Consider the following 230,686-nt stretch of genomic DNA (forward strand, 5'->3'; position numbering starts at 1 on the left):
CTCCCTCACTATCGTATAGGGAAACGGTTCCCACCATTGCTTCACGGTAGCCATCCTCACACATCAGCATACAGGTTCCATCTAATCCTATTCCCACTGTTGCAATTTGGCTATCCTCCTTGGGCGGGGCATAACTCCACGCTTCTTCTTTTGCCTGTACCACACTTCCTACTGCTTCACTCAATCTTTGGATATAGGATAGCGCTACTTTTCTACCATGATTTTCTAATAAATCATTTTTCACCTCTTTGCCTGCCATCCCTGACATTTTTGAGGATACCTGTTTTGCCAATAATGGCGTTGATGTTATGATTATCCTTGCTTCTCTTTCTAAGGGGCAATACGTTTTTCCTCAAAGGTGAACGCTGATATACATGACGATTCACTATAACCTCACCATAAGGTGTTTGATATTCTTTCGGTTGCTCTCCCTTACTCTTCCAGATTTCTTCACCGATTTTTAAGGGTGAACCATCTGTATCTAAATATTTCAAGGCTTCTTTGCTGGCGATGCAACCTACTTCGTTTAGGGTGCGACCTTTAGTTGATAAAAGCTGTTGTAATCAGGGTTCTACAGGGAACCCATATTGATCAAGTTTTGCCCAAAATTGACTCCATCGTTCCTTGGTCAATACCAAAGCTCGTAGGCTCAAAATAATTCCTGCTCCTTTTTCCTTCCATCGCATCCCTGAACAACATAATCGTTGTTTGACCAACGTCTTACAAGCTGCTTCCGTAACACCTGAACCAATCGGATACTTTTTCTCTATGTATTCAGCATAATCCATTTGATGCTGATGATTCTCGTAATAAGTAATCGCCGCTTGTAGTTTCTCGGTAAGATTCTTAGAATGACTTTTTTCTTCTTTGACTTCTTTCATCAGATTTAGCAGTTCTCCTGCTTTTCCTTTTTCATGCTTGAGTTCTCGACAATTTTCAGTCAACCATTCTTTTTGTTTTGACACGGTATTCGGATGCAACGCTTCTGCCAAGGCACCTAAGTAACCAGAGGCATGATAGAAATCTAATATCTGTTCTTCCGTTTGCTTTTCTAAAAACTTCCAATTTGATTCTGCCCCGTCTGCTATCCCGACCAATGTTGCCTCTGGATAACGGTTTTTCGCTCGCTCAATTTCTCTTTCTAATCTTTCTAGAAAACTCTTTTTTCCATACTCTGGTGCCGCACCTAGATAGATTGTATGTTGACGTTCGCCTTCACTATCGTATAGGGAAACGGTTCCCACCATTGCTTCACGGTAGCCATCCTCACACATCAGCATACAGGTTCCATCTAATCCTATTCCCACTGTTGCAATTTGGCTATCCTCCTTGGGCGGGGCATAACTCCACGCTTCTTCTTTTGCCTGTACCACACTTCCTACTGCTTCACTCAATCTTTGGATATAGGATAGCGCTACTTTTCTACCATGATTTTCTAATAAATCATTTTTCACCTCTTTGCCTGCCATCCCTGACATTTTTGAGGATACCTGTTTTGCCAATAATGGCGTTGATGTTATGATTATCCTTGCTTCTCTTTCTAAGGGGCAATACGTTTTTCCTCAAAGGTGAACGCTGATATACATGACGATTCACTATAACCTCACCATAAGGTGTTTGATATTCTTTCGGTTGCTCTCCCTTACTCTTCCAGATTTCTTCACCGATTTTTAAGGGTGAACCATCTGTATCTAAATATTTCAAGGCTTCTTTGCTGGCGATGCAACCTACTTCGTTTAAGCCTTTTTGAATATTTATTTCTGTATCCAACATTGAACGACTGAGTTCTAATGTTAGTTCTATTTTTATCTTTGAACCCTCTACATTAATTAGTTTTGCTGTCATCATTGTTTCCTCTTTGTCACTTTTCATCCCATGTTAACACTTTTCTTTTCCTTCATCAACTAAAGGTCACACCCCTTCGTTTAAGCCTTTTTGAATATTTATTTCTGTATCCAACATTGAACGACTGAGTTCTAATGTTAGTTCTATTTTTATCTTTGAACCCTCTACATTAATTAGTTTTGCTGTCATCATTGTTTCCTCTTTGTCACTTTTCATCTCATGTTAACACTTTTCTTTTCCTTCATCAACTAAAAGTCGCACCCGATGGTAGTAGCTCTCTGTTAACCCTAAGGCATTGACATAGCTTGTTATTGCGCTCGGTTGGCTGTTGAGCACTACTCCCCAGGCTAATAGGATAAACCATTGGTACGTTGCTTCTCGGCTAAAGGCGGGACGGAGATTCTCTAGGATTTGCTCTAGTCGCTGACATAGTTGCATAATTGATAGATAGCACTGGCTATCGATTTTCTATATCAGCCAGTTTCGGACATAACGGCACTCTTGGGTATCGCATGTCCGATTTTCTTTTCTCACTTACCCTGCTCGAGAACTTCCCACTGTCCAGTGCCTAACAAAGCAGCAGAAATTATGACAATCAGTGACCAGAGTTGATTTTTTTGTGTTCCCCCCAAATCCCTGGTTTGACTTTCCAGACCTGTCAACTTTGTTTCTACTGTTGCCAATTTAACATTAGTTTGATGAATTTCTTGAGCAAGCTTATCTAGTTTTTCATCCGTCTTTTCAAAACGCTCACCAATTTTATCAAAACGAGTATCTAGCTTATCAAAGCATTGTTCTAACTTATCAAAGCGTTCATCTATTCTATTAAGAACCTCTCTTAAATCCGTTTCAACGGTCACGGGGCTAGGCATCACAATCATCCTTGGTTTGGAACAATCCGCTAAAAGTCATTTTAACTCATAATTTTCTCTTGCCAACAAGAATCAAAGCCACACCAAAGTATCACGCTTCCTCGCAACCGATCCTCACTAGCCGCACACAACTAGACAGAACCCTAGGCGATCGCTTAACCTTTCTTAACAAAAAAATTAATAAAGTCCCACCATTGTAGATTATCCGAAAGTCTTAACAAAAGGTGTTAAAAAAAAATAAGAAAGTGGGCCAAAAAGCGAAAATGCGTTAATGATAGGAGTAGCGGCTCAGTTGATCACCACGGTCGAAAAACGCCCCAAATAGTTACCCTACAAACCTTCGCTTGTCTTAACCCCTCTGCCTAATGTTAACAAATTGCAACAAACTCCACTCTTAAAACAACGCTAACGTTGCTTAATTTGTCAGGGAAAGAATCTAGAAAATCAACTTGCGACTTCCTTTTTCCGCAAACTTTCGGCTTAGAAATCAAACCGATTTACTCCTAATTCTGCCATTTTTAGACGAGACACAACCATGAGAACTAAAACCTACGCAACCATAGACGGTAACGAAGCGGTTGCCCGTGTTGCCTATCGCCTCAGTGAAGTCATTGCCCTTTACCCAATTACGCCTTCTTCGCCGATGGGAGAATGGGCTGATGCCTGGGAATCGGAGCATAAACCGAATTTGTGGGGAACAATTCCCTCGATCATTGAAATGCAGAGTGAAGGCGGGGCCGCAGGGACAATTCATGGCGCGTTACAAACGGGATCGCTAACGACCACTTTTACCGCTTCCCAGGGTTTGCTGTTAATGATCCCCAATCTCCACAAAATTGCTGGGGAATTAACGGCGGCGGTGATCCATGTGGCGGCTCGGTCTTTAGCGGCTCAAGGTTTGTCTATTTTCGGGGATCACTCGGATGTGATGGCTGCCAGGGGAACAGGTTTCGCGCTGTTAGGTTCGGCTTCGGTGCAGGAAGCTCAGGATTTCGCGCTCATGGCGACGGCCACCAGTTTGGAATCGCGTATTCCCTGTATGCACTTTTTTGATGGCTTTCGGACTTCCCACGAAGTTCAAAAGGTGGAATTGCTCAGTGATGACGATTTACGGGTCTTGATTAAGGATGAATATGTCATTGCTCACCGTCAACGCGCTCTAACACCTGATCGCCCTGTATTGCGCGGTACGGCCCAGAATCCCGATGTTTATTTTCAGGCAAGGGAAACGGTAAATCCCTTTTATGAAGCTTATCCCAGCATTTTGCAACGGGTGATGGATGATTTCGCCGCTTTAACGGGTCGGGCCTATCATCTCTTCGATTATTACGGTGATCCCCAAGCAGAACGGGTGATCATCGTTATGGGATCGGGAGCGGAAACGGTGGAGGAAACGGTAGATGCGCTGAATGCTCAAGGCGAAAACGTAGGATTGTTAAAAGTGCGTTTGTATCGTCCTTTTGATGCCAAAGCTTTGATTGCGGCGTTACCTGATTCGGTGCTAAAAATTGCGGTTTTAGACCGTTGTAAGGAGCCTGGGTCGGCGGGAGAACCGCTTTATACCGATGTAGTGACCGCCGTTCAAGAAACGCTGTTTGGCAATAATGCAAACTTGAAAGCCAAAGTTCAAAATTTGAAAGTCTTGGTGGGCGGACGTTACGGCCTATCTTCCAAAGAATTTACCCCAGGCATGGTTAAGGGCGTTTTTGATAATTTGGCTTTAGAAAGTCCTAAAAATCACTTTACCATCGGTATTTTTGATGATTTAAGTCTCACCAGTTTGTCCTACGATGACGATTTTTCCACAGAGCCGAGTAACGTTGTCCGCGCTCTTTTCTTTGGTTTAGGTTCCGATGGTACGGTGGGAGCTAACAAGAATTCCATCAAAATCATCGGTGAAGATACGGATAATTATGCCCAAGCTTACTTTGTTTATGACTCGAAAAAATCGGGTTCGGTAACTGTTTCTCACCTGCGTTTTGGCCCTAATCCGATTCGTTCCAGTTATCTAATTACTAAAGCCAATTTTGTTGCTTGTCATCAATGGGAATTTATCGAAAAATTTGACCTGATGACTCCAGCGATCCCTGGCGCGACTCTATTGTTTAATAGCCCCTATTCAGCCGAGGAAGTTTGGTCTCATTTGCCCCGTCCTTTACAGGCACAAATTATTGCAAAAGGTTTAAAAGTTTATACGATTAATGCTTTCCAAGTGGCACGGGATGCGGGTATGGGGGGTCGGATCAATACCGTCATGCAGGTTTGTTTCTTTGCTCTTTCGGGCGTTTTACCGCGAGAAGATGCGATCGCCCAAATCAAGAAATCTATCCGTAAAACCTACGGCAAAAAGGGTGAAGAAATTGTCGAGATGAATATCAAAGCAGTGGATTCCACCCTCGAACATCTTTACGAAGTGTCAATCCCTGCTCAGGTAGATGCCGATGCGGGCGAATTAAAACCCGTTATTCCCGATACAGCCCCCGCTTTTATCCGAGAAGTGTTGGGCAAAATCATGGATCGTACAGGGGATCAACTGCCTGTCAGTGCCTTGCCCTGTGATGGAACCTATCCGACGGGAACGACGAAATGGGAAAAACGGAATGTCGGTCAGGAAATTCCTGTTTGGGATGCGGATGTATGCGTACAGTGTGGTAAATGTGTGATGGTTTGTCCCCACGCCGTGATTCGGGCCAAAGTTTACGATGAGGCTGAATTGGCCAACGCCCCCGCAAATTTCAAGAGTACCGCCGCACGGGATCACGACTGGCAAGGCTCGAAATTTACCATTCAAGTGGCCGCCGAAGATTGTACGGGTTGCGCTCTCTGTGTGGATGTTTGTCCCGCTAAAAATAAATCCCAACCGCGTTTACGGGCGATCAATATGCAGCCCCAGTTACCGCTACGGGAGCAGGAACGGGAAAATTGGGACTTTTTCCTCAAATTACCGAACCCCGATCGCAATGAATTGAATCTGAATAAAATCAGTCATCAACAGATGCAGGAACCGCTCTTTGAGTTTTCGGGAGCCTGTGCGGGTTGCGGTGAAACGCCCTATTTGAAACTGGTCAGTCAATTGTTCGGCGATCGCATGATTGTGGCCAATGCAACGGGTTGTTCATCGATTTATGGCGGTAATTTACCGACGACACCCTGGAGCCAAAATGCTGAAGGTCGCGGCCCCGCCTGGTCTAACTCGTTATTTGAAGATAATGCAGAATTTGGCTTAGGTTTTCGGGTTTCCATTGATAAACAAACGGAATTTGCCGTAGAACTTCTGAAATCTTTTGCTAGTGAAATTGGTAAATCTTTAGTTACGGAAATCATCAACAATCACCAAACCACCGAGGCTGATATTTTTGAACAGCGCGATCGCGTGGTGGCTCTTAAACAACGCTTAGGGGAATTGGCCCACACCAATGACGAAACCCAACGGGCAAAAATTGCCATGTTCCAATCCATTGCCGATTATCTCGTTAAAAAGAGCGTCTGGATTATTGGCGGTGACGGCTGGGCCTACGACATCGGTTATGGCGGCTTAGATCACGTCCTCTCCAGTGGTCGCAACGTTAATATCCTAGTCATGGATACGGAAGTCTATTCCAATACGGGCGGTCAAGCCTCCAAAGCAACTCCTCGCGCAGCCGTGGCCAAATTCGCGGCAGGCGGTAAACCCTCTCCCAAGAAAGATTTGGGCTTAATGGCGATGACCTACGGCAATGTCTATGTGGCCAGTATTGCCATGGGCGCAAAAAGTGAACAATCTACCCGCGCTTTCCTCGAAGCCGAATCCTATCCAGGCGTTTCCCTCGTGATTGCCTACTCTCACTGTATTGCTCATGGTATTAATATGAGTACCGCCATGAACTATCAAAAAGAAGTGGTAGATAGCGGTCGTTGGTTGCTCTACCGTTACGATCCCCGTCTGACGGAAGCAGCCAAAAATCCCCTACAACTGGATATGCGATCGCCGAAACTGAGCGCAGAGCAAACCATGTACAAAGAAAATCGCTTTAAAATGCTATCTCGTAGCAACCCCGAAGAAGCGAAAAAACTGCTCAAACTCGCTCAAGGCGACATTAATACCCGTTGGGCAATGTACCAATATCTCGCCAGTCGTCACCTCGAAACAGGCAACGGTAACGGTCATGGTCAAGCAGGCAATGGTAACACCCCTGTAACCCCAACCCAACAACCCCAACCCGTCAACTAATCCTCTCTGTTTCTCCCCCCTTTCTAAGGCTTCGGCCGTGAGCTCAGCCGAACGGGGGGCTAGGGGGGATCAAACCTACAAACTCAGCTTGATTTTTTAAGAGGTGAAAGAGGCGATCGTGGTCACACAAACCAAAACCCTTTATGAACAAGATTTTAATCTGTGGATTGAAGAGACCGTGAATTTACTTAAAAATCGTCAACTTGACCAAATAGATTATGAGAATCTTATTGAGGAAGTCGAGGATTTAGGTAAAAATCAAAAAGACGACTTAGAAATTCACTTGGAAAATATTTTAAGGAATTTACTAAGATGGAAATATCTAATTTCAGAGCGAGTTAATGATTGGCAAGTTGGACTCCTTAGAAATCGCATTGATATAAAACGAATTGTTAGGGATAGTCCCAGTCTAGGACAATATATTGATAGTGTTTTAGATGAATGTTATGAAACAGCTAGATTGTTAGCCGCGACTCAAATGGGAGTTGATATTAAAACTTTTCCTATTGACTTACCATTTACAAAAGAACAGATTCTTGATCCAGACTATTTACCCGAAGACTAACGAGGCTAGGATGATTACACAAACTGAAGACAAAACTCTATACAATAAAGATTTTTATTTATGGATACAGGAAACAACAAATTTATTAAAAACTCGTCAACTTGATCAGCTTGATTATGAAAATTTAATTGATGAAGTTGAATCTTTGGGATTCATGGAGAAAGCAAATTTACGAGATAATCTTAGAACCTTACTTCGCAGCTTATTAAAATGGAAATATTTACCCCCTCAAGACAATAATGATTGGTCATCTACTGCCCTGCAAGCCTGTTTTGAACTTCGAGATATTCTAGAAGTAAGTCCCAGTTTAAACTCTTACTTTGATGAAGTCCTAGAGGAAACTTATCAAATAGCAAGAAAACTAGCTTCTATTGAAACTGAGTCAGATATTTTTCCTGTTATGATTCCCTTTAAAAAAGAAGAAATTCTGAATGATGATTACTATTTTTCTGAAGAAAATTAAATTTATATAGTAGGGGCGCATGGCGTGCCATTGGTGTCAACTTAAGCCAAAATGCCTACTCACAAAAGATTAGCCTAAAAGCAGGCGGAAGTAAGAGTAGGCTGAAAAAAAGGTTAGTATATAAAAAAGTGAGCAAAAAACAAATGGCAAGACAACATCCTCGGAGAAAAGGAAACCCAGACTTACGTCGTAAGACAAATCAGCCAGGGGTAGAAATCCCTGAAATAACAAAAGAGTTGTTTGAATTACTAGAACCCACAATGTTTACACCATTAAAATATTTACAGGGAACTCATGAGAAAATGATGAGAGATAGGGTGTTAAATTTACCAGTAATGGTGGCATTAGTGTTAAGTATAGTGTATCGTCAAATAGCGGGTATAAGTGAAGCGGTAAGACTGTTAGAGGAAGAGGGATTGCTATGGGTAGCATCATTAAAAGTAAGCAAACAGGCAGTATCAAAAAGAATGATGAATGTGCCAGCCGAAATATTTGCAATATTACTAAAAGGAGTGTTAGAAAAAGCAGCCGAAAAAGGGAAGAAGCTCCAAGTAGGAGAAAAATGGGAAAAAATAAGAGAAAAGTTTAGTGCAGTGTGGATAGCAGATGGCTAAACGCTAGAGCAGATAAGGAAAAATATGAAAATAAGTAAAGAAGAAAAGAGTAAATTGGGGGGTAAAATAATGATGGTAGTGGAAGCCTTTACCCAAAGACCCGTTACTTTATGGTACACAGAAAATGATAAATCAAATGATAAAATATGGTGTGAAGAATTGGCAGCTAAATTACCAGAAAATGGTTTAATTCTCGTAGATATGGGATTTTTTAGCTTTGTGTGGTTTGATTTGTTAACAGAAGCTAAAAAGTTTTTTCTAACCAGATTTAGAGCGGGTACATCTTACAAAACCAAACAAGTATTGTCTCAAGGTAGTCATTACAGAGATGAGATTATCATTATGGGAAATTACCGTTCTAATCCTTGCAAGCATCCGGTGAGATTAGTCTCAGTATTATGGGGAACAATCTGGTATCAGTATTTAACAAATGTGTTGTCTCCCGAACAACTGTCCGCCGAAGAGGTCTGTGATTTATATCGAAGACGATGGACAATCGAAGAAGCCTTTTTATTAACGAAAAGACTTTTAGGACTAGCCTATTTATGGGTAGGGAATAAGAATGGTGTCCAAATCCAGATTATTTGCACTTTGATTTTCTATACGGTCTTAAATCAATTGGTAGGGGAAGTGGCGATTGCTCTAAATCAACCGAAAGAAAAAATCTCAGTAGAGATGGTGTTTCGGAGTCTATACTATGTAGCGAAGGCTATTGCTAGAGGAGAAAAGCCTGATACAGTAACCTATCTGGCTGAACGTGCTAAGTTATTTGGTTTGGTCAAAGCTGAGAGAAAGCGACATCGAGAAAAGGCCGCTCTCAATCAACAAATTTGGGAACCCATTCCTTTAAGTTGACACGGATGATGGCGTGCGCCCAATCCCACAATCGTGTGCGTCCAATCCAACAAAGCGATCGCTCTAAACTAAACTTTTTACAATCAAAATATGATGAAAACTACCTTAGAAACCCCCCTTAAAGTTCCCCCAGGCTACCTCAATATCATGGGCTATGTTGACGAATCTGAGGTTAATGGGCCCGATCGCCGAGCCGTTGTTTGGATACAGGGTTGTGTACGGGAATGTCCAGGCTGTTTCAATACTGCTTCCTGGTCGTTCGAGGAAAACCAATTAATCTCAGTGGAGGAATTAGCCGACAAAATTCTTAGTAAGCCTAAAAATCAAGGCGTTACTTTTTCAGGGGGGGAACCTTTTTGGCAAGCGGAAAATTTAGCGAAGTTAGCCCAGCTATTAAAAACCAAGGGGCTAAACATTATGTCCTTTACAGGTTTTACCCTCGAAGAATTAAAATCCGATAAAGCTCCCCCCCACGCCCAGGAATTACTAGCCGAATTAGATTTATTAATAGATGGCCCCTATTTAGAACAATTAGCCATTAATGACCCCAATTCTTTAGTTTCCTCTAAAAATCAACGAGTTCATGTCTTTAATCCCGCGCTACAGGATAGACTGGATTGGGCTAGCGATCAAATGGAGATTCATATTCTTAAAGATGGTAGCCGCATTATTACAGGCTTTCGCGGTGCAATGGGACTAGATAATTCTTAATTATATTGTTGACTTGATCCCCCCCAGCCCCCCTTAAAAAGGGGGAAGAAATAAATGCTAGTTTGGACTTGCATCCCCCCAGTCTCCCTGAAAAAGGGAGAAATACTTAAAACTTAATTACGGAGAAAAACTGCTATGACACTGACAACTACCTATCTTGGTATGACCCTTAAATCTCCCCTAATAGTTGGGTCTTGTGCTCCCTTAACGGAGGATATTGATAATCTCAAAAAAATGGAAGATGCAGGAGCAGGGGCGATCGTGCTCCACTCCTTTTTTGAAGAACAATTGCGCCAAGAACGTCTCGATTTACATCACCATTTAACTCATGGAACAGAAAGTTTTGCTGAAGCCTTAACTTATTTTCCTGAACCCCATATTTTTCATGTTGGTTCCGATGAATATCTCAATCATATCCGCCAAGCCAAAGAACATTTGAATATTCCCATTATTGGTAGTTTAAACGGTTCTACCCTGGGCGGTTGGTTAGACTATTCCCAACAAATTGAACAGGCTGGAGCCGATGCTTTAGAATTAAATATTTACTATGTTCCGACAGACTTAGATTTGTCTGGGAGTGAAGTCGAACGGAATTATCTCGATATTCTCAGAATGGTCAAGTCTGAAATTAAAATCCCGATCGCCATCAAAGTTTCTCCCTACTTTAGCAATATGGCTAACATGGCCAAACAATTTTCAGAAAATGGGGCAGATGGTATCGTTCTATTTAACCGTTTTTATCAACCAGATATTAACTTAGAAACCCTAGAAGTTTATCCCCATGTGCTATTAAGTACACCCCAGGCAATGCGTTTGCCGATGCACTGGATCGCCATTTTGTACGGTCGTATAAGTGCCGATTTAGCTTCTACCAGTGGGATTCTCCATGCAAATGATGTTTTAAAAATGCTGATGGCTGGTGCAAAAGTCACCCAATTAGTCAGTGTTTTATTACGTCATGGCATTGATTACATTGGCGTTTTAGAAGAGCACATTCGTCACTGGATGGAGGAAAATGAGTATGAATCAGTGGAGCAAATGCAAGGGAGTATGAGTCAGCTTCATTGTCCTGATCCCACCGCTTTTGAACGCATTCAATATATGAAAGCCCTACAAACCTATGCTCCTATTTGGAAGGCACTTGAACATTATGAATCAGTTAGTTAGTTAACGGCTATCTTTCAAGAGAACATCTTACTTTTTTCTTGGTTTAGTAGTCAACAATTAGGGAACGTTACTGTTATGGATAGAAAACGCATTGGCATTTTAACCAGTGGGGGCGATTGCCCTGGATTGAATGCGGTTATCCGTGCCGTTGTTAAAGCTTCAACTCTAAAAGGTTGGGATGTATTTGGTATTCCCTATGGAACTGATGGCTTTATCGAGATTGCCCACGGCAAATATCAGGCAGAGGAATTGTTATTAACAAAAGGGTGTGACCTTTAGTTGATGAAGGAAAAGAAAAGTGTTAACATGGGATGAAAAGTGACAAAGAGGAAACAATGATGACAGCAAAACTAATTAATGTAGAGGGTTCAAAGATAAAAATAGAACTAACATTAGAACTCAGTCGTTCAATGTTGGATACAGAAATAAATATTCAAAAAGGCTTAAACGAAGTAGGTTGCATCGCCAGCAAAGAAGCCTTGAAATATTTAGATACAGATGGTTCACCCTTAAAAATCGGTGAAGAAATCTGGAAGAGTAAGGGAGAGCAACCGAAAGAATATCAAACACCTTATGGTGAGGTTATAGTGAATCGTCATGTATATCAGCGTTCACCTTTGAGGAAAAACGTATTGCCCCTTAGAAAGAGAAGCAAGGATAATCATAACATCAACGCCATTATTGGCAAAACAGGTATCCTCAAAAATGTCAGGGATGGCAGGCAAAGAGGTGAAAAATGATTTATTAGAAAATCATGGTAGAAAAGTAGCGCTATCCTATATCCAAAGATTGAGTGAAGCAGTAGGAAGTGTGGTACAGGCAAAAGAAGAAGCGTGGAGTTATGCCCCGCCCAAGGAGGATAGCCAAATTGCAACAGTGGGAATAGGATTAGATGGAACCTGTATGCTGATGTGTGAGGATGGCTACCGTGAAGCAATGGTGGGAACCGTTTCCCTATACGATAGTGAAGGCGAACGTCAACCTACAATCTATCTAGGTGCGGCACCAGAGTATGGAAAAAAGAGTTTTCTAGAAAGATTAGAAAGAGAAATTGAGCGAGCGAAAAACCGTTATCCAGAGGCAACATTGGTCGGGATAGCAGACGGGGCAGAATCAAATTGGAAGTTTTTAGAAAAGCAAACGGAAGAACAGATATTAGATTTCTATCATGCCTCTGGTTACTTAGGTGCCTTGGCAGAAGCGTTGCATCCGAATACCGTGTCAAAACAAAAAGAATGGTTGACTGAAAATTGTCGAGAACTCAAGCATGAAAAAGGAAAAGCAGGAGAACTGCTAAATCTGATGAAAGAAGTCAAAGAAGAAAAAAGTCATTCTAAGAATCTTACCGAGAAACTACAAGCGGCGATTACTTATTACGAGAATCATCAGCATCAAATGGATTATGCTGAATACTTAGAGAAAAAGTATCCGATTGGTTCAGGTGTTACGGAAGCAGCTTGTAAGACGTTGGTCAAACAACGATTATGTTGTTCAGGGATGCGATGGAAGGAAAAAGGAGCAGGAATTATTTTGAGCCTACGAGCTTTGGTATTGACCAAGGAACGATGGAGTCAATTTTGGGCAAAACTTGATCAATATGGGTTCCCTGTAGAACCCTGATTACAACAGCTTTTATCAACTAAAGGTCGCACCCTAACAAAACATGGTTATGCTTTGCCTGGTATGTTAAAGGGTTTAGATGTTTTGCAATTTCTTAGCGGAAGTGTATTAGGTTCTCTGAGTAAGGGACATCCTGAACAACCGGCGATCGCCGAATCTATTTTAAAGGGCTATAAAATGCTCAATCTAAATGCTTTAATTGTTATTGGAGGGGATGGCAGTCTAGATATTATTTATGATTTGGCCCAAAAAGGTAATTGGAATATTATTGCGATTCCCAAAACGATCGATAATGACGTACCATTTACGGAGTTAGCAGTGGGATTTTCCACCGCCGTTGAAATTGTGACTCAAGCTCTTTATGATCTCACTTTTACGGCTGCCAGCCATGAGCGAATTATGATTGTGCAGGTAATGGGTCGAGACGCGGGTCACTTAACCCTCAATTCGGGGATTGCGGGGGGAGCCGACATTATTTTAATTCCAGAAATTACCCCCTGTTTAACTCCCAAAATTATTGATAACTGTTGCCATTGTTTGGTCAATTTACGGGGGTCAGGTCGGCATTTTGCTTTGGTCGTTGTTTCCGAAGGAGTCAGAGATTTAGAGGGCAAAAAAGAGAAGTATATTGGTGATTATTTAGCGGAAAAAATTGATCAGCAAACAACCTATCTTTGTGAACGTCATGATCCTGCTTTTTGTGGCATTTCCCATTTAGATATTCGAGCTACAACTTTAGGTCATTTGCAACGAAGTGGAACACCGCTTTCTAGCGATCGCCTATTAGCCAATGCCTATGGAATTAAGGCTGTAGAGTTAATTGAGGAAGGGATATTTGATCAGGTCGTCGTCTGGCAAGCGGGTCGAGTAGAATATATTCCTTTAGGGCCAGTGATTAAAGAAATTAAGCAATGCCATGAAGAGAAACGTTGTGCTTTTCCCGTTGATCCCCATGGTTTTATGGTGAAAACCGCTCGTTCCTTGGGGATTTATTTGGGAGATTCTTAAGTTTGAAAGGATAGATGCCGATCGCAGTTTACTGTAAATTATCACGCTTGGCGATCGCTTTTTATCTTTATCGGTAAGGGGCGATCGCGGTTTATTGTCTCAAATTGAAATTCCGTGTTGGCCATTTCTAGCCGTTTGGCTATAATCAATCATGGTAATTTCAACGATTTTAGATCAAGTTTATGGATAATGAGCAAAAATCATTACCTGCTGGCCCAATTGGTGAAATCGTTCCTACCAATCAGCCTCTACCTAGTTTAGACCCAATACAAACCAGTCTATACGAGAAGCTCAGACTTGCGGCAACACCTGAAGAGGCTCAAAGCTACCTCAACTTAATCAAGCAAAGAGAGGAACAAATTCAACAAAAAGAATATACTGATTTTCAATTATTGCAAAGTACAAACCAGATCAACTATGAGCGAAAGTTCGGAGTTTATAGAGAAAGCACGGCAGTTATTTTTAGTCTGATTTCTATTATTCTGGGTTTGTTAACAACTAGCTCTATTCCGTTGATTTCCCCTTTACTCATTATGCTTGGTTTAATTAAGCCTCTTGGTTATTCTATTGGAGAAGTGGTAGAATTATACAGAGGACTAACTCGGTTTGAACAGTCTTCTCGAAACAAGACAAAAAAAGAAGATAAAGAATCTTCTAAACCAAAATAAATAAGAAAGCTTTTTTAGATAACAAGGAGAAAAATTAGATGGACGGCTCCCGCGATTATGAACAAGAGAATCAATCAATTTCATCAGAATTAGTTAATGTTCTAAAGATTGGAATTTATCTTTCTTTGATGTCAGTTGCTTTACTATTTACATTGATAATTTATGATACTTCGATAGAAATTCAGCAGGTTGCTGTTGTAGTCATTGGCTTGTTATTATTGGCTTCTTTTACTGCATTTAAAAAAGTTATTAGCTTTGATCATAAATCAAGTTTATCTGATCAGTACATACCCTATTTTGATAACCGTATTATTACGTCAAATACTGTTTATAACGGTCATACCTACTACAATAACAAACAAAATTTGGCAGATGCCGCCGAAGAAATTCAAAATCTTCTCAATAAACTCTCAAAAACCTATGATGAGTCACCTGTTGACAAATCAACTCTTGATGTTAACTTGTTACAAAAAATTGAAGAAATTGAAACTGAAAACCACGAAAAATTTACTGACAAAGAAAAAGTTATAACTGTTCAAGTTGTTGAAGAAATCGAGCAGAATACAGATCTAAAACAACGTTTAATCAGAGCAATGAGAGCGGGTGCTAATCAAGTCCTACAGGATTTATTAGACAATCCTTTGTATGGAATTCTATTTAGTGTAATCTCAGCATACTATGGTTTGGAAGATTTGGAAGAAGAAATAAACCAAACTAACCGTTAGCTTTGCCCTCAAACTCTTGGCCAGCCAACTTTCCATACAGGAAATTTTAGCGGCCTGTTCTAAACTAACGGCACAAACCTACTCCCCAGTCTCCCTATCCCCCCATCTCCCAGTCCAAAATCGCCGTCACCAGACCAGGTAACGTATATTCCTTCGCCTCTACATCCACTCGACCAAAACACGACAGACAGGTTTTTGACGTTTGCGGGCCAATTGAAGCAATACAAACATTGGCTAATAATCTCTGGAAATCCTGCTCTGGGTGACTTTTTAATTGTTGCTGAACCAAATGATTAAAATTCTGTACGGTCTTAGAACTCGCAAAAGTCAGAATGTCAATCTGGTGCTCCAACATTGCTTGCCAGATCGGGGCGGGCATGGTCTCAGGACAAGCGGATTGATAGGCGGGAACTTCCACCACTTTGGCCCCCTGTTGACTGAGTTCCTTGACCAAAACCTCTCGCCCTCCCGTTTCTACCCTAGGAAATAGAATCGTTTGTTGAGCTAAGAGATCGGGAAAATGGGCAACTAAGGCATCGGCCACAAAATCAGGAGGAATAAAATCCGCTTTCAGTCCGTAATTGGCTAAAACAGATGCCGTTTTTTGGCCAACCACCGCAATTTTAATCCCCTGTAAAGCTCGGCTATCCTGTCCCCAATATTGCGAACGTTCAAAGAAAAAATTAACGCCATTGGCAGAAGTTAATATTAACCACTGAAATTGTCTTAAATTTTGAAGAGCCTGATCTAAGGGTTGCCAATCCGAAGGGGCCTGAATGGTCAGCGTTGGCATTTCTAGCACCGTCCCACCTTTTTCCCTTAATAGATCAGTAAACTGACTGGCCTGTTCAGCCGCCCTGGTTACTAGAATCGTTTTACCTAGCAGGGGTAAGGAAGGAGAGGTTGACATGGTTCTTAGATTAATGATGGAGCCGATCGCAATGACAGCCGGTGATAGGGATAGATTGGCTGTTTTTTCTACAATATCAGTTAAGTTTCCGATCCAGAATTGTTGATGTCGATAGCCCGCATTTTTAATAATCGCGACGGGAGTCTGGGGACAACGGCCCTGGGCTAATAATTTCTGCACAATTTCGGGTAAGGTTTGGCCGCCCATAAGAATGACCAGGGTATCAATTCTGGCCAGGGCATTCCAGTCTAAGCTTTCCGGCTCATGGCCCGTAAGTACCACAAAAGCCTGTCCTAAATCTTTATCCGTCAGGGGAATACCAGCCAACAGGGGGGCAGCGATCGCCGAAGACAGACCCGGAATAATTTGGAAGGGACAATTGGCGGACTGGAGAGCTTGAATTTCAGGGTTAGCCCGGCCAAAAATAAAAGGATCACCGCCCTTGAGTCTCACCACCTGTTTTCCCGCTAATCCGTAGGACACGAGTAGTTGATTAATTTCTCCTTGGGGTGTACTGGGTAATCCCCCCCGTTTTCCCACTGATTGTAATAGGCAATGGGACGGTACTAACGTCAATAAACCCGGATCAACCAGGGCATCATAAATTAGAACCTCTGCCTGGGAAATGATCCGATGGGCCTGAAGCGTTAAATAAGCGATCGGCCCAATGCCCGCCCCCACCAAATAGACACAACCAGCTGGAGCATTAAAGCGTTTCATCTTTCGGGTCATCCACAAATGACCTCTATTGTTAATCATTTAGATTTAGAGGCCAAACTGGCTCTGATTCGCGCTCACCCCGATCTGGGTAGCAAGGCAAAAATGGCAGAAGCGTTCGTTCAAGAACAGTCAACCCTATTCTGTCAACACACCTGATCATGGAATAACGAAGTATAACGGGGTTAATCGGAGCAAAAAGAATCTTGTCGATAAGAGAATTCCCTCCTTTTTTTGCTACAATCGTTATTAAGTTTCAAACCGCGTAGGTTGCGCGATTGTTGGAATTGACAAGTGTTGATACGTCACAACTCGATTCTCAGTTCGAGACTCTTAAAAAGGCTCGCGCTGGTGAGCAGTTTACCAGAGATAATGGGGTCGTATTGCACTCAAATACCAATGTTGCCGAAGGTATCCTGCAAGAAGGGAGGATTTTGAACTCCCCGCCTCCTTGTTTTTTAAAAAACAAAGGAAATATTGCTAGAACGGACTCGGAAGTTTCCAGTAATTGATACCACAAGGAAGTTGATTATTGGAGGCGAAAACGGACAAAGGCAAGTCCCAGACCCTAGAACCACGGAAGCGTAAGCCTCCATCGGTCAATCGGGGAGCGAATATAAAGCAGTTGACGCTGTTTAACTTCGGTTAACTGCGTTTTCTGTGTGCCTCTGACTGAGAGACAAAAGATAAAGATGTGTCCGTCAGTCAGTTTTTTTTCTGCAAATGCACTTCAATTATTTTTTGAGCGCATCAAGGATTTGATCCAATTTAGCCTCTAATTGACGGTTACTTTCCTCTAATTTAGCAATTTTTGCCAATAAGGTTTTCTGATCCGAGAGTTCATCCGCCGCACGTAATTGACGGACATCTCGACCAAATCCCATTAAAGCTGGACGTTCGATGTAGGTAACACGATGTAACACGCGCCATGTTTTATTCGGCTTTCCGGCTTGAGTTTGACGCAAAGCTCGCGCTTCCTCATCATTACTGGCTAACCATTCAGGATCAACGACGTAGTTAAAGAAGTCTTGGAAATGATTGGTACTACCTTCAAGATAGAAACTCATAAAGCGATACCGATCAACTTTTTCTGCGGGCAAAATGGGCCGATCCTTATAATCCGTAATCCCTTTATACTCTAAACCACTCAAATCCACATTCAACTCAAAACCCTTACTCCGAGTTTCCGTTTTACTCATGGTTTGAGTCAAGTTTACCGTAGCTTGGGCAGTGAGTTCTACATCAACCCCAAACGCTGAAAATTCAGTTTCAATCCCTAATCCAGCATTCAGGCTAAAAGAGCCACCAATGGTATGCTCTACCGTATTGGCAAAACTTTGGGCTTCTGTCCGTAGTCCACCATCGGCATCCCAAACGTAAGTATTGACAATATTACGCTTACCAGAGCGAATTTGGATACTTTCCATGCGTTTTTGCCAACCAGCAAAACTGTCAGTAGCTTGTACCCGTTTCTCTTGGTCGCCGATTTTGCTTTGAATCTCCGCTTGTTTCTGCTTGGAGGCCTCACTGGTTTTAGCAGTACCACTCTCAGCATTCGCTTGAAATTGTTGGGCTTTATCGTCTTGGGCTTTTTTCTTTTCCTCATCCGTCATCTGAGTGCCTGGTTTATCTTCTTCCCGTTGTAACCCAACCGTAGTAGGTGCATCCCCACTACCAATATTACGATTTAAGGAAGTTTCATCCACTAAACGCACATCAAAGTTAGAAAAATAGGATTCTCGACGTTTATCCTCCGCTTCAATCTGTTGTTTGAGAGCATAAGCTTCTTTGAGACGGTAGTAACTAGCAGGATAGAGAGAGCCATACTGAGAGCGCATTTCTGGAACGTGCTTAAAGAATCGCTCGCTAGTCGCACTGCTTCCCGTCAGGCCATCTAAGCTACCATTCATCGTATAGGCAGGATTCATCAAAAAGGTAATGGTATTGACATCGGGAGGGATATCATCCACAGGTTGTACTTGATAGCCGATCATCTTACCACTACGGGCCAGACGGGTGACAAAAACATCCGCCAGAGCCGAAACGACCAAAGCATAACCGATGTTTTTAGGAATAAAACGCGCCCCAAGATGAGGAAATTTAGGCGTAACTTCTGGTGTTCCTCGTAGTTCTAATTTATCGGTCATGCTCAAAGAGGAACTAGAAGTAATGCTACTCTCATTTTGAAATTGATAGCCGAAATCAAAATTTCCTTTGAAACCAATTTTGGTACTGGTTTCAATTGACGAACCGACACCCATTGGCGCGGTTAAAATCGACATTGAACCTCCTGCGCCCATAAAGGTTTCCAAAGTTGCTCCCAAACCAGAATCCTGCGATCGCGTCCAATTAAATTCCACATCTTCCGACATGGTTAATTCCACAGAAGTTGCCCCATTGTAATCATCAGAAAGGGTTAAATTTTCACTAGGAACAGGGGGAGGGCCTTCAATATATCCCAAGAGAGTGGGCGCGAATTGAGCATTACCAACCCATTTCAATTCCAAAGCCTCCACTCGCTTATTAGGGAGCAATGTGAGTCCGTTGGTTGAGGGATGAGCAAAGAAACGGCGCATCATCGCCACCTTGCGATTAGTATTGGATTCCAAAGAAACGCTACTATACTCGTTACAAAGGAGAGTATTCGGGACAATGGGGAGGCTGTTTTCTTCGACAACAATTGCCTCAGTCACATTACCGTGATTGTTTCCTGCTAAGTCCAAGACTTTTCGTACGGAACCTTCAGTCTGGATTTTATCGAGAGGATAGTAAGCCACTAAATTGGCTTCTTTTCCAGTGAGACGCTGATACATATCCCCTTGAATTTCTGCTTGGGTGCGGGCGACTTTCCAGATGCGGACTTCAGCCATAGACCCTTTAAATACAGAAACACGAGGAGTACCAAATGCTCCAATGACAATGTTTCGATCGGAGGTATTAACGAGAGGAACACTCGTTGCGGATTGGATTGGTTGACCATTCTTATATAGTTTCATCGTTTGAGTAGCACTATCATAAGTAACAGCCACATGAATCCAAGTATTGACAGGGAAAGTCGTTGTGTCTTGAACGTAATACCAATTCCCATTATGTCCCGCCGATAAAATGCCATTGGGTAGAAAGAAAGCATGACTTCCATAGCCAGAGATAATGTTATTATGAGGGGGTGCGACCTTTAGTTGATAAAAGCTGTTGTAATCAGGGTTCTACAGGGAACCCATATTGATCAAGTTTTGCCCAAAATTGACTCCATCGTTCCTTGGTCAATACCAAAGCTCGTAGGCTCAAAATAATTCCTGCTCCTTTTTCCTTCCATCGCATCCCTGAACAACATAATCGTTGTTTGACCAACGTCTTACAAGCTGCTTCCGTAACACCTGAACCAATCGGATACTTTTTCTCTATGTATTCAGCATAATCCATTTGATGCTGATGATTCTCGTAATAAGTAATCGCCGCTTGTAGTTTCTCGGTAAGATTCTTAGAATGACTTTTTTCTTCTTTGACTTCTTTCATCAGATTTAGCAGTTCTCCTGCTTTTCCTTTTTCATGCTTGAGTTCTCGACAATTTTCAGTCAACCATTCTTTTTGTTTTGACACGGTATTCGGATGCAACGCTTCTGCCAAGGCACCTAAGTAACCAGAGGCATGATAGAAATCTAATATCTGTTCTTCCGTTTGCTTTTCTAAAAACTTCCAATTTGATTCTGCCCCGTCTGCTATCCCGACCAATGTTGCCTCTGGATAACGGTTTTTCGCTCGCTCAATTTCTCTTTCTAATCTTTCTAGAAAACTCTTTTTTCCATACTCTGGTGCCGCACCTAGATAGATTGTATGTTGACGTTCGCCTTCACTATCGTATAGGGAAACGGTTCCCACCATTGCTTCACGGTAGCCATCCTCACACATCAGCATACAGGTTCCATCTAATCCTATTCCCACTGTTGCAATTTGGCTATCCTCCTTGGGCGGGGCATAACTCCACGCTTCTTCTTTTGCCTGTACCACACTTCCTACTGCTTCACTCAATCTTTGGATATAGGATAGCGCTACTTTTCTACCATGATTTTCTAATAAATCATTTTTCACCTCTTTGCCTGCCATCCCTGACATTTTTGAGGATACCTGTTTTGCCAATAATGGCGTTGATGTTATGATTATCCTTGCTTCTCTTTCTAAGGGGCAATACGTTTTTCCTCAAAGGTGAACGCTGATATACATGACGATTCACTATAACCTCACCATAAGGTGTTTGATATTCTTTCGGTTGCTCTCCCTTACTCTTCCAGATTTCTTCACCGATTTTTAAGGGTGAACCATCTGTATCTAAATATTTCAAGGCTTCTTTGCTGGCGATGCAACCTACTTCGTTTAAGCCTTTTTGAATATTTATTTCTGTATCCAACATTGAACGACTGAGTTCTAATGTTAGTTCTATTTTTATCTTTGAACCCTCTACATTAATTAGTTTTGCTGTCATCATTGTTTCCTCTTTGTCACTTTTCATCCCATGTTAACACTTTTCTTTTCCTTCATCAACTAAAGGTCACACCCTTATGAGGAACCCCCGACTGCAATTTAATCCAAACTTCTTTGGTGTAGGAATCAGACAGAATACCAGTGGCAATATCAATGTAATCATTCACTCCATCAAACTGCATCACCGTATTTCCTGGATTACCAATAGGAGCAGTGCATCCCCACCAGATTGCGCCAGACGCAGCACCGTTATTTCCTTGTCCAGATTGATCTCGAATAGCCTCTCCTGTTGCCTCATTAAAGGGATAATAGGCTAACAAACCAGGTTCATTGCCGCTCAGTAAAGTTTTGCTATTGACAGCGATCTCGTCATCGGTTAGAGCCACTCCCCAAACACGCACTTCTGCCAATTTACCGAATTGCTCACCTAAGATGAATGGGGTGATAAATAGGGTTTGATCATTAACGATGCTCGCTTCGACCACAGTGGCATAATTATTAGTCACCATATCTAAAACTTTGCCGCTTTCGATTTTATTCAAGGGGTAATAAGCCACTAAGTTGACTTCTTTACCAGATAGTCGCTTACCCATAGTCGCTTGAATTTCTGCCTGAGTGCGAGCTTTGTTCCAGACACGGACTTCAGCCATTTGACCTTGGAAATATCTGCCAATATCTGGTTGTGAGCCGAGTTGAATCTGTCCTACATTTGTCAGTGTGGGAATTGCGGTTTGTTCATCAATGGCAATACCGTTGAGGTATAGCTTGGTCTGTCCTGTCATTGAGCCTGATTTAACAACAACGACATGATTCCATTTATTGATCGTCAACCGGTTATTCGTTGCATTTCGACCAATTGTTTCAAATTTCCCTCCTCCTTTCTGAAAAAACAAGCGTCCTTCCTCGATAACAAAAATGTTATCTGATAGACTGTAAATCACTCTCACCCCAGAACCAGTCGTCGGATAAACCCATGCCTCAATTGTAAAATTATCTTGTAGATGGAGGCTAGAGACGTTGCCAATATTGATCGAATCATTCACCCCATCAAACTTCATTACTGAATAATCAATGGGTTGGTTAAGCTCTGAGTGATTATTTCCGATCGCAAAAACATCGCTAGTTGTTTTCAGAATGGCTTTCTTGATGTCTTCAACCTTTTTTTTAGCTTTAGGCTCATTGGGGGCTTTTTTGAGATTTTCCTCTGCATCCGCTAAGGCTTTAGCTTTGGTATTACCGACAGCCTTACCATCAATGTAGAACAAGGTAGTGTCGCCCTTTCCAACGACAGTAAGATGATGCCATCCTTCAGACAATAACTCCATATTGAAGCCACTATCATAGAATTGTTGTCCTAGAGGATCATTGTGCAGATAAATCCCTAATTGTTTACGATTTCTGACAATAATATGATGATCTGTATCTTTCCCTCGGATGAGAGTGTTCCATTCTGCCGTTTCGGGTAAAGGATAGACAAACCATGCTTCAATACTCCAATTATTGGGAAGATAGAGGGGTTGATTTAACTTAACAACACTATTGCTATTGTTAAAGTTTAAGCAAGTCCGTTGAGCATCAGGAATCCACTGTTCAACGGTAGCATTTTTGCTGTCCGCAGTGGCATCGTAGTTCGTTTGTCGCATCCGCCCTTGGTTATCAAAGTAACTCAGTTGGACATTACCTTCGCTAGTTTCCATCGCGTTAAGACGAGTCACCGAATTAACAAAACCAAGGTTTGCTCCTTTAGTAATTAAACCTTTACCATCTTTGGCAATTTGGGGCATAGTTTGGGGAGTTTGTTGGGTAGTTTTTACTCCATTCAGGAAATCAGTATTTAAAGTATTTAACTCTGTTTGCAGTGCCGTAATTTCCTTGATAACTTGAGCAAGACGATTATCCCAAGCTAATTTATCCGCCGAAGTCGCAGTTAATATTTTTTGAAGTCTTTGTAATTCATTCGATGGTAATTGCAGTTCTTTTGTCTTGGCCTCCCAATCTTGTTTAGCACGATCAATATTAGTATTTGAGGGTTCGCATTTTATTAACTGCCATTTATCTGGTGGTTGCCATGCTGGCAATCCAACGATATATCCTGTGTCTCGCCACGCGTCAATGTAGAAATCCGTACCATGAGCATTCTGTACACCAGGTGCAGATTTGATGGAATAAAAATCCCCCCCTTGATTAATAAACTGCCATTTATCTGGTGGTTGCCATGCTGGCAATCCAACGATATATCCTGTGTCTCGCCACGCGTCAATGTAGAAATCCGTACCATGAGCATTCTGTACACCAGGTGCAGATTTGATAGAATAAAAATCCCCCCCTTGATTAATAAACTGCCATTTATCTGGTGGTTGCCATGCTGGCAATCCAACGATATAGCCACTGTTTCGTTCCGCGTCAATGTAGAAATCCGTACCATGAGCATTCTGTACACCAGGTGCTGACTTGATTTGGCAAAAGTAGTTAAATGGGCTATTAACTGCATTCTGATGTGCAAGTTTAAGGGATTGTTCTTCACTTGTCAGTGCTGCAATTTTACTCTCTAATTGTGCAATCCGTACTCTAGTCGCATCCTGCGCGTTATAAGCAGCAATTTTCGCTTCTAACTCTCGTTTTTCCTTGAGTAATAGTCCTTCCTGTTGTTCTTTTAATTCCAGTTGCTTCAATTTAGTGGCTAATGTTGCCTGATTATCCGCTAAAGTAGTCAAACCCACACTATCACTGTATTTAAACTCAGTAATACTGTCAGACATCAAACGGATGCAATGTTTACGAATTTCTAAAGATTGCCAATCTCCCTTAACATTCGCAATCTCAAAACAACGTAACATACCAATTCCATCAGGAATCGTTACATTTCCAGAGACGCGATACCAACCGCCTCCCAAATCTTCAAACTTATTTTGTTTAATTTGTTCAGGCGCAATCACCTGTTTTTCTTCAGCACTGCGACTGGCTTTCCCCCAATAGGCAAGGGTAAAAATCTTCGTCCCTAAATTTTTTCCGTCGGCATTATCTAGATAGGCAAGATTAACCCCAGAGGAAGAAACAACCTTAAATTCAAAGCTTTCTTCGTAGGTAGCTCTTTCACTGACGGCAAACAAGTCACTATTGCTATATTTAACCGCATTTAACCCGCCTGCAAGTTTACGGTTAAGGGTCGCAGCACTAACATAAGCGTCACCATAGACAGTACCATCCTGCCCATTACTGGAAAAGTCAACGACCTGTCCTTCTCCAATTGCTCCCAACCGCCAATAACCGAGTAAACCCAGTTCTTTTCCTGTCAGTTGCAGATACATACTATTTTTGATGTCTTCCGCCATGCGATCGGTTTTCCAAAGACGCAGATCGCTGATTTTACCCTGAAAATAGCTATCATTAGACCAATTACTGCGGGCAATGCAATTTTGAGTCCGATTAATCGTTTTAGGAAGATTAACAGAACCTGTTTTAATGACTTCACCGTTTTTGTAGAGAGTAGCACTACCTGACTTGTCAATTGTTGCCGCCAAGTGCATCCATTTTCCAGTTTCCAAGACTCCTTGGGCTGTAATACTCTGGTATGTTGTTCCCTGAAAGACATAAAAGCTGAGGTTATTGGATGTTCCTTCATTGGCAAAGAGAATATTTTCTACGCCAGCACCATTGCCAAAGTCAATAATTCTTGACCACTTTTTAAAACCGTCATACCAGACCCATGCTTCTACGGTGATGCCTTGAGAGTAATTATGATTCATCTCAGGTGGGTGCGACCTTTAGTTGATAAAAGCTGTTGTAATCAGGGTTCTACAGGGAACCCATATTGATCAAGTTTTGCCCAAAATTGACTCCATCGTTCCTTCGTCAATACCAAAGCTCGTAGGCTCAAAATAATTCCTGCTCCTTTTTCCTTCCATCGCATCCCTGAACAACATAATCGTTGTTTGACCAACGTCTTACAAGCTGCTTCCGTAACACCTGAACCAATCGGATACTTTTTCTCTATGTATTCAGCATAATCCATTTGATGCTGATGATTCTCGTAATAAGTAATCGCCGCTTGTAGTTTCTCGGTAAGATTCTTAGAATGACTTTTTTCTTCTTTGACTTCTTTCATCAGATTTAGCAGTTCTCCTGCTTTTCCTTTTTCATGCTTGAGTTCTCGACAATTTTCAGTCAACCATTCTTTTTGTTTTGACACGGTATTCGGATGCAACGCTTCTGCCAAGGCACCTAAGTAACCAGAGGCATGATAGAAATCTAATATCTGTTCTTCCGTTTGCTTTTCTAAAAACTTCCAATTTGATTCTGCCCCGTCTGCTATCCCGACCAATGTTGCCTCTGGATAACGGTTTTTCGCTCGCTCAATTTCTCTTTCTAATCTTTCTAGAAAACTCTTTTTTCCATACTCTGGTGCCGCACCTAGATAGATTGTAGGTTGACGTTCGCCTTCACTATCGTATAGGGAAACGGTTCCCACCATTGCTTCACGGTAGCCATCCTCACACATCAGCATACAGGTTCCATCTAATCCTATTCCCACTGTTGCAATTTGGCTATCCTCCTTGGGCGGGGCATAACTCCACGCTTCTTCTTTTGCCTGTACCACACTTCCTACTGCTTCACTCAATCTTTGGATATAGGATAGCGCTACTTTTCTACCATGATTTTCTAATAAATCATTTTTCACCTCTTTGCCTGCCATCCCTGACATTTTTGAGGATACCTGTTTTGCCAATAATGGCGTTGATGTTATGATTATCCTTGCTTCTCTTTCTAAGGGGCAATACGTTTTTCCTCAAAGGTGAACGCTGATATACATGACGATTCACTATAACCTCACCATAAGGTGTTTGATATTCTTTCGGTTGCTCTCCCTTACTCTTCCAGATTTCTTCACCGATTTTTAAGGGTGAACCATCTGTATCTAAATATTTCAAGGCTTCTTTGCTGGCGATGCAACCTACTTCGTTTAAGCCTTTTTGAATATTTATTTCTGTATCCAACATTGAACGACTGAGTTCTAATGTTAGTTCTATTTTTATCTTTGAACCCTCTACATTAATTAGTTTTGCTGTCATCATTGTTTCCTCTTTGTCACTTTTCATCTCATGTTAACACTTTTCTTTTCCTTCATCAACTAAAGGTCACACCCTCTCAGGTAGGGCAACATAGTCATCCGTACCATCAAAGACAATACCTCGTCGTTTACGAGAGACTAATTTAATATTAATAGCCGAGCCCATTGCCCACTGACGTTCAATGATGAAGTGGGTATCATCCAGTTTTTTGACGGGATAACTATCGTTATAGTCTTCTGTCCCAGCAATTTGGACTTCATCACCATTGTCTAAGCCATGATTAGGACAGGTTACTCGGAGCTTGCCATCGGCAGTCTTTTCGTAGGCAGTAATCATGCCATCAAAAATCAGTCCGCCTTCTTCTTCGTCTTCTTTTTCCCAGTAACCGAGTTCTTGAGGTAATTTTAAGTCAAGATCAAAGGTATTTTCATCAACGGTTTTGGCTTGATAAAGACCTTGATAATCAACGGTTCCCAGGACTTTCACCAAGTCGCCATTGGCTAACTCTCCAGCCTTACCTTTGGTGGTAATTTTGACTAAATTTTCGGCATCTTCTTCATCTGTTCCTTCGGCTAATCCTGTGATAATTCCCTGGGGAGGAGGCGTTCTGTCTGCTAAGGCTTTAATTTCATCTAAAGTATTTAAAGGAAGCAGAATCTCCCTTTTTTTGTTCCGAATAATCGTTTTATCGGGAGTTTCGTCAATTTCGGACAGCGTTCCATCGCCCGCGATCGCAAAACTAAAGGCAGCCGTCCCTTTGTCGGTGGGAATGGCTAACATTAATCGGGTAGCTGTTTTTAATAATTGCATTTCCCCCGATTGGGTTTGTTGCTCTTGTTGAATGTCATAGGTTGTGGCGGTTAAGCCATTAGTTACAGTAGCTCCTGCTATGTCTAGGTTGCGTTTAATAATTCCAGCAATTTGACGCGGAACAAGCGTTTCGTTGACTTCTTCAAAAACGTTGTAATCTTTGACTGCAAATAGCCCTTCTTCCGATGCTCGTAGGGTCGTTAATTCAACTTGTGTAGTGCTAGTGTTGTAGGCGAAAATGTGCCAACGGTGGATGTCGTTTTCAAAGGTGGGAACGAGGACAACAGAAAACCAACCGTTAATCAGATTGTTGACGGCACAAATTTCGGTGGTGGGTTCGTAGAAAAAATTACCGTCGCTGTCTCGGAAGTCTAAGGTGTCAACGTTGCTAAGTCCGTTAGACCCTTTTTTCATGCTTTTTGTGGGTGTATGTTTTTGCTTACTACGCTTAAATCGCACTTCTAACTTACGATTCAGCTTATTAGTCATGCCATCAACCACAAAACGATCTACGAACAGGGTATTTGTTTTAGATTGACGAAAAACGTATAGATGACCGAGGGCTGAAATTACTTGTACAGGTGCGACGGCGGTTTCATTAACGGTTTGATAGCGCGATCGCAGAATATAGCGATTGGAATCTGTAAGATAAGTCAGTTCAGCTTTTTCTTGCTTAACAACGGACTCGTCTGCTTTGGTTTCATTGGGAAGTTCTAACTGTTGCCAGTTTTCCCAACCTGTTCTTTGATCTGCTGGAGTGTTCAAATAACTATCTTCAAAGCCATCTTGTTTGATGCTGTACCAAATTTTACCATCGGTTGCTGTGGCTAAAACGATGACCTTTCCCTCGTGGGTAATGCTATTGATGTGCTTAAGAGTACTCTGATGGGGAGATGGAAGATTCATAGTTTTTAAGTTAAATTCAGAAAAATTTCCACCCGTAAATAATTTAGTTGATGATTAGATAAAATGCAAGAATTCAGGAGAACTGGTTGACAAAAGAATCAGGAGCAGGAACAAGAGAAACAATGTCATCCCCATCAACAGAAGCTAAAGCTTCGCGAAAAAATTCCAAAACAGAACGACCCTGAGCGCGACAAGATTGAATGACAGTCAACAAACTAGCTGTGTGGGAAAAGCCTGTCATAGAGCGAGAGCCGCCCGAAACCTTACGCTTTGTCACGCCTAAACGCAGGGAACGTTCTACTAAATTATTATCGGGGGCAACTTCAGGATGGTCAAGAAAATACCACCACTGATGAGACTTTTCCTTAACAGAAGTCAACAGCAATCCGGCCGCATAACCAGCTTGCGGTCGCCAAGTATCAAGAGCTTGCTTCAATCTCTCCTTAAAATCGAGAACCCATTGGTTATAGAGGCTTCTCTCACCTGTTTGACGGTAACTACGGTGGTTAGTAAAAGCTTCTGTTAGTAAAGTCAAAAAAACTTGGGCTAACTCGACTTGCTTCGCAATTTTCAGTTTCTCTACTTGCTTAAAGTGCCGCAGTAAATGGGCTAAACATTTCTGTTGAGCAGAGGCAGGATAACCGTTATACACGCTGAAATCATCGGAGATTAATACCCCTTGAAAACTTTTTCCTAGCAGATATTCCAGTTCTTTTCTTGAACGAGTGTCGCCAGCATGGAATAGGCAAAATTTCTTTCCACTTATATTCCAAAGCCATTCTTTTACACCTTTCACCACCCAAGGGGTTTCATCGGCATTCACTTGCGGTTGCTCTTTTACCCAATTCTTTAATTGACTGATAGATGGCTCTACTGCTTTTGCCAGATGAGCAGTGGTTGCTGGCAATGTCCCATTGGTGTCAACTTAAGCCAAAATGCCTACTCAGAAAAGGTTCGTTAGAAAACAAGTGGAATTAAGAGCAGGCTTGAAAAAAGAGGGTTAACATAGAAAAAAATAAGTGGAGAAAAATAAACCAATGGCAAGACAACATCCTCGGAGAAAAGGCAATCCAGACTCCAGACTTCTCTGCTCAATATCAATACACAAGTCATTTTGCGGGAACTACTTGACTTCTTCGACAACCTGCGGAATGTGGGTTCAAATATTGCATACTAGAGACCTAATTTAAGGAGAGGGCAGAGGTATTGCAGTCGGTAAAGAGGTTTCGCTATTCAGACCACGATCATAGAGCGCTAAATCCCATTGACCATTGCGATCGCTTTCAAAACTAATCCAACGACCATTGCCGCTAATGGTGGGATGACGGACTTCACCGGGCCAATCCTCGGTAATATTCCGGCTTTCAAGACTTTGGCGATCATAAAACCAAACATTGGGCTTACCGGCTTGTTCAGAAATATAGACCAAGTAGCGACCATCTGCACTAATGTCGGGTTGATCTTGAAAACGACCCGGTTGATTGACACCAGGTAAGGGAACTAGACGGCGGGCCACCACATCGTACAGCAAAATTTGTCGTTGTTTTCCCCGATCAGAGGTAAAAACGAGATAACGGCCATCATAGGAAAAACTAGGATTCTCTTCAGCCCTCGAACTATTCAGGGCATTTCCCAGATCTTGGGGCAAAGGCGCGATAAAACCCGTTTCTTGGCAACTACTTAAAACTACGCTGATTACCATTATTCGGAGCCAGGCAATCAGCGATCGCCGTTTAGACCATAAGACTTTGATTGGGGACTGGAGAGGAATTGGGTAAAACACAGCAGTTAACATCATCTAGACAGACTTTTCCCCATTGCAAGGCCCAGCGCACCAACTCTACTCGGTTTTCCGTCTTTGTTTTGGTTAAAATATTGCTGATATGATTATCGACTGTGCGTTTACTGATTTCTAATTTTTGGGAAATTTCCAAATTTGTCAATCCCGTTGCCACCAATTCTAAGATTTCCATTTCCCGATCTGATAAGGAAGCAGGAGAATGAGACTTATCAGTGAGCATAGGTATTATTTCCTCTTGGTATTTTTACTTATGGCTATATTGTAGAAGACAGTTGATGAACTGGTAAGGTTAAATCCCAAATTTCTCTTGCTGTAAAATTTTCGTTGATTACATCTGACGCGAGCTCGAAAGCCCTATCGTACCGTTTCACAGGATAATCTATCCGACATTCCGCAGGTTGCCGCCACCCATAGAGTAATTAATTTAAACTACTCTATTCATGGTGTATTAAAACAAATTAACGCCATATAGAAAGAGCATCTATTTGTATTTATGCGCTATCTGTAGCGTTTGCGGAATGTGGGATCTATCAACGAATTATTTACAGGTAGATTTTCTTCATCCAATTTCCCCTCAAACAGGTTTTTGAAGTTTTCCAGTGTTTTTTCTGTGTACCATCCTTTGCGATACACACTATTGAGGGGAGGGATGCAAGGTTTTCGGCTCATTTTAGCTTGTTTTCCTACACCTTTGACATTGTTATTATGGCTATACTCTTTTCTCTATAAGGGTTTTAGCCTTTTTCAGTAAGCCCTATTTACAGGTGGAAAGATTCGTGACACCAATGTGTTCATACTACTTTGACTTAACGTCGCCAGGAAACTTTGGGAAGAATCTGTCCGCGATCCACCCGTTCTTTATATTTATCGGCAAAATTTAGTAGGGAGTCAAGTAAAGAATCGGAAAGATAGTGAGGCTGAAGTCCCAGGTCTAATAGTTTGGTATTTTTGGCATTAAAGTAATGCTCTTCTAATTCAATCCGAGGATTCTCTAGATTTTCAATGGCTACCTGTAAGCCCATGGCAGTTCCTGCTTTCTTAACCATTGCGGCCAGATCCCCTACACTGAAGAGTTCGGTAAATTGGTTAAAAACGCGGAATTGTCCTGTTTCGGCAGGATTGGCGATCGCCAGTTCAACACAGCGAACAGTATCCCGAATATCGAGAAAGCCTCTGGTTTGGCCGCCTTTTCCATAAACGGTGAGAGGATGACCAATGGCCGCTTGAATACAGAAACGATTTAAGGCCGTTCCAAAAACGCCATCGTAATCAAGACGATTAATGAGCAATTCATCCATTCCGGTTTCTTCTGTCAATACCCCGTAAACCACTCCCTGATTGAGATCCGTCGCCCTTAATCCCCAAATTTTGCAAGCAAAATGAATATTGTGGCTATCGTGAACCTTACTTAGATGATAAAAACTACCGGGTTGTTTGGGGTAGGGTAGAGTATCTTTGCGTCCATTGTGTTCAATCGTAATGTACCCTTCTTCAATATCAATGTTAGGTGTACCATATTCCCCCATTGTTCCTAACTTAACCAAATGACTATTAGGGAAATCTTCCTTCATGGCGTAGAGCAGGTTGAGATTGCCAATGACATTATTGGTTTGGGTTAACACCGCGTGCTCTCGATCAATCATTGAAAAAGGGGCCGATCGCTGTTCGCCGAAATGAACAATGGCATCGGGTTGAAATTGCTGCATCGACTGACTTAAAAAACTATAGTCCGTGATGTCTCCGACAAAAAGCGGAATCGATTTACCTGTCAAATCCTGCCAACGTTGAAGACGTTGCTGAATTGAAGCGATCGGAGTTAGAGTATCTGCCCCCAACTGGGTATCCCAAAAACGTCGAACTAAACTGTCCAGAATTCCGACTTCATATCCCTTGTTGGAAAGATGGAGTGCCGTTGCCCAACCACAGTAGCCATCTCCGCCAATAACCAAAACTCGCATACTAAACTCTATCAATTTTTATTGCTGATATTACAACAATGTATCAGGTCTGGGGACGGCCAGGTTGACGGTTCTTGTATTTCTTCCGATACCCAGATCCCGTGATACAAAAGGATGTTCTTACCAGTCCATATCAAATTGAGGCATTAACTTTAATGAACCTAAACCCAAATCCTGGGGCTGAAAAAAGTTCGTCTCAAAAAAGGCCAACATATCCGGCAATTTAGGATTCCCTTTAGAACTTCCCGTAATTCCCATCGCAACTAAGATGCCACAATAGCCTCCTGTTTTTTTGCAACGACTATCCCATTTCTGGCGCGCTTTTTGATGGGTGGCATCGTCCTGTAAAAACTCACCAAAAAGATAGAGATGTTTAGCCCCTGTCAGTAAAATGCCTAGATCGTAACGGGTTTCTGTCCAAGAGTCTTCTCCCTGATTAAAACACAGACCCGCAATTCCGTCCTCTTCCCGAAGCGTTTGAATGAGTGTCTGGGCCTTCGGACGAGATGTTTGAATAACCAGTACTGGCATTCCTTCACCATTAGCCTTCACGTCTCGACCTTGGTAGTAAGTCTTAGGATTAAGTTTTAACGTTTCTATCAGATCCCAGGGAATCACGCCGAGACTGAGATAGGCATTTTCAGGAACTAAATCATCTCGTAGCGAAAGTTCATCATCGTCGTCATCGTCGTCATCGTCATCATCGTCGTCATCCATCATCTCCAGTAATTCCTGAGCCAGGTCTGGCAGGGTATAAACCGAAACAGCAATCTTTTCTTTAGAAGACTGAGAATCTAAAGAGGGCAGACGATAGCGTTGACGGACTTCTCCAATAGGATCTTGAGAAAGTTGGGATTCATGGTCACGGAAAAACCGCAGAAACCCCTGAAGAACGTAGGAAAGGGTTTTTGCTTCCACTTCATCTAAAAAAGGGCGAATCCCTTCTAGGGGATGGATACTACCAAAGATGGCATTAATATCACCTGCCTCTAATTCGCCAAGATCGGCATCCTCATCCCCATCGGCGGCTTCGTAGTTTAAAAACCAGCAATCCTGGGCTAAAAAGGCTTTTTCTAGCTGTTCAGTCGATTTTTCTGCTAGGGCAGCTTGACGAAATTGATTGACAGAATCGAGGGAACGGTAGAGTATTAGTCCGTATTCTTGGCCGAGCATTCCCATGATGCAGGCATAGACAGGATTGAAATCCTCATTTTCTATTTCAATGGCAATGATGTCATGATCAGCGAGTAGCTCCCAGGGCGCAACTTCCCAACATTCTTTGGCCAACTCTTGTAGGGGCTTTTCGTAAAAGGGGGGGAGAGAAGGCGGACGATTATTATTAACCGCTTCAAAACTACAGAAAAGTTCATCAATAAGGGGAAGCTCTGGAACGTAGTCGATCGCAATATCGAGACTCTGTAGAGCCCCCCGCAGAAAAAACTGAATTTCTCGATTGCGAACAATGATCTTTTGGGGACGAGCCGGTTTAGCGGGACTATGGGGTGTTTCCATTGCCCTGATAAGGGTCCGAACCACTGCTTCGAGTCCCATTTCTGGAGAGACAATATCCATTGAACGTACAAACCCTTCCGAACCATCTACCCAAAGAATGCAATCTCCTCGATTGGAGCCGTCGAATTCTAAGGGAGATCCATTCTCTGATAGGGTACGGCGATCGCCTTCCCAAACGCTCGGAATTTGGGTCAGTTGTTTTAACCGATGTTGGGTCGAAGCAGGCAAAGAAGTCATAAGAAAAGATGGGAGTTTGGAAACTAAGCGTCTTCAGACCTGAGAGAAAAAACGCAGATCGGGAATTTATTCCCCATAAAGGGGGAGACAGGAAGAGGTACAGTTCCTATCTCGCTTCTCAGCCGAAGTCCGCCTATCCTGTACGACGTAAGGTTCGCTTCGCCAAGGTTATCTGAGCTTGTTAGGTCAACTACACTGTCTTACCCCTCGTAAAACTGTTTAATGGTTGACGATAGAGCCACAAACTAGCGACGCATTCGTGGGTATCTTGACTCAGATAACGTAGTCCTCGAAGGACTGTAGGCTGGTCAGCTAACTTCAGTTAGAGGCACGAGAGCCGTCTTCACTTCAGTGCGGGGTGCTGACAGAAAAGGAATAGACAAGTAATCAGTTTAATCAAACCAAAAGTCGTTTGGACAAACTGTGGTATTAATTAGGAGAAGAAATCATAGCACAGTCTTCGCCATTCAAGGCGTTGCGATCACCATTCTAAACGCTTTCCTTAGATAACGCGATAACGAAAAATTAAAGTAGTCCAGGTTTGGGTATCTAGGCAATAAGCATCATTATTAAAATTGAGGTTAGTCGGTAAAGCTGCTGGCGACTGCTGAAGATCCTTGAGGAGGGATTGAATCACCGTCTGAAAATTATGGAGTTCCAGAATCTGTCCTCCGACAGTTTTGGTCGGAGACGTTTTGGGAAGATTAACGGCCAGCGTTTGCCAAGTCTCAGTAAAGGGCTGTAAGGACGCAACGACATGAATGCAAGATAGTCCCCCAATGCGGGCTAAACGCCAAATGACGGAACCTTCCGTGGGAGGGATAAGTACGGTTTGTTGCGGTTCAATCTGTCCGCGATGCTCTCCTTCATACCAGGCGATCGCCTTACCATTGGTATCAATTCCTAATAAAAGGAAATAGAGCGGTTGGTCTCGATAGTTTTCTAAACGATATTGGAGATGACTAGGGGCGGAAACATCAACAAAAGCTCTGATTTCTAGAGCCGCTAGGCTGGTGGTGTGGGGAAAAGATGAGCGGCGGGTCTGGTGTTGTAATAAAGGAAGATTGGTGGGAGTTTGTTGCACCTCCAAGGTAACTTTTAGACCCAAGGATGAGGTCTGTTCATTTTCCGTTAAACGGTAAATTTTGAGGGCACGAGCTTGGGCTAACTTATCTCCTAATTCTGCGATCGCCGATTTAATCGTCACTTTATCCCCCTCCCTGGTGCGCCAAAGAATGGTTCCTCCTTCAGAAAAGAGTCCATAGCCACCTTCTGCAACCTTGCCAAACAAACAATCGGCTGCTTGTTCCCCTTGATTAATCACCTTAATCAGCAGAGGCATTGTCCCGACTCCGCTTTCGGTAAGGGCAGAGATCGCACTAGTGGCATCAACTCGTTCAATCCGATCCAATTGACCATCCAGGGCGAGGGTCAAGGCCATTTGTTTGGGAATGAAGCGCAGAGATTCCTGCAATCTTTGGCCAGGGCGAAGTGTAACCTGGGGCGTAAGGATAGTCGCTTTCGCTTGCAATCCAGTGCGTTCGCTGATTTGGACTAAGAACCTATCTGGAGACTGAACAAAGGTATCACTTGGCCATGAATCGGGAATAATTTGAAAACAGGAATTGAGAGTGGCCCCTTCTAATACATTTCTGGCCATTCCCGTCAATTTTAGTGTCACCGTTGTCGGATCTAAAATTTGGGTAATCACGGCTTCGGCCCCAATCAAGGGATCGGGAAGGGAAGCATAGATAAATAAGGCGGTATTTTTTCCCAATTCTCCCTGGGGCTGTTGTTGATCATCCACTAGGGCAGCGATCGCCTCTGTTGCTTGACAAAGGGCAACATTAATCCGACTAGGGGTTGATACCTGCCAAAGGGATTGGGTCAAGGCATAGGTAAAAAGACCCGCACTCCATCCCTTACCTTGACATTCGACGGCCACTTGATGGGGGTGAGCGGCTAATAAAATAACCCCAGGGAAAACAGGAGCTTGGGAAGAGACCAAAATCGGATTCTCAGAACTAGAGGTGATTGGCAAATGGTCATAGGCCCGTACTCGTAAATTGCCAAGAAATTTCTGCCCTAAACTGCGAGGACTGACATCCAATACCAGCGTGATTTTATCGGTGGCGAGGGAATTAGCCCAGGACAACAAGGTTGATTGTCGTAAATTGAGAGTCGATTCTGCCGGTAAGGCATCTGTTGGTAAAAGTGATATCTCGCGCTTGTTCAAGGCGTTTGGTTCTTCCCCGATCGCCAGCGGCTGACCATAGCCACTAAAGTGAAAGATGACCACGTCTCCCGCCTGGGCCTGTTTGACGAGATGCTCTAGAAAAGCGGTTTCAATATTGGCTCTAGTTGCCTGTCCATCGGTAAGGGTGACAATATCTGCGGGTTGAAAACCGTAACGCTTAATCAATAAATCCCGTTGCAGTTCCACATCCGTCACACAACCCGCTAAATTCCCCCAAAAATACTCAGGAGCATTACGGACAGTCTGATACTGATTCACCCCGACCAATAGGGCCAATTTCCGCGAAACAGTAGCCGCGATCGCTGTCTGATGATATTGTTGCCAAGCCAACCGAGAGGGTAAAGCTGCCCACCCTATCTGTCCTAAACCTAGGCTCAATAAACTTTGTAACACTGTCCGTCGGTCAACGCTCATAACGGCGATCGCCTTTCCGCTTAATCGATATTAGGCATTATTTTTCATGGCTCGAATCAATTCTGCGGCCACTTCTGGACGAGAAAATTCCGGCGGTGGTAGTTTACCTTCACGCAACAAGGCTCGCACCTTGGTGCCGGATAGATGAATTCGATCCTTGGGCTCACTAGGACTTGTCTTGGTTGTCGCCATCTGCTGAGTCCGAGTGCAATAGAAAGCATGTTCAAACTTCATGGGAACAATACCCAACTCTTCCGGCTTAAACTCATCAAAAATATATTGAGCATCGTAGGTTCCGTAATAATCTCCGACACCCGCATGATCCCGACCCACAATAAAGTGAGTACAACCATAGTTTTTCCGAATCAGAGCATGGAAAATGGCTTCCCTGGGGCCAGCATAGCGCATAGCCGAAGGATTAATGCCTAAAATCACTCGGTCTTGGGGAAAATAATGCTCCAACATGATTTCATAGCAACGCATTCGCACGTCAGCCGGAATGTCATCTTCCTTCGTTGCCCCGACCAGGGGATGAAGAAAAAGTCCATCTACAATTTCAAGAGCGCATTTTTGAATATATTCGTGGGCACGGTGGATGGGATTACGGGTTTGAAAGCCCACAATGGTTTTCCAGCCTTTTTCTTGAAAGGATTGACGGGATTGAGCCGGATCAATCTGGTAGGCAGGAAAAAGAGGATGGAGATCTCGCTGTAACAGCCAGATTGGCCCTGCCAAGTTAATGGGACCTTGCTCATAAACGACCTTGACCCCTGGGTGATTATAATCATCAGTACGGTAAACGTTGACCGCTTCATGGGCCTTAACGTAGCGATATTTCTGGGTTAATTCCAAAATGCCAATAAAACGACCTTGAGGATCATCTAAGCGAACCCAACTCCCCTCTTGTAACGGTTCTGCCACTTCCTCACTCACTGAAAGCGTAATAGGAATAGCCCAGGGCAAACCATTGGTTAAACGCATATCTTCCACCACAAGTTCATAGTCCGCCTGCTCCATGAACCCTTTCAAGGGACTGAAACCACCGATCGCGATCATCACCAGATCAGAAGTTGCCCGTTCGTCCAGTTGAATGCGAGGTAATTGATCGGCTTTGTCCAAAAATTCTTGCCGTTCCACCGCCGTTGCAATACGGTTGATCAGTTGTCCGCCGTGGGGCGCAATGCCGTCAATAATTGTACTCATAAAGCTAGGTCAATAATAATCCCTATCCCAGCAAGCAAAAATCTTACGAGGGATAGATAAAGATATCAAGGCTTATCTTATCAGTCAAAGTTCCTTACCCTTACCATATTAATTAACTAGTTCAAAAAGACTTGCGACGACGACAGCGTTCCGAACAATATTTCACCTCATTCCAACAATTAGCCCATTTTTTACGCCAGCTAAAGGGGCGTTGACAAATCGGACATATTTTGGTGGGAAGATGGAATTTTGCCATCCGTTTTTTCATGGTTGAAACAGCCAAATTCTCTAGGAATAAATACTCATGACCATCAAAAATTTGGGTCTGAAACCCCGTCGTTCTAGGACGGCTTTATATGGTAGGATACTGGTGGTCACTGACCCACCCAGACGATGGAGACATAAAGCCTAACACCAAAGCTTGCTTTAAACGGCAACGGCGAAGAAAAATCGGCAGACTGGGATAAGAGAAGAGGATAGGGCAATGGGCAATCCACCCCTAGAATCAAAACCAAAGACAAGAATTCTCGGATTGAGACTTCAATACATAGGAACCGCAGGGCTTGCGGGGATAGTCTGTGGAGCGAACATAAGACCATAGAACTCCTTGGGGGTGGAGGCAGTTGCTATGAAGCAGAAACCTAAATTGTGAGGTTTAGGAATCTTCGCCGTTCTACGGCGGAGAGGATGTCAAGGCATTTGTTACGCAATTGTGAAGTCTCTTAAAGACCCTGGAACATCTCAGAAAGACAACAGACTTAAGAAATATAGCGTCCTGATTAAAAGACTCAATTCTATTATTCCTTGTAAGCTGGCCTACCCCCCCCTCCCTATCTGTTGAGTGTATTGCCCATGTTGACCTCTGGCTGCTGGCGACCATCCGTTTCTACCTTATCTCTCTTACTTTCTATGGCTTCAGCGTTACTCTTCCCTTCACTAGCTCAAGCTATCCCTAAACCAGTCTTGCTAGTATCGCCTCCGGAGGTAGAAGTCCTAACAGCGGCTACTTTGCATCCAAACTTGCCTCAAGTCTCTGAGCCTCTAACGACAGAGAATCCTCAAGTAGATGAAGCCAATGAAGACCCTCTCAATAGTCCCTATCCTGTGCCCTGGAATTGGGTGATGAAAACTCAAAATGAATATGCCATGAACAATAGTTCTGGTTTGCGATATTATCGCAGTCCCGCTCTAGTTTCACCCGATGGGCAATATGCGGCCTATAGTCGTATTGAAATGCGAGCCGAGCCAGAATTATATAACTCGAAGGTTGTAAGTGTGGTCTTTTTGGAAAACTTGAAGACGGGAAAATTACAGGTTATTCGAGCCGAGTCGCCCATTGCTACCTATTTAGAAAAAGCGGGTCAAGAGAGTGAAGAAATGGCCGGTGTCATCTCGATGTTGATGCCTATTTCCTGGTCTGCGGATGGCGATCGCTTATTGGCCAGGCAATTAGAGGGAGCCTTTAGTTCTTCGGATGTTTCTGACTATGGTGTAGTCTGGAATCGACAAACTCATCAGGTGCAAACCCTAAGTGCTAGTCCCAATAACGATGAGGATATTAGCAATATTTTACTAGGCTGGAATCAGAATGCTCCTGACCAGGTTCTCTTTCGCACCAGTAATCTAGGAGATGAAACGGAACAATTAGTGAGTGTGAATCTGAACGGCAACGCAAGTTTAGCCAATACGGAAGACGCAATTATCTATGGACAAATAGTTAATCGTAGTTGGACAGGGGCGCAGGCAATTCGCTAAATTTCCCCCTCCTATCGTCTTGTTGGGCTTGATAGGAGGGGGCGATCGCAGGATGTTAAGAGAAGGCATACCAACTGTGAGATTTACCGCTAAAGAGTGCCATGAGAAAACTGCCGATGTGGTGACTGAGTTTTTGGGTGTATTGGGGAGTCATTAAAGTAATTAGCTACTGAATAAATAAGTTAATAATATCTATTAAGGCTATGTAAATTTCAGAAAGTTTTTCCTTTTCTTCTGATGATATTTGACCTTTAGAAGGGTGAAACACCTTATTTCTAGTGCAGATTAGAAAGTCAACTAAGTCTTTAATTCTTTTTTGCGATCCAAAATTTTTAAGTAACTGCTCACGAAATAAACGATATACTTCAAACGTTCATAATCTGAGATTTATCAAAGCGTTGAAATCGTAAGGTGAGCAGAGAATCAAGCTCCTCCTTATATTTTACGTTAGCATCCTCAAGACATCCTGAAATTGCTGCAGAAAACTGCGTAAAATCTTCATAATATTTTGCGTATAAACACTTCTTCTTCACAAACTTCCACAGTCTTTCAATTAAATTCAAGTTAGGAGAATAAGGAGGTAAGTACAGTAACTCTATTCCTAATGATTCTGCCAACTCCTGCACAATTCGGCATTTTTGATAACGAGCATTGTCTAATACCAACGTAATCGGTATTAATAGTCCTAATTCTGCTATCTTTTCTAGGAGTTCACAAACCTGAGTTCCCGTAATATAAGAACTGTTCGTTACCATAATTACTTCATGGGTAATTGCATTTAATGCTCCTAACACATTAAAACGTTTTCTCCCTGATGGTGACTTAATAAAAATCCTCTTGAAGCACCATATAAAATTTACAAATGCTCCCATTACAAAATGAGAGGCATCTACAAAGAAAACTGCCCTTTTTCCTGCTTTTGCCTCTTCTAGCCTTGGTTCTAGCTCTTTTTCTCTATAGCTATCCTGAGCTTCTACATCTGCTTTTGATGGAATTGTTCCCACCTTTAGACACCTCATTCCTATTGACTTTAAAAATTTTCTGACTTGCGTCGGACTTCTTTTTATTCCTGTTAATTCTTCTATTCTTTTTACTGCTTCATTTATTGTTGCTGGTGGATTTGACTCAAAATATGCCTCAATTGTCCCTTGATGCTCTGTTAACTCGCTTTTCGGGCGATTAAATTTTATTTCTTTTAGTTTTTCTATCCCGCCCTCTTGATAATCACGGATATAGCTTGTCACCGTATTTACTGAAACTCCTGCGAATTGAGCAATTTTTTGATGAGACAATCCCTGACTTTTTAGCCATAAAACTTCCATCTTTAGCTGCACTCTAGGATGCGGGTGATTAAACCGACCGTAAGACAACAGTCTTTTGTCTTCTTCTGTAAATTCTAACTTAATCATTTCTCAGCCTCTTGACTAATTTTTCTATTTTTATTATATTATCTCTTATTTTTAGAATTCGCAACCTGTGACCGTGTTTAGTATATTTTACTACAGGTTTTAGTAGTTGAGAAAAATAAACTTTGTCCCAATCAATAAAATTATTTGTATAACATTTTTCATCAAGATGTATTTTTAGTTTATCTACTAATAGTTTTAAAGTCTCTTCAATATGCGTAATCATCCTGTAGGGATGTTCAAATTGCATACAATCTTTTTCTTTGTTTTGAAGAAAAGACAGTCTAAATGCCAACTTAGAATCTTCTCCAAATTGTATAATGTCATTATCATTTAGTGGTTTAATGCCGTTTTTTGCAATTATATGTTTACCGTTTAAATAAACAGCTTTGTATCCTCTTCTGTTTCCATATAGAGATAGAATATGCCACTTAGAAATTAGGAGATGGTATATAAAGTAGTTGAATATGAAGAGCATTAATTTTTATTTTTGTTTCTGCATAATCCCATTTGTTTAAGCAAATATCAGCTTGAGAATCTCCCACTGTAAAAATTCTTTTTCCATGAGGAAATTCTATAAACTCTCCGACTGAATCTTGGTTCCTTGCAATATATAACACTTTAAATCCTGTACTTCTTTCGATTTTAGGCATGATTATATTAAATTAATTTACTGGAACTGGTATCGTCTGATCAAAGTTGGAAAAAGTTATGGTGTAAGGCTTTGAGAAAATAGAAAAATAGTTTAAGACTAGACATCGGCCCGTTTTTATTATACTATTATTATTGTCATTATATCAAAGAAGAAGGAAACAGAAAACAATGTCAATATTAAAGAAAAGCTCTATGAAAATCCTGAATGATGTTGGCTTGTGCCAAGAGAAAGAGGATGCCTTATTCAAGAAAAACTGTCCTCATTGCTATAGTGAAAACGTAAAAATACATTCTCATTATCAAACGAAAGGTAACGGGGAACGTAAAATGTTCATTTGTCAAGAATGTAGTTCTTGTTTTGCTGAGACTTATGGTAGCGTAATCGCTGGCTTAGAAACCCCATTAAGTGAAATTGTAAAAGTATTAAAAGCCAGAATGGAAGGAATAGGATTAAATGCAGCAGCCCGAGTATTCGGCTACGCGAAAACAACAATATTGAATTGGGAAAAGAAATTATCAGGATTACAAGAGACATTATTTTTATACGCCTTAGTGAATGAATTTGTTAAATTAGTAATAGAAGGGGATGAACTATATACAAAAGTTGGAAAAAATAAAGAAGCAAGTGCCTCTGAGGGGTGGACAATCGTTCTCATGGACAGAGCAAGCCGCTTTATTTGGCATTTAAAATGTGGTCGAAAAGAGCAGAAATTATTTCTAGAAGCAATGATGACGGTAGCGGAATTATTTGAAAGGAGTGCAGAATCTCTCCAGTTATTTACAGATGGAGAAAAGCGATATAGTCAACTGCTATTTGATATTTGTCACGAAGTATTAAGGACTGGAAAGCGAGGTCGTCCCACCAAAGTATTACCGAAGGGTATGGTGGTAAGACTAAAAAATAAGAGTAGTAAACGTCGAGATTCTGAGGGTAAACTCAAGAAAGTAGAAACTCCGAAACCAGAACATCCTGAGACAACAGAAAAACCAGAAGAAAAGGACGTCCATGCCAACCACGTTGAGGCATTTAATAGTGCTATCCGACGCTATTTATCTGCCTTTCGTCGTCGTACAAATACTTATGCTAAATCTGTTGTGGGATTACAGCGAGTCCTAGATATTTTCTGGATGGTTCATAACTTTGTTCGCAGCCATTTTACTACGAGAAAAGTTCCTGCTGTAGCTCTCGGTATAATTGAAAAAGGGTTTACTTGGGAGGACTTACTCCAAATTCGCCTGATTTCTTGAACCTCCCGTATTGCAACGTTTGTAGCTTCTAGCTAGACGATACCAGTGCCAATTTACTGGTTACAGATTAAAATGACTTTAGGATAGATAGCTTAGATTTTAGAAGTCCGTGAATTTTATTAATCAAAGATGGTTTTGTTATAAAGTTCACAAATGAGGCTAAAAAGTGTAAAAAGATAAATAAATAAGTAAATGCTGCGCTTAAGGTTATCAATTCTACTACCCCTGCAATATAAGGGATAAAATTTGTTGGAATTGCCGTCTCTATCAAACCTATACAAAAGAGCAATGTTCCACTAAAAAATACCCAAATAGGCTGTGGAAATAGCCAGAGTAAAAAAAGATAAATGCCAGCTATGTAAACAATAATATTTTCGGAAATAATTAGGGCTTGCCGAAAAAAAGCTGAAACTCTTACGGAGAAAAGATAGTAGCCGAATTAAGGACAGGCAGAATACAGGGAAATAGGTTAAAATGGCTTGAAAACCTTGCCGGAAAAGGAGGCAAAACATATGTACGGAAGACAACAGTACGAAACTAAGACACCAGAAAACTTCAAAAATCCGTTCGATGGGCAGTTAGACGCAGAAAATCGTTGGGTAAAAATGTCAAAAATGATTCCCTGGGAAGAATATGAGGAAGAATATGCAAAAAACTTCACAGAGGAAAAAGGAGCACCAGCGAAATCATTTAGAATGGCGTTGGGGGCATTAATCATCAAAGAAATGTTAGGAATAAGTGATAGAGAAACAGTGGAACAAATTAAAGAAAATCCTTATTTACAGTATTTTATAGGAATGGAAAGCTATAGTAGCGAAGAAGCATTTAATGCGTCAATGATGGTTCATTTTCGTAAAAGAATAGGAATGGAATTAATCAATAAAATTAATAAAGAAATGGTAAAGAAGTTCGAGGGAGTAGTGTCAGAAAAAAAAGAAAATGAAGGACAGCTATTGTTAGATGCAACTTGTACACCAGCAGATATAAAATATCCAACGGATATAGGAATATTGAATGATGCCAGAGAAAAAACAGAAGAAACAATAGATGAGCTTTATAAACAAATACAAGGAAAAGAGAAAAAAAAGCCAAGAACGTATAGAGTAGCAGCAAGAAAAGACTACCTAGAGATAGTCAAAAAACGTCGTGTGTCAAAAAAAGAAAGAAGAAAAGGAATAAAAAAACAACTACAATATGTAAAAAGAAACTTGTCTCATATAGAAAAAATGATAGAAGAGGGAGCCAAGTTAGAAAAACTAACGAAAAAGGAGCAAGAAGAGCTTGTAACGATAAGAAAAGTGTATGAGCAACAGTTAGAGATGTATGCAAAAAAGACGAATAAAGTAGAAAACAGAATTGTGAGTATAACCCAACCTCACATCCGTCCAATAGTGCGTGGCAAAGTAGGAAAAGCAGTAGAGTTTGGAGCTAAAATATCGGCAAGTAGTGTGAATGGCTTTGTCTTCTTAGACAAATTGAGTTGGAATAATTATAACGAATCGGGAGATTTACAAGAGCGAATAGAAGAATATAAAAAGGAGAGAGGATGTTATCCCGAATCGGTTCATGTGGATAAAATATATCGAACAAAAGCGAATCGAGCTTATTGTAAAGAGAGGGGAATAAGAATGAGTGGTCCCCGCTTGGGAAGACCACCGAAAGAGGTGAGCAAAGAAAAAAAGGAAGAGGCCCGCTCAGATGAAAGAGTGCGTAATGCCATAGAGGGTAAATTCGGACAGGGAAAGAGAAGATTTAGTCTGGGTCGAGTGATGGCCAAACTTCCTGAAACCTCTGAGACTGTGATAGCGATGAATTTTTTGCTAATGAATCTTTCTACTCTACTTCAGAAGACAAAGAAGAAAACAAAAAGTAAGAAGTTGTAGAGTCGTTTTTCTTCTGAAAAATGGTGTTAATTTTCCTCTCTTTTGTGAGGAGTGATTTTTGTTGACTTTTTGTAGAAAGAAAGGGACAATAGATTAAACAAAATCTGTATTGTGACTTCTTTCCATAAGGAAAAGTTATCTGTGCTTTTTCCGTCCATACTTCCCTAACCCACATTTCTTTCGTTTTTTGACTTTTTCAGCAAGCCCTAATTAATACTTCTTTTAGGTAATCAGCAGTGGCTGCCAAATTAAACTGGGTGATATTTGGTATAGAGTAACCATTAAAAACTAATGAATTAAGCGAGAGAAGAAAAAAACAAATCGTGATTATACATAAAAATTTTCTCCAGTACCAAGCAGGAGTAATAAAACAAATTGCTACATATCCTAAAACAGGAACTGAGAGAAACGTAATAGAAGGAATTAGTAAATATTGAAGTATAATTTTAGAAAATTTAATCAAATATGGCATTAACTTAACTAACTTTGAAGAAATCAACATTAATATTTGATATACTAATCCAAGATGATTAAAGCTTAGTATTTTTAATGTATAGAAAACGAATAATATTCCAAGTAAAAATACTAATATTTTTACAAAAATAAAAATAATTGGAAAGAGCTTTGAAAAAAATGATTCTAAATATTTGGAATACATAGTTTTTATAAGTAAATTTAGTATTCAAATTTAGTGGATTTAATTGTTAACTAGATTGTCTGTTGAATTTCATTAAGTGCCTCAATAACCTCCAATTCTTTACAAAGTTTGTATTCCCAATAGCCAAAGCGACCATCGGCATTAACCGCTCTACACCAGCGTTCTGTTGCGGCCTTTTTCTCTTCTACCCCTTCTCGCCTGTAACCTTTAGTTTCAAAGATAACGTAACGAGTTTTAGAAGATTTTAAACGGAGAATAAAGTCTGGAATGTATTCGTGGTCTTCTCCATTATAAGTATAGGGTATGCTAAAGTTAAGGCGTTCATTCTTAACAAAGGCTTCAACAATGGGATGGTTATCAAGGTGGTATGCAGTAGCCTGTTCCCATGGATTATCAGCAACGATCGCATTTAGATGAGACTTTTCAACGGGGTAAACAGCTTTGCTTGTCCAAAAGTCCACGTCATCCGTTGAACCATTATCTCGGTGGGTTTCGTAACGGGGGATTTCTGGGGCTTCTCCTGCCTTGGTATCAGGATAAATAGCCGTTGATAGGTTGTCAATAATCCAGCCATAGTAAGGAGATAACCAAGCATCGGCTAATTCACAAGGCTTAATAACTTTGATTTTTGTGTGTAGGTATTGATGACAAATTTTTTGCAGTTGGGGAAAGAGAACATGAGGGGGAGCCTCACAAGTTTCCATTTGACAATAGGTTTTTGTTAAATCCTTTGCCAACTCGAAAATAAGAGTTTGTAATCGGTTGTTTTTACGGTAAGGATTGAGATCAAGTCTTTCCAGTTTGCCAGGGCCACTTATGCTTTGACGGCCTTCGTTATTAGATAAACTTGCCTTGACCTGAACCTCTGGGGGAATTTTGCTAGGGTCTAGGGTTAAAGGGGCGATCGCCTGCCAGTCAACAGTGACTTTATTTTGAACGCCCTGGGTATAACTTTCCACTCTGGGAAACTCGATCCGATACTGAGATTTAGTCGCTACAGAATAGATACGATTGCGGGGTGGGGTAGGACTAGATTTTCCACCAGGGTTAGCTTTAAAGGGGGTTACTTCAAAGGGAACTCCGAAAATTTTGGCGGTTTCTTCAGAAAACATATCATCTTCGTTAAGTTCATAATCCCGTCGCCGTAGTCCTCGCCCTACAACCTGTTCACATAGTAATTGAGACATAAAAGGCCGAATGCCGATGATATGAGTAACCGTTTTTGCATCCCAGCCTTCCGTAAGCATTCCGACAGAAATAATGCAGCGTATATCTCGTCCTGGGGGGTGTAACGGTTTATTTAATTTAATTGCTAAGTTTTCAAAACCTTCGGGGTAAAGTGATCGCTGTTGGTCATCTTTAGGCCAATTCACTAAACCAATGGTATCCAGGGTTAAACGCATCCATCGGGAATCATCAGATTTAGTGTTACCTGATTCGATTTCTTCAACAACTTTACAATCTACTCGAATAGTGTTAGTTTCGGTTTCCGTATTTCTCAGGGATTTTAGAGCAGAAGAAGGAACATTTGGCGGTTTATTATCATCCGCTATCCAGTCATAAATAACCTTCGCAATCTTCGTATTTTTACAAACAATAATAAATACTGGTGGTCGGGAGTCATCAGGATTTTGCAACCATTCCAGACGGGTTTCTTCCCATTGACCAGCAAGTAGGGTAATAGGATGTTGAGCATATTTCAATACAGCTTCTGGTTTGGGAGAAGTTTTCTTACCTCCCCTTTCTCCAGGTGTCATTCTCGACCTAATCCACTGCCAAATATTGAAATAAGCCACGTTAGAGGTAATGGCTCCTGTGGTATCTCTGAGGGGAAGCTGGGGAATTTTAACCAGTCCTGACTCGATCGCGTCCATCAAACTAAAATCACTAACTACCCAGGGAAACGGTTTGTTAGCATCCTTAGCCGAAGCTCTGAGATAGTAGGGAGTTGCTGATAAATCAACACAAAGGTTAATCGTGCGGTGCTTGTGAATGCGATCAAGACCTTCTACCCAGATAGTGGCCTCTTTGGCTTCGTACTCACTCGCTTCGTCGTCTTCATCGTCATTCTGAGAATTACTAGGGGATATACGGTAGGCATGATGGGCTTCGTCGTTAAGAATTAAAATTCTGCCCTTATTGCCAACTTCTTGAGACAAAATACGGCGTATCCAGGCGGCCTCACTTTCCAGATAACGAGTAGCTGAAATCTTAACTTCTAATAGGTTCCCTTGTTTATCTTTTTTCTCTTCTAAAACTTTGATTAAGCCTAAACGAGTCTGTTCTTCTAACTTCTCTAAAGTCAGGTAACGAACGCCTCTGGCCGTGGTGTTTTCCTTCCCAATTTTGATAGTTTCGGTGGTGGTGGTTTTGACTCCCACTTTCACCACTTTGGCGGGATCACTTCCCCCTGTACTTGGCGATCGCCTCTCGAATAGATGCCAGTTTGTCACCAGGACTTTACCCTGTCTGAGTGGGTGTGACCTTTAGTTGATGAAGGAAAAGAAAAGTGTTAACATGGGATGAAAAGTGACAAAGAGGAAACAATGATGACAGCAAAACTAATTAATGTAGAGGGTTCAAAGATAAAAATAGAACTAACATTAGAACTCAGTCGTTCAATGTTGGATACAGAAATAAATATTCAAAAAGGCTTAAACGAAGTAGGTTGCATCGCCAGCAAAGAAGCCTTGAAATATTTAGATACAGATGGTTCACCCTTAAAAATCGGTGAAGAAATCTGGAAGAGTAAGGGAGAGCAACCGAAAGAATATCAAACACCTTATGGTGAGGTTATAGTGAATCGTCATGTATATCAGCGTTCACCTTTGAGGAAAAACGTATTGCCCCTTAGAAAGAGAAGCAAGGATAATCATAACATCAACGCCATTATTGGCAAAACAGGTATCCTCAAAAATGTCAGGGATGGCAGGCAAAGAGGTGAAAAATGATTTATTAGAAAATCATGGTAGAAAAGTAGCGCTATCCTATATCCAAAGATTGAGTGAAGCAGTAGGAAGTGTGGTACAGGCAAAAGAAGAAGCGTGGAGTTATGCCCCGCCCAAGGAGGATAGCCAAATTGCAACAGTGGGAATAGGATTAGATGGAACCTGTATGCTGATGTGTGAGGATGGCTACCGTGAAGCAATGGTGGGAACCGTTTCCCTATACGATAGTGAAGGCGAACGTCAACATACAATCTATCTAGGTGCGGCACCAGAGTATGGAAAAAAGAGTTTTCTAGAAAGATTAGAAAGAGAAATTGAGCGAGCGAAAAACCGTTATCCAGAGGCAACATTGGTCGGGATAGCAGACGGGGCAGAATCAAATTGGAAGTTTTTAGAAAAGCAAACGGAAGAACAGATATTAGATTTCTATCATGCCTCTGGTTACTTAGGTGCCTTGGCAGAAGCGTTGCATCCGAATACCGTGTCAAAACAAAAAGAATGGTTGACTGAAAATTGTCGAGAACTCAAGCATGAAAAAGGAAAAGCAGGAGAACTGCTAAATCTGATGAAAGAAGTCAAAGAAGAAAAAAGTCATTCTAAGAATCTTACCGAGAAACTACAAGCGGCGATTACTTATTACGAGAATCATCAGCATCAAATGGATTATGCTGAATACATAGAGAAAAAGTATCCGATTGGTTCAGGTGTTACGGAAGCAGCTTGTAAGACGTTGGTCAAACAACGATTATGTTGTTCAGGGATGCGATGGAAGGAAAAAGGAGCAGGAATTATTTTGAGCCTACGAGCTTTGGTATTGACCAAGGAACGATGGAGTCAATTTTGGGCAAAACTTGATCAATATGGGTTCCCTGTAGAACCCTGATTACAACAGCTTTTATCAACTAAAGGTCGCACCCTCTGAGTTTATCCATTAAATGTGACGGGATTAAGTCACGAGTTCGATAAAGACTTGCTTCGCCGTTGTTGGGGTCTAATTCCTGAAGCCTGCTTTTAATGGTGACGTTAGGACATACCACTAAAACCACATCAGAAAAACGGGTATCACTGCGATCGCTAACTTTATTAAGGATGCTCCAGGCGGTTAACATCCCCATTACGGTTGTTTTACCTGAACCAGTGGCCATCTTACAGGCGTAACGTTGGAACGGTTTTAACTCGGTATCAATGGGACTATCAACAGGAACTTGAATACCCTGTCTTAAATCCATGCGGGCCTCAGTGAGAAAGATGATTGTTTCTACCGCTTCCCGTTGGGCAAAAAATAACCGTTGTTCTCGATCGGGCCGATTCCAGTGAGTGAGTAAGTCCAGGGTTGTGCGGGTAACACCAGGGTAATTCTGCGATCGCCACTCTTTAACCCGTTGCCTTAATTTATTTACCAGGGTCATCTCGTAGCCAGGAGCAAATTCTTCGGCTGATGAGGGTTTAAGGACTCCTCCCCAACTCCAAAGTACGTTACCTTCACGGGGGGGATAAACAATAGCAGGGCGGCGGCCTTCTCTAAGTTCGGGGTCGTAACCTTCTCGGAGAAACCAGTAATGGGCGGGTTCATCAAAGGGGTTGTTTAATATCGGGTGATCGACTTCGTAGGACATTTTAGTTTGAGAGAGTTTTTTGGGTGATTTAAGCTAGATTAATTTGATTGATTTCAACGATATTTTCTCCCTGTTTTAATTCCATAAGGGCTTGTGCTAATGTTAAACTCAGCAATTTTTGTAGATTACGATTAGTAACATTTCCACAGGTTAACCATAAAATTTGAGGAGGTGTTCCTAAGCGACAAACAAGATCAATAAAATCACTATCTTTTGTCATAATGACTGCGTTAGATTGGCGAGCTACTTCAAAAATTTCGGTATCCTTAGCATCTCGTAAACCTAATTCTTTTAGAGAAATAGCTTCTACTTCAAAGTTTGTGTTTAACCAATTGGCTAAGGTTGGTGGCAATTGAGCATAAATCCAGATTTTCATGCGATTAATCGGGGAAATTCTGTTCGTTTAGCTGCAAAAATTAAGCAGGCTTGTATATCAGCAAATTCTAAGTCGGGAAAGTCTTCTAATATTTCAGTTATACTGACATTTTCTGCCAACATTTCTAATATGTCAGAGACACGAATTCGCATTCCTCGGATACAAGGACGACCGCCACATTGTCCAGGGATTTGGGTGATTCGGGTTAAAAGTGAGTTGGTTTTGTTCATTTATTTAGGGTATTTAATCAAAAAAGGGATTGTTTAAACCCATATTCCGTACCAATTAGAAGAAAATAAATAATTTAAAATTTACACGCTATATGCAGGCATCATTAGCCATCACAACACTAGATATAGACGGAGAAGGAAAGACTATAGTAGTGCGTTTATCAGTGCTTTTGTGCTGCATAAAGAGGCGTACTTTTGTTGATCAGCAGATTGTGATTCCTGAAACCTTTGTGGGGAAGCACTTCTGCTAATCTAGACTTGTTCGTATTAATTAAAATTCTTGTTGCCAAGTACGGAATGTGGGTTTAAATAGGGCGGGCGGCTTTAGCCGTGCCATTGGCATCGCCTTAGTAAAACAGGGGAGACTATTTTGTAGAAATTAGGGAATAACATCAATGAGTCCTGTTTGAAATTCTTTGTCGTAAGTGATGACGGGAATTTTTTCAAGTTCTGCTTGAGCCATAATCATTCGGTCAAAGGGATCTCGGTGGTCAATGGGTAAGCTTCCCGCTCTGATAGCATGGGCCGAAGTAATCTTTAGTTCAACAAATTGTGCTTGAGTTAATATTTGCGAATATTCTTCGACAATTTGTTTTGCTTCAGGTAATTTCCCGATGCGATATTTTGTGGCAATTTCCCAAGCAGATGCACTGCTGATCAGAATTTGATGATTGGGATTTTTAATAATTTCTCGACAGGAAAAATCGAGTTTTGAATCATCAAAAAACCACCACAATAAAATATGGGTATCAAGAAGATATTTTATTCCCATTGTCGAAGCTCCTCTTCGGGTAAGGGATCAAAGAAGGTGTCACTTAGTTTTCCTTTCAGAAGTCCTGGGGTGCGAGGCAGACTAGTTTCTTGATTTACGCCTATACGAAAATAGTGGATTAGATCATAAATTTCTGTGAGTTTTTCTTCAGGGATTGCTTGTAATTCTTGGATAATTTTTTCAATTAGCATAGGTTTAATAAGTAGGTTAATCAAAAGGGTTGTTTAATATCGGGCGATCGACTTCGTAGGACATTTTAATTAATTTTTATTTACAGTTGCCTTTTTGCTTCATTTGTACTTTTATTTCATTAGGCATTCCCCATGAATATTTTGAAACAATTTGACAATAAATAGCTGGTATCTCTAACTCATCTTTTTGATCTAATTTTTGATCTAATACTTGATCTAATAACTTATTTATTTCATCAATATTGTAAAGAGTAGGGTAAATATTGAATGCAGCTTGAAATGATGATTTTGCGTTAGGAACGTTACCTTCGAGTAGATATCTAAAGCCTTGATTTTGTAGGAATGTAGCCTGATCATATTTGCTTTGATTTGAGCTAGGGAAATCTGGTATATTGGGTAATGGTGAAGGATTAGATGATGGTAAAGGATTTGGTGGTGTTGGTGGTAAAGGATTTGGTGAGAAAGCAGGTGATGGTGAAGGACTAGATAATGGTAAAGGATTAGATGAAGAATTAGGTGATAGTGAAGAATTAGATGGGGACGAATTATTGCCAAAAGATTGGGGGGTTGCTGTTAATAAAGATTTGATAATTCTGCATTTTTTTTCTTCGGGTGTAAATGTGATTTTCTTTCCATCTTTGTTTCCTTTAGGAACATAGTAATTGTTAAAGTCTTCTTCATTTACGTAAATTGTATCGTCGTTATTGGTTGTGTTTTTACCTGGATTAAAGAAAGACTTAATTGCATTGAGATTTAAATATTCTTGAATTGGCTTTTTGTCAAATTGTTTACAATCAATTAGTTTGGCTCTCACTAAAAATATTAAATTTTGCTCTGATTGTTGCTGATTACCCGGTGCTAGAGCTTGTTTAATTAACTCAGATTCGCGTTTTTTATTTTCCAGACTTTGATTACTACAATTGGTCATCAACTGGGTAACAATAAGTAAAAGTATGCTCCCAAAAGTTGCCCAAACTGCTTTTTTTAAGGATGAATAAAATTCTATTTTGTCCTTATTTAGTGCTGGAAATTCTGTTTCTTGAATTTTCTTTGATTCTGGCTGAACAGGCAGTTCATTTTCTATATTTTTTTGTTCATCTGGCATAGTCAATTACTCTCCTTTTAAAGATTTAATAACCAACAATTCATTACCGCGATCATCAATGACTTTCACAGCAATTTCTTGATGTTCCCCTGGGTCAAAGGGTGCGCTCTTGGTTCCCGCTAAATGTTCCCAAACTTCGTCATCGTAGGTTCCTTTGAGGGCTTTCTTGATAGAATCCCAAGCACTGGTACGGGGGAAAAAGGCTTGATTAACATGGAAACATAAACCATTATAGTCGGTGTCGAGAAACCAAGCAGGGACATCATTACCTGATGTTGAATCATTTTTCATGGTGATAGGGTCAAAGACATCTAAGCCTAGTAGTTCAACTTGATATTTACCCTCCTCGGTTTTATGAACTTTGACATCAGGTAAACCACAAACGCTAAAGATTTGGGAGCTTCTCATGTGTTTGAGTAAATCCCCCATAAGCAAGTCTGGGGTGGCCTGAATATAGGTTGCTGGGATACCGATCGCTGTTTGACAATCCTCCACAAACTGACGAGCTTTAGCGGCGATCGCAAAACCAATGATAAAGAGATGAGCATAATCTTTACGTTCGGCTTCTTTAGCAGCTTCGTAAACTGTCCTTTCGGCGATCGCTCCGTTCTCTGGGCCAAAAATAAAGGCTACAGGTTTCTGAGACAAAGGCAATTTATTCAGATTGACCTTTAGGGCTTCATCTACCACATCCCCTAAAATCGTGCCGTCTAACTCACTGGCCTTAACCAATGCCTCTGCTGAAAGATTCTGAGATTTAGCGGGTTGTCGAATTTGGGTAAGGTTAATGGTGCGATTCCCAGGTAAACGTAGGACAGGAGATTTTTTCAGGATTTCAAGCATTCGGTCTTCGTAGGAGCCACTGCTTTCTATCGCTATATCCTCCGTTTCGGGCGATTCTTCTCCTGACCTATCAACAGGCGGCGGTATGGTTCCCTCGATGGTAAAGGGACTGCAAACCCTCACGATGCTGTTATCTGTTTCAGGGCGATCGACTAAAATCTCCTCGGCGGGGGGTTCGTTATTAGCAATACTTTTGAGGGTAATGTGTGGGACTATTCCCCCAACTTCTTCACCTTTACTGTTCTGCTTCCGTTTATAAACAAAACCACTAGCAGGAGAATTACCGTCTCTGAGTTGATACCAGGGAAACGTAGCAGTTAATAATCGTTGACGGGCTAAAGCTAAGGGAACGCGGCTAACATCACAGGTAATCCACCTTCTACCCCATTGTTCGGCGACATAGGCAGTTGTGCCACTTCCACAGGTTAAGTCTAGGACTAGATCGCTTGGGTCTGTGGTCATTAGGAGACAGCGTTCTATTACTTTTATATTGGTTTCTACGACATATCTCTTATCTCCAGCATCGAAGCCCCATTTAGTGTCTGTCCAAACATTAGTTATCGGACTTACAGGAAAATCATGTAAAAACATGAAATAGGATAGGCTGTTAACTCTGGCAATTAGGAGATTTTTTTTTGCTAAATTTTTAAGGCCGTCAATGCTTGTTTTCCAGTGTTGGTTATTACCTATTTTGTATATGTTTCCTTGAAATTCAAATGGTTGTGATCCTTGCTCACTAAAACCTTGAGAAGTTAAAGGCCCATACCTAAATGCCTTAGAACCTTCAGGAATTGACACCATGCCTGATTTCTCTTCTTTTGTCATTGTTCTCGTAGAACCGTCTCTAAGAAGAAGGTATTTGTATTCGCCTGCCTCTGAGTCACCAAGTTGCTTTTGACGAAATAAGCTCCTTACTTTTATATTTTCTTGGTTTTTTGCGTACCAGAGTAAATAATTTGTGGTATTTGCAAGTAATTTGTCGGCTTGAAAGCTAGTTGTTATGTAGGGAATTAATCTGCAAAAATTCTCGCTTCCAAAAGTCTCATCCATTAGCTCCCTAACATGATGAACATTCTCTTCTCCCATCTGCACAAAAACACTGCCGCTATCTGTTAACAAATCCCTAGCTAACAATAGGCGATCGCGTAAATAACTGAGATAAGAATGTAAGCCTAACTCCCAAGTATCCCTATAGGCTTGAACCATTTCAGGCTCTCTCGTAAAATCATTATCGTCATTATGACTAACATCTCGTTTCCTAACAAAAGGCTGAAAATTACTACCAAACTTCACCCCATAGGGCGGATCAATATAAATCATTTGAACTTTTCCCCCCATGCCTTCATATTGCAAAAGGGAGTTCATCACAATTAACGAGTCACCGAGAATCATACGGTTAACCCATTTATCGTGATACTCATAAGCCTTTAAAATCTGGTCACTAATAGACCACTGCGGATCACTAAATAACTCAAATAAATTTAGTTGAGCACCTCCTACTTTGTGAGATTTTAAGGTTTCAATAATTGCCCTAGTTGATAACCTTTCATGGACAAATAACGGTAAAGTCGGCACATCAAAAGACTCTCGCTCTGCCTTACCAGTCCAGTTTAAAAACGGTTGACCTAATGCCTTTAACTGAGATGCGGCGGCCTTAATTTCCTCTAAACTCTCAGACTCTAAAATCTTGGCAATTAACGCCTCTGCCTGTTCTCGTGCAGGGTTCTCGTCCCAACTCAACTCAGGAGCTAAGGATGAATCATAACGATAGGCTGTGGGCGGTTTCTTCTTCTTAAAATGGGGTTCCGTGCCGATGTCAGGACGTTGGGGATGCTCCTCAGCATGGTTATAGTTCTTAGGCTCTTTGGCCGTTGATTTACTTTTGGATGTCCTTGCCATAGACCTTTAGGGATGAAAAATAAATAACCTAGGCATTTTGTTGTTAAACAAACCTGAAGCTTTTACTTTAGAACATCAAATGCACAACTTAATAGATTTTCATAAGAAAAAGGTGGGAGTTTGGAAACTCAGCGTCTTCAGACCTGAGAGGAAAAACGACTCAGGGGAATTTATTCCCCCGTAAAATATGGGTTAAAAACTATAGGAGTAACCATCTTTACGATGAATTGCCCGACAGTATTTATGCCCAATTCCTTGTATTAGCTGTGAGGATGTTGAAATATTGAAACTACCACTAGAACGAACAGCAACTCGTCCAACGTAAGTTCCGATTTTCTTTCCAGAAGTTACGATTGCCTTAACAATGTCACCTGTCTGAAATCCTTTAATAAACTTAAGGCGAGGGACATAACGAGATGGGAAGCCAAATTTATCGGTGCGACACATTTGACGGCATCCATGTCCTGTTGCCTTAATCAATAAAGGCTGCTTGGTGACAATCCGTAAAGAATCAATCGTTCCTACACAAGCGGCATCAATCCAATGAGCTTTAGTTAATTTTAATCGAGTGCGATTAAACTTAGTTTGTCCACCAGATCCCGTAGAAACAGGTAATCCAGTGATCTTTAAGGCATTAAATAAAGCCCAACGGGTCGAATTAACGGCGGCGGCATCCTTTAAAGGAGACTTTGCCTGACTCAATACTCGTTTCAAGACATCAGGTTTTCCTGAAAGAAAGTCTTTGATATCCTGAGTTCCCTTGCCAATATTACAGGGTTCACAGGCTAAACAAAGATTGGAAATGCGATTAGTTCCGCCCTTCGCCTTGGGTTGAATATGCTCAACTTGGAGAGGGATGTTCTTTGCTCCACAATAGGCACATTGACGGTTCCATTTTTCCAAGAGATATTCCCGCACTTCGTAACCCTGTAACTCTCCTTGTTGGTATTCAATACCAGAGATTTCAGGGTTTTCCATTTTCTGTAAATCGAATCGAACCAACTCCTGAACAATGCTAGTGACAGGACAGTAACGAATCAATTTCTTGACCAAGGTTAGCGTGGTATCTACTCGATGTTGGAGACTGGGAGTTAACCATCCCTTTTCCTTTTTCCGATTAAGGAATCGAGCAGGACGATAGCGAGTTTTACGATTTCGGCGATTACGACGAATAGCGCGACGGGAATCTAAGTCGGACTTGATTTGTTGTCCTCGGTGAGATAATTCGGCTCCCCAAATGACATCTTCTCCATTGAGAATAGCAATCCCTGTTGCTTGAGAGCCTGGGTCGATTTTAAGAGTCAACGAATTGACTTCTACATCTTCTTGCTTCTCCTTGAGAATAATGGTGAAGGGATACCGACGAAATACAGCAGCTTTTTTCTGATTCAGTAACAATCGTGCTTGAGCAGGATGCACTGGATTACAAGGCTGTTTATCGGTATCAATAACAAAAACATAATTAGACATAGATAACTCCAATTTCTTGGGTAATGTTAGCCTCGGTAATGTTTTAAGAGCTTGTTAGGCTGAAAGCACTTCCTTAACCCCGTAAAGATGTTTAACTTTCAACAACACAGCGACAAACTGGCTACGCATTCGTCGGTGTTATGACTCAAAAAACGTAGTCCTCGAAGGACTTAACCTGGTCAGCTAACTGAAGTTAGAGGCACGAAGCCCCCGTACTTCAGTCGGGGGTGCTGACTCCTTCGCTCGAATAGAAACCCCCAGTAAACGCTCAATTTCCCCAGTAGTGAGAATCCAGTCATTATTCACAGCTTTCTCTAAGACTCAGGGGTGGGATAGCGGATCGGGTTTGGTGGTTAAGGCAGCGATCCAGCGATCGCCGTCATCTATTTGCCCTGTCCCAGATCCCAAAAACATTAAGGAATTTTCAGAACAGATAGCCCGATCGCCGCTAGAATAATCCACGGCAGTAATCACCCCCAAACAGGGGAGTCGTCGAGTTTAACCGATTAGGCTGTTCGTTTCTTAATACGCATTATATCCAAGGCTATGGCAAAAATTCTTGTTTCCGACCCGATTGATCAAGTTGGTATTGATATTCTTAAGCAGGTTGCCCAGGTTGATATCAAAACGGGACTTCCCCAGGAAGAAATTATTAAAATCATTCCTGAATACGATGCCTTGATGCTGCGTTCTGGCACAAAAGTGACCAAAGCTATTATTGAAGCTGGCACCCAACTCAAAATTATTGGCCGGGCTGGTGTGGGAGTGGACAACATTGATGTTCCCGCCGCCACTCGTCAAGGTATTGTCGTCGTTAACTCCCCTGAAGGGAATACCATCGCCGCCGCCGAACATGCCCTGGCCATGATGATGGCCCTGGCCCGTCATATCCCCGATGCCAACCAATCTGTCAAAGATAAACAGTGGGATAGAAAACGTTTTGTGGGTATAGAAGTCTATAAAAAAACCTTAGGTGTAATTGGATTAGGCAAAATTGGTTCCCATGTAGCCACCGTGGCCAAGTCGATGGGCATGAAACTCTTAGCTTACGATCCCTTTATTTCTAAAGAACGGGCCGAGCAGTTAGGCTGTACCCTGGTGGATCTAGATTTGTTGTTCTCGGAATCTGATTTTATTACCTTCCATATTCCCAAAACCCCCGAAACGGCCAATTTAATTAATGCCGAGACCATCGCTAAGATGAAACCCACAGTACGGCTAATTAACTGTTCGCGAGGCGGTATTATCGATGAAAATGCTCTGGTAGAAGCCTTAGAACAGAAACGCATTGGGGGAGCCGCCTTAGATGTATTTAGTGAAGAACCCCTGGGAGAATCCAGACTACGGGAGTTTAGCAATGTCATTTTAACTCCCCACTTAGGAGCCTCTACTACGGAAGCCCAGGTCAATGTCTCCATTGATGTGGCTGAACAAATTCGGGATGTTTTACTGGGTTTGCCCGCTCGTTCTGCGGTCAATATTCCTGGTCTCACTCCCGATGTCATGGAAAAATTACGCCCCTATCTGCGATTAGCCGAGACCCTCGGTACTCTGGTAGGCCAATTGGCAGGGGGACGGATTGAACAGTTAACGGTGCAGTTACAGGGAGATTTGGCCAGCAATGCCACTCAACCGATCGTAATTGCAGCGATTAAGGGGTTATTGTCCCAGGCGTTACGGGAGCGGGTTAACTACGTCAATGCAGCCATTGAAGCTAAGGAACGGGGTATTCGGATCATTGAAACTCGTGATGCTTCGGTTCGGGACTATTCGGGTTCTCTCCACCTCAAGGCGATCGGTTCGATGGGAGAACATTCGGCCACGGGTGCTTTGTTAAGTAACGGTGAAATTCGCATTACCGATGTGGATGAATTTCCCATTAATGTTCCCCCCAGTAACTATATGGTCTTCACACTCCACCGCGATATGCCGGGGATTATTGGTCGTATTGGCTCTTTATTGGGTAGTTTTAACGTCAATATTGCCAGTATGCAGGTGGGACGCAAAATTGTACGGGGTGATGCGGTGATGGCCCTAAGTTTAGATGATCCGCTACCGGAAGGGTTATTAACGGAAATTACCAAGGTAGATGGCATTCGGGACGCATACACCGTTAAGCTATAGAAATACAAAAACTAGGGAAAAAGGAGACTATCTAAGGTTGCTTGTCTCTTTTCCTAGCTTGCGGTTTTAACCTTGGAGTCTATGGCAAGTAGTTGGTGGGAAATTAAAATTCTTTGTCATCCCAATTTAGAGGAATCTATTTTTTGGCGACTGGATAAGTTTGGCTGTTCGGGAACGGCGACAGAACCCAAGGGGCAGTCTCTATTAATCAAAGCCTATACTCCCCAGATTAAAATCCAATTACTAGATTTAGCGGCCCTTGCCCTTTGGCTTCATCAAGATTCTTTGCTGGCGGGTTTACCTCAACCCTTAATGCGCTGGAAGTTAATTGATGAAGAGGATTGGTCTAGTAGTTGGAAACAGTATTGGCAACCGACGGAAGTCGGTGATCGCTTTTTAATTTATCCCGCTTGGTTAACCCCTCCAGAAGACTCGGAGCGACTTATTTTAAGGCTTGATCCGGGGGTTGCCTTTGGCACCGGAACCCATCAAACAACCCAACTTTGTTTAGAATCCCTGGAAATGCGCTTGTCCATCTCGGCGAGTGATATTGTTTTAGCAGATGTGGGTTGCGGTTCCGGTATTCTTTCGATTGGTGCTGTGCTATTGGGAGCAACGAAGGTCTATGCCGTCGATACTGATCTTTTAGCAGTAGAATCAGCCCGCTCTAATCGCCATCTCAATCAAATTCATCCCGATAATTTAACCATTAATCAAGGGAGTGTGGCGGAATTATTAGAGCTTTTGCCAGAGGGCGTGGATGGCATTGTTTGTAATATTCTGGCCGATGTGATTATGGATTTAATGCCCCAATTGAGTCAACTGATTAAACCCAATGGTTGGGCAATTCTCAGTGGCATTTTACTGGATCAAACCCAGGCGATCGCCGATACCCTGGAACAAAACGGTTGGGTGGTCGCGGCTCTCTGGAAACGACAGGAATGGTGTTGCTTTCAAATCCGTCGTGCTTAATGATTTTTCTATACCCAATTTAACCCAACGCTAAACCCAAAACCCCATGCTGACCGAACCATCTTCCATTCTGGCCGTTGTCTTAGCGGGGGGCTTAGGAACTCGTATTCAGGCTCTTTTGCCCAATGTGCCTAAGCCGATGGCCAGGGTGGCAGGAAAACCTTTTCTCGGTTGGATTTTAGCCTATCTCCAAGGTCAGGGAGTCCAGCAAGCCCTTTTGTCAACGGGGTATTTAGCAGACGTGATTGAAGCCTACGCCCAGCAAGAACCGATCGCCGGATTAAAGCTAAATTGTTATGCTGAACCCTCTCCCCTGGGAACAGCCGGAGGTTTTGTTCATGCAGTACAGCAAGCTCAAACAAATCCTTTGGCCTGGTTGGTTTTAAATGGCGATTCTCTGATTGTGACGGATTTAGAACCGATGTTTAATTATTTACAAGATGAAGCGGTCGAGGGTGTCATTTTGGGAGTAGAAGTGGCAGAAGCGGATCGCTACGGCTCTTTAGTTTATGATGAACAAGGAACGCTCTTACAATTTGCTGAAAAGCAAGCGGGGGCAGGGGTTATTAATGGCGGAGTTTATCTTTTCCGCGATCGCCTCTTAAAGCAATTTCCGCAAAAAAAGCCCCTTAGTTTTGAATATGATGTTTTTCCTGAACTACTCCAACAATCCGTTTGTTTAAAAGTTCATCCCGTCCAAGCTCCCTTTTTAGATATCGGCACTCCGGCATCTTTAAGTCAAGCAGAGGCTTTTGTTCAGCAATATTTTCAGCCATTTTAGTTAATTCATGCTGATTTCACGCGCACCCGTTAGGATTAGTTTTTTGGGCGGGGGAACCGATTACCCCGAATATTTTTTACAGCATGGTGGTTCGGTTTTAGCCACGGCGATCGATAAGTTTTCCTACGTAACGGCCAGTCCTTTTTTAAGTCATTTATTTGACTATTCTGTTCGCATCTCTTACCGTAAAGTTGAATTAGTTAAACATCCTACTGAAATTGAACATCGAGTTTTCAAGGAATGTTTAAAGTTTTGTCATCTGGAAAAAGATATTGAGTTACATAATGTGGCCGACTTGCCCGCTTTTACCGGCCTAGGTTCCTCTTCTGCCTTTACCGTTTCTCTCCTCCAGGCTCTTCATTCCTTTAAAGGAGAATTTGTCCGTCCACTGGATCTGGCCTACGAAGCCATCTATGTGGAGCGACATTTAGTCCATGATAAAGTTGGTTGTCAAGACCAATTAATGGCCGCCATGGGAGGCTTTAATCTGGTGGAATTTAGAACTGAAGAGGATATTATTGTCCATCGTTTGCCAATTTCTCCCCAACGTTTAGCGGAATTTGAACAACATTTATTTATTGTTTTTACCGGCATTAAACGCAAAGCTGCCAATGTGGTGGAAAAGCAACTGAAAAAAGTGGGAGATAATACCCAAACCCTCAAAGATATGCGTTTAATGGTGGACAAGGGCTGGGATATTTTAAACAGTGCTCAATCCCTAGCTGCTTTTGGAGAATTATTACATCAAGCTTGGTTGGCCAAACGCAGTTTAGATGAAGTTATTTCTAATCCTGAAATTGATCAGCTATACCATGTAGGTTTGGAAGCGGGAGCCTGGGGCGGAAAATTGTTAGGAGCCGGAGCAGGTGGTTTTATGCTCTTTTTCGCGCCTCCTGAGAGCCATCCCCAATTACAAAAGGTTTTTGCAAATCACCAGATTTTAGCGGTCAAAATTAATGCGCCAGGGTCACAAATTATTTTTTCTTAGAAAATTAGGGGACAATAATGGCTTGTAAACCGGCACTTTGCAGACTTTGATAGGCTTGTTGAGCGTTTTCTCGACTGCTAAAACGACCGATTTGTAAAACTCGTCGCCCCTGGTAGGTGGTGTGAAAGGCTTCAGGATAGAGCGATCGCGCCTGTTCTAACTGCATGGGATTATTGGCCGCCGCCAGCACCCGATAGGATTGCCCTAGGGAAGATGGAACAGTGGATAGGGTAGGAGAAAGGGGCGCAGTACGAGTCGGAAAAATGCTAGGAGAGCTTGGCAGGGTTGAGGGATTTGGCATTTCATTACTGGGAGCAACAGTAGAATTTGGCATTCCCCAGCCAGAGGTAGGAACGGGTTTAGGCGTTAGGGGGGGCGGCGGTAACAAATTACCGTTATTGGCCGTTAAGGTGGTAGAAAAACGGGTCTGGTTTGCACTCAAGGGAGGAGGAACCGGCGTAGTTAAGCGGGGGGCAACTAAGGTGGAGGTCGCTAGAGGCGGGGGATTAACGGGATAGAAATTGCGGCTCTGGGGCTGGGATTGAACATTTCTAGGAGTCGGTGAATTCGGCGGAGCAGGGGTACTGTCAGGAGCGGTAAAGGTAAATTCTTTAAGGGGAGGTTGGGGAGACTCAATTGCAGGCGGATTAAGCATTGTGGAACTGGGGGTATTAGAAATGTTAGAGGGTGTGGTAATTTCTGGACGGATTTCTGGTGGTGTTGACCTGGCCGCTGGCGCAACCATCATACTGCGATCGCCCGTCAAGTAAACATGAGAAAGCACTCTATTACCATAGGTGCGTTTTGTAAACCGCCAACCTGGATCAAGTTGGATTTTCATAAAGCCCCGTTTAAGTCCACGAGTACGCCCCACCACCACTTCCGGCATGGAGGGATCGCGCCGATTAGTTCCTACTAAGACGAGTTCGCCATTACGCTCTATGACTCTGAGTAGATAATCTAAGCCCAAATCCTGACCATCAATACGCAGTGAATAACCATTACTATCAGTACTTCGTTCGCAGATGTCGGTAAAGTCGAAGTTGAGGAGCAAGGGATTGACCATAATAGGGGTTCCGCCTTCTTCCTGCCAACATTGTCGTTGTCCTGGCAGTTGTTGCAAAATAAGCAGATCATACTTGTTGTCGCCGTAGGGACGGGCAATAGCAATAAAGTCCCTTTGGTTGACTTCCTGTTGAAAAAAGGTGGCAGCTTGTAGGGATAGCGGAATGATCTCCGCCGCGAGGACGATCGCGGTAACAGAAAACCATCGGAAAAAAGGGCTGAATTTCATAACAGGTATTGGGTTTATCCAAATCAATACTAAGATTCAGAGATCTATTCGCTTGCATGACTGCGAACATTATGCCTAGAAAACGAATCGCTTAACAGCTAGTTAAGAAAGATCGAAAAAAAGAGAAACCCGATCTTAACCTTGTCTTAACCATTCCTTTTGCTCGATTTATTCTTGATCTCCTCTCTTGTATAGTGCCCCAAAAATGATTAAGGATGAGGGTGTTTTGAATATTTTGAGAAAACGCTCTTTGTTTGTGGGTGAGAGGTCTAACATGAATCTGCTGTCTGATGCGTTCCCTAGAACTATATTATTATCTACGGCGACGGTTGCTCTTTCTTTCGGAGCAATCTCCCAAGCTCAAGCAGGCTCTTTAAGTGGTGCAGGGGCAACTTTTCCGGCTCCTCTCTATCAACGTTACTTCGCAGACTACCAAAAAGCCACAGGCAATCAAGTTAGCTACAACGCCGTCGGCAGTGGTGCTGGTATTAGACAGTTTATCGGTGAAACCGTTGATTTTGGCGCGACTGATGTTCCTCCTTCCGCCTCTGAAAAAAGTCAAATGAAACGTGGGGCAATTTTAGTTCCCACCGCAGGTGGTGCAGTGGCGGTAGTTTACAATCTTCCGGGGGCTGACCAAGGCGTAAAAATTTCTCGTCAAGTTCTTCCCAAAATTTTTAGCGGTCAAATCAAAACATGGAATCAAGTCGATCCCAAGTTACCGAACAAACCGATTCGAGTGGTAGTACGGGCTGATGGTAGCGGAACCACTGAAATTTTTACCAGTGCCTTAAGTGCCATGAGTGGTGATTTCAAAAGTAAAGTGGGAGTCAGTAAGGATCCAAACTGGGGTTTCCAAGTATTGAAAGGCCCCAAAAACGATGGTGTCGCCGCCATGGTTAAACAAACCGAAGGGTCAATTGGCTATGTTCAGGATACCTTTGCTCGTAAGAACGAAGGCCCGAAAATGCGAACCGCTAAAATTCAAAATAAAGCCGGTCAATATGTGGAACCTAGTTTAGCAGAAGCGACTAAGGCGATCGCCAATGTTAAATTTAACCCTGACTTTACGGCCAACGTCGATGATCCCGCTAGTGGCTATCCCATTGTTGGTATCACCTGGTTATTGGTTTATCAAAATTATCCTGATGCCGCTAAAGGTAAAGATGTTAAGGCTTTAGTGAAATGGATTTTAACGTCAGGTCAAAGCATCAACCCCCAGCTTGAATATACCAGCATTCCTCCGGCCGTTGCTAAAAAAGCGATCGCGGCGGTGGAAAAAGTCAAATAATCTCTGTTGACTACGTTTTGGGGTATTTTACCGTACCCCATTTTTCTTTTTTTTAGCAACTTTATGGTAGATGTCATTTCCCCATCTGATCGCTATTCTCAGAAAGCAGATATTACTGTTTCAGAAAATGCATCTCAATGGTTAGACCCCCTATTTAAGGGTGTTGTTTGGGTTTGTGCCTTCTTGATGGTCGGTACGCTTTTTTGGATTGCCTTGATTGTTTTTAAGGATGCTGAACCGGCCATTAAAGCCTTTGGGTTAAATTTCTTGTTTAGCCAGGAATGGCACGTTTCCGAAAATAAATTTGGGGGACTGCCCTATATTTATGGTTCTATTGTTAGCTCAATAATTGCTCTTATTTTTGCCATTCCCTTGGGGTTAGCCGTCGCTATTTTAACCAGCGAAAATTTAATTCCTCAGGCGATCAAAACGCCCATTGGTTTCTTAGTGGAATTAATTGCTTCTATTCCCAGTGTGATTATTGGTCTATGGGGGATTTTCGTTTTTATTCCCCTGGTGCTGCCCTTACAACAATTCCTATTTGCAACCTTTCCTTGGTTTCCCCTTTTCAATTCTGAACCCTTTGGCCCCAGTATGCTGGTTGCCGGTTTAATTTTGGCGATTATGATTTTGCCAACGATCGCAGCCATTAGCCGAGATGTGTTATTAGCCCTGCCTCCCCAATTGCGAACTGCTTCCATGGGCTTAGGAGCAACCCGTTGGGAAACCATTACTCGTGTGTTATTACCAGCCGCCAGTTCAGGCATTGTGGGCGCAATTATTTTAGGATTGGGTCGCGCTCTGGGGGAAACTATGGCTGTCACCATGGTGATTGGCAACTCAACCATTATCAGTGCCTCTTTGTTAGCCCCAGGCTATACCATTCCCGCCGTTCTAGCTAATCAATTTGCTGAAGCGGTGGAGGAATTACACATTGGGGCTTTGATGTATTTAGCCCTGATTTTGTTTGTCATCACCCTGGTCGTTAATGGCATTGCTATTTTGTTAGTGCAGTTTATTAATCGCAAAAGCAAAGCTCCTTAAGCTCTAACCCTTTTTTTAAAGACTTATTTAAACACTCAAATTAAGGGACAAATCAAATCCCAAATTAGTCAACCTAGCCTTCTATGACCAGCCCTAATTCTCTCGATCAAGAACTGCACGAACCGTTACCTCCTACGAGGAGTGGCTTTACTGTCTTAATGACCGTTTTGGCTTTTGGATTAACCATTATCGCGCTTCTCCCTTTATTTGCGATCGCCTGGTCAATTGTCAGTCAGGGAATTGAACATTTAAACTGGGAAGTTTTTGTCTCCCTACCCGCTCCGATTGGAGCAGAAAATGAACCCAATGGTTTTGCCAATGCGATTGTCGGAACCTTAACAATGGTCGGGATTGGAGCGATGATCAGTATTCCAATTGGTATTATGACGGGGATTTTTCTCTCGGAATTTGCGGCTGGTTCGGCGATCGCCAATGGGATTCGATTTGTCATTGTAATTTTGAGCAGTGTTCCTTCGGTCATTATTGGTGTGTTTGCCTACGGGGTATTGGTAATTACCACGAAACAATTTTCGGCGATCGCGGGGGGATTTGCCCTAGGGGTAATTATGTTACCGATTATCGCTTTAACGACCGAAGAAGCTTTAAAATTAATACCAGTTTCCTATCGTTTAGGCTCGTCGGCTTTGGGCGGAGGCGTTTTTCAAACCACCTTTAAAATTGTCATTCCGGCTGCGATTCCAGGCATCACCACCGGCGTATTGTTGGCCGTTGCCAGGGCGGCGGGGGAAACCGCTCCTTTAATGTTTACGGCTTTATTTAGTCAGTTTTGGCAAGAAGGATTAATGAGTCCGACCCCTTCTCTTCCCGTTTTAATTTATAACTATGCCAGTTCCCCTTTCCCAGAACAAAATGCGATCGCCTGGACAGCCTCTTTGGTGCTTTTATTCTTAGTTTTAGTGATTAGTTTGCTTTCTCGTCTATTAACGAAGAATCGTTTGCAGGAGCGTTAATGCTAGTTTTTGGTATTTAAAGCTCAGAAAAATATTGCCACTTTTTAATTTAATTCTTAGATTTTTATGACCTACTCTTCCACGTTTAAACCGACAAGCATGAGAAATAATCTTCCCTCCCCTGCTTCTGATTCCAAGGCGGCTATCCATGTCGAAGGTCTTGGTTTTTACTATGGAACAAAGAAAGTTCTAGAAGGTGTTTCAATGGATATTCCAGAGAAGCAAGTTACTGCCATGATTGGCCCTTCCGGTTGTGGCAAATCGACTTTTTTAAAAGCCCTAAATCGGATTGGGGAACTAGAAGGCACTGTGAAAATTACGGGGTTAGTGGAATTTTTTGGGCAAAACATTTACGGAAAAAATGTGAATCTCAATACCCTGCGTCGTCAGATTGGCATGGTTTTTCAGCGTCCTAACCCTTTTCCCGCCAGTATTTACGATAATGTCACCTATGGGATCAAAATTTGCCAACGGAAAAACCGAGGAGAATTGGATGAAATTGTCGAAAAATCTTTAATTGGAGCTTCCCTGTGGAGTGAAGTCAAAGATAGCTTACAAAAGTCGGCTTTAGGTTTATCGGGAGGACAACAACAACGGCTTTGTATTGCGCGGGCCTTAGCGGTTGAGCCTAAGGTGTTATTGATGGATGAACCCTGTTCTGCCCTTGATCCCATTTCTACCCTTAAAATCGAGGAATTAATTAAAACCCTGAAAGAGCAAGTGACGATCGCCATTGTCACCCACAATATGCAGCAAGCCTCTAGGGTTTCCGACTATACAGCCTTTTTTAACACCGATGAAAGTCGCATTGGTCAACTGGTGGAATTTGATACAACTGAACGAATCTTTACCGATCCCGCCGATGTCAAAACCCGTGATTATGTGGCTGGACGGTTTGGTTAAATCAAAAACCTTACCTATTCCGACAGTTTAACTGTCATAGGAGAGAAAAGCTGGGGGGATCTAGGGGCTAAGATGGAGGAACTTGTCCAAAACCAGATAGTCAACCACATTATCTGTTGGGCTTTACTACAGCTACTTACCGCTTCCCGAAAATGTTTAAACCTATCTTTGTTGGGGGATGCCTTGCCATCTCATTGTTCTTGATTCCGGCGATCGCCTATGGTCAAGCCTCTTCGCTAACACCAGCAGCACCGGCGGAAATGGCTACAGGCGATCAGATCACGCCTTTGGAAGTACAGCAGTTTGTCCAAGTTCTCAAAAGATGGAAAGATATTGACCAAGAGAGTCAGAAAAAGATTTTAATGGCAATCAAAGCCGAACGATTGAATCCCCAACTATTTTTAGAAATTGCTAAGACTCAAAACACCCAGACTGAAGGTAGTCCCGAATTTTCCGCCGCTGATCTCCAAAAGTTTAAAAAAGTAATCAGCAAGATTCAAGAAATGGAGCCAGAAATCCAAAGCAAAAAAGAACACGCCATTACTTCTCAGGGGTTAACAGTTGCACGTTTTAATCAAATTGGTTATACCTCAGAACAAAATCCGGCTCTGAAACAAAAAATTAAACAAATGTTGGGAGAATAGCTTGCGGAAGTCACAGTTGAATTCAAATGGATGCTCTTCTGAAAGTTAATTTTTCTTTTTTTCTGCTACAGTGGAAGTTGGATTGAAAGTAAGCAGGAAATAAGCAATGGTAGAACGATTGAAACGGTGGGAGTCTCCCCGTCGTCAGGGCCGTAATGATAAGGGCAAGGGTGGCTCTGCCAGACAACGACAACTCCAGAAACGGCAACAGATGTTACGACAAAAACTACAAAACAAACCCCAAAAAGGCGATGGTAATCAGCGAGGAGGAGATCTTAATCAAGGTCTCTTTCTTTTTTTGAGTGACTTTTGTTGAAAACCCATTCAGACGCGATCGCCGTTAGCCAGTCAGCTTTAATATTTTAAATTTCTCTTGAGTTTAATCGGATTGGGCAATTCAATTTGAGCTAGAGTGAATCGCTTTTAAAAAAGCCTTAATCGCTTGAGGCTGTTCTTGGGGAATAATATATTTTGCTAATAATTGCCAATCTAAATCAGGAAAAAATTGACTTCTAGAGCTTTTTTGGTAGCCTGTTTCTCTGAGTTGATACAAGGTTAATTGCTGATCTTGCCAAATAACCACCTCTAAAACACCTAAGCCTTGATAAACCGCTAATTTATCTAAACCACCGCTACTCAGATTAATTTCAATCGCTAAATCGGGGATATTTTTTAAAGTTCCCACACAATAACATTCATCTGGTTCTAAGCCTCTGCCTTGGGCTTCCTGTCGAAAAGTGGTAGAGCCGTAACCATGCAAAGCAATATCCATCACTTCTGCATAGCGTTCTAACAAACGAGAAAGTATTTTTTTGTACATTTCATGTTCGGCAGAGGGCATAAAAATTTCTAAGTTTCCCTGTAAATAGATTAAACGTAAGCCAGGATAATCCCCTAGGGTCATTAGCATATTTTCATACTGATTCCAGGTTAAGCCGGACAGAATAACTCGTTGTTCCTCGGCTATAAACAATGAACTAGGGTTGAGTAGCATTACTTTTTTCTAATTCTCAACTGAACAAATGCTAATCATGAAAAAGCGGTTTTAACAATTAGGATTTCATCCCCCTCCCATCTTCTTTGACTAAACTTGAGAGAGATTTTGGCAAGGGGATTTTTTTGTAAATTACTGTTGTTAATTATTTTTGTTTCGTTTGAACAAGTTTGCGTTTACCCCAAACCCCCAAACCAAAAAGAACGGTGCTGCCAATAACTGGAAGAGCATCTGTTTCCCATGGAACTGCGGTAGCAAAGGCGCGAATTTCACCCCCACCAAAAGTACTGGTATGGATGTTATAATAGGCTGTCCCAGCATTAAAACTGGAGATAAGAGCGGATTCTGCTCCTGATGCCGTTCCTCCATTATTATTGCGAAAGGTTGTATTATACGTACTGTCTAGGGCTAAATTTAGGACTGTATTATAAGATCCGGATTGTACTCCTAACGGAAAACCTGAGCCACCAAGAGCAAATGGAACTGCCACACCTGCCGTTCCCGTTCCCGCAACAGCGGTGGGGGCATGGATATGGGCATTGGTGGTATTTCCACTTAAACCAGAGAAACTGGAAACGATAGTAAGAGTATGAGCTAAATCATCATAGGTGAGTGTTCCGGTACCAGTTCCCGTTGCGCCCGTGGCTTCAGGAGCAAAGTTTAAGCTATAGATTTGAATGGCCTGGGCTGGGGTGAAAACGCCAGAGCTAAGCGTACCAGCGATCGCCGCACCTGTTATTAATTGAAAGAAGTTTGCTTTCATCGTGAAAATCCTGAATGGTTGGAGAGTAAAATTAAAACTTTTGAGTAGAGACAAGGTTCAATCGTGCAAAATACAAGAACAAACACACTACTAACAAATGACAGAATTGTTCTCAAGTTATTTTTTGGGGAATTGGCTGTCAATCTTTTTTGGCAATCCTAACACGATTTACCTAGTCAGGCCAACCTCTGTTGCCAGGTTTCTAAATCAGCTAAGGCGCGATCGCGGTATTGACCGTAGCGTTCTTGCTTATTACGAATACGCTGGGAAAGTTCTGGTAAAATACCAAAATTAGGCGGCATGGGTTGGAAATGTTTAGTATCAGCAGAACTAATAAAATTAAACAACGACCCCATCATGGTTGTTTCCGGCAAAGTCAGCAGTGGTAGGCCTAAACTTAAACGGGCTGCATTGGTTCCAGCTAACCAGCCTCCTGCGGCTGCGGCTCCATAACCTTCAGTTCCAATTAACTGACCGGCGGCGAACAAATGGGGCCGGATTTTAAATTGTAAAGTGGTGTTCAATAACTGCGGCGAATTAATAAAAGTATTGCGGTGCATCACTCCCATGCGGACAAATTCAGCCTTTTCTAACCCTGGAATCATGGTGAAAATCCGTTTTTGTTCCCCCCATTTCAAGTTAGTTTGAAAGCCTACCATATTCCACAATTGACCAGCCCGATCTTCTTGTCGTAATTGCACCACTGCGTAGGGGCGTTTGCCCTTATTTTCAGGATCACGGAAATCGCCTAGACGACTATCAAATAGGCCAATCGGTTTTAAGGGGCCATAGCGCATAGTTTCTTCTCCCCGTTGGGCCAATTCTTCAATCGGGAGACAACCTTCAAAAAATTTGGCCGTTTCCCGTTCAAAATCTTTTAATTCCGCCTGTTCCCCTTGACAAAGAGCTTGCCAAAACTGTAGATATTCTTCCCGATTCATGGGACAGTTTAAATAGGCGGCTTCTCCCTTATCGTAGCGAGAGGCAAAAAAGGCAATATCTTGGTTAATGGATTCTCCGACCACAATCGGACTGGCGGCATCAAAAAAACTGAGATAGTCCATCCCTGTCAGGCGTTGTAAATCCTCGGTTAAAGCAGGACTAGTTAAAGGCCCCGTTGCTAAAACTACGATTCTATCCTGAGGAATGGCTGTGACTTCTTCCCGTCGAAAGTCAATCAGGGGATGATTTTCCAGATGTTGAGTGAGAGCTTGGCTAAAAACACCGCGATCCACTGCCAAGGCCCCACCAGCCGGAACCGCATATTGATCCGCCGTTTGGATAATAATAGAATTGAGCTGCCGCAATTCCGTTTGTAATAATCCCGCCGCGCGATCGCTGTTTTTGGCCCCAAAGGAATTACTACAGACCAGTTCTGCCAATTCACTACTATGGTGAGCAGGACTCAAACGAATCGGGCGCATTTCCGAAAAAATGACGGGGACTCCGGCTTGGGCAATTTGCCAGGCAGCTTCGGTTCCGGCCAAACCCCCACCAATAACCTGCACAAGGGGTTGAGAAAAAGTCATAGGCAAAATATAAATTTTTGTGAAATAATGGGAAAAGTGAAAAAAAACTTGTCATTATCTAAATAATAGCATCAAACTTAAAGGCTTGCTATTTCAATTCCGTCATCGTTCAGACATTCCTCAGTTGATTTTGATTAATAAGTGTCATTTCAAGTATCTTGTATTATTAATATATTTAATCTTTATTTATCACAGAACAATTCAAATATTCATCAAAAATAGAGTATGGAAACTATCTCTAGTCGGCCTTAGTGGTAGCAAGTTCTCAATGGACAAAAATCATGGACGCAAAAAATAGTGTCAGTATTTTATTAGTGGATGATATTCCAGATAATTTGCTGTTGCTTGAAAGAATGTTATCTTCTTTAGAGTATCGTCTTGTTAAGGCCTATTCAGGCCAAGAAGCGATCGCCTTGGCCAAGGAAGAAGATTTTGCCCTCATCTTGCTCGATGTCAATATGCCTCGTCTGGATGGTTTTGCCACAGCCGAAGGTCTCCGTCTTCAGTCCCGTTCTAGTACTACTCCGATTATTTTTCTAACCGCGACAGAAAGTAGTGATATGCAACTATTTAACGGCTATGAATCGGGAGCCGTTGATTATCTGATCAAGCCGTTGAATGTTAAAATCTTACTCAATAAAATCGGTGTTTTTGTCCGTTTATTTCAACAGCAAGAAGAATTAAAACAAAAAAATTTCACTCTCCAGAAAACCAATCAGCAATTACAGCAGCAATTCCAAGAATGTCAACTGATAGAATCTCAATTGCAGTCCTTAACAGTTCACCTAGAAGAGTTGGTTGAGCAAAGAACTCAAGAACTTCAAGCATCAGAATTGCTCTATTGTGTCGTACTTTCAAGTATTGCCGATGCTATTTTTATTACGGATGATCAAGGTGATTTTACCTTTGTTTGTCCTGGTGTGGATGCCATTTTTGGCTATCATTATGATGAAATCAAGCAGATGGGGAATATTCAGGTTTTATTGGGAAATCATCTCCAGCATGACAAGCAAGGGGATCAACAAAAAGATATTATTAATCTGGAGCAGGATATTGTCGATAAAGCGGGACAAATTCATAGTCTTTTAATCAATATTAAAAAAGTTTCCATTCAAAATGGCTCCAGACTTTACTGCTGTCGGGATATTACCGAGCGTAAGCAAATGATGGAGAAAATCGAGCGGAGTGAAAAACAATACCGTCATCTTCTAGAACATATTCAAAGTGGTGTAGTTGTCCATGCACCAAATACCGAAATTACCTACGCAAATCCAGCTGCTAGAACTTTGCTTGGTTTAATTGAACAGGAAATTCAAGGTAAATCTGCCGATTCTCCTGATTGGCATTTCTACTATGGAGATGCTTCTTTAATGCCGCCCTCAGATTTTCCCGTTAATAAAGTGATTCGAGAGGGCAAGCCTCTTTTTAACTATGAAGTTGGGGTTTACCGAGCCGAATTCAAAGATGTTTCCTGGGTCTGGGTCAATGCCTATCCTGAATTTGATAGTAATAACAATTTATTACAGGTTATTGTGACATTTATCGACATTACCGAACGAAAACAGACCGAATTCGCGCTCCATAACCTTAATGAAGAACTAGAAAGAATGGTGGAAGAAAGAACAAAAGAGCTTGAGGCCACCAATACCCATCTGCTACGGGAAATGATTGAACGAGAACAGGTGGATCTGGCTCTTCAGGGGGAGGAGGCTAAATATCGTGCCTTGATGAAGGATGCCAGTGATGCGATTTTTGTCTTGGATATCCAACGTCGGGTTCTAGAAGTAAATCAAAAAGCAGAATTATTGACAGGTTATAGTCGAGATGAATTGGTTGCTCTTCCTCAAGGCTCTCTGATCCCGACCCATACCTATGAAAATGCTAAAAATCTGTGGCAAAGCATTTTGGAGAACCGTTTAGGATTTTGGTCTGATGCAATCATTTTGCAGAAAAATAAAACCTCTGTTCCGGTTGATATAACAGGTAGTGTGATTGAATACGAAGGCAAGAAAATTGTTCAACTGATTGTACGAGATATTACCGATCGAAAGCGATCGGAAGCGGCTTTGCAAAAAAGTGAAGCTCAATTTCGGGCTATCTTTGAAAAAGCGGCCATTGGCATTGCTTTAGTGAATCCATTGGGTTATCCCTATCAGGCCAATCTGGCCCTGACCAAAATTCTGGGCTATACGGAATCGGAACTGAGCCAAAATCGTTTTATTGAGTTGACCTATCCTGAGGACAGAGAGCAAGACCGGCGATTATTTCAGCGTTTAATTAAGGGGGAACAGGATACCTATCAACTAGAAAATCGCTATCTTCGTTTTGATGGTACTGTGGTCTGGACTTATATGACGGCTTCTTTGGTGCGAAATGCCAAGGGACAACCTCAGTTTGCAGTACGAATGGTTGAGGATATTTCTGAGCGGAAACAGGCCGAACAATCTCTGCAACAAAATCAGATTTTTCTTCGCAATATTATTGATACAAATCCTAATTGGATTTTTGTTAAAAATCAGCAAGGGTTTTATACTTTAGTTAATCAGGCGATCGCCGCCGCCTACGGCAAAACCATTGAAGAAGTGATTGGGAAAACTGATCGTGAATTATTAATTAACCCAGAAGAGGCCGCCCAATTTGGCAATGATGATCAACAGGTGATTAATTTGGTTGAACCTCTCTGGATACCGGAAGAATTGATTACGTTGCCCAGTGGAGAACAGAAAATCTTGCAAACCCATAAAATTCCCATTGCCGCACCCGATGGCAATAGTTACGAAGTCTTAGGGGTGGCGACGGATATTACGGATCGAAAACGGGCTGAAGAAGAAATTCAAAAAGCACTACAAAAAGAAAAAGAGCTTGGGGAGATGAAAAGTCAATTTGTGGATATTGTCTCCCATGAATTTCGGACTCCTTTGACCTCTATTTTAGGGTTTGCAGAATTATTAAATAGATATTACTTCAAGTTATCGAAGGAGAAACAACTTCACTATATTCGTAATATTCAGCAAGCGGGCATCCGTCTCAAGGATTTAATTGATGATGTTCTCTGTATTAGTCGGGCTGAGTCGGGGCGATTAGCCGTTATGCCCACTGCTCTTAATCTCAATCTTTTTTGCCAAAACCTCTTGGAAGAATTTCGCTTTGGTTCAGGCAAAGAGCATCATTTTCATTTTCAGGTTCAAGGCCTATCCCAGGAAAATGTTCGCCTCGATGAACGACTCTTACGTCATATTTTGACCAACTTATTGGCAAATGCGACCAAATACTCTACTGCTGGCAGTACGGTTGAGTTAGAATTAACTTGGTTAGCCGAGGCTGTCCAATTTCAGATCCGCGATCGCGGTATTGGCATTCCCCTCGAAGATCAGCTCCATCTTTTTGAATCCTTCCATCGGGCCAGTAATGTGGGAGATATTCCAGGGACAGGATTAGGCTTAAGTATTGTTAAACGCTATATTGAACTCCAGGCAGGAAGTTTGGAATTTACCAGTGTTGTCAATGAAGGAACAACCTTTAGGGTGAAGTTACCCTTGTCTCCCATGCCCTAGCTGACTCCCCTAATCAGATAGAATGGTATTCTAACTGCTATTATTTGGCCCTATATATGCCTGTACGATGCCAAGTCTAACTTTCTAGAAATCGGGTGTTCTGGATTTAACAACTGCAACATTGAATCTTGCAGAGAATAAAGTGTGATTTCCACCAGTTCCCTTCTTAGTAGGTAGGTCTTAAAATTTATAAGATCCCCCCGTCCTACGGACACCCCCCTTATCAAGGGGGGCAGGGGGGATCAGGCACAAAGTCTATGTTCAATTTAATTGAAACCAGTTACTTTGCACCGTAACAACTAAGCAAAATTCCTATGACGACGATTTTAGTCATTGAAGATGAATTACCGATTCGAGAACTCATTGCAGAAATGTTAATGCTCGAAGATTTTGAAGTCCTACAAGCAGGGAATGGTCGAGAGGGCATAGAAATTGCTCAAAGCCAATGCCCAAATCTGATTATTTGTGATGTCATGATGCCCGTTTTAGATGGTTATGGGGTTTTAACGGCTCTACAGCAGGATACCAGTACCGCCTCTATCCCTTTTGTTTTTTTGACAGCCAGAGGTACAAAGCAAGATATACGTTATGGCATGAATTTAGGCGCGGATGATTATCTGATTAAACCCTTTACCCAAGATGAATTATTAGATGCCATTAGTATTCGTCTGAGAAAACAAGCCAACTCCCTACAGCAATACCGCAGTGAATTAGAGTCCAAGCAAGAACAGTTAGACTACTTGCTCTATCATGATCCCCTTACCCAATTACCGAATCAGCTTTCTCTACAAGATAAATTTCAACAAATTGTTGTTTCTGTTGCCCCGACAATTCCATCAACCCCTGACGAAGTGACGTTTCCCTTAATTCTCATCAGCTTAGATCGTCTCCATTTAATTAATCAGTTGCTTGGCTATGAAGGAGGTAATGAGTTACTTTGTGCTTTGGTAAAAGAAATTCAATCTTTTCTTCAGCCCCAGGATATTATCACCTATTTAAACAGCAATGAATTTGTGATCTTGCTAGTAGCAGAACGACAGACTTTGAATCTGGAAACTGCTCACGCTCAAACCACCAACTTTATTCAATCTTTACTCCAAAAACTATCAACGCCCTTATTAATTCGTCACCAAGAAGTTGTCTTACATTTGTTATTTGGTATTGCCTTTTATCCTCATAATGGTCGTACCTTAGCGCAATTATTACAAAAAGCGACTATTGCTAAAGAATCCGCTAAATCCCAACTCAGTGCTCCTTTTCAGTTTTATCGTCCCGAATTAACCGCAGTAAATGACCCCCTACAATTAGAATCTGATCTCAGAGGTGCCTTAGCAAAAGAACAATTTGTTATCTATTATCAACCTCAAATTAACACTCAATCCCACCGTATTATTGGAGCCGAAGCCCTGATCCGTTGGATACATCCCCAAAGAGGATTAGTTTCACCAGGTTTATTTATTCCTTTGGCAGAGGAAACAGGCTTAATTCAGGAGATTGGGGAATGGATTTTAGATCATGTTTGTCAACAAATCAAGCAGTGGCTTGACCTAGATTTATCGCCAGTTCGGATTGCGGTCAATTTATCGGCTCGCCAGTTTCAACAACCCAATTTAGCGATTTGGTTAGCTAATTTGTTACAAAAATGGGGAACAGACTCTTCTTATCTAGAAGTGGAGCTAACCGAAAGTATGCTCGTCAGAGATATACCAGCTTCCATCGAACAATTACAGGCGATTAAATCTTTGGGGATTCGGGTGGCGATGGATGATTTTGGAACGGGATATTCTTCCTTAAGTTATCTGCAACAATTTCCTTTTGATATTCTCAAGATTGATCAATGTTTTATTCGTAAGATTGATCAAAATCCCAAAAATGCCGCGATCGCCCAGGCGATTATTATGATGGCCCACCAACTGAACCTGCGAGTGATTGCGGAAGGAGTGGAAACGCCAGCAGAATTAGCCTTTCTTCAAAAAAATGGTTGTGATGATCTTCAGGGTTATCTTTTCAGTCCCCCAGTCAATGCCAAGATTTTTACGCAAATGTTACAGTCGAAACAATCTCTTTTTCCAACGCCTTAGATGTCCTAACTTGTTCATCCTGGCTCTAAAAAACCCCCCTTTTTTAGGAGGGGGATTACTACAATATCTATTAATTCTGAGCCTAATTTAACCAGAATCGGTTAAAAAGGTCAAAGGATTAGGACTGACTGACTCGTCGTGCTGCTGCCGCTTCTTCAGGGTGAATGCCCAAACGGGTCAGGTTTAGACGACCTTTGCTGTCGATCTCCCGTACCTTAACCACCACTTCATCACCAACGGCAACTTCATCTTCAACCCGACCGACTCGGCCTTCCGCTAGTTGGGAAATATGAATCATTCCCTCTTTACCCGGTAAGACTTCCACAAAAGCTCCAATTTGGATGATGCGAGTCACGCGACCAGCATAAACTTCTCCCTCATTGAGTTTGCGGGTCATGTTGTAGATGATTTGGCGTGCCCGTTCAGCCCGTTCTCCTTCGCTAGAGGCGATCGTCACCGTTCCATCATCAGCAATATCGATTTTGCAACCCGTTTGTTCCGTAATCCCTTTAATGGTTTTACCACCGGGCCCAATGACCAAACCAATCATTTCAGGATCAATTTTAACGGTCAATAGGCGAGGGGCGTAGGGAGATAATTCGGGACGGGGACGAGGAATGGTCGCCAACATTTTTTCGAGGATATGGAGTCGGGCCGGACGAGCTTGTTGAATGGCTTTGGCCACTACGTCCATGCTCAAGCCCGTGATTTTCATATCCATTTGCAGGGCGGTAATGCCGGTGTCGGTTCCAGCTACCTTGAAGTCCATATCACCCAGAAAGTCTTCAATGCCCTGAATATCGGTGAGGATACGCACTTCGCTGTCTTCCTTAATCAGCCCCATTGCGGCACCACTGACGGGTTTGGTAATCGGAACCCCCGCATCCATCAGGGCTAAGGTAGAACCACAGACGGATCCCATGGAGGTCGAACCATTGGAAGATAGGACTTCAGAAACCACCCGAATCACGTAGGGGAATTTTTCTTGAGAGGGTAAAACTGGCAAAATAGCCCGTTCCGCTAATGCTCCATGACCAATTTCTCGTCGTCCAGGCGATCGCATCGGTCGAGTTTCGCCTACGGAAAAGGGTGGAAAGTTATAGTGATGGAGATAGCGTTTTTCGTCTTCAGGGTGAAGATCATCCCCTAAATCCTGGGCATCTCCTGGAGAACCCAAGGTGGCAAGGGAAAGAACCTGGGTCAAACCCCGATTAAACAAACCACTGCCATGTACACGGGGCGGTAAGACACCGACATAACAACTAATAGGACGAACTTCATCCAATTTACGTCCATCTACCCGTACCCCATCTTCAATAATCTGACGGCGCATCAGTTTTTTGGTTAGGGATTTATAGAGGTTAGAAACCACTTTAGGCTCTTCTGTCACCGAGATTTTAACGGGATCCTCTTCGGGTAATTCGGCGATCGCAGCCTCCACTGAATTCGCTTTAATCTCATCTAGAGCTTTATCGCGACCTTCTTTGCCTAACTCAAATTGAGCTAACACCTGGGTAATAGAAGCCGATGCCTTTGCTTCAATAAACTGAGATACTAGTTCATTGACGGTTGGTGGTTCAGAAGTGGCAATGGTTAGCCCTAAATCCTTCATTAATTCCCGTTGAGCAGAAATCAAATCCCGAACCGCCTCATAACCAAAATCGATCGCTTCAATGACATCCTGTTCTGGTAACTGATTCGCTGCGGCTTCAACCATTACCACTCCATCTGGTGTCCCCGCCACAACAAGATCTAAGTCTCCAGAATTAATCTCACGGTAAGTCGGATTGATAATAAAATCATCACCAATTAAACCGACTCGCACCGCCGCCATCGGGCCAAAGAAAGGAATTTGGGCCAAAATGACAGCGACAGAAGCCCCTGTCACCGCCAAAACATCCGGTGGCACTTCCTCGTCCATAGAAAGGGTAGTGGCGACAACCTGTAGGTCATCTCGCAACCAATTGGGAAACAGAGGACGTAGGGGACGGTCAATCAGACGACTGATTAAAATCGCCTTTTCGGGGGGGCGGCCTTCCCGACGTAAAAATCCCCCTGGAATGCGACCAGCAGCATAGAGCCGTTCTTCGTAATCAACTGTCAGTGGTAGAAAATCAATTCCTTCCCTTCCGGTTGCTCTCGTTGCTGTCACTAAAACTGCCGTATCTCCGGACTGAATGAGGACGGCTCCCCCAGCTTGGGGCGCAAGCCTCCCGATCTTGAGCCGAATATCTCTTCCGTCGAAGGATATTGACTTTTCAAACTCTTGCATGTAGCGTTTGTTCCTTATCTATCACGTTTCTTCTTCTCAGGCAATCCTAACACTTTTGATCCGCTCTGTGCTGAAGATCATTCTGAAAGCCCGCAAAGTTATTTCCTCTACGATCAGTAAATTTTGTTTAGCGATTCAAGATTCCAGACAGGCCCCCAAAGCCGCTATTAAGCGTTGATTGTCTAATTCTGTACGAACTGCAACCCGAAAAAAGCGATCGCCGAGTTCTGGAAAACTGAGACAATCTCGAATTAAAATTTGATGATTCATTAATAGGGATTGTTGCAGTTGCGAAGCAGGAATTTCGGTTTGTACGAGCAGAAAATTGGCCGCACTGGTTAGGGGATTCAAGCTAGGAAGTTGGCTTAAAGCCTGTTGTAACTGCTGTCTAGTAGAGGTTAACCAATCCCAGGTTTGTTGTTGAAAGTGTTGATCCTCTAGAGCCGCGATCGCCGCCGCTTCAGCTAAAACATTTACCGGCCAAGGATCACGCCAGGCTTGCCACTGTTGCAAAATCTCAGGATGGCCAAGAGCATAACCAAAACGTAGTCCAGGTAAGGAATAAAATTTTGTCAGCGATCGCAAAATAATTAAGTTAGGATGATTTGCCAAATCCGAAACTAGACTATGTTGATTCTCTGGTGGCAAGAAATCCATAAAGGCCTCATCCACAAGCACCAGTTTGAACCGAGACAGTAGAGGTAAAATGTCTGATTTTGGCAGTAAATAGCCAGTGGGATTGTGAGGATTATTCAATAACAAACCGGCTTCTTTGAACGGTAAGGTCTGTAGCTGAAGCAGGGGAAAGGTTTGCTCGACGGGCCAGGGAATCGGCAAAATTTGACCATCAAAGGCCGCTAGACTACGGTAATAGTCTCCAAAAGCCGGCGCAATCATAACCGTTGACGATAACTGGGCCAGGGATCGCCCCGCCAGGGTCAATAACTCTGCCGAACCATTGCCAGGTAAAACCCATTCCGGTGCAACTTGATGATAGCGAGATAACTGCGATCGAAGTTGAGAATAGGTAGGGTCGGGATAGTGACAAAGCTGAATGAAGGCCCCTTGGATCGCCGCCATCACACTGGGGGGTGGGCCAAGCGGATTAATACTGGCCGAAAAATCTAGCAAAGCAGAAGCTGGACAGCCTGCAATGGTTGCTGCCCAAGCTACATTTCCGCCGTGAGGGGGAGGATTCACTAGATACGGAAAACTTTCTGGCTAGGGAGCAACTTTTTCTTTAAACATTTTGCCCGCCGAGAAAGCCGGAACTTTAGTAGCAGGGATAACCATTTTTTCATTGGTTTTGGGATTACGGCCCTCCCGTTCTTTGCGTACCCTTGCCTCAAAGGAGCCGAAGCCCACGAGCGTGACTTTGTCGCCTTCCGCAACTGCTTCCATAATGGCATCGATCGCCGCCGTAATGACTGCATCGGCTTGTTTTTTCGTGACGGAAGCTTTTTCCGCTACAGCGTGGACTAGTTCACCTTTATTCATTGGATGATCTCCTTTTGTCGTCTGATGTTGATGTTTTTTGGGCATTGATCCGAGGGCGGAGTCCCTGGAGGTGGTAACTAACGAATCAATCAGGAGGCATTTTGCCGATGTTAATTGCTGAAATCCCTATAGACTCGCTGTTTCACTGCCTTATTCTAAGCTGTATTTGTCTGATATGGATCGATTAAATGTTGAATTTAGACAGTTTTTTTCAGTTTTTTTATATTTTGTTACTTAATATTCAATAATGACAGGCCATGTTACCTAGTTATTCACCCCATACTCATTCCAATATTCCTCGGATTAGGGATAAAACGGCAAGGGGTCGGATTTTCAGCGACTTCAAACTATTGGCTACTCAGCCAAGTAATTGCCTGACGAATCCATTCTTCTGCTTGCAGATTATTCTGTAAGCTAGGATCTTGTCCCAAAAAAGCGATCGCTTGATTGATTTCCATCTGGGTATAGCCCAGGGCCAAGAGCGTCATTTCCACATCCTCTAGGATTGTTCCCTGGGGTAAGTTGGTGTCAATATCCAAGCCTGAACCTTGTCGCCATTGGGACAGTTTGGACTTCAGTTCTAGAGCAATGCGTTCCGCCGTCTTTTTCCCCACCCCTGGTGTTCTAGCCAGTTGGGCCACATTTCCCATGACCACCGCTTGTACTAAACCGGACAAACCTAAGGTATCGATTAAGGCGATCGCCAATTGAGAACCAATACCCGACACACTAATCAGTTGAATAAATAAGTCACGTTCGGGTTGCGTAGGAAAGCCATAGAGAAAAGGTTGCTCATCTCGAATTTGCAGGTGAGTAAAAATTTGTAGGGGTTCCGTGGCTTCTGCTTGGAACTGGGAAGCAAATCCCTGGGGCACTTGGATTTCATAACCGATCTGATTCACCTCCAAAATCAGTATCCAACGATTCTGAGCATTTTTACTCAGGGAAATTCCTTGACCTTTAAGATACTGAAGCATCGTGTCTTTTACTCTTTAAAATAAGGGATAGGACTATCAGATTAAACGAACTTATCCATTAATTAAACTTTCTATGGCTTCTCCTCAAGTTATTGGTATCGATCTCGGTGGCACCGCAATTAAATTAGGTCGATTTCTTGAGGATGGCACTTGTTTAGAGGCTTTTTCTTTGCCGACTCCCCAACCGGCTTTGCCCCAGTCTGTTTTAGCAACCCTGGTGGAAGGCATTCAATCCCTACAAACGCTAGATTGTCAGGCGATCGGTGTCGGTACTCCTGGCCCTGCCGATGCCCAAGGACGGATTGCGAAACTGGCGATCAATTTACCCCATTGGGAAAATATTCCCCTGGCGGATTGGTTGGAAAAAGCGAGTGGTCTGCCCACTATTTTAGAAAATGATGCCAACTGTGCGGCGATCGGAGAGGCTTGGTTAGGAGCAGGAAAAGCTTTTCAGGATTTTATTTTATTAACCTTGGGAACGGGAGTCGGCGGAGCAATTTTTCTCAAAGGCGAATTATTTGTGGGATTACAGGGGGCGGGAGGCGAGTTAGGATTACTGACCATTGATTATCGCGGCCCGGTTTGTCATAGCGGCAATCGCGGTTCCCTAGAGCAACAGGTTTCAGCCCAAGCTATTCAACGGGAAACCAATAAAAATGGAGCCGAACTAGCGCAATTGGCCCAGAAAGGAGTGCCAGAAGCGATCGCCTATTGGGAGCATTACGGTCGCTTATTGGGGGTTGGCATTAGCAATTTAGTCTATGTTTTAACGCCAGAAGCGGTGATCATTGGGGGGGGGATTAGTGCCAGTGCCGAATATTTTTTCCCCACTATGCAGGCTGAAATTGCACAGCGAGTTCTATTGCCGTCACGGGAGAATCTCAAAATTGTGGTGGCAGAACTGGGCAATCAGGCCGGAATGTTAGGAGCGGCTAGGCTGGCTTGGCAAAGGTTGGTTCGTAAGTTGAGTTGAGACGGGGAGATGGGGAGATGGGGAGATGGGGAGATGGGGAGATGGGGAGATGGGGAGATGGGGAGATGGGGAGATGGGGAGATGGGGAGATGGGGAGATGGGGAGATGGGGAGATGGGGAGATGGGGAGATGGGGAGATGGGGAGATGGGGAGATGGGGAAGTGAATAGCGTTTTATGAGGGTGATCAATTACATTAAGAAGAGTTAAGTTTTTTCAGTACTAGCGTTTGTGAATCCGGTTAAAACCTTTCAAGCTTTAGAGAAGAACAAACGATGGAATCTAATACTATTGTTTGTTACAGCCCTGCTATTTTGGATTAGTCTGACGACTCTGTTACCAACCCTACCGGTTTATACCGAAGATTTAGGCGGTACTCGTCAACAGGTGGGCTTCGTGATGGGAGCTTTTGCGATCGGTTTACTGGGATCGCGGCTCTGGTTGGGTCAATTAGTCGATCAACGGGGACGTAAAATCGCTATTTTGATTGGAACTTTAGTTGCGGCGATCGCTCCGATGGGCTATTTATTCGTCAATTCGATTCCTGTACTGATGATGATCCGAGCCTTTCATGGCATTAGTGTGGCCGCTTTTACAACGGGTTATAACGCCTTAGTCGTGGATCTTTCGCCGCCAGAACAACGAGGAGAGTTAATTGGTTATATGAGTCTCACCATTCCTTTGGGGATGGCTTTGGGCCCGGCTATAGGGGGATATTTGGCCGAACTAGCCGGTTATCCAACGCTTTTTTGGACAACGGCCGCTTTAGGCTGGCTCACATTTATTCTCAGTTGCCAGGTTCGAGAAGTTCCGCTTTATATTGTCAAAAAAGAAACTGAAACCCTTCCCCATCAGGAAAACCGCACTGTGTTACAAATTCTTAGTAGTCCTTCGCTCTTGATCCCTTCTCTGGTCTTGTTATTAGTGGGTCTAGTCTTTGGCAATTTGCTCACCTTCCTACCCCTTTTTATGCGAGAAATTCATCTTCCTCTCAATACGGGGCTTTTCTATACGGTGTCTGCCATGAGCAGCTTTGTGGGTCGCTTTTGGACGGGACGAGCTTCCGACCTCTACGGACGAGGAATTTTTGTGAGCGGGAGTTTAATTTGCTACATTGCGGCCATGATGATGTTAGCTTGGGCCGATACGCCTAGTCTATTTCTGATTGCCGGCGGGTTAGAAGGAATTGGTAGTGGCATTGTCATTCCTATGATTATTACCTTAGTATCTGATCGCTCTGGGGTGGAGGAAAGGGGTAAGGTCTTCTCGGTTTGTATTAGTGGCTTAGATGTGGGAACGGCGATCGCGGGGCCATTCTTTGGTTGGTTAGGGGAAATAGTCGGTTATCGAGGACTATTCCAATTGTCTAGTGTTCTATCCCTATGCGCTCTAGTGTTATTTGCCACCCAGGGTAATCCCAGTGTCAGAAGTTCCTGGAAATTTGCCCTCGGACAGGAGCAGGATCGCTATGCCAATTAGTAAAAAACCCCCAACAATTCATTGGAGGTTCCTAAATAGTTGACCGCTTTTGACGGGCTTGGAGGGACTCGAACCCCCGACCTTATGGTCCGTAGCCATACGCTCTAATCCACTAAGCTACAAGCCCAATTTATAAGCATTTTTCTCAACGGTTATACAACTTATCATAATTAACGATCATGACGCAAGCTTTTTCCGAAAATTCTTTATTGACCCATCTCAACGAAACGGGAGAAGCTCAAATGGTGGATGTTTCAGCTAAATCAATCACGCATCGAGAAGCGATCGCCGTTGGTCAGGTACGGATGAAGCAGCAGACCTTTGAGGCTATCCAGGCAGGTAATGCGCCCAAAGGGGATGTTTTAGGAACAGCAAAACTAGCCGGTATTATGGCAGCGAAACAAACGGCCCAATTGATTCCCCTCTGTCACCCCTTACCTCTCCAGAAAATTGCGGTTGAACTCCAGCCCGACAGCGCCTTACCTGGCTACCGCATTCAAGCAACCGTCGTGACCAAGGCAGAAACTGGCGTAGAAATGGAAGCTCTTACTGCCGTGTCCGTTGCTGCCCTGACCCTTTATGACATGGGAAAAGCCTTGGATAAGGAAATCAGTATTGAGAAAATTTATCTTCTTCGCAAAACAGGTGGCAAATCAGGGGATTACCAAACCGATGGATCATGATTGATAACGGCAATTTTAGGAGCAAATCACAAAGAACTAGGGCGAACGCATCTTATTTTTGAAAGGTAGGCTGGATAAGGGTTTCCGAGATCATGATTGATTTTTTATGAAACGCTGAAAGTCTTATCAGATAAGGAGTCTAGAATTTAGATGCGTTTGCCCTGTATTGTTTGAGTTTCGCAAAGAAGTTTTCGACTAAATGCCAGCAAAATTAAAATTATTGAGCTAGTTGTAGGTGTGACCATGCCTCATCCTCTTCGGGTCTTAACCAATCTTCTGCTAAACTTGCTTGACTTAATAGGGCTGTTTCGGAGATAGAAATGATCGGATTTTCTTCAAGAATAGTGACGATCGCCTTTATTGGATGTGGAAAGTTTAACGGATTCGAGCAAATGTACGTTACCTTCTGGATCAATGATGGCTTCAACGGATTGAATCATGGTTTATTTTTTACAGATGATTGTTATCTCACTATTTTACACGATGACTGAAAGCGATCGCCCTTTAAACTTCACAACCAGCGATCGCCTCTCATCAAAACGATCGCCGCCTCTCAAAATAATCACCACTTTCCAAATGATCGCCTTTTGAACAAACAATCACTTTTAATTAGTGATAATCCAGGTAGCGAGGTTTCTTTTAATTTTTTCTAATCTTTGAGTTGAAATTTTACCTATGTTGCCTAGTAATATCTTTTTTGAAACTACCGCTAAACGTGAAACTCTGATGACACTTTCTGACTTTAAACCTGTTTGTACAAAATCAGGATGCTTGGGTGAAATAATCTCATCAAGACCAGATATTTCTTGACCTGTTTTAGTCGAAATCATACAGACAAGCCAATCATCATAACGACTCGATACAGGTTTGACTAGAAGAGCAGGGCGCAGTTTGCCAACAGAGAGATCTGTTTGCGGAAACTTAAATAATACGATTTGACCTGCTATTGCCATTTTTCGATAAGATCGCTTTCGGTATATTCAGGTAGGTTATCATTTTCTAAGTTTCTCATGGCTTGTGTTAAGGAAAACTGATGCCATTGTTGATTTGCTTGAATTTCTTCCAGAATAATAGACGCTAGAGCTTCTTGTTGATCGGACGGTAAGGTTTTAATTTTTGAGATAGCTTGTTCAAGTAGTTCTGTCATAATAAAAGTTTGTAGGACGTTCTTTATGTCATTATTTTACAATAGGATTAAAGCGATCGCCCTTCTCAAAAAATTAACTCTATGCAACGCGATCGCCCTTCTCAAAAAATTAACTCTTGCAACGCGATCGCCCGTTAACCATTCAAAAAAAGTAAGCAATATTTTTTGATTATGAATTTTTAATCTCATTTATTAATAAGCTCACCACTGCATTAATAATTTTCTGGAATTTTTCTTGTTTTAATTCGCCAACTTTAGATACGATTAGACTGCTGTTGGCTGTAAATAATTTACCTGGACGAGCATAGCTAACTAATTTTAAAGATCCATTAGCAAAATCATCATCGGTTAGTTTAATAGATTGTAAATCGGCGTAGGATTTGCTAGTTATTTGACAGAGTATCCAATCTTCTTTTCCTGAATTTGCTAATACAACGGCGGGGCGGAGTTTGGATTGTGAGAGGTCAGAAAAAGGAAACGGAATTAAAATTATTGAGCTAGTTGTAGGTGTGACCATGCCTCATCCTCTTCGGGTCTTAACCAATCTTCTGCTAAACTTGCTTGACTTAATAGGGCTGTTTCGGAGATAGAAATGATCGGATTTTCTTCAAGAATAGTGACGATCGCCTTTTTGGATGTGGAAAGTTTAACGGATTCGAGCAAATGTACGTTACCTTCTGGATCAATGATGACTTCAACGGATTGAATCATGGTTTATTTTTTACAGATGATTGTTATCTCACTATTTTACACGATGACTGAAAGCGATCGCCCTTTAAACTTCACAACCAGCGATCGCCTAATCGAAATAATTACTACTTGCCAAAGGATCGCCCTTTAAACTTCACAACCAGCGATCGCCTAATCGAAATAATTACTACTTGCCAAAGGATCGCCCTTTAACCTTTACAATCAGTGATCGCCCTATGATTTAGGTTTTATTTCAAACTCCAAGCGAGAACGATAAAAATGAACATCAAATTCCATAAAAAAGTTGATTTGTCCAAGAATTAGAGGGACATTCGGATTTTTTACCCAGGCAAAGACTAATTCGACTGGTGAATATTCTCCAACATGAGCGATCGCGGAGAAGGGCATTGCTGTTTGATTACCCAAATTACCAGCCAATTGAATAATTGCTTTGCGATCATCCCAAATACCGCCTAGTTGAAGTCCGAGTTGATAGGGAAGAACATTTACGGTAGCACCACTATCTACTAAACCAATGGACTCAATCTGTTGATTATCTCGTCTTAATTTTAGTGTAATTCTTGGTAGGCTATCAAATTCATTTTGAGTTGCACTTGTGGTTGAATATTTGAATAACATAGTTTAATCATTTTCTGTGTCTTGGTTAAGGGTTTGCATTAAAATAGCTCCAGCCCCAAAGCTATCATAGGGAGTCGGTAATTCATAGGTTTTGAATGGTTCTAAGGGGGCAATATTTTCGGCAGTATCTAAATCTTCGGCTAAGATACAAATCAGTTTAAGTTTTTCGATCGCTGACAGTTTACGAGCATTGGGAAGAACATCAGCTAAGGTCATCATTTACCTCTCAGTATATTGTGGATTTAATGTTTCTATTGTAGCTTTATTTAACTTTTATGATGATTGCCGTTCTCAAAACGATAAATTCTTACAACGCGATCGCTTTTTAAACTTTATAACCAGCGATCGCCATTCTTAAAAACAATCAACTTCTGAAACGCGATCGCCGTTCTCAAAACAATCAACCCTAATAACGCGATCGCCTATTGTCCGACAAAAAAATCGCTGTCTTATTCTTCTTTTTAAAAATGAGAGAGCGATTTGTGTTTTAATTTGACCGTTGCATCTACTAAATTGTAGGAAATTATCCAAGATTGATCAACATATTTAGACCTGTTGAGGATCGCTTTCTCCAATATGAACGTATGTTAATTGGACGTTAGCCTTAACACTGTTAAGATGTAAATCGTTCACATTTAATGCTTCTAAAAGATTATCTTTTAAGACAAACATTCTTCGCTTACGGGTCACGGTGCTATGGCTTCTTAGGAAATCCGCATCGGCAGTATCGGGCGGTAATGCAGTAAGTTGAGGTCTAATACTAAACCTTAAATCAATATCACTCCCTGGATCACTAGGATCAACACCGACAATCGTTACCTTTTCCAAGACGACCAAATCATTATTGGCTATAAAATCTATTTCCTCTATCGCACAAGAATAAGAGTAATTTACTTCAAGGAAGACAGCAATTCTCTTGTCCCCAGGCAAGGCATGAGGAACCTTGCCCTCATTTACAGTTAGTTTAGGAAGATTCGTTAGCTTCATTGGCGAACACCTCAGTACGTAATTACAAAAAATTGATTGACTTGTCTCTAAATCTTCCAAGAGAACAGAAGTGTTTCGCCATGCTGTTTTCCTAGTTTTACCGTGCTAGGCTTGGTTACTAATTGAAAAGGAGGATCACCCGTAATCGTTGCTGTTAAACTAGCATCGGAAATTTCAATGAATTGATCATTGAAAAAATCGTTTAGATTACCACTCTGAGGATTAAATTCAATCACTTGTTTTAAAGCAACACTACCCATCCTGAAAGTCCATTGATCCGAATTACTGGGATCTGAAAACAACATTTCCCTCGTAATTTCATCTACTCCACTTGAATCAAAAATATTGGTGTTCGTAAATGTGATTCGTTGCTTGGTTGCTGCAAAGTTAAATGTCCTGGTAGATTTTGGAGAAATATCTTGACCACCACCAGTCGTACTACCAGCAAATCTCAGAGGAAACTCCCGACTGCCTAAAAGCAAATTGAGACCAAAATAGAGTACGTCGCTTTGGACATATTTAATTGTGTAGTTAAAACTCAAATCAAAACTGGCTGCCATGATTTTACTCCTTTTAATTAATAAAGTATGTTTTTTACACGACTGGGAAATCTATCTTTAAAACCTTGCTCAATAAAGGTTCCAGAGGATAGATATTTTAGCTTTTTCAACGAAGATGCTGGATTTCAGACCTGTAATTGAGTGCTAAACTTTCTAAGTTGTGTTTTTATACAATACCACATTTAGCACATTTATTATCTGATGGTATCTCTATTAACCGACGAATGAATGACTCAAAGTGATCATCTTTACAAATTATTCCCAATAAAGGGAAGCCGCGATCGCTAGGAAAATGACTCAGACCGCCCTTACAATAGATGAGCAGTTTTAACCGCCTACGTCCGATCTGAATGCAACCTACCGATCCAAGCAAATTTACCGAACAAGCCTGGGACGCGATCGTCAAATCCCAGGAAGTCGCCCGTCGCTATAAAAATACCAATTTGGAAGTTGAACATATTATCTTGGCTTTACTGGAGCAGGATAAGGGCTTGGCGGCTCGCATTTTTCAACGGGCAACGGTTGACCTGGAAACCCTACAGCAACAGCTTGAGGTCTTCACCAATCGGCAGGCGAAACAGAGTTATGTGGAACAGCTTTACCTCGGTCGCAGTTTGGATGTGATGCTGGATAAGGCGGATGCGGCACGGGAAAGTTGGGGCGATAAGTTTATTTCCGTTGAACATTTGCTGGTCGGATTTGCCGAAGATGAACGGGTAGGACGCAAAACCTTGCGGGTGTTTAACCTGGATCCTCAAGATTTGGAGGTAGCGATTAAGAGTATTCGCGGTTCCCAAAAGGTGACGGAACCCAATCAGGAAGAAAAGTATGAGGCGTTGGAAAAGTATGGGCGTGATCTAACGGAACAGGCTCGACAGGGTAAGCTTGATCCTGTTATTGGTCGAGATGAGGAGATTCGGCGAGTAATACAGGTGTTGTCTCGTCGTTCTAAAAATAATCCTGTCTTGATTGGGGAACCTGGGGTCGGTAAAACCGCGATCGCCGAAGGATTAGCGCAACGAATTATCAATGGAGATGTGCCTGAATCCTTGAAAAATCGGCAGTTAATTTCCCTCGATATGGGCAGTTTAATTGCGGGGGCCAAATATCGCGGAGAATTTGAAGAAAGACTGCGATCGGTAATGAAAGAAGTCACCAATTCCGATGGACAAATTATTCTCTTTATTGATGAAGTACATACCGTTGTCGGGGCGGGCGGACGGGAAGGTTCGGGATCAATGGATGCGGGTAATTTATTGAAACCGATGTTAGCACGGGGGGAATTGCGTTGTATTGGCGCGACGACTTTAGATGAATATCGCAAAAATATTGAAAAAGACCCTGCTTTAGAACGCCGTTTTCAACAGGTTTATGTCAAACAACCGAGTGTGGAAGATACCATTTCTATTCTGCGCGGTTTAAAGGAAAAGTATGAAGTCCATCATGGCGTAAAAATCACCGATTCGGCTCTAGTCGCGGCGGCTATGCTTTCCCATCGTTATATTCAAGACCGTTTTCTGCCCGATAAAGCTATTGATTTAGTAGATGAAGCGGCGGCTCGTTTAAAGATGGAAATTACATCTAAACCCGTCGAATTAGAAGTGATTGATCGGCGATTAATGCAATTACAAATGGAAAAACTTTCCCTGGAAGGAGAGGAAAAACGCCCTGGTTTAGGAGCGGATAAATCTTCCAAGGAACGTCTCGAAAAAATTCAACAGGAAATCACTGAATTAGAAAGTCAGCAACAAGAATTATCGGGTCAATGGCTTTCCGAAAAGCAACTATTAGAGGAAATTAATAACCTCAAGGAAGAGGAAGAACAAGTGCGTCGGCAAGTGGAAAAAGCGGAACGGGATTACGATCTCAATAAAGCTGCTCAACTGAAATACGGCAAACTCGAAGTCCTACAAACGGCGATCGAAGAAAAGGAAAGCAAACTGTTAGAAATTCAAGGGTCTGGCAATACCCTCTTGCGAGAAGAAGTTACCGAAGCTGATATTGCTGAAATTGTTGCCAGTTCGACAGGGATTCCCCTGAATCGTCTCTTGGAAACGGAGCGTCAAAAACTGTTGCAATTAGAAGGTCATTTGCATCAACGGGTTATCGGTCAAGCGGAAGCGGTCGCTGCTGTTTCTGCGGCCATTCGTCGCGCCAGGGCAGGCATGAAAGACCCTAGCCGTCCCATTGGTTCATTTTTATTTATGGGGCCTACGGGAGTCGGTAAAACGGAACTAGCCCGTGCTTTGGCTGGCTTTCTCTTTGACAGTGAGGAGGCAATGGTACGGATTGATATGTCTGAATATATGGAGAAACACGCGGTCTCCCGTCTGATTGGTGCGCCTCCTGGTTATGTGGGCTATGAGGAAGGAGGACAATTATCAGAAGCGGTGCGTCGTCGTCCCTATTCGGTGGTGCTATTAGATGAGGTGGAAAAAGCCCATTTAGATGTGTTTAATATTCTTTTACAAGTGTTAGATGATGGTCGCATTACGGATTCCCAGGGGCGGGTCGTAGATTTTCGCAATACGATTATTGTGATGACCAGTAATATTGGTAGTGACCACATTTTAAGCCTTTCTGGGGATGATGCTGACTACGACAAAATGCAGAAACAAGTAATGCAATCTTTGCGAAGCCATTTCCGTCCAGAATTTTTAAATCGTATTGATGATCTAATTATTTTCCATACTTTAAAACGGGATGAATTGCGTCGGATTGTGGTTTTACAAATTAAACGTATTGAACAGCTTTTAGATGAGCAGAAGATTACTTTATCCTTATCAGAATCGGCGTTGGATCATATTGTCAGTGCGGGTTATGATCCTGTTTATGGAGCCAGACCGTTAAAGCGAGCTATTCAACGGGAATTAGAAAATCCCATTGCCACAAAAATTCTGGAAAATGCGTTTATGGCAGGGGATAAAATTCTAATTGATTGTGTGGATAATCAGTTGGTTTTTGGTAAGCAGGAAGAAGTTCAAGAGGAGGCGATCGCGCTTGAGGATGATGTGCCTTTAGTAGAAGTGGAGGTTGTTTCTTCTTAACTGATAGTGGTATTTGGACGAGTCAAATTCGGAAACACTTTTATACAGTAGCCACTCTAGTTTTTCTAAAATACATTACACGACTACACACAGCTTTATGAATTATTAAATTTAGCTTAAGCTAATAAAATAAACATAGAAGTTCGCTTAACGGACGCTTAAAAATTACTATTTTATTAAAAGGAGAGATTTGGCCATGTATGTAAAATACTTTATGTGGGAGTGGCAACACGTATTTCAAAATTCAGTTGAAACTCTTTTAGAGCAAGTCTTAAAGATTTTAGAAGTTCAAGCACAGATAAATACCTTTATTCTCGGAATTCCTGCTAGTAGTGAAGATAATAATTTAATTTATTTTCAGCCAGAATTTTGTGGATTTTCTTCAAATCAATTTTCAACAATTTTTTCTATCGCACGAGATATTTTTGAGAATGATCCTGAACAAAATATTTTTATGACAGCCTCTCACTTAAACCAGGCTCATAAAGATTCTCTCTATCCGAAAGCTTTGAAAGAAGCGGCTGAATTTATTTTAAATGAGGATAATGTATCACAAGAATTTATATCTTTTTGTAGTTTTCCAATAAAGATGAATAATCATTGGATTATAACTGTCATTCAAATTGACAAAAGCGATTTTTATAAACAATATCAATTAACACAAAAAATTTATGAGCTAAATGATTATCATAAATACAGAATTGCTCGATCCTTTTTTGAAGCTATTATATGGGTCATTCTATCAAAATCCGAACAAGAACTTCAGAAAAGCTCAAGGGGAGAAAATTATTTTTTATCTGATAATGAACGTGTTCTAGAAGATGCTGCATCCAATCTTCTTAAATCTATAAAAGTGCGGATTAATAACTTTGGAGGAGATTTGCTTGAGCTTGGAAACATTATTTCTTCTGAGCGTTATGAAGGTTTAGGAAGTAAAGGAAGGTTAGTAATTTGTAAAAAAGATAATCCGCATATTTTAGTTAAAGTCAATTTAAAAAAAGCAATTTCTATTAATAACTATCGTGGAATCAGAAAACTATTAGAAGTATCCAGCCCAACGATGGCTTTATTATGTGATAGTAAGAATGTCTGGGGTCTAGGATTACCCTTAGATAGCTACGAGCCTCATTGCGAAGACTTGTTTGAAATTAAATTTACAGAACATTATGCTTGGGAACTTGTTCATGCAGGAAATGTAATGCTCAGAGTTAAGTATAGACGACCACGTTTACCCAAAGAACGCTTTAATCAGGATCAGTTTTGCGATTATTTATATCTTCTTTTTGGAATTGATAAAAATCAAGAATCCTTGAATTTTCTAATTGAAGCAATTAGTGCAGCAGTTGACCAGTGTCACGGTACAATGATTGTTGTCACTCCTGAAGCAGAGAGCGAGACTGAGCGTTTAAGTTATCAAAGCACCTGTATTACACCAATCCTTGCTTCTAAAGAAATTATCTCTCATCTTTCTAGTGTTGATGGCGCAATTGTAATGTCACCCGATGGTTTCATACATTCATTTGGGGTCATTCTTGACGGGGTGGCAACACAAAATGGTAATCCAGCGAGAGGAGCCAGGTTTAATTCAGCTATCCGATATGTAGATGGTCAAAAAAATAACAATGTGAATTGTTTAGCCGTAATTGTTTCAGAAGATGGCTATGTGAATTTTTATCCTAGCTTAAGACCTCGTATTCAACGCTCCTACGTTGATCAGCTATTAAATGATCTTGACAAATATTCACGTTTTTCCCAAGATTTTGACGAAGATCAATCTATATCAACTCTTAGCAGATTAGAAAAACTGCGTTTTTATTTGCTGAAAAGTGATATTGAACGTGCGAACATAGCGAAGAATATTATAGTCAGTTTTATAAATGGTAAACGGTCAGAAGAAATGAGTAGAACTGGTTTAGGTTATATCATGTATGAAATTCAGGATTTTATTTTTGATCCAGCAATGACAGAGGCATACTACTTTTGATTATTCATATTCATACATTTACAATTTGGAAGAGGCGATCGCATTTTGTGAGGGGCTATCTTGAATTTACACACAGACGATAAAAACTCAGGCTATAATAAAAATAATTCTTTTCTAATTAAATTTAAATATCATTAACGTATGAATACCTTACTAACAGAAGCCTTTAATAAAGCTCAGAATTTACCTGATGACTTACAAAGCGAACTAGCAAAACAACTAATAGAAGATATTGAAAATGAACTAAAATGGCAGCAAATCCTATCTGAACTTCAGCATAGTAAATTAGAAGAATTGGCTGCAAAAGCACTGAGAGATTCTATCAATGGTAAGACCAAGAAAATGGGTTTTGATCAACTATAAAATCAGAATTAACCGATGAATTTATTCAATGTTTTTCTTCATTACCTGAAAGAGTAAAAGAAACCGCCTGAAAAAACTATAAACTCTGGAAACAAAATCCATTTCATCCCAGTTTAGAATTCAAAAAACTTAACACAAGACAACCCGCTTATTCTGTTAGAGCAGGTATTGGTTGGCGTGCTGTCGGTGTAATGAAAGACTCGGAAACGATTATTTGGTTTTGGATTGGTTCCCATAGCAATTACGACAAATTACTGAAACAACTATAAGTTTTCTTATGTGATCGCGTTTCGGAAGATGTTAAGTAGGCGATCGCGTTTTGTGGGGATGAGATTTGGAAGGGCGATCAGATTTCGTAGGGGATGAGGGGGCGATCTCGTTTTGTGTTGATAGGATTTGAGAAGGCGATCATTTGTTGGGGATCAAGAGGCAAAACTAATCAGAATAAATATCCCGACGATGATCAACTTGATGAATCGTGATAAAGTCATCATCAAAAGAATATATAACCCTGTAATCGCCAATTCTAAGTTTAAACAAACCACTTAAATTAGCACTTAATGCTTGATGTCTAATATCATCAAAATTTTCGCCCAGCCAATGAATTTTTTCTACCTGTAAATAATTCGTTGATAGATTATCCTGTGAAACGGTACGATAGGGCTTTCGAGCTCGCGTCAGATGTAATCAACGAAAATTTTACAGCAAGGAATTTTTTTGAATGTAAGGCTGTTGAAAGAGAAGTTAGCTGCTTTTCCCTTTCTGCTTTCTAGGATAACTGATTCCGTGAAGGCGATCGCCGATTTTGTAAATTAGCTTGACAACTGGTTACGTTCCTTAGAATTTTAATGGTTAACGGGTGATCGCTTTTTTCTTGATGTTTAGAGCGCGATCGCCGATGATTGATAGTTGTTGAGAAATAAATGAAGTCAATGATAACCCAAACTGATTATTCCAACTACAATATAATTTACCTAACCCCAAGCTATTCACTTCTACCCACTCTTTTATGTCCTTACCAAACCCTTCCGATTCCCTTAACTCGCCAGAAGATCGCGATCGCCAACTCCTATTGGACGCTTTGGCCGGCAGAGAATTCACCCTAGCAGACGTTATTGGCCAGGCAGGAGGAGACTTTTTAAAGGGAGAATCCCCCGTTCCCAAATTGGTGCAACTAAAAACAGAATTAAAACTGTTTACTCGTCAGCACTTACAAGATCCATCGGGAGCCTTGCAGGCCGTCTTACAAGTACGCATTGATGAAGGCGATCGCCTAATTAGCCAATATTTAGATACCCCTTTGATCGCTCTCCAAAAAATGGTTGAAAATTATCTTAATCCTAGTGAAATGCTCTACGAATTAGTGCGTCAAGTGGATTTTCGCTATGGTCAAATGTATGGCGAAAAACCCTATTTTCAAAGCCCTGGTAGCCCTGCCCATCCTGATGACGAATATACCCACGAATCCGTTAAGCAACAACTTAATCACTTTTTAACCTATCTTCAAAGTGTCATCAATGATGATCTCTAACAAAGACAAAAACTCCCCTCTTTGCCAAGGGAATTAGGGGAAATACTGTCATTGAAAAGGTGACTGCTATTTAGGAAAAAGACAATCAAGCCATTGCCTAGCCCATTCGCATAGTAGGTGATTGATTTGATCAGCGATCGCCTATGATGATAATTGTTGAGAAATAAATAAAGCCAATGATAACCCAAACTGATTATGCCCTTTGGCTGGACAACACGATTGGCCTATTACAACGGAAAAAATACGATAGCGTTGACTGGGAGAATTTAATTGAGGAGATTGAGCAATTGGGTAGAAGTCAAAGACGAGAACTACGCAATCGGTTAACTACCATGCTAGAACACTGTCTCAAACTTTATTATTCCAACTACAATCTTGACTATCGGGGATGGTCGGAAACTATTAAGCGTAGTCAGCGAGAACTCAAAGAATTATTAGAAGAATCTCCTAGTCTCAAACAATATTGGGATGAAATATTCTTAGATTGTTATTCCAAAGCTTTAGAAAGTCTTAGAGAAAACCGAGATTATCAATCCTTTCCTTTCCCTGACAATTGTCCCTTTTCCCAGGAAATTAGTCGAATTTTAACTCAATCTTTTTACAGGGAAAGTTAACTTAATTCAAACCAGTATGTACGGCAAAAATAGTAATCTTCTCAGCAACTTGACCTTCAGAAGTATTAAGTTGGGAATGGCGATCGCGTTTTCAATGGATAAATATCAATTAATCGGCGATCGCTCTTGGTTTATGAGCCGCTATATTGCTTAGAAGCTATACTGAAGGCGCACATTGCTGATAAAAATACCCGGATTACTACCAAAATTATTGGGACGACCAATAAACAAGAAATTGGGAACAATGGCAATATTATTGTTAATGGGATAAAAATAGGTTGCCTCAATTTCGTATTGAGTTGCCCCATCACCGCCATTAGAAACCAGATATTGCTGACCTGCCACCACATCAAAGGGCACAAGATAGGACAGCGTTCCTTGAGCACCTTCTTTGCCCAGGTCGGGGAAACCCAAGCCCACTTGGAAGCTATTGGCATTAACTGCTTGATTAATCGGTTTGAGAGTGGTATTGCCACGGGTATAACGCCCAAAAAGTCCCACACCAGGGGTAATTAGCCAATCAAAGTTAACGCTAAAGGTATTAGCGGGCGAGTTTTTCAGTCCACCATCGTTAGGATTAATATCTAGTCCTTGCCCTGGCCCCGCATCAGCAATACCATACAGAGGTTCTCCTGTTGTTCCACCAATGGTTCCGCCTAATGCTTGAATCATGCTGTAGTTGTACAACAGTCTGACATTAAAGTTATCGGTTGGCGCGTAGCTCAACTCCGCCGTTGTGGTATTAGTACCGCCAAATAAACCTTTTTGGGGATCACTCGCTGTATTGAAAGGCGGTCTGGGAAGAAATTCATCCGCTTCTCCTAAATAAGCAACATTGAGTTTTAACTCTGGAATAATCTTCCAGGAAACCACTGCCCCCGCACCGCGATCAATGGCATTCAGCAGACTACTACCACCCGAATTAAAACTGCCGGCTCCATTCAGGAAGAAAGTAAAACGGTTATTGTCAAAATAGCGATACCAATTGACCCTTGGCCCGACAACAATGTCGAGATTATCTGTCGCCGGGAACTGGTAAAACAATTCTCGGATGACCACTTCACTGCGATTATTGCCAACATTGGGCCCCGCCGTTTGATCGGTAAAGGGAACCCCGAAGGTGTTGTACATCCCTGCTGAAGCATAGACGTTAGCAGGGGAGTTACCATTTCCTGAGGCCAATTGGGTGACAAGACTATCTTTGCCAGTAAAGGAGGTGCTTAGGGTTAGCCAGGTCAGAAAACTCAAGGTTGTCTGGGCGTTGTTGGGTTGAGTTGATACGATGGGTTGACCCGTGGCAGGATCCCGACCAGGAGAACGAAACTCTAAGGGAACGTTTAAGTTGGTGGCATTGACCTTAATGTCCCCCCCAGCAGAGGCATTGGTCAAGTTCATAAAGACTAAACCCGACAGTTTAGTGGTGGTAGAAAATTGATGATCTTCAAGATAGGAAGTCCGTACTTCTAGGTTATCAATTCTGGCTCCTAAGGCGGCTAATTCCTGTTCAAATTGTTGAGCTAGGGCTTTAAGTTTATCAATATCTTCTCGAATCACGGCTACATTTTCTTGCAACAAACGTTCCATCACGTTCATACAGGCATTTAAACCTGCCGCAAATTCCCAACGAGACAGGGCGCGATCGCCGCGAAAAGTGCGATCAGGATAGCCGACAATACAACCGTAACGTTCCACCAGACTTTTTAAGGCTTCATAGGCCCAGGCGGTCGGTTCCACATCCCGTAGTTCGGAAACACTGGTTACTTGAGCCATGCTTGGCTCGCTTTTATTGACAGCATTAAAGGTCTTAAGTTGCTGACGACGACGCATTAAATCCAAGGCATCCGCTTGAGTGGCGATCGCCGGCATAGCTACGGGAGAAACGCTCTGAACGGTAGCCGTTTCTGGGGTCGGAGTCGCAATATTTTGGGTTTGAGATAAATTTACAGCATCTTCAGCAGCAGCCATTTCAGCTTTGGCTTGCCCGACAATACTTAAGTTGCAGAGAATAAACGAGGTATAAAAAACCGATGTCAAGCAATTTTTCATTAACAGCAAAAAATTTTTCTTACTCATGACGACTCACACCACTTTTCAATATTTAAACCCACAAATCCTAACAAGCTTACCCTCACCTCAATGTATCCTTGTATACAGTGGACAGTAGGCGATATGCTTTATTTTTTGGGTCAAGCTTTATTTTCAGTCAAGACAAGATAATTCAACTATTTTCAGCAATTTTAGGAATAACTAAAACTTATGACATCGAGACATTTTCATCTTTCTCGCCGTCAAATCATTCGGGGAATCTTAGCGACAACGGCTTTTGGTGTAACAGCGAAATTGGGGACGGGCTGTAGTCCTGTGGCTAACGAGAATCCCAACACGACCACCTCCCCCAGTGCGGCTGAAAGTTCAGCAAAAGATTTAATTATTGGCTTTATCTATGTTGGGCCAAAAGATGACTTTGGTTACAGTCAGGCCCATGCAGAAGGGGCGGCGGGCATTGCCAAACTACCCGGTGTAAAAATTGTGGAACAGGCCAGTGTGCCAGAAACCACAGAAGTTCAAGAAGCTATGCGTAGCATGATCGAACAAGATGGCGTCCAGGTGATCTTTCCCACTTCCTTTGGCTATTTCGATCCCCATGTTCTCAAAATGGCGAAGGAATTTCCCGATGTCCAATTTCTGCACGCAGGAGGACTTTATAAACCAGACGTTCACCCCAAAAATGTCGGGACTTATTTTAGTTATATTGATGAGGCCCAATACATTGCCGGAATTGTAGCGGCTCGTACCTCTAAAACCGGAAAACTGGGCTTTATTGCTGCCAAACCGATCCCTCAAGTTCTACGCAATATTAATAGTTTTACCCTGGGAGCAAGAAGTGTGAATCCGAAGGCAACAACCCAGGTAGTCTTTACGGGGGATTGGTCTGAACCAGTCAAAGAGGCTGAATCCGCTAATAGTATGGCTGACCAGGGCATTGATGTGATTACCTGCCATGTGGATAGTCCCAAAGTTATTGTGGAAACCGCTCAAAAACGCGGTATTTTCTCTTCGGGCTATCATGCCAGTCAAGCAAAACTCGACCCTAAAGGCTATTTAACAGGGGCTGAATGGGATTGGACAAGTATTTACACTGACTATGTAGATATGATTAAAGCGGGAAAAACCCTGATGAATGGTGGCATTCCCCATTTAGTTCGAGGTGGCTTTAAAGAGCATTTCATCAAGTTATCTCCCTATGGCCCTGCAGTTAGTGAAGCGACGAGAAAAGAGGCGGATGCGGTCAAAGCGAAGTTTATGGCCGGCACCATGGTGATTTATAAAGGAGAGATTAAAGATAATAAGGGCAAAGTTGTCGTCCCTGCTGGAAAAGAGTACAAGCAGCAGGATATTGAGCTAGAAAAAATGAATTGGCTTGTGGAAGGTGTGATTGGTACGACTAGTTAATTTCTGGGGAAAATTCCATGATGAAGGGCAAAAGTTGGCAAACTATGGCAGAGGCAATCTGTATTCCTCTGGGAGCGATCCTGATTTCTTTAATCATCTTTGGCATTTTTTGTGCCTTTGCGGGGGCCGATTCTTTGGCTGTTTATGGCTCAATTTACAAGGCCGCTTTTGGTAAATGGACTTCCTGGCAAAACACTTTAATTCGTGCCTCGCCTCTGATGTTAAGTGCCTTATGTACTGCTCTGCCTGCCCGTCTGGGTTTAATCATTATTGGTAATGAGGGGGCCTTAGTGATGGGGGGTTTGGGGGCGGCTTCTGTCGGTTTGGCGATCGCCTCTGCACCACCAACGATTGTTCAGATTGGCATGGCCCTAGGAGGAATGATTGCAGGTGGTCTTTGGATTGCCGCCGTAGGAGCTTTGCGCCATTATCGCGGGGTCAATGAAACCATTAGCAGTTTATTAATGAATTACATTGCGATCGCCATTCTCAACCATCTCGTCAATGGCCCCATGCGCGATCCCAGTTCCCTCAATAAACCCTCAACCTATCCCATTCTTGACATCAATATGTTAGGGACAATTCCAGGCACTAGGATACATTACGGTCTGATTTATGGCCTAGTCGCCTGTGCTGTGGCCTACTTTCTCATTCAACGAACCACCTTTGGTTTTGCAGCTCGGACGGCGGGAGGTAATATTCGTGCGGCGCGTCTAGCGGGTTTGCCCGTGGGTAAATTAACCCTGGCGATCTGTTTTCTGGCGGGTTCCTGTGCAGGCTTGGCGGGCATGGTAGAGGTGGCCGCAGTTCATGGTAAAGCTAATGAATCCCTCAATGCCAATTACGGTTATGGGGGAATTTTAGTGGCCTTTATTGCTCGTCATAATCCCTTAGCGGCAGCCCTAGTCTCGATTTTGTTGGGCGGTATTTTAGCTAGTGGAGGCATTCTACAACGAGAGCATAATTTGCCCGATGCAACGGTTTTAGTCTTTCAAGGTATCGTCTTTTTGATCATTCTCTATAGCGAGTCCCTCTATGGCAAGTTAGGAATTTTTAAAGAGCAAGAAACCAGCAAAACCCTAAATCAACCAGCAGTTAGCATTTAGTCTTATTGAGGAAATTAATCATTATGGCGGCAGAAATTCTGGGATGGTGGGGTGTTCCTTTGGGCATTATCGGTGGAGCGATTAGGGGTAGTGCGCCTTTTCTCTTTGTCAGTTTGGGAGAATGTCTGACCGAAAAAAGTGGCAAAATTAATCTTGGATTAGAAGGAACCATGCTCATCGGTGCGATGAGTGCCTACGCAACTTCCTATCTGACGGGTTCACCTTGGTTTGGCGTTTTAATTGCGGGTATAGCGGGAATGTTTTTGGGCTTGATTCACGGTTGGCTTTGTCAACAGCCCAGGGTGAGTGATGTGGCAGTAGGAATTGCCATGATTATTTTTGGCAGTGGGGTTGCCTTTTTCTTTGGTAAACCCTTTATTAAACCCGCCGCTCCCCAACTACCCGCATTTTCCCTAGCCGATTGGACTAATATTCCAGCCGTTCAATCCGCGTTTAAAATCTGTCCTCTCTTTCTCATCGGTATTGCGATCGCGCCCTTAATGTACTTCTTTTTCCGCTCTACCCGTTGGGGTTTGTATATTCGGGCCGTGGGAGACAGTCCTGATGCCGCCAGAGCTATGGGCATTTCAATTTTTCAAGTACGTTTAATTAGCATTGTTGCGGGCAGTTTTTTAGCAGGCATTGGTGGAGCCTATTTATCGCTTTACTATCCTGGTAGTTGGAACGAAGGTATTTCCAGTGGTCAAGGATTAATGGCCGTTGCTTTAGTCATTTTTGCCCGTTGGAACCCCATTCAATGTCTTTATGCTTCTTTGCTTTTTGGAGGTGCTCAAGCGATTGGCCCCGCCTTACAAGCTGTTGGCGTTGATTCTTACTATTATCTTTTTAATGCCTCACCTTACATTTTGACCTTACTAATTATGATTATTACCTGTTCTCCTAAACGCACTTTATCGGGTGTGCCTGGAGCTTTGGGAAGCAATAGTTAAGCTGTAAACTGCGTACAGGCAAGGGGCTTAAGCCCCTTGTTATAGAACTTTCAAAAAAATCACTATGTAATTTGAATACGCGACAGCTTAATTGAAACTTTTAAACGCTAATTAAACAAGGAGATAAATTTTATGAGTGACACTTTAAAATTAGCCGTTAATGGTGGTTTAATGCGCGGTTTTCCCGACAATCAAAATCTGCTCGCCGTCAATGCCGTTTTTGTTCAAGAAGCCCAAACCAAAGCCATTTATCGCTTATTTTCTATCGGCGATCGCCATCCCGCCATGATGCGAGTCGTAGAAGGCGGAACCTCCGTCGCTGTTGAAATTTGGGCTGTTCCCCTAGCAGGTTTGGGAATTGTTTTACAACAGGAACCCCCAGGGCTATGTATTGGCAAAGTCCTTCTAGAAAATGGAGAAGAGGTTTTAGGCGTTTTAGGAGAAAAAATTTGTTGTGATCAAGGTCAAGAAATCACAGAATATGGCGGTTGGCGTAATTACCTTAAAACTCTAACTCCAAGTTAAGTAGCTAGGGCGTGTCATCAATTACAGCAATTCCAAATTCAAACAGTAGCGTAAGATACAGAAGTGATTTTGCTTCTGTCTTTCACAATAGAGTGAACGAGTTGACCGTTGGGTTTTGCAGGAATGGAAGTCAAAGAACTGAGTTTTCTGGGGATGCTGAGCTACTTCAACATGGTTATCGCTGGCCTAGTTGACCCTCGAAGTGCTAGTAATGCGACTCGCTACAGTCTCAAAGACGCAGTCTTGGGGGCTTTTGTCGGCTTTTTTATGCAAAATGAATCCTTTCTGGAATATCAGCGTCAACTGAATAGTCTTTGTGGACGAGATAATGCTCAAAGTCTGTTTGGTCTGGTAAAAATTCCCACAGTAGAACAGATGCGGAACATCCTAGAGGGGATAGCAGGGAAGTATCTTTTCCCCTTGTTCAAATGGATTTATCAAGGTCTTAGAGACCAAGGCTACTTGAGGGGGTTTGCAGCCTTGGATGGCAACTTACTCGTCACCCTAGTGGTCTGTCAATTTTCTATTTGTGGATAAAGACGCTTGAGACGGATACGAGCCTCAGCCGTCGTGAATTGCCAATCTACCGACTTTTGGGAATGATTGCGCTGAGTGTACCAAGCCGTTGTTTCTTGCTCTAACCCATATTCCGTACCAATTAGAAGAAAATAAATAATTTAAAATTTACACGCTATATGTAGGCATCATTAGCCATCATAACACTAGATATAGACAGAGAAGGAAAGACTATAGTAGTGCGTTTATCAGTGCTTTTGTGCTGCATAAAGAGGCGTACTTTTGTTGATCAGCAGATTGTGATTCCTGAAACCTTTGTGGGGAAGCACTTCTGCTAATCTAGACTTGTTCGTATTAATCAAAATTCTTGTTGCCAAGTACGGAATGTGGGCTCTAAAGTTTCCCGATCTGGAATTCGACGAGCTAGGCATTGCCGAGTCATTGCGGACAGCTCGTTTTCAGCAATATTAAGCCAACTGCCATGTTTTGGGGTATGGTGAATTTCCAACCGTTCGACTAGACGACGAGCCGTGGAAGGCTCAAATGCTTCATATAGTGAGGCAAGTTTGTGAGTATTTAGGGCTTGCTGAAAAAGTCAAAAAACGAAAGAAATGTGGGTTAGGGAAGTATGGACTGAAAAAGCATAGATAACTTATCCTTATGGAAACAAATCAAAATACAGATTTTGTTTAATCTATTGTTCCTTTCTGTCTAAAAAGGTCAACACAAATCACTCCTCACAAAAGAGAGGAAAATTAACACCATTTTTCACAAGAAAAACGACTCTACAACTTTTTACTTTTTGTCTTCTGAAGTAGAGTAGAAAGATTCATTACCAAAAAGTTCATCGCAATTACCGTTTCCGAGGTCTCAGGTAGTTTGGCCATCACTCGACCAAGACTAAATTTCCTCTTTCCCTGTCCGAATTTACCCTCAATGGCATTACGCACTCTTTCATCTGAGCGTGCCTCTTTCTTTTTTTCTTTGCTCACCTCTTTCGGCGGTCTTCCCAATCGGGGACCACTCATTCTTATATCCCTTTCTTTACAATAAGCTCGATTCGCTTTTGTTCGATAGATTTTATCCACATGAACCGATTCCGGATAACATCCTGTTTCCCTTTTATATTCTTCTATTCGCGCTTGTAAATCTCCCGATTCGTTGTAATTATCCCAACTTAATTTGTCTAAGAAGACAAAGCCATTCACATTACTTGCCGATATTTTAGCTCCAAACTCTACTGCTTTTCCCGCTTTTCCACGCACTATTGGACGCACGTGAGGTGGGAGCATCTCACCTTTGCAATAAGTAGAAATACTTAACGAGGTAAATGAAAGAGTCAAAAAAGGTAATCATTTAAATAGGAACAGCGATGACGAAGGACTTGTGGTACATTGTCAGAATTCCAACTCGCACCAGTAATTTTAAGACGATGACCAATTTGTTTAACTTGAGATTCGACAGAGCCAGAGCCAATAGAAATGACCTCTGCCTGCAAATAACCATAATTGACAATCCGATGTTTATGCTTGTTTAAATAAATGATAAAATTCTCAGCTTGAGGCTCTGACCATCCCTCAAAACAGGAGATATACTTCAAACGTTCATAATCTGAGATTTATCAAAGCGTTGAAATCGTAAGGTGAGCAGAGAATCAAGCTCCTCCTTATATTTTACGTTAGCATCCTCAAGACATCCTGAAATTGCTGCAGAAAACTGCGTAAAATCTTCATAATATTTTGCGTATAAACACTTCTTCTTCACAAACTTCCACAGTCTTTCAATTAAATTCAAGTTAGGAGAATAAGGAGGTAAGTACAGTAACTCTATTCCTAATGATTCTGCCAACTCCTGCACAATTCGGCATTTTTGATAACGAGCATTGTCTAATACCAACGTAATCGGTATTAATAGTCCTAATTCTGCTATCTTTTCTAGGAGTTCACAAACCTGAGTTCCCGTAATATAAGAACTGTTCGTTACCATAATTACTTCATGGGTAATTGCATTTAATGCTCCTAACACATTAAAACGTTTTCTCCCTGATGGTGACTTAATAAAAATCCTCTTGAAGCACCATATAAAATTTACAAATGCTCCCATTACAAAATGAGAGGCATCTACAAAGAAAACTGCCCTTTTTCCTGCTTTTGCCTCTTCTAGCCTTGGTTCTAGCTCTTTTTCTCTATAGCTATCCTGAGCTTCTACATCTGCTTTTGATGGAATTGTTCCCACCTTTAGACACCTCATTCCTATTGACTTTAAAAATTTTCTGACTTGCGTCGGACTTCTTTTTATTCCTGTTAATTCTTCTATTCTTTTTACTGCTTCATTTATTGTTGCTGGTGGATTTGACTCAAAATATGCCTCAATTGTCCCTTGATGCTCTGTTAACTCGCTTTTCGGGCGATTAAATTTTATTTCTTTTAGTTTTTCTATCCCGCCCTCTTGATAATCACGGATATAGCTTGTCACCGTATTTACTGAAACTCCTGCGAATTGAGCAATTTTTTGATGAGACAATCCCTGACTTTTTAGCCATAAAACTTCCATCTTTAGCTGCACTCTAGGATGCGGGTGATTAAACCGACCGTAAGACAACAGTCTTTTGTCTTCTTCTGTAAATTCTAACTTAATCATTTCTCAGCCTCTTGACTAATTTTTCTATTTTTATTATATTATCTCTTATTTTTAGAATTCGCAACCTGTGACCGTGTTTAGTATAGCGGCATCCACTTCACCCGTCCAAAGAAAAGACTTGACCTCCTCAATTCGCTGGAATGACCCCCCAACTTTATAGAGGTTTTCAATTAAGTGATACCAGTCCAAAATTTCAATTCGCTCATGTTTCTGTCCTATCTCACGAAATAAGTTCCAGATACCATCATGTCCATCTCCCAAACAAATTAAAGGCTTAGCCAAAATTTGAGAATTAACCAAATCTAATAAAGCCGAGTTATCTTGAAAAAAGGCAGCTACCCCCAATTGATGAAAACTGACTCCTTTATAATCACGCCAAATTAAGGGTTCTCCCTTGGGAGTTCTGAGTCGTACCTTCCCACCATCTATGCTAATTTCTTCGACTTCTGTGTTAGAGGGTAATTCTTCAAAATGATAGCGATGTACAAGGCGTTGTTGCGTACTGTGAGAAACAGCAATTCCCGTCAATGATTGGATTTTCTTAGCTGCTTTTTCATAAGACTCATCGCCACTCAGTAGCAAACAGTTCTTCTCTAACATTGGACTCATCTGAGTTCGAGGCTTTAGTTCTAATTTCTTCGCTTGTTTTTCTGTAATGGGCAATTCCCCCAAAATACTTTTTACTGTTCGTATCCGACCTGTGGTTTCCTCGGTACTTGTTTTGACAAAAAAATACCTATTTCTGGGTTGACATACTGAATCATTAAGTCTCTGACAGTCTCCTCTATTTCGCCCAAATTATTAAATGTTTTAACTTGAGATTGTTGATAGAGACATTCTCCCAACTCTTGACATAACTCTTGAATCCTTTTTTCATTTTCTGATAACACTGATAACATGAGATTGTTCCTCAATTGGGATAGATTTTGGAAAGTGGGTCTCGACTATTATACTCTCATTTCTTTTTTTGATAAAGTTCGATAAAGTTCAAAGTCTTATTTTTCTGCCCCATAAGTATTAATACTTATTGCATAAGTGAGATGCTCCCGTTTGGCCATCACTCGACCAAGACTAAATTTCCTCTTTCCCTGTCCGAATTTACCCTCAATGGCATTACGCACTCTTTCATCTGAGCGTGCCTCTTTCTTTTTTTCTTTGCTCACCTCTTTCGGCGGTCTTCCCAATCGGGGACCACTCATTCTTATATCCCTTTCTTTACAATAAGCTCGATTCGCTTTTGTTCGATAGATTTTATCCACATGAACCGATTCCGGATAACATCCTGTTTCCCTTTTATATTCTTCTATTCGCGCTTGTAAATCTCCCGATTCGTTGTAATTATCCCAACTTAATTTGTCTAAGAAGACAAAGCCATTCACATTACTTGCCGATATTTTAGCTCCAAACTCTACTGCTTTTCCCGCTTTTCCACGCACTATTGGACGCACGTGAGGTTGGCTTACACTCACAATTCTGTTTTCTACTTTATTTGTCTTTTTTTCATACATTTCTAACTGTTGCTCATACACTTTTCCTATCGTTACAAGCTCTTCTTGCTCTTTTTTCGTTAGTTTTTCTAACTTTGCTCCCTCTTCTATCATTTTTTCTATATCAGACAAGTTTCTTTTTATATATCCTAGTTGTTTTTTTGTTCCTTTTCTTCTTTCTTTTTTTGACACACGACGTTTTTTTGCTATGGCTAAGTACTCTTTTCTTGCCACTTCCCTATAAGTCCTCGGCTTTTCTTTCCTTTTCTCTTTTATTTCTTCATACAGCTTATCTATTATTTTTTCTGTTTTTTCTCTGGCATCATTCAATATTCCTATATCCGTTGGATATTTTATATCTGCTGGTGTACAAGTCGCATCTAACAATAACTTTCCTTCATTTTCTTTTTTTTCTGACGCTACACCCGTCGCTTTTTTTTCTATTTCTTTATTAATTTTATTTATTAATTCCATTCCTATTTTTTTACGAAAATGAACCATCATTGACGCATTAAATGCTTCTTTGCTACTATAGCTTTCCATTCCTATAAAGTACTGTAAATAAGGGTTCTCTTTTATTTGTTCTACTGTTTCTCTGTCACTTTTTCCTGAAATTTCTTTGATAATTAATGCTCCTAATGCCATTCTAAATGATTTGGCTGGGGCTCCTTTTTTTTCTGTGAAGTTTTTTGCATATTCTTCCTCATATTCTTCCCAAAGAATCATTTTTGACATTTCTATCCAACGATTTTCTTCGTCTAACTGCCCGCCGAACAGATTTTTCAAGTTTTCTGGTGTTTCAATTGAGTACTGTTGCTTTCGGTACATCTGCTTTCTCTCTTCTTAATGCAATGGTTTTGAGGCATTCTACCCTATTTTCGTGCATTCTAGCGGTTCTTAATTCGCCTACTATTTTTCTCCGTAAAGGTTTCAGCTTTTTTCAGCAAGCCCTAAATAGAGCATTACGCTGATTCCACATATTGAAACAAAACCCCTTGACCGTAAGCACTTCAAGACTTTTGTATCTTGGACTACATTCTGAATTTGGAATTGCTGATTGATGACACGCCCTAAGTTGCTTTTCTAGGCTCTGTTTCATCCTGGGGACTGGGGACTCCCTGTTAACGCCAGTGCCATCTGCAATTGATGTCTGATTGCGTCCTGCTCCCAGCTTCACTCTCACAAATTCCGAGTTGTGTCAGTGTGGGCAGATAGGTCGTTACCTTCGAGTTTAAGGAGAGGGGCTTTCACCCTCATCAAGGGGATAGTTAAGCTAGTCTTGGGAGACTTGGCAAAGAGCGGTTATTTACGGACTTTCACCGTGATTCACACTAAACGAATCGCACATTGATCAAGTTTGTTTGCAGGTTACTGACTCTCTAAGAGACCGAGATTCGAGGAGGGAATGCAAAAAAACTCAGAGATTAGGTTAATATCTCTTAATATCCATACGCCTGATGTGAGTTGGAGCATGGAATGGCGTAAACTCGTTTAATTGATGCTTTCTCTAATTAAGGGGGGGCTAAAACCCTTGCTGACTACTAGGTTATTTTAACTCACATCAGACGTATCCATAAAAACAAGATCGTGTCTGTATCCTATGTTACCGTTTGATTTTGGAATTGCTGGAGATAGGAGTTACGCATTGACAAAGAAAGTAGAATATGTTAAAAGAGGGAATACCCCTCTATTAATTAATGTCAAATGGCAAGACAACTATCTAAACCATCGACAGCAAAGTGTGACTGTGATTTGTCTGATTGACTGACAAAAGTTTGCCTTGATGCCACTCAAAGCCCCTTCTAGCAAGGGTTTTAGGTGATCAAGATCGTTTTATGGCTTTGTCTCGCCTGTAATCCTTGTCAGCTAAGGGTTTCAGGGGTTAGTGATCCATGTTTTGTCAGTCAACCAGGTGATTTGTACACGTTGTTTTTAATGGCAGAACCGAAGTATGTAAGTTGTACCCGTCTTGGGGAGGTGATGGGAAACCAAAGCCACGATAGTATCAATCGCTTTTTGTTGCGAGAAAAGTATAGTCCTAAAGACCTATTTGATGAAAATAGAGACAAACTGGTCTTAGAAGGAGGAAGCTTGAGCGTGGATGATAGCGTGATAGATAAACCTTACCGAGACCCAGCTAAGACGGAGTTGGTCAGCTATTTTTGGTCTGGTAAACACAAAAAGACGGTAAAAGGAATCAATCTAATTAGTCTGTATTACACAGACATTGTAGGTAATTCTTACCCCGTCAACTTTCGGATTTATGACAAGAGCGAGGGCAAAACGAAAAATGATTATTTTCTAGAAATGTTAGAGGAAGTAAAAAGCTGGGGTCTGAAACCGGCATGGATGACAGGCGATAGCTGGTACAAAGCGTAACAATAACCTCAAGTACCTGAAAAACAATGGACTGAGTTTTCTGTTTGGGATAGCCAATAATCGTTTAGTTTCCTTAGAAGAAGGAAAAAAAGTACAAGTCCAGACCTTAGAAATGACCGAGGGTGGTCTAGTGGTTTATCTCAAAGAGTTTGGTTGGGTCAAGGTGTTTTGTCAGGACTTCAAAAACGAAGCTCGATACTATGTCTGCTATCAACCCGATTTAGAGGCACTTAAGCAACTGAGCCGCTCTGAGTTTAAACGATTGCATGACCAACATTGGCAAATTGAGATGTTTCACCGAGTTATAAAACAGGTTTGTAATATTGAGCGATTTTATGTCAGAGATAAGCAAGCTATTCAGAACCATTTCTTTTGCGCTCTGAGGGCTTTTGCCAAGTTGCAGACTCTGCGAATCAATGACTTAATCGATAACCTTTACCAAATTTCACGCCAGTTATTTGTTCCTGTTATTCGCCAGTTTATTCTTGAGCATCATGACAATATGCCTTTCTCTTCGCCGTCTAGCACATTTCTTCTTTTTTGACAATGCGTAACTCCTAGAGAAAAAAATATGGTCATTGCCACCGCTAAAAAGATGACATTTGCAGAATTTCTCGCCTATGACGACGGGACAGATAATTTATATGAATTAGAAAATGGAGAGTTAATTCAATTGCCCTATGAAAGCGAACTCAATCGGCGTATTGCCATGTTTTTATTGGCTTACTTTCTCCAGCAAAGGATTCCCTTTTATCGGTTGAGCATGAAAACAGAAATTGCCGTTTATAGCCGACAGGTAGGGGTGCGATCGCCTGATTTGATTGTGTTTTCCGAAGAATTGGCAACCATTATGGAAGGGGCAACGCGATCGCTGATTTTAATGGATATGCCTCCGCCCTTGTTGGTCGTTGAAGTCGTCAGTCCCAATCAGGAAAATCGAGATTATCGTTATAAACGCTCAGAATATGCGGCGCGGGGAATTGCAGAATATTGGATTGTTGATCCCATTACCCAAAAAGTAACGATTTTAGAATGGGTTGAGGGTTTTTATGATGAATGGGTTTATGAAGGAGAAACAGTAATTATCTCTTCAATTTTTGCGGATTTACAATTAACTGCTGCTCAAATTTTACATTGCTCTTAAAATTAAGAATAATCACCTGTTTTTGAAAAAGTTCTATTAACAATCCAACGTATTTTCTTTCTCCCAAGCCGTAATGTGATCGCAGAAATTGTGCCATTCCTGATGTTTGAGTTTGAGATAGGAAGCAACAAATTATTCACCTAAAGCATTGGCAATAATCGTATTTGCTTCCAAACAACGTAACGCATCTAGTAAATTACCGGGTAATTTTTTGGCAGTCCCTTCGGGCAGAGGATCCGTATAGTTATTGTTATCGCAACGCTGACCATTAGTGTCAACTTAAACCCACATTCCGCAGGTATTTTGATGATTTAAATATTTTTTGAAAGCCTTGTCCAGTAAGGCTTTTAGAAATCCACAATCTATTTAGTATTTTTGGCTTTAAGTATATAAAATAGTTGAATTTAACTTATTTTTAATTCCAATTCGTGAAAAATAACAAAATACTTCGAGCATTTGTTCTGCATCCTTCAAGTTCCTGCGGCTCATTACATAACTTGATTTTCTGGGAAAAAGGGGTAGCAGCGTAAAATGGGACACCTTGCTCTGGGTCTTGCCTAGTGGAAATAGCTGTAAGGCTTACTCTATAAGACGAAAGCTAAAACCCTTTCAGGATAAGCTGTCTCGCCTTAAGTTGATACCCGGAAAAGGGACTAAACTCCCTATCTGGCAGGAGTTAGATCCCAGATTCAGCCAATAAAATCATAAAAATGTTATTTTAAGCTAAAGGCAATTAAGGTAGGTAAAATGAAACCAGAAATACAAATAGATGTTCAAGATATAGACCACTTGGGAATAATAGCTACCTGTAAATAATTCGTTGATAGATTATCCTGTGAAACGGTACGATAGGGCTTTCGAGCTCGCGTCAGATATAATCAACGAAAATTTTACAGCAAGACATAATCTGGAGCGACTCTGATGGCAATATCTATTTTGACACCATAGCCAAAGAAAACTTTACTAAGTAATGAGACGAAATTATTTACACATGACTTTGATGTTATACAAGCTTTTCAGTCTGATTTTTGTGTAATTAATTTTGTACAACTACTTGCCACAGCCCAATTGGATACTATCAATGCTCGTGGCGGCGATGACACAGTTACTAGCACCTTTGCCAAACTTCAACAAGACGATTTTATTAAGGGCGGTACGGGAACAGATACTTTAATCATTACGGAGGGAACCAGTACCGATACCGTTATTATTGATGCCAATGATGCCAATAATCAAGTTTTGAGTATTTCAGAAGCAACAATTAACGGATTCAACCGCTTTGAGCTCAGTGACTTTTTAGGAATACTTACATCTTGCAGTAGAACAAAAGAACGACTGGCGGAAAGGGTCAAGAAAGTGGAAAAAGGAGTAGAAGTGAAAAAACAGCAAAACAATGGAAACCATTCTTATACAAGCCCAGACCCTAGTTTATACATTGCTAGGTTTGATGCCGACTCCTATCTCCTATCGGGTGCGACCTTTAGTTGATAAAAGCTGTTGTAATCAGGGTTCTACAGGGAACCCATATTGATCAAGTTTTGCCCAAAATTGACTCCATCGTTCCTTGGTCAATACCAAAGCTCGTAGGCTCAAAATAATTCCTGCTCCTTTTTCCTTCCATCGCATCCCTGAACAACATAATCGTTGTTTGACCAACGTCTTACAAGCTGCTTCCGTAACACCTGAACCAATCGGATACTTTTTCTCTATGTATTCAGCATAATCCATTTGATGCTGATGATTCTCGTAATAAGTAATCGCTGCTTGTAGTTTCTCGGTAAGATTCTTAGAATGACTTTTTTCTTCTTTGACTTCTTTCATCAGATTTAGCAGTTCTCCTGCTTTTCCTTTTTCATGCTTGAGTTCTCGACAATTTTCAGTCAACCATTCTTTTTGTTTTGACACGGTATTCGGATGCAACGCTTCTGCCAAGGCACCTAAGTAACCAGAGGCATGATAGAAATCTAATATCTGTTCTTCCGTTTGCTTTTCTAAAAACTTCCAATTTGATTCTGCCCCGTCTGCTATCCCGACCAATGTTGCCTCTGGATAACGGTTTTTCGCTCGCTCAATTTCTCTTTCTAATCTTTCTAGAAAACTCTTTTTTCCATACTCTGGTGCCGCACCTAGATAGATTGTAGGTTGACGTTCGCCTTCACTATCGTATAGGGAAACGGTTCCCACCATTGCTTCACGGTAGCCATCCTCACACATCAGCATAGGGTGCGACTTTTAGTTGATGAAGGAAAAGAAAAGTGTTAACATGAGATGAAAAGTGACAAAGAGGAAACAATGATGACAGCAAAACTAATTAATGTAGAGGGTTCAAAGATAAAAATAGAACTAACATTAGAACTCAGTCGTTCAATGTTGGATACAGAAATAAATATTCAAAAAGGCTTAAACGAAGTAGGTTGCATCGCCAGCAAAGAAGCCTTGAAATATTTAGATACAGATGGTTCACCCTTAAAAATCGGTGAAGAAATCTGGAAGAGTAAGGGAGAGCAACCGAAAGAATATCAAACACCTTATGGTGAGGTTATAGTGAATCGTCATGTATATCAGCGTTCAGTAGGAGGAAAAACGTATTGCCCCTTAGAAAGAGAAGCAAGGATAATCATAACATCAACGCCATTATTGGCAAAACAGGTATCCTCAAAAATGTCAGGGATGGCAGGCAAAGAGGTGAAAAATGATTTATTAGAAAATCATGGTAGAAAAGTAGCGCTATCCTATATCCAAAGATTGAGTGAAGCAGTAGGAAGTGTGGTACAGGCAAAAGAAGAAGCGTGGAGTTATGCCCCGCCCAAGGAGGATAGCCAAATTGCAACAGTGGGAATAGGATTAGATGGAACCTGTATGCTGATGTGTGAGGATGGCTACCGTGAAGCAATGGTGGGAACCGTTTCCCTATACGATAGTGAGGGAGAACGTCAACATACAATCTATCTAGGTGCGGCACCAGAGTATGGAAAAAAGAGTTTTCTAGAAAGATTAGAAAGAGAAATTGAGCGAGCGAAAAAACGTTATCCAGAGGCAACATTGGTCGGGATAGCAGACGGGGCAGAATCAAATTGGAAGTTTTTAGAAAAGCAAACGGAAGAACAGATATTAGATTTCTATCATGCCTCTGGTTACTTAGGTGCCTTGGCAGAAGCGTTGCATCCGAATACAGTGTCAAAACAAAAAGAATGGTTGACTGAAAATTGTCGAGAACTCAAGCATGAAAAAGGAAAAGCAGGAGAACTGCTAAATCTGATGAAAGAAGTCAAAGAAGAAAAAAGTCATTCTAAGAATCTTACCGAGAAACTACAAGCGGCGATTACTTATTACGAGAATCATCAGCATCAAATGGATTATGCTGAATACTTAGAGAAAAAGTATCCGATTGGTTCAGGTGTTACGGAAGCAGCTTGTAAGACGTTGGTCAAACAACGATTATGTTGTTCAGGGATGCGATGGAAGGAAAAAGGAGCAGGAATTATTTTGAGCCTACGAGCTTTGGTATTGACCAAGGAACGATGGAGTCAATTTTGGGCAAAACTTGATCAATATGGGTTCCCTGTAGAACCCTGATTACAACAGCTTTTATCAACTAAAGGTCGCACCCTCAGCATACAGGTTCCATCTAATCCTATTCCCACTGTTGCAATTTGGCTATCCTCCTTGGGCGGGGCATAACTCCACGCTTCTTCTTTTGCCTGTACCACACTTCCTACTGCTTCACTCAATCTTTGGATATAGGATAGCGCTACTTTTCTACCATGATTTTCTAATAAATCATTTTTCACCTCTTTGCCTGCCATCCCTGACATTTTTGAGGATACCTGTTTTGCCAATAATGGCGTTGATGTTATGATTATCCTTGCTTCTCTTTCTAAGGGGCAATACGTTTTTCCTCAAAGGTGAACGCTGATATACATGACGATTCACTATAACCTCACCATAAGGTGTTTGATATTCTTTCGGTTGCTCTCCCTTACTCTTCCAGATTTCTTCACCGATTTTTAAGGGTGAACCATCTGTATCTAAATATTTCAAGGCTTCTTTGCTGGCGATGCAACCTACTTCGTTTAAGCCTTTTTGAATATTTATTTCTGTATCCAACATTGAACGACTGAGTTCTAATGTTAGTTCTATTTTTATCTTTGAACCCTCTACATTAATTAGTTTTGCTGTCATCATTGTTTCCTCTTTGTCACTTTTCATCTCATGTTAACACTTTTCTTTTCCTTCATCAACTAAAGGTCACGCCCCTCCTATCAACGCGATAGTTTGCAGGCAATGTTGGGGCTATTCCTAGTGGTCTGTCAATTTTCTATTTGTGGATAAAGACGCTTGAGACGGATACGAGCCTCAGCCGTCGTGAATTGCCAATCTACCGACTTTTGGGAATGATTGCGCTGAGTGTACCAAGCCGTTGTTTCTTGCTCTAAAGTTTCCCGATCTGGAATTCGACGAGCTAGGCATTGCCGAGTCATTGCGGACAGCTCGTTTTCAGCAATATTAAGCCAACTGCCATGTTTTGGGGTATGGTGAATTTCCAACCGTTCGACTAGACGACGAGCCGTGGAAGGCTCAAATGCTTCATATAGTGAGGCAAGTTTGTGAGTATTTAGCTGATCACATACTAAAATGACTTTGTCGTTATCAGCATAGTCGTTATCGAGTAAATTCTTAATTTCTGTTGCCCAGTCAACCGATGTTCTACGTTCACTGACAACTGTCTTTCGCCACCCAGACAAGGGTTCTGTAAACATAAAGATATTGGCTGTTCCATTGCGTTCATATTCGTAATCATGCGCCTCTGGCTGTCCAGGTTTGGCTGGTAGAGGAAGGCGGGTTTCTTTGACCAATTGTATAGGTTGCTCATCCATGCAAATCACTGGACAATTGGGGTCATAGGGTCGGTGATAAATTTCTAGAACATCTTCCATGTTAGACACAAATTCGGCACTCTTTTCTGGTGGAATCACGTACATCTGTCGCAGATGAGGTTTTAGTTCGTTTTTTTTAACACTTGACGCACGGTTTCGTGACTAATTGCTGGCACAATTTCTAACTCGACCGCCTTGTCGGCTAGTAACCTCAATGTCCAACGGGCTTGACCAGCAGGCGGTTCTCCACAACGTAAGGCGATTAGTTTTGCTTCTACCTCTCCATCAATAATCGGTTGACGAGGCGGCGTTTTGCGGGGCTTGCGGCTTAATGCTGACTCCACACCTTCATTGACCAATCGCTCCCTGAGATTGGCGACTGTGTTACGGTGACAACTAAAGGCGGCGGCAGCTTCCTCATCCGTCCATCCTTGTCCATTCACATCAATGTTTAACAGAATATTGGCGTGCTTAATTTTGTAAGCCGCTCCTTTGCCGATGGATACCAAATCTTTTAGGGTCTGACGTTCTTCTTGACTTAATCGGACAATATAGGTCTTGAGCATGGTTACTTATTACGATATCTGTTGAGGTAATGAATAGCCTCTCCATTTTCCCTCAAATTCACAATCTTTAGCTTGACAGACCACTAGAAGCTCAAGGTCATCCTCTACCCCAACATAGTCAAACAAAATCACCCTCAGCCTTAAGCCGATTTTTGAATCAGTATGATTGGGGTACTCGCCAAATTATCGGAACTGGTATCGTCTGATCAAAGTTGGAAAAAGTTATGGCGTAAGGCTTTGAGAAAATAGAAAAATAGTTTAAGACTAGACATCGGCCCGTTTTTATTATACTATTATTATTGTCATTATATCAAAGAAGAAGGAAACAGAAAACAATGTCAATATTAAAGAAAAGCTCTATGAAAATCCTGAATGATGTTGGCTTGTGCCAAGAGAAAGAGGATGCCTTATTCAAGAAAAACTGTCCTCATTGCTATAGTGAAAACGTAAAAATACATTCTTATTATCAAACGAAAGGTAACGGGGAACGTAAAATGTTCATTTGTCAAGAATGTAGTTCTTGTTTTGCTGAGACTTATGGTAGCGTAATCGCTGGCTTAGAAACCCCATTAAGTGAAATTGTAAAAGTATTAAAAGCCAGAATAGAAGGAATAGGATTAAATGCAGCAGCCCGAGTATTTGGCTACGCGAAAACAACAATATTGAATTGGGAAAAGAAATTATCAGGATTACAAGAGACATTATTTTTATACGCCTTAGTGAATGAATTTGTTAAATTAGTAATAGAAGGGGATGAACTATACACAAAAGTTGGAAAAAATAAAGAAGCAAGTGCCTCTGAGGGATGGACAATCGTGCTCATGGACAGGGCAAGCCGCTTTATTTGGCATTTAAAATGTGGTCGAAAAGAGCAGAAATTATTTCTAGAAGCAATGATGACGGTAGCGGAATTATTTGAAAGGAGTGCAGAATCTCTCCAGTTATTTACAGATGGAGAAAAGCGATATAGTCAACTGCTATTTAATATTTGTCACGAAGTATTAAGGACTGGAAAGCGAGGTCGTCCCACCAAAGTATTACCGAAGGGTTTTGTAGTAAGACTAAAAAATAAGAGTAGTAAACGTCGAGATTCTGAGGGTAAACTAAAGAAAGTAGAAACTCCGAAACCAGAACATCCAGAGACAACAGAAAAACCAGAAGAAAAGGACGTCCATGCCAACCACGTTGAGGCATTTAATAGTGCTATCCGACGCTATTTAGCCGCCTTTCGTCGTCGTACAAATACTTATGCTAAATCTGTTGTGGGATTACAGCGAGTCCTAGATATTTTCTGGATGGTTCATAACTTTGTTCGCAGCCATTTTACTACTAGAGAAGTTCCTGCTGTAGCTCTCGGTATAATTGAAAAAGGGTTAACTTGGGAGGACTTACTCCAAATTCGCCTGATTTCTTGAACCTCCCGTATTGCAACGTTTCTAGCTTCTAGCTAGACGATACCAGTGCCATGATGTAACCACACCATAAATCTCCTTAATTTCGTTTTCTTCCCGCTGGTTAAAATACTGTGCGGCAATCATTTCCGCAATACATTGTCCTAGACCTCCATTGAGATCTTCTTTTTTGGCTTCCACTAAGGTAATAATGGGAGCCGTGATTAGTAATAAATTCTCTGAATAACTGATTAAAAAATCACAATTTCCATTTAATCCTTGAGATGTATCAACAGAAAAGTTAACCCCAGAAAAAATTCCAATACGATTGAAACATTGTCGACTTAAATCAATTAAAATCGGTGCAATTAGCATTTCAGATCGGGATTTTTCGGTGTTACTAGCTAATGCTAAAGAAAGATTTTCTTTGAGTATCTCGCTCAGTAGTGAACTAGGTTGTAATTCTGAACAATCAACAAATAAATCAGCTTTTTCAATTAATTTAAGCTGAAAGATTTTCCTGACGGAACTAAGACTAAAATCACTGTAAAACATAATCTAACGACGTAAAATATTCTCGTATATTGATTTTAAATTAAGTGCTATCTTCTCCCAAGCATAGTTTTCAGCAACATAGTGAGCTGCGCGATCACCTTTTTCTTTAGCCATAGCAGGATTGTCTAAAAATTCTTGGATTGATGCGGTGATCTCCTCAATTTCTAAATCCACAACCCAGCCGAAATTTTGCTCTTTGACCAAATCTGATAGAGCCACACCTGTTGTGACTAGTGGGGGGGTTCTTGATGCTAAAGACTCTAATACAGAAATGCCAAAATTTTCAGAATGAGAGGTAAGTGCATATAGATCGGCTCCTTGTAAACAGAGAGTTTTCTTTTCACCAGAGACAAAACCTAATTTATAGGTGCGATCATCTAAATTATTTACTTTTAATAACCTCTCTATCTCCAATTCATAGTTGGGATCGCCACTACCTGCTAAGACAAATACAAAATTTTGATGATGTAACCCACATTCCGCAGGTAAGTCAAGAGACAAAGTAGTAGTTTTGACATGAAGAGCCAAGAAAGGAAAGAATATGTTTGTGTTTGGAGGTCAAATTAACGATAGTTTGAATGCCGTCAATCTCTAACCAACGGATAAACAGAAAAGACTGAAAGACCCAAAGCAGAGTGGGAATGGCGGTCGGTTTACCCTTTTGATTAGGAATAGTCTGATGGGCAAGAGCCAAAGCCTGTCGTAGGCGACGTTGTGCCAAAATATAAACCAATAAAGAGACAACCATAATCATCATCAAAGCCATAACAGCAATTCTCAGTTTTAGACACAGCAAGGCTTTTAGGGATTTAAAGAACATTTCAAAGGGGGTTTTGGGGGCAATTCTACACGTACTACTGTGCCTAAAAGCCGGAAGACTCGTAAAATGAACTTGTTAATCCCGTTGAACTTTACCCCATATTACGCGAACTAAAACCTGAAACCCTTGTTACAGCGCAAATTTAGAATTGCTGAAGCCATAATGCGTTGAGGATTCTTGAGAAAAAGAGCAGAGGCAAAAAAGAAAGAGTCTTTGAGAAAGCGAAAGCCGCGCTCGGTGTTTTGTTGAGCCTTATATTCAGCCAACATCTGGTCGGGACTCAAAACCTGAGAATCAAGAACATTAGTAGCTAAAATAAAACGTCCAGCCCGTTTAGATGCGGCTTCCAAGCAAGAGGAATCAAGGCTTAATTGCCCAGTTAAGCGGTAATGAAAACCGAGAGGGGTAGCCCCTTGTTTCGGTCTTCCTCCCTTGGCATAGTAAGGAATAGTCTGAACCTCAACTTGACTGAGTTGATGATAAGTCAAGGTTTTTGGCCAGAGTTGAGCCTCAGTAAGAGCATCGGCCTCACAAGCAAAATTCTGTCCACAAAGTTTCTGCCATTCTTTTTTGACAACTTTATCGGCTTTCTCAATTTTTTGACTTATAGCTTTATTATCGGACTGGAGACGTTGAGCACTTTCGACCACAAGCCATCGTTGCTGTTCACCCCCATATTCCGAAGCCCTCACTTGCCAACGATAACCGTCCTGTTCACCCTGCTGCCATTGGTCTTCTGATATATTTGCCAAAGTCTCAGTGGCTTCTTTCAGAGGGACACGACTTAACCATTGAATTGACCTCGCCATGCCCACATTTTCCGCCGTATAAAAAGCTCCATCAATCACCGATAAACCTTCCATATTCAACCTTTCTTGACAGTCTTTGATTATCTGGGGAAACACCTTTTTATCCGATTCATTGCCATCTCCTAATTGCATAAAGAGAGGGACACCACCATCTCCACTACATATCATATTTAACATAAACTGTTTTAGGTCTGGTCGTTTATCTCTGGAATAACCAAATTTTATTTTTATGGCTTTTGTCTGCTCGTCTTCCTCATCTTCTATCCTTTCCTTATACTTCCCTTGTACAGACATTGAGGTTGAGTCTAAATGCTTTGACTTTTGTTCTATTCCAAAGATTGCTGCCGCTTTTAGGACTATTTTCGTGAACCGGTTTTTTACCCCCACTCCAAATACCTTATCCAATGACCTTCCTAGCTTGTCATCATTTAAATCTTCTGCTTTTATTCCTTCTCCTAATAGATGTTCTAATGCTTTTCCTTTAAAAAATTCACTCAACAAACTGGACAGTGCGAAGTTCTAGGAAAATCAACGAGTTTACTAGGGTTTCAGCCCCCAACGTCCTTCACCCCTCTTCCAGACTCACAATAGCTGAAAGGCTTTCAATGCAAGGCTTTTAGGCATTTTGTCAAAATGTCTGACAGAGAACTTCGCACTCTCCAGTCAACAAATATAACGGAGCATTAATACATCCTAAGCAGTTTAATATCATTGCTTTTACTATTGTACCTACACTGAGCTTTTCTTGAGGATGAGTTCCCACTTCCTCATCGATAATTTCTACTAAACCCATTTCATCTATAATTCCCGCTACGATTCCTAAGTGGTCGAGGTCTTTGGAACTGGTATCGTCTGATCAAAGTTGGAAAAAGTTATGGTGTAAGGCTTTGAGAAAATAGAAAAATAGTTTAAGACTAGACATCGGCCCGTTTTTATTATACTATTATTATTGTCATTATATCAAAGAAGAAGGAAACAGAAAACAATGTCAATATTAAAGAAAAGCTCTATGGAAATCCTGAATGATGTTGGCTTGTGCCAAGAGAAAGAGGATGCCTTATTCAAGAAAAACTGTCCTCATTGCTATAGTGAAAACGTAAAAATACATTCTCATTATCAAACGAAAGGTAACGGGGAACGTAAAATGTTCATTTGTCAAGAATGTAGTTCTTGTTTTGCTGAGACTTATGGTAGCGTAATCGCTGGCTTAGAAACCCCATTAAGTGAAATTGTAAAAGTATTAAAAGCCAGAATGGAAGGAATAGGATTAAATGCAGCAGCTCGAGCATTCGGCTACGCGAAAACAACAATATTGAATTGGGAAAAGAAATTATCAGGATTACAAGAGACATTATTTTTATACGCCTTAGTGAATGAATTTGTTAAATTAGTAATAGAAGGGGATGAACTATACACAAAAGTTGGAAAAAATAAAGAAGCAAGTGCCTCTGAGGGGTGGACAATCGTGCTCATGGACAGGGCTAGCCGCTTTATTTGGCATTTAAAATGTGGTCGAAAAGAGCAGAAATTATTTCTAGAAGCAATGATGACGGTAGCGGAATTATTTGAAAGGAGTGCAGAATCTCTCCAGTTATTTACAGATGGAGAAAAGCGATATAGTCAACTGCTATTTGATATTTGTCACGAAGTATTAAGGACTGGAAAGCGAGGTCGTCCCACCAAAGTATTACCGAAGGGTATGGTGGTAAGACTAAAAAATAAGAGTAGTAAACGTCGAGATTCTGAGGGTAAACTCAAGAAAGTAGAAACTCCGAAACCAGAACATCCTGAGACAACAGAAAAACCAGAAGAAAAGGACGTCCATGCCAACCACGTTGAGGCATTTAATAGTGCTATCCGACGCTATTTATCTGCCTTTCGTCGTCGTACAAATACTTATGCTAAATCTGTTGTGGGATTACAGCGAGTCCTAGATATTTTCTGGATGGTTCATAACTTTGTTCGCAGCCATTTTACTACGAGAAAAGTTCCTGCTGTAGCTCTCGGTATAATTGAAAAAGGGTTAACTTGGGAGGACTTACTCCAAGTTCGCCTGATTTCTTGAACCTCTCGTATTGCAACGTTTGTAGCTTCTAGCTAGACGATACCAGTGCCAGGTCTTTAATATTTAGGTTATTCATTTTTACTGCTGATTCTATCTAAGACAAGACTCCATTTTAGAACTTTATTGACATTTTTTATCCTTGCCCGAAATCAATGCACAAGTACCGATACTAGCTCGCGTGAACTAGTGTTCCTCTTCGACAACCTGCGGAATGTGGGTTACAGGTTTAGCCTTAGATTCTATTTTGAGATTTTGGGCTAATTGTAACCTTTCGACAGGCTTCAACGATTTGATTCCATCTATGCCTGCTGTTAATTTACCACTATTATCCTGTGTAACTTTTCTGACAGCTAAGAGTTTTGCTGATTGAGAATTCAACAAGAGCTTCTGAAGCTTATGAACGCATTTGACATCACCATGTTTACTAGCTTGATAGATGCGCTTTTGCAAGCGGAAGACTGCCCTTTGAATTTTCTTCCAAGGGATGTCTTTCGGGTACATCCCGGATAAAGTAGTACATAGAATCTGGGGTAAAATGGAAAAAAACTGATGAGCGAAAAAAGTATGTTACCGATTCCCCCAGAAGAAAAAGCACTGTTAAAACAGCATCTCACCGAATCAGCCCGTATCCTGCGCAAATATACGGAACCAGAGAAACAGAAGGACTTTGGAAGCATCGAAGTAGAAGTCAGAACCCAGATGTTAGAAATTGTGGGGCCAACAATGGGGGAGTTTTTTTTTCAGAAGGGGGAAAAAAACGGTCTGGAAACAAGCGAAAAATCAAAACCCTAGTCGGAGAAGTGGAAATAAGCCAAAAACAAGCCAGAAAACTAAAGGTGTCGCCAAAAATCGTCTTAAGTCCAGGTTTAGAGAAATGCTGTCTAAGAGCCAGTGCGAAAACATCCTACCAACAAGCAGAAGAAGATATAGAGGAGTTGATGGGGATAAAAGTAGGACATAGCAGTTTACATCGCTTGGTAGAACGGACAGAACTGCCCTTAGCTCAAGCTCAGTCAGAGAGTGCGGGGGTCAGTATAGATGGGGGAAAGATTTGTCTGCGGGGCGAGGAGAAGGAAGGGGGACAGTGGCGAGATTATAAACTGGTGAGTCTTCATGGCAATGTCTGTGAAGCCTTTTTCCAAGACCCAGAGGGCTTAAAGAATTGGAGCAATGTTCAACCTTTGTCTCCAATAGTGACCTTTTTGGGAGATGGTCATCCCGCAATCTGGAATGCGGTAGAGAGTTTCGCCACTCAATCGTGGCTGATACGACGAGAGGTGTTGGATTGGTATCATCTCAAGGAGAATCTGTTCAAAGTGGGTGGCTCTCTCAAACGGCTAGAAGCAGTGGAGCATTTACTGTGGCGGGGTTTTGTGAACAAGGCAATAGATGCGTTTGATGGAGTCAAAAGCAAGAGGGCAAAGAATTTTCAAGCCTATTTGACGAAGCATTATCAGCGTATCCCTGATTACCAATACTATCAACAGCTTGGTATTGTGATTGGTTCTGGTGATGTGGAGTCTAAGATTAAACAGGTGGGAGCTAGGGTTAAATTGTTGGGAGCACGTTGGCATCTTCATGGCACTGGTATCGTCTAGCTAGAAGCTACAAACGTTGCAATACGGGATGTTCAAGAAATCAGGCGAATTTGGAGTAAGTCCTCCCAAGTAAACCCTTTTTCAATTATACCGAGAGCTACAGCAGGAACTTTTCTCGTAGTAAAATGGCTGCGAACAAAGTTATGAACCATCCAGAAAATATCTAGGACTCGCTGTAATCCCACAACAGATTTAGCATAAGTATTTGTACGACGACGAAAGGCAGATAAATAGCGTCGGATAGCACTATTAAATGCCTCAACGTGGTTGGCATGGACGTCCTTTTCTTCTGGTTTTTCTGTTGTCTCAGGATGTTCTGGTTTCGGAGTTTCTACTTTCTTGAGTTTACCCTCAGAATCTCGACGTTTACTACTCTTATTTTTTAGTCTTACCACCATACCCTTCGGTAATACTTTGGTGGGACGACCTCGCTTTCCAGTCCTTAATACTTCGTGACAAATATCAAATAGCAGTTGACTATATCGCTTTTCTCCATCTGTAAATAACTGGAGAGATTCTGCACTCCTTTCAAATAATTCCGCTACCGTCATCATTGCTTCTAGAAATAATTTCTGCTCTTTTCGACCACATTTTAAATGCCAAATAAAGCGGCTTGCCCTGTCCATGAGCACGATTGTCCATCCCTCAGAGGCACTTGCTTCTTTATTTTTTCCAACTTTTGTGTATAGTTCATCCCCTTCTATTACTAATTTAACAAATTCATTCACTAAGGCGTATAAAAATAATGTCTCTTGTAATCCTGATAATTTCTTTTCCCAATTCAATATTGTTGTTTTCGCGTAGCCAAATACTCGGGCTGCTGCATTTAATCCTATTCCTTCTATTCTGGCTTTTAATACTTTTACAATTTCACTTAATGGGGTTTCTAAGCCAGCGATTACGCTACCATAAGTCTCAGCAAAACAAGAACTACGTTCTTGACAAATGAACATTTTACGTTCCCCGTTACCTTTCGTTTGATAATAAGAATGTATTTTTACGTTTTCACTATAGCAATGAGGACAGTTTTTCTTGAATAAGGCATCCTCTTTCTCTTGGCACAAGCCAACATCATTCAGGATTTTCATAGAGCTTTTCTTTAATATTGACATTGTTTTCTGTTTCCTTCTTCTTTGATATAATGACAATAATAATAGTATAATAAAAACGGGCCGATGTCTAGTCTTAAACTATTTTTCTATTTTCTCAAAGCCTTACGCCATAACTTTTTCCAACTTTGATCAGACGATACCAGTTCCATCTTCATAATGTTTCTCGTATTCTTCGGCTACGATGTGCTTATCTCAATCACTCTCCTCTTTTGAGTGTCAATGTATTATCTTAAGTGGGATGCACCCTGTCTTTCCATTCCACCATATTCTTTTCAGAATTGTTTTGGACATTCATGCTACTTGAGCCTCTATCTTACAAATACAAGTGAGTTCGTCTGCCTATCCTGTCGATTACTAACAGGCATTTGCTTCTAACTCAATCCTTCCTCCCTAGAACCTGAATTACTTCAGATATTGCGTCTTGGTTGACTACCTACGAAATCGTAGGAATTCTAGGAAGGTTACTTCGTTCCTTGATTGACTTTTGTGACTACTTTAGATTTCAACTCTCCACCGAAGCAAAATTGGATACTCGTACTTGACACTTCGATACCAAGTACCTCTTGCTTATTGCCTTTTGGCTGGTGGCACGTCAACTTTATTTTGATGGGTTGCTAGATTCTCAAAGCCTTGCCAAAATAGACTTACGGGTTCTTGTAGCCCCTCATTTCAAGATTGACAGACCACTAGTGTGTGTCAACCCTAATTTCACACTTTGTCTGTAACGATGGTTCGCTCGTTGATTCCTTTGGGTAATCATGGTAGTCGTTGCTAACGATTTCGAGAGTAAGGGTTACTCTTTCCTCGTATTTAACCCCGCTTTACGGATTGAAGACCATTCGCTACCGTAGGGGTTATGCTTTTCCATCGAGTATGGATGGTCGGGATTTTCACCCGCAAGCCAATCAAAGTTGTCAAGGTATTTTGACTTTTGATGAGGTTGCTTCCTCACTGCTTGTCATTGCTTAACGATAGTTTTCTATCGTCCCTTGCTAGTGGTCTGTCAATTTTCTATTTGTGGATAAAGACGCTTGAGACGGATACGAGCCTCAGCCGTCGTGAATTGCCAATCTACCGACTTTTGGGAATGATTGCGCTGAGTGTACCAAGCCGTTGTTTCTTGCTCTAAAGTTTCCCGATCTGGAATTCGACGAGCTAGGCATTGCCGAGTCATTGCGGACAGCTCGTTTTCAGCAATATTAAGCCAACTGCCATGTTTTGGGGTATGGTGAATTTCCAACCGTTCGACTAGACGACGAGCCGTGGAAGGCTCAAATGCTTCATATAGTGAGGCAAGTTTGTGAGTATTTAGGGCTTGCTGAAAAAAGCTGAGACCTTTACGGAGAAAAATAGTAGGCGAATTAAGAACCGCTAGAATGCACGAAAATAGGGTAGAATGCCTCAAAACCATTGCATTAAGAAGAGAGAAAGCAGATGTACCGAAAGCAACAGTACTCAATTGAAACACCAGAAAACTTGAAAAATCTGTTCGGCGGGCAGTTAGACGAAGAAAATCGTTGGATAGAAATGTCAAAAATGATTCCCTGGGAAGAATATGAGGAAGAATATGCAAAAAACTTCACAGAAAAAAAAGGAGCCCCAGCCAAATCATTTAGAATGGCATTAGGAGCATTAATTATCAAAGAAATTTCAGGAAAAAGTGACAGAGAAACAGTAGAACAAATAAAAGAGAACCCTTATTTACAGTACTTTATAGGAATGGAAAGCTATAGTAGCAAAGAAGCATTTAATGCGTCAATGATGGTTCATTTTCGTAAAAAAATAGGAATGGAATTAATAAATAAAATTAATAAAGAAATAGAAAAAAAAGCGACGGGTGTAGCGTCAGAAAAAAAGAAAATGAAGGAAAGTTATTGTTAGATGCGACTTGTACACCAGCAGATATAAAATATCCAACGGATATAGGAATATTGAATGATGCCAGAGAAAAAACAGAAAAAATAATAGATAAGCTGTATGAAGAAATAAAAGAGAAAAGGAAAGAAAAGCCGAGGACTTATAGGGAAGTGGCAAGAAAAGAGTACTTAGCCATAGCAAAAAAACGTCGTGTGTCAAAAAAAGAAAGAAGAAAAGGAACAAAAAAACAACTAGGATATATAAAAAGAAACTTGTCTCATATAGAAAAAATGATAGAAGAGGGAGCAAAGTTAGAAAAACTAACGAAAAAAGAGCAAGAAGAGCTTGTAACGATAGGAAAAGTGTATGAGCAACAGTTAGAAATGTATGAAAAAAAGACAAATAAAGTAGAAAACAGAATTGTGAGTGTAAGCCAACCTCACGTGCGTCCAATAGTGCGTGGAAAAGCGGGAAAAGCAGTAGAGTTTGGAGCTAAAATATCGGCAAGTAATGTGAATGGCTTTGTCTTCTTAGACAAATTAAGTTGGGATAATTACAACGAATCGGGAGATTTACAAGCGCGAATAGAAGAATATAAAAGGGAAACAGGATGTTATCCGGAATCGGTTCATGTGGATAAAATCTATCGAACAAAAGCGAATCGAGCTTATTGTAAAGAAAGGGATATAAGAATGAGTGGTCCCCGATTGGGAAGACCGCCGAAAGAGGTGAGCAAAGAAAAAAAGAAAGAGGCACGCTCAGATGAAAGAGTGCGTAATGCCATTGAGGGTAAATTCGGACAGGGAAAGAGGAAATTTAGTCTTGGTCGAGTGATGGCCAAACTACCTGAGACCTCGGAAACGGTAATTGCGATGAACTTTTTGGTAATGAATCTTTCTACTCTACTTCAGAAGACAAAAAGTAAAAAGTTGTAGAGTCGTTTTTCTTGTGAAAAATGGTGTTAATTTTCCTCTCTTTTGTGAGGAGTGATTTGTGTTGACCTTTTTAGACAGAAAGGAACAATAGATTAAACAAAATCTGTATTTTGATTTGTTTCCATAAGGATAAGTTATCTATGCTTTTTCAGTCCATACTTCCCTAACCCACATTTCTTTCGTTTTTTGACTTTTTCAGCAAGCCCTACTCTACTTCAGAAGACAAAAAAGAAAACAAAAAGTAAAAAGTTGTAGAGTCGTTTTTCTTGTGAAAAATGGTGTTAATTTTCCTCTCTTTTGTGAGGAGTGATTTGTGTTGACCTTTTTAGACAGAAAGGAACAATAGATTAAACAAAATCTGTATTTTGATTTGTTTCCATAAGGATAAGTTATCTATGCTTTTTCAGTCCATACTTCCCTAACCCACATTTCTTTCGTTTTTTGACTTTTTCAGCAAGCCCTAATTAGCCAAGCTCCTTTAACGGCAGTACCAGAGACAACTTTGTTATCGTCCCAGCCAACTATTGCTACAGAATGTCCCGTTCCTTGAGTACCTGGATTATAGTAAGTGTCTGTCGCATCGTTGAAGAAGGAGTCATCCCAGTTCATAGAGGTGGTAAGTGCGCCCAGACTTATCAGAGATTCTTTAATTTCAGTATCAGTATCGAACCAAAGAGTTTGACCGACATAGTAGCGAGGAATACCGCCAGGAGAAGGTCGATCATCGTAATCATGGTAGGGATCGTCTATTTCATCAACAGGGCCATCTCCCCGACTGAGATAGGCTACACTGAACAAGTCCAATCCACCATCACATGGGCCAATATCGAATCCGTGATAGTTTTTAAGGTGATTTTCTGAAAAATCTTGGGCGGTTCCTCCTGCTTTGAGAATTGAGCTTTCCAAGGAAGCGTAGGTACCGAATGTCCAGCAAGAACCACAATTTCCCTGATCTTTGACGGAAGTAACCAATCCCAAAGTTCTTAAGTCATAAGATACAGGAGCGGATAGTATTCCTTGAGAGGTCGAAACAATTGGATTACCAAAGTCAGTTATCGCATAGGGTTTGATTTCTAGTTTTTTAGCAGTGGGAACTTGTGAAGTCGAAACAATTGGATTACCAAAATTCAGTTATCGCATAGGGTTTGATTTCTAGTTTTTTAGCAGTGGGAACTTGTGAAGTCGAAACAATTGGATTACCAAAGTCAGTTATCGCATAGGGTTTGATTTCTAGTTTTTTAGCAGTGGGAACTTGTGAAGTCGAAACAATTGGATTACCAAAGCTATTCGCAGTAAAGGGCTTATCGGCCTTTAGCAAATAAAGGTTATTGAGAAAAGAATTAGGACGAGAATACAAAGCTTCCTTTTTTTCTTTCAAAATTGGCGTATCAACTACTGCAAAGGAAACAATCTCGAAAGGGTCGGAATTCAAAGAACTTTGTGAAGACAAAAATGAGTTACTATCATCTGAAGTCTTATAGGCAAGTCCAGTCAAATCATCTATAGTGGGAACAAGAGAATATCGCTTTGGAGTGTTGGTTTGTTGGTTATTCATAATGTCAATCCTTCAAAATTTGTTTTTAATATCTTTCTTCCTCAATACTCCTCAAAATAAGCTGTAAAAGAAATACGATGATCCGCGTATAAGATTATGAAGACATTGCAACAAACTGGTACTGGTATCGTGTGATCAAAGCTAGAAAAAGTTATGGTGTAAGAGTTTGAGAAAATAGAAAATAACTTACGACTGGACATATTCCCGTTTTTGTTATACTATTATTATTGTCATTATATTAAAGAAAGGGAAAACGGAAAGCAATGTCAACATTGAATAAAAGCTCAATTGACCTCCTAAGTGATATTGGCTTACCTCAAGAGAAAGAGGAAGCCTTATTTCAGAAAAACTGCCCTCATTGCTATAGTGAAAAAGTAAAAATACATTCTCATTACCAAACGAAAGGTAACGGGGAACGTAAAATGTTCATCTGTCAAGAATGTGGTTCTTGTTTTGCTGAGACTTATGGTAGCGTAATCGCTGGCTTAGAAACCCCATTAAGTGAAATTGTAAAAGTATTAAAAGCCAGAATGGAAGGAATAGGATTAAATGCAGCAGCCCGAGTATTCGGCTACGCAAAAACAACAATATTGAATTGGGAAAAGAAATTATCAGGATTACAAGAGACATTATTTTTATACGCCTTAGTGAATGAATTTGTTAAATTAGTAATAGAAGGGGATGAACTATACACAAAAGTTGGAAAAAATAAAGAAGCAAGTGCCTCTGAGGGGTGGACAATCGTGCTCATGGAAAGGGCTAGCCGCTTTATTTGGCATTTAAAATGTGGTAAAAAAGAGCAGAAATTATTTCTAGAAGCAATGATGACGGTAGCGGAATTATTTGAAAGGAGTGCAGAATCTCTCCAGTTATTTACAGATGGAGAAAAGCGATATAGTCAACTGCTATTTAATATTTGTCACGAAGTATTAAGGACTGGGAAGCGAGGTCGTCCCACCAAAGTATTACCGAAGGGTATGGTGGTAAGATTAAAAAATAAGAGTAGTAAACGTCGAGATTCTGAGGGTAAACTAGAGAAAGTAGAAACTCCGAAAACTGAACATCCTGAGACAACAGAAAAACCAGAAGACAAGGATGTTCATGCCAACCACGTTGAGGCATTTAATAGTTCTCTACGACGCTATTTAGCCGCCTTTCGTCGTCGAACAAATACTTATGCTAAATCTGTTGTGGGATTACAGCGAGTGCTAGATATTTTCTGGATGGTTCATAACTTTGTTCGCAGCCATTTTACGACGAAAAAAGTTCCTGCGGTAGCTCTCGGTATAATTCAAAAAGGGTTAACTTGGGAGGACTTACTCCAAATTCGCCTGATTTGTTGAACCTCTTGTATTGCAACGTTTGTAGCTTCTAGCTAGACGATACCAGTGCCAACAAACTACCCCTTGAGTAATCCTAATCTTTCCAGTGCAAGCATCACAGCACCAATGCGAGTTTGAACACCCAGTTTTTTATAAATATTCTCCAGATGTTTTCGTACCGTTCCCTCGCTGCAAACCAATAATTTTGCGATATTGACATTACTTTTATCCTTAGAAATCCAAAAAAGAACTTCTGCCTCACGCCTAGTCACTCCTAGCAACTCTAGAAGAGTAATTGATAAAGGCTGTATTTCTTTTTCGTTCAACAGCAAAAGATACTGTTCCCGTATGGGATCGGATACAAGGTTGATGACTAACTTTTTTTCTCCTTTTTCAATGTTTAAACTTAAACAGGGAGAAGATTCGTCAACGTTGCAAGAAAGTTGTGAAATCTGATGATTGAACCAATGCTGCAAATTTTCTGGTAATGCGGGTAACTGGACAGTGGGAAGTTCTCGAGGCGTGTAAGTGGAGAAAAGAAAATCGGACATCCGATACAAAAGAGTGCCGTTATGTCCGAAACTGGCTGATATAAGAAAATCGATAGCCAGTGCTATCTATCAATTATGCAACTATGTCAGCGACTAGAGCAAATCCTAGAGAATCTCCGTCCAGCCTTTAGCCGAGAAGCAACGTTCCAATGGTTTATCCTGTTAGTCTGGGGAGTAGTGCTCAACAGCCAACCCAGCGCAATAACTAGCTATGTCAATGCCATTGGCTTAACAGAGAGCTACTACAATCAGGCTCTACATTGGTTTGATTCCAAGGCGTTTAGGGTCGAAGGACTAACTTTACAATGGTCAAAGTGGCTAAGTCAGCATGAAAGTCTATACAGAATTAAAGGGAAACGGGTGTATGTGGGTGATGGCATCAAAGTGGGGAAAGAAGGACGCAAGATGCCAGGTGTAAAACGACTACACCAAGAATCGGAAGATGTGTCCAAGCCAGAGTGGATAAGGGGTCATTACTTCAATGCCTTGAGTATTTTGGTGGGAGTAGGGAAAGCCTGCTTTGCCTTGCCCTTAGTGTTGCGGCTAGACGATGGCATCAAGTCCAAAGCAACCGAGAAGGGGGAGGGAAAAGGCAAAAAAAAGGTGAAGACGAGCCTGGTGACAAAAATGGCTGACCTTTGTGTTACTTACGCAGAGGCAGGGAGTTATGTAGGGCTTGCTGAAAAAGTCAAAAAACGAAAGAAATGTGGGTTAGGGAAGTATGGACTGAAAAAGCATAGATAACTTATCCTTATGGAAACAAATCAAAATACAGATTTTGTTTAATCTATTGTTCCTTTCTGTCTAAAAAGGTCAACACAAATCACTCCTCACAAAAGAGAGGAAAATTAACACCATTTTTCACAAGAAAAACGACTCTACAACTTTTTACTTTTTGTCTTCTGAAGTAGAGTAGAAAGATTCATTACCAAAAAGTTCATCGCAATTACCGTTTCCGAGGTCTCAGGTAGTTTGGCCATCACTCGACCAAGACTAAATTTCCTCTTTCCCTGTCCGAATTTACCCTCAATGGCATTACGCACTCTTTCATCTGAGCGTGCCTCTTTCTTTTTTTCTTTGCTCACCTCTTTCGGCGGTCTTCCCAATCGGGGACCACTCATTCTTATATCCCTTTCTTTACAATAAGCTCGATTCGCTTTTGTTCGATAGATTTTATCCACATGAACCGATTCCGGATAACATCCTGTTTCCCTTTTATATTCTTCTATTCGCGCTTGTAAATCTCCCGATTCGTTGTAATTATCCCAACTTAATTTGTCTAAGAAGACAAAGCCATTCACATTACTTGCCGATATTTTAGCTCCAAACTCTACTGCTTTTCCCGCTTTTCCACGCACTATTGGACGCACGTGAGGTTGGCTTACACTCACAATTCTGTTTTCTACTTTATTTGTCTTTTTTTCATACATTTCTAACTGTTGCTCATACACTTTTCCTATCGTTACAAGCTCTTCTTGCTCTTTTTTCGTTAGTTTTTCTAACTTTGCTCCCTCTTCTATCATTTTTTCTATATGAGACAAGTTTCTTTTTATATATCCTAGTTGTTTTTTTGTTCCTTTTCTTCTTTCTTTTTTTGACACACGACGTTTTTTTGCTATGGCTAAGTACTCTTTTCTTGCCACTTCCCTATAAGTCCTCGGCTTTTCTTTCCTTTTCTCTTTTATTTCTTCATACAGCTTATCTATTATTTTTTCTGTTTTTTCTCTGGCATCATTCAATATTCCTATATCCGTTGGATATTTTATATCTGCTGGTGTACAAGTCGCATCTAACAATAACTTTCCTTCATTTTCTTTTTTTCTGACGCTACACCCGTCGCTTTTTTTTCTATTTCTTTATTAATTTTATTTATTAATTCCATTCCTATTTTTTTACGAAAATGAACCATCATTGACGCATTAAATGCTTCTTTGCTACTATAGCTTTCCATTCCTATAAAGTACTGTAAATAAGGGTTCTCTTTTATTTGTTCTACTGTTTCTCTGTCACTTTTTCCTGAAATTTCTTTGATAATTAATGCTCCTAATGCCATTCTAAATGATTTGGCTGGGGCTCCTTTTTTTTCTGTGAAGTTTTTTGCATATTCTTCCTCATATTCTTCCCAGGGAATCATTTTTGACATTTCTATCCAACGATTTTCTTCGTCTAACTGCCCGCCGAACAGATTTTTCAAGTTTTCTGGTGTTTCAATTGAGTACTGTTGCTTTCGGTACATCTGCTTTCTCTCTTCTTAATGCAATGGTTTTGAGGCATTCTACCCTATTTTCGTGCATTCTAGCGGTTCTTAATTCGCCTACTATTTTTCTCCGTAAAGGTTTCAGCTTTTTTCAGCAAGCCCTATGTAATTTTGGATGCTTATTTTGCTTGCGAACCAGTGCTCAAAAGTTTTCGCCAGAACGCCTTGCATCTAATCACAAGAGTGCGTTGCTCCACCGTCGCCTATGCCCCCTTTTGTTCCGTGCCGACGCTGACGGGGAGAGGACGACCACGGATTTGGGGGAGTTCGATAAAACTAGAAAAGCTGTTCGCTCTGGCGGCGGACTTTCCGACAGCTAAAGTCTGGCTCTATGGTCAACAAGTCACGGTTTCTTATCAGTGCTTTGAGTTCCACTGGGATAGTCCCCATCAGCTCGTCAAGTTTGTTCTGACCCAATTGCCTAACGGACGACGACTGATTCTGCTTTCTACTGATCTCTGTTTGACTGGACCTGAGATTATTGCCGCTTACGGTCTCCGATTTAAGATTGAAGTCACTTTTCGTCAATTAGTCCATCTTTTGGGCAGCTTTGCCTATCGTTTTTGGCTTAAGAGTCTTCCTACTTTACCTACCTGGCCCAGCAATCTTATCCTCAGTGACTATCCACAAGCTGTTCAGACTCAGATTTTAAACAAGGTAGAAGCCTTTGAGCGTTTTGTTAACCTTAATGCCATTGCTTTAGGGCTACTTCAAATTCTCGCCTTAGAGTTACCCCAGGGGATTTGGGCTAATTTTCCTCGATGGTTTCGGACATTACCATCCCATGGCTACCCTAGTGAACGGATTGCTCAACTAGCCCTTCAACATCAAGCCCAAATGATTTTTCCTCAAAGTCCACCCAGTCTGCTTTTGCCTAAATTCCTTACCGCTAAACTTGCCTCTTCCTCAAGCCCTGATATGCTTACTTTCGTCGCATAGTCATTACCTTATCTGGCATCCATAAACTTCCCACTGTCCAGCGGGTAAGATACAGGGTGAAAAATACTGATTCAACAGATATTCCACTCGTTGAGTCATGAATCGTACCTGCCCATCGATCGCCAAAATAATCAGACCAATCTGATCCAAACCGTGTTTGAATTGGGTTAATATTGGCTGAATTTGACTCAATATAGGGTTATTGTCATCTGTTTGCATCAGATGGGGACGCAGTAGATTCAAGACACAATAATCGCACCTTTCAGAATTGGGGAGATCGCAATTTACCGAAGTTCTTTGCATTGATTTTATAAACTTCTCTACTAGTCAAAAATTACAAGTTTTATCGCATAAAAGGCTATCAAAACTGATATTTATCGATTTAAGCGTTGTTGACTGATAATTTTCTGTATTATTACTTGGGTGAAATTATGACAAAATATTTCCTGCTTTACATAAATGTTTGAGCTTTTGAGTTTAAGGTTTGAATTGACATGGGTTTCCCAGAGTTTTATTGAACAGTTGAGCAATCGTTACGATTCTTCTTTTTGGCCAGATTCCACTGCAATTTTGGCATCCAATCGAGCAGCGATCGCTTCTAGAGTTGCTTTTTCGGCTTCTTCTAGGGTAATCATCGTTAAGTAGATAGCAGTAGCCGCATATTCTTCAGCTTTATTGGCTCGATGTTCAAGTTTTTTGACTTTACGATCTGCTTTCCATTCATCGACATTTTCCTTGATATTTTCCTTAACTTCAGCTTCTTTTTCCTCAAATTGAGCTTGGATTTTAACGCGATATTCCTTAAATTGATGCTTTTTAGCTTCTAAAGCTGCTTTGGCTTCATCAAGCTTTGACTGAATCTCAGTTTGAGTCTTTTTGGGAGCAGACTGAAGGTTTTCTTTCAGAGATTTTACTCGGTCTTCAACGGCTTCCAAATTATCATGAAGTTGTTGGGTGAAATTATCAATTGCGGTACTCATCATCGGTTCCTCATAAAATGGAAATTAGCTAACAAAAAAGACAATCAATAACAATCCAGTAATTAAGATGATCGCTCCTACTCCCAGCACAACATAGCGCGATCGCGGTTAAGGTGTGGGTTCAACGACTTTTAGTTGGAAGTTAGGTTTAATAATTCTTGGGGAGTTGCTAACAAATCAATACCGACAAAGAAAATTTGATTATCTGGATCGAGTAAGAAACGCCAAGCCAAATCAATCACCACACGGCCCCCAAACCAAGGCGTTTGCACTTTTCCAGTTACCTTAATTTGGGTAAACCCGTCTTCTGTTTTTTCAGAAACCCCTCGTTCTGGCATCAATTTGAGTCCATAACACTCATCTCGCATATAGGCCAGAATATTTTCTTGACCAACAATTGGTTCTTTAAATGGCGGCTGTAAGGCTCCATTACTGGTAAATAAAGCGACTGATGATTCAAAATCAAAGGCGTTCATCGCCTCCATATAACTCAGTATAGTCTTGTTACTAATTCCTTTAATACTGACTGTCGTTCGAGGTGGCAATGATTGAGGAGGAACAACAGGATGGACAACTTTAGAATGCCCATTCTTTGACCCATAGCCCATATTAGCGACAATATCTTGTAAAACAGTCAGTTGTTGGCCACCTTCCAATTTACGGAGAGATAGAATAACTTCAGATGCTATTTTTGAGAGTTTATAATGTTTAGGAATTGGCGCAACAATTCCCTGTTTCATCCACTCGCTTAACTGATACCAGAAGCCTAATTTTACATTAGTCCCAAAGGAGGAATAGGTATGGCAAAGGGGAGTATCCGCATGATTTACTAAATCACACATTGCCTGAGTTTGTTCGCTAAATGGCATTTGCTTTATTTCAGTCAAAAGGGCTTCGGCAAATATCATATTGACGACGGATATCGCAGCAGGCGTAATCGTAACTCCCATTTCTGTATAAGTAAACCAAAGTAGGGCTAATTGGTCTTCAGCAATCAGTTGATTAAAGGATTCAACAGTTGTGGGAATAGCATCAGCAATTTGAGTATCAGGAAAAATTGTTCGGGCAGATTCGATGGTAAAAGACATGGGAAAAACTCCATAGTAATGCTAATTGATCTTCTGCACTCAGTTGATTAAAGTATGCAACAGTTGTGGGAATAGCATCAGCAACTTGAGTATCAGGAAAAATTGTTCGGGCAGATTCGATGGTAAAGGACATGAGAAAAGCTCCAAAAACTTTAGAAATGAGAGATTTAAACAGCCAGAAATTTGAATGTGAATCAAATAAAAAACCAAGTCCCCCTTAAAAAGGGTAGTACCAAAAGTAGGGGGATTAAACCTATCTCAATTCAAGGAGATGCCTATACACGATTACTGTTTAAGAAGAAATCAATTTTAACCAAGCCGTTGCCTGAAAAATAGATTGTAAACAATACCAATCAATACCAAAACTAAAAGCAAGTGAATGAGGCTACCCCCGATATGAATCGAGAATCCTAACAGCCAGAGAACGAAAAGTACAACAACAGCAGTCCAGACGATATCAAACATAATGACCTCTTAAAAATAAGATAAAAGTATTGAAAATTTAGTCAGAGCAAAAAATGGTTATATTCATGAAGAAGGGTATTGTAAACTGTTTCCTTTTTATAAGAAGTACAAGAAGGAAGAAGAAACCCTTTTTTAATCAGGGTTTTATGATATCTCATCTGCATAAATGTTCTAGTGTTTTACCTTGAGAGTAATTTGAATGAGTTGAAAATAGATGAAATTTGAAAATAGATGAAAATCGCTTGTGATTGACTTAGATAACCTAGAGGTTATTTCAGTACTATTTAATTGAAGATGCCTTGAACGCCTTCTTTTATGTCTTCTACGACATTGCGAGCCTGGCTTTCTACTTGCTTGCCTTTACCCATTGCTTGATCCTGGCGATCACCGGTGATGTTGCCTTTGGTTTCCTGAGCCTTGCCCTCTAGGTTTTTGGCAACTGCTTTTGTCCGTCCTGTTAACTGGGTTTTATCTTTAAGGTTTTCAGCCGCACTAAGAGCTTGACTTTCAACTTGCTTGGCTTTTCCCATCATTTGATTTTTGGGATCACCTGTCATATTCCCGATCGCCTCTTGAGTTTTACCTTCAATATCCTTAGACATTGCCTTGGCTTTATTAAACATGGCAATTTGAGGTTGAGGACGATTAATCAGTTGATTGATAGGCATTGTCGCCCAGGATTCTTGAGTTCCAAAACTGAAAGTAATCGTGATAACTAAGATAGTCGTCAAACTCATGTAGTAAAAGAAACGACGAAGTTGTTTAAAAGGAACCATGGTTAACCTCAAAAAAGAATTGATTAAATAGCAGAAATATTGACCTAAGTCAGGTTACTTATTCTGCTTCTGTCTATTAGTGTAATCAGTGTTTGTTTGATTTCCTGAGTGAATTGATTCAGCTTAGATTGATTGATTGAATACGATACAAAACTTAATCAAAAAACGGCTAAATTTTAAGATAACAAGTTTTTATTACAAAAGCATAGTAGTTAATCTGTCTTAAGTAATTAGGAGACCTTAGAAAAATAATGTTTAAATCCCTTTCAAACAGCTAAATTTTGCCAACTGTAAGAGGATCTAAACATTTATATAGCAATTTTCATAAAAGTGAGTCATGGGCAAGGGGCTTAAGCCCCTTGTTAGCAAAACTTGTAGAGACCTTACCAAAGTAAAAAACGCTATAATCTGAGTCAATTTTAAGACGAGTCGGAGAAATTTTTAGCTATTGCTAACTACAGAAGGAGATTGACCAATATTTCTCTCAGCGAAATAGCTATTGAGAAAAGTGCTGGCAAAGGACAGGATCACTGGCCCAAAAATAAATGCTAATAAGCCACTCACGACAAAGCCGGGGACAAAAAGAGATGCTAACCAGAAGCAAAAGCCGTTAACCACGAGAGAAAATAATCCTAATGTCAAGAAATTGATCGGTAGTGATAGGACAGCAAGAACAGGGCGAAGGACAGAATTGACTACTCCGAGACAACTGCGGCAAATAATGCGGCTGGGAAATTGGCAATATCGACTCCTTGCACAACTAAATCAACGATTAGCAAGCCTAATGCAGTTGCTAAGGTAGTAAGAAGATAGGCAATGATATTGTTGTTCATATTTTTAAGCGAATAAACAATTTGAAAGAGGTAAATTTGAGTTGATAAAACCAGCTTTATTTGTAAACTGATTCATTGATAGCTTGATCTTGTTTAGCGATCGCCCAAACGGCATGAATACTACCTGGAACCCAACCCAGTAAGGTCAGCAGAATATTGATAAACAGCGTCGAACTCACTCCAAAGGCGAGAAAGACACCCAGGGGCGGAATGAGGATACCAAGTACGATGTACAGTAATTTCATGATTTCTGATTCACTTTTTTATGTTTTAATTGTTTTTGGTTAAGGCTACACAGCTATAGAAATAGATATTTAATCCTTTGTAATGCTGTGCCAAAATGTTTTCAATTTTTGCTTAATAATGCCTTCTTTGATGGCGGCAGTTGAACCCGCTTTAGCAAATCGGCGATTAGTTGCGTCCTGCTTTTGCTCTAGTGGAATCGTGTTGCTATTTTGGGCATCAGATTTTGTTGTCTGATACCAATCTTTAGCACGACCAAACTGCTGTTTGATTTTGTCGTAGCGATCGCCGTAACGCAATTTTAGTTCCTGATCCAACTTGGCAACCTGTGCTTTGAGATGCTTATACTGTGCCTTAAATAAGGAAGATGTATCGATTGTTAATGTCATAACTAATTGTTTTTAACCTGATGATTTTATGCACAGATAAGCTCATTTCCGAATAGTCAATTTTCTTGGAAAGAAGATCAGAAATGGGCAATTCTGTATTGCAATTTAGTAATATATAATGGTTATCGTAGAAGCTAAAAATGTTAAGCCCCTACGATATACATTGTTAACCCTAAAATGCCATTATTTTTTGCTTTTATGGTTAGCAATAGGAAAGAATATTAAGGCTTAACAACTGCTTTAACGATGACAGTACGAACCCCTTTAATTTCCATTGCTAAGGGTTTAACTTTATCGAGTTGTTCCTGATTCATTACCACCCCCGATACTGTAACTTCGGCGTTTTTGGCAGAGACAGTTAGTTTTCCACGAGGAATATTCGCCTCTAATTTACTTCGCACTTCACTGGCTAAGTCTCCCTCGGCACGTTTTTGAGGATCTCCGCCCATATTATTTCGTTGTTCCCGCGCTTGAATATCAGCATTTAGCTGTTTTTTACGGGTTTGACTTTGCGCATCATTCTGAGTTGCAGTAGCATTTCTTGCTGTTGCTACTTGTCCATTCGTGTTAGTTGAATTAGGAGATTCCGATGTGGTTTTAGCTCCGCCACAAGCTGATAGAGTTGCTATCAATAAAATATTGGCCAGTAGCAGTAACTTAGAATTTATGCGGATGATCTTATTCATGGTGTAATCCTTAATGGTGTTTGAGCTTTTTATCTCCCTAAGTCTTCCTATAAAAAGAAGACTTACTTTGCTCAATTTCCTAAACTCGTAGGAGAGGACGGGTTGTTGGTGTGGTGGTAGTCACAGATGTCACGGTTGGAACAGTTGACACAGATTCACTCGGTAAGTCGTAAATATACCATTCATGAATGTGATGTTTACTGAAGATGGATTCGGCTAAATTGATGTCGGAATCTGAGCCTTCAACCATCACTAAATATTCACCTTTAGCAACGCGATCGCTATAAAGATGAGCACGATCTTCAGGAATCCCTAAGCCGATTAGACCACCTGCCAAGCCGCCAGCAAATGCTCCGATAACTCCTCCCGAAATGGCTGTAGCGATCATGGTTGCTGTAGCTCCTGCCAACATCACCGGGCCGACTCCAGGAATAGCCAGAATGCCCAGACCGACCAATAAACCTGCAAAACTGCCGATACTTCCCCCCGCGATCGCGCCATCCTGAGCCGTCTCATTAGACTGATTATGATGGGAATCTAAATCACCAACATTGACTAGCCGATTGCTAGTATTTGCTCCTGTCACTTCTGTATGGCTATTAACATCATGTCCGACGATGGAAACTCGATCCATCAAAAAACCGGTCATTTTTAATTCTCGCAAGGCAATTTCAGTGGTTTCGTAATCTGAGAATGTACCGACAGCCCGTTGTTGTAAAATCATGATTTTTTCCTAAAATTAATTAGTGGGTTAACTAGAATGATATTCAGACATCACGAAAGAAATGAAAGATTCTTAAAAATGTCTAAATACTTTAATCTTGCTTTGTTATTTTGTGTTTTTGCTCTGGCACGTCTCCAGGTTTTTCATAATACATCTCTGGCTCAATACTAAAGTTATCAACTAAACCTTCTTTATCAACAGTAAAACCACTCGTTGTATCGATACTCTCAGAGCCTGCTGGATGTTGATCCAAATGTTTAAAATGGTCGCCTTCATGCTCTTTTCTCGCAGCGGTTTCGGCTGGGATAATATGCGGGTCATAGCTATCAGGGGTCGGGGAATCATTCTGGCGTGGGGCCGTTTGAGCGGTGGGAATCTTCATCATTTTTTCTCTGGTAGTTTAGGAATTTTAGTGATCAGTTGTCATGGCTCTAATCAATGACAAACTAATAAACTTTAAATCTTTAGCTTTTTATAGTTAACTTAATTAACTAGTTCATTGCTTCACGAGCTTCAGCTTTGATATCAGCAGTTGCCTCACTATCTTGCTTCCCAGCTTGTTTTGTTTTGCCGCCGGGTTGATAATCAGGACTGACAATGCTGTTATTCATTCCTTCTAGCGTTTGGGCTTTAAACTCTGTAGCCTTTTTCGCCTTAGCATTTTTGGCCTCTGGAGAATTGCCTTGTTTATTTTTACCCATTATTTCAGCTTGACTCATAGTGGCAATTTGAAGCTGAGGTTGACTAATGGATTGCGTAAAGGACGTTGCAGCCCAACTATTTTCAGTCCCTAGACTTAAAAAAAGAGAAGATACCAGCAGCAAACTTAAGCTTATAGTCAGAAAAAAGCGACGAAATGGTTGTAGTGAAATCATTTTCAACTCCATGAAGAATTTAATAACTTAATCGTCTGTTGAGAAGAAAAATCAATTTTTAGTTTAATAGTAAAGAAGGGTTACTAGTACTTGATGCCATAAATTGATCGGAGAATAGATCCGTCACGGTTTGAAGAGACAAAACCTAAAATTAGATTGATTTATGTTATTTAATACTAGTAACCAGCGATCCTAAAAAAATCTTCCCGAGGAAAGTATTCCTAAAAAAAGAGAGTTTCAAATCTTCGTCAGTATGATGTGTGCGACATTTGCCTCAGCATCACAATAACAAATCAACGACTAGTCGATAGCCTTTTTTACAGAATCCTTGGCATCTTCAACAGAGTGACGAATTTTTGCCTCTGCTTGTTTTGCCTTGCCTTCTGCCTGATCTTTAGGATCTCCACTGAGATTGCCTAAGCCTTCTTGAACTTTACCTTCAATATTTTTGGCAGTTGCCTTAGCTTTTTCTTGTAAACTCATGATGGACTCCTAATGGAATGTGAGGACTTTCTGACTCTGACTTTTCCCGTTAAGTGCGGATTGCAAGCTGCCAGCCTTGGCAAAGGTCATGCAACTTCAACCAACCGCGCCAAAGGACTTGGATACCGAGAGGAGTTTTACGACGATGTTCAAGATAACCACCAAGAAAAGCAACAGACTCGACAGCCCAAGCAACAGTCAAAATAGGGGGAAGTTTTTGAGAGGCGGCTGCTTTTAACACCTGAAGTTGAAGAGGATTAAGAATTTCAATCGCGAGAGCATCGGGCTGGGTACGATGAAGATAAGTAACGTGTAAAAGTTCAACAGCAATGACACTTAAAAAACCCAAAAGAGTTTTCATTCCATCAGAGGCAAGTCGATAACGCTCACTCTGACAACCAGACTTAAGGACTTTATGAAATTCTTCAACCCGCCATCGGTAGGTGTACCAACGAAGAATAGTGACAGCCATCTCAATAGTCTCAACAACTTCTGTAGTCAGAAGCATCCAAGATAAAGGAGTTTCGCCTTCGGGACAATCGATTTCTGTCGCATAAACAGCATAGACATTCAACGGGTCACGATTATCAAAACGATAGGGAGTTCGTAGATTAACTGAGCAAAATCGGACGGCAAGCTTAACCTTCCGTGCTTTTCTTTTTCCTGTACTCGGAATCTCGATTTCTTGATGAAAACGAATCGGTTCTGATTCCAAATGTTGCCAAAGTCGTTCACTATTTTTGTCTAAACTACGATTATGAGACGCTCTGACCAGCACTCCTGTATGCTTGAGTTGACGCACTGAGTCAAAGACTTCTGAAACATCTCCTTCTCTGTCAAATACATGAATTACCCTCGTTGAACTTTCTACCTGTTTCTCACAGGTGTTTAGAGCCTCTACCCATTTGTAGGATTCTTTTTCCTCAAATGGTCTTTGACGAGCTGCTTTTCTTTGTTCTTTCTGTCTTTCTTTTTTCTGCTTCGCCGTTTCATCTGTTGGGGGCTTTTCTTTTACCTCCCTATTCCACAGTTTTTGCCATAATAAACCTAATACTTGTCCTTTTTCTGGCTCAATTGCTAAAGCACTATGCAGTATTAATCCATTCCCTCCTTTTCCAGTCGGCCCATACCCTTCCCTTTTTTCCTTGATATTGCGATAATCTAAGAAGGTCGTATCTCCGACTGATAGCATTATCTTATATTCTTCTACGGCGGCAGTTGTCATTTCACAGTGCGGCTCTATTATCTTGACAAAGTCTGTTTTCGGATTCCCAAAAATTCATAGGCCCTCTTTAACTCGTTTCCTCCCTTAAACACTTCTGATAAGGCTTTTCCAAACCCCTCACTTAACTTTTTCCCAATCGAGAAGGCACGATTGTTTAGCCTCTCGTCTCCCAATTCACAACTGGCAAAGTTTTTTGTCCACCATTCCAACATTTTTTGACCTGCCCTTTAAGATTTTCTCCATTTTACAGTCTCATACTCCCTTCATCCTTTGTTTTTGAAATTTGAACGATAAGCGGGATGATGGCTTCAGAATATTTTTTTCCTGTCAAGAGAATCATTACTCAAACCCTTGCCAGATAAAGCCTCTAGAAGTTTGCATTGCTGGATTTTGGACTTAACGGGAAAAGTCAGTTTCTGACTGAGTCGAATGAACAACTCGGTTTCTATTTCTTAAGATAATGAACGATTGGTTTATTTCCTGTTTCATTTGATTAAATTTGTATGAATTGCTTGAATATGACACAAAACTTAATCAAAAAAATTTAAGTGTTTAAACTTTTAACTCTCCCAATCAAAATTTCCCCACCGCAAGCGACGGGTATGGAAGATGTTTTGCTCGCAAACAGACGGTTTCCATTGCAATTTTAAATTTTTCGCTGCAAGCAGCGGGGAATTAAACCCAAGAGAGATCAAGAGAGATTAAAAGCAAAGACCTGTAATTTGGCAAACCATATCTTTGACTCCATCTCCAAAAGTAGAAGAGCCATTGGGTTGATTATAGTTATCATTATTGTTTTGGTTGTTAGCTTCAGGGCTATTGGCAATTTCATTACTAATATCCTCAAAACTTCTGCCATTATTAATGGCATTGCGATAGCTTTGTAATCCTTTAGCATCAGCATTTCGCCCTAAATACTCTCGGTATAAATTGTTGATAGCTTGATTAAATTCTTGGCTACTCACTAAATTGCGGCGTGCTTGGGCTAACGACCAGCTTTGATTATAATTTCTTAAGTCATTAGCGTTGGCATTACGCCCTAAGACCTGGACATAGAGATCATTAATTTCATTCGCATTGTTATACGATTGGTTATAATTCCCATTATTACGAGGTCGATTATAGTTGCCATTGTTGTAATTGCCATTGTTACGGGGGGAATTGTAATCATTATTATTGTAATTCCCATTATTTTGATTTCTGTTGAGAGACTCAGGACTATTCGCAATTTCATTCCTGACTGCCTCAAAACTTACACCATTAATAACGGCGTTTCGATAACCCTGCAATCCACTGGCATCAGCATTTCGACCTAAATACTCTCGATAGATATTGTTGATCGCTTGATTAAATTCCTGACTGTTAGCCAGATTAAGGCGTGCTTGAGCTAATGACCAGCCCTGATTATTAATCGTTTGACTATAATTTCTTAAATCCTTCGAGTTGGCATTACGTCCTAAAACCTGAACATAAAGAGTATTAATTTCATTAGAATTATTACTAGACCAGTTGTCATTATTATTATTATTAGATTGATACCGAAAACTACCGTAATTTTGACAATTAATCACGTTCTGATCACGGAAACAACTAATATTGGCGCGACTACGATTATTGTTATTAGAGCTATACTGAAAGCTGCCATAGTTAGGGCAACTAATTACATTGCGATCGCGGACACAGGTAATACGTTGAGACTGAGCTAAGGCTGGGAAAGAATAGATTAAACTAGCGGTTAGAATAGTAGCAGCTGATAAGATAAGTGGTTTCATTTTTAAAAATTCAAATTCTGAATAAATGCTTGAATAAGCAGTTGAATAAACGACTTATTTATACCTTGAGCCTGGCAGAGTAATGATTGATTTTCTGTTTGAATTGAGTGAATTGATAAAATAGAACGTAGTTTTTTAGATTTTCTCAAGAATTGGGCATCTAAGCATCTAAGCCTTGGGAATATCGTCTATGGTCGCTTTACTAAACTGATTTTCATAGGTTGGATCTTGAGTCCCTAAATAGTTATCCCAAAAAGTAAAATAGAGACCATAGTGAACACGATATTTGAGATGATGCAGGGAATGATGTGCTGGCCCAATAAACCATTTTCCTAGCCAATGGTGGGGAAAGGAGATTGGCAAGCGGTCAAGGCCCAGATGATTTACTACTGCCCAGACTGTCATGGTCATTAGTACGGCGATCAAGGTAATGAGATGTAGAGGAATTACAAAAACAATGCCAACTAAAAACAGTGATTGGGCGATCGCCTCGGTTGGATCAAAGGCAAAGGAAGTCCAAGGAGTCGGATAGCGCGATTTGTGATGCCCTTGGTGGAACCAGGGAAACAAAGTCGGGTGATGAAATAAACGATGGGTAAAATAAAAATATGTATCTTGCAAAATTAAAACCGCAATATAACTAATTCCAAAATACCAAATCTGATGGGGTTGAGATTCATTATATAAACGAGTCATCCCTTCACCATAAGCGGATAAAATTAAAGCCGCCGCGATCGCAAAGACAACAGCAGATAAAATCGAAAGTTTAATATCAGATTGAATGACTTGATGAGATGGAGAGTCAAGAGACGGTGTTCGATTATTTAAAGAGCGATTAAAAATTAAATAAAAAAGACAATAAGCTCCTCCTGCTACCAGAAAATATCGTAGTAAAATAATGCCTAAAAAAGCAATAATATCCGTCCAAAATGAATAATTGCTCAATCTAAACTCCTTTATGCAAGACATCTATGAACGTTTAAGCAGTAGGCGTTCTATTTGAGGTAAAACAATCGTAGCAAGAGGATCATAACCAATTTGTTGAGTAATTCTTTCCCTCGCTAAAACTCGGTATTCCCAAAAATGTTCTCCCGCCGCACAGAGACCGAGATAGAGATTTAAAATCTGAGGCTTTTTCAGTAAAATAATTGCCAGTTGTCGCCAAAATTGTCCTCGAATTTCTTGTTTACAAATCCCTTGAAGCCAGATCACCTGGGTCACTAAACGAAAACCTTTACCGAGAGGAAATTGCATGGTTTGTCGTTTTCCTGGCGGTGATCCTAAACGGAGACATTGTTCAAAACAGCGTTTTAAATAATGACGGGGTTCATACAATTTCCAAAAACCTTCCACATAATCCTCGGCAATTTCTGTTAGAGGACGAGTCGGAATAAAATTCATCAGGGTATTTTGATCTCCTGTTAAATAAAGATGACTATTCTCCACTAAACGCTTTTCCTGTTTGAGACGATCCCAAAGAGCCGTATTCGGAAGAGCTTGCAAAACGCCTAACATCGGTTGGGGAATGGTCGTTTCTTCTACAAAGGCTTGAATTCTCGCTCCTGCCCCTGTTTTTTCCCCATCAAAACCGAGAATAAAACCTGCATAAATTAGCATTCCTGCATCATTAATTTTGCGACAGGCCGCAACCAGAGGATTACGAGTATTTTGAACTTTAAGAGCCACCTGTAAACTGTCTTGATCAGGGGTTTCAATACCCAGAAAAACGGCATAAAATCCTGCTTCTACCATGAGGGAAAGTAATTCATCATCTTCGGCTAAATTAACAGAAGATTCGGTGATAAAGGTAAAGGGATAATGATGCTGTTTCATCCAGGGAATTAAAGCCCGAAGAAAGATTTTAACGTTGCGTTGATTACCAATAAAATTATCATCTACGACAAAGAGAGAACCCCGCCAGCCTAACTCATAAAGTCGTTGTAATTCCGCTAATATTTGGTTCGGTTCTTTCGTTCGAGGTTTACGTCCGTAGAGAGAAATAATATCGCAAAATTCACAATTAAAGGGACAGCCCCGCGAAAATTGCACTGCCATCAGTAAATACTGATCTCGTTTCAGTAAATCAAAACGAGGAATCGGACTGAGGGTAACATCGGGTTTTTCAACAGATCGGAAAATGCCCTGGGTTTCTCCTGCGGCGATCGCCTTTAAGAAGAGTGGAACCGTTAATTCTCCTTCGTCTAAAATGAGATAATCGGCTCCAGAATCAAGAGCATTTTGAGGAACAGAGGTCGGATAAGGGCCTCCCACGGCCACTTTTTTATCTAATAAAACTGCTTTTTGAATAAGAGCCTGAAAATCTGATTTTTGGGCAATCATCGCCGAAAGAATAACCAGATCACACCATTCCCAATCGGCTTCAGTTTCTAGGTTCACATTGCGATCAAAAAAACGAATTTCCCAACTGTCAGGCAGTAGAGCCGCAACGGTAATAATGCCGAGGGGTGGAATCACGGCTTTTAGTCCAACTAATTCCATAAAGCGATTATAAGACCAAAAAGATTGGGGAAATTGGGGATAAAGTAATAGGGCTTTCATAGGCTTATTTCTTGTTTTGGAAGTCCCTTTGATAAAAAGGAAATTAAATTACATCAAAACCACTTAAGGCTTCTACTTTTTGTCGAAAAGCAATTAAGGCATGATTTTCTTGATACTCGACTAAACCTTTGTAGATAGCTTCCGAGACTGCTTGAGACACAATCGTTTTGATTTCAACATTGGTGTTGTAGCCGACCATATCTCCCTGACGGTTGCCGTGACGACCTGCGCCTTGGACTTGGCTAAGGGTATAACCTGTCACACCCAAATCTTGGAGGAGTTCAATAATGCGGTTTTGTAAAACGGTTTCCCCAATAATGACGACTAGCACAGCCGTCTGGGGCGATGGGGATGAAGATGACATAGATAACCTCTAAATTTTATAGATTAAAAAAATATTGCCAGCCTTAACACATGGCGATCGCCTCCGCCGCCATAGAGGTGATTAGAAAAATGTTCAATTTTTTAAGGGGATTTAGTGCAAACTCGAATTTGCTTGTATGGGTATCATTATAGTGGGTAGCTGTTTGACTTAGTGGTTGAATTGATTGAATTCGTATAAATTAATCAAAGAAACTATAAAACTTACCAAAAGTGGATATTGCAATAATCAGCGATCGCTTTTAGCTTAATTAGGGCTTAAAATGAGAATTAAGGCTGCCTTTCTAGATGATCATGCATACTGATACCATTTTCTATCAATTATTTCTGACCTTTCATTCTTTACTGTTTGAACTTCTCGGACAGCCACTAAAAGATGCTGCATATTATCAATTCACTTCTGCGGAAATTAAGGAAAAAGCCTTTCGTTTTGATGGAATCTTTATGCCAGAGCGAGAAGATAAACCCATCTATTTCGTGGAAGTTCAATTTCAAAATAAACCCAATTTTTACTGGGAATTAATTGCCGAGGTAAATATGTACCTCAATCAGTATAAACCTATACAAGATTGGAAAGCCGTTGCTTTATTTGCTCAACGCAATTTCGAGATAAAATCTCTAACGTTGTATCAACAGGAATTGATTGATAGCGGCCGTATTATTCGTGTTTATCTTGATGAATTGCCGTCGGGTTCGATTGGAGTCGGGTTAATTCAGTTAATTTTTGCTCAGGAGTCCCAAGCACCTAGCCTAGTACAACAATTATTGGCAAGAGCCAAGACTGAAATTCCCGATCCTTGGGTGACACGCGGTATTATAGATTTACTAGAAACGGTGTTAGTCTCAAAATTTGCCACATTAAGCCGTCAGGAGATTCAATCTATGTTTTTACTTAGCGATATTAAACAAACACGAGTTTATCAAGAGGCAAGACAGGAAGGTCTTCAAGAGGGTCGTCAAGAGGGTCTTCAGGAAGGTCGCAAGGAAGGTCGCAAGGAAGGTCGCAAGGAAGGTCGCAAGGAAGGTCGCAAGGAAGGTCGCAAGGAAGGTCGCAAGGAAGGTGAAAAGCAGGGAGAAATTCGCTTACTGATTCGTCAATTATCGAGACGATTTAGTACTATTGACACTCGCTGTTTGCAAATGATTAATCAACTTTCCCTAGAGCAATTAGAAGATTTAGGAGAGGCTTTATTAGATTTTGGCGATATTACGGAATTGGATAGTTGGTTAAAATCTCGTCTTGTTGAATAGAAGGCGATCGCCCCTTCAGGCAAAATTAATTCATCCTATTCCCACTCCCGATCTTCCAGTTCCTTTTGAGGCAATAGCAATGTGGCTTCGATTTCTTGTCGAATGGCAGCCGTAATTTCACAATTACTATTCAAACAATCCATGAGCAGTTGATTGGCATCATAATATTGTTGCAAAACTTGTTCCTGCTCTGGGCTAAATTGCCAATGGTGGTGGATATTACGATAATCGGTGATCGCTTTCTCTAATTTTTTTAACCAAGCAGAATAATTGGCCTGCCACCAAGCATCCAGACGTTCCCGACTTTGACTTTCTGGCGGCATTTGATCCCGCAATTGTTGTAACGATTTATAAAATCCGACATCGAGAACCATCACCAGAATATTATTTAACGCCAGACCACAAATCTGGGTATGGGAAAGATCTTGAACCTGATGATTGGTGCATTCTATTAATAAATTTTCCAAAGCTGCATCTAAAAATATGCCCTGATCTAAGGTACAAGCCAAGGTAAATTTAGCGGCTGTATTGGGGCTTTTAGCCAGGGAAAGATAGAAAGCTCGTTTGGTTGCTATTTGACTTTCCTGGGGAATTTGTTGAGATTTTTGACTACCCCATCGTAAAAATTCCTGGAGATAGGGATCTTCCCCAACTAAGGCATCAATTTGTTGTTTCATTAATTGCACGAGGGAATCGGCACTTCGCAACATCGCCGTTGTTAATAAAAAGACTTCGTGCCAGTGGGGATCGGTAATATGACTTACTAAACCCTCTAAAGCTTGTTCTAAAGCCCGCAAATTATAGCTTGCTACGATCGTTCGAGCCGTAAAATACTCTTGGAAAGCCAAATAGGAAAAGGAAAAGATGCCTCGCGCCCGTTCAATTAACAGTCCGTGTTGAGACTCGATCGCTCTCAAAATAGCTTCACTTTCTATTTGTAATTCCTCTGCTTCTAAGATCTCACCAGGCAAATTTTGTAAATAGTTGCCAATGTAATCTTCAATCATATTTTGCTCAAAAAAGTACTGTCCCTGTTCAAAGGTAACAGCAGCAAGCTGACTTAATAACCGCAGTTTTTGGGGCAATAAAAAGCCTCGATAAATGTCATCCCGTGCGACACCTCTGGCTTCATCCCACTTACCAAGCAACAGATCCAAGGCTTGTTTATAAAACTCAGTTCGCTTGAGAGGTAATTTTCCCTTTCCCTGAAAAACCCAACAGGCTAAATGGAGAAAAAGAGGCGTAACAACCAATTGTCGAAACTGCCAATTTTCAGGCAAGTCTAACTTTTGAATAAATTGAGCCGATTGCTCTTCCCCGGCCTCAACGGTGGTTTTTGTTAGAGCCACAAACCATTTTTGAGCGAAAGTGGTAATTTGGGCTTCGGTAAAAGGGGCAATTTCCACATCGGTAAATCCTCGCAATTGCAGTTTTTGGGCAGCAGTGCGACAGGAAACCACAAACCGATTTTTGTGATACATTTCTGAGAATTTGCGAACTTCACTCAGAACAGCAGTAATATCCTGGTGAAGAACTTCATCTAAACCATCAAGCAACAAGAGAATACAACCCTCTTGTAATAAACTTTTCAGGATGGAGGAACTGTCAATGCCCACTGCCCGAAATTTCTGACCCAAATAGTGAGAAAGACTATATCTATCTTTGGGTCTGGATTCTTCTGCAAATTCTCTTAAAGAGATAAAAATAGGGACTTGATGGGCAGCAAATTCTCCCTGATTACATTGAATGGCGAGATGCTGTAGAAAAGTGGTTTTGCCCACACCAGGCCGACCTAAGACTCGTAGCTTGGCATAGCGTTCAACGGCTTGGGTGCCAGGAATTTGAGTGTCATCGATCGCCCCTAAACCCACACGATTAAAGTCTTTCGGCTCTAGGTTTTGTAAATCAGCGATCGCCAAATGTTGTTGACTGGAAATCTCCTCCAAAATATTCACATCAACATAAATATCATTGATACTGACGGGATGGCTAATGTCCAATAATTGCAAAATACCGCACTGGTTTTGAATCGTTTCCCGAAACTGCGATCGCGCATTTTGTACTAAAATGCCAATATCTGGCGTGGCAGTGGTCTTACTTTCACCAGGATTTAAAAAATCAGCAGGGGGATCTTGGGCAATTTCTCGCCAATCCAAATCTAAAATCGAACAAATTTCCATGAAAACCTGACGATCAACAGGTTGTCCTGTAAAAAAACGCCAGATGGGTTGACGGGTTTTTAGATTCACTTCCCCCGCCAAATTTTCCTGAGTCCAGCCCTTGATCGCAAAGGCTCGTTTAGCCCATTGAATTCCATTGGGCGAGGCTTTGAGCGATCGCTTAACCATAAAGGAGTTTTATCTTAAAAACTGAGAATTTAAAACCTGAATTAAATCAAACATTTTTATAACCTAATTTATAGTTATACATACTTTCCGGTATTTCGCCAGATTAAATCAAACAAAACTAATATGAATTGTTGCCTTTATAGATAGATTGTTATTGAATCACTTTTTTAGACGGAAGCTAAATTTAGATGATTTTTGCCAAAACTCATACCAGCAATTCCTTCAGTCTGGGAGGATTAAGGAGGCTTGACCAAGAGATATTCTTGGCCAGATATTCTTAAGGAACTAAACTGGAGCAATTTAAAGACTGTCTTGAGCCGAATTTAAAGATTTCTTTCCTGAACCATTCTGTTCCCAGTTCGGCTTAATGGCCAAAACTGAATCAAGACTGAATTTTTTGGCCCACTGCGTATCTTGAGAGTCAACATCATCATGAATCACATAGGGAGAAGCTGTCCGCTTGGATTCATACATCGCCATATCAGCATAGTAAAACAGACAGGCAGTATCCGATCCATGACCATTACTAATCACAATGCCGATACTACCACTAACAGTAACTTGCTCATCGCCAATTTGTAAAGGATGACTTATGGCATGATGAATACGGTAGGCACAGTCTTTTGCTTCTTGGGGAGAATTCATATCTTCTAAAATAATCGCAAATTCATCGCCACTGAGGCGGGTAACTTTGTCTTGATGACGGACACAGGATAATAATCTCTGGGCGATCGCCTGCAATACTTGATCGCCAAAGCTGTGACCAAAACGATCATTGATTTTTTTGAACCCATTGAGATCTAAAAACAACAGAGAAAATAACTTTGAGCCATAGCTTTGACGCTCCTGGCTGAGATTGCTTAAAAAGTCAAATAGCGATCGACGGTTCGGCAAAGACGTTAAAAGATCATGGCGGGAATCATGATAATTTTGCTGACTAACAGCAGACAATTGAGTCGTATCATGCAGTAACCAATACCAACCAATGATTTCTCCCCAGTGATTTTTCCGCAAAGTAGTTTCAATATCAACATTAATTTCTACCATGCCTGGGGTTTCTAACTGAATTGACCAATTTTTAAGGCTCTTTGAATTAATTGTGCTCTGCTTCATGCTTTCTAGATGATGATAGAACTGCTCTATTTGCTGTTGAGGAACAAAAAAGGCGAGAGATTTTCCTATCATTTCTTGGGGATTGGAATTGAGTAATTGACAAATATTGGAACTTACATTCTTAATAATGCCCTGAATATCGGTCATCAGATAATGCCCTGGCAGTGATTCTAAGAAGGCTTGCGGAACGGTCTGTTGGGATTTAATCTGACAAATATGTTGCCATAACGTTTGCAAATCCTGTTTGAGTTCTAAGGGAGAATCAATCAGCGTTAAAGCCTTAGGTTGTGCCTTTTGAAACTCAAAAGTAATCCCGAACGCTTTTTCAGCCATTAAATCTTCTATATAACCCCAATGGTTTTGCTCGGCTTCTTCTAGGCTATCAAAGGGGCCAAAAAAATAGGTGACACAGGGAATAACCGTATGAATTTTAACCCACCAACACATTTTTAACTGCTTGAGAACCACTTGTTGATGGCTCATATTTTGAATTAGATTCGGCATCATCGACCGAATTTTTTCTTCCACTAAGACCCGTTCCTGTAAGAGTCCGAGAAAAAAATTATCCGATAAGGGTTCCATCTCATTTCCTGCGACGACTCGATGGCGATTCGGAATTTTACTTAAAATCTTTGCTTTTAACGTTTGGCGAAAATAGGGCAAAGACATCGCCATTTGATAGGGATGATTATCAGGTAAGTCCGCTAAGAAATCAGCAAGCTCCCTTTCTACTAAAGACAATGTTTCGTTGACAAGCTTATAAGGCATGATTTTAATCTTCCTGATTTTTTGTAAAATTGAACACAAAAGCAAGTCGATGGTTTTCAGGCTAAAAATATAAAATCACATCGAACACATCTGGATAAACAAAAAAACCACAATATGATTGCAATAAATATTAATTTTTCTTTTTCTCACACATCTCTTGATTAGAACCGATTAGAATCTAATTTCAGATTTAATTTTAGGTTTGCTCACCACGATTATAGTTCTATTTCCGTGATTTTAACCATAATTCCTTTAATTATTGCAACGAATTCAAACAAAATATACAAAGCAAACCCAATTTATACAAATGAATTGTTATCCTATCCTTAATAACGATATTCCCTGTAACAGAAAAATCATGAAATCTGCAACTAAGATTAAGGGAATGGGTTCAATTCTACATTCAGAAGGCGTTGCCTTTCGTGTCTGGGCACCCAATGCCACCAGTGTTTCTGTGATCGGTTCCTTTAATAATTGGGATGGTACGAAACACCCGATGAAAGCAGAAGAAAATGGCAATTGGTATCTCAACATCAAAGAGGCAAAAGCAGGCGATCAGTATCGTTTTCTGCTTTCTACACCCTGGGGAGAGTTTAAGCGCATTGATCCCTATGCCCGTGAGGTGACAAATTCTGTGGGGCAGGCGATCGTCCATGATCCGAGCTTTGATTGGCAAGGGGATGATTTTTATATTGCTCCCTGGAATGAACTGATCATCTATGAACTTCATGTCGGCACTTTTAATGATGAGGAAGATCTGAATCGTCCGGGGAAATTTCCTTCGATCTCAGCCCGTTTGGAATATTTAAAAAAGCTGGGGATTAATGCGATCCAAGTCATGCCCATCGGTGAGTTTGCGGGAGAACGCTCCTGGGGTTACAATCCTTCCCACATTTTTTCTGTTGAGATTACCTATGGCGGCCCCTTAGCCTTTAAGCAATTTATTAAACTTGCTCACCAAGCTGGCATTGCTGTCATTTTAGACGTGGTTTATAATCACCTCGGCCCTAGCGATCTCGATCTTTGGCAGTTTGATGGTTGGCAGGAGAACGATCGCGGTGGCATTTATTTTTATAACGATGAGCGAAGCCATACACCCTGGGGAGAAACCCGGCCTGATTACGGACGAGGGGAAGTGCGGCAATACATTATTGACAATGTGTTGATGTGGCTAGAGGAATATCACATTGATGGTCTGCGCTTTGATTGTACGCAATTTATTCGCACTGTTCACGGTTCTGAAGAGCATAGCTTACCCGATGGTTGGAGCTTACTTCAGTGGATTAATAGCGAGATTTCCCGAAAATTTCCTGGCCGTATTGCGATCGCCGAAGATTTGCAAAGTAACAAGTGGCTAACTAAAGACGTAGGAGCCGGAGGAGCCGGATTTGCTTCTCAGTGGGATGCCATGTTCGTTCACCCGATCCGTCAGGCAGTGATTACGACCCTAGACGAACACCGTTCCCTGGCGGCGATCCGGGATGCCATCTATTATCGCTACAACGATGATGCTTGGGATCGGGTCATTTACAGCGAATCTCACGATGAAGTATCGAACGGTAAAGCCCGTGTTCCCCATGAGATCAGCCCCAAGGACTCTAAAGGTTGGTATGCCAGGAAACGATCAACCCTCGCAGCAGCAATGGTATTAACGGCTCCAGGGATTCCGATGCTTTTCCAAGGTCAGGAATTCTTAGAAGGAGGTTGGTTCCGCGATACGATTCCGGTGGTTTGGGAACAACGGGAAGAATTTCACGGCATTTTGCGCCTATACCATGATCTCATTCACTTACGGCGCAATCTGGATGGTTTTAGTCAGGGTCTTTGCGGACAGTTTACCCAGGTCTATCATCTTAATGAAGAACGCAACTTGATCGCTTTTCATCGCTGGGACAAGGGCGGAGTAGGAGATGATGTGGTGGTGGTGGCTAACTTTTTCCATGAAGCGCAATCGAATTATCTCCTGGGTTTTCCGGCTCCAGGCCTCTGGAAATTGCGGTGTAACAGTGATTGGCAAGGTTACAATGAGGATTTTCACAATTGTCCCAGTACTGATGTTATGGCTGAGTCAGGTTACTACGATCAGTTTCCTGGCTGTGGCAGGATTGCGATCGGCCCCTACAGTGTGCTGATTTTTTCGCAATAAATTTATGCCGTTCGCCACTACCATCAAATTACGAAAGAAAAAGCGTTGCTAAGATAAGAAAAGCCCCATCAATTTTTGAATTGGCGAAGAACAAAAAAGAAAGATCAATAATTTGCATTTAAAATGGGTCGCCTGGGATTCGAACCCAAGACCAATCGGTTAAAAGCCGAGTGCTCTACCGCTGAGCTAGCGACCCGTTGTGTTGACAAATTCACTTTGTTCACACGATTTACAAATTTAACATAGTTGCCAGAAGAATGCAAGCAGTTTTCAAAAAAGTTCCGCTGTTAGTTCGACAATCGTGTCTAGAGATTGCTCCGGTTCTAGCTTAATCAGTTTTTCTCCGGTATTTAAAGCGTTACGGGGGGCAGTCCAGGGTTCCAAACAAATATAGTCCTTGCCCTGAAGCGTCCAAAAGACGACGGTTGAATACTGATCAGAATATTTGAGGGAAAGGGTTAAACTCCGCTCTGGATCGGTAAAACTGGCGGAATGGCGTTTAATCGCCTTAAAGACCGCATCAATTTCTGGCTGTTCAAAGTCAAAACGATCTTCAAAGGGAAAAACTGCTAATCGTTTTTGATCTTGATACATGGTCGCCGGAATATCAAAGCGGAGTTGACTCTTATCCTTGATCCAAAAATAGGGATGTAGCCCAGTGGAAAAGGGCATAATCTCGTCGGAGTGATTCGTGTAACGCTGTTGGATCTTAAGGCTATTGCCCTGGAGTTGGTAGGTAAAGAGAACTTCAAAATCAAATGGATAATTGGCTCTTGTGATTTCGTTGCTGGCGAGTCTGAGGGTTAAGCTGGCGCAGACATCGGTGGTCTGGTCTATGACTTGCCAAGGCAGATCCCGCGCAAAACCATGTTGTTTGAGGTGATAGGTCTGTTGAGGATGGTTATAGCGATCGCCGGGTAAATTACCACAAATCGGAAAAAGAATGGGAATACCACCGCGAATACTGAGATTGGGATCTTGAAAACGTTCCTGATCCAGATAGAGCAAATCCTGACCCTGTAATGTCCAACGAGTCACAATTCCGCCCCGTTCTGGCACCACTTCTAACCGTACTAGGTGCTTGTGATCGGTGAGGGTATAGGTTAGATATTGATCGGAGTGGGTAGTGATCGCAAACACAGGACTTTAGGGGTTAAAGGATAAATTGAGACAAACTAAAAGCCAGAATAGCACTCCCTAGGGGAACCGTTAAGTTATCGATTCCAAATTTGGAAAAGGTTTCTAGAAAGGTTGCCAATATCGCTACTATCAGGGCGATCGCCATTAAAGAAAGACTGATTGGCTGAATGATACCTAGCATCAAAACAGTGACGACAAAACTAACCACCAACATCGTCAACGATCCTTCCCAGGTTTTACGAATCCCCCAAAGCTGATAGGGATGCTGACCAAAGTTTTGACCAATTAAGGCTGCGAGACCATCTCCCCAGGCCATAATTAAAATGCCAAGGGCTGCGTATTCTGGCTGCTGACGGGAGAAAAAGTAACCAATTAACAAGCCCATACTGATCGCATAGAAAAAAGTCCCTAAACTGCGTCTTCCCACACTTTCCAAGCTCGGCAAAATGGGCAAAAAGTAGGACAAAATGGCCACGCCCCCTGCAACGATCGCCGCCCCAACACCGATCCAAGCCGGAATCTTCAACCACCAAGCCAGAAGCACCACCTGTCCACTGCCAATATGGACAATTTTGCGAGTCACTTCACCCTGCTGATTAGAAAAACGGTTTAGGGTTTCTGCAATCAGGATTAAAACCCCCAGATAAACCCCCACCCCAGCGATCGCCGACCAGGGAGCAGGAGACATTTCGAGCGCAAAGGCCAAGTTAGCCATCGGCTTTCCCCGTCAATAAGATGATTTTGAAAGCACTTCTGTCCGTATCTGTCCCTCTGGACTGACCCAAGCCAATTGTTGAATCTGACAATCCAGGGCATAGTCCTTAATTTCCGTCTCTGTACGCTGTCCTAAGTCTAATTCCACCCGTAGAGAGTCATCGTTTGAACGCAAACTTTGGGCATAGCGGAAAGCGGCAATCTCCACATCGGGGGTTTGGGGAATAACCAGCCAATCGATCGCCGGTGTAGTTTTGGGTAAATGGTCACTAGAGAGCAAACTAGCGTGTAAATCTTCAATATTGAGCGAAAAACCGATCCCAGGCAATGATTGTTTTTGGGGATGGTAAAGCCCTAACAACTGATCGTAGCGTCCGCCTTGACCGAGAACACGCCATTGATCGGCGGCGGTATTGACTACTTGAAAAACGATACCAGTGTAGTAATCAAAGGGCTGAAGCCAACTGAGATCTAAAATCAGAGCTAAGGGGCAATCTTGAGTATTTTGAACCAGTTCTACCAATGATTTTAAATTGTTTACCCGATCGCGGCTATCCCCATCCAAATCCAGTTGGGCCACTTTTGGTAAGATATCTGCTGCTTCTCCCCGCAGATCAAATAGCTGCAAGGCCCAATCTCGCAAAGCTACTGAAGGATAATCTAGCCCTTGCAATTTAACGTAGTCTAGGTCAGTAATACATTCTCTCACCGATTTACGTAAAGCCTCAGGAAAACGAGCCAACAGCGATCGCGTTAAGCCGGCCTCTCCTAAAATCACCTGCCACTGTTCAATCCCTAGAGCTTTCAAAGACTCTGCCATTAATAATAAAATTTCCGCATCCGCTAGCACACCGCCCACAAATAGTAACTCAACGCCCGCTTGATAAAATTCCAGTTGCTTGCCGTGATAACCCGTTGGTGGATTACGGAAAACATTGGCTCGATAGCAAAGGCGTTGAGGATAGCCACTGTCACTCATCCGGGTCATGGCCGCCCTGGCGATCGAAGCTGTTAACTCTGGCCGCAAGCCTAAAGCCCCTTCCGCACTATCCCGCAGTTGGATTACCGTCGTTGGTTCAATCGCCCCTCCGGCCACTAAGGTGTCTAACCATTCCAGGGTAGAAGTGACAATGCGTTGATAACCCCAGCCCTGAAAGACTTTTTGGAGGCGGTCATTAATCCAAGCTTTTTGGGCAACTTCAACAGGCAGTAAATCCCTTGCTCCGGCTGGTGGTTGATGAATCATAAAAGAAATTAAACAGGTTTAACTATGGCATCAAGCTTTCCCATTCTACTTTTTCTTGCCACCGAATAAGCCTCCCAAAAAAGTGCTTTTACTGGATTTATCGTCTGCCTTTTTGGCCCCCGGATTGGTCGTATTTTTTTCTAATTGACGTTTGGCCATCAAAACAGTCGGATCATTCGGGCTTAACTCCGAGGCTGTATTGATATGAACCTTGGCCATCGTTAACATATTACTCTTGAGATAGGACAAACCTAATAAACAATGGGCCCGACTCTCTTTCGGGTCGATTTTCAGCACTTCCCGTAATTCGGCGATCGCCTGATTAAAATTATCCCGTTCATAATATTCCTGTGCTCGTCGTAAATACCTCTCTTTGGGGGGAATCTTCGGCGCTTCCGAGCGACTTGGCTCCCGACGAACCCGAGTATTTTGTACTTTGGGAGCCGATTGGGCTGTAGAAACTGAGGGCGATAGGGGGGCAATCGTTGAAGTTGAAGTGGCAATGGCAATGGGTGTTATGCGAGGAGACTCACCAGCCCTCATGAAAAGATAAACAAGATTAAGCTCGCTAATCTGGGCCACCTGGGGTAGGAGCCGTTCTAGATCCAAATAAAGATTTGTGGTAAGACGATGCAGTTGTTGGTGATAGAGTAAATCTAAGTTATTTTTAGCCTCAAACAAGGCCCTGGTCTCTGGATTCGCAATGGTAATCTTATCCTTGTCTTCCAGATGGCTCTTAGCCGTTTGGGACAGAATCAATAGGTGTTCAGTACGATTACTCTCCCGTGAGAGCAGTTCGTAGGCTGGATTAACCAAGCGAGAAAATAATTTAACCGCCCGTTTTTTCTCGACATCAGACTTAGCTTTACAAGTATCAGGATGTAAAAGATAGGCAATTTTGAGATAACACTGCCGAATTTGTTGGCTATTCGCATTTAAAGGCGCACCTAAAATGGCATGATGATCCATTACTTCATATTTAAAAATTCCTTGCTTAATGGGAAAAGCTATCATGATTAGTGTTTATGTTTTACCACCGTTACCCTAATCTCTATTATCTGGTAGAAATTATCGAAAAGAGGCACACAGAAAACGGAGTTAACCGAAGTTAAACAGCGTCAACTGCTTTATATTCGCTCCCCGATTGACCGATGGAGGCTTACGCTTCCTTGGTTCTAGGGTCTGGGACTTGCCTTTGTCCGTTTTCGCCTCCAATAATCAACTTCCTTGTGGTGTCAATTACTGGAAACTTCCGAGTCCGTTCTAGCAATATTTCCTTTGTTTTTTTAAAAACAAGGAGGCGGGGAGTTCAAAATTCTCCCTTCTTGCAGGATACCTTCGGCAACATTGGTATTTGAGTGCAGTACGACCCCATTATCTCTGGTAAACTGCTCCCCAGCGCGAGCCTTTTTAAGAGTCTCGAACTGAGAATCGAGTTGTGACGTATCAACACTTGTCAATTCCAACAATCGCGCAACCTACGCGGTTTGAAACTTAATAACGATTGTAGCAAAAAAAGGAGGGAATTCTCTTATCGACAAGATTCTTTTTGCTCCGATTAACCCCGTTATACTTCGTTATTCCATGATCAGGTGTGTTGACTAGATTCGTTTATGAAGCTTGGGGTAAATCCCGACAAACATCCTTATCTGGTGTTTTTTGCCTGAGTGAAAGCCTGAAACCAAGTGTCAGTACTGACTAAAGCTTGACTCAGTTCCGCATGAATGAGACCATTGGTGGCCAAAATCCGTCCAGAGGTAATATCTAACGGACTCTGATCGTAGGCAGTTACTTTTCCTCCCGCTTCCTCTAAGATAACAATGCCAGCCGTAATATCCCAAGCTTTGATACCCCTTTCCCAATAGCCATCCAGCCGACCGCAGGCCACATCAGTGAGATCCAAGGCTGCTGAGCCACTGCGTCTAACGCCCTGGGTTAGGTGGGTTAAATGGCAAAATTCGGCATAATTATTGTCTAGGGTTTCTCGACGATCATAGGCAAAACCAGAAACTAAAAGGCTTTTGGCAAGGGTTGGACTAGCAGAAACCTGGATAGGACGGCGATTGAGAGTGGCCCCCAGTCCTTTGGCGGCACGGAATAGTTCTCGACGAAAAGGGTTGTAAATGGCTCCGAGTTGGGGAACGCCTTCTACCATTAAGCCTACGGACACGCAAGAGATAGGGTAACTATGGGCATAATTGGTGGTGCCATCAAGCGGATCGATCGCCCAGAGATAGGTACTTTGTTGTTCCCCTTGATAGCCTGATTCCTCAGCGAGGATGGCATGGTGCGGACAGTGACGTTCTAGAACATCTAAAATGAGGGACTCGGCTTTGCGATCCGCTTCCGTGACTAAATCACCAGCTAATCCCTTTTCCTGAACGGTTTCTAAGTTCCCCCATAGATCTTCAAGAATCGCTCCGGCGGCTAACACGGCTTCGGTTGAGACATCTAACCAATTTTGTAAGGGGATTTTATCTAGACGCATAGAGAATGGGGGGAAGTACGTTCTAATCTTCATCTAAGGGTAAACCAAAACGGACACGCCCTCTGCCAAAATAGCGACCGAATTGCAATTCATAGACTTCATCTTCGTCTTGGGTTTCGACTTCTAGATCTGAGCGGGTATAGCTGACACATAACAAGGCATAGCCGCGATCGCGTAATTCCTGGGACAGACCAACCGCTTCGGGTTGATAAATTTCACCTGAGATCACTCGCACGGCACAACTAGTACAGGCTCCATTACGACAAGAAAAGGGTAACTCATACCCCTGCTTTTCCACACTGTGGAGGATATAGCGATCGCTGGGAACCGATAACTGATAGGTTTCTGCTGCTTGACGATGGTGAATACAAACCCGGTAAAAAGAGGACATAAAAAAATTTGGCAATGAAATGTAATTATCGGACAAGTTTTATTGTATGATAGATGCTTGTAACCAACGAGGAGAGGTGGCCGAGCGGTTGAAGGCGCAGCACTGGAAATGCTGTTTGGGGGTAACTTCAACGAGGGTTCGAATCCCTCCCTCTCCGTAGAATATAGACAGGGTAAAGTTTTCAGGATTTTAAGACTAACTCTAAACCATTGCCAGAATAACAAATCGTTACCGTTCGGGTAATGTTAATAAACAATAAAAAGTACCCTATCGACTAAAACAGGGTGCTTTACTTTATATTTTTGTTCGCTCTTGGATTATAAAATTCTTGGATTATAAAATTAAGATACAAATCGCAGAAATAAATACCTTGACGCTACATCATAAATGACAGCTTTTTTCCTCATTCCTTTTCAGCCAGATCAAACGCTACCACAGATTACGATTACGGGGCAAATAGAACGTTTAGCCTCTCAACTTTCCTTAAGCTGGCTTGTGACTGGAGAAATTGATCAAATTGCGATTCCTGCTCCTGCTACTTCACCTACTCGTCAAGATAATCTCTGGCAAACAACCTGTTTTGAATTTTTTCTCGGCCTCACTGATCAGCCTGATTACTGGGAATTTAACCTCTCACCATCGGGTCATTGGAATTGCTATCGTTTTAGCGATTATCGTCAAGGCATGGTGACAGAAACGGCTTTTAAAATTTCACCCTTTCAGTTTGATCATTCACCTCAAATGCTTACGCTCCAGATCAATCTTGATCTGAGTGGCCTGTTCTCGTCTTCTCAGGCAGTCATTGCAGGTATTACCACTGTGATCCAAACCCTTGACGGTAATCTCAGTTATTGGGCTTTGACTCACCCTGGGCCAGAAGCGGACTTTCATCAACGGGATAGTTTTCAACTAGATTTGCCAACAGAAACACAAAGAGCTAAATAGTTGTTTGCGCTCATTGCATAACCTAAATGCAAAAACAGAATTGGTTGTTAAGGATGCCGATTACCAAGCTTCCTGTGCTAGGATCAACGGTTGGTTTATTTGCCTGATTCAGGAAAACCGTTACTCTTGTGCCTGCCTCTTCCGACTTTATTAATTTTCTTTCTTGTTAACTAACTATGACTGACGCTATTCGTATTCTAATGTGTGCGCCTGACCACTACGATGTGGATTATGTGATTAATCCCTGGATGGAAGGCAATATTCATAAATCTTCCCGCGATCGCGCCGTTGAGCAATGGCAAAAACTATATCATGTTCTCAAAGATCGGGCCTTAGTGGATTTAGTTCCGCCCGCCAAGGGTTGGCCCGACATGGTATTTACTGCCAACGCCGGTTTAGTTCTAGGCGATAACGTGGTTCTGAGTCGCTTTTTCCACAAAGAACGGCAAGGGGAAGAACCCTATTTCAAAGAATGGTTTGAACAAAATGGCTTTACGGTCTATGAATTGCCGAAGGATTTACCCTTTGAAGGAGCGGGAGATGCACTTTTTGATCGGGAAGGACGCTGGCTTTGGGCGGGTTACGGTTTTCGTTCGGAATTGGATTCCCATCCCTACATTGCCGGTTGGTTGGACACCGAAGTGGTTTCCCTGCGTTTAATTGATGAACGTTTCTATCATCTGGATACCTGTTTTTGTCCTTTGACAGGCGGTTATTTACTTTATTATCCTCCTGCTTTTGATTCTTACTCAAATCGGGTGATCGAGATGCGAATTCCCCCCGAAAAACGCATTGTCGTGGAAGAACCAGATGCGGTCTGTTTTGCTTGCAATGCGGTTAATGTTAACAACACAATTGTCATGAATCAGGTAAGCGATCGCCTGAAACAACAATTGAGAGAAGGGGGCTTTGAAGTGGTGGAAACCCCCCTAAGTGAATTTTTAAAAGCTGGGGGAGCCGCTAAATGTTTAACGCTGCGGGTGACGGAACCGATTTTAGAAACCGTTCATGCCAATGCGCCGATCGAAAGCCGTGTGGTTCGTCTGGAAGGCCATTTACTCGATTCCGGTTTATTAAATCAAGCCCTAGATTTAGTGGTCGAAAATAGTGGTAGTTTTCGGGTGCTTAACTTTAATTTAGGGGTTGAACGTCAGAGTATTTCCACCGCCGAAGTACGAATTTCCGCGCCATCCCATACCATCATGGAAGAGATCATGACCGAATTGATTGATCTCGGTGCAGTTCCTCCGCCCCAGGAACTCTGTGATATCAATACGGAAGTTGTGACCCAAGCCGGGGTAGCACCGGATGACTTCTATGTTAGTACTATTTATCCAACAGAAGTACGGGTTAACTGTGAATGGGTCAGGGTACAAAATCAGCGAATGGATGCCGCCATTGTGGCTCAAATCACTCCCGATGGGCCGATCGCCCGTTGTGTCTTGCTCAGAGATTTACAGGTCGGCGATCGCGTCATGGTGGGTGTAGAGGGGATTCGTACCGTTAAAAAAGTAGAGTCTCACGACAATAGCCGTAAAGAAAACAAAGAATTTTCCTTTATGGGGGCCGGGGTTTCCAGTGAACGACGGGTAGAATTGCTCGTAGAACAAATCGCCTGGGAAATGCGGAAAATTCGGGATCAAGCGGGCAAAATTGTGGTGACGGCGGGCCCTGTTGTTATTCATACTGGCGGATCACAACATCTGGCTCGACTGATTCGGGATGGCTATGTGCAAGCTCTGTTAGGGGGAAATGCGATCGCCGTTCATGATATGGAACAGTCCATGATGGGAACGTCTTTGGGTGTGGATATGCAACGGGGTATTCCAGTCCGTGGTGGCCATCGTCATCATTTAAAAGTGATCAATACCATCCGTCGTTATGGCGGTATTCGTCAAGCGGTCGAAACAGGTTTAGTCAATAAGGGCGTGATGTATGAATGCGTGAAAAATAATATTCCCTATGCCCTAGCCGGTTCGATTCGAGATGATGGCCCCTTACCTGACACCGAAATGGATCTACTCAAGGCTCAAACCCATTATGGTGAACTCTTACAGGGAGCCGATATGGTCTTAATGCTGTCTAGTATGCTCCATTCCATTGGGGTCGGTAATATGACTCCTGCTGGTGTGAAAATGGTCTGTGTGGATATTAATCCCGCCGTTGTCACCAAACTCAGCGATCGCGGTTCTGTGGAATCAGTGGGGGTAGTCACCGATGTAGGCTTATTCCTGAGCTTGCTAGTGCAACAACTAGAGCGTTTAACCAAACCCTATGAATTAGTAGCCGTTTAAGGACTTAGCCTTGTCCCCTTGATAGCCAATATTAATCTGAGGGGACAATAGCTAAATGCGGTTGAATGATTGCCAAAGCTGAAACTAGCCCCGATATCCCGTCACAATATAGGATACCCGTTGAGCAATATTGGTAGCATGATCGGCCATCCGTTCCAAATGACGAATCACCAAAGCGAGAAGCAAAATAGGCTCCACTACCCCCTTAATATCTCGTTGGTAGGCCAGGACTTTATAAAGACGTTCATAGGCCGTATCTACCGTATCATCCAATTGCTTAACCTTAGGGCCAGCAAAGGGATCTAGCTCTGTTAAGGCGATTAAACTGGTGGCCAGCATATGTTGAGCATGACGGGACATGGCCGCAATTTCTTCCATACAATTATGAGGGGGATAACTGACTAATTTCATGGCAATTTCTGCTAAATCCTGGGCATAATCCCCAATCCGCTCCAAATCTCGAACTAATTGCATGATGGCACTCAGTAGTCGTAAGTCCTGGGCAACGGGGGCCTGCAAGGTCAGGAAGGTAGAACATTCCTGTTCAATTTGTCGATAAAACTGATCAATTTGCTTTTCGAGAATGGTAATTTTAGCAATATTTTCTAATTGGTTTTCAAATAAAGATTGATGACTGAGGCGGAAGGATTCTTCCACCAGGGTTCCCATCCGTAGAACATCTTGTTCTAATCGTTTGAGGGCGCGTTCAAAATAAGTTCTTTCTGGGTGGCTAATTTGACTGGATAGGTTCACGGTTGTTATGGTCATGATTTAAAGATAGAGATTTTTATAGATAATTTCTATGATTGCGTTTTTTTGTTGGAGAAGGTGAGAACAAGCTTGACCAGCAATTGCGGGCTATGTTTGATTCTTGATTGAGGGAGTGAATTTTGTTTGCAACCAATGATACCAAAGGCACAATTGTGGGAAAGATTGTCTGCTCTTATCTCTCTGTGATAGCACAAAAAATCCTATCAAGGAATCGTTTAAACAAAGCTTTTTCCAACCCTAAAGTCATCTTAATGATTTTTGTCTTGCTACAATTGTAAAAATTGCTTTTTATGATGGGAAGAAGAGGTTAAGAGATGATGGGGTTTTGGTTAAAGTTATACCGATTTGTCTTTATCTAAATGCCTAAACGTTCTAAATCTAAATGAGAGGCAATGGCTGCCAAGGTGTTCAGATCTTGGCCCTGGTCTGCTGGGATCTGGGGGATAATTCCTAAGATCGGTAATTGGGTAAAGTTTTCCAATAGAGCGGGTGAAGCCCAGTCTTCTAAGCGTTCCTCGGCGATCGCCTCCTGGCAGTTTAGAATAATTCCTTTTAATTTGACCTTGGCTTGACGCGCTAAAGCTACCTGGGCGATCGCTTGTCCCATTGCCCCTAATTTAACGGGAACGACCAAAATTGCCGCTAGTTTCCATAGTCCCGCCAGATCGGCCACCGTTAATTCTGCTGTCAGAGGAGAACCTAAACTGCCGAGGGATTCAACTAATACAAAAGGATGGGTTTGCTGTAATTGGGTCAGGGTTTGCCAAACCAGATCCAGGGCGATCGCTTTTCCTTCACGTTGAGCGGCGATCGGAGGAGCCACAGGGGTTTGCCATTTTTGAGGGGTAATAATATCCCAGGTCAGACAATGGCCAAACAAAGATTGATAATGTTCATCGTCACCTTCTCCCGTTTGTAACAATTTCATTAATCCTAAGGATTTACCCTCTCGGTGTTTATACCAGTAGGAGGCTAAGATCGTGGTTAATGCGGTTTTGCCAACTTCCGTATCGGTTCCTGTAATCAATAATGTGTTCATGGCCCTTTATAAAATCTTTATAAAACGAATTTGAGCAACCCCTATTGCTGAAATTATATAGACTTATTTCAGATTTCTGACCTTAACTAATCGGTTATGATGAGAATTAAACAATCACTGTGCAGAAAAGTGTTAATTCTGGACTGATTTAAAACGCCATAAGTTGAGGGTAAAGTATCCACTGTGAGCCTTACTGCTACTTTAACACGTCAATCGATGCTGTCATCGCTATCGGACAATAACCGCCTTCGTCTCTTTTCTGGCTCGGCTAATCCTTCTCTATCCCTAGAAGTGGCTCGCTATCTCGGTATGGACATTGGCCCCATGCTGCGGAAACGCTTTGCCGATGGAGAACTTTACATTCAGATTCAAGAGTCAATTCGCGGAGGTGACGTATATCTAATCCAACCCTGTTGCCATCCCGTTAATGACAATTTAATGGAACTGCTGATCATGATCGATGCCTGTCGTCGTGCTTCAGCTCGTCAGATTACGGCGGTACTTCCTTACTACGGCTATGCCAGAGCCGACCGAAAAACCGCAGGACGGGAATCGATCGCCGCTAAATTGGTGGCCAATTTGATTACTGAGGCGGGAGCCAGTCGGGTTTTAGCAATGGATCTCCATTCAGCCCAAATCCAGGGATATTTTGATATTCCCTTTGACCATGTTTATGGTTCGCCGGTAATCATCGATTATCTCCTCCGCAAACAACTCAGTGATTTAGTGGTCGTGTCGCCGGATGTCGGTGGAGTAGCCAGGGCCAGAGCTTTTGCCAAAAAACTCAATGAAGCTCCTTTAGCAATTATTGATAAACGTCGTCAGTCCCATAATGTGGCCGAAGTGCTCAACCTGATTGGAGATGTCCAAGGCAAAACTGCTGTTCTGGTTGATGACATGATTGACACTGCCGGAACAATCCTCGAAGGGGCCAGACTTTTACGTCAGAATGGGGCCAGACAAGTGTATGCCTGTGCGACCCATGCGGTTTTCTCTGAACCGGCGATCGCTCGTTTGTCCAGTGGGATGTTGGAGGAAGTCATTGTCACCAATACCATTCCCATTCCTGAAGAACATTACTTCCCCCAACTGATGATCCTCTCGGTAGCCAACCTATTGGGAGAAGCCATTTGGCGGATTCATGAAGAAAGTTCGGTGAGCAGTATGTTTCGCTAGGATTACTCAATATCACCCTCTCCCACCCCCTTTTTTAGGGGGAAGTACAGGGAGTTTGAGATCAAATGTTGAAGGTCATTAACAGCATCAGGCTTAGGCATTAAGTACTTTTTGGGAGTTGCCTAATTAGGGTTTGGCTTGGGGAGTCAAGAGCTTCGCAGGCTGTTGACTGGGTTGTTCGCCAGATTGTTGATCTAACATCCCTAGTCGATCAAAGGGCCAAAAACGAACAAAAGCCCGTCCGACAAATTTATCCTTAGGAACAAAGCCCCAATAATGGGAATCATAGCTATTATTGCGGTTGTCTCCTAATACTAAATATTGGCCCGGGGGAACTGTAACCGGCCCATAATTATATTCTGGCTTTTGAGCAATATAATTTTCCGATAACGCTCCACCATTGACGTAAACAATGCCGTTTTTAACTTGAATAGTATCTCCAGGCAGTCCAATAACCCGTTTAATGAAAGCATCTTTAAAATTACGTTCCTGTAAAGCTTTCGTGGGATTAAAAACCACAATATCTCCCCGTTTAGGATCATGGAGATGGTAACTAATTTTTTCGATAATTAACCGATCATTAATTAAAAGAGTGGGTTCCATCGAAGAAGAAGGGATGTAGCGGGCCTCTGCAACGAAGGTGCGAATTCCAAAGGCAAGGATAGCAGCCGTAACGATGGTTTTAGCAGCTTCTAACCAAGGGTTTTCTGGAGACTGTTGGCTGGTTTTAGTGGACTTTTTATCCAAGCTTGTGGTCATAGTGAGTTGATGGTAGAAGAAAAGGGGCGATCGCTGAAGGGTTTAAGTAAGCGAAGAGTTTAAGGGTAACTGAGCAAAAGTTAAAGATTAAAATTACAATGAAAGTCACCTTCTTCTTAGTCTAACGAATTTAAGAAGTCTAAGAAGCTCAAGATTAGTCTAAATTTACGCTAGAGAAGATAATGATGGACTCCACCTTACCCCAATTAATCCGCCAGGCTCAAATATTGTTGCCCAATGGCAATTTCTTACTGGGAGATCTGTTGATCGCCGAGGGAGTCATTCAGGCCATTGCCCCAGAGATTGTTGCGCCCCCGAATAGTTCCATCATAGACGCAGCCGGATTAACTTTGTTGCCAGGGGTAATTGACCCCCAAGTCCATTTTCGTGAACCAGGGTTAGAGCATAAAGAGGATCTGGCAACGGCCAGTCGAGCCTGTGCGAGGGGAGGGGTAACAGCTTTTTTAGAGATGCCCAATACCAAACCCTTGACCATAACCCAGGCAACCCTAGAGGATAAACTTCAACGGGCTGCGGCTAAGTCTCTGGTCAACTATGGTTTTTTTATCGGTGCAACGCCAGAGAATTTACCCGATCTCCGTACGGCTCATCCGACCTGTGGCATTAAGATTTTTATGGGTTCGGCTCATGGCGATCTATTAGTTAGTCAGGAAGCGGCTTTAGAACCAATTTTTGCAGAGGGAAGTCGTTTAATTGCTGTCCATGCGGAAGATCAAGCTCGTATCCTCGAAAGACGCAAATTATTTGCTGGGATTACTGATCCCGCCGTTCATTCCCAAATTCAGGACGAGGAATGTGCCCTGAATGCCACGAAGTTAGCTCTCAAATTGTCCGAAAAATATCAGCGCCGTTTGCATATTCTCCATCTGTCAACGGGAATTGAAGCAACCTATTTACGTGACCATAAACCGGCCTGGGTAACAGCCGAAGTCACTCCCCAACATTTATTACTGAATACGAATGCCTATGCTGAGATTGGTACTTTAGCCCAGATGAATCCCCCTCTGCGATCGCCGGAAAATAATGACGTACTTTGGCAAGCCTTACTGGATGGCGTGATTGATTGTATTGCCACGGATCATGCTCCCCATACCCTAGCGGAAAAAGCACAGACCTATCCCCAATCTCCGTCTGGAATGCCAGGCGTGGAAACGGCGTTACCGTTAATGTTGACTCAAGCGATGCAGGGACGCTGTACGGTGGCTCAGGTGGTTAATTGGATGTCAACAGCAGTGGCTAAAGCCTACAGTATTCCCAATAAAGGTTTAATTCAAGTTGGGTATGATGCGGATTTAATTCTTGTTGATTTGACCAATTATCATCCGGTTTTACGCTCTGAGGTTCAAAGTAAGTGCGGCTGGAGTTCCTTTGAAGGTTGGAGTTTAACAGGATGGCCAGTGATAACAATCGTGAACGGGCAAGTTGTCTTTAATCATGGGGAATTTAATGATCAAGTTCGAGGCAAAGCCCTGACTTTTCAATCTTAAGCATCCATAACGGCGATCGCCTTGTATTGTACTATTGGCAAAAGGAATTTTGCAATCCAGAACTCACCTCCTTCATTTCTACCTCAAAAACGAACTCTCCCCAAAAACAGAAGGGCGATAGAATTCTGATAGAAATCTTTGTTGCTTGTCTTTGGACTTACATAAGTCTATTAATTCTAACTTTTTTACTATGGACTACCGAAGTTACATCACAATTGAACCTGATAAACGCGGTGGCAAACCCTGCGTGCGTGGCTTGCGTATTACAGTTTATGAGGTGCTGGAGTACCTAGCCTCTGAAATGACGGAGGCGGAAATACTTGAAGATTTTCCCGATTTAACACGAGAAGACCTGAAAGCTTGTATTGCCTATGCGGCTGACCACGAACGTCACTTTATGACTGCTCCCATTGCTGTATGAAACTAAGGCGCGTTATATTATTTTATTCTTACATCCTATGAAATCGGCGATCGCGTTCAGATGTTATCATTAGCTTATGAACATTCAAAAAGATGGGTTTGAATGGGATGAAGGAAACATAGCCAAATGCCAGAAACATGGGCTTTCTCTTGAGGAGATTGAAGCTTTTTTTCAGAGTAAAGTATTTGTTGCGCCTGATCTCAAGCACTCTGAAGAGGAGGAACGATTTCTTGCAGTAGGTTATTCACCAAATGGTAAGCCGATGTTTGTCGTATTTACATTGAGAGGTAATCTTATTAGACCTATTTCCGCCCGATATATGCACAAGAAAGAGGCTCAAAACTATGAAGAAAATTTTACCTAAAATAATGAGTGATGAGGAAGCTGAATCTCTGCTTACGGCTGATCTTTCTGAGTATCTAACCCCAGAAAACTTTAAGGCAAACTTTACGCCAGTATCCTTTGAGTTTACCCCTAAAGAGAAAACCATTCCTGAAGCAAATGTTATGGTTAAGAGGTAAAAATTTAGGATGAAAAGGGGGCGTTACATTTGTTAACGAATCCTACAAATCAATCTACGAAGCAGCGATCGCTCCAAGGATCACGATCAAAATTGAGGAAGTAAAAAACAACATTGAGTAAGCAAGAAAAATTATTAAGCAAAATTCTTCTCGGTAATTCCGATGTTAATCTTCCTTTCGATTCGGTTTGTCAGTTACTTAAAAAATTGGGATTTAACGAATGAATACAGGGAAGTCATCATATTTTTACAAAGGAGGGAATTGAAGAAATTATTAATCTGCAACCTAATCAAGGAAAAGCTAAGAACTACCAAATCAAACAAATTCGTAATTTAATTTTAAAATATAAACTAGGAGGTTAACATGAAGTTCTATTATGAAATGATCATTTACTGGAGTCAAGAGGATCAGTCTTTTCTGGTGCAAGTCCCCGAACTACCTGGTTGTATGGCTGATGGTACAAATTATCAAGAAGCGGTACAAAATGCTGAGGTTATCATTCAAGAATGGATTGAAACAGCGCAAGCATTGGGTCGAGATATTCCTGAACCAAAAGGACGATTGTTATTAGCTTGATACAATGAAAATCGTTAAATTTCCCCCAGACCCGCATCAGAAACCCAAATTGAGCGACATTGAAGAGGCTACATTAGCCAGCCGATCGGATGAAGAGATTGATTATTCAGATATACAAAAACTAGATGATCGGTTTTGGGAGAACGCTGAGGTTGTTTTTCCTGAAGCAAATGTTATGGTTAAAGGGTGAAAATTTAAAAGGCGCGTTACGTTATTATTTGCAAATCTTACGAAAGCCGCGATCGCACTATAAACTTATGAATTATGAAGATTCCGCAGTTTTTTGAGTGGGACGAGGATAAATGTCAGGCTAATATAGACAAACACGGGATAGATTTTGCTAACATTCAAGCAGTCTTTACCAATCCCATCGTTGAACGTGTGGATGACCGTCAAGATTATGGTGAAGTGAGAATCATTTTACTAGGAATTATTGATGATCGGGTTCTCTGCATTGTTTATACTCTACGCGGCTCTGTCTGTCGTATTATTAGTGCTAGGAGGGCAAATCAACGTGAACAAAGAACATATCACCAGAGTCTTGCTAGAAGACTGGGCAAAAATGAAGGGTCAAACTGACTGGGCAAGGGTTGACGCGATGACTGAGGAAGAAATCGAACAAAATGCCCTAAGTGATCCTGATAATCAACCTTTGACTGATGAGTTTTGGGATGAGGCTGAGGTTATTTTTCCTGAAGTAAATATTATGCTTAAGGGGTGAAAGTTTAAATTTGGCAATTGTTCTCACTAGGGAATAAAATAGCAATCAATCACCATAACATCTTCTTTTGGAGTGTTATACGGGAGCTTTCGTTCGTTTAATATAAAAATATCTTTTAGTAAATTATAATTATAAAACGACCAGGACTCATGAGCATAATTGTTGATCCTGAATGGACATTCATGGATGTTTTAAAAGCTGCTTGGGCAGCATATCCTGGTGGGGTTCAGCTTGGAGCACCCAACAGAGTAAAAGCCTTAGAAAGATGGGCAAATGTTATTGGACGCGAGAGGGCAGTGTATGAACTAAATGCCGTGCTGAGTCAATACTCTAGTTACAAAGAAGCAGCAAAAGCTTTCGGAATGTCTGTATCAACTTTAAAAAGAATTAGAGACAATTTTCAGGCGATGCCCGAATTAACGCCTTTTTCGTCTGTGCCAAACATAATTCAAGATCATATATCGATACTGAAACAAGCAAAAAATACTTCAACCTTTATAGAGACCCCTGATGAAGTTCTTCAAAAGTTTCTTGAGTTAACAGAAAAAATAGGTGTCGATCCAGTATCTAGATTAATAGAAGTTCTAGTCAGCAAAGAAACCCAATCATTAATTCCTGAAAATACTCTTCATAAATTTATAGAAATAAGCCAAAGGGCTGGTATTGACATAGTTTCTAGATTGGTAGATTGGATTACAAATGCAGCAAAATTAAAAGATGTGATCGATGTTCTTGAGGGGCTTGATTTTAATGATTTGCAGAAGCTAAATATTGCAATTGGGTTGAGTAGCCTCAAAAATGCTTTAGTAGTTTGGCAAGAAAATAAAGAGAATGATGATGAAGAATTTTGGCAGAGAGTTTTTTCACAAAATTCTTTTATCTTTGCTCAACTATTTTCATTTCCTGTAATCCTTATCGAGGATAAAGCATATATAGGTGGCAAAAATATCAGCAATAAAGGCGGAAATGTTATTGATTTCTTGTATGCAAATGACCTAACTAAAAATGCTGCCTTGATAGAAATAAAAACTCCAAAAACAAAACTTTTAGGTTCTCAATATAGAGGAGATATTTATAATATATCAGTTGAATTATCTGGCTCTGTAGTTCAGATTGCTAACTATAAAAAATCACTATTGCAAAACTTTAATTCACTCACTAGCAATGAAGGTGATGAATTTAACGTTTTTAATCCAAAAAGTATCATTGTGATTGGTAGTATTAGTGATGAATTGATTGAGCAACGGAAGAAAAAAAGTTTTGAATTATTTAGAGCAGGATTAAGTGACGTTCAAATTATCACTTACGATGAACTATTTGGCAAAGTAGAGTTTCTTATAAAATTGCTGCAAGGTGAGTATATCACAAACGTAAGCTAAAACTTCACAAAAGCCACTATTATAGATTAGTTTACTAAAAGAAATTCAATATTATCTTTGATAAAACCAAGATCGCTGTCTTCTTGTTAATTAAACTAAAACCGCGATGTCTTTGGGGAAATGTTAAAATGCAAGAGAGGCGATCACACCAAGAATCGTGAACAATAATGTATGGTGATCGCATCCTACACTTTTATATCTAATTTGGGAGGGTTTAATCAGGAAAACTTAGATGCCTACCTATGCCATTGAAGTAACTGATTTAGCCATTGAAGAATTGAGTAACATTCGTGCATTTGAGCGTCGTCCAATTCTGGAAGCAATTCGTCAACAACTCACCTACGAACCCACCGTTACCACACGAAATCGCAAACTTCTGGAATCTTTAATACCTAGTTTTGAATCGGTTCCCCCCATTTGGGAATTACGAATAGGAGCATACAGAATATTCTATGATGTAGATGAAGCGGAAAAAATTGTTTACATTCGAGCTATTCGACGGAAAACACCTGAACAAACCACAGAGGACATCGTGCAATGAAACAATTAACCTTAGAGCAGCTTTCCGAACAATTACAAGACTATGTGCGCTCTACTCAAGGAGAACAAATTCTGATTACTGACAACGGTAAACCGATCGCTCTTTTGTTAGGATTAGAAAACACCAATCTAGAGCAATTAAACTTGCAATTGTCAGCACAGTTTTGGGAAATGATTAGTGATCGCAGAAAACGCCCTACTGTTCCGTTATCCGTAGTGGAAAAGCAATTAGAGAACTTAGAATAATGACAACAGCTTTTTCTAAAAATTAGTGCGATCGCCGCTTCGTAGTTTGGATTGACAAAAGGAAACCCAACATTTCCACACACACAATATTCTCTCTCCAAAATGAATTAACACCATTGTTATTTAATTTGTTGGGTTGCATTTCTTAACCCAACCTACCGAATTTTTGACAAATTTGACGGCGATCACAATTTTCTTATTGATGAAACTTTAAAATCGCGATTTTTTGGCTTTTGAAAGTGCGATCGCTGTCTTTTTTGTGATGAAAGTTTAAAAACGTGATTCCCCTGGGGAAGTTTGATCGCTGATTGTTTAGAAAGCTTGATGGCGATATAATTTAGATAAAGACTGTGTAAAAAAGGAAAAAATAGCCGTGAGTCAAGCAGAAATTACAGATTATTTGCTAACTAGCACAGGTTTCTATAGCCTCTTTCAAACCTTACCACTAGAAATCCGACAAGGCTTTCTACAACTTTTATTTCAAAATAATGCCTCTGAATTAGAGGACTTTATCCTTTATTTAGCTTGTGAAAATTCTCAGAAAGAAGGATTTTTATCTGAATTAGAGTCTCAATCTCTCCTTGAGAGTTTGCCTCAATGAAATATCAAATTGCCAAACGCTTCAAAAAAGATTTAGATAAAATTAACGACAAGAAAATTCTCGCAAAAGTTAGAAAATGTATTGAAGCAATTGGAACCTCTCAAGTACTATCTGACATCCCCGATCTTGAAGCACTAAAAGGCTTCTCAGGATATTATCGCATTAAATTTGACTACAGCTATCGTATTGGAATTTTTTGGGATGGCGAAGTTATCGAAATCCTTAAAATAGAGAGTCGAGAAGGATTTTACAAAAATTTCCCGTAGAAATAGTGCGATCGCCGTCTTCCTATTGATTAAAGTTTAAAACTGCGATTTTTGGGCTTTTGAAAGTGCGATCTAACCATGTCCTTTTTTTGAAAAAACACCATTACTTCCTTATTTGCAATTGAAGGCAGCGATCTCGCGAAAAAGGATATGATGGTATCGCGTTCCTACCTGTCAGTCATACCATGCAGTCGCAAAAAATCTCAATTTCCTTACCGCTAGAAATGGTAGTGTTCCTAGACCACTATCAAAACACCACAGGTTGTCGCTCCCGTTCTCAGGTAATCTCCGAAGCTCTCCAGTTATTGCGCTTACGCGAATTAGAAGAAGCCTATCGAGAAGCCTCTCTTGAAATTGATTCAACCTGGGAAAATACGGCGGGAGATGGACTCAGTGATGAAACGTGGTGAGATTTATTTTGCAAATCTTGATCCTTCTATCGGTTCCGAAACTGCAAAACGCCGTCCAGTTTTGATTGTTAGTAATAATATTAATAATCAGGCTGCGACGACAATAACGATTCTGCCAATTACCTCTAACGTTTCTAAAATCTACCCATTTGAAATTTTCTTACAACCTTCAGAAAGTGGTTTACCGAAACCGTCTAAAATTCAATCTCAACAAATTAGAACAATCTCTAAACAGCGTATTAATGGTGATAGCGTTGGTAGCTTAAGTGATAAATTAATGGGCTTGGTTGATGCAGCAATTAGATTACATTTGGGTCTTTAATCTAATCTGTTCGGATAGATTTTATGGCGATCGCTGTCTTCTTATTGATGAAACTTTAAAATCGCGATCGCTTGGGCTGTTGAAATTGCGATTAGTTTTTCTTCTCAAGTTCGAGGCAAAGCCCTGACTTTTCAATCCTAACCATTCGACCTAGTAACAAGGGGCCTAAGCCCCTCGCCTGTCGGGTTTGACGAACTGCCTAAGCTACTTGGTTAATCGAGTTAACACCGTATTAGAGCGTTCGATAAAGCCCTTAATTCCTTCCGCATCGAAGCCTTTTTGAGCCATTAGGGCCAAATCATAGACGTGCTGACAGAGATATTTGGCTAATTCCCCAGAAGGAGATTCCCCAGCCCCTTGTACAATACTGCCCTGACTTAAGGACAGAATATTTTGAATCAGAGGGTGGTTAGTATTAATCACCAAAATATGTTGCTCAGGGAAAGCCATTGTCTGTTGCTGCATCATGGCGGTCATTTCCTGTAAACGACGCATAGCTTCAGGAAGTAATACCATTGCTGGAGGAGTGGATTGGGGATCGTCGGCTTTTAAGGATTCGGTGCGAATATTCACCTGGGGTTTATTGAGGGCTTTCTCAAATAATTCCTTGATTTGTTCACTACGGGATTTATTGGTCGTCGGATCAATAATTTCGTCTGCCTTATCTTTTTCCAATAAGGTTTGATCTAACTCAGAATCGACGCGGGAAAACTTGACATCACTATATTCCCGTTCTAGAAAAGGAATAAAGTAATTGGTGTCGATAAAGGAATCCATAAAGAGGATTTCAATCCCCTGATTTTTATAGAGTTCAACGTAGGTAGCCTGGGTGGTTTGATCGGTGCAGTAAAAGACTCGATTTTCGTGCTTTTCCTTATTGCGTTCTAGATAAGCTTTTAGGGTCGTATAACCTGCTTTTTCGTAGGGATTACCCTCATTTTTATTGGCACTGACATCTTGCCAGGCATCTCCCTCATCGGTTTGGACTTCTACAGTTGGGGTTTCAGAACTGGCTGTTGCCTGATAAGTGGTGCGATAGAGTAGGAGACTTTCAACCTGTTGTTTAAACTTGTCATCCTTGAGGGAACCAAATTTAACAAAGGTGCCGATATCTTCCCAACATTTCAGGTATTCTTCGGGGTTTTCTGTGTAGAGGGATTTGAGGCGATCGCCGACTTTTTTAGCAATATAATCAGCAATGCGTCGTACCGTCCGATGGTTGGTTAAAGCACTCCGTGAAACATTGAGGGGAATATCAGGACTATCAATCACACCCCGTAACGGCATCAGAAATTCGGGAATAATTTCTTCGCAGTGATCACTGACAAAAACCTGATTACAGAACAGTTTGATCTGTCCCCGTGACACATCCACATCTGGACGCAATTTGGGGAAGAAGAGAATGCCATTTAAGAGGAAGGGATAGTCCGTATTGAGATGTACCCACAGCAAGGGATCTTCCTGGAAAGGATAAAGATAACGATAGAGTTCGAGATAATCTTCTTTGGTTAAATTCTGGGGGGATTCTTTCCACAAGGCCCGTTGTTTATTAAGGGTTTCGCCTTCAAAACGAATGGGCACAGACATAAAATCAGAGTAGGTTTTCACCAACTGACGGATGCGGGAAGCTTCTAAATACTCCTCTTCTTCTTCCATAATGGTCAGGGTAATGGTGGTTCCAACCACCTGGCGATCGCAATCTGTTAATTCAAACTCCGGCGAACCATCACAAGACCAGTGAACGGCCTGGGCATCTGCTTGATAGGAAAGGGTTTCAATCTCCACTTTTTTAGACACCATAAAAGCAGAGTAGAAGCCCAGCCCAAAGTGACCAATTAAGTCATTAGCGGACTTTTGATACTTATGGATAAATTCTTCCGCACTAGAGAAAGCAACCTGGTTAATATATTTCTTAACTTCATCGGCGGTCATGCCAATACCATTGTCGGTAATGGAAAGGGTTTTATTAATTTTGTCCACCACAATGTTGATCTCTGGATCGGGAACATCACCCGACTCGCCGGCATAGGCGGCCATTTTGCGCTTGGCAATGGCATCAACGGCGTTAGAAATCAATTCCCGTAGGAAAATCTCATGATCGGTATAGAGAGATTTTTTAATAATGGGAAAGATATTTTCGGTATGGATAGTAATATTACCTTTTTCGAGAACAGCCATAGGTTTTCCCACGTTATTTATAAAGTATCAAGGGCGATAGGGATGCTATCTGCTGTTTATTATCCTACGGGGTGAGAGGATTTGTCCCCAGGGAGTTTCCCCACCTGATTTGTTTCGGTTTCCCGTACTTGTGGCAGGCTTAGTACGACAGATAATTGATAGATCGCACTGGCTATCGATTTTCTTATATCAGCCAGTTTCGGACATAACGGCACTCTTTGGTATCGGATGTCCGATTTTCTTTTCTCCACTTACCCGCCTCGAGAACTTCCCACTGTCCAGATCCCGAACTAACGTTAATTTAATTTGAGTATGGGTACTCGATTGTGGTTGATCCCCCCTAGTCCTACCCCATTGAAAAGAAAGTTAGGGGGGATATTTCCTAATCGTTGAAATGTTTAATAATTGCTTCTGCAAATGCTGAACACTTTAACGGTGGATCCACAGGCGGTTCCATTAATCGGGCCAAATCATAGGTGACTTCTCGATTGGCGATCGCTGCCGAAATCCCCTTTTTAATCAGATCAGCGGCCGCTTGCCAACCCATAAATTCCAGCATCATTACGCCGGAAAGAATGACAGAACCAGGATTAATCCGATCTAAGCCTGCGTGTTTAGGAGCCGTACCGTGAGTTGCTTCAAAAATGGCTGCATGATCGCCAATATTGGCCCCCGGCCCCATACCTAACCCGCCCACGATCGCCGCCGCCGCATCCGACAGATAATCACCATTCAGGTTCATGGTCGCCAGGATAGAATATTCATCAGGACGGGTCTGAATTTGTTGGAAAATACTATCGGCAATGCGATCATTAACCATAATTTTGTCCTTCCATTGACCGTTACCGTGACTTGCGCCAATCACATCTAGAACCCCTTGTACCTCGGCATGGATTTGGGCTTTTTTCCCAGCCGTGAGAGCATCATAGCCTGGTTCAATTTTGTGGGCATTGGCTTCGATACTCAGATCGGGATTTCTGTCCTTATTATCTAAAATCCAGGATTCCCGTTCCGTGACACACACATCTCGAAATTCACTGGTTACTAACTCATAACCCCAGTCCCGAAAAGCTCCTTCGGTATATTTCATAATATTGCCCTTATGTACCAAGGTGACTTGATTTTTAGGCTTCGGTAAACGCAGGGCGTGTTCCATGGCCCGACGAACTAGACGTTGTGATCCCTTTTTACTAATCGGTTTGATGCCAATACCAGAGTCTAGCGGAATTCGTTTTTTACCATGTTCTGGGGTGGCTGGAATTAAATCATTATTGAGATAATCAATCAATTTAACCGCAATTTCATGGCCCTGTTTCCATTCAATGCCGAGATAAATATCTTCTGTATTTTCCCGATAGACAATCACATCTAATTTCTCTGGATATTTATGGGGGGAAGGAGTTCCCTGGTAATAACGACAGGGACGCACACAGGCATAGAGATCAAAGATCTGACGCAGAGCTACATTTAAAGAACGAATACCGCCACCAATCGGGGTTGTGAGGGGGCCTTTAATAGCAACACCGTATTCTTTGATCGCGGTCAGGGTATCTTCCGGCAAATACTGATAGGTTCCATAGATATCACAGGCTTCATCTCCCGCATAGACCTTAAACCAATGAATCTTTTTTTGATTACCATAGGCTTGGGCCACCGCCGCATCAATGACCTTTTCCGTGGCTGGCCAAATATCCACCCCAGTGCCATCACCGCGAATGAAGGGAATAATCGGATCATCCGGCACGATCGGTTTACCGTTTTCAAAGCTGATTTTGGAGCCAGTCGTAGGAGGGGTCAGTTTTTCGTACATACAGATCTCGCTAGAATAGTCAAAAATAGTCACAGAAAGCATTTTACCTTACCGCCTTTAAGGGTGGTCTATTGCATTGATCTTTACCGTTTTGGAAGTTTACCCCATGAATGCTTTACTCACCCATTCCTTTGCAACGGTTTATGGCCCGGTCGTTTCCTGGCGTTATGGTCGTTCTTTAGGGATTGATCCCATTGGCCAAATCTCTACCTGTTCTTTTAATTGTGTTTATTGTCAATTAGGAGAAATTGAAGTGATTAGCCGCGATCGCCGTTTATTTTTGCCAACGGAACAGATTAGGGCGGAGTTAGAACAATTCGCGCCCTGGGAAGTGGATATTATTACCCTTAGTGGCAGTGGAGAACCGACCTTAGCCCTGAATTTAGGAGAGATTTTAAGTCAAATTAAAACCTTGACGGCTAAACCAACCTTGGTATTAACCAATGCGACTCTTCTCGATGATGCCCAGGTACGACAGGAATTAAGTTTAGCAGATCGCGTTTCTGTCAAATTGGATGGCATTTCCGAGGATTTAGTACGACGTATTAATCGACCGGATTCGAGCCTGCACTTGACAAAAATTATCCAGGGCATTGAAGCTTTTAAAACAGAATTTCGCGGCGAATTATCCCTACAAACCATGTTATTAGCTCCTTGGTCAGAGGAAGTTAAACGTCAATATATAGCACTGCTTAAACGCTTACAACCCAAAGAAATCCAACTCAATACTCCCAGTCGTCCTAAACCTTTAAAACGGGAATTGGAAGGGCGCGGCAATCATACGGGGGAGGAATTACCGGCCTATCCTGTCCAAATTTTAAAATGTGTCAGTCCTGAAATTTTAGCGGCTTTAGCCCAGGAATTAACGGATAAAACCCAGATTCCCGTGCGTTGCGCCCCTGGTTCTTCCTGGTCTCAAAACTAGCGAATTTTGGTTAATAAAACCCGATAAACAGGACGTTCTAAATTTAGACAAGCGTTCTCTCTCTCCGTTGAGACGGGGAAAGGGTTCAAGGTTAACCAGGGTTCAATGTGAGTTTTCTGAAAACGAGGATTTTCTAAAAAGCGATCGCTCATTTCCTGGACCACTAATTCCACATCAGATTGTAATAAGATCTGACCTTGTAAGCTTAAAACCTCCCCTAGAGCCGTCACTAATTCCGGTTGAACGACTCGCCGTTTGCTATGGCGTTGCTTAAACCAAGGATCGGGAAACTGGATCGAGACTCGGCTTAAAGTAGCGGGTAAACTATTGAGAAAAAGTAACGGGGTGCTATTCATATTGCCAAACAAAAAATGTAAATTATTTAACGCCAGGCGATCGCATTGTTGATTCGCTTCTATGACCAAAGACTCACGGATTTCAATCCCTAAAAAATTCCAATCCGGCTGCAATGGGGCCATTTGTAACAAAAACTTACCCCGTGCACAACCAATATCTAAATGCAAAGGCCGGGAAACGTTACCATAGATTTGACTCCAATCAGGAACCGCGATCGCTGTGCGATATTTTTGGCTTAAAGGATTGACATGTTGACGAACGCGAACTCTAGTCAAGATAAAATACTCCTCAGGCTATTTTGCAAAACTACTTACCTTTTCTATCATTAATTATGAAGACGTTTCGCTTTGCAGTTATTAGTGATCCCCATATTGCCCTTCCCCAAACCATTGACAATACCGTTTCGCGGTTTCACATGGTAGAAGTGAGTATAGCAGCCCTAGAAAAGGCCTTGACTCAGCTAGAACCCTTAAACTTGGATTTTTTACTGATCCCAGGGGATTTGACCCAAGATGGTGAAATTGAGAATCATCAATGGTTACACCAACGCTTACAAAAATTACCCTTTCCCTGTTATGTGATTCCAGGTAATCATGATGTGCCATTGCCGACGAGTAACCATGAGGTAGTAGGTTTAGCCGAGTTTCCTCGTTACTATACTGGTTGCGGTTATCAAGATTCCCAAGAGGCTTACTATACTCAGGAATTGCTGCCTGGTGTACAGCTTATTGCCCTTAATTCTAATGCTTTTAGTCAAGATCATCAACAAATTGGTTACTTAGAGGAAAAACAATATTGGTGGTTAGAGGAACAACTAAAAATATATTCAGAGCAGTTAATTTTTGTTATGATTCACCACAATGTTATTGAACATTTACCTGGACAATCCCACCACGAGTTAGGACGTAGGTATATGTTAGATAATGCCACCCAATTACTGACTTTACTCAAGAAATATCAAGTTAAACTGATTTTTACGGGTCATCTTCATGTTCAGGATATTGCCTATCATGATGGCATCTATGAGATTACAACGGGTTCTCTGGTTAGTTATCCCCATCCCTATCGCATTATCACCGCAGACTATACACAAAATCAATGGCATTTAACGATTGAGTCCCATCGCATTGAGAGTGTTGAAGGTTATCCCCAACTGGCCCAGCAATCTCGTCAGTTTCTCGGCGATCGCTCCCAATTTTTTATGACTCGTTTATTAACCTTGCCGCCTTTGAATTTATCCCCAGAAAATGCCGCTAAGTTAGTGCCTACACTGCAATATTTTTGGGCTGATGTGGCGGCGGGTGATAGTAAATTTGACTTTCCCAATTTTCCCTCTCCTGTGCGTTACTTTTTGCAAAAATTTAGTCATTTTAATCACCCTCAGCACCTCCATTTTCAAGATAATAATACTGTCTTAAAACTTTAGTTCAAACCTTGAGTTTAAAATTCTAGTTTATGATAAGTAGGTAGGTCTTAAAATTTATAAGATCCCTCCGTCCTACGGACACCCCCCTTATCAAGGCTACTGTGTACACACAAGTTGCAGAATCTCCCCTTTGAAAGCTATCCATTACGCAGAAGTCTCTGAAACCTTTGCTGAGTCTCGATCCCCCCCAACCCCCCTTAAAAAGGGGGGAAAAGATGAAAAGCTTGCTGTGTATGGCTTTGAGTTTTTTGGTTAGGAGATTCGCGCAACAAACAGCTTTGAAAAGGGGAAGACAAATTAAAGGTTTGAAATCCCCCTTTTTAAGGAGGATTTAGCCGATTATCTTGAATTTTTTTATCGTTTTGCCTTTAGCTATCCCCAGATTACAGGGGTTTTCCTTTGGTCATTTAGCGATCGCGGAGCCTGGTTAGGTACGCCAACGGGCATTCTCTACCATGACGGTAATCCTAAACCGGCCTTTACTCGTTTAAATCGCTTAATTAATCAAACCTGGCGAACTAATGTCGAACTTTTCACTGACCGCAATGGCTATGCGATCGTTCCCCATAACTATGAGGGCGAGTATAAGATTATCATCGGCGATCGCAGTGTGACGAGCAAACAGACTCAAAAGAATCCTCTTCGGCAAACTTATTCCATCTCCCGCATATAAAACAAAGTTTGCCAATTCAAAAATGAAGTGCATAAGTGGGGAATTTGACAGAGAAAGGCTCATAAAAAGCTTTTCAGCGATCGCCAAATTTGGTACTCTAGAGTGCATGAATTGGAAACACTGACTGGGGATGACAGCCAGATTAATTTTTATATCCAAGGCTGAAGGTCTGGACGTGTTTTTTAAATCTAGTTAAAGCATAATTTTGAGGAGATTTTAATCATGAGTTATGAACCAAGTCTAAATGAGCTTCTGGCGCAGACTGCCAATGCTTATGGGTTGAGAGATGTACTGACGGGGCATGGTATTCCCAAGGATGAACCCGTAATATGTAACATCAAAAACTCTGATGGTGAAGTTGTGGCAAGCTATCAAATACCACCATGCACGAATGAAGTTTCTCTTACTCAGACCGATCTTAGAGAGGATATGTTAAAGATTCTCAATCAAGGTGAGGATGGCTTTGGTTTGGTCAGTGCGTTTCCCAATACAGAAACATCACTGTTTGAACTTAGCCTCGACATTGACACAGCACAAATTAGTGAACGTGCGGTTGATCTCTCCAGTATGAAATTCAGTATGAAGCAATGCGTACCTTGCAGCGTCTGTATACCAGGTGATCGAAGATCCTCATGTTTTGTTTCGGTTTAGGTCGATGCGAGTCTATTATGGGGATGTTTAATAAATACGAATTCCGTAAGTCAAGATTTATTTTCTTCTTCGCAATTCAGACATTAACAAGTTCCTTCGTGCTTACTTCACTCAATTTGTTTGCTCAAAATGGCGTTGTTGCTCAAGTCGTCCCTGATCAAACTTTAGGAGCAGAAAGTTCCCTCACTAATTCTAATGCCGATATCAATGGTATTCCCAGTACCTTGATTGAAGGTGGTGCGAAAAGGGGAGCAAATTTATTTCATAGCTTTGAAAAATTTAGTGTTGAGGAGGGAAGAGGAGCCTATTTTAATAATCCTGACGGGATTCAACGCATTCTGAGTCGGGTTACAGGGAATAGCATTTCGGAGATTTTAGGAACTCTGGGTGTTTTAGGCAATGCCGATCTATTTCTGATTAATCCCAATGGCATTATTTTGGGTTCCAAAGCGTCCCTTGATCTCAACGGTTCATTTCTTGCGACCACCGCTACTAGCCTGATCTTTGAAGATGGCACCGAGTTCAGTGCTAAAGTATCCTCTACTCCGTCTTTGCTGACCGTCAGCATTCCTGTTGGCTTGCAATTTAGGGAACCGATAGGAGACATTGTCCAACAACCTACATCATCTTTAGAGAGTCAAACAGGTAAAACCTTGGCTTTGGTAGGAGGTAATGTTAATATACTGGGAGGATATATTTTCTTTCCAGCAGGAAGAATTGAGCTAGGTAGCGTTGCTGGAACTGGCTATGTTAGTCTTCACCCGATACAAGAAGGTTGGGCTTTGAGCTATGAAGGTGTCCAGAATTTTGGTGATATTCAAATCATTCAAGGAGCTTCATTTGATGTTACTAATTATGATTTCTCATCTCAAAATCTGGGAGATATCCAGTTGCAGGGCAGAAATATAACTGTTAAAGACGGTTCGCAAATTATAGCGAGTCAGGGAACCATAAAAGTAGGAGCTTCGGAGACATTGGCAATTACTGGTTTCCAGTCATATGGGCCAAATCTGCCAATTGTTAGAAGTGGTTTTGGGAATTTTTCTCTTTCTGACAAAAACGCGGGCAGTATAACAATTAACACTAAAAAGCTGATTGTCCAAGATGGAGGAGTGATCTCCACATCATCTATTGGTCTCAATTACTACGGAACTGAGACAATCGCTTCGGGGAAAGGAGGGAATTTGATAATAAACGCCTCTGAATCTGTGGAGTTAACAGGTAAATCGGGAGTGCCAACTGGATTATCGTCGGAAACTGAATCGTTTGGAGCGGGCGGGAACATAACAATCAATACCAAAAAACTAACTGTTCAAGGTGGTGCAGAAATATCAACAGCAACGACTGCGATAAGCTCTTTTGGGCAATCTATAGTGACAGGAACCGGTGGAGATATAAACATCATCGCCTCTGATTCTATAAATGTTAGTGGCGGTATCCTCTCAACTGAAACTAGTGGTTTTGGCGGCAATGCAGGAAATATAAAAATTGAAACTGGACATTTGAACCTCAATGACAGTGCAAGTATCTTAGCTTCTAGTTCTGGTCAGAGGAAAGGTGGCAATATTTTGGTAGATGCTTTGCAGTTGAACCTTCAGAATGGGTCGCAGATATCTGCCTCAAGCCGATTCAGTCAAGGAGGAAATATTAGTTTAAAAACTGGACAGTTGAACGTTGCTGGTCGGGCAAAAGTCAGCGTCAGCAGCCCTCAAGGCCAGGCGGGCAACCTGAACATTACGGCTAATTCCCTCACCCTGAACCGAGGTTCTATCACTGCTGAAACTGGCAAGAGTGGGGCTGGAAGCGGCGCAAATATTACCTTGCAATTATCCGACTTTGTTCGACTCGAAAATGGCAGCTTAATCTCAGCAACGGCTAACGGTAATGCCAACGGGGGCAACATTACTATTAATTCTCCAATTGTCTTCGCTTTCCCCTCAACGATCTCTAACAGTAGTGACATTATTGCTAAAGCGGAAGGGTGTGACCTTTAGTTGATGAAGGAAAAGAAAAGTGTTAACATGGGATGAAAAGTGACAAAGAGGAAACAATGATGACAGCAAAACTAATTAATGTAGAGGGTTCAAAGATAAAAATAGAACTAACATTAGAACTCAGTCGTTCAATGTTGGATACAGAAATAAATATTCAAAAAGGCTTAAACGAAGTAGGTTGCATCGCCAGCAAAGAAGCCTTGAAATATTTAGATACAGATGGTTCACCCTTAAAAATCGGTGAAGAAATCTGGAAGAGTAAGGGAGAGCAACCGAAAGAATATCAAACACCTTATGGTGAGGTTATAGTGAATCGTCATGTATATCAGCGTTCACCTTTGAGGAAAAACGTATTGCCCCTTAGAAAGAGAAGCAAGGATAATCATAACATCAACGCCATTATTGGCAAAACAGGTATCCTCAAAAATGTCAGGGATGGCAGGCAAAGAGGTGAAAAATGATTTATTAGAAAATCATGGTAGAAAAGTAGCGCTATCCTATATCCAAAGATTGAGTGAAGCAGTAGGAAGTGTGGTACAGGCAAAAGAAGAAGCGTGGAGTTATGCCCCGCCCAAGGAGGATAGCCAAATTGCAACAGTGGGAATAGGATTAGATGGAACCTGTATGCTGATGTGTGAGGATGGCTACCGTGAAGCAATGGTGGGAACCGTTTCCCTATACGATAGTGAAGGCGAACGTCAACATACAATCTATCTAGGTGCGGCACCAGAGTATGGAAAAAAGAGTTTTCTAGAAAGATTAGAAAGAGAAATTGAGCGAGCGAAAAACCGTTATCCAGAGGCAACATTGGTCGGGATAGCAGACGGGGCAGAATCAAATTGGAAGTTTTTAGAAAAGCAAACGGAAGAACAGATATTAGATTTCTATCATGCCTCTGGTTACTTAGGTGCCTTGGCAGAAGCGTTGCATCCGAATACCGTGTCAAAACAAAAAGAATGGTTGACTGAAAATTGTCGAGAACTCAAGCATGAAAAAGGAAAAGCAGGAGAACTGCTAAATCTGATGAAAGAAGTCAAAGAAGAAAAAAGTCATTCTAAGAATCTTACCGAGAAACTACAAGCGGCGATTACTTATTACGAGAATCATCAGCATCAAATGGATTATGCTGAATACATAGAGAAAAAGTATCCGATTGGTTCAGGTGTTACGGAAGCAGCTTGTAAGACGTTGGTCAAACAACGATTATGTTGTTCAGGGATGCGATGGAAGGAAAAAGGAGCAGGAATTATTTTGAGCCTACGAGCTTTGGTATTGACCAAGGAACGATGGAGTCAATTTTGGGCAAAACTTGATCAATATGGGTTCCCTGTAGAACCCTGATTACAACAGCTTTTATCAACTAAAGGTCGCACCCAAGCGGAAGAAGGTAACGGTGGCAATATTCAGATTAATGCCCAAGGCATCTTTGGTATTGCTGAAAATCTAGCGACTTCAGGTAACAAAACGAATGATATTGATGCTAGTTCTCAGTTTGGTGCATCGGGACAGGTGCAGCTAAAAAGCACTATTGATCCTAACCAAGGGGTTATTCAACTACCAGAGACAGTGGTGGATCCCAATACCCTTGTTGCTCAAAATCCCTGTAAACGGGGTTCCCAAAGCCAATTTACCCGTACCGGACGAGGCGGTTTACCCCTTACTTTTAAAGAAGACTTGACGGATGAAGTAACCCAGGTAAGATTAGTTCAGCCTGCGTCTAGTGATATGGCCAATGAAACAGCCCAAAAGAACTCTAGCCATATGGCCCAAAATGCCCGTTTGATTAGAAGTGAAACCGAAGACTTGCAGCCGATTGTTCCGGCTCAGGGGTGGATGTTTAACCAACAAGGACAAGTGGTTCTTTTGGCTTATGATCCTAATGTAACTGGCCCCCAGAGAGTTAAAGAAAATCTCCCAGGCTGTCCTGTACCTTGAAGATAATCGCTACCTGATTTTTTCCTACCTTTTAACCTCTTTACCGGACTCAGCCGAATTTTTCCCTACTTTCCGAATCGAAAAATTAAAAAGCTAACCAGTCTTCATCTAAAGCTTGCTCCAAGCTAAAAAAGGGTTGTTCTGGAATAGATTTAGGATCAAGTCCACTCGCATTCAAAAAAAGCTTTCTGCCATTTTTATATTCTTTAACAAAACATTCTTGTAAAAAAGACCCCAAACTCGGACTCGATGCCAATTCCCTCTGAATAGCAATCCGAAAATTACTGACTTCTCGACTCCATCCTCTCAAACAATGATCCCTTTCTGATTCCCAATAACGAATCTTCAGCAAATGCTCACAAAGCCGCATCAAATAACTAGGGCTTGCTGAAAAAGTCCACAAAACGAACCTAGATGCCACAGGGCGCGAAAAATGGTGACTTCAGAGATCAGTTTCCAGTTTTACCTCACATTTTTCCAGCAAAGTGCATGGATTTTGAGCCTCCAAATGCCATAACCTTGCATCTGGTCGTTTGTAAAATGCCTGAAAGTATTGTCTAGCAAGGATTTCATCCTTATTCAGCAAACCCTAACTAGAAATCGCATTTCTTTCGCTTCTCCCCAAACTTTCTAACTCCTCAATCAGATTTTCCAAATCTAGGCTACTAAAATCCTGCGATCGCAATTTTCCGACAGTTTCTGTCAACCATAGTTGATAATCGCTCTGATATAAAAGGCCTGCTTGTCTTGGTATTAAAGTATTCACTCTCTTTGCCGATGACTTAATTAAGAATAATATCGTTTCTCATTAGCAATTAACTTCGCCGCTAAAACACCGCCGACAAAACCAAAGAGATGACCCTGCCAGGAAACGCCTGGTTGATGGGGGAAAACGCCCCAGATTAGGCCTCCGTAAAGAAATCCAACCAAGAGAGAAAGAAAGATAGAGGCTAAATTACGCTGGAAGTAACCTCGTAGTAATAAAAAGCCTAAATAGCCGAAAATCAAACTACTGGCTCCAATATGCACTGTGTTACTAGGGGCAAAGATCCAAACACCTAGTCCGCCCACAATCATCGTGACAGCAGTAACGATCCAAAAATCGCTGACCTCCTGAAGCATCACTAACCAGCCCAGAATAATAAAAGGTACGGTGTTAGCCATTAAATGACCAAAGCCACCATGCAAAAAAGGGGCAAATAGAATTCCCCGTAAACCTATCAAAGAATGGGGAACAATCCCATACTGATCTAACTGATGATTAAAAACAAAGGTGTCTAGAATTTCTAAAATCCAAAAAACAGCCACCAATGTTCCTAAAATCTGAACTTGAGCCTTAATGGATTGTGATAACGAGGACTTTTTCTGATTACTCATAATTCAACCAATTTAATCAGGTTTATGAAATTAAAATTGTTATTAAACAGCCGTCATCCAGCAAAAGTACTAGGTCTATTCAATTATTTAGCCCTATTAGAACCCATGATAGCAATTTACCCTAGGATTGGCAGTCGAGCCACTGCGATCAAACACCTTCCGATTCAATTCGGTCCGCAGAGACCATTTATTCACCAGAAAGGCGATCGCCGGAATTTTGGAATAGGAAAGCTTGTTGGGGGATACCGATGCTGATTCCGGCGGCTTCAAAGGCTGATTTTAAGCGTAAACGCAATTCACGGGCCACAATCCACTGTTCACCAGGTTTCGTTTTAAGCCAGACTCGTAACCTTACCCCTAAATGAGATAAATCTTCCACACCCTTTAAATCCGGTGGTTCTGAAATGAGAGAATGCCATTGAGAATCGTGATAAAGCTCTTCAGCCACTTGTCTTAAAATGCCTAATGCCTGTTGAATATCTGCATCATAGGAAATCTGAATACTGTAATCTACCCTTGACCAATCCTTGGTTTGATTGCGAACAATACCGACAGAACCATTGGGAATGGTGATCAAATCCCCATTACTACTGCGAAGACGAGTGACAAATAAATTGAGATCTTCTACTAAACCTTCATCATTCGCAATAATCACAAAATCGCCTACCGCGTAGGAATCATTAAAGAGATTAATTACACCAGAAATGACATCTTTAATCAAACTTTGAGAACCAAAGGAAATGGCAAAACCGATAATTCCGGCCCCTGCTAAAATTGTAGCGATCGGAAAGTCAAAAATACCAAGAGATAAAATAATTCCTGTGCTGATCAACAAAACAAGACAAATTCCTTTTAGGGCATTGCTGATAGTTGGTATTCTGAGAATTCCACGATTAGAATTTTTGTCTCGTAAGTTAATATCTTCCTCCCAAATTTGTAACATTTTATCGATAAAGAAATCAGACATTTTAAGCAATACTAAAATAATCAGCCAAATTAAGATTAATGACATCGGTGCGCCTGCAATTTGGACACCTAGTTCACGACTATAGGGAAAAAGAGCAAGAATAAAGGCCAAGCCTCTTAACCATAATAACAGTTGAAAAAAACTTAACAGTCTTCTGAGGAAGATAATGATTTTAATTTGTCTTTGATAGATTAATTTGGCATCCTCTCCAGTTTGACAGTACAAATACTTGCTAATGATACGAGGAATTTTCTTTTCAGGCAGTTCTTCACTCTGAGGAGAAACAATAAATTGAGGTTGAAACTTTTTGGAAAAAATCTCAAAAATAAGGAATAAACTTTTTTGCAGTTGATAGGGTTCCGATGCCGGCCCAGTCGCTCCATGATTGGCTGGAATAGCATTGATCAGATCGGTGTCCTGAGCATTCTCAAGAAATTGGGCTAATGCTTTTTTAAGAGAGAAGATATAACGGGTAAAAGCTGACTGAATAATTAACAGAATCAGACTAATAAGGGCGAGGGAAAAGAATAGTTTAACTGCCAGCCAACCCTGGGCTTGAAGACTTTCTGGCTGACGTTCCTGTCTGGCCCTAATCAAGGCCTGACGTAATTGGTTGGCGGCTTCTGGGGCCATTTCGGCGATCGCTTGACCATGTAACTGGGCATCATTTTCCGTAATCGTTCCAATCGTTTGGGGTTTAAGATTATTGGGATCACTCACGCGAATGACGGTCTGTCCATTGAGAACAGAAGGATAAACCTGAAGGGTATTGGGATCAAAACCGCGCTCAATAATTTCTTTAATATTATTTTGAATCCGTGTGACTCGATCCTGTAGAGGAGCAGTAGCTTTTTCGCCTTTATCGTCTTCAACTGAGGCTGGAACGGCTACATAGAAAAGCGGAATACCATCAACTTTTACAGGAGCATAGACTAAATTGCCAATCTGTCCAGAGAGCGGTCTGGAGCCATTTCTGATGAGTTCGGTGACGTTGTTAGGAAGATTTGGTGTTTGGGCTTGAATGAAAGGAGATGTATTAAGGACAATCACTAAACTTAGCCCAAAAATAAAGACTCGATTGAGCCATGCGGGCCATTGCAGATATTTTTTAATTTTTTGATTCACAAGAGTTTGGATCAATATCATCATAATCAAGACGGAGCTTTAAACTAGATTGAAAAATTTCCCCACAATGGCGATCGCGGAAACGGATAAAAGGCGTATTTTATAAAAAATTGGCTGAATCATGGTCTGACACCACCACGGCACTAAAATCACTACTGATTTATCAATTATCTATGTTATCACATTACTAAGTATTTTTTTGACTTTTCAAACGTCCTCTTAATTAAGTTTTGTATTATGTTCAATTAATTTATGGTAAATTAAACAATTTAAGCAAGCAAGCAAGAAATAAAGCAAGTATCTGTCATGTTTGTATCAGAAAATATGCAAATTGTATCACCAAGAAATTTAACCAAGCGATCGCCATCCAAAGCAAGAATTAATTGCTTTCTAGAAGGTTGATCTAAGCAAAATATTAGTATTAACGTTACTGAGCTATCCTTGATCTTTATCAACAAGGGCTTTTAAACCCTTGTCCGTGTTCCAACGACAAATTACTAAACTTCTTTCAAGGCCAGTCAATGACCTCATGAAGAAAAAGCTATAATTTTTCAAGAAACTCATTCAAACTGTTTTGCTGATATTTAGATTAGGGATTGCTATTTTTTGGAATATTAGTTAAAGTTAAATTTTAGGGAGGTTCAGTAAAAATAGAGAATTTTTCATAAACTTAGTTTCTTCTCGCCACCCCGGAGCAGAAGATGTTTATTTGATTATCGAAATTGCTGATAGCACTTTAAAAACTGATTTAACCCTCAAAAAACAAGTTTATGCCGAGGCAAAAATCCCAGATTATTGGGTATGAGATCTAATCAAACGGCAACTTTATGTTTATCGACAACCGACAGAGAAGGGTTATCCACAGGAACCAATCTTATCGGAACAGCATAGTATTGCGCCGCTCTCCTTTCCTAATTTTCAAGTCAAAGTAGGAGAAATGCTTAGACCGACTCATTAATTAGCCAATGGTATTGTATTGCATGGTACTAACAGATCCTGTACAGATCAAGGATGGTGCGACCCGTTTGGCTTAAACCCATACACAGAAAGCGTTTAAACGCAATCTGAAACAGGGGAACAGCCAGCAAGGTTCACAAACTACCGAGTAATTTAGGTAGAAATAACCGAACCTTGACAACTCAATCAACCTGCTGGTGGATTAGAAACCAAGACCTAAGCCTCACAGGCAACAAAACAGGTCAGGGGAACTAAGGAGCCCAGCCCACTGAGGTATACAGTGTGACTCCACTCCTACAGGCGCAAAAGGATGACCACCCAAGGGTCTGAAGCTAGGAGAAAAGCCAGAATCGGTTAGCTGTTAGACCGAGAAATGGCAGGGAATGATACATGGTTAACGAAAGTGAACTGCTTCCGAGTCGTAAGTTGCAATGGCGAAAACATAACAGATGATACGCCAAGCCAAAAGGCATGATTCTAGGATTAGACTGCGTCGTTGTCTAATTAAACATACCCAAATAGAATCCGACTTAAGGGCAGAACCTAAATATCATATAAGGTCGATTGGGAACGGGATAACCCTCTAACGTCTCTTAGAAAGGTCGATTTTCTAAGTAGTTAGTCCGCGCAAGACGTTAAAGGGAGGGATTCTCCAAGAAGCAAAGGCTTTCTTGTAACGAGAAAGATAAGCTGACGTGGAGAGGCTTCTAAAGAGTAAATTATTGGAGTAAGTAGAAATGACTAATGCCATTAGTAGTAGTACTAAGAGGAAAGTAAAGTACCCTGAATCTACACATTGGTCAGAAATCAACTGGCGCAAGGTGGAAAGGAAGGTATACAAACTACAGAAACGTATTTACAAAGCCACTCAAGAAGGAAACCACAGAACAGCTAAATCTCTACAAAAAACCCTGCTCAATTCTTGGTCAGCCAAAGCTCTCGCCGTCAAAAAGGTAACACAAGAGAATAGAGGGAAGAAAACGGCAGGAGTAGATGGAATAAAACAACTAACTCCGAGCCAACGCCTAAAACTGGTCAACGAACTCAAATTAAAAAGTAAGTCAAAACCAGTTAAAAGGGTTTGGATACCTAAGCCAAACAAGGACGAAAAACGACCTCTAGGAATACCCACAATAGAGGAGAGAGCAAGGCAAGCACTTGTAAAAATGGCACTAGTGGTCTGTCAAGCTAAAGATTGTGAATTTGAGGGAAAATGGAGAGGCTATTCATTACCTCAACAGATATCGTAATAAGTAACCATGCTCAAGACCTATATTGTCCGATTAAGTCAAGAAGAACGTCAGACCCTAAAAGATTTGGTATCCATCGGCAAAGGAGCGGCTTACAAAATTAAGCACGCCAATATTCTGTTAAACATTGATGTGAATGGACAAGGATGGACGGATGAGGAAGCTGCCGCCGCCTTTAGTTGTCACCGTAACACAGTCGCCAATCTCAGGGAGCGATTGGTCAATGAAGGTGTGGAGTCAGCATTAAGCCGCAAGCCCCGCAAAACGCCGCCTCGTCAACCGATTATTGATGGAGAGGTAGAAGCAAAACTAATCGCCTTACGTTGTGGAGAACCGCCTGCTGGTCAAGCCCGTTGGACATTGAGGTTACTAGCCGACAAGGCGGTCGAGTTAGAAATTGTGCCAGCAATTAGTCACGAAACCGTGCGTCAAGTGTTAAAAAAAACGAACTAAAACCTCATCTGCGACAGATGTACGTGATTCCACCAGAAAAGAGTGCCGAATTTGTGTCTAACATGGAAGATGTTCTAGAAATTTATCACCGACCCTATGACCCCAATTGTCCAGTGATTTGCATGGATGAGCAACCTATACAATTGGTCAAAGAAACCCGCCTTCCTCTACCAGCCAAACCTGGACAGCCAGAGGCGCATGATTACGAATATGAACGCAATGGAACAGCCAATATCTTTATGTTTACAGAACCCTTGTCTGGGTGGCGAAAGACAGTTGTCAGTGAACGTAGAACATCGGTTGACTGGGCAACAGAAATTAAGAATTTACTCGATAACGACTATGCTGATAACGACAAAGTCATTTTAGTATGTGATCAGCTAAATACTCACAAACTTGCCTCACTATATGAAGCATTTGAGCCTTCCACGGCTCGTCGTCTAGTCGAACGGTTGGAAATTCACCATACCCCAAAACATGGCAGTTGGCTTAATATTGCTGAAAACGAGCTGTCCGCAATGACTTGGCAATGCCTAGCTCGTCGAATTCCAGATCGGGAAACTTTAGAGCAAGAAACAACGGCTTGGTACACTCAGCGCAATCATTCCCAAAAGTCGGTAGATTGGCAATTCACGACGGCTGAGGCTCGTATCCGTCTCAAGCGTCTTTATCCACAAATAGAAAATTGACAGACCACTAGAGCCTGAATGGGAATCTAAATTCGAGCCAAACAGCTTCGGCTTTAGACCAGCAAAAAGTACCCACGACGCTTGTGGCATGGTGTTTAGCGCACTATCCAAAAGTGAAGAAAAATGGGTGCTAGATGCCGACATTAGTGGATGTTTCGACAACATCGACCATCAGTACTTACTTGACAAGGTGAACGCCACCCCAAAAATCAGAAGACAGATAAAAGCATGGCTAAAATCTGGAGCAATAGATTTTTATGGGATAAAGGACAATAAAGGATTCTCCCCTACATCCAAAGGCACACCGCAAGGTGGAATAATATCACCCCTGTTAGCAAACATAGCCTTACACGGACTGGAAACAGACCTCAAGGAATGGCTATGGAGCGAAAAGAAATACAGGAAGAAATATTACAACATCTGCACAAACTCTATGCACAGTCTAAGTCAGCAACAAACCAAAGCTACACTAACAGTAGTAAGATACGCTGATGATTTCGTGGTAATACACGAAGACAAGGACATCATAGAAGAATGTCAAGAGGTTATCCAGAAATTTCTGACCCCCATTGGTCTTACACTCAGAGAAGACAAAACCAGTATCAAAAGCAGCAGAGAAGGATTCGACTTTCTCGGATTCAACTTCAAGCAATACAAAACTGGATTATACAGAAGCAACAAGCTATCCAATGGCAAGCCAACAGGATACACAACGCTCATCAAACCTTCTCGTAAGGCAATCAAGGAACACTATGGAAGACTAGCGGAGATCATCGACCATTGCAAGTCAGCCCCACAAGAAGTCCTTATCAAAAGACTAAACCCAATCATCAAAGGATGGGCGAACTATTACCGATTCGCCAATTCCAAAGAAACATTTGGGAAATTAGACCATCTACTATTCTGGAAACTCAGAAAATGGGCTAGAAGAAGACATCCTCAAAAACCAAGAGGATGGGTGGATAATAAGTATTTCCACACAATGGATACTAATAAGGACAGAAAATGGGAATTTTCTGACAACAATACCACCCTACACGCTCATTCGGACACCAAAATCGAAAGGCACATAAGGGTAAAAGGTCACGCAAGTATCTATGATGGAAACGAGGCATATTGGGCAAACAGGGTGAAACACCATCCAACCATACGCCCAAGAGTACTGAAACTAATGAGCAGACAAAAAGGAGTGTGTCCATACTGTCACAATCCATTCAGGATTGACGACAAATGGGAGATAGACCACATTGTCCCCACTTATAAAGGCGGCAAGGATTATTATAATAATCTCCAGCTACTCCATCTGGATTGCCATGACAAGAAAACAAGGATTGATATGAAGGAAGAAACCTGTAGGGAAAACAAAGTTCAACGGTAAACCATCTGGCAAACCGAAAGGGATTAGAAGTCAGGAGCGTAGTGAGGTGAAAGTCTCATGCTACGTTCTGAAGCCGAGTGCAAGTGGTGACACATGTGCTTAGGGCAACTAATGTATTTGTTCCTGCAAAAATTTGTCCGTCATTACAACGCAATTTGCTGTATATTGGATTATATCTGATTAAGGAGTTCTTGGTATGCAAACTATCCAAATACAAGAATTTAACAATATTTCCGATCAAAAAATCTATCTAGAAAATATTGAGTATTTAAAACAACACTTCAATGAAATTCTTGAAATTTCTGAACAAACCTTAGCTGAAAATCTGATAAAAGAAACGGAAATTTTACTGAAACAAACCCAAGATAATTCAAAAACATATCGGGAAAAATATGAAATTTTTATTCAATTAGATACTCTTTGATTAAATCAATGGCAACATTATAAAGGTCGTCCTGAAGCAATTGATTTATTAAATCGATTAGTGATTTAACAAATTTCTTTATTGCCCATTACAAGATGTTTCTTGAACTTTCTTTGATTAATGAAAGAAGAACGGGAAATGAGCGAGAAGATCTTGAAAGAATAGCATCAGGTTTTCTGTTTGTTTCAGAAAGTATAGATGTATTTTTTACATATTTTTCTATGGCTGAACTTAAGCAAATTTATCTTCGTGCTAAGAAAATATTAGTTTCTACAGCTCGTAGTATAACTGAATATCTTGGAGAGGAATTAGAACTTTCAAAATTAGCAACCCAACTCAGAGCTTATAGCAGCCTTATTATATTAAGAATAGAACAATCTATTGATAAATCTTATTTAATTGAAAATTCATTGCAAAATCAGATTTCAGATGTTTCAGAAAAAATTATTGGATCTCAGTCTCGGTATAAATATCTAGGTTGGGATTTATTGATTAATAACTATCAAGGAGAACTGATTCTTGGAGTTCAACTCAAAACTAAAATGAATACCTGCTCGGATTGGGCTGTGAAATTTCGCCATAATATCTTAATGGATAGTCCTGTACAAAGAATTCCTTTCTTTTTAATGGCTTTTCCAGATCGTTTTTACCTATGGACTGAACCTGAAGTTTATTCAAGTCAAACCGAACCTACCTATATTATTGATGCTATTCCTGTCCTAAAGCCCTATTTTGAAAGAGCAGGGATAATACCTGAAAAAATTCGAGGGGACAGTTTTGAATTATTGGTTGCGTCTTGGCTTTCTGATCTGATTAACACTGAAAAGTTACCTGAAGAATTCAATGAATCTCAGCGTTGGTTAATTGACTCAGAATTATATATGGCGATATCAGGAGAAAATTTAAAGTATGGAGCAACTGAATGAATATTTACGTTGAAACCAATTTTATTTTAGAACTTATTTTTGAACAAGAACAATGTGCTATTTGTGAGAAGATTTTAGGATTTTGTGAAGCCCAAAAAGCTAACCTTATCATTCCCGCTTATAGTCTAGCAGAACCCCATAAAAAATTAATTCGACAAGCAAAGGAGCGTCGAAAATTGCAACAGTCACTTGATCAAGAATTGCGAGAACTTTCGCGCACTAAATCCTATAAAAACCGCCTATACAGCATAGAAAATATTAAAAGTTTAATTGTTCAAAGTAGTCAAGATGCAAGCGAAAAATTTGTTAAATATAGAGAATATATTTTGAAGATTGCAGAAATCATTCCACTCAATGCTAATATTTTACTTAAAGCCGTATCTGCCGAAGAAAATTATGATCTAAGTCCACAAGATGCCTTAGTTTATGTTTCAGTGCTTAAGCATTTACAAAATAATAAACCAGATCAAGCTTGTTTTTTAAACCGAAACTCTAAAGATTTTAAGACTCCGGATATTATTGATGAACTCAAAAGCTTAAACTGTAGATTAATTACTCAATTTAATGATGGCTACGATTTTCTTATTTCATCTTAGGACTAGGACATTTCTGGTAAAGAAACTAATCACAAAGAAACTACTCACCCAAAAACTTGTTTTTATTTTACATTATAGAAAGAGGAATTCCGCGATCGCTCAGTGCCGCTTTGCGATCGCTCTTTTAAGCTATTTAAACTAATTTAAGGAAAATTGATAATGACGACTCTTACCGTTAATCTTCCTATAAATCTCAAATTAAGTGATGATCAATTTGAAGACCTGATCTCGGCCAATCGAGACAGTAAATTTGAATTAACTGCAACAGGGGAATTATTAATTATGTCACCAACGGGCGGTGAAACAGGCAATCGTAATTTTGAATTAGGTGGCCAATTTTGGTTATGGAATCGAGAAAAAGGGCTAGGCAAAGCTTTTGATTCTTCGACGGGTTTTCAGTTACCGAATGGAGCCAAGCGATCGCCGGATTTAAGTTGGATTACCCTGGAAAAGTGGGATGCTTTAACCCCTGCCCAACGCCGTAAGTTTTTGCCTATGTGTCCTGATTTTGTGGTAGAATTAGTTTCTGAATCCGATGACCTTAAAGAGATTGAAGAGAAGATGCAGGAATATGTGGATAATGGCTTAGGTTTAGGATGGTTAATCATTCCTAAAACTCGTCAAGTTAAGATTTATCGACCCCAGCAAGCCACAGAAATCTTAGAATCGCCGATATCTTTATCGGGAGAATCCGTTTTAGTTGATTTTGTTTTAGATTTAACCCCTATTTGGTAAATTCTCAACAAGAAATGTAGCTTTGCGCCGCTCTCCTTTTCTGATTTTCGAGTTAAAGTAGGAGAAATGCTTAAAGCGATTTATTAATTGGCTAGTTATGCTGTAGGGGAAAATAACTAATGAAAACCGATAAAATTTTCTATACTCTCTTTCAAGTCTTTCCTGAACTTCTCTTTGAATTGATTGGTTCAGATTCCAACTTTGCCCACAATTATCAATTTAAATCCATAGAAGTTAAAGAACTTTCTTTTCGGCTTGATGGTGTATTTTTACCCGATGAAAACTATCCTGAATATCCCCTCTATTTTGTCGAAGTTCAATTTCAATTAGACCCCGATTTTTATTGGCGATTTTTTACCGAAATTATCCTCTATACTGAACACGGTCACAAGTTGCGAATTTTAAAAATAAGAGATAATATAGTAAAAATAGAAAAAGTAGTCAAGAGGCTGAGAAATGATTAAGTTAGAATTTACGGAAGAAGACAAAAGACTGTTGTCTTACGGTCGGTTTAATCACCCGCATCCTAGAGTACAGCTAAAGATGGAAGTTTTATGGTTAAAAAGTCAGGGATTATCTCATCAAAAAATTGCTCAATTCGCAGGAGTTTCAGTAAATACGGTGACAAGCTATATCCGTGATTATCAAGAGGGCGGGATAGAAAAACTAAAAGAAATAAAATTTAATCGCCCGAAAAGCGAGTTAACAGAGCATCAAGGGAAAATTGAGGCATATTTTGAGTCAAATCCACCAGCAAAAATAAATGAAGCAGTAAAAAGAATAGAAGAATTAACGGGAATAAAAAGAAGTCCAACGCAAGTCAGAAAATTTTTAAAGTCAATAGGAATGAGGTGTCTAAAGGTGGGAACAATTCCATCAAAAGCAGATGTAGAAGCTCAGGATAGCTATAGAGAAAAAGAGCTAGAACCAAGGCTAGAAGAGGCAAAAGCAGGAAAAAGGGCAGTTTTCTTTGTAGATGCCTCTCATTTTGTAATGGGAGCATTTGTAAATTTTATATGGTGCTTCAAGAGGATTTTTATTAAGTCACCATCAGGGAGAAAACGTTTTAATGTGTTAGGAGCATTAAATGCAATTACCCATGAAGTAATTATGGTAACGAACAGTTCTTATATTACGGGAACTCAGGTTTGTGAACTCCTAGAAAAGATAGCAGAATTAGGACTATTAATACCAATTACGTTGGTATTAGACAATGCTCGTTATCAAAAATGCCGAATTGTGCAGGAGTTGGCAGAATCATTAGGAATAGAGTTACTGTACTTACCTCCTTATTCTCCTAACTTGAATTTAATTGAAAGACTGTGGAAGTTTGTGAAGAAGAAGTGTTTATACGCAAAATATTATGAAGATTTTACGCAGTTTTCTGCAGCAATTTCAGGATGTCTTGAAGATGCTAACGTAAAATATAAGGAGGAGCTTGATTCTTTGCTCACCTTACGATTTCAACGCTTTGATAAATCTCAGATTATGAACGTTTGAAGTATATCTCCATCAACATCAACCCGTGCGTCAATGGCAAGCAGTTGTACTTTGGGGCAAGCAGAGCTTGGACGGTGAATTACCCCTTGCCTATCAAATGTTTGATCCCTACCTACAAAGGATTTATCTCGATCAACTGGATCAGCCCTCTTCTTCCTTGGGTTTAGGTATTATCCGATTGGTGTCTGTCCCAGAAAGCCAAGCTCCCCAACAAGTTCAGTTTCTACTTAAGCAAGTGCGTCAAGACATTAGGGATGTCGCTATCCAAGCTAATATTATAGAATTAGTAGAGAAAATTATTATTTATAAATTTCCACAAAAAAGTCGTCAGGAGTTAGAGCATATGTTTAATTTAACAGACTGGAAACAAACCCAATTTTATAAAGATGTCAAACTGGAAGGCAAGCTGGAGATTGTTCGACAACTTTTACAGCGAGGCATGACCTTAGCGGAGGCAGGGCAAACGCATCTTATCCGAGTAAAACCTTAAGGAGATAGTCCTCGTCCCAACCAGCGCGTAGCCGTTTATTCTTGATACCAAGTTTCAGAGTATTTTCCTTTGTGAGCAAGTTAAGAGCGATATGGCGTAAGACGGCTAAATTCTCAGGAGCAAAATCCTTACGAATGCGACAAGCATCCTCGTTGAAGGCCAAGTCTAGAACCCAATGTAAAGAGTTTTCTATCAACCAATGACTACGAACAGATTGGGATAATTTTTGAGCATTACTCGGCAGGCTACTGATATAGTAGCGAGTCTCATACTCTGTTTTGTCTTTCAATCGTCTCTCCGCTTTAATCATACAGATGCTCGTCAACTTTGCCCATTTCTCCGCACCCAGCAAAAATTCTGTTTGTTCCATCGTCCAGCAACGGCGAATTTCAATCCGTCCATGTCCCTTGTCTATTGTTTGATGAAAATCATGCTTAATTCCCACAAAATTAACCGATTGAGCATGAGCAAATAATTGTTCAACATCCTCACATAAATTACCTTGATTGCCTTTCAATGCCAAAACATAATCTCCCCCTCGCCCTACTATCTGTTGGGCAATCTTTGTCTGAGTTCCCATGGCATCAATCGTTACGATACAACCTTTGACCTCTAGCATTTTCAGGAGTTTAGGAATCGCCGTGATTTCATTCGATTTGCTTTCCACCTTGCACTGTCCTAGTACTAGACGATTTGCTGTTGCCCATGCACTTACCATCTGAATTGCGCCCTTTCCGTTGGCATTGTCATAGGAGTGGCGAAGGGTTTTGCCGTCAATCGCTATCACTTCTCCTTCACTTACCTCCGCTATACTTTTGACCCAATGCAGAAAACAGTCTTGAAATTGCTCTGGATTCAGACTAGCAAATACACGCGCAAACGTATCGTCGGAGGGGATGCCATTCGGCAATTCCAAAATTTTTTTTAGCCATTGATGTTTAGCCTTGCCGAAACTTTCCATGGCTACCCAACCTTCTGCTCCACAAATGACGGCTAAGATGGCAATCGTTAGAATATCAATGAGTTTATGCCGTTTTGTTCGTTCGATGCGAGGGTCATCTATTTCGGCAAAGTGTTCTACCAGTCTATATTTGGGTCGGAGTTTCATCGCTTTTGTTTTCTATGCACTTTCCCTTATTTTCCCTTATCCATCCCTCTATAATGTTCTTGTATCTGTATCATTTTTAGATGCGTTCGCCCTGGAATCACATGGCTATGACGTTCGGCATCCGTAGGAAGACTGCTAATATAATAGCGAAACGTCTCTGTTGTTTTATGACCGAATTGAGTTTTACTTTTAACCATCACAACAGTTGCTAAACCGACCCACTGATTTTGGCGATGCAATGCGGAAAGCTGATTGATTGACACTGTCCAGACTTGACGAGTTTCTAAACGGTAATGTCCTTTTTCTGTCTTCTCATGATAACTGTATTCAATTCCTTGCCAGTTCTGAGCGACCGCTTGTTTAAACCAATCCCTAACTTGTTTATTAAGTTTGCCCTGATTTCCTTTGAGAGCCAATACATAGTCACCTTCACCTTGCTTTATTTGTTTTGCGATTTCTGTCTGCGTTCCCATTGCATCTAGGGTTACTACTGCCCCCTTGATGTTAAGTAACTTCAGTAACAAGGGGACTGCTTTTATTTCATTAGATTTACTATCTACTTTCTTTTGCGCTAACATCAGTCCCCGCTCACTACTCCACGCACTTATGCTGTGTAACGCATTTAGTCCTTTTTCCCTATCATAAGAACCTCTTTTCGTTTTTCCATCTATCTGTATCAGCTCTATGTCCATTTTCTCCGTTAGACTGCTTATCCAGCTCAGAAAACTTTTTTCTAGTTCTTCTGTTTCCAACATTCCAAATACTCTTCCAAAGGTATCGTGAGAGGGAATTCCCTTTGGTAACTCTAGAAACATTTCTAGCCATTCTCGTTTGGCTTTGCCATAGGCTTCAATTGCTACGAAGCCATCTGCCCCTGACAATACTGCCAATATTCCTATGGTGACAATTGCTGTTAAGTTATGGTCTTGCCTTCTCCCTGTTCTCGGTTCTTTTAGGCACTGAAAATGTTTCAGTATGCTTCTTTTGATAATTTTGACTTCTTTTTCTTGTTGTGGGGTTAGAACTCTTGCGCCGAAGCCTTTTGCCATCTTTGACCTCACTCACTTACTTTGGGTACATCCCGGATAAAGTAGTACATAGAATCTGGGGTAAAATGGAAAAAAACTGATGAGCGAAAAAAGTATGTTACCGATTCCCCCAGAAGAAAAAGCACTGTTAAAACAGCATCTCACCGAATCAGCCCGTATCCTGCGCAAATATACGGAACCAGAGAAACAGAAGGACTTTGGAAGCATCGAAGTAGAAGTCAGAACCCAGATGTTAGAAATTGTGGGGCCAACAATGGGGGAGTTTTTTTTTCAGAAGGGGGAAAAAAACGGTCTGGAAACAAGCGAAAAATCAAAACCCTAGTCGGAGAAGTGGAAATAAGCCAAAAACAAGCCAGAAAACTAAAGGTGTCGCCAAAAATCGTCTTAAGTCCAGGTTTAGAGAAATGCTGTCTAAGAGCCAGTGCGAAAACATCCTACCAACAAGCAGAAGAAGATATAGAGGAGTTGATGGGGATAAAAGTAGGACATAGCAGTTTACATCGCTTGGTAGAACGGACAGAACTGCCCTTAGCTCAAGCTCAGTCAGAGAGTGCGGGGGTCAGTATAGATGGGGGAAAGATTTGTCTGCGGGGCGAGGAGAAGGAAGGGGGACAGTGGCGAGATTATAAACTGGTGAGTCTTCATGGCAATGTCTGTGAAGCCTTTTTCCAAGACCCAGAGGGCTTAAAGAATTGGAGCAATGTTCAACCTTTGTCCCCAATAGTGACCTTTTTGGGAGATGGTCATCCCGGAATCTGGAATGCGGTAGAGAGTTTCGCCACTCAATCGTGGCTGATACGACGAGAGGTGTTGGATTGGTATCATCTCAAGGAGAATCTGTTCAAAGTGGGTGGCTCTCTCAAACGGCTAGAAGCAGTGGAGCATTTACTGTGGCGGGGTTTTGTGAACAAGGCAATAGATGCGTTTGATGGAGTCAAAAGCAAGAGGGCAAAGAATTTTCAAGCCTATTTGACGAAGCATTATCAGCGTATCCCTGATTACCAATACTATCAACCTGACTTTTCCCGTTAAGTGCGGATTGCAAGCTGCCAGCCTTGGCAAAGGTCATGCAACTTCAACCAACCGCGCCAAAGGACTTGGATACCGAGAGGAGTTTTACGACGATGTTCAAGATAACCACCAAGAAAAGCAACAGACTCGACAGCCCAAGCAACAGTCAAAATAGGGGGAAGTTTTTGAGAGGCGGCTGCTTTTAACACCTGAAGTTGAAGAGGATTAAGAATTTCAATCGCGAGAGCATCGGGCTGGGTACGATGAAGATAAGTAACGTGTAAAAGTTCAACAGCAATGACACTTAAAAAACCCAAAAGAGTTTTCATTCCATCAGAGGCAAGTCGATAACGCTCACTCTGACAACCAGACTTAAGGACTTTATGAAATTCTTCAACCCGCCATCGGTAGGTGTACCAACGAAGAATAGTGACAGCCATCTCAATAGTCTCAACAACTTCTGTAGTCAGAAGCATCCAAGATAAAGGAGTTTCGCCTTCGGGACAATCGATTTCTGTCGCATAAACAGCATAGACATTCAACGGGTCACGATTATCAAAACGATAGGGAGTTCGTAGATTAACTGAGCAAAATCGGACGGCAAGCTTAACCTTCCGTGCTTTTCTTTTTCCTGTACTCGGAATCTCGATTTCTTGATGAAAACGAATCGGTTCTGATTCCAAATGTTGCCAAAGTCGTTCACTATTTTTGTCTAAACTACGATTATGAGACGCTCTGACCAGCACTCCTGTATGCTTGAGTTGACGCACTGAGTCAAAGACTTCTGAAACATCTCCTTCTCTGTCAAATACATGAATTACCCTCGTTGAACTTTCTACCTGTTTCTCACAGGTGTTTAGAGCCTCTACCCATTTGTAGGATTCTTTTTCCTCAAATGGTCTTTGACGAGCTGCTTTTCTTTGTTCTTTCTGTCTTTCTTTTTTCTGCTTCGCCGTTTCATCTGTTGGGGGCTTTTCTTTTACCTCCCTATTCCACAGTTTTTGCCATAATAAACCTAATACTTGTCCTTTTTCTGGCTCAATTGCTAAAGCACTATGCAGTATTAATCCATTCCCTCCTTTTCCAGTCGGCCCATACCCTTCCCTTTTTTCCTTGATATTGCGATAATCTAAGAAGGTCGTATCTCCGACTGATAGCATTATCTTATATTCTTCTACGGCGGCAGTTGTCATTTCACAGTGCGGCTCTATTATCTTGACAAAGTCTGTTTTCGGATTCCCAAAAATTCATAGGCCCTCTTTAACTCGTTTCCTCCCTTAAACACTTCTGATAAGGCTTTTCCAAACCCCTCACTTAACTTTTTCCCAATCGAGAAGGCACGATTGTTTAGCCTCTCGTCTCCCAATTCACAACTGGCAAAGTTTTTTGTCCACCATTCCAACATTTTTTGACCTGCCCTTTAAGATTTTCTCCATTTTACAGTCTCATACTCCCTTCATCCTTTGTTTTTGAAATTTGAACGATAAGCGGGATGATGGCTTCAGAATATTTTTTTCCTGTCAAGAGAATCATTACTCAAACCCTTGCCAGATAAAGCCTCTAGAAGTTTGCATTGCTGGATTTTGGACTTAACGGGAAAAGTCAGTACTATCAACAGCTTGGTATTGTGATTGGTTCTGGTGATGTGGAGTCTAAGATTAAACAGGTGGGAGCTAGGGTTAAATTGTCGGGAGCACGTTGGCATCTTCATAATGTTTCTCGTATTCTTCGGCTACGATGTGCTTATCTCAATCACTCTCCTCTTTTGAGTGTCAATGTATTATCTTAAGTGGGATGCACCCCTTACTTTTTTTAAATAATAGCCTTTTCTTCTCTTAGATGACTGCTTCTTTTTTACACTATATTTCTCTCTTTTTGTCTGTATTTTTTGTAACAAATAAGATGCGATTACCCTGTTAGCGGAGGTCGTCAGCTTGACAGGATTATCGGAACAGGAATTACAACAGATGAATGGAAAATTGACAATGGAAAATTGATAATTACAGCACTTTGGTTGATCGTGGCATAGGGTGCGACCTTTAGTTGATAAAAGCTGTTGTAATCAGGGTTCTACAGGGAACCCATATTGATCAAGTTTTGCCCAAAATTGACTCCATCGTTCCTTGGTCAATACCAAAGCTCGTAGGCTCAAAATAATTCCTGCTCCTTTTTCCTTCCATCGCATCCCTGAACAACATAATCGTTGTTTGACCAACGTCTTACAAGCTGCTTCCGTAACACCTGAACCAATCGGATACTTTTTCTCTAAGTATTCAGCATAATCCATTTGATGCTGATGATTCTCGTAATAAGTAATCGCCGCTTGTAGTTTCTCGGTAAGATTCTTAGAATGACTTTTTTCTTCTTTGACTTCTTTCATCAGATTTAGCAGTTCTCCTGCTTTTCCTTTTTCATGCTTGAGTTCTCGACAATTTTCAGTCAACCATTCTTTTTGTTTTGACACGGTATTCGGATGCAACGCTTCTGCCAAGGCACCTAAGTAACCAGAGGCATGATAGAAATCTAATATCTGTTCTTCCGTTTGCTTTTCTAAAAACTTCCAATTTGATTCTGCCCCGTCTGCTATCCCGACCAATGTTGCCTCTGGATAACGGTTTTTCGCTCGCTCAATTTCTCTTTCTAATCTTTCTAGAAAACTCTTTTTTCCATACTCTGGTGCCGCACCTAGATAGATTGTATGTTGACGTTCGCCTTCACTATCGTATAGGGAAACGGTTCCCACCATTGCTTCACGGTAGCCATCCTCACACATCAGCATACAGGTTCCATCTAATCCTATTCCCACTGTTGCAATTTGGCTATCCTCCTTGGGCGGGGCATAACTCCACGCTTCTTCTTTTGCCTGTACCACACTTCCTACTGCTTCACTCAATCTTTGGATATAGGATAGCGCTACTTTTCTACCATGATTTTCTAATAAATCATTTTTCACCTCTTTGCCTGCCATCCCTGACATTTTTGAGGATACCTGTTTTGCCAATAATGGCGTTGATGTTATGATTATCCTTGCTTCTCTTTCTAAGGGGCAATACGTTTTTCCTCAAAGGTGAACGCTGATATACATGACGATTCACTATAACCTCACCATAAGGTGTTTGATATTCTTTCGGTTGCTCTCCCTTACTCTTCCAGATTTCTTCACCGATTTTTAAGGGTGAACCATCTGTATCTAAATATTTCAAGGCTTCTTTGCTGGCGATGCAACCTACTTCGTTTAAGCCTTTTTGAATATTTATTTCTGTATCCAACATTGAACGACTGAGTTCTAATGTTAGTTCTATTTTTATCTTTGAACCCTCTACATTAATTAGTTTTGCTGTCATCATTGTTTCCTCTTTGTCACTTTTCATCCCATGTTAACACTTTTCTTTTCCTTCATCAACTAAAGGTCACACCCGTGGCATACAGAAAAAACGATACGTTAAGATCCTGATAGGTGCTGTGTCAATTATCAATTATCAACTATCCATTGCCAGAAACCCTATTTTTGGAGGGGCTTGGCAAACTTACGCTTACCCCAAACTCCTAACCCAAAAAGAATGGTGCTACCCACAACCGGCAGCGCATCCGTTTCCCAAGGAACAGCAGTAGGAGTGTAGTCAACGGTGATACTTTGGATTTGAGCAGTATCCAAGATAGGGTTAGATAAGGAAGCAGTTAAAGTCGAAGTCTGACCTGCACTGAGGGTGAACTGATTGTTCAAGTTAAAAGTTCCCACACTGGCGAGGTTGTTGCCCGTAGAACCTGTTCCGTTGGGATTGGATAGATCAAAGGTTGCAGTTCGACCAGAAGCGATAAATGACTTAGTCACTCCGTAAGACAGGAATTTAACCGCTTGATTAAAGGAGATATTAAACTGATTCCCAGCAAACTCAGGAGAATCCAGGAAAATGCCATTAGCAGTAGCACTAAATTTACCACTGTCACTACCACTGTTACGATTAATACCAAAGAAAGTTCCAGTCACACCCCCCACAGTCTGACTCACTGATGACTGACCATCAAAACTACTATCAAAGGTATAGGTAATATTGAGTGCCTGGGCGGGTACAGATAGCAAACCTAGACCGATAAGCGTACCCTCCCCCGATCGCGCTCTTTACGATAAGTTTAGTTAATGTGTTCATGGATTTCCTCTTCTGTTGACGAAAAAACTCTAATCACTCTACCTCAGTTTCCTCTCAAAAGTCAAGTTTTTTTTATTAAATATTTTTGATTTTGTCAATAGTAAAATCCGTTGCATTAAATTAGTTGCTTAACATTGAGCGACAAAAATTCACCAAATTAGTTAGGCTAGAAAAAGCAAGTACGCTAACCGTCAACATTTGTTTACATCATTCGAGGGCTTATTCTGAAAGATTATGGGTCAGTTAAACACAAAAGACTTGCTAGTTCAGGTAATGGATTCTTCCTCATTTTTACTGCGTCCCTGGACAGTCGATGAATATTATCAAATGGCTAAAACAGGGATATTGCAACCTGACGAAAAAGTTGAATTAATTGCAGGACAAATTATTAGAAATATGACTCCCCAAGGAAGTTTTCACGCCGCCGCCATCACTCGAACTAATCGCCTTCTCAATCAACCTGTTCAACCTCGGTTTCTGGTGCGATCGCAATTACCCATTCAACTAGATAACCGTTCTGAACCTGAACCTGATCTTGCGCTGGTCAAAAGCGATCCCTTAGATTACGACGATCGCCACCCTAAAGCAGAAGACGTTTATTTGATTATTGAAATTGCTGATAGCACTTTAAAAACTGATTTAACCCTCAAAAAACAAGTTTATGCCGAGGCAAAAATTCCAGACTATTGGGTATTGGATCTGGCAAAACGGCAACTTTATGTTTATCGACAACCGACAGAGGAGGGTTATCAACAGGAACAAATCCTATCGGAACGGCAGAGTATTGCGCCGCTCTTCTTTCCTGATTTTCAAGTTAAAGTAGGAGAAATGCTTAAACCGATGCCTGTCTCCGAAAACGATGGTTAAAATTATCAGCCGAAAATCCCTTGGTATTCAACCTGTCTATGATATTGGCGTGGTTCAGGATCATAATTTTCTGTTAGACAATGGTTTAGTTGCCGCCAATTGTTTTAACAAATCCCACTCCACTGCCTACGCCTATATTACCTATCAGACAGCCTATCTTAAGGCCAACTATCCTGTCGAATACATGACGGCTCTGTTAACGGCCAGTAGTGATAGTCAGGAAAAAATTGAAAAATATCGGGAAAATTGCCAAAAACTGGGCATCACGGTTGAACCGCCAGATATTAACCGTTCTCAAAAACATTTTACCCCTCATGGTCAGAGCATTCTCTTTGGCTTTTCGGCGGTTCGGAACTTGGGAGAAGGGGCGATCGACAATATTTTGCGTGCGAGGGAAGTGACAGGTGGAAAATTTACTTCCTTGGCAGACTTTTGTTCTCAGGTAGATCTGCGGGTGGTAAATCGTCGAGCTTTAGAAACCTTGATTCTCTGTGGTGCGTTTGATGGGATTCAAAGCAATCGGAATCAGCTATTACAGGATGTGGATCTGGTCATTGCCTGGTCTCAAAAGCGGGCCAAAGAAAAAGAAAGTGGCCAGACCAATTTATTTGATTTAGTCGGATCCGCCTTAGCAGAGACTTCCAAACAGAAAACCTTTGCACAAATTCCTAGCGCACCCCCAGTTGCTGATTTTTCGCTTCAGGAAAAGCTACGATTAGAAAAAGAACATTTAGGTTTTTATGTGTCTGAACATCCATTAAAATCTGTGCAACAGGCAGCCAAATTTTTATCTCCTATTAATTTAAGTGATCTCGATGCCTATAAGATTCGTCAAAAGGTGAGTGCTGTCACTATTTTAATTGCAGTTAAAAAGATTGTCACGAAAACAGGGAAACCGATGGCCTTTTTAACCTTGGAAGATGTTTCGGGTCAGGCGGAAGCGGTGGTTTTTGCCGATGAATATGAACGGTTGCAAGAGATATTGCTCGAACAAAGTCAGGTAATGCTTTGGGGTAAAATTGATAAACGAGACGATCGCGTTCAATTAATTGTGGAAGATTTGGAATTAATTGAAAAAGTGCAGATGGTAATGGTGAATCTCAGTCCTCAACAGGCTCTGAATCCGGCTACCCAGGTTCAACTCAAGGGCATTCTACAGGAGCAATCCGGTGATCGCAGTAAGGCCAAGGTTCCAGTGGTGGCGATCGTCGGACAGGGCAATAAACGACAATTTGTTCGTCTAGGTAATGACTATTGGGTACAAAATGGAGAGCATACCGTTTCCTATCTAGATGGAGCCGGATTTAATGCCTATATTCAAGGATTAGTATCCCAAAGTTAAAACTCCAAAACAGAACGATAGACTTGCAGAGTTGTTTGGGCTGTTTTTGTCCAGGAAAATTGTCTGGCCCGTTCTTGCCCTTTACCAATTAATTGGGCGCGAAGAGTGCGATCGCTGATTACTTGAAAAATGGTTTCCGCCAGTTCCAAAAAATCATTGGCATTAATTAGTCGGGCAGCATCTCCTGTCACTTCAGGCAAAGAAGAACTGTTAGAAGTGATAACCGGTGTTCCTAAAGTCATGGCTTCTAAAATCGGTAGTCCAAAACCTTCATAAAAAGAAGGATAGACAAAAACTTCAGCCTGGGAATAGAAGAGAGCCACCTGCTCATTGCTCAAATAACTGAGGTGATGAATTTCGGCCGCATAGGGAGAATTTTGCATGGCGGCTAAAATACTTTCATATTTCCAACCTAGTTGCCCAATTAAAAGCAGTTGATGTTCAATTTTATGGGTCGATTTAAGATAGTTAAAAGCTTTAATTAAACTAATAATATTTTTGCGTGGTTCCAGAGTACCAACAAACAACAGATAGGGCCGTTTAAAATCATAATGACTTTGGCTTTTTAAGCTCTGAATTTGTTCAGAGGCAAGATCATTAATCTGATAACGACTGGCTTGGGGCGTAACATAAATTCGCTCTGGTTGGATCTTAAAATACTCAATTAAATCCTGTTTAGTATTTTCCGCAAAAGTAATAACCGCATCTGTCCATTTTAAACTGCGCTGAAGGCGATCTCGGTAGGTGGTGACAATTTTAGAAACGTATTGGGGATATTTAATAAAAGTGAGATCATGAATGGTCAGAATATTGCGACTATGACGACAGGGAAACACAAAATGATCTGTTCCTTGGACAATATCGGGCTGCTCCAGTCTTCTCTCTAGTCCTTCCAATCGTGAGTTAGGAAATCGCATCAACAAATCGGCGATCGTGACGGGAAGCGGTAAACAATAGTGTTGGGAAACATTTGCTAAAAGAGGAGAAGGCGATAAATTCCCCTGAAGCCAGGCTTTAAGGGCCGGTTGAAAATATACACTTAATTGAAAATCTTCTTGACGCTGTAAATCCTGTAATGCCTGAATCAAACTGAGATTATAAAAGCCCACACCACTTAATTTTCCTCTCACCGCCGTCGCATCGACACAGACTTTTAGCATAATAAATTAGGAGACGGAAAGACCCTTACTTCTGCATTATGTTCTAGTCATCAGAGTTAACTTTTTGAGCCATCTTAATCCCCATACTATTCCCCCCCCCAAGGTTGGTAGGCTGGGGGGCAAAACAATGTTAATTAATAGATGTGTACTCTGATTCTTTAACCTAATTTTCAGACAAAAGCCAATCCTAACGACGTACTAAACCTTCGGCGGCTTCCCGGAAAGGTTCCACTTCATCACTGAAATCAATTGGCAACACGGCAACCACATTCTCATGGGGGCGGGCAATAATCACCCAGGTTTCCACTACCGCACCCTCCGTTTTCCCGACTGCTTCAATACCGGCTGCCATTGCGGTTTTTACTTCCTGTACATCTCCCCGAATATTGAGGGTAAAACGAGCACTACCGGCCCGAATATAACCCACAATGGTAATTCTTCCTGCTTTAACCATCGCATCAGCCGCAGCTAAGATACCTGGAAAACCTTTCGTTTCAATTGAACCGACAGCAGATTGAGCCGCCATAATAACAAGACTCCTTAAAAAACTAAATCCACGATTAACGCCGCACCAGATAGAGCGTTCCCTGGGAAAAAGATTGATCCCAGTCACTCACTATACGGTACTGGGGGGACAGACCGCTATGGTTGCTTAGGTTCGGAAACGAGCGACCTTATCTGTAAATTCGATAGGTAGAACTGCCAAGACATTTTCTGGGGGATTGGGCACAATATAGTAACTAATTACCTCACCACCTGGCGTTTCGGCGGCAGCTTGTAAACCTTGATCAACGGCCATTTTGACCTCTGAAATGGGGCCACGAATAGCGACTAAAAACTCGCCCCGCTCTGCCAAATCATAATAAACCAGGGTAACTCTTCCCCCTTTGACCATTGCATCGGCCGCAGCCAGAACTGGCGGAAATCCCAGGGTTTGAATAACACCAACGGCTAGGGGCATAGGTCTTCTCTACTACTTCTTGGTCGCGCTGAGCGCAGTGATTTTATCGGATAACCTCATTTTATCGGGTTATTTGTCTTTCTTTACCTTTTCTGGGGGAATCTTTCCCAACCTGAGAATTTTGTACTCAAAATGGCTGGAGGAGCGGAATCTTGTTCCCTAACAGGGAACAAAGGGAAATGTCAAGAAATGTATATCGCCGCAAGGAACCAGCATTAAAACCATCAGTGAAAACAATTTTCATGCAATCATCAGATAGTTTCCATCCTGAGACTTTATATTCTACAGAGCGACAATGTTTTTTAAACTGGGGATAGCCTTTCTTCTTTTCTCCTTTTCTGCAACGACTGTAGAAACTGGATATAGAAGCCCAAGCACGTTCCGCACTAGCTTGTCTAGCCGCCGAATTCAACTTTTTCGCAAAAGGAAATTCCTTGGCTAAATTTTTGCATAGCACATACAAATCCGCTTTACCTACCCCTTGATTATCCATCCAATACCTGACCGCTTTATTCCTGATAAATTGCGCGGTACGGATAGCTTCATCAAGAGATTGGTATTGCTCTTTTGCTCCGTTCAGTAGTTTGGCTTCTCTGACTATCATTCCCCTAGTTTATCACAAAAGATTGCAGATAAAACATTGAGTTGCTCTGGAAGTCGCCCTAGAAGGGCAAGGCTTTTACCCATTTTTCTGGTAAAACCTTAGTAGCTTCGCCGACTGGCAATGAAAATTTATCCTTTTGTTTACTAAGGACTAACATATAACGATCATTCGTGTTTAAGATCAAGAAGTTATAGTAGTCTATTGATCTCTTGAAAACAATAGTCGATATACAGGGTTTCATAACAAAAGCGGATTTGCTGATTTAATGAAGATCGCTCACCCATGTTAAGTCCGATCAGGAGCATCTCAGCTCTGCAATGAGTATAAACACTTGTGGAAAATTAGTTTTGTAAGTAAAGAGGAAGAGGAAATGCAGAACCTTTACTCTTTAGAATGAGTAGAAGTTCCAGCACCTTGGGAAGCATCCGATAAAATGCGGCCAATAGTACGATTTTCTGGTGTAAAAGTCTGTTGGGCTACCCGTTGAATATCTGCTGGCGTAACAGCCGCGATCGCCGTCAACTGATTAAATAAATTACGCCAATCCCCTGTTTTCACCTCATATTCAGTTAAGAGGCGGGCCATACCCTGATTAGAATCGAGGGAACGAAGTAAACCGGCTTGTAATTGATTTTTTGCCCGTTCTAACTCCTCTTCGGAAACAGGTTCGGTTTTCAGACGTTCAATTTCTTGACGCAGAGCCTGACCAGCCTGTTCTACCGTCACATTCGGGGCTGTTTGAGCATAAAACAGCATCAAATTCGGATACTTATCTCCTGGAAAGCCATTATCTCCCTCAGCAACCAAAGCAACCTGCTTATCTTCCACTAAGGTTTTATATAAACGAGAAGTACGACCACTACTCATAATGGTAGAAATAACCTCAAAGGTGGCATTATCAGCACTATCTAAAGCTGGACGATGATAGCCTTCCAAATACCAAGGTTGAGAGGGTAAGGTTAAAGTCACTTCTTTGGTTTGGGTTTGTTTCGGTTCCACGATCGCCAAGGGAGGAGGAGTGGGCTTTTGGGGAAAACGACCAAAATAAATTTCTGCCAATCGTTTAACTTCCTTGGGATCCACATCCCCCACGATCGCCACCGTCAAATTACTAGGGCCATAGTAGGTCTGAAAGAACTTAGCCACATCCTGCCGATTCAGATTGCGAATATCGCGGTCATAGCCAATCACAGGGCGTTTATAGGGATGAGTCGTAAAAGCCGTTCCGAGAAAAGCCTCCACCATTTGCCCGATGGGACTATTTTCAGTTCGCATCCGTCGTTCTTCGAGAATAACTTCTTGTTCTTTATAAAATTCACGGAAAACAGGTTGCAGAAAACGTTCCGACTCCAAAGACATCCAGAGTTCTAACTTGTTGGCGGGAAAGCTATAGAAATAGACGGTGGAATCTGTGGAAGTGGCTGCGTTAATGCCAACACCGCCCGATTCTTGAACAATTTTGCCAAATTCATTGCGTTTAACGTATTGTCCTGCTTCTGTCTGAACTTTCTCAAATTCCTTTTCTAATTTTTGGGTTGCCAAGGTATCATTCTTCGCTCTAGCCTGGTGAAGTTGTTCGGCTAAATTATCCAATTGATTCAGTAAAGGTTTTTCCGCCTGAAAATTACTGGTTCCAATCTCAGTGGTTCCCTTAAAGGCCAAATGCTCTAAAAAGTGGGCAACCCCCGTTTTGCCATCGGGTTCATTAGCTCCTCCCACATCGGCATAGGTAAAGAAGGAAACCACCGGCGCATCATGATTTTCCATGACCAAAAACTTCATGCCATTATCTAGCTTAAATTCCGTAATCCGACCGATCGCCTGATTGAGGTAGGGTTGAATCGACGTATTAGGATTGTTGTTGGTACTTACTTGAGACGGTTTAGCCAGGGCATCGGCTTGAGCGATCGCCGGAATTTGGCAAAAAAGTAGAGCAATCAGGGTACAGGCAAAAATTAAACGGGGATAACTTTGAGTCAGGGGCGAGAAAGCAATGGACATAAAAGGGATATTTAAAAGTAAGAGACGGGAAACTTCATTCAGGAATTGCCCTACATCATAAGACGATCGCCGTCTTCGCAGGATTCATTGAACATTAGCAACTTTTAAATGCTATCATGTATTAACAGGAGTTTGGGTGACTTTGTAGAGATTGAATGAGGAATTTTGACTATGCATCAAACCGCCGAACAATTTGCTCTTACCATGCCTGATGCTAGGGTCTTAATGAGTGATGAACCTGAAATGGAAAGCTCTCTCCACTATCTTCAACTATTACTGCTCGTCACCTGTTTAGACTGGTACTGGCGAGAGAAAAACGATTACTTTGTTGGGGCTAATCTCACCATTTATTTTAGCCGTCAACAACTCAAAGATCATGACTTTCGTGGGCCAGACTTTTTCCTCGTGAACAATGTGAGCAATCATCCTCGCCCCTCCTGGGTCGTTTGGGAAGAAGATGGCCAATATCCGAACTTAATCATTGAATTACTTTCTGATAGCACCGCTAAAGCTGATCGAGGGATTAAAAAACAACTTTATCAAGATCGTTTTAGAACTCCCGAATATTTTTGGTTTTCTCCCGATGATTTGGAGTTTAAGGGTTATCGGCTCGCAGGACATCAATATGTAGAAATTCCCTTCACGTCTTCTGGTAAATGTTGGAGCGAAGAATTGGAACTCTATTTAGGCATTCATGACCAGCAATTACGTTATTTTACCCCCGATGAAATGCTTGTTCCTACACCCAAAGAAGCGGCTCTTCAAGAGCAAGAACGGGCTGATCTGGAAAAACAAAGGGCTGATCTAGAAAAACAAAGAGTTGAGCAACTGGTTGCTCAATTGCGATCGCTGGGGATTGAACCTCAACTTTAAAACTTCTCCTGATGTAAAATTTTCGTTGATTACATCTGACGCGAGCTCGAAAGCCCTATCGTACCGTTTCACAGGATAATCTATCAACGAATTATTTACAGGTAGGAGAGTTTTGTCGCTCAATCGTGGCTGATACGACGAGAGGTGTTGGATTTGAAGTCTTCAATAAAGATTGGGGAATCCCAATTTTCGAGTTACCCTAAAAGTATTGTCTTCATTTTTGGATAATAGTCTAGCCTATATGACCTATCAGCACCTAGTTACCTCCTCCGTTTTAACCGCCCAGCCTCCTCTCCTTTCTACGGAACAGTTGGTATGGACAATTACTCAAGCGGCAGATGATCGCAAGGCGGCGGACATGGTGGTACTGAAGGTGGTGGATGTGTCCTATTTAGCGGATTATTTTGTGATTGTGTCTGGTTTTTCCCGTGCTCAAGTCAGGGCGATCGCCGACAGTATTGAAAAAGTCCTAGAGGAAAACTATCAAAGACTACCATTACAAACGGAAGGCAAGCGGGAAGGTAATTGGGTTTTGCAGGATTATGGCGAAGTTATTGTGCATATTTTCCTGCCGGAAGAACGGGAGTTTTATAACCTAGAAGCCTTTTGGGGCCATGCTCAACAGATCTTTCTACCCGAATTAGCGACGACCCTAGGAATTGCCGAAAATATTGCCGAAAAGTAGGAAAAATGCCCATGATGCCAGAATCTTCTTCTACTTATTGTCCGGTGCCGAGGGAACAACAGCCCGTCATGGAATACGAAGCGTTAAAAGAGGCCTGGTTATTTCGTTGGGGAACCCTGAGGCAAGGACTTTATTGGCGAAACTTAATTATTGTTGCCGGTTTGGGTTGGTTGTTGAGCAGTCCGATCGCTGCTGCTAGTTTTACCCCGATGAAAAGGCCGATATTATTTGTTTTAGCTAGTACTTTGGGCGCGATTGGGGTTTTAGGGTTGCTCTTGCTGAGAATTCTGCTCGGTTGGTACTACGTCAGCGATCGCCTTCAAGATGAACAAGTCATTTATGAAGAATCCGGTTGGTATGATGGCCAACGTTGGGAAAAACCCCCCGAAGTGCTGGCCCGCGATCGGTTAATTGTGAGTTATGAGATTAAGCCCATTCTGAAAAGATTGCAACAAACTGGTTTGATTCTGTTGGGACTCATGGGAATCGATGGTTTGATCTGGCTAAGTTTATAAAAGCCTGGGATAAAATTCGGTGTTAAGCATGAAATTAGGCTACGGCAAGATTATTATCCTCCTATTTATCTTTCTTCTGGGGGCAGAATTAATTGCCCATTTAGCTATAGAAACACTTTGGTTTCAAGAACTAGGCTATCTAGATATTTTCTTAACTAGATTGGGCTGGCAATTGGGTTTAGCCTTGGGAACAACCTTCCTATCTGGATTCTTTTTAGCCCATCATTATCGTCAAGCCCAAAGTTTAACTGGGGCAAACGAATTGTTCGGGAAACCAGAATTTACCAAAAGTCCTCTGCCAACCCTGGTTCCTTCCCGTTATTTGCCCTTACCACCCCTAAAAGCTGAGTCACCATTGGGGCGTGCGCCGGTCTTAGGATTACCTGTTTTACTCTTTCTAATTTTAGGGATTAATTTGCTCATTGCCTGGGTCATTATGCAGGCCATTCAAGGGGCGATCGCGGTTTGGACTCCAGATTTTAATCTACCCAATCTCACCTCAGCCGTAGCCATCCCTCAAGCAGATATCCCCAATAAATCCCTTCCTTTTGACATATTGCTTCTCACCGGAGGAGGCTTTCTCGCCGCTTTAACCCTCTGGCAAACCCAGCGTACCGTTAAAGGGCTGATCTTAATTTTAAGTTTACTCTGGGGAGCTTTTATTGCCGGCAATTGGACAAGAATTGTTAAATTTTTTCATCCCATTTTTTTTGAGCAAACCGATCCCCAATTTGGCAAGGATATCAGTTTTTACGTTTTTCAAGTTCCTGTTTTCCAAGTTTTAGAACTTTGGTTAAGGGGTTTAAGTTTATTAACTTTATTGGCCGTTTTGTTAATTTATCTTTGCTCTGAGCAAAGTTTATCTGAGGGAAAATTTCCAGGCTTTACCAAACCGCAACTCGCCCATCTCTGTCGTTTAGGAGCCATTTTTTGCTTTATTCTCAGCTTGGGTCATTGGCTGAATCGTTTTCAGCGTTTGTACGTCAATCATGCGGTTTTATATGGTGCAAATTATACCGATATTCATTTGCGTTTGCCCCTAGATAGTGTGTTAATTGTCTTAACAACGGCGATCGCCCTGGGATTGGCTTGGCAAGGATGGTGGTCAATGCCGAATCAGAAGCATTCTAATCATTTAATTTCGCCTGTTTTCTTCTATCTTGTTTATGGCTATCTGGCCCTAATTTTCATCCAATTGATCGGGGGACAGATGGTAGAATTATTCGTCGTTCAACCTAATCAACTGAGTCGCGAAAGTTCCTATATTGATCGCAGTATTACAGCTACCCGTCAGGCTTTTAATCTTGACACCATTCAATCCCAAACCCTTTCAGGCAAAGGAAAACTGACTCAGCAGGATTTAGAAAATAATCAACCCACCCTAAACAATGTCAGATTGTGGGATCCCTTACCGCTTCTACAAACTAATCGACAATTACAGCAAATTCGTCTCTATTATCGTTTTTCTGATGCCGATCTGGATCGATATCACATTACCGAAAGCCCTTCACCTCTTACTAATCAAAAGCGGATCAATGATAAGGATAAAAAAAACGAGCTACCTCTTGTCAAAGAAACCTTAAATCAGGTATTAATTTCCCCTAGAGAATTAGATTATAATGCCGTTCCTGATAAAGCGAAAACCTGGGTTAATGAACATTTAGTTTATACTCACGGCTATGGTTTTACCCTATCTCCTGTCAATTTAGTCGATCAGGGGGGTTTACCTTTCTATTTCGTAAAAGATATTGGCACCGATACCCAGGAAGACGCGCTGCGTACCTCTAGTGAAGTGATTCGAGCCAGTATTCCCATTGGTAAACCCCGTATTTATTTTGGCGAATTAACGGATACCTATATTATGACCAATACCAAGGTCAAGGAATTCGATTTTCCCAGGGGAGAAGATAATGTTTATAACGTTTATGATGGCATGGGGGGAATTAAGCTAGGTAATCTGGGACGGCGTTTATTATTTGCGATCTATCTGCGAGATTGGCAAATGCTGTTCACTCGTAATTTTAATCCCGATACCAAAATTTTATTTCGTCGTAATATTAACCAACGGGTGCGGGAATTGGCTCCTTTTTTACGCTTTGATCGTGATCCCTATTTAGTCACAGCTAAAACCGAAAAAGGGCAAAAAAATACTTTGTATTGGATGATTGATGCCTATACCACTTCCAATTATTATCCCTATTCCGATCCAGGCGAACGTCCTTTTAATTACATTCGCAATTCGGTCAAGATTGTGGTGGATGCTTACAATGGCAAGGTCAATTTTTATGTTATGGCGGCTCAAGATCCCCTCATTCAAAGTTGGCAAGCGATTTTTCCCCACCTCTTTAAACCTTTTGCGGCCATGCCGGCTGCTCTCAAAGAACATATTCGCTATCCAGTTGATTTGTTTAGTACCCAATCGGAGCGTTTATTAACTTATCACATGACCGATTTAGCTGTTTTTTATAATCGGGAAGATCAGTGGCAAATTCCCAAGGAAATTTATGGAAAAACCCAGTTAGCGATCGCGCCCTATTATCTGATTATGAAGTTAGCCGGATTAGCAACCCAGAGATCGGAATTTGTGCTTTCCCATGTCTATACTCCCATTAGTCGCAGTAATTTAATCGCCCTCCTCTTTGCCCGCTCCGATCAACAGAATTACGGCAAGTTATTACTTTATACTTTGCCCAAGGAAAAATTAGTTTATGGGCCGGAACAAATCGAAGCCTTAATTAATCAAGATCCAGTTATTTCCGAACGTATTACCCTTTGGAATCGGGAAGGATCGCGTGTCATTCAAGGTAATTTACTAGTGATCCCGATCAATGAATCCCTGCTCTACGTTGAGCCTTTGTATTTAGAAGCGGAACAAAATAGTTTGCCTACTTTAGCGAGAGTCGTCGTCGTTTACGAAAATCAAATTGCTATGGCTAAAACCTTAGAAGGAGCCTTAGAGGCTATTTTTTCACCCCAGACTCCTTCTCCTACGACAATTTTGCGTCAAGTTCAAGAACCGGCGATCGCGCCTTAACCCGCCTGGCTAGTTCAGAGAATATCAAACCTTAAGCACTAGACGATACTTGGGTTTACCGTGCCGGAGTTTCTCAAAGGCTTCATTAATTTGCTCCAGAGGATAAACTTCCGCGATCGGTTCTAAGTCATGACGTAGCGAAAATTCCAGCATGGATTGAGTGGTCGTGGGGCTACCGAGGGGACTAGCAGAAACAGATTTTTGTCCCAAAGCCAGGGGAAAAATGGGAATGGACAGGGGATTGGGGGCAATGCCGACGATATGAAAACGACCCTTAGGGCGCAAAGCCAGAATATAGCTACTCCAATCGAGATCAGCCGTCACGGTAGAAAGAATAAAATCTAAAGAATTAGCAACGGCGGCCAGGGCTTCTGGATTACGAGAATTAACAAAATGGGTGGCTCCCATGGCCTTGGCTTCCGCTTCCTTCTCTGGGCTATGGGAAAAAGCAGTCACTTCACAACCCCAGGCTTTCAGGAAATAAATGGCCATGTGTCCCAGTCCTCCAATACCGATGACTCCAACCTTTTCCGTTGGTTTAACCCCGCATTGCAGAATGGGATTAAAAACGGTAATTCCTCCACAAAACAGTGGCCCAGCCGTTTCAAGCTTCATCCCCTCTGGTAACGGAATGGCCCATTCATGGTTTACCCGCACTTTATCGGCAAAGCCTCCATGACGACCAACAATGATGCCCTCGGCACGGGGACAAAGATTTTGATTGCCCGACATACACCATTCACAGGTCAAACAGGAATGGGAAAACCAACCCGCTCCCACCTGTTGTCCAACTTTCAGGGTTTTAACGCGATCGCCGACGGCAGCAACCGTTCCCACCACTTCATGACCAGCCACAAAAGGATATTGGGTCAAGCCCCATTCATTGTCTAGCATATGAAGATCGCTGTGGCAAATACCGCAATACTTCACCTGAAGTTCAACCTCATCGTCCCCTAGGGGGCCTGGGTCATATTCAAAAGGCTGGAAGGGGCCGCTCGGTTCAGTCGCAGCATAGGCACGAATCATAATGGTCTTTTCCTAAAAAGTTGAGAGTAAACCCCCTGATTGTAGCTTAGGTTTTTTGTCCGACTGTGAGAGCGATCACCCCTAATTGGGGTTCTTTTGAGACTGCATGATCTCCTCTGAAAGACAAGGTGGTTGATATTCCGGCACTAACTTTTTGAGGATCACCATTAAGTCTGAAAGATTATAGGTTTGAGTTGCCATCAATAACCGTTCTAACTGCGGTTCAAGATCATTCCACGGCCAACGATATTCCTGGGCACAGAAAATGCGAGGATGATGGGTAGCTGTTGCTTTTGTTTTGTCGATTAATAACTCTTCATAGAGTTTTTCGCCTGGTCGTAAACCGGTGATCTGAATGTCCATATCTTTTCCCAGTTCTAATCCACTCAGGCGGATCATCTGTACGGCTAAATCATAAATACGAATCGGTTCTCCCATATCTAACAAAAAGACCTCACCCCCAACAGCCATTGCTCCAGCTTGAATGACTAAACGGACGGCTTCGGGGATAGACATGAAATAGCGCGTTACATCGGGATGAGTCACCGTTAAGGCATGACCTTCCGCTAATTGTTTCCGAAAGCGGGGAACTACTGAACCACTACTATCCAAAACATTACCAAATCGAACACAGGTAAAACAGGTTCCATGATCGCCTAAATCCGCTAAGGATTGAACCACTAATTCGGCAATGCGTTTGCTGGCTCCCATAATATTGGTCGGTCTGACGGCCTTATCGGTGGAAATTAAGACCATATTGGACACTTGACAGGCGATCGCGGAGCGAGCCACCGTTAAACTGCCACGAACATTGTTGTGAATCCCTAAAGCTGGATTGGCTTCCACAATAGGAACGTGCTTATAGGCCGCTGCATGATAGATCGTATCAACACTATGTTTTCGTAAAACGGTTTGCAGATGAAACTCATCATTAATATTGCCGAGGTAGGCCACACAGGAGAGTTGGGGATAGGTTTCCGTTAATTCAGTGTCAATACTATAAAGTGCGAATTCACTCATTTCGTAGAGGATTAGGCACTTGGGTTCAAGTTGAGCAATTTGCCGACATAACTCAGAACCGATCGAGCCACCAGCCCCCGTGACCAGCACACTTTTGCCCGTAATATTAATGTGAAGCAGTTCTGGGTAGGGCAGAACCTCTTCTCGCCCCAATAATTCAGTCACGTCAATATTGCGAAGATGACTGATGGAAACATCACCAGACACTAATTTCGCCATCGGTGGTACTGTTTTTACCACTATGGGTAATTGCTCCAGACTTTCCACAATTTCTCGACGACGAGTTTTGCTTAAATCGGTCATGGCCAAGACCACTAGGTCAAAAGCATATTTTTGGTAAAGCTTATTTAAGTCATTGGGCGAAAAAACCTTAAACCCTTGGATAACCTGACGACGAAGATCGGGATTATCATCGACAAAACCCACAATTTCATATTGGGATTCGTAGAGCAATGCACGAGCTAATTGAGAACCCGCATCTCCTGCTCCATAGATCACCAGTTTTTGTCTTTCTTGATGATTACCAACGCGATCCTTGAGTTCTCGAAATAAACGTCCAATCAAAATACGGGAAAAGACAATCAATACTAGGGTCAAGAGAGCATCAATGGCAAGGACAGAACGAGGAAGTGGCCAGTTCCCTTGTAGATAACCCAAAAAAACTAAAATACCCGAACTTAAAATTACTGCTTGAGCCGCCATTGAAATAAACTCCATGCCTGTGTAGCGTAGGACGGGGTTATACATTCCTTTTAGCTTGAAAATTAAGAGTTTAACGGCAAGGAGGAACAGTATCGGCCAGAAGTAATCATCTATACTGACAACAAGAAGAGATAGGGAATCTCTCAGAATAAAGGCACAAAGAATGGATAAAAAACATAGTCCACCGTCAATAAGCAATAATATTTTCCGTTTATAGGTTCGTTCTAAAGAGTGATACAGAGAATATAGTTTATAAACAATTTTAGTTTTCACAGCCATTCCTCATCACAGTTTGGGTTAATGGTGATTAGAGCCTCTATTATCAACTAGAGGCTCCTTTTTGACTAGCGTAATCCCATCAGAACAGCAATTCCAAATTCAAACGGTAACATAGGATACAGACATGATCTTGTTTTTATGGATATAAGAGATGTTAACCTAATCTCTGAGTTTTTTTGCATTCCCTCCTCGAATCTCGGTCTCTTAGAGAGTCAGTAACCTGCAAACAAACTTGATCAATCACTAAATAGAGCATTACGCTGATTCCACATATTGATACAAAACCCCTTGACCGTAAGCACTTCAAGACTTTTGTATCTTGGGCTACATTCTGAATTTGGAATTGCTGCTTGGGGAATCTCTAAATTTGAGATTGACAAGCAACTACGCCCCTTTCAAGAAAAATACGATCTACCAGCGAAGTTATGGGATTCAACTCTTTACGATGTAATAGACGATATTCATCTAGTGCAGGCTTCCTGTATTGAAAAAGTAATGAAGGCTCTGGGGCAATCCTATCAAACGTTTCACTCCAAGAAAGGAGTATTACAATTAACCCTAGAAAGTCGTGATTGGCTTAACCACCCTAAGTTATGCTCTCTTGTTCGTAAATATTGGCATCGTGGACATACAAGGGTTAACAATCAAATTATCCTCAGAGCTTTTGATACACAATTCGATGAAAATGGAGTGGTCTGGCTTCGTTTTGGTGGACTTGAAAAGGGAAAAGCCATAAAAGTTCCGACTACATTACCTCACGAAGTTACCTGTCAGTTACGCTTGATTAAAAGGGCTGATAGATGGGAAATTCATTACACAACTAATATTCAAAAGTCCGAACTTAAAACAGAAGGTTTAACCATCGGTTGCGATAGGGGTTATACGGAAGTTTATGCCACTTCTTCTAACGATGGTGCTAGACTTTTAGGTAATAATTAAGGAAATATTGCTAGAACGGACTCGGAAGTTTCTGGATAGCTTGACTCCTATGCAGGGTCAACTATTCGAGGCGAAAACGGACAAAGGCAAGTCCCAGACCCTAGAACCAAGGAAGCGCAAGCCTCCATCGGTCAATCAGGGAGCGAATATAAAGCAGCTAACTCTATTTAACTTCGGTTAACTCCGTTTTCTGTGTGCCTCGTTCCAACGGCTTAATTGTTTCTCACTAACCCATATAAAGCCGTCCTCCGCTATATCGCTAAAGGACTGGGTTTCTGCCCAGTTTTTCGATGACTACCGCGATTAAAACCCGACGTTGTCTGCAAAAAGTATGGATCGACAGCCAAGCAAGAACTTTTTTACTACACTGCCAACAGTTATCATTGGTGCGGGCTTTACGGGGCTATTCACCGCATTGCATCTCCGTAATCAAAATTATCTTTGCGATCTGATTTTGATCGATCCCCAAAAGCAGTTTGTTTTTAAGCCCATGCTCTATGAACTGCTCACCGAGGAATTACCGGAAAAGGTGGTTTGTCCAGATTACGCAGAACTTCTCCAAGGCAGTGATATTAACTTTGTCGAAGATCGGGTCGTCAAGTTAGATCTCCAGCAAAAACAACTGGAATTAGCCACAGGTCACTCCTATTCCTATCGTTATTTAGTGTTAGCTATTGGTTCAAGTCAGGGCTATTTGGGGACAGAGGGAGCTAGGGAAAATGCTTTTGCTTTTCGATCGCGGCAAGAGGCTCTTACCCTAAGACAGCATTTACAGACTTGTTTACAACGGGCCAGGGAGCTTGAGGATAGGGAGGATGGGGATGGGGAGAGCAAAAAATCGCTGTTAACCTTTGTGATTGTGGGCGCGGGGCCATCGGGAGTGGAAATGGCAGCCACCTTAGCGGACTTATTACCCTATTGGTATGATCGCTTGGGGGGAAATATTCATGAAATCAAGCTTATTTTGATTAATCATGCCGATCGCATTTTGGCGGGGGATGCTAATGCTCATCTGCAACAGGAAGCTTTACAGGCTCTACAAAAACGTACGATTCCCGTTGAGCTACGGCTAGGAGTCTCTGTTAAATCCGTCAGCAGCGATCGCTTAACTTACCAAAACAAAGACAGGGAAGAAGTGCTGAGTTTACCGACCCAAACGACGATTTGGACAGCCGGAACAGCCAATAATCCCCTCCTAGAAAGTATTAGTGCCCAAATTCCGAGCGAACACCTGAATCGACATGGGCAACCTATCGTCAGTCAGACCTTGCAATTACTGGATTTTCCAGAGGTTTTTGCCGCCGGAGATTGTGTCCAGGTTCAAGACCAAAACCAACCCGCCTTGGCCCAGGTGGCCTATCAACAGGGAGCAGCGATCGCCCATAATTTGATGGCCCTAAGTCAAAATCATCCCCTTCAGATCTCTAACGCCCAACTGCGTGGGACTCTGATGAAATGGGTGTGACCTTTAGTTGATGAAGGAAAAGAAAAGTGTTAACATGGGATGAAAAGTGACAAAGAGGAAACAATGATGACAGCAAAACTAATTAATGTAGAGGGTTCAAAGATAAAAATAGAACTAACATTAGAACTCAGTCGTTCAATGTTGGATACAGAAATAAATATTCAAAAAGGCTTAAACGAAGTAGGTTGCATCGCCAGCAAAGAAGCCTTGAAATATTTAGATACAGATGGTTCACCCTTAAAAATCGGTGAAGAAATCTGGAAGAGTAAGGGAGAGCAACCGAAAGAATATCAAACACCTTATGGTGAGGTTATAGTGAATCGTCATGTATATCAGCGTTCACCTTTGAGGAAAAACGTATTGCCCCTTAGAAAGAGAAGCAAGGATAATCATAACATCAACGCCATTATTGGCAAAACAGGTATCCTCAAAAATGTCAGGGATGGCAGGCAAAGAGGTGAAAAATGATTTATTAGAAAATCATGGTAGAAAAGTAGCGCTATCCTATATCCAAAGATTGAGTGAAGCAGTAGGAAGTGTGGTACAGGCAAAAGAAGAAGCGTGGAGTTATGCCCCGCCCAAGGAGGATAGCCAAATTGCAACAGTGGGAATAGGATTAGATGGAACCTGTATGCTGATGTGTGAGGATGGCTACCGTGAAGCAATGGTGGGAACCGTTTCCCTATACGATAGTGAGGGAGAACGTCAACCTACAATCTATCTAGGTGCGGCACCAGAGTATGGAAAAAAGAGTTTTCTAGAAAGATTGGAAAGAGAAATTGAGCGAGCGAAAAACCGTTATCCAGAGGCAACATTGGTCGGGATAGCAGACGGGGCAGAATCAAATTGGAAGTTTTTAGAAAAGCAAACGGAAGAACAGATATTAGATTTCTATCATGCCTCTGGTTACTTAGGTGCCTTGGCAGAAGCGTTGCATCCGAATACCGTGTCAAAACAAAAAGAATGGTTGACTGAAAATTGTCGAGAACTCAAGCATGAAAAAGGAAAAGCAGGAGAACTGCTAAATCTGATGAAAGAAGTCAAAGAAGAAAAAAGTCATTCTAAGAATCTTACCGAGAAACTACAAGCGGCGATTACTTATTACGAGAATCATCAGCATCAAATGGATTATGCTGAATACTTAGAGAAAAAGTATCCGATTGGTTCAGGTGTTACGGAAGCAGCTTGTAAGACGTTGGTCAAACAACGATTATGTTGTTCAGGAATGCGATGGAAGGAAAAAGGAGCAGGAATTATTTTGAGCCTACGAGCTTTGGTATTGACCAAGGAACGATGGAGTCAATTTTGGGCAAAACTTGATCAATATGGGTTCCCTGTAGAACCCTGATTACAACAGCTTTTATCAACTAAAGGTCGCACCCGATGAAATTAGGGTTAGGCAATGGGGTCGCCAATCTCTTTGACAAGGTACAAATTCATGGCAAGGTCGGAGATCTGATACGCAATGCGACCTATCTGGAAATGCTACCTACGCCTCTCCATAACTTTAAAGCAACGGCAATCTGGCTAGAGGAAGAAACCTTTAATCGTTATCATCACCCCTTGCCCCTTTCCCCTGAACAGCTTCAAACCCTCAAGCTGACACCAGCAGAACAGAAAGAACGGCTTTGGGTTAAGGTTTTGGCAGTGGTGACACCCCTTATTTTGGCGATCGCGGCCTATGTGAGTCTCCAAACCCCACCTAATGAGCGATTCCCCATTCCCCAGCAAAACCAGCAAATCCAGCCCCCCGCTAAGTAAAGCTCTTTACCATGTTGCCCCTGAACGATCAAAACCTGCCCTATCCCGACACCTTGCATCCGATCATCGTCCATTTTGTGATTGCAATGGTACTTTTTGCCTATGTCTGTGATCTGGTGGGTTATTTTACCCGTAACTATCGGCTATTGGAAGTGAGTTGGTGGAATTTAGTGGTTGCCTCCGTTGCTATTTTTTTTGCTGTCATTTTTGGGGAATTTGAAGCGGCCTTGGCTCAAGCTTACCCTGCGGCCCAACCCGTTCTCGATTGGCATACCATCAATGGTTGGTCATTGTCTGCCCTCTTAGTGGCTTTAACCGCTTGGCGAGGCGTGATTCGGGTTCGCAATCCCTTAAAAGTTCCTGCTGCCTATTTGGGAGCCGCCACCCTATTAATTTTTCTGATTGCCCTACAAATCTATTTAGGTTGTCTGGTGGATTGGGTTTTTGGTTTACACACTGTCCCGGTTGTCCAAGCGATTAGAGAGGGTCGATTGAAATGAATCCGGATCTGATTGAACAACTCAAACAATTAAATCTGGAAATGGGGGTTAATGGACTACCTTACCGTTTTCCCCTGCATCCTAATTTAGTGCATTTAACCCTGGGACTGTTTATTATTGCCATTATTTTTGACTTTGCTGGCACTTTTTTCCCGTTAGAAAAACCAATGCTTAAATTCCTAGGAATACCCGCCAATCGTCATAATTTCTTTGATGTGGGTTGGTACAATGCGTTGGCAGCTTCCTTGATTAGTTTTTTTACCGTTGCGGCGGGCTTTTTTGAAATCCTCTTGGCCGACGCGCCAGCCACAATGGGGAGTGATTGGGGATTGGGAGCCGGAACAACCTTATTTTTACATGGAGTGGGTGGAGTCTTACTCTTAATTATGATGGTGGCCATGACCATTTGGCGGGGTTATCAACGCTTTGTTTGGCGAAAAAACCAGGCTCGACAGGTGCAGTGGAGTTATTTGATCGCAGGTTTTCTAATATTAATTTATATGGCATTACATGGGACTTTAGGGGCGCAGTTAGGAGCAGAATTCGGTGTCCATAATACCGCCGCTCATTTATTACGTTTAGGGAAAAATCCCAATCAAATTTTACGATAATTGCTGTTTTTTGATGATAGGAAGATTGAATGAAAACGTTTAATATTATTATCTTAACTCTCTCAGTATTAGCCATTATTTTGATCAGTCATTGGCTAGGACAACAAGCCTATCAATGGCTCCCCTCTTCGGCCGCGATCGAAGCAGAACCGATTGGCGATTTATTTAGTTTTCTGGTCACGCTAGGATCTATTATTTTTTTCGGAGTAACGGGGGTTTTGAGTTATTCTTTACTTTTTTATCGAGCAGCAAAAAATGATGTTAGTGATGGCCCAGCCCTTAAAGGGAACAATCAATTAGAAGTGATTTGGACAGTCATTCCCCTATTACTGGTCACCTGGATTGCGGTTTATAGCTATCACATCTATCAACGCATGAATGTGTTAGGCCCCTTACCGATGGTTGATCATTTTATGGAAACGCCTGCCTATGCTCAAACCGATTCTGCCGTCCCTCAACCCGTCGAAAAAATAGACGTTTTGGCTAAACAATGGGCTTGGTCTTTTCATTATCGCGATCGCCAGGTTACCAGTTCAGAGTTACATTTACCGGTCAATCATCCTGTACAGTTGTCCCTAACTTCCGCCGATGTTCTGCATGGTTTCTATGTCCCGAACTTTCGCATTAAACAGGATATTGTTCCTAACCGTACCATCGAGTTTAAATTTACACCAAATCGGATTGGCCAGTATCAACTTCAGGACTCTCAATTCAGTGGCACTTATTTCGCGACCATGAATGCCCCAGTTTATGTGGAATCGACAGCCAGCTATGAGCAATGGTTAAGGAAAGCAGCCCAAAAGCCCCTCGTCCCTGCCCAGAATGCCGCTAAAACCGAGCATGAACAAAATCAAAGTTCTGTAATTCATAGTCATTGGCAGACGGTTAAACCTAATATACCAAGCCCTGTTAATGCGATTAAGTAATAATTAAACAGTGTTAAATTTCGCTTATAGATTAAAATTCAGTTAAGTAGTCAGTAGAGCTAGGAGGTGACAATGAAAATCCTTCACGGAACTTGGATTCCGCACCATGACGATAGTTTTGTTCAGTCTGGTGCGTTTGCGCTTTGGATAGAGACGGATACGAACGGTAAAAAGAATAAAAATCTTAGCGGAGACCACGCCCCCACCCATCTCCCCGCAGCCGAATTAGCTGATTTTTTAATCAATGAATTAGGCATTAAGACATCACCCTATTTTAAATTAACGAATTATCTCTCCCCCAAATATTTTATTCTACCGACCGCCGATGGCCAGCCCCTTCCCTCCCCAGAATTAAGCCGTTATTTGGAAGATGCCAATGAGCTTGAAGCCCAAACCTGGCAAGCCTGGGAAATTGATTGTTACCTAGTGCCTCTCGCTCTCGAACCCTGGTCGTCAAACTATCCTAAAGTCAGTACCTTAATTAAGTTTTTAAATGATTTATATTTTTTAACCCGCTACAATTTGGGGGATTTTCAACTAGGTTCAGACTTATTATTTTGGCATTACTATTTACACCTATTCTCAGGCATTATTTTAAAAGATCAATATATTCCGGCTCTAAAGTATCGGGAATCGAGTTTAGGGAAAGGCGATGCCGAAGGCACACTTCGTGACCGCGCTAAAAAACAAAGTAAAACCCAAGCTAAAACAGCCGCCTTTGAGATCTATCCTGGCTGGGAAATTTTAGGTGAATCCTACGCAGACAATTTGCAACAGGCTGTTAGTTTTATGCCTTTGGCTTGTGTCGCAGGCTTAGATTACAAACCTTCTGAACTAATCTTTTATGATCGCGAAACCCTATTACGTCATTTCTCCGAAGTTTTACTACATAGCACGCTCAAGCATATTGCTCTACCCGCTACCTTTGAGAAAAAATTAGGAGAAGATTCCCTGATCTCACGATGTTTGGCCAGTGATACCGATCAGTCACCGGCCACCGATGTCGGTACTTATAAACAGTATCAACAATGGCAAGATTGGAAGACAAAACTTATTGGCGTACAGGCTGAATCCAGTTTTTACCTCTGTTTTAAATTAAAAGAAGGTTCAGAGACATCGCCTAATGATTGGCAAATAGAATTTTTAGTTGCCCTGAAAACCGACCCCTCTCTCAAACTTGCCCTTAATGATTATTGGTATCGAGGGGACAAAAGGAAAAAAGAAATTCAACAACAATTTGGCAGTGAATTTGAAAAGGAACTCATTTTACAATTAGGTTATGCAGCCCGTATCTATCCGGCGATTTGGAAAGGATTAGAAACCGATAAGCCCACTGGTTTCAAATTAACGCTAGAAGAGTCTTTTACTTTTCTAAAAGAAACAGCTTGGATTTTAGAAGACTCAGGTTATAAGGTTATTGTCCCCGCCTGGTGGACTCCCACTGGACGACAACGGGCAAAACTGCGTCTCAAAGCTTCAGGGAAAAAATCGGCTCCTAAATCTGCGGGTAAAGGGATTTTTAGCCTGGAAAATATTATTGAATATCACTATGAATTGTCTCTAGGAGATCAAGTCATTTCTGAAAAAGAATGGCAACAATTGGTCAAAGCCAAAAGCCCATTAATCAAATTTCGCGGGCAATGGGTGGAATTAGACCAAGAACAAATGGCTAAAATGCTGACTTTCTGGCAAAGTCAACAGCAGGAAAATCCTGAAATGACCTTGTTGGAATTACTCCAAAAAGCCTCGGAAAATCCAGATACGCTAGAAGTGGAAACCGATGCAACCTTGGCAGAAATGATGGCAAAATTGCAAAATCCTAGTCAGATGGAACCCATAGAAAACCCCGAACAATTGCAGGGGAATTTAAGAGAATATCAAAAACGGGGTGTGGCTTGGATCCAATTTTTAGAGAATTTGGGTTTAAATGGTTGTTTAGCTGATGATATGGGTTTAGGTAAATCGATTCAAGTCATTGCCCGATTGATTCAAGAACGTGAGCAGGCTGATCTAGCGAATAGTATTGCTCCAACCCTTTTAGTTGCCCCGACTTCAGTGGTGGGTAACTGGCAAAAGGAACTGGAAAAATTTGCTCCCCATCTCAAAAGTTTAATTCATCATGGCAGTAAACGTTATCAGAATGAAGCTGAATTTAAAGCCGCTTGTTTAGAGCAAGATGTGATTATTACGTCTTTTACTCTAGTTCGGAAAGATGCCAAATTATTTAATAGTCTGACCTGGCAACGGATTGTTTTAGATGAAGCTCAAAAT

Annotated in this window: 205 protein-coding genes, 3 tRNA genes and 25 pseudogenes (2 of these 233 cut by a window edge); 108 read left to right on the plus strand and 125 right to left on the minus strand. The window is 41.5% G+C overall.

Annotation, left to right across the window (positions count from 1 at the left end; genetic code table 11):
* The 6 genes and pseudogenes from KA717_12150 to KA717_12175 all read right to left on the minus strand — a co-directional run.
* Positions 1-268: the start of an ISKra4 family transposase gene (locus KA717_12150; protein UXE63318.1), read on the minus strand. The gene continues 647 nt to the left of window position 1, outside the view; 268 of the gene's 915 nt are visible here — the first part of the coding sequence; its start codon is at positions 266-268; its stop codon lies off the left edge, out of view.
* Positions 234-494, minus strand: coding sequence for a hypothetical protein (locus KA717_12155; GenBank protein ID UXE63319.1), 261 nt, complete (start codon positions 492-494; stop codon positions 234-236). The genes KA717_12150 and KA717_12155 overlap by 35 nt, the downstream gene beginning before the upstream one ends.
* A gap of 69 nt (positions 495-563) precedes the next feature.
* Positions 564-1,845, minus strand: a pseudogene (locus tag KA717_12160) (ISKra4 family transposase).
* 66 nt (positions 1,846-1,911) lie between these two features.
* Positions 1,912-2,061 carry a hypothetical protein gene (locus tag KA717_12165; GenBank protein ID UXE63320.1) on the minus strand — a complete coding sequence of 50 codons (150 nt, stop codon included), beginning with the start codon at positions 2,059-2,061 and terminating at the stop codon, positions 1,912-1,914.
* 6 nt (positions 2,062-2,067) lie between these two features.
* The gene (locus KA717_12170; protein ID UXE63321.1) at positions 2,068-2,283 is read right to left on the minus strand and encodes a hypothetical protein; all 216 of its coding nucleotides are present in this window, start codon (positions 2,281-2,283) and stop codon (positions 2,068-2,070) included.
* Between the two features lie 92 nt (positions 2,284-2,375).
* Positions 2,376-2,717, minus strand: a complete 342-nt coding sequence (locus KA717_12175) for a hypothetical protein (protein ID UXE63322.1) — start codon at positions 2,715-2,717, stop codon at positions 2,376-2,378.
* 535 nt (positions 2,718-3,252) lie between these two features.
* Between KA717_12175 and nifJ the strand changes: the two genes are divergently transcribed.
* The 11 genes and pseudogenes from nifJ to KA717_12230 all read left to right on the plus strand — a co-directional run bounded on the left by nifJ (position 3,253) and on the right by KA717_12230 (position 15,323).
* The gene (gene nifJ / locus KA717_12180) at positions 3,253-6,927 is read left to right on the plus strand and encodes a pyruvate:ferredoxin (flavodoxin) oxidoreductase (protein ID UXE63323.1); all 3,675 of its coding nucleotides are present in this window, start codon (positions 3,253-3,255) and stop codon (positions 6,925-6,927) included.
* 118 nt (positions 6,928-7,045) lie between these two features.
* The gene (locus KA717_12185) at positions 7,046-7,492 is read left to right on the plus strand and encodes a DUF29 domain-containing protein (GenBank protein ID UXE63324.1); all 447 of its coding nucleotides are present in this window, start codon (positions 7,046-7,048) and stop codon (positions 7,490-7,492) included.
* A gap of 10 nt (positions 7,493-7,502) precedes the next feature.
* On the plus strand, positions 7,503-7,955 hold the full coding sequence (locus KA717_12190; GenBank protein UXE63325.1) for a DUF29 domain-containing protein: 453 nt from the start codon (positions 7,503-7,505) through the stop codon (positions 7,953-7,955).
* A 143-nt stretch (positions 7,956-8,098) separates the two neighbouring features.
* A pseudogene (locus KA717_12195) lies at positions 8,099-9,424 on the plus strand (IS4 family transposase).
* Between the two features lie 93 nt (positions 9,425-9,517).
* Positions 9,518-10,135, plus strand: coding sequence for a radical SAM protein (locus tag KA717_12200; protein ID UXE63326.1), 618 nt, complete (start codon positions 9,518-9,520; stop codon positions 10,133-10,135).
* Positions 10,136-10,270: 135 nt separating this feature from the next.
* A complete protein-coding gene (locus tag KA717_12205; GenBank protein UXE63327.1) occupies positions 10,271-11,302 on the plus strand; it encodes a dihydroorotate dehydrogenase-like protein in 1,032 nt (343 codons plus the stop codon).
* A 75-nt stretch (positions 11,303-11,377) separates the two neighbouring features.
* A pseudogene (locus KA717_12210) lies at positions 11,378-11,566 on the plus strand (6-phosphofructokinase).
* Between the two features lie 74 nt (positions 11,567-11,640).
* Positions 11,641-12,922: pseudogene (locus tag KA717_12215) on the plus strand (ISKra4 family transposase).
* A 33-nt stretch (positions 12,923-12,955) separates the two neighbouring features.
* Positions 12,956-13,930: pseudogene (locus KA717_12220) on the plus strand (ATP-dependent 6-phosphofructokinase).
* A gap of 182 nt (positions 13,931-14,112) precedes the next feature.
* Entirely contained in the window at positions 14,113-14,598 is a 486-nt protein-coding gene (locus tag KA717_12225; GenBank protein ID UXE63328.1) for a hypothetical protein, read from the plus strand.
* Between the two features lie 38 nt (positions 14,599-14,636).
* Positions 14,637-15,323, plus strand: a complete 687-nt coding sequence (locus tag KA717_12230) for a hypothetical protein (protein UXE63329.1) — start codon at positions 14,637-14,639, stop codon at positions 15,321-15,323.
* 94 nt (positions 15,324-15,417) lie between these two features.
* Here the strand turns inward: KA717_12230 and cobA are convergent, their stop codons facing one another.
* From cobA to KA717_12305, 15 genes and pseudogenes are all read right to left on the minus strand, one after another.
* A complete protein-coding gene (gene cobA, locus KA717_12235) occupies positions 15,418-16,965 on the minus strand; it encodes a uroporphyrinogen-III C-methyltransferase (protein ID UXE63330.1) in 1,548 nt (515 codons plus the stop codon).
* Between the two features lie 719 nt (positions 16,966-17,684).
* Positions 17,685-19,985, minus strand: a complete 2,301-nt coding sequence (locus tag KA717_12240) for a LamG domain-containing protein (GenBank protein UXE64638.1) — start codon at positions 19,983-19,985, stop codon at positions 17,685-17,687.
* A 163-nt stretch (positions 19,986-20,148) separates the two neighbouring features.
* Positions 20,149-21,430: pseudogene (locus KA717_12245) on the minus strand (ISKra4 family transposase).
* Positions 21,431-21,485: 55 nt separating this feature from the next.
* On the minus strand, positions 21,486-25,175 hold the full coding sequence (locus tag KA717_12250) for a LamG domain-containing protein (protein UXE63331.1): 3,690 nt from the start codon (positions 25,173-25,175) through the stop codon (positions 21,486-21,488).
* 41 nt (positions 25,176-25,216) lie between these two features.
* Positions 25,217-26,498: pseudogene (locus KA717_12255) on the minus strand (ISKra4 family transposase).
* A gap of 66 nt (positions 26,499-26,564) precedes the next feature.
* Positions 26,565-28,214: a hypothetical protein gene (locus KA717_12260; protein UXE63332.1), complete on the minus strand. Its 1,650-nt coding sequence runs from the start codon at positions 28,212-28,214 to the stop codon at positions 26,565-26,567.
* Positions 28,215-28,287: 73 nt separating this feature from the next.
* Positions 28,288-29,121, minus strand: coding sequence for an IS66 family transposase (locus KA717_12265; GenBank protein UXE63333.1), 834 nt, complete (start codon positions 29,119-29,121; stop codon positions 28,288-28,290).
* A gap of 279 nt (positions 29,122-29,400) precedes the next feature.
* On the minus strand, positions 29,401-30,009 hold the full coding sequence (locus tag KA717_12270; GenBank protein UXE63334.1) for a biopolymer transporter: 609 nt from the start codon (positions 30,007-30,009) through the stop codon (positions 29,401-29,403).
* On the minus strand, positions 29,948-30,235 hold the full coding sequence (locus KA717_12275) for a helix-turn-helix transcriptional regulator (GenBank protein ID UXE63335.1): 288 nt from the start codon (positions 30,233-30,235) through the stop codon (positions 29,948-29,950). The genes KA717_12270 and KA717_12275 overlap by 62 nt, the downstream gene beginning before the upstream one ends.
* A gap of 278 nt (positions 30,236-30,513) precedes the next feature.
* Positions 30,514-30,684 (minus strand): hypothetical protein, encoded by a 171-nt coding sequence (locus KA717_12280; GenBank protein ID UXE63336.1) that lies wholly within the window; start codon positions 30,682-30,684, stop codon positions 30,514-30,516.
* A gap of 137 nt (positions 30,685-30,821) precedes the next feature.
* Complete coding sequence (locus KA717_12285) at positions 30,822-31,973, minus strand: NAD-dependent epimerase/dehydratase family protein (GenBank protein UXE64639.1); 1,152 nt, start codon at positions 31,971-31,973, stop codon at positions 30,822-30,824.
* Between the two features lie 120 nt (positions 31,974-32,093).
* Positions 32,094-33,722 (minus strand): hypothetical protein, encoded by a 1,629-nt coding sequence (locus tag KA717_12290; GenBank protein UXE63337.1) that lies wholly within the window; start codon positions 33,720-33,722, stop codon positions 32,094-32,096.
* A 502-nt stretch (positions 33,723-34,224) separates the two neighbouring features.
* Positions 34,225-36,393, minus strand: coding sequence for a caspase family protein (locus KA717_12295; protein ID UXE63338.1), 2,169 nt, complete (start codon positions 36,391-36,393; stop codon positions 34,225-34,227).
* Between the two features lie 30 nt (positions 36,394-36,423).
* Positions 36,424-37,596, minus strand: coding sequence for a sulfate adenylyltransferase (gene sat, locus KA717_12300; protein ID UXE63339.1), 1,173 nt, complete (start codon positions 37,594-37,596; stop codon positions 36,424-36,426).
* A 121-nt stretch (positions 37,597-37,717) separates the two neighbouring features.
* Positions 37,718-37,864 (minus strand): DUF2256 domain-containing protein, encoded by a 147-nt coding sequence (locus KA717_12305; GenBank protein UXE64640.1) that lies wholly within the window; start codon positions 37,862-37,864, stop codon positions 37,718-37,720.
* A 752-nt stretch (positions 37,865-38,616) separates the two neighbouring features.
* Here KA717_12305 and KA717_12310 point away from each other — a divergent pair.
* Entirely contained in the window at positions 38,617-39,351 is a 735-nt protein-coding gene (locus KA717_12310; GenBank protein ID UXE63340.1) for a hypothetical protein, read from the plus strand.
* Between the two features lie 365 nt (positions 39,352-39,716).
* Here the strand turns inward: KA717_12310 and KA717_12315 are convergent, their stop codons facing one another.
* Both KA717_12315 and KA717_12320 read right to left on the minus strand, forming a co-directional pair.
* Entirely contained in the window at positions 39,717-40,760 is a 1,044-nt protein-coding gene (locus KA717_12315) for an IS630 family transposase (GenBank protein ID UXE63341.1), read from the minus strand.
* A complete protein-coding gene (locus KA717_12320; protein ID UXE63342.1) occupies positions 40,753-41,235 on the minus strand; it encodes a hypothetical protein in 483 nt (160 codons plus the stop codon). The genes KA717_12315 and KA717_12320 overlap by 8 nt, the downstream gene beginning before the upstream one ends.
* Before the next feature lie 344 nt (positions 41,236-41,579).
* Here KA717_12320 and KA717_12325 point away from each other — a divergent pair, with 344 nt between their 5' ends.
* On the plus strand, positions 41,580-42,659 hold the full coding sequence (locus KA717_12325; protein UXE63343.1) for an IS1 family transposase: 1,080 nt from the start codon (positions 41,580-41,582) through the stop codon (positions 42,657-42,659).
* Between the two features lie 512 nt (positions 42,660-43,171).
* Positions 43,172-44,509 (plus strand): annotated as a pseudogene (locus KA717_12330) (IS5 family transposase).
* Between the two features lie 741 nt (positions 44,510-45,250).
* Here the strand turns inward: KA717_12330 and KA717_12335 are convergent.
* Positions 45,251-47,653, minus strand: a complete 2,403-nt coding sequence (locus KA717_12335; protein ID UXE63344.1) for a hypothetical protein — start codon at positions 47,651-47,653, stop codon at positions 45,251-45,253.
* A 96-nt stretch (positions 47,654-47,749) separates the two neighbouring features.
* Here KA717_12335 and KA717_12340 point away from each other — a divergent pair.
* Positions 47,750-49,031, plus strand: a pseudogene (locus KA717_12340) (ISKra4 family transposase).
* A 19-nt stretch (positions 49,032-49,050) separates the two neighbouring features.
* Here KA717_12340 and KA717_12345 read toward each other — a convergent pair.
* The 9 genes from KA717_12345 to KA717_12385 form a co-directional block, all read right to left on the minus strand.
* Entirely contained in the window at positions 49,051-49,764 is a 714-nt protein-coding gene (locus KA717_12345; protein ID UXE63345.1) for a DEAD/DEAH box helicase family protein, read from the minus strand.
* Positions 49,765-49,792: 28 nt separating this feature from the next.
* Entirely contained in the window at positions 49,793-50,140 is a 348-nt protein-coding gene (locus KA717_12350; protein ID UXE63346.1) for a DUF5615 family PIN-like protein, read from the minus strand.
* The gene (locus KA717_12355; protein UXE63347.1) at positions 50,137-50,370 is read right to left on the minus strand and encodes a DUF433 domain-containing protein; all 234 of its coding nucleotides are present in this window, start codon (positions 50,368-50,370) and stop codon (positions 50,137-50,139) included. Before KA717_12355 ends, KA717_12350 begins: the two co-directional genes overlap by 4 nt.
* 379 nt (positions 50,371-50,749) lie before the next feature.
* Positions 50,750-51,142: a type II toxin-antitoxin system VapC family toxin gene (locus tag KA717_12360; protein ID UXE63348.1), complete on the minus strand. Its 393-nt coding sequence runs from the start codon at positions 51,140-51,142 to the stop codon at positions 50,750-50,752.
* A complete protein-coding gene (locus tag KA717_12365) occupies positions 51,133-51,333 on the minus strand; it encodes a hypothetical protein (GenBank protein ID UXE63349.1) in 201 nt (66 codons plus the stop codon). Before KA717_12365 ends, KA717_12360 begins: the two co-directional genes overlap by 10 nt.
* A 76-nt stretch (positions 51,334-51,409) precedes the next feature.
* Complete coding sequence (locus KA717_12370; protein UXE63350.1) at positions 51,410-52,438, minus strand: hypothetical protein; 1,029 nt, start codon at positions 52,436-52,438, stop codon at positions 51,410-51,412.
* Between the two features lie 6 nt (positions 52,439-52,444).
* The gene (locus KA717_12375; GenBank protein UXE63351.1) at positions 52,445-55,180 is read right to left on the minus strand and encodes a site-specific DNA-methyltransferase; all 2,736 of its coding nucleotides are present in this window, start codon (positions 55,178-55,180) and stop codon (positions 52,445-52,447) included.
* Between the two features lie 192 nt (positions 55,181-55,372).
* A complete protein-coding gene (iscB, locus tag KA717_12380) occupies positions 55,373-56,650 on the minus strand; it encodes an RNA-guided endonuclease IscB (GenBank protein UXE63352.1) in 1,278 nt (425 codons plus the stop codon).
* A 321-nt stretch (positions 56,651-56,971) separates the two neighbouring features.
* The gene (locus KA717_12385; protein ID UXE63353.1) at positions 56,972-57,124 is read right to left on the minus strand and encodes a hypothetical protein; all 153 of its coding nucleotides are present in this window, start codon (positions 57,122-57,124) and stop codon (positions 56,972-56,974) included.
* Between the two features lie 72 nt (positions 57,125-57,196).
* On the opposite strand from KA717_12385, the gene serA reads away from it, so the two are divergent.
* From serA to KA717_12405, 4 genes are all read left to right on the plus strand, one after another.
* Positions 57,197-58,774, plus strand: coding sequence for a phosphoglycerate dehydrogenase (gene serA, locus KA717_12390; protein UXE63354.1), 1,578 nt, complete (start codon positions 57,197-57,199; stop codon positions 58,772-58,774).
* A gap of 81 nt (positions 58,775-58,855) precedes the next feature.
* The gene (gene prmA, locus KA717_12395; GenBank protein UXE64641.1) at positions 58,856-59,746 is read left to right on the plus strand and encodes a 50S ribosomal protein L11 methyltransferase; all 891 of its coding nucleotides are present in this window, start codon (positions 58,856-58,858) and stop codon (positions 59,744-59,746) included.
* 46 nt (positions 59,747-59,792) lie between these two features.
* Positions 59,793-60,527, plus strand: a complete 735-nt coding sequence (locus tag KA717_12400; protein UXE63355.1) for a nucleotidyltransferase family protein — start codon at positions 59,793-59,795, stop codon at positions 60,525-60,527.
* 7 nt (positions 60,528-60,534) lie between these two features.
* On the plus strand, positions 60,535-61,515 hold the full coding sequence (locus tag KA717_12405) for a GHMP kinase (protein ID UXE63356.1): 981 nt from the start codon (positions 60,535-60,537) through the stop codon (positions 61,513-61,515).
* Between the two features lie 4 nt (positions 61,516-61,519).
* Here KA717_12405 and KA717_12410 read toward each other — a convergent pair whose 3' ends face one another.
* The gene (locus KA717_12410; protein UXE63357.1) at positions 61,520-62,809 is read right to left on the minus strand and encodes a DUF3747 domain-containing protein; all 1,290 of its coding nucleotides are present in this window, start codon (positions 62,807-62,809) and stop codon (positions 61,520-61,522) included.
* Between the two features lie 205 nt (positions 62,810-63,014).
* Between KA717_12410 and pstS the strand changes: the two genes are divergently transcribed.
* The 6 genes from pstS (at position 63,015) to KA717_12440 (ending at position 67,978) form a co-directional block, all read left to right on the plus strand.
* Positions 63,015-64,100 carry a phosphate ABC transporter substrate-binding protein PstS gene (gene pstS, locus KA717_12415; protein ID UXE63358.1) on the plus strand — a complete coding sequence of 362 codons (1,086 nt, stop codon included), beginning with the start codon at positions 63,015-63,017 and terminating at the stop codon, positions 64,098-64,100.
* A 63-nt stretch (positions 64,101-64,163) separates the two neighbouring features.
* On the plus strand, positions 64,164-65,144 hold the full coding sequence (pstC, locus tag KA717_12420) for a phosphate ABC transporter permease subunit PstC (protein UXE63359.1): 981 nt from the start codon (positions 64,164-64,166) through the stop codon (positions 65,142-65,144).
* A 158-nt stretch (positions 65,145-65,302) separates the two neighbouring features.
* Positions 65,303-66,115 carry a phosphate ABC transporter permease PstA gene (pstA, locus tag KA717_12425; GenBank protein UXE63360.1) on the plus strand — a complete coding sequence of 271 codons (813 nt, stop codon included), beginning with the start codon at positions 65,303-65,305 and terminating at the stop codon, positions 66,113-66,115.
* Positions 66,116-66,214: 99 nt separating this feature from the next.
* Entirely contained in the window at positions 66,215-67,018 is an 804-nt protein-coding gene (pstB, locus tag KA717_12430; GenBank protein ID UXE63361.1) for a phosphate ABC transporter ATP-binding protein PstB, read from the plus strand.
* A 116-nt stretch (positions 67,019-67,134) separates the two neighbouring features.
* On the plus strand, positions 67,135-67,662 hold the full coding sequence (locus KA717_12435; GenBank protein ID UXE63362.1) for a DUF4168 domain-containing protein: 528 nt from the start codon (positions 67,135-67,137) through the stop codon (positions 67,660-67,662).
* A 106-nt stretch (positions 67,663-67,768) separates the two neighbouring features.
* Positions 67,769-67,978, plus strand: coding sequence for a hypothetical protein (locus KA717_12440; GenBank protein ID UXE63363.1), 210 nt, complete (start codon positions 67,769-67,771; stop codon positions 67,976-67,978).
* Positions 67,979-68,059: 81 nt separating this feature from the next.
* Here the strand turns inward: KA717_12440 and KA717_12445 are convergent, their stop codons facing one another.
* From KA717_12445 to trmFO, 3 genes are all read right to left on the minus strand, one after another.
* Positions 68,060-68,635 carry a Uma2 family endonuclease gene (locus KA717_12445; protein UXE63364.1) on the minus strand — a complete coding sequence of 192 codons (576 nt, stop codon included), beginning with the start codon at positions 68,633-68,635 and terminating at the stop codon, positions 68,060-68,062.
* Positions 68,636-68,801: 166 nt separating this feature from the next.
* Positions 68,802-69,473 (minus strand): CHRD domain-containing protein, encoded by a 672-nt coding sequence (locus KA717_12450; protein UXE63365.1) that lies wholly within the window; start codon positions 69,471-69,473, stop codon positions 68,802-68,804.
* Between the two features lie 122 nt (positions 69,474-69,595).
* Entirely contained in the window at positions 69,596-70,948 is a 1,353-nt protein-coding gene (gene trmFO / locus KA717_12455; GenBank protein ID UXE63366.1) for an FADH(2)-oxidizing methylenetetrahydrofolate--tRNA-(uracil(54)-C(5))-methyltransferase TrmFO, read from the minus strand.
* 251 nt (positions 70,949-71,199) lie between these two features.
* On the opposite strand from trmFO, the gene KA717_12460 reads away from it, so the two are divergent.
* Both KA717_12460 and KA717_12465 read left to right on the plus strand, forming a co-directional pair.
* A complete protein-coding gene (locus KA717_12460) occupies positions 71,200-74,502 on the plus strand; it encodes a PAS domain S-box protein (protein UXE63367.1) in 3,303 nt (1,100 codons plus the stop codon).
* A 314-nt stretch (positions 74,503-74,816) separates the two neighbouring features.
* Positions 74,817-76,583 (plus strand): EAL domain-containing protein, encoded by a 1,767-nt coding sequence (locus KA717_12465; GenBank protein ID UXE63368.1) that lies wholly within the window; start codon positions 74,817-74,819, stop codon positions 76,581-76,583.
* A gap of 118 nt (positions 76,584-76,701) precedes the next feature.
* Here the strand turns inward: KA717_12465 and KA717_12470 are convergent, their stop codons facing one another.
* From KA717_12470 to ruvA, 4 genes are all read right to left on the minus strand, one after another.
* Positions 76,702-78,855: a polyribonucleotide nucleotidyltransferase gene (locus tag KA717_12470; GenBank protein ID UXE63369.1), complete on the minus strand. Its 2,154-nt coding sequence runs from the start codon at positions 78,853-78,855 to the stop codon at positions 76,702-76,704.
* A gap of 135 nt (positions 78,856-78,990) precedes the next feature.
* A complete protein-coding gene (gene cobD, locus KA717_12475; protein ID UXE63370.1) occupies positions 78,991-80,055 on the minus strand; it encodes a threonine-phosphate decarboxylase CobD in 1,065 nt (354 codons plus the stop codon).
* A gap of 21 nt (positions 80,056-80,076) precedes the next feature.
* Positions 80,077-80,352 carry an HU family DNA-binding protein gene (locus KA717_12480; GenBank protein ID UXE63371.1) on the minus strand — a complete coding sequence of 92 codons (276 nt, stop codon included), beginning with the start codon at positions 80,350-80,352 and terminating at the stop codon, positions 80,077-80,079.
* Between the two features lie 347 nt (positions 80,353-80,699).
* Positions 80,700-81,329: a Holliday junction branch migration protein RuvA gene (gene ruvA / locus KA717_12485; GenBank protein ID UXE63372.1), complete on the minus strand. Its 630-nt coding sequence runs from the start codon at positions 81,327-81,329 to the stop codon at positions 80,700-80,702.
* 73 nt (positions 81,330-81,402) lie between these two features.
* Between ruvA and KA717_12490 the strand changes: the two genes are divergently transcribed.
* Together KA717_12490 and KA717_12495 are read left to right on the plus strand one after the other, a co-directional pair.
* Positions 81,403-82,302: an ROK family protein gene (locus tag KA717_12490; GenBank protein ID UXE63373.1), complete on the plus strand. Its 900-nt coding sequence runs from the start codon at positions 81,403-81,405 to the stop codon at positions 82,300-82,302.
* Between the two features lie 289 nt (positions 82,303-82,591).
* Complete coding sequence (locus KA717_12495) at positions 82,592-83,779, plus strand: MFS transporter (GenBank protein ID UXE63374.1); 1,188 nt, start codon at positions 82,592-82,594, stop codon at positions 83,777-83,779.
* A 53-nt stretch (positions 83,780-83,832) separates the two neighbouring features.
* Here the strand turns inward: KA717_12495 and KA717_12500 are convergent.
* Positions 83,833-83,906: transfer RNA gene (locus tag KA717_12500), tRNA-Arg, on the minus strand.
* A gap of 52 nt (positions 83,907-83,958) precedes the next feature.
* Between KA717_12500 and moaC the strand changes: the two genes are divergently transcribed.
* Positions 83,959-84,462, plus strand: a complete 504-nt coding sequence (gene moaC / locus KA717_12505; GenBank protein UXE63375.1) for a cyclic pyranopterin monophosphate synthase MoaC — start codon at positions 83,959-83,961, stop codon at positions 84,460-84,462.
* A gap of 605 nt (positions 84,463-85,067) precedes the next feature.
* On the opposite strand, the gene KA717_12510 is transcribed toward moaC, so the two are convergent.
* Positions 85,068-85,415, minus strand: coding sequence for a type II toxin-antitoxin system PemK/MazF family toxin (locus KA717_12510; GenBank protein UXE63376.1), 348 nt, complete (start codon positions 85,413-85,415; stop codon positions 85,068-85,070).
* Entirely contained in the window at positions 85,406-85,609 is a 204-nt protein-coding gene (locus KA717_12515) for a hypothetical protein (protein UXE63377.1), read from the minus strand. Before KA717_12515 ends, KA717_12510 begins: the two co-directional genes overlap by 10 nt.
* A gap of 25 nt (positions 85,610-85,634) precedes the next feature.
* On the opposite strand from KA717_12515, the gene KA717_12520 reads away from it, so the two are divergent.
* Positions 85,635-85,778: a hypothetical protein gene (locus KA717_12520; protein ID UXE63378.1), complete on the plus strand. Its 144-nt coding sequence runs from the start codon at positions 85,635-85,637 to the stop codon at positions 85,776-85,778.
* On the opposite strand, the gene KA717_12525 is transcribed toward KA717_12520, so the two are convergent.
* The 6 genes from KA717_12525 to KA717_12550 all read right to left on the minus strand — a co-directional run bounded on the left by KA717_12525 (position 85,779) and on the right by KA717_12550 (position 88,485).
* Positions 85,779-86,126, minus strand: a complete 348-nt coding sequence (locus tag KA717_12525; GenBank protein ID UXE63379.1) for a type II toxin-antitoxin system PemK/MazF family toxin — start codon at positions 86,124-86,126, stop codon at positions 85,779-85,781.
* Positions 86,099-86,320, minus strand: a complete 222-nt coding sequence (locus KA717_12530) for a hypothetical protein (protein UXE63380.1) — start codon at positions 86,318-86,320, stop codon at positions 86,099-86,101. The genes KA717_12525 and KA717_12530 overlap by 28 nt, the downstream gene beginning before the upstream one ends.
* 213 nt (positions 86,321-86,533) lie before the next feature.
* On the minus strand, positions 86,534-86,938 hold the full coding sequence (locus KA717_12535) for a hypothetical protein (GenBank protein ID UXE63381.1): 405 nt from the start codon (positions 86,936-86,938) through the stop codon (positions 86,534-86,536).
* Between the two features lie 3 nt (positions 86,939-86,941).
* Positions 86,942-87,157, minus strand: a complete 216-nt coding sequence (locus KA717_12540; GenBank protein ID UXE63382.1) for a hypothetical protein — start codon at positions 87,155-87,157, stop codon at positions 86,942-86,944.
* Between the two features lie 327 nt (positions 87,158-87,484).
* Positions 87,485-87,925, minus strand: coding sequence for a hypothetical protein (locus tag KA717_12545; protein ID UXE63383.1), 441 nt, complete (start codon positions 87,923-87,925; stop codon positions 87,485-87,487).
* Between the two features lie 47 nt (positions 87,926-87,972).
* The gene (locus KA717_12550) at positions 87,973-88,485 is read right to left on the minus strand and encodes a hypothetical protein (GenBank protein UXE63384.1); all 513 of its coding nucleotides are present in this window, start codon (positions 88,483-88,485) and stop codon (positions 87,973-87,975) included.
* A 350-nt stretch (positions 88,486-88,835) separates the two neighbouring features.
* Here KA717_12550 and clpB point away from each other — a divergent pair, with 350 nt between their 5' ends.
* The 3 genes from clpB to KA717_12565 all read left to right on the plus strand — a co-directional run bounded on the left by clpB (position 88,836) and on the right by KA717_12565 (position 93,879).
* Entirely contained in the window at positions 88,836-91,532 is a 2,697-nt protein-coding gene (gene clpB / locus KA717_12555; protein ID UXE63385.1) for an ATP-dependent chaperone ClpB, read from the plus strand.
* 214 nt (positions 91,533-91,746) lie between these two features.
* Complete coding sequence (locus tag KA717_12560) at positions 91,747-93,516, plus strand: DNA integrity scanning protein DisA nucleotide-binding domain protein (protein UXE63386.1); 1,770 nt, start codon at positions 91,747-91,749, stop codon at positions 93,514-93,516.
* Positions 93,517-93,657: 141 nt separating this feature from the next.
* Positions 93,658-93,879, plus strand: a complete 222-nt coding sequence (locus KA717_12565; protein ID UXE63387.1) for a hypothetical protein — start codon at positions 93,658-93,660, stop codon at positions 93,877-93,879.
* A gap of 435 nt (positions 93,880-94,314) precedes the next feature.
* Here the strand turns inward: KA717_12565 and KA717_12570 are convergent, their stop codons facing one another.
* Positions 94,315-94,419, minus strand: a complete 105-nt coding sequence (locus KA717_12570; GenBank protein ID UXE63388.1) for a type II toxin-antitoxin system RelE/ParE family toxin — start codon at positions 94,417-94,419, stop codon at positions 94,315-94,317.
* Between the two features lie 469 nt (positions 94,420-94,888).
* On the opposite strand from KA717_12570, the gene KA717_12575 reads away from it, so the two are divergent.
* The 3 genes from KA717_12575 (at position 94,889) to KA717_12585 (ending at position 96,178) form a co-directional block, all read left to right on the plus strand.
* Positions 94,889-95,410 (plus strand): hypothetical protein, encoded by a 522-nt coding sequence (locus KA717_12575; protein UXE63389.1) that lies wholly within the window; start codon positions 94,889-94,891, stop codon positions 95,408-95,410.
* Between the two features lie 176 nt (positions 95,411-95,586).
* Complete coding sequence (locus KA717_12580; protein ID UXE63390.1) at positions 95,587-96,024, plus strand: DUF29 domain-containing protein; 438 nt, start codon at positions 95,587-95,589, stop codon at positions 96,022-96,024.
* A gap of 16 nt (positions 96,025-96,040) precedes the next feature.
* A complete protein-coding gene (locus KA717_12585; GenBank protein UXE63391.1) occupies positions 96,041-96,178 on the plus strand; it encodes a hypothetical protein in 138 nt (45 codons plus the stop codon).
* Here the strand turns inward: KA717_12585 and KA717_12590 are convergent.
* Positions 96,175-97,989 (minus strand): iron uptake porin, encoded by a 1,815-nt coding sequence (locus KA717_12590; protein ID UXE63392.1) that lies wholly within the window; start codon positions 97,987-97,989, stop codon positions 96,175-96,177. The two genes, KA717_12585 and KA717_12590, sit on opposite strands and share 4 nt — an antisense overlap.
* A gap of 291 nt (positions 97,990-98,280) precedes the next feature.
* On the opposite strand from KA717_12590, the gene KA717_12595 reads away from it, so the two are divergent.
* The 5 genes from KA717_12595 (at position 98,281) to KA717_12615 (ending at position 102,595) form a co-directional block, all read left to right on the plus strand.
* Positions 98,281-99,477: a BMP family ABC transporter substrate-binding protein gene (locus KA717_12595; protein ID UXE63393.1), complete on the plus strand. Its 1,197-nt coding sequence runs from the start codon at positions 98,281-98,283 to the stop codon at positions 99,475-99,477.
* Positions 99,478-99,494: 17 nt separating this feature from the next.
* A complete protein-coding gene (locus KA717_12600; GenBank protein UXE63394.1) occupies positions 99,495-100,583 on the plus strand; it encodes an ABC transporter permease in 1,089 nt (362 codons plus the stop codon).
* A 5-nt stretch (positions 100,584-100,588) separates the two neighbouring features.
* Entirely contained in the window at positions 100,589-101,533 is a 945-nt protein-coding gene (locus tag KA717_12605; protein ID UXE63395.1) for an ABC transporter permease, read from the plus strand.
* A gap of 132 nt (positions 101,534-101,665) precedes the next feature.
* Positions 101,666-102,058 (plus strand): gamma-glutamylcyclotransferase, encoded by a 393-nt coding sequence (locus KA717_12610; protein UXE63396.1) that lies wholly within the window; start codon positions 101,666-101,668, stop codon positions 102,056-102,058.
* Between the two features lie 108 nt (positions 102,059-102,166).
* Positions 102,167-102,595, plus strand: a complete 429-nt coding sequence (locus KA717_12615) for a hypothetical protein (protein UXE63397.1) — start codon at positions 102,167-102,169, stop codon at positions 102,593-102,595.
* 370 nt (positions 102,596-102,965) lie between these two features.
* Here the strand turns inward: KA717_12615 and KA717_12620 are convergent.
* The 6 genes and pseudogenes from KA717_12620 to KA717_12645 form a co-directional block, all read right to left on the minus strand.
* Positions 102,966-103,154, minus strand: a pseudogene (locus KA717_12620) (transposase).
* Positions 103,155-103,359: 205 nt separating this feature from the next.
* Positions 103,360-103,857: pseudogene (locus KA717_12625) on the minus strand (transposase).
* Positions 103,858-103,913: 56 nt separating this feature from the next.
* Positions 103,914-104,141: pseudogene (locus KA717_12630) on the minus strand (ISKra4 family transposase).
* Positions 104,142-104,170: 29 nt separating this feature from the next.
* Positions 104,171-105,214 (minus strand): IS630 family transposase, encoded by a 1,044-nt coding sequence (locus KA717_12635; protein UXE63398.1) that lies wholly within the window; start codon positions 105,212-105,214, stop codon positions 104,171-104,173.
* A gap of 81 nt (positions 105,215-105,295) precedes the next feature.
* A pseudogene (locus tag KA717_12640) lies at positions 105,296-106,104 on the minus strand (ISKra4 family transposase).
* A gap of 159 nt (positions 106,105-106,263) precedes the next feature.
* Positions 106,264-107,529 (minus strand): annotated as a pseudogene (locus tag KA717_12645) (IS5 family transposase).
* Positions 107,530-108,636: 1,107 nt separating this feature from the next.
* Here KA717_12645 and KA717_12650 point away from each other — a divergent pair.
* The 3 genes and pseudogenes from KA717_12650 to KA717_12660 all read left to right on the plus strand — a co-directional run bounded on the left by KA717_12650 (position 108,637) and on the right by KA717_12660 (position 111,712).
* Positions 108,637-109,624 (plus strand): annotated as a pseudogene (locus KA717_12650) (transposase).
* A 51-nt stretch (positions 109,625-109,675) separates the two neighbouring features.
* On the plus strand, positions 109,676-110,224 hold the full coding sequence (locus KA717_12655) for a Uma2 family endonuclease (protein ID UXE63399.1): 549 nt from the start codon (positions 109,676-109,678) through the stop codon (positions 110,222-110,224).
* A gap of 1,068 nt (positions 110,225-111,292) precedes the next feature.
* The gene (locus KA717_12660) at positions 111,293-111,712 is read left to right on the plus strand and encodes a hypothetical protein (GenBank protein ID UXE63400.1); all 420 of its coding nucleotides are present in this window, start codon (positions 111,293-111,295) and stop codon (positions 111,710-111,712) included.
* A gap of 15 nt (positions 111,713-111,727) precedes the next feature.
* Here the strand turns inward: KA717_12660 and KA717_12665 are convergent, their stop codons facing one another.
* Entirely contained in the window at positions 111,728-112,444 is a 717-nt protein-coding gene (locus tag KA717_12665) for a hypothetical protein (protein UXE63401.1), read from the minus strand.
* Between the two features lie 75 nt (positions 112,445-112,519).
* Here KA717_12665 and KA717_12670 point away from each other — a divergent pair, with 75 nt between their 5' ends.
* Positions 112,520-113,800 carry an ISKra4 family transposase gene (locus KA717_12670; protein ID UXE64642.1) on the plus strand — a complete coding sequence of 427 codons (1,281 nt, stop codon included), beginning with the start codon at positions 112,520-112,522 and terminating at the stop codon, positions 113,798-113,800.
* On the opposite strand, the gene KA717_12675 is transcribed toward KA717_12670, so the two are convergent.
* The 3 genes from KA717_12675 to KA717_12685 form a co-directional block, all read right to left on the minus strand.
* Positions 113,773-114,039, minus strand: a complete 267-nt coding sequence (locus KA717_12675) for a hypothetical protein (GenBank protein ID UXE63402.1) — start codon at positions 114,037-114,039, stop codon at positions 113,773-113,775. The two genes, KA717_12670 and KA717_12675, sit on opposite strands and share 28 nt — an antisense overlap.
* Positions 114,005-114,433 carry a hypothetical protein gene (locus tag KA717_12680; GenBank protein UXE63403.1) on the minus strand — a complete coding sequence of 143 codons (429 nt, stop codon included), beginning with the start codon at positions 114,431-114,433 and terminating at the stop codon, positions 114,005-114,007. The genes KA717_12675 and KA717_12680 overlap by 35 nt, the downstream gene beginning before the upstream one ends.
* Positions 114,434-114,534: 101 nt before the next feature.
* Positions 114,535-115,667, minus strand: a protein-coding gene (locus KA717_12685; GenBank protein ID UXE63404.1) for an IS630 family transposase whose coding sequence is annotated in 2 segments (ribosomal slippage) — positions 114,535-115,247 and positions 115,247-115,667 — 1,134 coding nt in all. Because the reading frame shifts where the segments join, the coding sequence is not laid out codon by codon here.
* 335 nt (positions 115,668-116,002) lie between these two features.
* On the opposite strand from KA717_12685, the gene KA717_12690 reads away from it, so the two are divergent.
* Positions 116,003-117,082: an IS1 family transposase gene (locus tag KA717_12690; protein UXE63405.1), complete on the plus strand. Its 1,080-nt coding sequence runs from the start codon at positions 116,003-116,005 to the stop codon at positions 117,080-117,082.
* Positions 117,083-117,103: 21 nt separating this feature from the next.
* Here KA717_12690 and KA717_12695 read toward each other — a convergent pair whose 3' ends face one another.
* The 5 genes and pseudogenes from KA717_12695 to KA717_12715 all read right to left on the minus strand — a co-directional run bounded on the left by KA717_12695 (position 117,104) and on the right by KA717_12715 (position 120,059).
* A complete protein-coding gene (locus KA717_12695; protein UXE63406.1) occupies positions 117,104-117,613 on the minus strand; it encodes a hypothetical protein in 510 nt (169 codons plus the stop codon).
* Between the two features lie 3 nt (positions 117,614-117,616).
* Complete coding sequence (locus KA717_12700) at positions 117,617-118,114, minus strand: glycosyltransferase (GenBank protein UXE63407.1); 498 nt, start codon at positions 118,112-118,114, stop codon at positions 117,617-117,619.
* Positions 118,104-118,379 (minus strand): hypothetical protein, encoded by a 276-nt coding sequence (locus tag KA717_12705; protein UXE63408.1) that lies wholly within the window; start codon positions 118,377-118,379, stop codon positions 118,104-118,106. Before KA717_12705 ends, KA717_12700 begins: the two co-directional genes overlap by 11 nt.
* A 164-nt stretch (positions 118,380-118,543) precedes the next feature.
* Positions 118,544-119,740, minus strand: a complete 1,197-nt coding sequence (locus tag KA717_12710; GenBank protein ID UXE63409.1) for an IS1634 family transposase — start codon at positions 119,738-119,740, stop codon at positions 118,544-118,546.
* Between the two features lie 169 nt (positions 119,741-119,909).
* A pseudogene (locus KA717_12715) lies at positions 119,910-120,059 on the minus strand (DUF4277 domain-containing protein).
* A gap of 168 nt (positions 120,060-120,227) precedes the next feature.
* Between KA717_12715 and KA717_12720 the strand changes: the two are divergent.
* Positions 120,228-121,307, plus strand: a complete 1,080-nt coding sequence (locus KA717_12720) for an IS1 family transposase (GenBank protein ID UXE63410.1) — start codon at positions 120,228-120,230, stop codon at positions 121,305-121,307.
* A 183-nt stretch (positions 121,308-121,490) separates the two neighbouring features.
* Here KA717_12720 and KA717_12725 read toward each other — a convergent pair whose 3' ends face one another.
* Complete coding sequence (locus KA717_12725; protein ID UXE63411.1) at positions 121,491-121,808, minus strand: reverse transcriptase N-terminal domain-containing protein; 318 nt, start codon at positions 121,806-121,808, stop codon at positions 121,491-121,493.
* 48 nt (positions 121,809-121,856) lie between these two features.
* On the opposite strand from KA717_12725, the gene KA717_12730 reads away from it, so the two are divergent.
* Together KA717_12730 and KA717_12735 are read left to right on the plus strand one after the other, a co-directional pair.
* Entirely contained in the window at positions 121,857-122,099 is a 243-nt protein-coding gene (locus tag KA717_12730; GenBank protein ID UXE63412.1) for a hypothetical protein, read from the plus strand.
* The gene (locus KA717_12735; GenBank protein UXE64643.1) at positions 122,087-122,905 is read left to right on the plus strand and encodes an ISKra4 family transposase; all 819 of its coding nucleotides are present in this window, start codon (positions 122,087-122,089) and stop codon (positions 122,903-122,905) included. Before KA717_12730 ends, KA717_12735 begins: the two co-directional genes overlap by 13 nt.
* A 32-nt stretch (positions 122,906-122,937) precedes the next feature.
* Here the strand turns inward: KA717_12735 and KA717_12740 are convergent, their stop codons facing one another.
* Both KA717_12740 and KA717_12745 read right to left on the minus strand, forming a co-directional pair.
* Entirely contained in the window at positions 122,938-124,017 is a 1,080-nt protein-coding gene (locus KA717_12740) for an IS1 family transposase (protein ID UXE63413.1), read from the minus strand.
* 1,003 nt (positions 124,018-125,020) lie between these two features.
* Positions 125,021-125,329 (minus strand): annotated as a pseudogene (locus KA717_12745) (transposase).
* A 122-nt stretch (positions 125,330-125,451) separates the two neighbouring features.
* On the opposite strand from KA717_12745, the pseudogene KA717_12750 reads away from it, so the two are divergent.
* Positions 125,452-126,788: pseudogene (locus tag KA717_12750) on the plus strand (IS5 family transposase).
* A 471-nt stretch (positions 126,789-127,259) separates the two neighbouring features.
* Here KA717_12750 and KA717_12755 read toward each other — a convergent pair.
* Both KA717_12755 and KA717_12760 read right to left on the minus strand, forming a co-directional pair.
* The gene (locus KA717_12755; GenBank protein ID UXE63414.1) at positions 127,260-127,781 is read right to left on the minus strand and encodes a hypothetical protein; all 522 of its coding nucleotides are present in this window, start codon (positions 127,779-127,781) and stop codon (positions 127,260-127,262) included.
* Between the two features lie 145 nt (positions 127,782-127,926).
* On the minus strand, positions 127,927-128,364 hold the full coding sequence (locus KA717_12760; protein ID UXE63415.1) for a hypothetical protein: 438 nt from the start codon (positions 128,362-128,364) through the stop codon (positions 127,927-127,929).
* Between the two features lie 263 nt (positions 128,365-128,627).
* Here KA717_12760 and KA717_12765 point away from each other — a divergent pair, with 263 nt between their 5' ends.
* The gene (locus tag KA717_12765; protein UXE63416.1) at positions 128,628-129,707 is read left to right on the plus strand and encodes an IS1 family transposase; all 1,080 of its coding nucleotides are present in this window, start codon (positions 128,628-128,630) and stop codon (positions 129,705-129,707) included.
* Positions 129,708-129,763: 56 nt separating this feature from the next.
* Here KA717_12765 and KA717_12770 read toward each other — a convergent pair whose 3' ends face one another.
* Positions 129,764-130,237, minus strand: a complete 474-nt coding sequence (locus KA717_12770) for a helix-turn-helix transcriptional regulator (protein UXE63417.1) — start codon at positions 130,235-130,237, stop codon at positions 129,764-129,766.
* Positions 130,238-130,312: 75 nt separating this feature from the next.
* Here KA717_12770 and KA717_12775 point away from each other — a divergent pair, with 75 nt between their 5' ends.
* Positions 130,313-130,981, plus strand: a complete 669-nt coding sequence (locus tag KA717_12775; GenBank protein UXE63418.1) for a hypothetical protein — start codon at positions 130,313-130,315, stop codon at positions 130,979-130,981.
* Between the two features lie 155 nt (positions 130,982-131,136).
* Here the strand turns inward: KA717_12775 and KA717_12780 are convergent.
* Positions 131,137-132,473: pseudogene (locus KA717_12780) on the minus strand (IS5 family transposase).
* A gap of 132 nt (positions 132,474-132,605) precedes the next feature.
* Between KA717_12780 and KA717_12785 the strand changes: the two are divergent.
* Complete coding sequence (locus tag KA717_12785) at positions 132,606-133,433, plus strand: hypothetical protein (protein UXE63419.1); 828 nt, start codon at positions 132,606-132,608, stop codon at positions 133,431-133,433.
* Positions 133,434-133,966: 533 nt separating this feature from the next.
* Here the strand turns inward: KA717_12785 and KA717_12790 are convergent.
* The 18 genes and pseudogenes from KA717_12790 to KA717_12875 all read right to left on the minus strand — a co-directional run bounded on the left by KA717_12790 (position 133,967) and on the right by KA717_12875 (position 146,895).
* The gene (locus tag KA717_12790) at positions 133,967-134,416 is read right to left on the minus strand and encodes a hypothetical protein (protein UXE63420.1); all 450 of its coding nucleotides are present in this window, start codon (positions 134,414-134,416) and stop codon (positions 133,967-133,969) included.
* A gap of 128 nt (positions 134,417-134,544) precedes the next feature.
* Positions 134,545-135,501: an orange carotenoid-binding protein gene (locus KA717_12795; protein ID UXE63421.1), complete on the minus strand. Its 957-nt coding sequence runs from the start codon at positions 135,499-135,501 to the stop codon at positions 134,545-134,547.
* Positions 135,502-135,511: 10 nt separating this feature from the next.
* Positions 135,512-135,634 (minus strand): annotated as a pseudogene (locus tag KA717_12800) (Red carotenoid-binding protein).
* A gap of 616 nt (positions 135,635-136,250) precedes the next feature.
* A pseudogene (locus tag KA717_12805) lies at positions 136,251-136,418 on the minus strand (CsbD family protein).
* Between the two features lie 765 nt (positions 136,419-137,183).
* Positions 137,184-137,393, minus strand: coding sequence for a phage holin family protein (locus tag KA717_12810; protein UXE64644.1), 210 nt, complete (start codon positions 137,391-137,393; stop codon positions 137,184-137,186).
* 238 nt (positions 137,394-137,631) lie between these two features.
* The gene (locus KA717_12815) at positions 137,632-137,820 is read right to left on the minus strand and encodes a YqaE/Pmp3 family membrane protein (protein ID UXE63422.1); all 189 of its coding nucleotides are present in this window, start codon (positions 137,818-137,820) and stop codon (positions 137,632-137,634) included.
* Between the two features lie 69 nt (positions 137,821-137,889).
* A complete protein-coding gene (locus KA717_12820) occupies positions 137,890-138,207 on the minus strand; it encodes a hypothetical protein (protein ID UXE63423.1) in 318 nt (105 codons plus the stop codon).
* Between the two features lie 221 nt (positions 138,208-138,428).
* Entirely contained in the window at positions 138,429-138,968 is a 540-nt protein-coding gene (locus KA717_12825; GenBank protein ID UXE63424.1) for a BON domain-containing protein, read from the minus strand.
* Positions 138,969-138,972: 4 nt separating this feature from the next.
* Entirely contained in the window at positions 138,973-139,617 is a 645-nt protein-coding gene (locus KA717_12830) for a signal transduction histidine kinase (STHK), LytS (GenBank protein ID UXE63425.1), read from the minus strand.
* Positions 139,618-139,708: 91 nt separating this feature from the next.
* A complete protein-coding gene (locus KA717_12835; protein ID UXE63426.1) occupies positions 139,709-140,002 on the minus strand; it encodes a hypothetical protein in 294 nt (97 codons plus the stop codon).
* A 106-nt stretch (positions 140,003-140,108) separates the two neighbouring features.
* Positions 140,109-140,498: a hypothetical protein gene (locus KA717_12840; GenBank protein ID UXE63427.1), complete on the minus strand. Its 390-nt coding sequence runs from the start codon at positions 140,496-140,498 to the stop codon at positions 140,109-140,111.
* Positions 140,499-140,792: 294 nt separating this feature from the next.
* On the minus strand, positions 140,793-140,975 hold the full coding sequence (locus KA717_12845; GenBank protein UXE63428.1) for a CsbD family protein: 183 nt from the start codon (positions 140,973-140,975) through the stop codon (positions 140,793-140,795).
* Between the two features lie 49 nt (positions 140,976-141,024).
* Positions 141,025-142,200: an IS4 family transposase gene (locus tag KA717_12850; protein ID UXE63429.1), complete on the minus strand. Its 1,176-nt coding sequence runs from the start codon at positions 142,198-142,200 to the stop codon at positions 141,025-141,027.
* Between the two features lie 17 nt (positions 142,201-142,217).
* The gene (locus tag KA717_12855) at positions 142,218-142,412 is read right to left on the minus strand and encodes a transposase (GenBank protein ID UXE63430.1); all 195 of its coding nucleotides are present in this window, start codon (positions 142,410-142,412) and stop codon (positions 142,218-142,220) included.
* Between the two features lie 489 nt (positions 142,413-142,901).
* The gene (locus KA717_12860) at positions 142,902-143,972 is read right to left on the minus strand and encodes a DUF4214 domain-containing protein (protein UXE63431.1); all 1,071 of its coding nucleotides are present in this window, start codon (positions 143,970-143,972) and stop codon (positions 142,902-142,904) included.
* 168 nt (positions 143,973-144,140) lie between these two features.
* Positions 144,141-144,917, minus strand: a complete 777-nt coding sequence (locus tag KA717_12865) for a sterol desaturase family protein (GenBank protein UXE63432.1) — start codon at positions 144,915-144,917, stop codon at positions 144,141-144,143.
* A gap of 24 nt (positions 144,918-144,941) precedes the next feature.
* The gene (locus KA717_12870; GenBank protein UXE63433.1) at positions 144,942-146,531 is read right to left on the minus strand and encodes a DUF4070 domain-containing protein; all 1,590 of its coding nucleotides are present in this window, start codon (positions 146,529-146,531) and stop codon (positions 144,942-144,944) included.
* Positions 146,532-146,574: 43 nt separating this feature from the next.
* The gene (locus tag KA717_12875) at positions 146,575-146,895 is read right to left on the minus strand and encodes a hypothetical protein (GenBank protein ID UXE63434.1); all 321 of its coding nucleotides are present in this window, start codon (positions 146,893-146,895) and stop codon (positions 146,575-146,577) included.
* A gap of 305 nt (positions 146,896-147,200) precedes the next feature.
* Here KA717_12875 and KA717_12880 point away from each other — a divergent pair, with 305 nt between their 5' ends.
* The gene (locus tag KA717_12880; GenBank protein UXE63435.1) at positions 147,201-148,163 is read left to right on the plus strand and encodes an Rpn family recombination-promoting nuclease/putative transposase; all 963 of its coding nucleotides are present in this window, start codon (positions 147,201-147,203) and stop codon (positions 148,161-148,163) included.
* Positions 148,164-148,198: 35 nt separating this feature from the next.
* On the opposite strand, the gene KA717_12885 is transcribed toward KA717_12880, so the two are convergent.
* Together KA717_12885 and KA717_12890 are read right to left on the minus strand one after the other, a co-directional pair.
* Positions 148,199-150,511, minus strand: coding sequence for an NACHT domain-containing NTPase (locus KA717_12885; protein ID UXE63436.1), 2,313 nt, complete (start codon positions 150,509-150,511; stop codon positions 148,199-148,201).
* A 300-nt stretch (positions 150,512-150,811) separates the two neighbouring features.
* Positions 150,812-152,392 carry a diguanylate cyclase gene (locus KA717_12890; GenBank protein UXE63437.1) on the minus strand — a complete coding sequence of 527 codons (1,581 nt, stop codon included), beginning with the start codon at positions 152,390-152,392 and terminating at the stop codon, positions 150,812-150,814.
* Between the two features lie 358 nt (positions 152,393-152,750).
* Here KA717_12890 and KA717_12895 point away from each other — a divergent pair, with 358 nt between their 5' ends.
* Entirely contained in the window at positions 152,751-154,538 is a 1,788-nt protein-coding gene (locus KA717_12895; GenBank protein ID UXE63438.1) for an alpha-amylase family glycosyl hydrolase, read from the plus strand.
* Between the two features lie 124 nt (positions 154,539-154,662).
* Here the strand turns inward: KA717_12895 and KA717_12900 are convergent.
* The 7 genes from KA717_12900 to KA717_12930 form a co-directional block, all read right to left on the minus strand.
* Positions 154,663-154,734: transfer RNA gene (locus tag KA717_12900), tRNA-Lys, on the minus strand.
* A 74-nt stretch (positions 154,735-154,808) separates the two neighbouring features.
* Positions 154,809-155,678, minus strand: coding sequence for an aldose epimerase (locus KA717_12905; GenBank protein UXE63439.1), 870 nt, complete (start codon positions 155,676-155,678; stop codon positions 154,809-154,811).
* 13 nt (positions 155,679-155,691) lie between these two features.
* Positions 155,692-156,366, minus strand: a complete 675-nt coding sequence (locus KA717_12910; protein UXE64645.1) for an SEC59/DGK1/VTE5 family protein — start codon at positions 156,364-156,366, stop codon at positions 155,692-155,694.
* A gap of 39 nt (positions 156,367-156,405) precedes the next feature.
* Entirely contained in the window at positions 156,406-157,638 is a 1,233-nt protein-coding gene (locus KA717_12915; GenBank protein UXE63440.1) for an ATP phosphoribosyltransferase regulatory subunit, read from the minus strand.
* Positions 157,639-157,683: 45 nt separating this feature from the next.
* Positions 157,684-158,652, minus strand: a complete 969-nt coding sequence (locus KA717_12920; GenBank protein UXE63441.1) for a J domain-containing protein — start codon at positions 158,650-158,652, stop codon at positions 157,684-157,686.
* 631 nt (positions 158,653-159,283) lie between these two features.
* Positions 159,284-160,126: an inositol monophosphatase gene (locus KA717_12925; protein ID UXE63442.1), complete on the minus strand. Its 843-nt coding sequence runs from the start codon at positions 160,124-160,126 to the stop codon at positions 159,284-159,286.
* A gap of 22 nt (positions 160,127-160,148) precedes the next feature.
* A complete protein-coding gene (locus KA717_12930) occupies positions 160,149-160,517 on the minus strand; it encodes a 2Fe-2S iron-sulfur cluster-binding protein (GenBank protein UXE63443.1) in 369 nt (122 codons plus the stop codon).
* Positions 160,518-160,587: 70 nt separating this feature from the next.
* Between KA717_12930 and KA717_12935 the strand changes: the two genes are divergently transcribed.
* From KA717_12935 to KA717_12945, 3 genes are all read left to right on the plus strand, one after another.
* Positions 160,588-160,674, plus strand: a tRNA-Ser gene (locus KA717_12935).
* Positions 160,675-160,904: 230 nt separating this feature from the next.
* The gene (locus KA717_12940) at positions 160,905-161,462 is read left to right on the plus strand and encodes a DOMON-like domain-containing protein (GenBank protein ID UXE63444.1); all 558 of its coding nucleotides are present in this window, start codon (positions 160,905-160,907) and stop codon (positions 161,460-161,462) included.
* Between the two features lie 176 nt (positions 161,463-161,638).
* Positions 161,639-163,756 (plus strand): TIGR00300 family protein, encoded by a 2,118-nt coding sequence (locus KA717_12945; GenBank protein ID UXE63445.1) that lies wholly within the window; start codon positions 161,639-161,641, stop codon positions 163,754-163,756.
* Between the two features lie 84 nt (positions 163,757-163,840).
* On the opposite strand, the gene phoU is transcribed toward KA717_12945, so the two are convergent.
* Both phoU and bioD read right to left on the minus strand, forming a co-directional pair.
* Positions 163,841-164,524: a phosphate signaling complex protein PhoU gene (phoU, locus tag KA717_12950; GenBank protein ID UXE63446.1), complete on the minus strand. Its 684-nt coding sequence runs from the start codon at positions 164,522-164,524 to the stop codon at positions 163,841-163,843.
* A 358-nt stretch (positions 164,525-164,882) separates the two neighbouring features.
* Complete coding sequence (bioD, locus tag KA717_12955) at positions 164,883-165,566, minus strand: dethiobiotin synthase (protein UXE63447.1); 684 nt, start codon at positions 165,564-165,566, stop codon at positions 164,883-164,885.
* 216 nt (positions 165,567-165,782) lie between these two features.
* On the opposite strand from bioD, the gene KA717_12960 reads away from it, so the two are divergent.
* A complete protein-coding gene (locus KA717_12960; GenBank protein ID UXE63448.1) occupies positions 165,783-166,742 on the plus strand; it encodes a ribose-phosphate pyrophosphokinase in 960 nt (319 codons plus the stop codon).
* Between the two features lie 126 nt (positions 166,743-166,868).
* Here the strand turns inward: KA717_12960 and lepB are convergent, their stop codons facing one another.
* On the minus strand, positions 166,869-167,501 hold the full coding sequence (lepB, locus tag KA717_12965; GenBank protein UXE63449.1) for a signal peptidase I: 633 nt from the start codon (positions 167,499-167,501) through the stop codon (positions 166,869-166,871).
* Between the two features lie 182 nt (positions 167,502-167,683).
* On the opposite strand from lepB, the gene KA717_12970 reads away from it, so the two are divergent.
* The 15 genes from KA717_12970 (at position 167,684) to KA717_13040 (ending at position 175,012) form a co-directional block, all read left to right on the plus strand.
* Positions 167,684-169,009, plus strand: a complete 1,326-nt coding sequence (locus KA717_12970) for a dihydroorotase (protein UXE63450.1) — start codon at positions 167,684-167,686, stop codon at positions 169,007-169,009.
* 190 nt (positions 169,010-169,199) lie between these two features.
* A complete protein-coding gene (locus KA717_12975) occupies positions 169,200-169,430 on the plus strand; it encodes a DUF433 domain-containing protein (protein UXE64646.1) in 231 nt (76 codons plus the stop codon).
* 76 nt (positions 169,431-169,506) lie between these two features.
* Entirely contained in the window at positions 169,507-169,794 is a 288-nt protein-coding gene (locus tag KA717_12980; GenBank protein ID UXE63451.1) for a BrnT family toxin, read from the plus strand.
* Positions 169,775-169,951, plus strand: coding sequence for a hypothetical protein (locus KA717_12985; protein UXE63452.1), 177 nt, complete (start codon positions 169,775-169,777; stop codon positions 169,949-169,951). The genes KA717_12980 and KA717_12985 overlap by 20 nt, the downstream gene beginning before the upstream one ends.
* A gap of 363 nt (positions 169,952-170,314) precedes the next feature.
* On the plus strand, positions 170,315-170,527 hold the full coding sequence (locus KA717_12990) for a type II toxin-antitoxin system HicB family antitoxin (GenBank protein ID UXE63453.1): 213 nt from the start codon (positions 170,315-170,317) through the stop codon (positions 170,525-170,527).
* Between the two features lie 49 nt (positions 170,528-170,576).
* Positions 170,577-170,717, plus strand: a complete 141-nt coding sequence (locus KA717_12995) for a hypothetical protein (protein ID UXE63454.1) — start codon at positions 170,577-170,579, stop codon at positions 170,715-170,717.
* A 74-nt stretch (positions 170,718-170,791) separates the two neighbouring features.
* The gene (locus KA717_13000; GenBank protein UXE63455.1) at positions 170,792-171,106 is read left to right on the plus strand and encodes a BrnT family toxin; all 315 of its coding nucleotides are present in this window, start codon (positions 170,792-170,794) and stop codon (positions 171,104-171,106) included.
* Positions 171,069-171,248 (plus strand): hypothetical protein, encoded by a 180-nt coding sequence (locus KA717_13005; GenBank protein ID UXE64948.1) that lies wholly within the window; start codon positions 171,069-171,071, stop codon positions 171,246-171,248. Before KA717_13000 ends, KA717_13005 begins: the two co-directional genes overlap by 38 nt.
* A gap of 149 nt (positions 171,249-171,397) precedes the next feature.
* Entirely contained in the window at positions 171,398-172,627 is a 1,230-nt protein-coding gene (locus KA717_13010; GenBank protein ID UXE63456.1) for a DUF4263 domain-containing protein, read from the plus strand.
* Positions 172,628-172,859: 232 nt separating this feature from the next.
* Entirely contained in the window at positions 172,860-173,168 is a 309-nt protein-coding gene (locus KA717_13015) for a type II toxin-antitoxin system RelE/ParE family toxin (protein ID UXE63457.1), read from the plus strand.
* Positions 173,165-173,413 carry a type II toxin-antitoxin system prevent-host-death family antitoxin gene (locus KA717_13020; GenBank protein ID UXE63458.1) on the plus strand — a complete coding sequence of 83 codons (249 nt, stop codon included), beginning with the start codon at positions 173,165-173,167 and terminating at the stop codon, positions 173,411-173,413. The genes KA717_13015 and KA717_13020 overlap by 4 nt, the downstream gene beginning before the upstream one ends.
* Positions 173,414-173,786: 373 nt before the next feature.
* On the plus strand, positions 173,787-174,014 hold the full coding sequence (locus KA717_13025; GenBank protein ID UXE63459.1) for a hypothetical protein: 228 nt from the start codon (positions 173,787-173,789) through the stop codon (positions 174,012-174,014).
* Positions 174,011-174,280 carry a type II toxin-antitoxin system RelE/ParE family toxin gene (locus tag KA717_13030; protein UXE63460.1) on the plus strand — a complete coding sequence of 90 codons (270 nt, stop codon included), beginning with the start codon at positions 174,011-174,013 and terminating at the stop codon, positions 174,278-174,280. The genes KA717_13025 and KA717_13030 overlap by 4 nt, the downstream gene beginning before the upstream one ends.
* 224 nt (positions 174,281-174,504) lie before the next feature.
* The gene (locus tag KA717_13035; protein UXE63461.1) at positions 174,505-174,690 is read left to right on the plus strand and encodes a hypothetical protein; all 186 of its coding nucleotides are present in this window, start codon (positions 174,505-174,507) and stop codon (positions 174,688-174,690) included.
* A complete protein-coding gene (locus tag KA717_13040; GenBank protein ID UXE63462.1) occupies positions 174,677-175,012 on the plus strand; it encodes a type II toxin-antitoxin system PemK/MazF family toxin in 336 nt (111 codons plus the stop codon). The genes KA717_13035 and KA717_13040 overlap by 14 nt, the downstream gene beginning before the upstream one ends.
* 204 nt (positions 175,013-175,216) lie before the next feature.
* On the opposite strand, the gene htpG is transcribed toward KA717_13040, so the two are convergent.
* Positions 175,217-177,190 carry a molecular chaperone HtpG gene (gene htpG / locus KA717_13045; GenBank protein UXE63463.1) on the minus strand — a complete coding sequence of 658 codons (1,974 nt, stop codon included), beginning with the start codon at positions 177,188-177,190 and terminating at the stop codon, positions 175,217-175,219.
* Positions 177,191-177,572: 382 nt separating this feature from the next.
* Positions 177,573-179,000, minus strand: coding sequence for an NADP-dependent isocitrate dehydrogenase (locus KA717_13050; GenBank protein UXE63464.1), 1,428 nt, complete (start codon positions 178,998-179,000; stop codon positions 177,573-177,575).
* A 106-nt stretch (positions 179,001-179,106) separates the two neighbouring features.
* Here KA717_13050 and KA717_13055 point away from each other — a divergent pair, with 106 nt between their 5' ends.
* On the plus strand, positions 179,107-179,925 hold the full coding sequence (locus KA717_13055; protein ID UXE64647.1) for a radical SAM protein: 819 nt from the start codon (positions 179,107-179,109) through the stop codon (positions 179,923-179,925).
* On the opposite strand, the gene trmB is transcribed toward KA717_13055, so the two are convergent.
* Positions 179,922-180,557 carry a tRNA (guanosine(46)-N7)-methyltransferase TrmB gene (trmB, locus tag KA717_13060; GenBank protein ID UXE63465.1) on the minus strand — a complete coding sequence of 212 codons (636 nt, stop codon included), beginning with the start codon at positions 180,555-180,557 and terminating at the stop codon, positions 179,922-179,924. The genes KA717_13055 and trmB overlap by 4 nt on opposite strands.
* A gap of 23 nt (positions 180,558-180,580) precedes the next feature.
* On the opposite strand from trmB, the gene KA717_13065 reads away from it, so the two are divergent.
* Entirely contained in the window at positions 180,581-181,708 is a 1,128-nt protein-coding gene (locus KA717_13065; protein UXE63466.1) for a metallophosphoesterase, read from the plus strand.
* 496 nt (positions 181,709-182,204) lie between these two features.
* On the opposite strand, the gene KA717_13070 is transcribed toward KA717_13065, so the two are convergent.
* The gene (locus tag KA717_13070) at positions 182,205-182,540 is read right to left on the minus strand and encodes a hypothetical protein (protein ID UXE63467.1); all 336 of its coding nucleotides are present in this window, start codon (positions 182,538-182,540) and stop codon (positions 182,205-182,207) included.
* 63 nt (positions 182,541-182,603) lie between these two features.
* Between KA717_13070 and KA717_13075 the strand changes: the two genes are divergently transcribed.
* The 4 genes and pseudogenes from KA717_13075 to KA717_13090 all read left to right on the plus strand — a co-directional run bounded on the left by KA717_13075 (position 182,604) and on the right by KA717_13090 (position 186,961).
* The gene (locus KA717_13075; GenBank protein ID UXE63468.1) at positions 182,604-183,032 is read left to right on the plus strand and encodes a hypothetical protein; all 429 of its coding nucleotides are present in this window, start codon (positions 182,604-182,606) and stop codon (positions 183,030-183,032) included.
* A 17-nt stretch (positions 183,033-183,049) separates the two neighbouring features.
* Positions 183,050-185,026 carry a filamentous hemagglutinin N-terminal domain-containing protein gene (locus KA717_13080; protein ID UXE63469.1) on the plus strand — a complete coding sequence of 659 codons (1,977 nt, stop codon included), beginning with the start codon at positions 183,050-183,052 and terminating at the stop codon, positions 185,024-185,026.
* Between the two features lie 59 nt (positions 185,027-185,085).
* Positions 185,086-186,367, plus strand: a pseudogene (locus KA717_13085) (ISKra4 family transposase).
* A gap of 168 nt (positions 186,368-186,535) precedes the next feature.
* The gene (locus KA717_13090; GenBank protein UXE63470.1) at positions 186,536-186,961 is read left to right on the plus strand and encodes a hypothetical protein; all 426 of its coding nucleotides are present in this window, start codon (positions 186,536-186,538) and stop codon (positions 186,959-186,961) included.
* Between the two features lie 85 nt (positions 186,962-187,046).
* Here the strand turns inward: KA717_13090 and KA717_13095 are convergent, their stop codons facing one another.
* The 4 genes from KA717_13095 to KA717_13110 form a co-directional block, all read right to left on the minus strand.
* Positions 187,047-187,331 carry a DUF29 domain-containing protein gene (locus KA717_13095; GenBank protein ID UXE64648.1) on the minus strand — a complete coding sequence of 95 codons (285 nt, stop codon included), beginning with the start codon at positions 187,329-187,331 and terminating at the stop codon, positions 187,047-187,049.
* Positions 187,332-187,550: 219 nt separating this feature from the next.
* Positions 187,551-187,727, minus strand: coding sequence for a DUF29 domain-containing protein (locus KA717_13100; protein UXE63471.1), 177 nt, complete (start codon positions 187,725-187,727; stop codon positions 187,551-187,553).
* Between the two features lie 20 nt (positions 187,728-187,747).
* The gene (locus tag KA717_13105; GenBank protein UXE63472.1) at positions 187,748-188,338 is read right to left on the minus strand and encodes a rhomboid family intramembrane serine protease; all 591 of its coding nucleotides are present in this window, start codon (positions 188,336-188,338) and stop codon (positions 187,748-187,750) included.
* A 187-nt stretch (positions 188,339-188,525) separates the two neighbouring features.
* Entirely contained in the window at positions 188,526-190,454 is a 1,929-nt protein-coding gene (locus tag KA717_13110; GenBank protein ID UXE63473.1) for a mechanosensitive ion channel family protein, read from the minus strand.
* Positions 190,455-192,124: 1,670 nt separating this feature from the next.
* Here KA717_13110 and KA717_13115 point away from each other — a divergent pair.
* The 10 genes from KA717_13115 (at position 192,125) to KA717_13160 (ending at position 199,828) form a co-directional block, all read left to right on the plus strand.
* On the plus strand, positions 192,125-192,637 hold the full coding sequence (locus KA717_13115) for a reverse transcriptase N-terminal domain-containing protein (protein UXE63474.1): 513 nt from the start codon (positions 192,125-192,127) through the stop codon (positions 192,635-192,637).
* Between the two features lie 9 nt (positions 192,638-192,646).
* A protein-coding gene (locus tag KA717_13120; protein UXE63475.1) for an IS630 family transposase occupies positions 192,647-193,779 on the plus strand; the annotation gives its coding sequence in 2 pieces (ribosomal slippage) (positions 192,647-193,067 and positions 193,067-193,779; 1,134 coding nt in all).
* Positions 193,775-195,157: an HNH endonuclease gene (locus KA717_13125; protein UXE64649.1), complete on the plus strand. Its 1,383-nt coding sequence runs from the start codon at positions 193,775-193,777 to the stop codon at positions 195,155-195,157. Before KA717_13120 ends, KA717_13125 begins: the two co-directional genes overlap by 5 nt.
* A 196-nt stretch (positions 195,158-195,353) precedes the next feature.
* Positions 195,354-195,581: a hypothetical protein gene (locus tag KA717_13130; protein ID UXE63476.1), complete on the plus strand. Its 228-nt coding sequence runs from the start codon at positions 195,354-195,356 to the stop codon at positions 195,579-195,581.
* 113 nt (positions 195,582-195,694) lie between these two features.
* The gene (locus KA717_13135; GenBank protein ID UXE63477.1) at positions 195,695-196,507 is read left to right on the plus strand and encodes a hypothetical protein; all 813 of its coding nucleotides are present in this window, start codon (positions 195,695-195,697) and stop codon (positions 196,505-196,507) included.
* Positions 196,504-197,103 (plus strand): PIN domain-containing protein, encoded by a 600-nt coding sequence (locus KA717_13140; protein ID UXE63478.1) that lies wholly within the window; start codon positions 196,504-196,506, stop codon positions 197,101-197,103. Before KA717_13135 ends, KA717_13140 begins: the two co-directional genes overlap by 4 nt.
* A gap of 159 nt (positions 197,104-197,262) precedes the next feature.
* On the plus strand, positions 197,263-197,838 hold the full coding sequence (locus tag KA717_13145; protein ID UXE63479.1) for a Uma2 family endonuclease: 576 nt from the start codon (positions 197,263-197,265) through the stop codon (positions 197,836-197,838).
* A 119-nt stretch (positions 197,839-197,957) separates the two neighbouring features.
* Positions 197,958-198,302 (plus strand): Rpn family recombination-promoting nuclease/putative transposase, encoded by a 345-nt coding sequence (locus tag KA717_13150; protein UXE63480.1) that lies wholly within the window; start codon positions 197,958-197,960, stop codon positions 198,300-198,302.
* On the plus strand, positions 198,295-199,338 hold the full coding sequence (locus KA717_13155; GenBank protein ID UXE63481.1) for an IS630 family transposase: 1,044 nt from the start codon (positions 198,295-198,297) through the stop codon (positions 199,336-199,338). The genes KA717_13150 and KA717_13155 overlap by 8 nt, the downstream gene beginning before the upstream one ends.
* Before the next feature lie 25 nt (positions 199,339-199,363).
* Positions 199,364-199,828 (plus strand): Rpn family recombination-promoting nuclease/putative transposase, encoded by a 465-nt coding sequence (locus KA717_13160; GenBank protein UXE63482.1) that lies wholly within the window; start codon positions 199,364-199,366, stop codon positions 199,826-199,828.
* Here the strand turns inward: KA717_13160 and KA717_13165 are convergent.
* A complete protein-coding gene (locus KA717_13165) occupies positions 199,809-200,936 on the minus strand; it encodes an ISAs1 family transposase (GenBank protein ID UXE63483.1) in 1,128 nt (375 codons plus the stop codon). The two genes, KA717_13160 and KA717_13165, sit on opposite strands and share 20 nt — an antisense overlap.
* A 26-nt stretch (positions 200,937-200,962) precedes the next feature.
* Complete coding sequence (locus tag KA717_13170) at positions 200,963-201,985, minus strand: ISAs1 family transposase (protein ID UXE63484.1); 1,023 nt, start codon at positions 201,983-201,985, stop codon at positions 200,963-200,965.
* A 79-nt stretch (positions 201,986-202,064) separates the two neighbouring features.
* Between KA717_13170 and KA717_13175 the strand changes: the two genes are divergently transcribed.
* Complete coding sequence (locus KA717_13175) at positions 202,065-202,307, plus strand: hypothetical protein (GenBank protein ID UXE63485.1); 243 nt, start codon at positions 202,065-202,067, stop codon at positions 202,305-202,307.
* A gap of 8 nt (positions 202,308-202,315) precedes the next feature.
* Positions 202,316-203,017 (plus strand): hypothetical protein, encoded by a 702-nt coding sequence (locus KA717_13180; GenBank protein UXE63486.1) that lies wholly within the window; start codon positions 202,316-202,318, stop codon positions 203,015-203,017.
* On the opposite strand, the gene KA717_13185 is transcribed toward KA717_13180, so the two are convergent.
* Complete coding sequence (locus KA717_13185) at positions 203,014-204,189, minus strand: IS4 family transposase (GenBank protein UXE63487.1); 1,176 nt, start codon at positions 204,187-204,189, stop codon at positions 203,014-203,016. The two genes, KA717_13180 and KA717_13185, sit on opposite strands and share 4 nt — an antisense overlap.
* A gap of 17 nt (positions 204,190-204,206) precedes the next feature.
* Complete coding sequence (locus KA717_13190) at positions 204,207-204,401, minus strand: transposase (protein UXE63488.1); 195 nt, start codon at positions 204,399-204,401, stop codon at positions 204,207-204,209.
* 204 nt (positions 204,402-204,605) lie between these two features.
* Between KA717_13190 and KA717_13195 the strand changes: the two are divergent.
* Positions 204,606-204,785 (plus strand): annotated as a pseudogene (locus KA717_13195) (hypothetical protein).
* Between the two features lie 273 nt (positions 204,786-205,058).
* On the opposite strand, the pseudogene KA717_13200 reads toward KA717_13195, so the two are convergent.
* Both KA717_13200 and KA717_13205 read right to left on the minus strand, forming a co-directional pair.
* Positions 205,059-206,340, minus strand: a pseudogene (locus tag KA717_13200) (ISKra4 family transposase).
* A 158-nt stretch (positions 206,341-206,498) separates the two neighbouring features.
* The gene (locus KA717_13205) at positions 206,499-207,077 is read right to left on the minus strand and encodes a hypothetical protein (protein UXE63489.1); all 579 of its coding nucleotides are present in this window, start codon (positions 207,075-207,077) and stop codon (positions 206,499-206,501) included.
* Between the two features lie 301 nt (positions 207,078-207,378).
* Between KA717_13205 and KA717_13210 the strand changes: the two genes are divergently transcribed.
* Together KA717_13210 and KA717_13215 are read left to right on the plus strand one after the other, a co-directional pair.
* Positions 207,379-208,011, plus strand: a complete 633-nt coding sequence (locus KA717_13210) for a Uma2 family endonuclease (GenBank protein UXE63490.1) — start codon at positions 207,379-207,381, stop codon at positions 208,009-208,011.
* Positions 208,004-209,353, plus strand: coding sequence for an OB-fold nucleic acid binding domain-containing protein (locus KA717_13215; GenBank protein ID UXE63491.1), 1,350 nt, complete (start codon positions 208,004-208,006; stop codon positions 209,351-209,353). The genes KA717_13210 and KA717_13215 overlap by 8 nt, the downstream gene beginning before the upstream one ends.
* On the opposite strand, the gene KA717_13220 is transcribed toward KA717_13215, so the two are convergent.
* The 5 genes from KA717_13220 to KA717_13240 form a co-directional block, all read right to left on the minus strand.
* Complete coding sequence (locus KA717_13220) at positions 209,350-210,513, minus strand: glycosyltransferase family 4 protein (GenBank protein ID UXE63492.1); 1,164 nt, start codon at positions 210,511-210,513, stop codon at positions 209,350-209,352. The two genes, KA717_13215 and KA717_13220, sit on opposite strands and share 4 nt — an antisense overlap.
* A 187-nt stretch (positions 210,514-210,700) precedes the next feature.
* Positions 210,701-211,039 (minus strand): carbon dioxide-concentrating mechanism protein CcmK, encoded by a 339-nt coding sequence (locus KA717_13225; GenBank protein UXE64650.1) that lies wholly within the window; start codon positions 211,037-211,039, stop codon positions 210,701-210,703.
* Between the two features lie 126 nt (positions 211,040-211,165).
* Positions 211,166-211,474, minus strand: coding sequence for a carbon dioxide-concentrating mechanism protein CcmK (locus KA717_13230; GenBank protein ID UXE63493.1), 309 nt, complete (start codon positions 211,472-211,474; stop codon positions 211,166-211,168).
* Positions 211,475-211,601: 127 nt separating this feature from the next.
* The gene (locus tag KA717_13235) at positions 211,602-212,078 is read right to left on the minus strand and encodes a hypothetical protein (GenBank protein UXE63494.1); all 477 of its coding nucleotides are present in this window, start codon (positions 212,076-212,078) and stop codon (positions 211,602-211,604) included.
* 381 nt (positions 212,079-212,459) lie between these two features.
* A complete protein-coding gene (locus tag KA717_13240; protein UXE63495.1) occupies positions 212,460-214,079 on the minus strand; it encodes an insulinase family protein in 1,620 nt (539 codons plus the stop codon).
* Between the two features lie 171 nt (positions 214,080-214,250).
* Between KA717_13240 and KA717_13245 the strand changes: the two genes are divergently transcribed.
* The 4 genes from KA717_13245 (at position 214,251) to KA717_13260 (ending at position 219,186) form a co-directional block, all read left to right on the plus strand.
* A complete protein-coding gene (locus KA717_13245; protein ID UXE64651.1) occupies positions 214,251-214,952 on the plus strand; it encodes a Uma2 family endonuclease in 702 nt (233 codons plus the stop codon).
* 241 nt (positions 214,953-215,193) lie between these two features.
* Positions 215,194-215,637, plus strand: coding sequence for a ribosome silencing factor (rsfS, locus tag KA717_13250; protein UXE63496.1), 444 nt, complete (start codon positions 215,194-215,196; stop codon positions 215,635-215,637).
* Between the two features lie 5 nt (positions 215,638-215,642).
* Positions 215,643-216,152: a CGLD27 family protein gene (locus KA717_13255; GenBank protein UXE63497.1), complete on the plus strand. Its 510-nt coding sequence runs from the start codon at positions 215,643-215,645 to the stop codon at positions 216,150-216,152.
* A 28-nt stretch (positions 216,153-216,180) separates the two neighbouring features.
* Complete coding sequence (locus KA717_13260) at positions 216,181-219,186, plus strand: UPF0182 family protein (protein UXE63498.1); 3,006 nt, start codon at positions 216,181-216,183, stop codon at positions 219,184-219,186.
* Positions 219,187-219,210: 24 nt separating this feature from the next.
* Here the strand turns inward: KA717_13260 and KA717_13265 are convergent, their stop codons facing one another.
* Together KA717_13265 and KA717_13270 are read right to left on the minus strand one after the other, a co-directional pair.
* Positions 219,211-220,212 (minus strand): NAD(P)-dependent alcohol dehydrogenase, encoded by a 1,002-nt coding sequence (locus KA717_13265; GenBank protein ID UXE63499.1) that lies wholly within the window; start codon positions 220,210-220,212, stop codon positions 219,211-219,213.
* 81 nt (positions 220,213-220,293) lie between these two features.
* Positions 220,294-221,979 (minus strand): polysaccharide biosynthesis protein, encoded by a 1,686-nt coding sequence (locus KA717_13270; protein ID UXE63500.1) that lies wholly within the window; start codon positions 221,977-221,979, stop codon positions 220,294-220,296.
* A gap of 522 nt (positions 221,980-222,501) precedes the next feature.
* Between KA717_13270 and KA717_13275 the strand changes: the two genes are divergently transcribed.
* From KA717_13275 to KA717_13310, 8 genes and pseudogenes are all read left to right on the plus strand, one after another.
* Positions 222,502-223,152: a hypothetical protein gene (locus KA717_13275; protein ID UXE63501.1), complete on the plus strand. Its 651-nt coding sequence runs from the start codon at positions 222,502-222,504 to the stop codon at positions 223,150-223,152.
* A 331-nt stretch (positions 223,153-223,483) separates the two neighbouring features.
* A complete protein-coding gene (locus tag KA717_13280; GenBank protein UXE63502.1) occupies positions 223,484-224,617 on the plus strand; it encodes an NAD(P)/FAD-dependent oxidoreductase in 1,134 nt (377 codons plus the stop codon).
* Between the two features lie 66 nt (positions 224,618-224,683).
* Positions 224,684-225,965, plus strand: a pseudogene (locus KA717_13285) (ISKra4 family transposase).
* 35 nt (positions 225,966-226,000) lie between these two features.
* Entirely contained in the window at positions 226,001-226,378 is a 378-nt protein-coding gene (locus KA717_13290) for a hypothetical protein (GenBank protein UXE63503.1), read from the plus strand.
* 11 nt (positions 226,379-226,389) lie between these two features.
* Positions 226,390-226,878: a DUF2231 domain-containing protein gene (locus tag KA717_13295; GenBank protein UXE63504.1), complete on the plus strand. Its 489-nt coding sequence runs from the start codon at positions 226,390-226,392 to the stop codon at positions 226,876-226,878.
* Entirely contained in the window at positions 226,875-227,489 is a 615-nt protein-coding gene (locus tag KA717_13300; GenBank protein UXE63505.1) for a DUF2231 domain-containing protein, read from the plus strand. Before KA717_13295 ends, KA717_13300 begins: the two co-directional genes overlap by 4 nt.
* A 29-nt stretch (positions 227,490-227,518) precedes the next feature.
* Positions 227,519-228,415, plus strand: a complete 897-nt coding sequence (locus tag KA717_13305; GenBank protein UXE63506.1) for a cytochrome c oxidase subunit II — start codon at positions 227,519-227,521, stop codon at positions 228,413-228,415.
* Between the two features lie 72 nt (positions 228,416-228,487).
* Positions 228,488-230,686, plus strand: the 5' portion of a protein-coding gene (locus tag KA717_13310) for a DEAD/DEAH box helicase (protein UXE63507.1). The gene runs 1,038 nt beyond the window's last position; the window shows 2,199 of its 3,237 coding nt (coding positions 1-2,199); the start codon lies at positions 228,488-228,490; the stop codon falls past the right edge of the window.

Origin of the sequence: Woronichinia naegeliana WA131, assembly GCA_025370055.1 — a bacterium.
In the GTDB taxonomy this organism is placed as follows: domain Bacteria; phylum Cyanobacteriota; class Cyanobacteriia; order Cyanobacteriales; family Microcystaceae; genus Woronichinia; species Woronichinia naegeliana.

Excerpts from the sequence above, each read along its gene's own strand:
- KA717_12165 (UXE63320.1), bottom strand. The coding sequence starts at position 2,061 with ATGAAAAGTGACAAAGAGGAAACAATGATGACAGCAAAACTAATTAAT.
- KA717_12170 (UXE63321.1), bottom strand. The coding sequence starts at position 2,283 with ATGCAACTATGTCAGCGACTAGAGCAAATCCTAGAGAATCTCCGTCCC.
- KA717_12175 (UXE63322.1), bottom strand. The coding sequence starts at position 2,717 with ATGCCTAGCCCCGTGACCGTTGAAACGGATTTAAGAGAGGTTCTTAAT.
- nifJ (UXE63323.1), top strand. The coding sequence starts at position 3,253 with ATGAGAACTAAAACCTACGCAACCATAGACGGTAACGAAGCGGTTGCC.
- KA717_12190 (UXE63325.1), top strand. The coding sequence starts at position 7,503 with ATGATTACACAAACTGAAGACAAAACTCTATACAATAAAGATTTTTAT.
- KA717_12200 (UXE63326.1), top strand. The coding sequence starts at position 9,518 with ATGAAAACTACCTTAGAAACCCCCCTTAAAGTTCCCCCAGGCTACCTC.
- KA717_12205 (UXE63327.1), top strand. The coding sequence starts at position 10,271 with ATGACACTGACAACTACCTATCTTGGTATGACCCTTAAATCTCCCCTA.
- KA717_12225 (UXE63328.1), top strand. The coding sequence starts at position 14,113 with ATGGATAATGAGCAAAAATCATTACCTGCTGGCCCAATTGGTGAAATC.
- KA717_12230 (UXE63329.1), top strand. The coding sequence starts at position 14,637 with ATGGACGGCTCCCGCGATTATGAACAAGAGAATCAATCAATTTCATCA.
- cobA (UXE63330.1), bottom strand. The coding sequence starts at position 16,965 with ATGACCCGAAAGATGAAACGCTTTAATGCTCCAGCTGGTTGTGTCTAT.
- KA717_12250 (UXE63331.1), bottom strand. The coding sequence starts at position 25,175 with ATGAATCATAATTACTCTCAAGGCATCACCGTAGAAGCATGGGTCTGG.
- KA717_12260 (UXE63332.1), bottom strand. The coding sequence starts at position 28,214 with ATGAATCTTCCATCTCCCCATCAGAGTACTCTTAAGCACATCAATAGC.
- KA717_12270 (UXE63334.1), bottom strand. The coding sequence starts at position 30,009 with ATGTTAACTGCTGTGTTTTACCCAATTCCTCTCCAGTCCCCAATCAAA.
- KA717_12275 (UXE63335.1), bottom strand. The coding sequence starts at position 30,235 with ATGCTCACTGATAAGTCTCATTCTCCTGCTTCCTTATCAGATCGGGAA.
- KA717_12280 (UXE63336.1), bottom strand. The coding sequence starts at position 30,684 with ATGAGCCGAAAACCTTGCATCCCTCCCCTCAATAGTGTGTATCGCAAA.
- KA717_12285 (UXE64639.1), bottom strand. The coding sequence starts at position 31,973 with ATGCGAGTTTTGGTTATTGGCGGAGATGGCTACTGTGGTTGGGCAACG.
- KA717_12290 (UXE63337.1), bottom strand. The coding sequence starts at position 33,722 with ATGACTTCTTTGCCTGCTTCGACCCAACATCGGTTAAAACAACTGACC.
- KA717_12295 (UXE63338.1), bottom strand. The coding sequence starts at position 36,393 with ATGAGCGTTGACCGACGGACAGTGTTACAAAGTTTATTGAGCCTAGGT.
- sat (UXE63339.1), bottom strand. The coding sequence starts at position 37,596 with ATGAGTACAATTATTGACGGCATTGCGCCCCACGGCGGACAACTGATC.
- KA717_12305 (UXE64640.1), bottom strand. The coding sequence starts at position 37,864 with ATGAAAAAACGGATGGCAAAATTCCATCTTCCCACCAAAATATGTCCG.
- KA717_12315 (UXE63341.1), bottom strand. The coding sequence starts at position 40,760 with ATGATTAAGTTAGAATTTACAGAAGAAGACAAAAGACTGTTGTCTTAC.
- KA717_12320 (UXE63342.1), bottom strand. The coding sequence starts at position 41,235 with ATGCTCTTCATATTCAACTACTTTATATACCATCTCCTAATTTCTAAG.
- KA717_12325 (UXE63343.1), top strand. The coding sequence starts at position 41,580 with ATGTCAATATTAAAGAAAAGCTCTATGAAAATCCTGAATGATGTTGGC.
- KA717_12345 (UXE63345.1), bottom strand. The coding sequence starts at position 49,764 with ATGTCCTACGAAGTCGATCACCCGATATTAAACAACCCCTTTGATGAA.
- KA717_12350 (UXE63346.1), bottom strand. The coding sequence starts at position 50,140 with ATGAAAATCTGGATTTATGCTCAATTGCCACCAACCTTAGCCAATTGG.
- KA717_12355 (UXE63347.1), bottom strand. The coding sequence starts at position 50,370 with ATGAACAAAACCAACTCACTTTTAACCCGAATCACCCAAATCCCTGGA.
- KA717_12360 (UXE63348.1), bottom strand. The coding sequence starts at position 51,142 with ATGGGAATAAAATATCTTCTTGATACCCATATTTTATTGTGGTGGTTT.
- KA717_12365 (UXE63349.1), bottom strand. The coding sequence starts at position 51,333 with ATGCTAATTGAAAAAATTATCCAAGAATTACAAGCAATCCCTGAAGAA.
- KA717_12370 (UXE63350.1), bottom strand. The coding sequence starts at position 52,438 with ATGCCAGATGAACAAAAAAATATAGAAAATGAACTGCCTGTTCAGCCA.
- KA717_12375 (UXE63351.1), bottom strand. The coding sequence starts at position 55,180 with ATGGCAAGGACATCCAAAAGTAAATCAACGGCCAAAGAGCCTAAGAAC.
- iscB (UXE63352.1), bottom strand. The coding sequence starts at position 56,650 with ATGTCTAATTATGTTTTTGTTATTGATACCGATAAACAGCCTTGTAAT.
- serA (UXE63354.1), top strand. The coding sequence starts at position 57,197 with ATGGCAAAAATTCTTGTTTCCGACCCGATTGATCAAGTTGGTATTGAT.
- prmA (UXE64641.1), top strand. The coding sequence starts at position 58,856 with ATGGCAAGTAGTTGGTGGGAAATTAAAATTCTTTGTCATCCCAATTTA.
- KA717_12400 (UXE63355.1), top strand. The coding sequence starts at position 59,793 with ATGCTGACCGAACCATCTTCCATTCTGGCCGTTGTCTTAGCGGGGGGC.
- KA717_12405 (UXE63356.1), top strand. The coding sequence starts at position 60,535 with ATGCTGATTTCACGCGCACCCGTTAGGATTAGTTTTTTGGGCGGGGGA.
- KA717_12410 (UXE63357.1), bottom strand. The coding sequence starts at position 62,809 with ATGAAATTCAGCCCTTTTTTCCGATGGTTTTCTGTTACCGCGATCGTC.
- pstS (UXE63358.1), top strand. The coding sequence starts at position 63,015 with ATGATTAAGGATGAGGGTGTTTTGAATATTTTGAGAAAACGCTCTTTG.
- pstC (UXE63359.1), top strand. The coding sequence starts at position 64,164 with ATGGTAGATGTCATTTCCCCATCTGATCGCTATTCTCAGAAAGCAGAT.
- pstA (UXE63360.1), top strand. The coding sequence starts at position 65,303 with ATGACCGTTTTGGCTTTTGGATTAACCATTATCGCGCTTCTCCCTTTA.
- pstB (UXE63361.1), top strand. The coding sequence starts at position 66,215 with ATGAGAAATAATCTTCCCTCCCCTGCTTCTGATTCCAAGGCGGCTATC.
- KA717_12440 (UXE63363.1), top strand. The coding sequence starts at position 67,769 with ATGGTAGAACGATTGAAACGGTGGGAGTCTCCCCGTCGTCAGGGCCGT.
- trmFO (UXE63366.1), bottom strand. The coding sequence starts at position 70,948 with ATGACTTTTTCTCAACCCCTTGTGCAGGTTATTGGTGGGGGTTTGGCC.
- KA717_12465 (UXE63368.1), top strand. The coding sequence starts at position 74,817 with ATGACGACGATTTTAGTCATTGAAGATGAATTACCGATTCGAGAACTC.
- KA717_12470 (UXE63369.1), bottom strand. The coding sequence starts at position 78,855 with ATGCAAGAGTTTGAAAAGTCAATATCCTTCGACGGAAGAGATATTCGG.
- KA717_12480 (UXE63371.1), bottom strand. The coding sequence starts at position 80,352 with ATGAATAAAGGTGAACTAGTCCACGCTGTAGCGGAAAAAGCTTCCGTC.
- ruvA (UXE63372.1), bottom strand. The coding sequence starts at position 81,329 with ATGCTTCAGTATCTTAAAGGTCAAGGAATTTCCCTGAGTAAAAATGCT.
- KA717_12490 (UXE63373.1), top strand. The coding sequence starts at position 81,403 with ATGGCTTCTCCTCAAGTTATTGGTATCGATCTCGGTGGCACCGCAATT.
- moaC (UXE63375.1), top strand. The coding sequence starts at position 83,959 with ATGACGCAAGCTTTTTCCGAAAATTCTTTATTGACCCATCTCAACGAA.
- KA717_12510 (UXE63376.1), bottom strand. The coding sequence starts at position 85,415 with ATGGCAATAGCAGGTCAAATCGTATTATTTAAGTTTCCGCAAACAGAT.
- KA717_12515 (UXE63377.1), bottom strand. The coding sequence starts at position 85,609 with ATGACAGAACTACTTGAACAAGCTATCTCAAAAATTAAAACCTTACCG.
- KA717_12520 (UXE63378.1), top strand. The coding sequence starts at position 85,635 with ATGTCATTATTTTACAATAGGATTAAAGCGATCGCCCTTCTCAAAAAA.
- KA717_12525 (UXE63379.1), bottom strand. The coding sequence starts at position 86,126 with ATGGTCACACCTACAACTAGCTCAATAATTTTAATTCCGTTTCCTTTT.
- KA717_12530 (UXE63380.1), bottom strand. The coding sequence starts at position 86,320 with ATGATTCAATCCGTTGAAGTCATCATTGATCCAGAAGGTAACGTACAT.
- KA717_12535 (UXE63381.1), bottom strand. The coding sequence starts at position 86,938 with ATGTTATTCAAATATTCAACCACAAGTGCAACTCAAAATGAATTTGAT.
- KA717_12540 (UXE63382.1), bottom strand. The coding sequence starts at position 87,157 with ATGATGACCTTAGCTGATGTTCTTCCCAATGCTCGTAAACTGTCAGCG.
- KA717_12545 (UXE63383.1), bottom strand. The coding sequence starts at position 87,925 with ATGAAGCTAACGAATCTTCCTAAACTAACTGTAAATGAGGGCAAGGTT.
- KA717_12550 (UXE63384.1), bottom strand. The coding sequence starts at position 88,485 with ATGGCAGCCAGTTTTGATTTGAGTTTTAACTACACAATTAAATATGTC.
- clpB (UXE63385.1), top strand. The coding sequence starts at position 88,836 with ATGCAACCTACCGATCCAAGCAAATTTACCGAACAAGCCTGGGACGCG.
- KA717_12560 (UXE63386.1), top strand. The coding sequence starts at position 91,747 with ATGTGGGAGTGGCAACACGTATTTCAAAATTCAGTTGAAACTCTTTTA.
- KA717_12565 (UXE63387.1), top strand. The coding sequence starts at position 93,658 with ATGAATACCTTACTAACAGAAGCCTTTAATAAAGCTCAGAATTTACCT.
- KA717_12575 (UXE63389.1), top strand. The coding sequence starts at position 94,889 with ATGTCCTTACCAAACCCTTCCGATTCCCTTAACTCGCCAGAAGATCGC.
- KA717_12580 (UXE63390.1), top strand. The coding sequence starts at position 95,587 with ATGATAACCCAAACTGATTATGCCCTTTGGCTGGACAACACGATTGGC.
- KA717_12585 (UXE63391.1), top strand. The coding sequence starts at position 96,041 with ATGTACGGCAAAAATAGTAATCTTCTCAGCAACTTGACCTTCAGAAGT.
- KA717_12590 (UXE63392.1), bottom strand. The coding sequence starts at position 97,989 with ATGGCTGCTGCTGAAGATGCTGTAAATTTATCTCAAACCCAAAATATT.
- KA717_12595 (UXE63393.1), top strand. The coding sequence starts at position 98,281 with ATGACATCGAGACATTTTCATCTTTCTCGCCGTCAAATCATTCGGGGA.
- KA717_12600 (UXE63394.1), top strand. The coding sequence starts at position 99,495 with ATGATGAAGGGCAAAAGTTGGCAAACTATGGCAGAGGCAATCTGTATT.
- KA717_12610 (UXE63396.1), top strand. The coding sequence starts at position 101,666 with ATGAGTGACACTTTAAAATTAGCCGTTAATGGTGGTTTAATGCGCGGT.
- KA717_12635 (UXE63398.1), bottom strand. The coding sequence starts at position 105,214 with ATGATTAAGTTAGAATTTACAGAAGAAGACAAAAGACTGTTGTCTTAC.
- KA717_12655 (UXE63399.1), top strand. The coding sequence starts at position 109,676 with ATGACATTTGCAGAATTTCTCGCCTATGACGACGGGACAGATAATTTA.
- KA717_12665 (UXE63401.1), bottom strand. The coding sequence starts at position 112,444 with ATGCTGATGTGTGAGGATGGCTACCGTGAAGCAATGGTGGGAACCGTT.
- KA717_12670 (UXE64642.1), top strand. The coding sequence starts at position 112,520 with ATGACAGCAAAACTAATTAATGTAGAGGGTTCAAAGATAAAAATAGAA.
- KA717_12675 (UXE63402.1), bottom strand. The coding sequence starts at position 114,039 with ATGTCAGGGATGGCAGGCAAAGAGGTGAAAAATGATTTATTAGAAAAT.
- KA717_12680 (UXE63403.1), bottom strand. The coding sequence starts at position 114,433 with ATGAAAAGTGACAAAGAGGAAACAATGATGACAGCAAAACTAATTAAT.
- KA717_12690 (UXE63405.1), top strand. The coding sequence starts at position 116,003 with ATGTCAATATTAAAGAAAAGCTCTATGAAAATCCTGAATGATGTTGGC.
- KA717_12695 (UXE63406.1), bottom strand. The coding sequence starts at position 117,613 with ATGTTTTACAGTGATTTTAGTCTTAGTTCCGTCAGGAAAATCTTTCAG.
- KA717_12705 (UXE63408.1), bottom strand. The coding sequence starts at position 118,379 with ATGGCTTTGATGATGATTATGGTTGTCTCTTTATTGGTTTATATTTTG.
- KA717_12720 (UXE63410.1), top strand. The coding sequence starts at position 120,228 with ATGTCAATATTAAAGAAAAGCTCTATGGAAATCCTGAATGATGTTGGC.
- KA717_12725 (UXE63411.1), bottom strand. The coding sequence starts at position 121,808 with ATGTACCCGAAAGACATCCCTTGGAAGAAAATTCAAAGGGCAGTCTTC.
- KA717_12730 (UXE63412.1), top strand. The coding sequence starts at position 121,857 with ATGAGCGAAAAAAGTATGTTACCGATTCCCCCAGAAGAAAAAGCACTG.
- KA717_12740 (UXE63413.1), bottom strand. The coding sequence starts at position 124,017 with ATGTCAATATTAAAGAAAAGCTCTATGAAAATCCTGAATGATGTTGGC.
- KA717_12760 (UXE63415.1), bottom strand. The coding sequence starts at position 128,364 with ATGAATAACCAACAAACCAACACTCCAAAGCGATATTCTCTTGTTCCC.
- KA717_12765 (UXE63416.1), top strand. The coding sequence starts at position 128,628 with ATGTCAACATTGAATAAAAGCTCAATTGACCTCCTAAGTGATATTGGC.
- KA717_12770 (UXE63417.1), bottom strand. The coding sequence starts at position 130,237 with ATGTCCGATTTTCTTTTCTCCACTTACACGCCTCGAGAACTTCCCACT.
- KA717_12775 (UXE63418.1), top strand. The coding sequence starts at position 130,313 with ATGCAACTATGTCAGCGACTAGAGCAAATCCTAGAGAATCTCCGTCCA.
- KA717_12790 (UXE63420.1), bottom strand. The coding sequence starts at position 134,416 with ATGATGAGTACCGCAATTGATAATTTCACCCAACAACTTCATGATAAT.
- KA717_12795 (UXE63421.1), bottom strand. The coding sequence starts at position 135,501 with ATGTCTTTTACCATCGAATCTGCCCGAACAATTTTTCCTGATACTCAA.
- KA717_12815 (UXE63422.1), bottom strand. The coding sequence starts at position 137,820 with ATGAAATTACTGTACATCGTACTTGGTATCCTCATTCCGCCCCTGGGT.
- KA717_12820 (UXE63423.1), bottom strand. The coding sequence starts at position 138,207 with ATGACATTAACAATCGATACATCTTCCTTATTTAAGGCACAGTATAAG.
- KA717_12830 (UXE63425.1), bottom strand. The coding sequence starts at position 139,617 with ATGATTTTACAACAACGGGCTGTCGGTACATTCTCAGATTACGAAACC.
- KA717_12835 (UXE63426.1), bottom strand. The coding sequence starts at position 140,002 with ATGATGAAGATTCCCACCGCTCAAACGGCCCCACGCCAGAATGATTCC.
- KA717_12845 (UXE63428.1), bottom strand. The coding sequence starts at position 140,975 with ATGAGTTTACAAGAAAAAGCTAAGGCAACTGCCAAAAATATTGAAGGT.
- KA717_12850 (UXE63429.1), bottom strand. The coding sequence starts at position 142,200 with ATGACAACTGCCGCCGTAGAAGAATATAAGATAATGCTATCAGTCGGA.
- KA717_12855 (UXE63430.1), bottom strand. The coding sequence starts at position 142,412 with ATGTTGGAATGGTGGACAAAAAACTTTGCCAGTTGTGAATTGGGAGAC.
- KA717_12860 (UXE63431.1), bottom strand. The coding sequence starts at position 143,972 with ATGAAACCACTTATCTTATCAGCTGCTACTATTCTAACCGCTAGTTTA.
- KA717_12870 (UXE63433.1), bottom strand. The coding sequence starts at position 146,531 with ATGAAAGCCCTATTACTTTATCCCCAATTTCCCCAATCTTTTTGGTCT.
- KA717_12875 (UXE63434.1), bottom strand. The coding sequence starts at position 146,895 with ATGTCATCTTCATCCCCATCGCCCCAGACGGCTGTGCTAGTCGTCATT.
- KA717_12880 (UXE63435.1), top strand. The coding sequence starts at position 147,201 with ATGATCATGCATACTGATACCATTTTCTATCAATTATTTCTGACCTTT.
- KA717_12885 (UXE63436.1), bottom strand. The coding sequence starts at position 150,511 with ATGGTTAAGCGATCGCTCAAAGCCTCGCCCAATGGAATTCAATGGGCT.
- KA717_12890 (UXE63437.1), bottom strand. The coding sequence starts at position 152,392 with ATGCCTTATAAGCTTGTCAACGAAACATTGTCTTTAGTAGAAAGGGAG.
- KA717_12895 (UXE63438.1), top strand. The coding sequence starts at position 152,751 with ATGAAATCTGCAACTAAGATTAAGGGAATGGGTTCAATTCTACATTCA.
- KA717_12910 (UXE64645.1), bottom strand. The coding sequence starts at position 156,366 with ATGTCTCCTGCTCCCTGGTCGGCGATCGCTGGGGTGGGGGTTTATCTG.
- KA717_12915 (UXE63440.1), bottom strand. The coding sequence starts at position 157,638 with ATGATTCATCAACCACCAGCCGGAGCAAGGGATTTACTGCCTGTTGAA.
- KA717_12920 (UXE63441.1), bottom strand. The coding sequence starts at position 158,652 with ATGATAGCTTTTCCCATTAAGCAAGGAATTTTTAAATATGAAGTAATG.
- KA717_12925 (UXE63442.1), bottom strand. The coding sequence starts at position 160,126 with ATGCGTCTAGATAAAATCCCCTTACAAAATTGGTTAGATGTCTCAACC.
- KA717_12930 (UXE63443.1), bottom strand. The coding sequence starts at position 160,517 with ATGTCCTCTTTTTACCGGGTTTGTATTCACCATCGTCAAGCAGCAGAA.
- KA717_12940 (UXE63444.1), top strand. The coding sequence starts at position 160,905 with ATGACAGCTTTTTTCCTCATTCCTTTTCAGCCAGATCAAACGCTACCA.
- KA717_12945 (UXE63445.1), top strand. The coding sequence starts at position 161,639 with ATGACTGACGCTATTCGTATTCTAATGTGTGCGCCTGACCACTACGAT.
- phoU (UXE63446.1), bottom strand. The coding sequence starts at position 164,524 with ATGACCATAACAACCGTGAACCTATCCAGTCAAATTAGCCACCCAGAA.
- bioD (UXE63447.1), bottom strand. The coding sequence starts at position 165,566 with ATGAACACATTATTGATTACAGGAACCGATACGGAAGTTGGCAAAACC.
- KA717_12960 (UXE63448.1), top strand. The coding sequence starts at position 165,783 with ATGCTGTCATCGCTATCGGACAATAACCGCCTTCGTCTCTTTTCTGGC.
- lepB (UXE63449.1), bottom strand. The coding sequence starts at position 167,501 with ATGACCACAAGCTTGGATAAAAAGTCCACTAAAACCAGCCAACAGTCT.
- KA717_12970 (UXE63450.1), top strand. The coding sequence starts at position 167,684 with ATGATGGACTCCACCTTACCCCAATTAATCCGCCAGGCTCAAATATTG.
- KA717_12975 (UXE64646.1), top strand. The coding sequence starts at position 169,200 with ATGGACTACCGAAGTTACATCACAATTGAACCTGATAAACGCGGTGGC.
- KA717_12980 (UXE63451.1), top strand. The coding sequence starts at position 169,507 with ATGAACATTCAAAAAGATGGGTTTGAATGGGATGAAGGAAACATAGCC.
- KA717_12985 (UXE63452.1), top strand. The coding sequence starts at position 169,775 with ATGAAGAAAATTTTACCTAAAATAATGAGTGATGAGGAAGCTGAATCT.
- KA717_12990 (UXE63453.1), top strand. The coding sequence starts at position 170,315 with ATGAAGTTCTATTATGAAATGATCATTTACTGGAGTCAAGAGGATCAG.
- KA717_13000 (UXE63455.1), top strand. The coding sequence starts at position 170,792 with ATGAAGATTCCGCAGTTTTTTGAGTGGGACGAGGATAAATGTCAGGCT.
- KA717_13010 (UXE63456.1), top strand. The coding sequence starts at position 171,398 with ATGAGCATAATTGTTGATCCTGAATGGACATTCATGGATGTTTTAAAA.
- KA717_13015 (UXE63457.1), top strand. The coding sequence starts at position 172,860 with ATGCCTACCTATGCCATTGAAGTAACTGATTTAGCCATTGAAGAATTG.
- KA717_13020 (UXE63458.1), top strand. The coding sequence starts at position 173,165 with ATGAAACAATTAACCTTAGAGCAGCTTTCCGAACAATTACAAGACTAT.
- KA717_13030 (UXE63460.1), top strand. The coding sequence starts at position 174,011 with ATGAAATATCAAATTGCCAAACGCTTCAAAAAAGATTTAGATAAAATT.
- KA717_13035 (UXE63461.1), top strand. The coding sequence starts at position 174,505 with ATGGTAGTGTTCCTAGACCACTATCAAAACACCACAGGTTGTCGCTCC.
- KA717_13040 (UXE63462.1), top strand. The coding sequence starts at position 174,677 with ATGAAACGTGGTGAGATTTATTTTGCAAATCTTGATCCTTCTATCGGT.
- htpG (UXE63463.1), bottom strand. The coding sequence starts at position 177,190 with ATGGCTGTTCTCGAAAAAGGTAATATTACTATCCATACCGAAAATATC.
- KA717_13050 (UXE63464.1), bottom strand. The coding sequence starts at position 179,000 with ATGTACGAAAAACTGACCCCTCCTACGACTGGCTCCAAAATCAGCTTT.
- KA717_13055 (UXE64647.1), top strand. The coding sequence starts at position 179,107 with ATGAATGCTTTACTCACCCATTCCTTTGCAACGGTTTATGGCCCGGTC.
- KA717_13075 (UXE63468.1), top strand. The coding sequence starts at position 182,604 with ATGAGTTATGAACCAAGTCTAAATGAGCTTCTGGCGCAGACTGCCAAT.
- KA717_13080 (UXE63469.1), top strand. The coding sequence starts at position 183,050 with ATGGGGATGTTTAATAAATACGAATTCCGTAAGTCAAGATTTATTTTC.
- KA717_13095 (UXE64648.1), bottom strand. The coding sequence starts at position 187,331 with ATGCGGCTTTGTGAGCATTTGCTGAAGATTCGTTATTGGGAATCAGAA.
- KA717_13105 (UXE63472.1), bottom strand. The coding sequence starts at position 188,338 with ATGAGTAATCAGAAAAAGTCCTCGTTATCACAATCCATTAAGGCTCAA.
- KA717_13110 (UXE63473.1), bottom strand. The coding sequence starts at position 190,454 with ATGATGATATTGATCCAAACTCTTGTGAATCAAAAAATTAAAAAATAT.
- KA717_13115 (UXE63474.1), top strand. The coding sequence starts at position 192,125 with ATGACTAATGCCATTAGTAGTAGTACTAAGAGGAAAGTAAAGTACCCT.
- KA717_13130 (UXE63476.1), top strand. The coding sequence starts at position 195,354 with ATGCAAACTATCCAAATACAAGAATTTAACAATATTTCCGATCAAAAA.
- KA717_13140 (UXE63478.1), top strand. The coding sequence starts at position 196,504 with ATGAATATTTACGTTGAAACCAATTTTATTTTAGAACTTATTTTTGAA.
- KA717_13145 (UXE63479.1), top strand. The coding sequence starts at position 197,263 with ATGACGACTCTTACCGTTAATCTTCCTATAAATCTCAAATTAAGTGAT.
- KA717_13150 (UXE63480.1), top strand. The coding sequence starts at position 197,958 with ATGAAAACCGATAAAATTTTCTATACTCTCTTTCAAGTCTTTCCTGAA.
- KA717_13155 (UXE63481.1), top strand. The coding sequence starts at position 198,295 with ATGATTAAGTTAGAATTTACGGAAGAAGACAAAAGACTGTTGTCTTAC.
- KA717_13165 (UXE63483.1), bottom strand. The coding sequence starts at position 200,936 with ATGAAACTCCGACCCAAATATAGACTGGTAGAACACTTTGCCGAAATA.
- KA717_13170 (UXE63484.1), bottom strand. The coding sequence starts at position 201,985 with ATGGCAAAAGGCTTCGGCGCAAGAGTTCTAACCCCACAACAAGAAAAA.
- KA717_13175 (UXE63485.1), top strand. The coding sequence starts at position 202,065 with ATGAGCGAAAAAAGTATGTTACCGATTCCCCCAGAAGAAAAAGCACTG.
- KA717_13185 (UXE63487.1), bottom strand. The coding sequence starts at position 204,189 with ATGACAACTGCCGCCGTAGAAGAATATAAGATAATGCTATCAGTCGGA.
- KA717_13190 (UXE63488.1), bottom strand. The coding sequence starts at position 204,401 with ATGTTGGAATGGTGGACAAAAAACTTTGCCAGTTGTGAATTGGGAGAC.
- KA717_13210 (UXE63490.1), top strand. The coding sequence starts at position 207,379 with ATGGGTCAGTTAAACACAAAAGACTTGCTAGTTCAGGTAATGGATTCT.
- KA717_13215 (UXE63491.1), top strand. The coding sequence starts at position 208,004 with ATGGTTAAAATTATCAGCCGAAAATCCCTTGGTATTCAACCTGTCTAT.
- KA717_13220 (UXE63492.1), bottom strand. The coding sequence starts at position 210,513 with ATGCTAAAAGTCTGTGTCGATGCGACGGCGGTGAGAGGAAAATTAAGT.
- KA717_13225 (UXE64650.1), bottom strand. The coding sequence starts at position 211,039 with ATGGCGGCTCAATCTGCTGTCGGTTCAATTGAAACGAAAGGTTTTCCA.
- KA717_13230 (UXE63493.1), bottom strand. The coding sequence starts at position 211,474 with ATGCCCCTAGCCGTTGGTGTTATTCAAACCCTGGGATTTCCGCCAGTT.
- KA717_13235 (UXE63494.1), bottom strand. The coding sequence starts at position 212,078 with ATGATAGTCAGAGAAGCCAAACTACTGAACGGAGCAAAAGAGCAATAC.
- KA717_13240 (UXE63495.1), bottom strand. The coding sequence starts at position 214,079 with ATGTCCATTGCTTTCTCGCCCCTGACTCAAAGTTATCCCCGTTTAATT.
- KA717_13245 (UXE64651.1), top strand. The coding sequence starts at position 214,251 with ATGCATCAAACCGCCGAACAATTTGCTCTTACCATGCCTGATGCTAGG.
- rsfS (UXE63496.1), top strand. The coding sequence starts at position 215,194 with ATGACCTATCAGCACCTAGTTACCTCCTCCGTTTTAACCGCCCAGCCT.
- KA717_13255 (UXE63497.1), top strand. The coding sequence starts at position 215,643 with ATGCCCATGATGCCAGAATCTTCTTCTACTTATTGTCCGGTGCCGAGG.
- KA717_13260 (UXE63498.1), top strand. The coding sequence starts at position 216,181 with ATGAAATTAGGCTACGGCAAGATTATTATCCTCCTATTTATCTTTCTT.
- KA717_13265 (UXE63499.1), bottom strand. The coding sequence starts at position 220,212 with ATGATTCGTGCCTATGCTGCGACTGAACCGAGCGGCCCCTTCCAGCCT.
- KA717_13270 (UXE63500.1), bottom strand. The coding sequence starts at position 221,979 with ATGTATAACCCCGTCCTACGCTACACAGGCATGGAGTTTATTTCAATG.
- KA717_13280 (UXE63502.1), top strand. The coding sequence starts at position 223,484 with ATGGATCGACAGCCAAGCAAGAACTTTTTTACTACACTGCCAACAGTT.
- KA717_13290 (UXE63503.1), top strand. The coding sequence starts at position 226,001 with ATGAAATTAGGGTTAGGCAATGGGGTCGCCAATCTCTTTGACAAGGTA.
- KA717_13295 (UXE63504.1), top strand. The coding sequence starts at position 226,390 with ATGTTGCCCCTGAACGATCAAAACCTGCCCTATCCCGACACCTTGCAT.
- KA717_13300 (UXE63505.1), top strand. The coding sequence starts at position 226,875 with ATGAATCCGGATCTGATTGAACAACTCAAACAATTAAATCTGGAAATG.
- KA717_13305 (UXE63506.1), top strand. The coding sequence starts at position 227,519 with ATGAAAACGTTTAATATTATTATCTTAACTCTCTCAGTATTAGCCATT.